The sequence below is a fragment of the Streptococcus pseudopneumoniae IS7493 genome (assembly GCF_000221985.1).
Classification (GTDB): Bacteria; Bacillota; Bacilli; order Lactobacillales; family Streptococcaceae; genus Streptococcus; species Streptococcus pseudopneumoniae.
Map to the genome: position 1 here is coordinate 568,915 of NC_015875.1, position 230,686 is coordinate 799,600.

General features: G+C 39.9%; 210 protein-coding genes, 14 pseudogenes and 3 riboswitches (1 of these 227 cut by a window edge). Of the genes and pseudogenes, 188 read left to right on the plus strand and 36 right to left on the minus strand.

Annotation, left to right across the window (positions count from 1 at the left end; genetic code table 11):
• Positions 1 to 45: the beginning of an endonuclease/exonuclease/phosphatase family protein gene (locus tag SPPN_RS03030; RefSeq protein WP_000590360.1), read on the minus strand. The gene continues 957 nt to the left of window position 1, outside the view; only the first 45 of its 1,002 coding nucleotides appear in the window; its start codon is at positions 43 to 45; the stop codon falls past the left edge of the window.
• A 155-nt stretch (positions 46 to 200) separates the two neighbouring features.
• Between SPPN_RS03030 and SPPN_RS03035 the strand changes: the two are divergent.
• The 22 genes and pseudogenes from SPPN_RS03035 to SPPN_RS03145 form a co-directional block, all read left to right on the plus strand.
• Positions 201 to 690, plus strand: a pseudogene (locus SPPN_RS03035) (transposase); the annotation flags it as partial.
• A gap of 58 nt (positions 691 to 748) precedes the next feature.
• Positions 749 to 1,042: a helix-turn-helix domain-containing protein gene (locus SPPN_RS03040; protein WP_000797748.1), complete on the plus strand. Its 294-nt coding sequence runs from the start codon at positions 749 to 751 to the stop codon at positions 1,040 to 1,042.
• Between the two features lie 415 nt (positions 1,043 to 1,457).
• Positions 1,458 to 3,707 (plus strand): 5-methyltetrahydropteroyltriglutamate--homocysteine S-methyltransferase, encoded by a 2,250-nt coding sequence (gene metE / locus SPPN_RS03045; protein WP_000108257.1) that lies wholly within the window; start codon positions 1,458 to 1,460, stop codon positions 3,705 to 3,707.
• Positions 3,708 to 3,770: 63 nt separating this feature from the next.
• On the plus strand, positions 3,771 to 4,637 hold the full coding sequence (gene metF, locus SPPN_RS03050; RefSeq protein ID WP_000089978.1) for a methylenetetrahydrofolate reductase [NAD(P)H]: 867 nt from the start codon (positions 3,771 to 3,773) through the stop codon (positions 4,635 to 4,637).
• Positions 4,638 to 5,477: 840 nt separating this feature from the next.
• Positions 5,478 to 7,691 (plus strand): polyribonucleotide nucleotidyltransferase, encoded by a 2,214-nt coding sequence (gene pnp, locus SPPN_RS03055; protein WP_000166431.1) that lies wholly within the window; start codon positions 5,478 to 5,480, stop codon positions 7,689 to 7,691.
• Between the two features lie 15 nt (positions 7,692 to 7,706).
• Complete coding sequence (gene cysE / locus SPPN_RS03060; RefSeq protein WP_000540000.1) at positions 7,707 to 8,324, plus strand: serine O-acetyltransferase; 618 nt, start codon at positions 7,707 to 7,709, stop codon at positions 8,322 to 8,324.
• 11 nt (positions 8,325 to 8,335) lie between these two features.
• Positions 8,336 to 9,220, plus strand: coding sequence for a GNAT family N-acetyltransferase (locus SPPN_RS03065; RefSeq protein WP_000613654.1), 885 nt, complete (start codon positions 8,336 to 8,338; stop codon positions 9,218 to 9,220).
• 82 nt (positions 9,221 to 9,302) lie between these two features.
• Entirely contained in the window at positions 9,303 to 10,646 is a 1,344-nt protein-coding gene (gene cysS / locus SPPN_RS03070; protein ID WP_014017207.1) for a cysteine--tRNA ligase, read from the plus strand.
• Positions 10,639 to 11,025 carry a Mini-ribonuclease 3 gene (locus SPPN_RS03075; protein ID WP_000567930.1) on the plus strand — a complete coding sequence of 129 codons (387 nt, stop codon included), beginning with the start codon at positions 10,639 to 10,641 and terminating at the stop codon, positions 11,023 to 11,025. The genes cysS and SPPN_RS03075 overlap by 8 nt, the downstream gene beginning before the upstream one ends.
• A 3-nt stretch (positions 11,026 to 11,028) precedes the next feature.
• Positions 11,029 to 11,913, plus strand: coding sequence for a helix-turn-helix domain-containing protein (locus SPPN_RS03080; RefSeq protein ID WP_000988346.1), 885 nt, complete (start codon positions 11,029 to 11,031; stop codon positions 11,911 to 11,913).
• 262 nt (positions 11,914 to 12,175) lie between these two features.
• A complete protein-coding gene (locus SPPN_RS14400) occupies positions 12,176 to 12,733 on the plus strand; it encodes a MiiA motif-containing surface protein (RefSeq protein WP_000128611.1) in 558 nt (185 codons plus the stop codon).
• Positions 12,734 to 13,126: 393 nt separating this feature from the next.
• Positions 13,127 to 13,420, plus strand: coding sequence for an IS66 family insertion sequence element accessory protein TnpB (tnpB, locus tag SPPN_RS14175; protein ID WP_420173520.1), 294 nt, complete (start codon positions 13,127 to 13,129; stop codon positions 13,418 to 13,420).
• Positions 13,414 to 13,488, plus strand: a pseudogene (locus tag SPPN_RS14405) (hypothetical protein); the annotation flags it as partial. The gene tnpB (SPPN_RS14175) and the pseudogene SPPN_RS14405, both read left to right, overlap by 7 nt.
• Positions 13,489 to 13,722: 234 nt before the next feature.
• Positions 13,723 to 15,000, plus strand: coding sequence for an ABC transporter permease (locus tag SPPN_RS03095; RefSeq protein WP_001068296.1), 1,278 nt, complete (start codon positions 13,723 to 13,725; stop codon positions 14,998 to 15,000).
• Positions 15,001 to 15,126: 126 nt separating this feature from the next.
• Positions 15,127 to 15,774 (plus strand): ABC transporter ATP-binding subunit Vex2, encoded by a 648-nt coding sequence (gene vex2, locus SPPN_RS03105; RefSeq protein WP_000173719.1) that lies wholly within the window; start codon positions 15,127 to 15,129, stop codon positions 15,772 to 15,774.
• A gap of 55 nt (positions 15,775 to 15,829) precedes the next feature.
• The gene (gene vex3, locus SPPN_RS03110) at positions 15,830 to 17,209 is read left to right on the plus strand and encodes an ABC transporter permease subunit Vex3 (RefSeq protein WP_000902986.1); all 1,380 of its coding nucleotides are present in this window, start codon (positions 15,830 to 15,832) and stop codon (positions 17,207 to 17,209) included.
• Between the two features lie 297 nt (positions 17,210 to 17,506).
• Positions 17,507 to 18,463 carry a LysM peptidoglycan-binding domain-containing protein gene (locus tag SPPN_RS13780; RefSeq protein WP_014017208.1) on the plus strand — a complete coding sequence of 319 codons (957 nt, stop codon included), beginning with the start codon at positions 17,507 to 17,509 and terminating at the stop codon, positions 18,461 to 18,463.
• 68 nt (positions 18,464 to 18,531) lie between these two features.
• Positions 18,532 to 19,188 carry a CAP domain-containing protein gene (locus tag SPPN_RS13785; protein ID WP_237701463.1) on the plus strand — a complete coding sequence of 219 codons (657 nt, stop codon included), beginning with the start codon at positions 18,532 to 18,534 and terminating at the stop codon, positions 19,186 to 19,188.
• Positions 19,151 to 19,912 carry a hypothetical protein gene (locus SPPN_RS03125; protein ID WP_014017210.1) on the plus strand — a complete coding sequence of 254 codons (762 nt, stop codon included), beginning with the start codon at positions 19,151 to 19,153 and terminating at the stop codon, positions 19,910 to 19,912. The genes SPPN_RS13785 and SPPN_RS03125 overlap by 38 nt, the downstream gene beginning before the upstream one ends.
• A gap of 355 nt (positions 19,913 to 20,267) precedes the next feature.
• The gene (gene vncR, locus SPPN_RS03135) at positions 20,268 to 20,924 is read left to right on the plus strand and encodes a response regulator transcription factor VncR (RefSeq protein ID WP_000697964.1); all 657 of its coding nucleotides are present in this window, start codon (positions 20,268 to 20,270) and stop codon (positions 20,922 to 20,924) included.
• A complete protein-coding gene (vncS, locus tag SPPN_RS03140) occupies positions 20,921 to 22,249 on the plus strand; it encodes a sensor histidine kinase VncS (protein ID WP_001254965.1) in 1,329 nt (442 codons plus the stop codon). Before vncR ends, vncS begins: the two co-directional genes overlap by 4 nt.
• A gap of 140 nt (positions 22,250 to 22,389) precedes the next feature.
• A complete protein-coding gene (locus SPPN_RS03145) occupies positions 22,390 to 23,271 on the plus strand; it encodes a class II fructose-bisphosphate aldolase (protein WP_001019001.1) in 882 nt (293 codons plus the stop codon).
• A 320-nt stretch (positions 23,272 to 23,591) separates the two neighbouring features.
• Here the strand turns inward: SPPN_RS03145 and SPPN_RS03150 are convergent, their stop codons facing one another.
• Positions 23,592 to 24,782, minus strand: coding sequence for a ferredoxin reductase family protein (locus tag SPPN_RS03150; protein ID WP_000835817.1), 1,191 nt, complete (start codon positions 24,780 to 24,782; stop codon positions 23,592 to 23,594).
• A gap of 215 nt (positions 24,783 to 24,997) precedes the next feature.
• Between SPPN_RS03150 and SPPN_RS13125 the strand changes: the two genes are divergently transcribed.
• A complete protein-coding gene (locus tag SPPN_RS13125) occupies positions 24,998 to 25,162 on the plus strand; it encodes a hypothetical protein (RefSeq protein ID WP_014017211.1) in 165 nt (54 codons plus the stop codon).
• Here the strand turns inward: SPPN_RS13125 and SPPN_RS03155 are convergent.
• Both SPPN_RS03155 and SPPN_RS03160 read right to left on the minus strand, forming a co-directional pair.
• Positions 25,123 to 25,782: an amino acid ABC transporter permease gene (locus tag SPPN_RS03155; RefSeq protein WP_000443887.1), complete on the minus strand. Its 660-nt coding sequence runs from the start codon at positions 25,780 to 25,782 to the stop codon at positions 25,123 to 25,125. The two genes, SPPN_RS13125 and SPPN_RS03155, sit on opposite strands and share 40 nt — an antisense overlap.
• 9 nt (positions 25,783 to 25,791) lie before the next feature.
• The gene (locus SPPN_RS03160; RefSeq protein WP_001229572.1) at positions 25,792 to 26,649 is read right to left on the minus strand and encodes an ATP-binding cassette domain-containing protein; all 858 of its coding nucleotides are present in this window, start codon (positions 26,647 to 26,649) and stop codon (positions 25,792 to 25,794) included.
• Positions 26,650 to 26,825: 176 nt separating this feature from the next.
• Between SPPN_RS03160 and recJ the strand changes: the two genes are divergently transcribed.
• The 8 genes and pseudogenes from recJ to SPPN_RS03200 all read left to right on the plus strand — a co-directional run bounded on the left by recJ (position 26,826) and on the right by SPPN_RS03200 (position 37,805).
• Positions 26,826 to 29,048: a single-stranded-DNA-specific exonuclease RecJ gene (gene recJ / locus SPPN_RS03165; RefSeq protein WP_000632600.1), complete on the plus strand. Its 2,223-nt coding sequence runs from the start codon at positions 26,826 to 26,828 to the stop codon at positions 29,046 to 29,048.
• Positions 29,049 to 29,221: 173 nt separating this feature from the next.
• The gene (locus SPPN_RS03170) at positions 29,222 to 30,883 is read left to right on the plus strand and encodes a ribonuclease J (RefSeq protein ID WP_000065625.1); all 1,662 of its coding nucleotides are present in this window, start codon (positions 29,222 to 29,224) and stop codon (positions 30,881 to 30,883) included.
• 68 nt (positions 30,884 to 30,951) lie between these two features.
• Positions 30,952 to 31,731, plus strand: coding sequence for an alpha/beta hydrolase (locus tag SPPN_RS03175; RefSeq protein WP_000290010.1), 780 nt, complete (start codon positions 30,952 to 30,954; stop codon positions 31,729 to 31,731).
• 130 nt (positions 31,732 to 31,861) lie between these two features.
• Positions 31,862 to 33,082: a peptidoglycan bridge formation alanyltransferase MurM gene (locus SPPN_RS03180; RefSeq protein ID WP_000286554.1), complete on the plus strand. Its 1,221-nt coding sequence runs from the start codon at positions 31,862 to 31,864 to the stop codon at positions 33,080 to 33,082.
• Between the two features lie 4 nt (positions 33,083 to 33,086).
• Complete coding sequence (gene murN, locus SPPN_RS03185; RefSeq protein WP_001174048.1) at positions 33,087 to 34,319, plus strand: peptidoglycan bridge formation alanyltransferase MurN; 1,233 nt, start codon at positions 33,087 to 33,089, stop codon at positions 34,317 to 34,319.
• Positions 34,320 to 34,397: 78 nt separating this feature from the next.
• Positions 34,398 to 35,099, plus strand: a pseudogene (locus SPPN_RS03190) (M57 family metalloprotease).
• A 38-nt stretch (positions 35,100 to 35,137) separates the two neighbouring features.
• The gene (gene uvrC / locus SPPN_RS03195; protein WP_001061163.1) at positions 35,138 to 36,982 is read left to right on the plus strand and encodes an excinuclease ABC subunit UvrC; all 1,845 of its coding nucleotides are present in this window, start codon (positions 35,138 to 35,140) and stop codon (positions 36,980 to 36,982) included.
• Positions 36,972 to 37,805 carry a metallophosphoesterase family protein gene (locus SPPN_RS03200; RefSeq protein ID WP_001015787.1) on the plus strand — a complete coding sequence of 278 codons (834 nt, stop codon included), beginning with the start codon at positions 36,972 to 36,974 and terminating at the stop codon, positions 37,803 to 37,805. The genes uvrC and SPPN_RS03200 overlap by 11 nt, the downstream gene beginning before the upstream one ends.
• Before the next feature lie 65 nt (positions 37,806 to 37,870).
• Here SPPN_RS03200 and SPPN_RS03205 read toward each other — a convergent pair whose 3' ends face one another.
• Entirely contained in the window at positions 37,871 to 38,671 is an 801-nt protein-coding gene (locus tag SPPN_RS03205; protein ID WP_000714630.1) for an amino acid ABC transporter substrate-binding protein, read from the minus strand.
• Positions 38,672 to 38,841: 170 nt separating this feature from the next.
• Between SPPN_RS03205 and SPPN_RS03215 the strand changes: the two genes are divergently transcribed.
• The 11 genes from SPPN_RS03215 to rplA all read left to right on the plus strand — a co-directional run bounded on the left by SPPN_RS03215 (position 38,842) and on the right by rplA (position 47,298).
• Positions 38,842 to 39,447 carry a nitroreductase family protein gene (locus SPPN_RS03215; protein WP_000670184.1) on the plus strand — a complete coding sequence of 202 codons (606 nt, stop codon included), beginning with the start codon at positions 38,842 to 38,844 and terminating at the stop codon, positions 39,445 to 39,447.
• Positions 39,448 to 39,459: 12 nt separating this feature from the next.
• Positions 39,460 to 40,860: a dipeptidase PepV gene (gene pepV / locus SPPN_RS03220; protein ID WP_000125061.1), complete on the plus strand. Its 1,401-nt coding sequence runs from the start codon at positions 39,460 to 39,462 to the stop codon at positions 40,858 to 40,860.
• A 53-nt stretch (positions 40,861 to 40,913) separates the two neighbouring features.
• A complete protein-coding gene (locus SPPN_RS03225; RefSeq protein WP_000078127.1) occupies positions 40,914 to 41,492 on the plus strand; it encodes a uracil-DNA glycosylase family protein in 579 nt (192 codons plus the stop codon).
• A gap of 3 nt (positions 41,493 to 41,495) precedes the next feature.
• Positions 41,496 to 41,630 carry a hypothetical protein gene (locus tag SPPN_RS14180; RefSeq protein WP_272941556.1) on the plus strand — a complete coding sequence of 45 codons (135 nt, stop codon included), beginning with the start codon at positions 41,496 to 41,498 and terminating at the stop codon, positions 41,628 to 41,630.
• 112 nt (positions 41,631 to 41,742) lie between these two features.
• On the plus strand, positions 41,743 to 42,030 hold the full coding sequence (locus SPPN_RS03235) for a rhodanese-like domain-containing protein (protein ID WP_000658231.1): 288 nt from the start codon (positions 41,743 to 41,745) through the stop codon (positions 42,028 to 42,030).
• 171 nt (positions 42,031 to 42,201) lie between these two features.
• Positions 42,202 to 43,527 (plus strand): branched-chain amino acid transport system II carrier protein, encoded by a 1,326-nt coding sequence (brnQ, locus tag SPPN_RS03240; protein WP_001074582.1) that lies wholly within the window; start codon positions 42,202 to 42,204, stop codon positions 43,525 to 43,527.
• A gap of 97 nt (positions 43,528 to 43,624) precedes the next feature.
• A complete protein-coding gene (locus tag SPPN_RS03245) occupies positions 43,625 to 44,662 on the plus strand; it encodes a M42 family metallopeptidase (RefSeq protein ID WP_001077204.1) in 1,038 nt (345 codons plus the stop codon).
• Between the two features lies 1 nt (position 44,663).
• Positions 44,664 to 45,134, plus strand: coding sequence for an HIT family protein (locus tag SPPN_RS03250; protein ID WP_000335597.1), 471 nt, complete (start codon positions 44,664 to 44,666; stop codon positions 45,132 to 45,134).
• Positions 45,135 to 45,136: 2 nt separating this feature from the next.
• Positions 45,137 to 45,853 carry an LD-carboxypeptidase LdcB/DacB gene (gene ldcB / locus SPPN_RS03255; protein ID WP_000747748.1) on the plus strand — a complete coding sequence of 239 codons (717 nt, stop codon included), beginning with the start codon at positions 45,137 to 45,139 and terminating at the stop codon, positions 45,851 to 45,853.
• A 122-nt stretch (positions 45,854 to 45,975) separates the two neighbouring features.
• A complete protein-coding gene (gene rplK, locus SPPN_RS03260) occupies positions 45,976 to 46,401 on the plus strand; it encodes a 50S ribosomal protein L11 (RefSeq protein ID WP_001085812.1) in 426 nt (141 codons plus the stop codon).
• 207 nt (positions 46,402 to 46,608) lie between these two features.
• On the plus strand, positions 46,609 to 47,298 hold the full coding sequence (gene rplA, locus SPPN_RS03265; protein WP_001085675.1) for a 50S ribosomal protein L1: 690 nt from the start codon (positions 46,609 to 46,611) through the stop codon (positions 47,296 to 47,298).
• Between the two features lie 101 nt (positions 47,299 to 47,399).
• Here rplA and SPPN_RS13560 read toward each other — a convergent pair whose 3' ends face one another.
• Positions 47,400 to 47,546, minus strand: a complete 147-nt coding sequence (locus tag SPPN_RS13560) for a hypothetical protein (RefSeq protein WP_044012032.1) — start codon at positions 47,544 to 47,546, stop codon at positions 47,400 to 47,402.
• Between the two features lie 165 nt (positions 47,547 to 47,711).
• Between SPPN_RS13560 and SPPN_RS13790 the strand changes: the two genes are divergently transcribed.
• From SPPN_RS13790 to SPPN_RS03300, 7 genes are all read left to right on the plus strand, one after another.
• Positions 47,712 to 47,921 carry a hypothetical protein gene (locus tag SPPN_RS13790; RefSeq protein ID WP_223200444.1) on the plus strand — a complete coding sequence of 70 codons (210 nt, stop codon included), beginning with the start codon at positions 47,712 to 47,714 and terminating at the stop codon, positions 47,919 to 47,921.
• Between the two features lie 398 nt (positions 47,922 to 48,319).
• Positions 48,320 to 48,565: a hypothetical protein gene (locus SPPN_RS14290; RefSeq protein WP_000643408.1), complete on the plus strand. Its 246-nt coding sequence runs from the start codon at positions 48,320 to 48,322 to the stop codon at positions 48,563 to 48,565.
• A 400-nt stretch (positions 48,566 to 48,965) separates the two neighbouring features.
• Positions 48,966 to 49,958: an ABC transporter ATP-binding protein gene (locus SPPN_RS03280; RefSeq protein ID WP_001240775.1), complete on the plus strand. Its 993-nt coding sequence runs from the start codon at positions 48,966 to 48,968 to the stop codon at positions 49,956 to 49,958.
• 1 nt (position 49,959) lies between these two features.
• Positions 49,960 to 50,778 carry an ABC transporter permease gene (locus SPPN_RS03285; protein WP_000594192.1) on the plus strand — a complete coding sequence of 273 codons (819 nt, stop codon included), beginning with the start codon at positions 49,960 to 49,962 and terminating at the stop codon, positions 50,776 to 50,778.
• 1 nt (position 50,779) lies between these two features.
• Complete coding sequence (locus tag SPPN_RS03290; protein WP_000760734.1) at positions 50,780 to 51,565, plus strand: ABC transporter permease; 786 nt, start codon at positions 50,780 to 50,782, stop codon at positions 51,563 to 51,565.
• Between the two features lie 370 nt (positions 51,566 to 51,935).
• Positions 51,936 to 53,282 carry an IS1380-like element ISSpn5 family transposase gene (locus tag SPPN_RS03295; RefSeq protein ID WP_014017215.1) on the plus strand — a complete coding sequence of 449 codons (1,347 nt, stop codon included), beginning with the start codon at positions 51,936 to 51,938 and terminating at the stop codon, positions 53,280 to 53,282.
• Between the two features lie 577 nt (positions 53,283 to 53,859).
• Complete coding sequence (locus tag SPPN_RS03300; protein ID WP_000750068.1) at positions 53,860 to 60,426, plus strand: S8 family serine peptidase; 6,567 nt, start codon at positions 53,860 to 53,862, stop codon at positions 60,424 to 60,426.
• Positions 60,427 to 60,716: 290 nt separating this feature from the next.
• On the opposite strand, the gene tnpB (SPPN_RS13565) is transcribed toward SPPN_RS03300, so the two are convergent.
• Entirely contained in the window at positions 60,717 to 60,908 is a 192-nt protein-coding gene (gene tnpB / locus SPPN_RS13565) for an IS66 family insertion sequence element accessory protein TnpB (protein ID WP_014017216.1), read from the minus strand.
• 332 nt (positions 60,909 to 61,240) lie between these two features.
• Between tnpB (SPPN_RS13565) and SPPN_RS03310 the strand changes: the two genes are divergently transcribed.
• On the plus strand, positions 61,241 to 61,549 hold the full coding sequence (locus tag SPPN_RS03310; protein ID WP_000734650.1) for a hypothetical protein: 309 nt from the start codon (positions 61,241 to 61,243) through the stop codon (positions 61,547 to 61,549).
• On the opposite strand, the gene SPPN_RS13570 is transcribed toward SPPN_RS03310, so the two are convergent.
• A complete protein-coding gene (locus SPPN_RS13570) occupies positions 61,519 to 61,692 on the minus strand; it encodes a hypothetical protein (RefSeq protein ID WP_044012035.1) in 174 nt (57 codons plus the stop codon). The two genes, SPPN_RS03310 and SPPN_RS13570, sit on opposite strands and share 31 nt — an antisense overlap.
• Before the next feature lie 173 nt (positions 61,693 to 61,865).
• Between SPPN_RS13570 and SPPN_RS03320 the strand changes: the two genes are divergently transcribed.
• From SPPN_RS03320 to bgaA, 5 genes are all read left to right on the plus strand, one after another.
• The gene (locus tag SPPN_RS03320; RefSeq protein WP_000521974.1) at positions 61,866 to 62,342 is read left to right on the plus strand and encodes a PTS sugar transporter subunit IIA; all 477 of its coding nucleotides are present in this window, start codon (positions 61,866 to 61,868) and stop codon (positions 62,340 to 62,342) included.
• 38 nt (positions 62,343 to 62,380) lie between these two features.
• A complete protein-coding gene (locus tag SPPN_RS03325) occupies positions 62,381 to 62,686 on the plus strand; it encodes a PTS sugar transporter subunit IIB (RefSeq protein ID WP_000590549.1) in 306 nt (101 codons plus the stop codon).
• A 48-nt stretch (positions 62,687 to 62,734) separates the two neighbouring features.
• Positions 62,735 to 64,210: a PTS galactitol transporter subunit IIC gene (locus SPPN_RS03330; RefSeq protein ID WP_000338710.1), complete on the plus strand. Its 1,476-nt coding sequence runs from the start codon at positions 62,735 to 62,737 to the stop codon at positions 64,208 to 64,210.
• A gap of 121 nt (positions 64,211 to 64,331) precedes the next feature.
• Positions 64,332 to 64,568, plus strand: a complete 237-nt coding sequence (locus tag SPPN_RS13795; protein ID WP_044012374.1) for a hypothetical protein — start codon at positions 64,332 to 64,334, stop codon at positions 64,566 to 64,568.
• Positions 64,569 to 64,655: 87 nt separating this feature from the next.
• A complete protein-coding gene (gene bgaA / locus SPPN_RS03340) occupies positions 64,656 to 71,357 on the plus strand; it encodes an LPXTG-anchored adhesin/beta-galactosidase BgaA (RefSeq protein WP_000515171.1) in 6,702 nt (2,233 codons plus the stop codon).
• 247 nt (positions 71,358 to 71,604) lie between these two features.
• On the opposite strand, the gene SPPN_RS11845 is transcribed toward bgaA, so the two are convergent.
• Together SPPN_RS11845 and SPPN_RS03355 are read right to left on the minus strand one after the other, a co-directional pair.
• On the minus strand, positions 71,605 to 72,603 hold the full coding sequence (locus SPPN_RS11845; protein ID WP_000547419.1) for a transposase: 999 nt from the start codon (positions 72,601 to 72,603) through the stop codon (positions 71,605 to 71,607).
• 213 nt (positions 72,604 to 72,816) lie between these two features.
• Positions 72,817 to 73,176 (minus strand): DUF3397 domain-containing protein, encoded by a 360-nt coding sequence (locus SPPN_RS03355; RefSeq protein WP_044012038.1) that lies wholly within the window; start codon positions 73,174 to 73,176, stop codon positions 72,817 to 72,819.
• A gap of 91 nt (positions 73,177 to 73,267) precedes the next feature.
• Here SPPN_RS03355 and mnmL point away from each other — a divergent pair.
• The 8 genes and pseudogenes from mnmL to msrB all read left to right on the plus strand — a co-directional run bounded on the left by mnmL (position 73,268) and on the right by msrB (position 80,748).
• Positions 73,268 to 74,224, plus strand: a pseudogene (gene mnmL / locus SPPN_RS13800) (tRNA modification radical SAM protein MnmL/YtqA).
• Entirely contained in the window at positions 74,208 to 74,765 is a 558-nt protein-coding gene (mnmM, locus tag SPPN_RS03370) for a tRNA 5-(aminomethyl)-2-thiouridylate-methyltransferase MnmM (protein WP_000828433.1), read from the plus strand. Before mnmL ends, mnmM begins: the two are co-directional and overlap by 17 nt.
• Positions 74,758 to 75,012, plus strand: a complete 255-nt coding sequence (locus SPPN_RS03375) for a hypothetical protein (protein ID WP_000361102.1) — start codon at positions 74,758 to 74,760, stop codon at positions 75,010 to 75,012. The genes mnmM and SPPN_RS03375 overlap by 8 nt, the downstream gene beginning before the upstream one ends.
• A gap of 11 nt (positions 75,013 to 75,023) precedes the next feature.
• Positions 75,024 to 77,078 (plus strand): cation:proton antiporter, encoded by a 2,055-nt coding sequence (locus SPPN_RS03380; protein WP_000421630.1) that lies wholly within the window; start codon positions 75,024 to 75,026, stop codon positions 77,076 to 77,078.
• A gap of 178 nt (positions 77,079 to 77,256) precedes the next feature.
• A complete protein-coding gene (locus SPPN_RS03385) occupies positions 77,257 to 78,117 on the plus strand; it encodes a YihY/virulence factor BrkB family protein (protein ID WP_000759507.1) in 861 nt (286 codons plus the stop codon).
• A 210-nt stretch (positions 78,118 to 78,327) separates the two neighbouring features.
• Positions 78,328 to 79,038, plus strand: coding sequence for a thiol-disulfide oxidoreductase-associated membrane protein CcdA2 (gene ccdA2, locus SPPN_RS03390; RefSeq protein ID WP_000509840.1), 711 nt, complete (start codon positions 78,328 to 78,330; stop codon positions 79,036 to 79,038).
• Between the two features lie 20 nt (positions 79,039 to 79,058).
• The gene (locus tag SPPN_RS03395; protein WP_000759274.1) at positions 79,059 to 79,625 is read left to right on the plus strand and encodes a TlpA family protein disulfide reductase; all 567 of its coding nucleotides are present in this window, start codon (positions 79,059 to 79,061) and stop codon (positions 79,623 to 79,625) included.
• Positions 79,626 to 79,635: 10 nt separating this feature from the next.
• Positions 79,636 to 80,748 (plus strand): peptide-methionine (R)-S-oxide reductase MsrB, encoded by a 1,113-nt coding sequence (gene msrB / locus SPPN_RS03400; protein WP_000998316.1) that lies wholly within the window; start codon positions 79,636 to 79,638, stop codon positions 80,746 to 80,748.
• Here the strand turns inward: msrB and SPPN_RS13135 are convergent.
• Positions 80,745 to 80,888, minus strand: coding sequence for a hypothetical protein (locus tag SPPN_RS13135; protein ID WP_153299955.1), 144 nt, complete (start codon positions 80,886 to 80,888; stop codon positions 80,745 to 80,747). The genes msrB and SPPN_RS13135 overlap by 4 nt on opposite strands.
• Positions 80,889 to 81,085: 197 nt before the next feature.
• Between SPPN_RS13135 and SPPN_RS03405 the strand changes: the two genes are divergently transcribed.
• From SPPN_RS03405 to SPPN_RS03445, 10 genes and pseudogenes are all read left to right on the plus strand, one after another.
• Entirely contained in the window at positions 81,086 to 81,823 is a 738-nt protein-coding gene (locus SPPN_RS03405; RefSeq protein ID WP_000222614.1) for a response regulator transcription factor, read from the plus strand.
• Complete coding sequence (locus SPPN_RS03410; protein WP_000831107.1) at positions 81,820 to 83,511, plus strand: cache domain-containing sensor histidine kinase; 1,692 nt, start codon at positions 81,820 to 81,822, stop codon at positions 83,509 to 83,511. Before SPPN_RS03405 ends, SPPN_RS03410 begins: the two co-directional genes overlap by 4 nt.
• A 114-nt stretch (positions 83,512 to 83,625) precedes the next feature.
• The gene (locus SPPN_RS03415; RefSeq protein WP_001006359.1) at positions 83,626 to 84,189 is read left to right on the plus strand and encodes a TIGR01440 family protein; all 564 of its coding nucleotides are present in this window, start codon (positions 83,626 to 83,628) and stop codon (positions 84,187 to 84,189) included.
• A 21-nt stretch (positions 84,190 to 84,210) separates the two neighbouring features.
• Entirely contained in the window at positions 84,211 to 91,410 is a 7,200-nt protein-coding gene (locus SPPN_RS03420; RefSeq protein ID WP_000473020.1) for a ZmpA/ZmpB/ZmpC family metallo-endopeptidase, read from the plus strand.
• Positions 91,411 to 91,483: 73 nt separating this feature from the next.
• Entirely contained in the window at positions 91,484 to 93,205 is a 1,722-nt protein-coding gene (pabB, locus tag SPPN_RS03425; RefSeq protein WP_014017219.1) for an aminodeoxychorismate synthase component I, read from the plus strand.
• Positions 93,206 to 93,823, plus strand: a complete 618-nt coding sequence (locus SPPN_RS03430) for an alpha/beta fold hydrolase (protein ID WP_000766589.1) — start codon at positions 93,206 to 93,208, stop codon at positions 93,821 to 93,823. It begins immediately after the preceding gene.
• A 73-nt stretch (positions 93,824 to 93,896) separates the two neighbouring features.
• Positions 93,897 to 94,487: pseudogene (locus SPPN_RS14185) on the plus strand (excalibur calcium-binding domain-containing protein); the annotation flags it as partial.
• Between the two features lie 60 nt (positions 94,488 to 94,547).
• Positions 94,548 to 95,096 (plus strand): annotated as a pseudogene (gene ldcB, locus SPPN_RS14190) (LD-carboxypeptidase LdcB/DacB); the annotation flags it as partial.
• Between the two features lie 104 nt (positions 95,097 to 95,200).
• Entirely contained in the window at positions 95,201 to 96,160 is a 960-nt protein-coding gene (locus SPPN_RS03440) for an ROK family glucokinase (protein WP_000078582.1), read from the plus strand.
• A 96-nt stretch (positions 96,161 to 96,256) separates the two neighbouring features.
• Positions 96,257 to 97,096 carry a thymidylate synthase gene (locus SPPN_RS03445; protein WP_000158605.1) on the plus strand — a complete coding sequence of 280 codons (840 nt, stop codon included), beginning with the start codon at positions 96,257 to 96,259 and terminating at the stop codon, positions 97,094 to 97,096.
• Here the strand turns inward: SPPN_RS03445 and SPPN_RS13805 are convergent.
• Positions 97,093 to 97,251, minus strand: coding sequence for a hypothetical protein (locus SPPN_RS13805; RefSeq protein WP_023936363.1), 159 nt, complete (start codon positions 97,249 to 97,251; stop codon positions 97,093 to 97,095). The two genes, SPPN_RS03445 and SPPN_RS13805, sit on opposite strands and share 4 nt — an antisense overlap.
• Before the next feature lie 56 nt (positions 97,252 to 97,307).
• Positions 97,308 to 97,478 (minus strand): DUF3042 family protein, encoded by a 171-nt coding sequence (locus SPPN_RS03450; RefSeq protein WP_001051780.1) that lies wholly within the window; start codon positions 97,476 to 97,478, stop codon positions 97,308 to 97,310.
• A 120-nt stretch (positions 97,479 to 97,598) separates the two neighbouring features.
• Between SPPN_RS03450 and miaA the strand changes: the two genes are divergently transcribed.
• The 5 genes from miaA to SPPN_RS03475 are packed head-to-tail and all read left to right on the plus strand — an operon-like array spanning position 97,599 to position 102,050.
• Positions 97,599 to 98,483 carry a tRNA (adenosine(37)-N6)-dimethylallyltransferase MiaA gene (gene miaA / locus SPPN_RS03455; RefSeq protein ID WP_000850201.1) on the plus strand — a complete coding sequence of 295 codons (885 nt, stop codon included), beginning with the start codon at positions 97,599 to 97,601 and terminating at the stop codon, positions 98,481 to 98,483.
• Positions 98,476 to 99,714: a GTPase HflX gene (hflX, locus tag SPPN_RS03460; RefSeq protein ID WP_000567349.1), complete on the plus strand. Its 1,239-nt coding sequence runs from the start codon at positions 98,476 to 98,478 to the stop codon at positions 99,712 to 99,714. Before miaA ends, hflX begins: the two co-directional genes overlap by 8 nt.
• Complete coding sequence (locus SPPN_RS03465; RefSeq protein ID WP_000129711.1) at positions 99,707 to 100,330, plus strand: hypothetical protein; 624 nt, start codon at positions 99,707 to 99,709, stop codon at positions 100,328 to 100,330. The genes hflX and SPPN_RS03465 overlap by 8 nt, the downstream gene beginning before the upstream one ends.
• 14 nt (positions 100,331 to 100,344) lie before the next feature.
• Positions 100,345 to 101,274: a ribonuclease Z gene (rnz, locus tag SPPN_RS03470; RefSeq protein WP_000354331.1), complete on the plus strand. Its 930-nt coding sequence runs from the start codon at positions 100,345 to 100,347 to the stop codon at positions 101,272 to 101,274.
• Positions 101,275 to 101,294: 20 nt separating this feature from the next.
• On the plus strand, positions 101,295 to 102,050 hold the full coding sequence (locus SPPN_RS03475; RefSeq protein ID WP_000104114.1) for an SDR family NAD(P)-dependent oxidoreductase: 756 nt from the start codon (positions 101,295 to 101,297) through the stop codon (positions 102,048 to 102,050).
• A gap of 53 nt (positions 102,051 to 102,103) precedes the next feature.
• Here SPPN_RS03475 and SPPN_RS03480 read toward each other — a convergent pair whose 3' ends face one another.
• The gene (locus tag SPPN_RS03480; protein ID WP_001222592.1) at positions 102,104 to 103,012 is read right to left on the minus strand and encodes a LysR family transcriptional regulator; all 909 of its coding nucleotides are present in this window, start codon (positions 103,010 to 103,012) and stop codon (positions 102,104 to 102,106) included.
• A 63-nt stretch (positions 103,013 to 103,075) separates the two neighbouring features.
• Here SPPN_RS03480 and SPPN_RS03485 point away from each other — a divergent pair, with 63 nt between their 5' ends.
• The 3 genes from SPPN_RS03485 to SPPN_RS03495 all read left to right on the plus strand — a co-directional run bounded on the left by SPPN_RS03485 (position 103,076) and on the right by SPPN_RS03495 (position 104,045).
• Entirely contained in the window at positions 103,076 to 103,345 is a 270-nt protein-coding gene (locus SPPN_RS03485; RefSeq protein WP_000051787.1) for a YqgQ family protein, read from the plus strand.
• Positions 103,345 to 103,725: a rhodanese-like domain-containing protein gene (locus tag SPPN_RS03490; protein ID WP_000259256.1), complete on the plus strand. Its 381-nt coding sequence runs from the start codon at positions 103,345 to 103,347 to the stop codon at positions 103,723 to 103,725. The genes SPPN_RS03485 and SPPN_RS03490 overlap by 1 nt, the downstream gene beginning before the upstream one ends.
• Positions 103,726 to 103,811: 86 nt before the next feature.
• A complete protein-coding gene (locus SPPN_RS03495; protein WP_001088017.1) occupies positions 103,812 to 104,045 on the plus strand; it encodes a hypothetical protein in 234 nt (77 codons plus the stop codon).
• A 42-nt stretch (positions 104,046 to 104,087) separates the two neighbouring features.
• On the opposite strand, the gene SPPN_RS03500 is transcribed toward SPPN_RS03495, so the two are convergent.
• Positions 104,088 to 104,813 carry a 16S rRNA pseudouridine(516) synthase gene (locus SPPN_RS03500; protein ID WP_001235036.1) on the minus strand — a complete coding sequence of 242 codons (726 nt, stop codon included), beginning with the start codon at positions 104,811 to 104,813 and terminating at the stop codon, positions 104,088 to 104,090.
• 159 nt (positions 104,814 to 104,972) lie between these two features.
• Here SPPN_RS03500 and typA point away from each other — a divergent pair, with 159 nt between their 5' ends.
• The 11 genes from typA (at position 104,973) to lysS (ending at position 117,841) form a co-directional block, all read left to right on the plus strand.
• Positions 104,973 to 106,814 carry a translational GTPase TypA gene (gene typA / locus SPPN_RS03505; RefSeq protein ID WP_000164111.1) on the plus strand — a complete coding sequence of 614 codons (1,842 nt, stop codon included), beginning with the start codon at positions 104,973 to 104,975 and terminating at the stop codon, positions 106,812 to 106,814.
• A gap of 19 nt (positions 106,815 to 106,833) precedes the next feature.
• Complete coding sequence (locus SPPN_RS03510; RefSeq protein ID WP_000262797.1) at positions 106,834 to 107,088, plus strand: DUF3165 family protein; 255 nt, start codon at positions 106,834 to 106,836, stop codon at positions 107,086 to 107,088.
• A 391-nt stretch (positions 107,089 to 107,479) separates the two neighbouring features.
• Entirely contained in the window at positions 107,480 to 107,779 is a 300-nt protein-coding gene (locus SPPN_RS03515) for a lactococcin 972 family bacteriocin (RefSeq protein ID WP_000850387.1), read from the plus strand.
• Positions 107,780 to 107,849: 70 nt separating this feature from the next.
• Positions 107,850 to 109,871 carry a bacteriocin-associated integral membrane family protein gene (locus tag SPPN_RS03520; protein ID WP_000732402.1) on the plus strand — a complete coding sequence of 674 codons (2,022 nt, stop codon included), beginning with the start codon at positions 107,850 to 107,852 and terminating at the stop codon, positions 109,869 to 109,871.
• 1 nt (position 109,872) lies between these two features.
• The gene (locus SPPN_RS03525) at positions 109,873 to 110,514 is read left to right on the plus strand and encodes an ABC transporter ATP-binding protein (protein WP_000571284.1); all 642 of its coding nucleotides are present in this window, start codon (positions 109,873 to 109,875) and stop codon (positions 110,512 to 110,514) included.
• 208 nt (positions 110,515 to 110,722) lie between these two features.
• Positions 110,723 to 112,075, plus strand: a complete 1,353-nt coding sequence (gene murD, locus SPPN_RS03530) for a UDP-N-acetylmuramoyl-L-alanine--D-glutamate ligase (protein WP_000863060.1) — start codon at positions 110,723 to 110,725, stop codon at positions 112,073 to 112,075.
• A 1-nt stretch (position 112,076) separates the two neighbouring features.
• Complete coding sequence (locus SPPN_RS03535) at positions 112,077 to 113,135, plus strand: UDP-N-acetylglucosamine--N-acetylmuramyl-(pentapeptide) pyrophosphoryl-undecaprenol N-acetylglucosamine transferase (RefSeq protein WP_000724842.1); 1,059 nt, start codon at positions 112,077 to 112,079, stop codon at positions 113,133 to 113,135.
• 9 nt (positions 113,136 to 113,144) lie between these two features.
• Entirely contained in the window at positions 113,145 to 114,365 is a 1,221-nt protein-coding gene (locus SPPN_RS03540; protein ID WP_000031176.1) for a cell division protein FtsQ/DivIB, read from the plus strand.
• 232 nt (positions 114,366 to 114,597) lie between these two features.
• Positions 114,598 to 115,299, plus strand: coding sequence for an orotidine-5'-phosphate decarboxylase (gene pyrF, locus SPPN_RS03545; RefSeq protein WP_001206739.1), 702 nt, complete (start codon positions 114,598 to 114,600; stop codon positions 115,297 to 115,299).
• 33 nt (positions 115,300 to 115,332) lie between these two features.
• The gene (gene pyrE / locus SPPN_RS03550) at positions 115,333 to 115,965 is read left to right on the plus strand and encodes an orotate phosphoribosyltransferase (RefSeq protein ID WP_000170920.1); all 633 of its coding nucleotides are present in this window, start codon (positions 115,333 to 115,335) and stop codon (positions 115,963 to 115,965) included.
• 385 nt (positions 115,966 to 116,350) lie between these two features.
• Entirely contained in the window at positions 116,351 to 117,841 is a 1,491-nt protein-coding gene (lysS, locus tag SPPN_RS03555; RefSeq protein ID WP_000102425.1) for a lysine--tRNA ligase, read from the plus strand.
• Positions 117,842 to 117,908: 67 nt separating this feature from the next.
• Here lysS and SPPN_RS11855 read toward each other — a convergent pair.
• Positions 117,909 to 118,756: pseudogene (locus tag SPPN_RS11855) on the minus strand (transposase); the annotation flags it as partial.
• A gap of 77 nt (positions 118,757 to 118,833) precedes the next feature.
• Here SPPN_RS11855 and SPPN_RS03565 point away from each other — a divergent pair.
• The 6 genes from SPPN_RS03565 (at position 118,834) to kdpC (ending at position 127,137) form a co-directional block, all read left to right on the plus strand.
• Positions 118,834 to 121,467 carry a sensor histidine kinase gene (locus SPPN_RS03565; protein ID WP_000847726.1) on the plus strand — a complete coding sequence of 878 codons (2,634 nt, stop codon included), beginning with the start codon at positions 118,834 to 118,836 and terminating at the stop codon, positions 121,465 to 121,467.
• Positions 121,457 to 122,182, plus strand: coding sequence for a response regulator (locus SPPN_RS03570; RefSeq protein ID WP_000787304.1), 726 nt, complete (start codon positions 121,457 to 121,459; stop codon positions 122,180 to 122,182). The genes SPPN_RS03565 and SPPN_RS03570 overlap by 11 nt, the downstream gene beginning before the upstream one ends.
• A gap of 299 nt (positions 122,183 to 122,481) precedes the next feature.
• Entirely contained in the window at positions 122,482 to 122,559 is a 78-nt protein-coding gene (gene kdpF / locus SPPN_RS11860; RefSeq protein ID WP_007285010.1) for a K(+)-transporting ATPase subunit F, read from the plus strand.
• Positions 122,560 to 122,571: 12 nt separating this feature from the next.
• The gene (locus SPPN_RS03575) at positions 122,572 to 124,317 is read left to right on the plus strand and encodes a potassium-transporting ATPase subunit KdpA (protein ID WP_000939242.1); all 1,746 of its coding nucleotides are present in this window, start codon (positions 122,572 to 122,574) and stop codon (positions 124,315 to 124,317) included.
• A gap of 8 nt (positions 124,318 to 124,325) precedes the next feature.
• Positions 124,326 to 126,395 carry a potassium-transporting ATPase subunit KdpB gene (gene kdpB, locus SPPN_RS03580; RefSeq protein ID WP_014017221.1) on the plus strand — a complete coding sequence of 690 codons (2,070 nt, stop codon included), beginning with the start codon at positions 124,326 to 124,328 and terminating at the stop codon, positions 126,393 to 126,395.
• Between the two features lie 124 nt (positions 126,396 to 126,519).
• Positions 126,520 to 127,137 (plus strand): potassium-transporting ATPase subunit KdpC, encoded by a 618-nt coding sequence (gene kdpC / locus SPPN_RS03585; protein WP_001225808.1) that lies wholly within the window; start codon positions 126,520 to 126,522, stop codon positions 127,135 to 127,137.
• A gap of 407 nt (positions 127,138 to 127,544) precedes the next feature.
• Here the strand turns inward: kdpC and SPPN_RS11870 are convergent.
• Positions 127,545 to 127,837 (minus strand): annotated as a pseudogene (locus tag SPPN_RS11870) (hypothetical protein); the annotation flags it as partial.
• Between the two features lie 448 nt (positions 127,838 to 128,285).
• Here SPPN_RS11870 and lctO point away from each other — a divergent pair.
• The 11 genes from lctO (at position 128,286) to thiE (SPPN_RS03640) (ending at position 137,902) form a co-directional block, all read left to right on the plus strand.
• Positions 128,286 to 129,422, plus strand: a complete 1,137-nt coding sequence (lctO, locus tag SPPN_RS03590) for an L-lactate oxidase (protein WP_000120708.1) — start codon at positions 128,286 to 128,288, stop codon at positions 129,420 to 129,422.
• Positions 129,423 to 129,570: 148 nt separating this feature from the next.
• A riboswitch (TPP riboswitch) is annotated at positions 129,571 to 129,659 on the plus strand.
• 217 nt (positions 129,660 to 129,876) lie between these two features.
• Positions 129,877 to 130,545: a TenA family protein gene (locus tag SPPN_RS03595; RefSeq protein WP_000449919.1), complete on the plus strand. Its 669-nt coding sequence runs from the start codon at positions 129,877 to 129,879 to the stop codon at positions 130,543 to 130,545.
• 128 nt (positions 130,546 to 130,673) lie between these two features.
• Positions 130,674 to 131,456 carry a hydroxyethylthiazole kinase gene (gene thiM, locus SPPN_RS03600; protein ID WP_000202469.1) on the plus strand — a complete coding sequence of 261 codons (783 nt, stop codon included), beginning with the start codon at positions 130,674 to 130,676 and terminating at the stop codon, positions 131,454 to 131,456.
• 1 nt (position 131,457) lies between these two features.
• Entirely contained in the window at positions 131,458 to 132,087 is a 630-nt protein-coding gene (gene thiE, locus SPPN_RS03605) for a thiamine phosphate synthase (RefSeq protein WP_000468571.1), read from the plus strand.
• Positions 132,088 to 132,295: 208 nt separating this feature from the next.
• Positions 132,296 to 132,384, plus strand: a riboswitch (TPP riboswitch).
• Positions 132,385 to 132,645: 261 nt separating this feature from the next.
• Positions 132,646 to 133,206 carry an ECF transporter S component gene (locus tag SPPN_RS03610; protein ID WP_000915282.1) on the plus strand — a complete coding sequence of 187 codons (561 nt, stop codon included), beginning with the start codon at positions 132,646 to 132,648 and terminating at the stop codon, positions 133,204 to 133,206.
• Positions 133,207 to 134,592 (plus strand): ATP-binding cassette domain-containing protein, encoded by a 1,386-nt coding sequence (locus SPPN_RS03615; protein ID WP_000522106.1) that lies wholly within the window; start codon positions 133,207 to 133,209, stop codon positions 134,590 to 134,592. It begins immediately after the preceding gene.
• A 1-nt stretch (position 134,593) separates the two neighbouring features.
• Entirely contained in the window at positions 134,594 to 135,244 is a 651-nt protein-coding gene (locus SPPN_RS03620) for an energy-coupling factor transporter transmembrane component T (protein WP_000241367.1), read from the plus strand.
• 10 nt (positions 135,245 to 135,254) lie between these two features.
• Positions 135,255 to 135,944 carry a thiaminase II gene (gene tenA, locus SPPN_RS03625; RefSeq protein ID WP_000397189.1) on the plus strand — a complete coding sequence of 230 codons (690 nt, stop codon included), beginning with the start codon at positions 135,255 to 135,257 and terminating at the stop codon, positions 135,942 to 135,944.
• Positions 135,945 to 135,949: 5 nt separating this feature from the next.
• A complete protein-coding gene (gene thiW, locus SPPN_RS03630; protein ID WP_001225551.1) occupies positions 135,950 to 136,474 on the plus strand; it encodes an energy coupling factor transporter S component ThiW in 525 nt (174 codons plus the stop codon).
• Entirely contained in the window at positions 136,474 to 137,277 is an 804-nt protein-coding gene (thiM, locus tag SPPN_RS03635) for a hydroxyethylthiazole kinase (protein WP_001156960.1), read from the plus strand. Before thiW ends, thiM (SPPN_RS03635) begins: the two co-directional genes overlap by 1 nt.
• Positions 137,270 to 137,902, plus strand: a complete 633-nt coding sequence (gene thiE, locus SPPN_RS03640; protein ID WP_001078227.1) for a thiamine phosphate synthase — start codon at positions 137,270 to 137,272, stop codon at positions 137,900 to 137,902. Before thiM (SPPN_RS03635) ends, thiE (SPPN_RS03640) begins: the two co-directional genes overlap by 8 nt.
• Positions 137,903 to 138,065: 163 nt before the next feature.
• Here thiE (SPPN_RS03640) and thiD read toward each other — a convergent pair whose 3' ends face one another.
• Positions 138,066 to 138,857: a bifunctional hydroxymethylpyrimidine kinase/phosphomethylpyrimidine kinase gene (thiD, locus tag SPPN_RS03645; protein WP_000221735.1), complete on the minus strand. Its 792-nt coding sequence runs from the start codon at positions 138,855 to 138,857 to the stop codon at positions 138,066 to 138,068.
• Positions 138,858 to 138,940: 83 nt separating this feature from the next.
• Positions 138,941 to 139,038: riboswitch (TPP riboswitch) on the minus strand.
• A 183-nt stretch (positions 139,039 to 139,221) separates the two neighbouring features.
• Here thiD and SPPN_RS03650 point away from each other — a divergent pair.
• From SPPN_RS03650 to SPPN_RS03670, 5 genes are all read left to right on the plus strand, one after another.
• The gene (locus SPPN_RS03650; protein ID WP_001167219.1) at positions 139,222 to 139,617 is read left to right on the plus strand and encodes a CopY/TcrY family copper transport repressor; all 396 of its coding nucleotides are present in this window, start codon (positions 139,222 to 139,224) and stop codon (positions 139,615 to 139,617) included.
• A gap of 10 nt (positions 139,618 to 139,627) precedes the next feature.
• On the plus strand, positions 139,628 to 139,999 hold the full coding sequence (locus tag SPPN_RS03655) for a cupredoxin domain-containing protein (protein ID WP_000935054.1): 372 nt from the start codon (positions 139,628 to 139,630) through the stop codon (positions 139,997 to 139,999).
• Between the two features lie 9 nt (positions 140,000 to 140,008).
• Complete coding sequence (locus tag SPPN_RS03660; protein ID WP_000136336.1) at positions 140,009 to 142,252, plus strand: heavy metal translocating P-type ATPase; 2,244 nt, start codon at positions 140,009 to 140,011, stop codon at positions 142,250 to 142,252.
• 205 nt (positions 142,253 to 142,457) lie between these two features.
• Positions 142,458 to 144,233 carry a pyruvate oxidase gene (gene spxB, locus SPPN_RS03665; RefSeq protein WP_000191828.1) on the plus strand — a complete coding sequence of 592 codons (1,776 nt, stop codon included), beginning with the start codon at positions 142,458 to 142,460 and terminating at the stop codon, positions 144,231 to 144,233.
• A 110-nt stretch (positions 144,234 to 144,343) separates the two neighbouring features.
• Entirely contained in the window at positions 144,344 to 144,691 is a 348-nt protein-coding gene (locus SPPN_RS03670; RefSeq protein WP_001052668.1) for a VOC family protein, read from the plus strand.
• A gap of 118 nt (positions 144,692 to 144,809) precedes the next feature.
• On the opposite strand, the pseudogene SPPN_RS11890 reads toward SPPN_RS03670, so the two are convergent.
• A pseudogene (locus SPPN_RS11890) lies at positions 144,810 to 145,595 on the minus strand (IS630 family transposase).
• A 40-nt stretch (positions 145,596 to 145,635) separates the two neighbouring features.
• Here SPPN_RS11890 and SPPN_RS03685 point away from each other — a divergent pair.
• Together SPPN_RS03685 and manA are read left to right on the plus strand one after the other, a co-directional pair.
• A pseudogene (locus SPPN_RS03685) lies at positions 145,636 to 145,956 on the plus strand (family 1 glycosylhydrolase); the annotation flags it as partial.
• Between the two features lie 120 nt (positions 145,957 to 146,076).
• Positions 146,077 to 147,021 (plus strand): mannose-6-phosphate isomerase, class I, encoded by a 945-nt coding sequence (gene manA / locus SPPN_RS03690; RefSeq protein ID WP_014017223.1) that lies wholly within the window; start codon positions 146,077 to 146,079, stop codon positions 147,019 to 147,021.
• Between the two features lie 40 nt (positions 147,022 to 147,061).
• Here manA and SPPN_RS03695 read toward each other — a convergent pair whose 3' ends face one another.
• Positions 147,062 to 148,402: a sodium-dependent transporter gene (locus SPPN_RS03695; protein ID WP_014017224.1), complete on the minus strand. Its 1,341-nt coding sequence runs from the start codon at positions 148,400 to 148,402 to the stop codon at positions 147,062 to 147,064.
• Between the two features lie 234 nt (positions 148,403 to 148,636).
• On the opposite strand from SPPN_RS03695, the gene SPPN_RS03700 reads away from it, so the two are divergent.
• Positions 148,637 to 149,377, plus strand: coding sequence for a MerR family transcriptional regulator (locus SPPN_RS03700; protein WP_000274783.1), 741 nt, complete (start codon positions 148,637 to 148,639; stop codon positions 149,375 to 149,377).
• 42 nt (positions 149,378 to 149,419) lie between these two features.
• Here the strand turns inward: SPPN_RS03700 and aao are convergent, their stop codons facing one another.
• The gene (aao, locus tag SPPN_RS03705; RefSeq protein WP_000680043.1) at positions 149,420 to 150,595 is read right to left on the minus strand and encodes an aminoacetone oxidase; all 1,176 of its coding nucleotides are present in this window, start codon (positions 150,593 to 150,595) and stop codon (positions 149,420 to 149,422) included.
• 59 nt (positions 150,596 to 150,654) lie between these two features.
• The gene (locus SPPN_RS03710) at positions 150,655 to 151,500 is read right to left on the minus strand and encodes a DegV family protein (RefSeq protein ID WP_000219931.1); all 846 of its coding nucleotides are present in this window, start codon (positions 151,498 to 151,500) and stop codon (positions 150,655 to 150,657) included.
• A gap of 124 nt (positions 151,501 to 151,624) precedes the next feature.
• On the opposite strand from SPPN_RS03710, the gene SPPN_RS03715 reads away from it, so the two are divergent.
• The 26 genes and pseudogenes from SPPN_RS03715 (at position 151,625) to SPPN_RS03840 (ending at position 176,533) form a co-directional block, all read left to right on the plus strand.
• Complete coding sequence (locus SPPN_RS03715; RefSeq protein WP_000004146.1) at positions 151,625 to 152,182, plus strand: TetR/AcrR family transcriptional regulator; 558 nt, start codon at positions 151,625 to 151,627, stop codon at positions 152,180 to 152,182.
• An 18-nt stretch (positions 152,183 to 152,200) separates the two neighbouring features.
• On the plus strand, positions 152,201 to 152,668 hold the full coding sequence (locus tag SPPN_RS03720) for a deoxycytidylate deaminase (protein WP_000136976.1): 468 nt from the start codon (positions 152,201 to 152,203) through the stop codon (positions 152,666 to 152,668).
• An 88-nt stretch (positions 152,669 to 152,756) separates the two neighbouring features.
• A complete protein-coding gene (upp, locus tag SPPN_RS03725; RefSeq protein WP_000515974.1) occupies positions 152,757 to 153,386 on the plus strand; it encodes a uracil phosphoribosyltransferase in 630 nt (209 codons plus the stop codon).
• Between the two features lie 173 nt (positions 153,387 to 153,559).
• Positions 153,560 to 154,150: an ATP-dependent Clp protease proteolytic subunit ClpP gene (gene clpP / locus SPPN_RS03730; protein ID WP_000613475.1), complete on the plus strand. Its 591-nt coding sequence runs from the start codon at positions 153,560 to 153,562 to the stop codon at positions 154,148 to 154,150.
• A gap of 78 nt (positions 154,151 to 154,228) precedes the next feature.
• A complete protein-coding gene (locus SPPN_RS03735) occupies positions 154,229 to 154,477 on the plus strand; it encodes a YlbG family protein (protein ID WP_000462126.1) in 249 nt (82 codons plus the stop codon).
• A gap of 100 nt (positions 154,478 to 154,577) precedes the next feature.
• The gene (locus tag SPPN_RS03740; RefSeq protein ID WP_000726426.1) at positions 154,578 to 155,738 is read left to right on the plus strand and encodes an ABC transporter substrate-binding protein; all 1,161 of its coding nucleotides are present in this window, start codon (positions 154,578 to 154,580) and stop codon (positions 155,736 to 155,738) included.
• A gap of 116 nt (positions 155,739 to 155,854) precedes the next feature.
• Complete coding sequence (locus tag SPPN_RS03745; RefSeq protein WP_000941427.1) at positions 155,855 to 156,724, plus strand: branched-chain amino acid ABC transporter permease; 870 nt, start codon at positions 155,855 to 155,857, stop codon at positions 156,722 to 156,724.
• 3 nt (positions 156,725 to 156,727) lie between these two features.
• The gene (locus SPPN_RS03750; protein WP_000662285.1) at positions 156,728 to 157,678 is read left to right on the plus strand and encodes a branched-chain amino acid ABC transporter permease; all 951 of its coding nucleotides are present in this window, start codon (positions 156,728 to 156,730) and stop codon (positions 157,676 to 157,678) included.
• A gap of 5 nt (positions 157,679 to 157,683) precedes the next feature.
• The gene (locus SPPN_RS03755) at positions 157,684 to 158,448 is read left to right on the plus strand and encodes an ABC transporter ATP-binding protein (protein ID WP_001185994.1); all 765 of its coding nucleotides are present in this window, start codon (positions 157,684 to 157,686) and stop codon (positions 158,446 to 158,448) included.
• Positions 158,448 to 159,158: an ABC transporter ATP-binding protein gene (locus tag SPPN_RS03760; RefSeq protein WP_000062201.1), complete on the plus strand. Its 711-nt coding sequence runs from the start codon at positions 158,448 to 158,450 to the stop codon at positions 159,156 to 159,158. Before SPPN_RS03755 ends, SPPN_RS03760 begins: the two co-directional genes overlap by 1 nt.
• A gap of 252 nt (positions 159,159 to 159,410) precedes the next feature.
• Positions 159,411 to 160,067 carry a CBS domain-containing protein gene (locus SPPN_RS03765; protein ID WP_000268665.1) on the plus strand — a complete coding sequence of 219 codons (657 nt, stop codon included), beginning with the start codon at positions 159,411 to 159,413 and terminating at the stop codon, positions 160,065 to 160,067.
• Positions 160,068 to 160,181: 114 nt separating this feature from the next.
• A protein-coding gene (gene prfB / locus SPPN_RS03770; protein WP_148255715.1) for a peptide chain release factor 2 occupies positions 160,182 to 161,277 on the plus strand; the annotation gives its coding sequence in 2 pieces (ribosomal slippage) (positions 160,182 to 160,253 and positions 160,255 to 161,277; 1,095 coding nt in all).
• Between the two features lie 17 nt (positions 161,278 to 161,294).
• A complete protein-coding gene (gene ftsE, locus SPPN_RS03775; protein ID WP_000022265.1) occupies positions 161,295 to 161,987 on the plus strand; it encodes a cell division ATP-binding protein FtsE in 693 nt (230 codons plus the stop codon).
• Positions 161,980 to 162,906, plus strand: coding sequence for a permease-like cell division protein FtsX (gene ftsX / locus SPPN_RS03780; RefSeq protein ID WP_000625541.1), 927 nt, complete (start codon positions 161,980 to 161,982; stop codon positions 162,904 to 162,906). Before ftsE ends, ftsX begins: the two co-directional genes overlap by 8 nt.
• A 372-nt stretch (positions 162,907 to 163,278) precedes the next feature.
• On the plus strand, positions 163,279 to 165,459 hold the full coding sequence (locus tag SPPN_RS03785; RefSeq protein WP_000974057.1) for a PTS transporter subunit IIBC: 2,181 nt from the start codon (positions 163,279 to 163,281) through the stop codon (positions 165,457 to 165,459).
• 51 nt (positions 165,460 to 165,510) lie between these two features.
• Positions 165,511 to 166,326, plus strand: a complete 816-nt coding sequence (locus SPPN_RS03790; protein ID WP_000670823.1) for an endonuclease/exonuclease/phosphatase family protein — start codon at positions 165,511 to 165,513, stop codon at positions 166,324 to 166,326.
• A 140-nt stretch (positions 166,327 to 166,466) separates the two neighbouring features.
• A complete protein-coding gene (locus tag SPPN_RS03795) occupies positions 166,467 to 167,810 on the plus strand; it encodes a DEAD/DEAH box helicase (protein WP_014017226.1) in 1,344 nt (447 codons plus the stop codon).
• Positions 167,811 to 168,023: 213 nt separating this feature from the next.
• Positions 168,024 to 169,214 carry a methionine adenosyltransferase gene (gene metK, locus SPPN_RS03800; RefSeq protein ID WP_000003909.1) on the plus strand — a complete coding sequence of 397 codons (1,191 nt, stop codon included), beginning with the start codon at positions 168,024 to 168,026 and terminating at the stop codon, positions 169,212 to 169,214.
• A 447-nt stretch (positions 169,215 to 169,661) separates the two neighbouring features.
• On the plus strand, positions 169,662 to 170,597 hold the full coding sequence (locus SPPN_RS03805) for a dihydroorotate oxidase (protein WP_000255184.1): 936 nt from the start codon (positions 169,662 to 169,664) through the stop codon (positions 170,595 to 170,597).
• A 33-nt stretch (positions 170,598 to 170,630) separates the two neighbouring features.
• Positions 170,631 to 171,668 carry a DNA polymerase III subunit delta gene (gene holA / locus SPPN_RS03810; protein ID WP_000879631.1) on the plus strand — a complete coding sequence of 346 codons (1,038 nt, stop codon included), beginning with the start codon at positions 170,631 to 170,633 and terminating at the stop codon, positions 171,666 to 171,668.
• A 75-nt stretch (positions 171,669 to 171,743) separates the two neighbouring features.
• Complete coding sequence (locus tag SPPN_RS13810; protein ID WP_007285083.1) at positions 171,744 to 171,950, plus strand: hypothetical protein; 207 nt, start codon at positions 171,744 to 171,746, stop codon at positions 171,948 to 171,950.
• Between the two features lie 179 nt (positions 171,951 to 172,129).
• Positions 172,130 to 172,735: a superoxide dismutase SodA gene (gene sodA / locus SPPN_RS03820; protein ID WP_000974743.1), complete on the plus strand. Its 606-nt coding sequence runs from the start codon at positions 172,130 to 172,132 to the stop codon at positions 172,733 to 172,735.
• A 156-nt stretch (positions 172,736 to 172,891) separates the two neighbouring features.
• Positions 172,892 to 173,422 (plus strand): YutD family protein, encoded by a 531-nt coding sequence (locus SPPN_RS03825; protein ID WP_001224342.1) that lies wholly within the window; start codon positions 172,892 to 172,894, stop codon positions 173,420 to 173,422.
• 20 nt (positions 173,423 to 173,442) lie between these two features.
• A pseudogene (rlmN, locus tag SPPN_RS03830) lies at positions 173,443 to 174,508 on the plus strand (dual-specificity RNA methyltransferase RlmN).
• On the plus strand, positions 174,508 to 174,990 hold the full coding sequence (locus SPPN_RS03835) for a VanZ family protein (protein WP_000976713.1): 483 nt from the start codon (positions 174,508 to 174,510) through the stop codon (positions 174,988 to 174,990). The pseudogene rlmN and the gene SPPN_RS03835 overlap by 1 nt, the downstream one beginning before the upstream one ends.
• 1 nt (position 174,991) lies before the next feature.
• Complete coding sequence (locus SPPN_RS03840; protein ID WP_000025382.1) at positions 174,992 to 176,533, plus strand: ABC-F family ATP-binding cassette domain-containing protein; 1,542 nt, start codon at positions 174,992 to 174,994, stop codon at positions 176,531 to 176,533.
• A 54-nt stretch (positions 176,534 to 176,587) separates the two neighbouring features.
• Here SPPN_RS03840 and SPPN_RS03845 read toward each other — a convergent pair whose 3' ends face one another.
• From SPPN_RS03845 to SPPN_RS13815, 5 genes are all read right to left on the minus strand, one after another.
• Complete coding sequence (locus SPPN_RS03845) at positions 176,588 to 177,391, minus strand: peptidylprolyl isomerase (RefSeq protein WP_000731905.1); 804 nt, start codon at positions 177,389 to 177,391, stop codon at positions 176,588 to 176,590.
• A 107-nt stretch (positions 177,392 to 177,498) separates the two neighbouring features.
• On the minus strand, positions 177,499 to 177,660 hold the full coding sequence (locus SPPN_RS12740) for a hypothetical protein (protein WP_007284845.1): 162 nt from the start codon (positions 177,658 to 177,660) through the stop codon (positions 177,499 to 177,501).
• 328 nt (positions 177,661 to 177,988) lie between these two features.
• Positions 177,989 to 178,213, minus strand: coding sequence for a helix-turn-helix transcriptional regulator (locus tag SPPN_RS03860; protein ID WP_001041099.1), 225 nt, complete (start codon positions 178,211 to 178,213; stop codon positions 177,989 to 177,991).
• 2 nt (positions 178,214 to 178,215) lie between these two features.
• A complete protein-coding gene (locus tag SPPN_RS03865) occupies positions 178,216 to 178,794 on the minus strand; it encodes a hypothetical protein (protein WP_000749558.1) in 579 nt (192 codons plus the stop codon).
• A gap of 414 nt (positions 178,795 to 179,208) precedes the next feature.
• Positions 179,209 to 179,382: a FanG protein gene (locus SPPN_RS13815; protein ID WP_078374329.1), complete on the minus strand. Its 174-nt coding sequence runs from the start codon at positions 179,380 to 179,382 to the stop codon at positions 179,209 to 179,211.
• Between the two features lie 28 nt (positions 179,383 to 179,410).
• Here SPPN_RS13815 and SPPN_RS03870 point away from each other — a divergent pair, with 28 nt between their 5' ends.
• The 4 genes and pseudogenes from SPPN_RS03870 (at position 179,411) to SPPN_RS13820 (ending at position 181,514) form a co-directional block, all read left to right on the plus strand.
• The gene (locus tag SPPN_RS03870; protein WP_000615748.1) at positions 179,411 to 180,025 is read left to right on the plus strand and encodes a CadD family cadmium resistance transporter; all 615 of its coding nucleotides are present in this window, start codon (positions 179,411 to 179,413) and stop codon (positions 180,023 to 180,025) included.
• A gap of 11 nt (positions 180,026 to 180,036) precedes the next feature.
• A complete protein-coding gene (cadX, locus tag SPPN_RS03875; protein ID WP_000711082.1) occupies positions 180,037 to 180,375 on the plus strand; it encodes a Cd(II)/Zn(II)-sensing metalloregulatory transcriptional regulator CadX in 339 nt (112 codons plus the stop codon).
• 43 nt (positions 180,376 to 180,418) lie between these two features.
• Positions 180,419 to 180,826, plus strand: a pseudogene (locus SPPN_RS03880) (helix-turn-helix domain-containing protein); the annotation flags it as partial.
• Positions 180,827 to 181,292: 466 nt separating this feature from the next.
• Positions 181,293 to 181,514, plus strand: coding sequence for a hypothetical protein (locus SPPN_RS13820; RefSeq protein ID WP_023935822.1), 222 nt, complete (start codon positions 181,293 to 181,295; stop codon positions 181,512 to 181,514).
• 82 nt (positions 181,515 to 181,596) lie between these two features.
• On the opposite strand, the gene SPPN_RS03885 is transcribed toward SPPN_RS13820, so the two are convergent.
• Positions 181,597 to 181,797, minus strand: a complete 201-nt coding sequence (locus SPPN_RS03885; protein ID WP_001084631.1) for a hypothetical protein — start codon at positions 181,795 to 181,797, stop codon at positions 181,597 to 181,599.
• A 177-nt stretch (positions 181,798 to 181,974) separates the two neighbouring features.
• Here SPPN_RS03885 and rpsP point away from each other — a divergent pair, with 177 nt between their 5' ends.
• From rpsP to SPPN_RS03915, 6 genes are all read left to right on the plus strand, one after another.
• Positions 181,975 to 182,247 (plus strand): 30S ribosomal protein S16, encoded by a 273-nt coding sequence (rpsP, locus tag SPPN_RS03890; protein ID WP_000268760.1) that lies wholly within the window; start codon positions 181,975 to 181,977, stop codon positions 182,245 to 182,247.
• Positions 182,248 to 182,266: 19 nt separating this feature from the next.
• Positions 182,267 to 182,506, plus strand: a complete 240-nt coding sequence (kphA, locus tag SPPN_RS03895) for an RNA-binding protein KphA (RefSeq protein ID WP_000379620.1) — start codon at positions 182,267 to 182,269, stop codon at positions 182,504 to 182,506.
• A 444-nt stretch (positions 182,507 to 182,950) separates the two neighbouring features.
• Complete coding sequence (locus SPPN_RS03900; RefSeq protein WP_000819208.1) at positions 182,951 to 183,739, plus strand: alpha/beta fold hydrolase; 789 nt, start codon at positions 182,951 to 182,953, stop codon at positions 183,737 to 183,739.
• Between the two features lie 30 nt (positions 183,740 to 183,769).
• Entirely contained in the window at positions 183,770 to 184,288 is a 519-nt protein-coding gene (rimM, locus tag SPPN_RS03905) for a ribosome maturation factor RimM (RefSeq protein WP_001105909.1), read from the plus strand.
• Positions 184,278 to 184,997: a tRNA (guanosine(37)-N1)-methyltransferase TrmD gene (gene trmD / locus SPPN_RS03910; protein ID WP_014017227.1), complete on the plus strand. Its 720-nt coding sequence runs from the start codon at positions 184,278 to 184,280 to the stop codon at positions 184,995 to 184,997. Before rimM ends, trmD begins: the two co-directional genes overlap by 11 nt.
• Positions 184,998 to 185,008: 11 nt before the next feature.
• Positions 185,009 to 185,347, plus strand: coding sequence for an ATP cone domain-containing protein (locus tag SPPN_RS03915; RefSeq protein WP_001196047.1), 339 nt, complete (start codon positions 185,009 to 185,011; stop codon positions 185,345 to 185,347).
• A 30-nt stretch (positions 185,348 to 185,377) separates the two neighbouring features.
• On the opposite strand, the gene SPPN_RS03920 is transcribed toward SPPN_RS03915, so the two are convergent.
• Positions 185,378 to 185,698 carry a hypothetical protein gene (locus SPPN_RS03920; protein ID WP_001216094.1) on the minus strand — a complete coding sequence of 107 codons (321 nt, stop codon included), beginning with the start codon at positions 185,696 to 185,698 and terminating at the stop codon, positions 185,378 to 185,380.
• 98 nt (positions 185,699 to 185,796) lie between these two features.
• On the opposite strand from SPPN_RS03920, the gene SPPN_RS03925 reads away from it, so the two are divergent.
• On the plus strand, positions 185,797 to 186,012 hold the full coding sequence (locus SPPN_RS03925; protein ID WP_000807430.1) for a YdbC family protein: 216 nt from the start codon (positions 185,797 to 185,799) through the stop codon (positions 186,010 to 186,012).
• A gap of 53 nt (positions 186,013 to 186,065) precedes the next feature.
• On the opposite strand, the gene SPPN_RS03930 is transcribed toward SPPN_RS03925, so the two are convergent.
• Positions 186,066 to 186,602: a biotin transporter BioY gene (locus tag SPPN_RS03930; RefSeq protein ID WP_000709023.1), complete on the minus strand. Its 537-nt coding sequence runs from the start codon at positions 186,600 to 186,602 to the stop codon at positions 186,066 to 186,068.
• Positions 186,603 to 187,027: 425 nt separating this feature from the next.
• Here SPPN_RS03930 and SPPN_RS03935 point away from each other — a divergent pair, with 425 nt between their 5' ends.
• From SPPN_RS03935 to SPPN_RS03950, 4 genes are all read left to right on the plus strand, one after another.
• Positions 187,028 to 187,366, plus strand: coding sequence for a hypothetical protein (locus SPPN_RS03935; protein WP_000746104.1), 339 nt, complete (start codon positions 187,028 to 187,030; stop codon positions 187,364 to 187,366).
• Positions 187,367 to 187,431: 65 nt separating this feature from the next.
• On the plus strand, positions 187,432 to 189,414 hold the full coding sequence (locus SPPN_RS03940) for a hypothetical protein (protein WP_000768909.1): 1,983 nt from the start codon (positions 187,432 to 187,434) through the stop codon (positions 189,412 to 189,414).
• On the plus strand, positions 189,411 to 190,034 hold the full coding sequence (locus tag SPPN_RS03945; RefSeq protein WP_000151027.1) for an ATP-binding cassette domain-containing protein: 624 nt from the start codon (positions 189,411 to 189,413) through the stop codon (positions 190,032 to 190,034). The genes SPPN_RS03940 and SPPN_RS03945 overlap by 4 nt, the downstream gene beginning before the upstream one ends.
• A complete protein-coding gene (locus SPPN_RS03950; RefSeq protein WP_000721119.1) occupies positions 190,031 to 190,531 on the plus strand; it encodes a hypothetical protein in 501 nt (166 codons plus the stop codon). The genes SPPN_RS03945 and SPPN_RS03950 overlap by 4 nt, the downstream gene beginning before the upstream one ends.
• 165 nt (positions 190,532 to 190,696) lie before the next feature.
• Here SPPN_RS03950 and gor read toward each other — a convergent pair whose 3' ends face one another.
• A complete protein-coding gene (gor, locus tag SPPN_RS03955; protein WP_001209583.1) occupies positions 190,697 to 192,043 on the minus strand; it encodes a glutathione-disulfide reductase in 1,347 nt (448 codons plus the stop codon).
• Positions 192,044 to 192,330: 287 nt separating this feature from the next.
• On the opposite strand from gor, the gene SPPN_RS03960 reads away from it, so the two are divergent.
• The 17 genes from SPPN_RS03960 (at position 192,331) to ciaH (ending at position 208,503) form a co-directional block, all read left to right on the plus strand.
• The gene (locus tag SPPN_RS03960; RefSeq protein WP_000728655.1) at positions 192,331 to 193,524 is read left to right on the plus strand and encodes an efflux RND transporter periplasmic adaptor subunit; all 1,194 of its coding nucleotides are present in this window, start codon (positions 192,331 to 192,333) and stop codon (positions 193,522 to 193,524) included.
• Positions 193,508 to 194,209, plus strand: coding sequence for an ABC transporter ATP-binding protein (locus SPPN_RS03965; protein WP_000811473.1), 702 nt, complete (start codon positions 193,508 to 193,510; stop codon positions 194,207 to 194,209). Before SPPN_RS03960 ends, SPPN_RS03965 begins: the two co-directional genes overlap by 17 nt.
• A 1-nt stretch (position 194,210) precedes the next feature.
• A complete protein-coding gene (locus SPPN_RS03970) occupies positions 194,211 to 195,470 on the plus strand; it encodes an ABC transporter permease (RefSeq protein ID WP_001180416.1) in 1,260 nt (419 codons plus the stop codon).
• Positions 195,471 to 195,593: 123 nt separating this feature from the next.
• Positions 195,594 to 197,591, plus strand: a complete 1,998-nt coding sequence (gene metG / locus SPPN_RS03975; RefSeq protein ID WP_001291352.1) for a methionine--tRNA ligase — start codon at positions 195,594 to 195,596, stop codon at positions 197,589 to 197,591.
• Between the two features lie 49 nt (positions 197,592 to 197,640).
• The gene (locus tag SPPN_RS13825) at positions 197,641 to 197,889 is read left to right on the plus strand and encodes a hypothetical protein (protein ID WP_080564660.1); all 249 of its coding nucleotides are present in this window, start codon (positions 197,641 to 197,643) and stop codon (positions 197,887 to 197,889) included.
• 121 nt (positions 197,890 to 198,010) lie between these two features.
• Positions 198,011 to 198,331 carry a PadR family transcriptional regulator gene (locus SPPN_RS03980; RefSeq protein WP_000665417.1) on the plus strand — a complete coding sequence of 107 codons (321 nt, stop codon included), beginning with the start codon at positions 198,011 to 198,013 and terminating at the stop codon, positions 198,329 to 198,331.
• A gap of 3 nt (positions 198,332 to 198,334) precedes the next feature.
• On the plus strand, positions 198,335 to 199,150 hold the full coding sequence (locus SPPN_RS03985) for a hypothetical protein (RefSeq protein WP_000738385.1): 816 nt from the start codon (positions 198,335 to 198,337) through the stop codon (positions 199,148 to 199,150).
• A gap of 72 nt (positions 199,151 to 199,222) precedes the next feature.
• Positions 199,223 to 200,149 (plus strand): aldo/keto reductase, encoded by a 927-nt coding sequence (locus SPPN_RS03990; RefSeq protein WP_001269443.1) that lies wholly within the window; start codon positions 199,223 to 199,225, stop codon positions 200,147 to 200,149.
• Positions 200,150 to 200,248: 99 nt separating this feature from the next.
• Positions 200,249 to 200,485 carry a DUF2829 domain-containing protein gene (locus tag SPPN_RS03995; RefSeq protein WP_000141913.1) on the plus strand — a complete coding sequence of 79 codons (237 nt, stop codon included), beginning with the start codon at positions 200,249 to 200,251 and terminating at the stop codon, positions 200,483 to 200,485.
• On the plus strand, positions 200,478 to 201,176 hold the full coding sequence (locus SPPN_RS04000) for a 3-oxoacyl-ACP reductase (RefSeq protein WP_000198454.1): 699 nt from the start codon (positions 200,478 to 200,480) through the stop codon (positions 201,174 to 201,176). The genes SPPN_RS03995 and SPPN_RS04000 overlap by 8 nt, the downstream gene beginning before the upstream one ends.
• A gap of 9 nt (positions 201,177 to 201,185) precedes the next feature.
• The gene (locus SPPN_RS04005) at positions 201,186 to 201,665 is read left to right on the plus strand and encodes an NUDIX hydrolase (protein WP_000453250.1); all 480 of its coding nucleotides are present in this window, start codon (positions 201,186 to 201,188) and stop codon (positions 201,663 to 201,665) included.
• 7 nt (positions 201,666 to 201,672) lie between these two features.
• On the plus strand, positions 201,673 to 202,401 hold the full coding sequence (locus tag SPPN_RS04010) for a GNAT family N-acetyltransferase (RefSeq protein WP_000418690.1): 729 nt from the start codon (positions 201,673 to 201,675) through the stop codon (positions 202,399 to 202,401).
• 41 nt (positions 202,402 to 202,442) lie between these two features.
• Entirely contained in the window at positions 202,443 to 203,312 is an 870-nt protein-coding gene (locus SPPN_RS04015) for a putative PEP-binding protein (RefSeq protein ID WP_001245827.1), read from the plus strand.
• Entirely contained in the window at positions 203,287 to 203,727 is a 441-nt protein-coding gene (locus SPPN_RS04020; RefSeq protein WP_000188832.1) for an ASCH domain-containing protein, read from the plus strand. The genes SPPN_RS04015 and SPPN_RS04020 overlap by 26 nt, the downstream gene beginning before the upstream one ends.
• Before the next feature lie 122 nt (positions 203,728 to 203,849).
• On the plus strand, positions 203,850 to 206,396 hold the full coding sequence (locus SPPN_RS04025) for a M1 family metallopeptidase (protein WP_001149128.1): 2,547 nt from the start codon (positions 203,850 to 203,852) through the stop codon (positions 206,394 to 206,396).
• 108 nt (positions 206,397 to 206,504) lie between these two features.
• The gene (ciaR, locus tag SPPN_RS04030) at positions 206,505 to 207,179 is read left to right on the plus strand and encodes a two-component system response regulator CiaR (RefSeq protein ID WP_000590626.1); all 675 of its coding nucleotides are present in this window, start codon (positions 206,505 to 206,507) and stop codon (positions 207,177 to 207,179) included.
• Entirely contained in the window at positions 207,169 to 208,503 is a 1,335-nt protein-coding gene (gene ciaH, locus SPPN_RS04035) for a two-component system sensor histidine kinase CiaH (RefSeq protein WP_000491804.1), read from the plus strand. The genes ciaR and ciaH overlap by 11 nt, the downstream gene beginning before the upstream one ends.
• Before the next feature lie 169 nt (positions 208,504 to 208,672).
• Here ciaH and SPPN_RS04040 read toward each other — a convergent pair whose 3' ends face one another.
• Entirely contained in the window at positions 208,673 to 208,960 is a 288-nt protein-coding gene (locus tag SPPN_RS04040; protein ID WP_001111517.1) for a DUF3270 domain-containing protein, read from the minus strand.
• A 139-nt stretch (positions 208,961 to 209,099) separates the two neighbouring features.
• Between SPPN_RS04040 and SPPN_RS04045 the strand changes: the two genes are divergently transcribed.
• The 10 genes and pseudogenes from SPPN_RS04045 to SPPN_RS13150 form a co-directional block, all read left to right on the plus strand.
• Positions 209,100 to 210,029, plus strand: coding sequence for a peptidase U32 family protein (locus tag SPPN_RS04045; protein ID WP_014017228.1), 930 nt, complete (start codon positions 209,100 to 209,102; stop codon positions 210,027 to 210,029).
• 198 nt (positions 210,030 to 210,227) lie between these two features.
• Positions 210,228 to 212,678, plus strand: coding sequence for a bifunctional DnaQ family exonuclease/ATP-dependent helicase (locus tag SPPN_RS04050; RefSeq protein ID WP_000848728.1), 2,451 nt, complete (start codon positions 210,228 to 210,230; stop codon positions 212,676 to 212,678).
• A gap of 36 nt (positions 212,679 to 212,714) precedes the next feature.
• Complete coding sequence (locus SPPN_RS04055) at positions 212,715 to 213,938, plus strand: FtsW/RodA/SpoVE family cell cycle protein (RefSeq protein ID WP_000830665.1); 1,224 nt, start codon at positions 212,715 to 212,717, stop codon at positions 213,936 to 213,938.
• A 10-nt stretch (positions 213,939 to 213,948) separates the two neighbouring features.
• Positions 213,949 to 214,503, plus strand: coding sequence for a DJ-1 family glyoxalase III (locus SPPN_RS04060; protein WP_000241411.1), 555 nt, complete (start codon positions 213,949 to 213,951; stop codon positions 214,501 to 214,503).
• Between the two features lie 84 nt (positions 214,504 to 214,587).
• On the plus strand, positions 214,588 to 215,151 hold the full coding sequence (locus SPPN_RS04065) for an HAD family hydrolase (protein ID WP_014017229.1): 564 nt from the start codon (positions 214,588 to 214,590) through the stop codon (positions 215,149 to 215,151).
• Between the two features lie 14 nt (positions 215,152 to 215,165).
• A complete protein-coding gene (gyrB, locus tag SPPN_RS04070; RefSeq protein WP_000134037.1) occupies positions 215,166 to 217,112 on the plus strand; it encodes a DNA topoisomerase (ATP-hydrolyzing) subunit B in 1,947 nt (648 codons plus the stop codon).
• A gap of 81 nt (positions 217,113 to 217,193) precedes the next feature.
• Positions 217,194 to 218,921 (plus strand): septation ring formation regulator EzrA, encoded by a 1,728-nt coding sequence (ezrA, locus tag SPPN_RS04075; RefSeq protein ID WP_000064832.1) that lies wholly within the window; start codon positions 217,194 to 217,196, stop codon positions 218,919 to 218,921.
• Between the two features lie 191 nt (positions 218,922 to 219,112).
• A pseudogene (locus SPPN_RS04080) lies at positions 219,113 to 219,322 on the plus strand (IS66 family transposase); the annotation flags it as partial.
• A 469-nt stretch (positions 219,323 to 219,791) separates the two neighbouring features.
• Positions 219,792 to 224,585 carry a S8 family serine peptidase gene (locus tag SPPN_RS04085; protein ID WP_000502033.1) on the plus strand — a complete coding sequence of 1,598 codons (4,794 nt, stop codon included), beginning with the start codon at positions 219,792 to 219,794 and terminating at the stop codon, positions 224,583 to 224,585.
• Between the two features lie 255 nt (positions 224,586 to 224,840).
• Positions 224,841 to 225,056: pseudogene (locus SPPN_RS13150) on the plus strand (transposase); the annotation flags it as partial.
• A gap of 186 nt (positions 225,057 to 225,242) precedes the next feature.
• On the opposite strand, the gene SPPN_RS04090 reads toward SPPN_RS13150, so the two are convergent.
• The gene (locus SPPN_RS04090) at positions 225,243 to 225,542 is read right to left on the minus strand and encodes a DUF1827 family protein (protein ID WP_000767185.1); all 300 of its coding nucleotides are present in this window, start codon (positions 225,540 to 225,542) and stop codon (positions 225,243 to 225,245) included.
• Positions 225,543 to 225,609: 67 nt separating this feature from the next.
• On the opposite strand from SPPN_RS04090, the gene SPPN_RS13830 reads away from it, so the two are divergent.
• On the plus strand, positions 225,610 to 225,756 hold the full coding sequence (locus SPPN_RS13830; RefSeq protein WP_000693567.1) for a hypothetical protein: 147 nt from the start codon (positions 225,610 to 225,612) through the stop codon (positions 225,754 to 225,756).
• On the opposite strand, the gene SPPN_RS04100 is transcribed toward SPPN_RS13830, so the two are convergent.
• The 3 genes from SPPN_RS04100 to SPPN_RS04110 all read right to left on the minus strand — a co-directional run bounded on the left by SPPN_RS04100 (position 225,753) and on the right by SPPN_RS04110 (position 229,052).
• A complete protein-coding gene (locus SPPN_RS04100) occupies positions 225,753 to 226,205 on the minus strand; it encodes an NUDIX hydrolase (RefSeq protein ID WP_000013081.1) in 453 nt (150 codons plus the stop codon). The genes SPPN_RS13830 and SPPN_RS04100 overlap by 4 nt on opposite strands.
• Positions 226,206 to 226,333: 128 nt before the next feature.
• Positions 226,334 to 228,592 carry an ATP-dependent Clp protease ATP-binding subunit gene (locus SPPN_RS04105; RefSeq protein ID WP_000882535.1) on the minus strand — a complete coding sequence of 753 codons (2,259 nt, stop codon included), beginning with the start codon at positions 228,590 to 228,592 and terminating at the stop codon, positions 226,334 to 226,336.
• A gap of 229 nt (positions 228,593 to 228,821) precedes the next feature.
• On the minus strand, positions 228,822 to 229,052 hold the full coding sequence (locus SPPN_RS04110; protein ID WP_000443574.1) for a DUF1797 family protein: 231 nt from the start codon (positions 229,050 to 229,052) through the stop codon (positions 228,822 to 228,824).
• A gap of 190 nt (positions 229,053 to 229,242) precedes the next feature.
• Between SPPN_RS04110 and SPPN_RS04115 the strand changes: the two genes are divergently transcribed.
• Together SPPN_RS04115 and SPPN_RS04120 are read left to right on the plus strand one after the other, a co-directional pair.
• Positions 229,243 to 229,926: an amino acid ABC transporter permease gene (locus SPPN_RS04115; protein ID WP_001011642.1), complete on the plus strand. Its 684-nt coding sequence runs from the start codon at positions 229,243 to 229,245 to the stop codon at positions 229,924 to 229,926.
• On the plus strand, positions 229,926 to 230,660 hold the full coding sequence (locus SPPN_RS04120; RefSeq protein WP_000140962.1) for an amino acid ABC transporter ATP-binding protein: 735 nt from the start codon (positions 229,926 to 229,928) through the stop codon (positions 230,658 to 230,660). The genes SPPN_RS04115 and SPPN_RS04120 overlap by 1 nt, the downstream gene beginning before the upstream one ends.
• The last annotated feature ends 26 nt before the right edge of the window (positions 230,661 to 230,686 follow it).

Consider the following 230,686-nt stretch of genomic DNA (forward strand, 5'->3'; position numbering starts at 1 on the left):
AGCAAAGAGAATGACAGAAAAGGCAGAGAGAAATATTTTAATCATTGTATGAGTACCTCGATTTGCAATGGTTGCTCGGAGCTAATGTGACTTTGTGACTTTACTCGATTGATATTCTTTTTATTGTCTTCCTTATAGATTAAGTACAACCCAAGTAAAAAAAGTCCAATTTAAGATTGAAATGATTAAAAGTCACGGAGATGCAAGACAATTATACTACAAAAGGCAAACATTTGACAATCGATAGTCGTCGCTTAATCGAACGATGGAAAAAAAGAAGGAAAATCAAATAGAGAAATTGCCTCTCTACTTGGAAAAGCTCCTCAAACTATCCACACTGAAATTAAGCGTAGGACAGTCCGAAAATGTCTTGGAAAAGGGTGCTTCAAAGAGATTTATTCTGCCGACTATGCTCAACAGTCTTATGAAAATAATCGCAAGCACTCGGTCAAGAGATCAAGCTTGACCAAGGAACTAAAGGAAAAGATTCTCCACTATCATAACCAAAAATTTTCGCCTGAAATGATGGTGATGGCTAAAGGGGTTAACGTGGGAATTTCAACCATTTACTATTGGATTCATCATGTAAAATTGGGGTTAAGCAAACAGGAACTGCTTTACCCTAGAAAAGGAAAAGCGCTTAAGAAACAAGCTAGCACCAATTTTAAACTCGCTGGTCAATCTATCGAATTATAATTCGCTCATTTTTTCAAAAAATACATAGACGTAAAAGAAAGAGGGTTAAGAGATGAAGAATAGTGCTATTGGGAGTAATTGGAAGGATGTCCGGTCTCAACTCTTTACCAAGGAGGAAATCCTTGAAAGTGATATGCGAGTGGCTATCATGAGTGAGCTGATTGAAGCCAGGCATGAGCAAGGAATCAGTCAGAAAAAGCTAGAAGAACTTAGTGGAGTAAGCCAGCCTGTCATAGCTAGGATGGAAACAGGCAAGACTAGTCCTCAGTTGGACACAGTCTTAAAAGTCCTAGCCAGTTTGGGAAAGACACTAGCAGTCGTCCCACTCGAACAGGAAAAGAGTTGATTAGAGTAGACTCATACTCAATGAAAATCAAAGAGCAAACTAGGAAACTAGCCGCAGGTTGCTCAAAACACTGTTTTGAGGTTGTAGATAAGACTGACGAAGTCAGTAACCATATGTCTAAGGCAAGGCGACGTTGACGCGGTTTGAAGAGATTTTCGAAGAGTATTATAGTCTTTTCTAATAACAAGCCATAGTCACTTATAAGAATTACTAATAAAGCGTTTGAAGAGCATAACTGAAATAAAGCTATAAAACACGCTATACAAAGGATTTGAGGCATTTGTCTCAGGTCTTTTTCTTTTGTTTAAAACAGATATATAGTTTCAAACTATATCAAAGCCTAATTTTTTACAATTATACAGATGATTTCTTTTCTGTTAAGATAGTTTCAACAACAAATTTTGGAGGACACATCATGTCAACTACAATCATCGGTTTCCCTCGTTTGGGTGAATTCCGCGAATTAAAATTTACAACTGAAAAATACTTTAGAAAAGAAATCACAGAAGAAGAACTCTTGGCAGCAGCAAAAGACTTACGTGCTAAACACTGGAACATTGTCAAAGAAAAAGGCATCACTGAGATTCCATCAAATGACTTTTCTCACTATGATAACTTCCTAGATGCAGCTTTCCTTTTCAACGTGGTACCTGCTTCAGTTCAAAACTTGGACTTGTCTGACCTTGAGCGCTACTTCGCTTTGGGACGTGGTTACCAAGGAGAAAAAGGGGACGTTCGCGCCCTCCCAATGAAGAAATGGTTTAACACTAACTACCACTACATCGTTCCTAAATTTGAAAAAGACACTCAAGTCAAACTTGCAGGTCACAAGATTTTTGATGAGTTCCAAGAAGCCAAAGAACTTGGTCTCAACACTCGTCCTGTTCTTGTAGGTCCCTTCACTTTCCTTCAATTGTCAGACTTTGAAGAAGGCGTGAAAGCAGACGACTTCGTAGATAGCTTAGTGGCTACTTACCAAGAAGTTTTTGCTAAATTGGCTGAACTTGGTGCAACTCGCATCCAATTGGATGAAGCGGCTCTTGTGAAAGATTTGACTGCCGAAGAAAAAGCTCTCTTCTTGAACCTTTACACCAAACTCTTGGCTGACAAAAAAGGTCTTGAAGTCTTGCTTCAAACTTATTTCGGTGATGTTCGTGACGTATACGCTGACCTTGTAAACTTGCCAGTAGATGCTATCGGTCTTGACTTTGTTGAAGGTAAGAAAACTCTTGAACTCGTTAAAGGTGGCTTCCCAGCTGACAAGACTCTCTATGCAGGTATTGTCAATGGTAAAAACATCTGGCGCAACAACTACGAAAAGAGCTTGGCTGTTCTTGAGCAAATCCCAGCTGAAAACATCGTTTTGACAAGCTCATGCTCACTTCTTCATGTGCCATTTACAACAGCTAACGAAGAATTTGAACCAGCTATCTTGAACCACTTTGCCTTTGCAGTTGAAAAATTGGATGAAATCCGTGACTTGGATGCTATCCGCAATGGTCAAGGTTCAGAAGCTCTTGCAGCCAACAAAGAACTCTTTGCGACTGAGCGTGTTGGTGAAAATGCTGAACTTCGTGCGCGTATCGCTGGCTTGACAGACACAGACTACACTCGTTTGCCAGCCTTTGCAGAACGTGAAGCTATCCAAGAAGAAGCTTTCAAACTTCCAGCTCTTCCAACAACAACGATTGGTTCATTCCCTCAAACAAAAGAAGTTCGTGCCAAACGTTTGGCTTACCGTAAAGGTGAATTGTCTCAAGAAGAGTACGACGCTTTCCTTGCTGAAACGATCGATGAATGGATCAAATGGCAAGAAGATATCGACTTTGATGTCCTTGTTCACGGTGAATTTGAGCGTAATGACATGGTTGAGTACTTCGGTCAAAACTTGTCAGGTTACCTCTTCTCTAAAAATGGTTGGGTACAATCATACGGTATGCGTGGGGTGAAACCACCAATCATCTGGGGTGATGTCACTCGTCTTAACCCTATCACTGTTAAATGGTCTAGCTATGCACAAAGCCGTACAAACAAACCTGTTAAAGGTATGTTGACTGGACCTGTTACCATCCTCAACTGGTCATTCCCACGTGAAGACATCTCTATCAAGGATTCTACTCTTCAAATCGCTCTTGCTATCAAGGATGAAGTTCTTGACCTTGAAGCTGCTGGCGTGAAGATCATCCAAATCGACGAGGCTGCTCTTCGTGAGAAATTGCCACTCCGTCGTAGCGACTGGTACGAAGACTACCTTGACTGGGCAATTCCTGCCTTCCGCTTGGTACACTCAACAGTAGCGTCAGATACACAAATCCACACTCACATGTGTTACTCAGAATTTACAGATATCATCCCAGCTATCGACAACATGGATGCAGACGTTATCTCATTTGAAGCTAGCCGTTCAAACCTTGAAATCTTGGACGAACTCAAAGCGAAAAACTTCCAAACAGAAGTGGGACCTGGGGTTTACGATATCCACTCACCTCGTGTGCCAAATGAAGGCGAAATCGACAATACAATCGAAGCTATCCTTGCTAAAGTGCCAAGCAAGAAAGTTTGGATCAACCCAGACTGTGGTTTGAAAACACGTGGTATTCCAGAAACAAAAGAAAGCTTGATCCGCCTTGTTGAAGCAGCGAAAGCTGCGCGTGAGAAATTGTAAGATTAGATTTCTCTCCATACAATGGTTGTTCAAAAAGAAATCAACTAGAAAAGGTTATTACATATGTCACGCCAAACACCGTCACTCTCATTTGAAGTGTTCCCTCCAAACCCAGCCGTGGGTAATGGTAACATTATTTCAGCCTTGCAGGATATGCAGGAGTTGGCTCCCCATTTTATCAGTGTAACTGCCAGCAATAATAAATTTAATATCAAGGAAACGACGGTCCGTTTGGCTGATTTTATCCAAAATGACTTGGCGATTCCGACCATTGCCCACTTGCCAGCCATCTATTTGACTAAGGACAAGGTGGCTGAAACCATTGCGGACTTGGACAAGGTTGGGGTGCAGAAAATCTTGGCTCTTCGTGGGGATATTATTCCAGATGTGGAGCCGCAAAAGGATTTTCGCTATGCAACTGACTTAATTGAGTTCATCAAGGAACAAGCTCCTCACTTTGATATTGTTGGTGCTTGCTATCCAGAAGGGCACCCAGATTCGCCAAATCAGATTTTAGATATTCAAAATCTCAAGAAGAAAGTGGATGCAGGTTGTTCGAGCCTTGTGACTCAGCTTTTCTTTGACAATGAGCGCTTCTATGATTTCCAAGACAAGTGTATCTTGGCTGGGATTGATGTTCCTATTCATGCAGGGATTATGCCAATTCTGAATCGAAATCAGGCCCTCCGCCTCTTGAAGACTTGTGAGAATATCCATCTTCCACGTAAATTCAAAGCCATCTTAGACAAGTATGAGCATGACCCTGAGTCGCTCAGAGCAGCAGGACTTGCCTATGCGGTGGACCAAATCGTGGACTTGGTAACTCAGGATGTTGCAGGTGTGCATCTCTACACTATGAACAATGCTGAAACAGCAAAATACATCCATCAAGCAACCCATGCCTTGTTTAATCATCAGTCTCTAGGATAATAAAAAGCAAACCATTCTTCTCAAGTGAGGGGAATGGTTCCTTTTTAATGGTAAAGACCGCACTTTTTAAGAAAAATATGATAAAATAGACTCTGTACGTACTTGATACAAAGATGAGGGTATTTAGGTTGTAGAGGTTTGTTTAAAGTTGATTATTTTTTAAACAAAATCTGATAATGTGTGTCTCAAAAAACACGAACGGAGTGAGTATTTAAAAGATATTTCACGCTATCGTGGTATCTTAGATGATAACAATATTATTATCTAAGGCAGGATTTTTGAGAGTAAAATAGTTCGGGAAACTATTTTAGCCTGAGCATAGAAATAAAAAGGCGAAGTAATTAAAAATTACCATTGAAATTCCGTTGGATTTCTAAAATCATCCACTGGATAATTTTAGCTCCCGTCCGCACTATTCCAGGGAAATATCAAAAAGATACTTAATTGAATTTTGGCCTCATTCCTTAGGAAAAAAGATAAGCTTCCTAGCACTCATCGAGTGCGGCGTCACCTTCCTATTTTTCTACAGAAATGTTCGGCAAGCCGAACCGTCCAAAGTATCTTGTGTAATTGAACACGCCTACAACTCTGTGGAAAAAGATAAATCTGCCTAGGAGCGGTCGCTCCGTTGTTCGATTTCCTATTTTCCTTTGAGTTGCTTGACGTCCTTGGTATCTTGAGTAATTGAACACGCCTACAACTCTGTGGAAAAAGATAAATCTACCTAGGAGCATTCGCTCCGTCGTTCGATTTCCTATTTTCCTTTGAGTTGCTTAACGGCTTAGTATCTTGATTTTTGTAGGCAAGGCGTATAATTTCATCAATCCAAAGGGGATTAAAATGACAAAACAAGTGTTTCAAACGACTTTTGCGGGTCGTGAGTTAATTGTAGAGACTGGTCAGGTTGCTAAGCAAGCAAATGGCTCTGTTGTCGTGCGTTACGGTGAGTCAACTGTCTTGACTGCGGCCGTTATGTCTAAGAAAATGGCAACTGGGGATTTCTTCCCTCTTCAAGTCAACTACGAAGAAAAAATGTATGCAGCAGGGAAGTTTCCTGGTGGCTTTATGAAACGTGAAGGACGTCCTTCAACGGATGCGACCTTGACAGCGCGTTTGATTGACCGTCCAATTCGTCCTATGTTTGCGGAAGGTTTCCGTAATGAAGTACAAGTGATTAACACCGTGCTTTCTTATGATGAAAATGCATCTGCACCAATGGCTGCTATGTTTGGTTCATCCTTGGCGCTGTCTATTTCAGATATTCCATTTGACGGCCCAATCGCTGGGGTACAAGTGAGCTATGTAGATGGTCAAATCATCATCAACCCTACGCAAGAACAAGCAGAGCAATCTCTTCTTGAATTGACAGTAGCTGGAACCAAGCACGCTATCAACATGGTAGAGTCTGGTGCCAAAGAATTGTCAGAAGAAATCATGTTGGAAGCGCTTCTTAAAGGGCACGAAGCTGTCAAAGAATTGATTGCCTTCCAAGAAGAAATCGTTGCTGCTGTCGGTAAAGAAAAAGCAGAAGTGGAATTGCTTCACGTGGCTGCTGAATTGCAGGCAGAAATCATCTCAGCTTACAACAGTGACCTCCAAAAAGCGGTTCAAGTAGAAGAAAAATTGGCTCGTGAAGCTGCTACTCAAGCAGTTAAAGACCAAGTGACTGCTGTTTATGAAGAAAAATATGCAGACCACGAAGAATTTGACCGTATCATGCGTGATGTGGCTGAAATCTTGGAACAAATGGAACACGCAGAAGTGCGACGTTTAATTACAGAAGACAAGGTGCGTCCTGATGGTCGTAAGGTCGATGAAATCCGTCCTTTGGATGCGGTTGTTGACTTCCTTCCTCGTGTGCACGGCTCCGGTCTCTTCACTCGTGGACAAACTCAGGCTCTTTCAGTCTTGACCTTGGCTCCGATGGGAGAAACTCAAATCATTGATGGTTTGGATCCAGAGTACAAGAAACGCTTTATGCACCACTATAACTTTCCACAATACTCTGTAGGGGAAACAGGTCGTTACGGTGCGCCAGGTCGTCGTGAAATCGGTCACGGTGCTCTTGGTGAGCGTGCTCTTGCTCAAGTCTTGCCAAGCTTGGAAGAATTCCCATACGCTATCCGTCTAGTAGCAGAAGTTTTGGAATCAAACGGTTCTTCATCTCAAGCTTCTATCTGTGCGGGAACTCTTGCCCTTATGGCTGGTGGTGTGCCAATCAAGGCGCCAGTAGCTGGTATTGCTATGGGACTTATCTCAGATGGAAATAACTACACAGTATTGACAGATATCCAAGGTTTGGAAGATCACTTTGGAGATATGGACTTCAAGGTTGCAGGTACTCGTGATGGGATTACAGCCCTTCAAATGGATATCAAGATTCAAGGGATTACTGCAGAAATCTTGACGGAGGCTCTTGCTCAAGCCAAGAAAGCGCGTTTTGAAATCCTTGATGTCATTGAAGCAACCATTCCAGAAGTTCGTCCAGAATTGGCTCCAACTGCTCCGAAAATTGATACGATCAAGATTGATGTGGACAAGATTAAGATTGTCATCGGTAAGGGTGGAGAAACCATCGACAAGATTATCGCTGAAACAGGCGTTAAGATTGACATCGACGAAGAAGGTAACGTATCTATCTACTCTAGCGACCAAGATGCCATCAATCGTGCTAAAGAAATTATTGCTGGTTTGGTTCGTGAAGCTAAGGTGGACGAAGTTTACCGTGCTAAAGTCGTTCGTATCGAGAAATTTGGTGCCTTTGTTAACCTCTTTGATAAGACAGATGCTCTTGTTCATATCTCGGAGATGGCTTGGACTCGTACCAATCGTGTAGAGGATTTGGTAGAAATCGGGGATGAAGTTGATGTTAAGGTTATCAAGATTGATGAAAAAGGCCGTATCGATGCCTCTATGAAGGCTCTTCTACCTCGTCCGCCAAAACCTGAGCATGATGAAAAAGGTGAAAAGTCTGAGCGCCCTCACCGCCCACGTCATCACAAGGAACACAAACCTAAGAAAGAATTTACAGAGACACCAAAAGATTCAGAGTAAGAAAAGGAGAAATGTATGGGGTGGTGGCGCGAAACCATTGATATCGTAAAAGAAAATGATCCAGCGGCCCGCACCACTTTGGAGGTTTTGCTGACTTATCCAGGTGTCAAGGCCTTGGCGGCCCACCGTCTCTCGCATTTTCTCTGGAAGTACGGCTTCAAACTCTTAGCTCGTATGCACAGTCAGTTTTGGCGCTTTTGGACTCAGATTGAGATTCATCCAGGTGCCCAGATTGATTCAGGTGTCTTTATCGACCACGGTTCAGGCTTGGTGATTGGAGAAACAGCGATCGTTGAAAAAGGCGTTCTTCTTTATCACGGGGTGACTCTTGGTGGAACTGGTAAGGATGTTGGAAAACGCCATCCGACCGTTCGAAAGGGAGCTCTCATATCGGCTCATGCCCAAGTCATCGGACCAGTGGAAATCGGTGAAAATGCCAAGGTTGGTGCAGCAGCAGTTGTCGTGGCAGATGTACCTAGTGATGTGACGGTTGTCGGTATTCCGGCTAAGATTGTCCGCCTTCATGGTAAGAAGGATGAGCCTGTCATTCACGAAGTCGAAGAAAAACGAGAGTATTATGTTAATAAACTCGAGCAGGCTAAAGAAGCCAGTCATAGATCGTCTGGTTTGTAGAGGATACCTATATGATTCAAGCAAGAAACAAGTTAAGCCAAGAGGAGCTATCTGAGGCGAAAAAAGTAATTAACTGTTGCCAAAACTATGACGGTACCTATCGCGATCCCTATCTCTCTAACATGCTTAATTTTGACCCAAACATGCCCGCCTTTTTCCTTTATTATGAAAAAGGCGAACTTGTTGGTTTATTAACTGTTTATGCAGATGATCAAGATGTGGAAGTGACGATACTGGTTCATCCAGATCATCGCCGTCAGGGAATTGCGCGTGCTTTGTTTACGAGTTTTGAGAAAGAAACGGCTTCTTTCCCTATTCGGTCAGTCACTTTTCAGACAGAACGTATTTTTTTAGAGAATCATCCTGACTTTGCCAGTAACTGGGGACTAATCGAGGATGAAGAGACAGAAACCTGGTTAGGTAAGGATAGAAGACCATATCAGTTAGCAAAACTTTCTAATCTTGAAGTTTTGTTAGCAGATAGTTCGTATCAGGAGCAAATTAGCCAGTTAAAATTTCAGGCATTTTCAGAGGAACATGAATCTAGAGAAGTTGTGGATAGATATGTCGCTGAAGCTCTGAAGGATCCAGAAAGTCGCTTATATATTTTGTTAAAAGACAGTCAGGTTATTGGAACTTGCACGGTAGATTTATCGACTAATACGAATTACTTCTACGGTTTAGCAATATTGGAACCTGAACGTGGGAAAGGCTATGGAAGCTACTTAGCAAAATCCCTCGTCAACCAACTAATTGAGCAAAATGACAAGGAATTTCAGATTGCAGTGGAAGATAGCAATGTAGGTGCCAAACGTTTGTATGAAAAAATTGGCTTTGTCAAACAGACTCAGGTGGTTTATCTGAATGAGAAAGGAGCAAGGGATTCCGAAGTGTAGAGATATTCGGACTGAAATTCAATTGAACTCTTAGTGATGAAACTAAGTGTTCTTTGATTTTGGTTTTCCTGACTATTATTTTATGATTAAAATCTACGACACCATGTCTCGTGATTTGCGAGAATTTGTCCCAATCGAGGACGGCAAAGTCAAGATGTATGTTTGTGGACCAACCGTCTACAACTATATCCACGTGGGGAATGCCCGTTCAACGGTGACTTTTGATACCATTCGTCGCTATTTTGAGTACCGTGGGTATAAGGTTGCCTATATTTCCAATTTTACAGATGTGGATGATAAGATAATCAACCGTGCCAAGGAAGAAGGCATCACGCCTCAGGAGGTTGCGGACAAGTACATCGCTGCCTTTCGTGAGGATGTGACGGCCTTGGGCGTGAAACCTGCGACTCGCCATCCGCGTGTAGTGGAGTTTATGGCAGACATCATCCGTTTTGTGGAAGACTTGATTGAGAAAGGCTTTGCCTATGAGAGTCAAGGGGATGTCTATTTCCGTGTAGAAAAATCTCACAATTACGCCAAATTGGCTAATAAAACCTTGGAAGATTTGGAGCTAGGTGCTTCAGGTCGTACCGATGAAGAAACGGCTCGTAAGGAAAATCCTGTGGACTTTGCATTATGGAAATCTTCCAAACCAGGTGAGATTTCTTGGGATAGTCCTTGGGGACCTGGTCGTCCGGGCTGGCACATCGAGTGTTCAGTCATGTCGACAGAGATTTTGGGCGACACCATTGATATTCACGGTGGTGGAGCTGACCTAGAGTTTCCTCACCATACTAATGAAATTGCCCAGTCTGAAGCTAAAACAGGCAAGACTTTTGCCAACTACTGGATGCACAATGGCTTTGTCAATATTGACAATGTCAAGATGTCCAAGTCTTTGGGGAACTTTATCACCGTACACGATGCCCTTAAAACTCTTGATGGGCAAGTGCTTCGTTTCTTCTTTGCGACTCAACATTATCGCAAGCCTATCAACTTTACAGAAAAGGCAGTGCGTGATGCAGAGACTAATCTCAAGTATCTGAAGAATACTTACGAGCAACTATTTACAGGAAACGTGGATACCCAAGAATTACAAGCATTTAAAGATAAGTTTGTGGCGGCTATGGATGAAGATTTTAACGCTGCCAACGGTATCACAGTTGTTTTTGAAATGGCCAAGTGGATTAACTCAGGTAACTATGATGCAAGTGTCAAGCAAGCTCTTGCAGATATGTTAGAAATTTTTGGAATTGTCTTTGTTGAGGAAGCTTTGGATGCAGAGATTGAAGACTTGATTCAAAAACGCCAAGAGGCGCGTGCCAATCGTGACTTTGCGACAGCAGACCAAATCCGTGATCAATTGGCTGCTCAGGGAATTAAGCTCCTTGACACCAAGGATGGAGTGAGGTGGACACGTGATTGATGTCAATCTCATTAATGGGATTGCGCTAGCCTTTGAAGGAGATGCGGTTTATTCCATGTATATTCGTCGTCACCTCATCCTCAAAGGCATGACCAAACCCAATAAACTCCATCAAGAAGCGACCAAGTATGTGTCGGCCAAGGCTCAGGCTCGCCTGATTTCCCTCATGTTAGAGGAGCAAGTCCTAACGGAAAGAGAAAAAGAAATCTACAAACGTGGCCGCAATACCAATAGCCACACAAAGGCTAAAAATGCAGATGTGGTGACTTACCGCATGTCCACAGGTTTTGAAGCTGTGATGGGCTATCTCCATATGACTGAAAATTTGGAACGTCTTGAGAGCTTGATTTGGTGGTGCATCCAAAAAGTGGAGGGCTAGGACATGATGACAAAAGAACTACAAGACTGGTTTCCTGAGGCTCAGATTTCAGACCAACCAGTAGAGAAAGAGGGCTATCTCACTCTCCCTTTAGCTTCTCAGCAGTGGATTTTGCTGGAGAAAGCTGGGCTCAGTGAGCGTGAAAAGCAGTTGATTTCCCTTTTGACCCAGCAGGAGCAGGCTCGTTCGCTCAATCCTTGGTATTCCTATCTGATTGAGGGGAAGGGTCAGGCACCGCAAACTTTTAAAAAGATTCAGTTGGTGTATTGCCATCTTTCCTATTTTCAGCAGGAAAATCTGGCTTCTTGGCTAGATATGATGCGGACTCTTTTTCCGAATTGTCAGACGGTGCTTCAGGTCGGAGCTCAGGATTATGTTTTCGTGCTGCAACAAGATAAGTACACCTCTGTACGTTCAATCTTATCTGATACGATTGAAGCGGTTGAATATGACTTTGGACTTCGTCTCTCTATCATGTTAGGCCAGGTTTGGTCTCAGGCAAGACATCAAGCCCTATCAGACTTGATTAAAGCAGAGAGAGATTTATTTAAGACTTGGTGGCGTCAGGGTCACCAAGGTGTTCATACTTTTTCTCAGCTCTATCTTTGGAGTATGGGAGAAAGACTCGTGGACTTGAGAGTAATCAAGGAATGTCTACACCAGATGATTTTGGATCAAGATCAGATTCAGGAAATCATTCTCTCCCTTTGGGAAAATAGTGCTGTCCTAACAAAAACAGCCCAGCAACTCTATCTGCACCGCAATTCTCTCCAATACAAAATTGATAAATGGGAAGAATTGACAGGGCTACAGTTGAAGGAATTGACCGACCTGACCCTGTGTTATCAATTGATTTTAGGTTCTTTGTCAACTATAGTTGGTTTGTAAAGAAGTTAATATTTGGAGAAGAGGATTGCATCTTCTCCATTTTTATGTGCAGAGTTATAGTGGATTGATGCTGTCAATCGAAAGTGATGATGTCCCAAAAAAATGGTAACCGGATGGCTTCACAGATAAAGAAGAAGTAGAAAAAGGAACAAATCCGAAAGATCCAAACTCGAAACCAGAATCTAAACCAGTAGGTGCATCAACTAAGGATTCAGATAGTGTTAAAGATCCATCAGTAACATCGGTTAAAGATCCAAGCAACTTGACTGATGCAGAAAGAGCTAAGGTAGCCGAAGAAGTTAAGAAATCTAACCCAACTGCAACAGATGTTAAAGTAGGTAAAGATGGAACAATAACTGTAACCTTCCCAGATGGCTCAACAGCAGTAATTCCAGCAGCTAAAGCAGTTGAGAAAGCTAAAGATGCAGATAGTGTTAAGGATCCGTCAGCAACACCAGTTAAAGATCCAAGCAACTTGACTGACGCAGAAAAAGCTAAGGTAGCTGAAGAAGTTAAGAAATCTAACCCAACTGCGAAAGATATTAAGGTAAACAAAGACGGATCAGTAGTTGTAACCTTTGAAGATGGTACTACATCTGTTATTCCAGCAGATAAGACAGTCAAGAAATCAGATAGTTCAGTAGCAGTTAATCCAGCTACCAACCAAGATTCACCTGCTCAAGCACCAGCTGAGAAAGCAGGAGCGAAAGAATTGCCAAATACTGGTACAGAACAATCTAGCGCTTCACTTGCTCTAGCACTTCTTGCAGCAGCAACAGGGGGACTCCTTATCGCGAAAAAACGCAAGGAAGAAGAGTAAGAAATTACTTTGATAAAATAATTCATAGGATAAACATTCTGTAAATTTAACGAAAATAGATTGGAACACTATGTTCTAGTCGCCCCCAAAAGGATAGCATCTCCGAGAGGAGATGTTATCCTTTTTTTACTAGTGAATCAAATGATATAGTGGATTGAATTTATAATAGTACGGTAAGCGCGTCATAACAAGGTATCTATCATTCATGGAGTTTCTCCTGTATACTATTCGTAAAGTAAAACTATTGGAAGATATTTTAATGCCACAACCTATTGTTCCTGTAGAGATTCCACAATCTCGAAATGATAGAAGAGCTTTTGGATAAGGTGTTGCTCTATGCCAATTCATCTATCTAGCCTAGGGCAGGTCTATCTCGTGTGTGGGAAAACGGATATGAGGCAAGGCATTGATTCACTGGCTTATCTCATTAAAACCCACTTTGAATTAAATCCCTTTTCAGGTCAAGTCTTTCTCTTTTGTGGTGGACGTAAAGACCGCTTTAAAGCTCTTTACTGGGATGGTCAAGGATTTTGGCTACTATATAAACGCTTTGAGAACGGTAAGTTGACTTGGCCAAGTACAGAAATGGATGTCGAAGCTCTCACACCTGAACAAGTAGACTGGCTGATGAAGGGCTTTTCTATCACTCCCAAAATAAATTCATCAGAAAGTCGTGATTTCTATTGAAAGACGGGCATCTGGTCCTTTCCAATAATCTAGCTGAACGCGCTATTAAATCATTGGTTATGGGACGGAGTAAAAGAGTCCAGTGGACTCTTTTAGCCTAAGAAAAACGTGGACTGATTTTGTGTTTGGATTATGACCTTGAACGACATGCTTTAAAAGTTAGTTGAACCGCCGTATGCCGAACGGCACGTACGGTGGTGTGAGAGGGACTAGAGATTATCCCCTACTCGATATTTTTTTCGTATTTCATAAACATTTCATATTTGGGTTTTATAATAGTCTTACAAATATGGAGGTGACAAATGAATCCAATCCAAAGATCTTGGGCTTATGTCAGCAGAAAACGACTGAGAAGTTTTATTTTATTTCTGATTTTATTGGTCCTATTGGCTGGAATTTCAGCCTGTTTGACGCTGATGAAGTCCAACAAAACAGTTGAAACCAATCTTTACAAATCACTCAATACATCTTTTTCTATTAAGAAGATAGAAAATGGTCAGACTTTCAAGTTGTCGGACTTATCATCCGTGAGCCAGATTAAGGGACTGGAAAATGTCTCTCCTGAACTCGAGACGGTCGCAAAACTGAAAGACAAGGAAGCGGTGGCTGGTGAGCAGAGCGTAGAACGTGATGATTTGTCAGCAGCGGACAAGAACTTGGTTAGCTTAACGGCTCTTGAGGATTCATCCAAGGATGTGACCTTTACCAGTTCGGCTTTCAATCTAAAAGAAGGGCGACATCTTCAAAAAGGAGATTCCAAGAAAATCATCATCCACGAAGAGTTGGCTAAGAAGAATAGTCTTTCGCTTCATGACAAGATTGGCTTGGATACTGGTCAGTCTGAATCTGGCAAAGGGCAAACAGTGGAGTTTGAAATTGTCGGCATCTTTTCTGGTAAAAAACAGGAGAAATTCACAGGCTTGTCTTCTGACTTCAGTGAAAACCAGGTCTTTACAGACTATGAAAGTAGCCAAAGCCTTTTAGGAAATGGTGAATCTCTAGTCAGTGCAGCGCGCTTTTATGTAGAAAACCCTAAGGAAATGGACGGACTCATGGAGCAGGTGGAAAACTTGTCCTTGGAAAATCAAGGCTACCAAATCGATAAGGAAAACAAGGCTTTTGAACAAATCAAAGACTCAGTAGCAACCTTCCAAACCTTCCTAACCATCTTCCTTTATGGGATGTTGATAGCTGGAGCTGGAGCCTTAATTCTTGTTTTGTCTCTCTGGTTGAGAGAAAGGGTCTACGAAGTGGGAATTTTACTGGCACTTGGAAAAGGCAAGAGCTCGATTTTCCTACAATTCTGTTTAGAGGTAGTTTTGGTATCTCTTGGAGCTTTGCTTCCAGCATTTGTTGCAGGAAACGCCATCACATCTTACCTACTCCAAACTCTACTAGCAAGTGGAGATCAGGCTGCCTTACAAGACACGCTAGCTAAAGCAAGCAGTTTATCAACCAACATCCTATCTTTTGCAGAATCCTATGTCTTTCTAGTCCTGCTTAGTTGCTTATCTGTAGCCCTTTGTTTCCTATTCTTATTTAGAAAATCGCCTAAGGAAATTTTATCATCTATTAGTTAATACTCTTCGAAAATCTCTTTAAACCGTGTCAGCTGTATCTGCAACCTCAAAGTTGTGCTTTGAGCAACCTACAGCTAGCTTCCTAGTTTGCTCTTTGATTTTCATTGAGTATAAGAAGGAGAAATCATGACTTTATTACAATTACAAGACCTTAACTACCGTTATAAGAACACTGCTGAGGCAGTCCTATATCAGATCAATTATCATTTTGAACCTGGGAAATTTTACAGTATTATTGGGGAGTCAGGAGCGGGGAAATCCACTCTCTTGTCCCTACTTGCTGGTTTAGATAGTCCTGTTGAAGGTTCGATTCTTTTCCAAGGAGAGGATATTCGTAAGAAGGGGTATTCCTACCATCGTATGCACCATATTTCCCTGGTATTTCAAAATTATAACTTGATAGATTATCTTTCTCCACTGGAAAATATCCGCTTGGTCAACAAAAAGGCAAGCAAGGATACACTGCTTGAGCTTGGTTTAGATGAAAATCAGATCAAGCGGAATGTTCTCCAGTTATCAGGTGGTCAACAGCAACGTGTTGCCATTGCTCGCAGTTTGGTCTCAGAAGCTCCAGTTATTCTAGCTGATGAGCCAACAGGAAATCTGGATCCTAAAACTGCTGGAGATATTGTCGAACTGCTCAAATCACTTGCCCAGAAAACAGGTAAATGTGTCATCGTCGTAACCCACAGCAAAGAAGTGGCACAAGCATCAGATATTACACTTGAGTTGAAAGATAAGAAACTGACTGAAACTCGAAATACTACGAAATAATACGAACTTTTTCTGTTCAAACTATAAAATAGAATAAAATCTAGAAAGGGAATCTATGTTACACAACGCATTTGCCTATGTTACAAGGAAGTTTTTCAAATCGATTGTCATCTTCCTGATTATTCTCCTCATGGCGAGCTTGAGTTTGGTCGGCTTGTCAATCAAGGGAGCTACTGCCAAGGCTTCTCAGGAGACCTTTAAAAATATCACCAATAGCTTCTCCATGCAAATCAATCGTCGCGTCAACCAAGGAACGCCTCGTGGTGCTGGGAATATTAAGGGTGAAGACATCAAAAAAATCACCGAAAACAAGGCCATCGAGTCTTATGTCAAACGTATCAACGCTATCGGAGATTTGACTGGATATGACCTCATTGAAACGCCAGAAACCAAGAAGAATCTCACTGCTGATCGTGCCAAACGTTTTGGAAGTAGCTTGATGATTACAGGTGTCAATGACTCCTCTAAAGAAGACAAGTTTGTCTCTGGTTCTTATAAACTAGTCGAAGGAGAGCACTTAACCAACGACGACAAGGATAAAATCCTCTTGCACAAGGACTTGGCAGCCAAACACGGCTGGAAAGTAGGGGACAAGGTTAAACTGGACTCTAATATCTACGATGCAGATAATGAAAAAGGAGCCAAGGAAACAGTTGAAGTGACAATCAAGGGACTCTTTGATGGTCATAATAAGTCAGCAGTAACCTACTCACAAGAACTTTACGAAAACACAGCTATTACAGACATTCACACTGCTGCAAAACTTTATGGATACACAGAAGACACAGCCATTTATGGGGACGCAACCTTCTTTGTAACAGCAGACAAGAACTTGGATGATGTTATGAAAGAGTTGAATGGCATCAGTGGTATCAACTGGAAGAGCTACACACTCGTTAAGAGTTCCTCTAACTACCCAGCTCTAGAGCAATCCATTTCTGGTATGTACAAGATGGCCAACCTCCTCTTCTGGGGTAGCTTGAGCTTCTCAGTCCTTCTCCTTGCACTCTTGCTTAGTCTTTGGATCAACGCCCGTCGTAAGGAAGTGGGCATTCTCCTCTCTATCGGTCTTAAGCAGGCAAGTATCTTGGGGCAATTCATCACCGAATCCATCTTGATTGCAATTCCTGCTCTTGTTTCTGCTTACTTCCTAGCCAGCTACACAGCTCGTGCCATCGGAAATACTGTCCTTGCCAATGTGACTTCAGGTGTTGCCAAGCAAGCCAGCAAGGCGGCTCAAGCCTCTAACCTTGGTGGTGGTGCAGAAGTAGATGGATTTAGCAAGACCTTATCGAGCCTAGACATTTCTATTCAGACATCAGATTTTATCATCGTCTTTGTCCTTGCCTTGGTTCTAGTGGTGGCCGTTATGACGCTTGCTTCAAGCAATCTCCTTAGAAAACAACCAAAAGAGCTTTTGCTGGATGGTGAATAATACTGATGCTAGACTGAAAAATGAGGCTAGCAACTGAAAGTTTTAAAATGATACATGAAGCAGAAAGCAGTGGTGAAAATCATTGCTTTCAGTTGCTTTCTTTGTACTTTAGTGTTAAATATGATATACTAAAGTTATGGAATTTATTAGAAAGGGGTTTCGCAACTTATATATGGAATTGTGCATAAAAATCTATAGATAAATCTGTCGAAGCCTATCCATATCGCAAACATAGGCTAGTAGACCTAGGCAGGGTCTACCTTGGAAAATATAGAATAGTGAGGAAAAATAAATATTATGAGACAAACAAATGTTAGAGGAAGCTTATCCCTCCGTGGTTTTAGAAAATTAAGAACGGGTGCAATTGTTGCGACAGGTGTGATTCTACTGGGGCTAGGCTTTTTAGCTCCAACTGTATCAGCCAGTGAACAAGATGGTGTTTGGGTAGCCAGAACAGTTGAGGAAGTGAAAGCTGATATTCTAAATATAGACAATTTATCACACTACACAATTAAGTGGGGAGATACATTGAGTGCTATTAGTGGGGCAACAGGGCTATCTGTTGATAGTTTGGTTGAGATAAATCGTATTGCAAATAGAGATTTGATTTTTGCTAATAATAAATTGTATTTTAGCGAAGAGGCTTTTCTAAAAGATGGAAATACAGAAGTAAAAAGACAGCGAGTGTCGATTGATAATTCTGGTAGTCGTCAAAGTTATGAAGTTGAAACAAAAACAGATACTGTAACTGGTGAACAAAGGACTACTGTTAAACAAACGACACCAGTAGCTGTGGAAATCCCAGCGGCGTCAGCAGAGAAAGCTGAAGAGTCAGTATTGCCGGCATCGAAATCAGAAACCTCAGTCTCAGTTGCGCCAAAAGCCGAAACAAGATCAGAAACTTTACATGCTCCATCTGCAGATACTACAATTGAATCAGGGAACTCAACTGAATCAAGTCCAGTAGTAGACAAGGCCCTTTCAAATATAGGGACAACAAATCAACCTGTAGTTTCAAATCCAAGTTCTGAAGCGCCAGCACCGAAAGTGGAAGAGCCAATGGTATCAGAACCAAAATCGGAAGCACCAGCGACCCCAGCACCAAAAGTGGAAGAACCAGAGTCACCGGCGCCAAAAGCGGAAGAACCAGGAACACTGGCACCAGAAGTAGAAGAGCCAACGGTATCAGAACCAAAAGCAGAAGCACCAGAGTCACACCAGCGTCTCCAGCACCAAAATCAGAAGCACCGGTAGCTACAAGACCAACCACGGAAGATCCAGTAACACCGAAAGGGGAAGCACCGGCTGTACCACAAAAGGAGGTGCAGACTGTATTTAAATCGGAAGTGAGTCAAGCATCTGCTGGCAATGTTTTGGTGGGAATCAAAGGAGAATTTTTAACACCAGATCAACAAGCTATCTTAGATTCTCTTAATAAGATTCGTAAAGAGGCTTTTGAGGAGAAATTAGTAGATAAGTATGTTCCGATTAAGTGGTCAACACAACTGGAAAAAACGGCTCTTATGAGAGCTGCTGAGTCTTCTATTACGAATGCCCATGCTCGTCTCTCTGACAAAAATATTTGGACAGCTTTTCCGACTGGTACTAGAACATTTGGAGAAAACTTGGCGTGGAATTATAAAGGATTTGCAGAGGCGATTAAGCAATGGTACTCAGAAAAAGCCGATTATATTAAAAAATCAAAGGGTGAGACAGTTGCAGGTCAAACTGGTCATTATAAATCATTGATAAATCCTCTATATACTTATACAGGTCTTGGTGCATTTAATAACCCTCGTCATGAACATCACTGGATTACTGTTGCACAAATTTTAGGAGATAAGGTCGACTCGGAGGCTTTAGTTGGACAGTATGGGCCAGCAATTCAAGAAGCAGAGGTGACAGAATCTCAACTTTCCTCATTTAAAACAAAAGCTGATATTGTCGAAAACACATCTGATAGAAGAGACAAACAGTAAAGATGTTAATTCACAGGAAGCGTCTTCAGAAACAAGAGATGTAACATCGCACGGTAACGGAGCAACAGAGGAAGCAAAGACTGTAGAATCTACGGAAAGCACAGAGAAAAGCCAAGTAGAACCAGCTGAAAACACATCAGCTACGGATATGGCAGAAACAGGAAAAACATCTGTAGCTCCATCATCAGACTCAGAAAAAGTATTGACCACCACAGAAGAAACTGGAGAAGCGACTTCGTCTGATTCTAACTTAGTAAATTCACAAGAAAATAATTCTGAGACACAAGATGGAACAACAAATGCCACATCAGAAGAATCGTCAGAGTCAAAAGAAGCATCAGTTACCTCTGAAAGTGAGTCAACAGACACACAACCATCTGTAGAAGTAGGAACAGAAGAAACACTAGCTCCAAAAGACGCAGGAACAACAGTAGAAGCTGAAGAAGTTGTAACATCAGCTCCTCAAAAGGTCAAAGTCAATGTTTTTTATAACTTTGATAAAATGAAAGATATTGCAGGTTTTCTAGGAGATATCAATGGAACTCCTCTTGAAATCGCGGAAGGTTCAACAGATGATGAAGTAAAAGTGGCAGTCAAGAACCAAGTTGATGCTAAGAAAGAAGAGTTGGGCAAACGTGGCTATACTTTAAAAGAGGACTATGTCTATCAAGCTAATGGGAAAGATTATAACTACGTTGTAACATTTTCAAAAGCAGCTAAATAATTTTCATTCTATAGAGAGTGAAATGCAAGCAGAGAGAGCGATAGGCTCTCTTTGTTTTATCGAGTGGTCAGTTGCTTACAGACAAAAGGCCAGTAAGAGATTATAATAGAAAATAGAGTAGGTATTTATACTCTTCGAAAATCTCTTCAAACCACGTCAGCGTCGCCTTACCGTATGTATGGTTACTGACTTCGTCAGTTTCATCTACAACCTCAAAACCATGTTTTGAGCTGACTTCGTCAGTTTCATCTACAACCTCAAAGCAGTGCTTTGAGCAACCTGCGGCTAGCTTCCTAGTTTGCTTTTTGATTTTTATTGAGTATAAGAAAAATAAAAAATAGAGAGCAGTTAAAGTATGAAAATTTTAATTGTAGAAGATGAAGAGATGATCCGTGAGGGGGTCAGTGATTATTTGACGGATTGTGGCTATGAAACCCTTGAGGCTGCAGATGGGCAAGAAGCCTTAGAAAAATTTTCCAGCTATGAAGTAGCCTTGATTTTACTAGATATCCAGATGCCCAAGCTCAATGGTCTAGAAGTCCTAGCTGAGATTCGTAAAACCAGTCAGGTTCCTGTCTTGATGCTGACCGCCTTTCAGGATGAGGAATACAAGATGAGTGCCTTTGCTTCTCTGGCAGATGGCTATCTGGAAAAGCCCTTCTCCCTCTCCCTCTTAAAAGTGAGGGTGGATGCAATTTTCAAGAGATACTACGATACAGGACGAATCTTCTCTTATAAAGATGCCAGGGTGGATTTTGAGAGCTACAGTGCCAGTCTAGCAGGTCAAGAAGTGCTTATCAATGCCAAAGAGTTGGAAATTCTGGACTATCTGGTGAAAAATGAAGGCCGGGCCTTGACTCGGTCTCAGATAATCGATGCCGTCTGGAAAGCGACAGATGAGGTTCCCTTTGACCGTGTCATTGATGTTTATATCAAGGAATTGCGGAAAAAACTAGACCTGGACTGCATCCTCACTGTGCGCAATGTTGGTTATAAATTGGAGCGAAAATGAGACGAACAGGTTTATTTACAAAGATATTTATCTATACCTTCTCGATATTTAGTGTTCTGGTTATCTGCCTTCATTTAGCTATTTATTTTCTATTTCCCTCGACTTATCTGAGTCATCGTCAGGAAACCATTGGCCAGAAAGCGACAGCTATTGCCAAGTCCCTAGAAGGAAAGGATAGGCAGAGCATCGAGCAAGTGTTAGAGCTGTATTCCCAGACTAGTGATATCAAGGGGGGCGTTAAGGGCGAGATGACAGAGGACAAGTTAGAAGTCAAGGACAGCATTCCTCTGGATACGGACCGTCAGACCACCTCTCTCTTTATTGAGGAGCGTGAGGTGACAACGCAAGATGGTAGCACCATGACTCTCCAGTTTCTGGTTTCTATGGATTTGCAAAAGGAAGCAGAGCAAATCAGTCTCCAATTTCTTCCCTATACCTTGCTGGCATCCTTTCTAATTTCCCTCTTGGTGGCCTACATCTATGCTCGGACCATTGTTGCCCCGATCTTGGAAATCAAACGGGTGACTCGTAGAATGATGGAACTGGATTCCCAAGTGCGATTGCGCGTGGATTCTAGGGATGAGATTGGTGATCTCAAGGAACAAATCAATAGCCTCTACCAGCATCTTTTGACTGTCATTGCAGACTTGCATGACAAGAATGAAGCCATTCTCCAGCTGGAGAAGATGAAGGTCGAATTCCTACGAGGGGCTTCTCATGAACTGAAAACACCGCTGGCTAGTTTGAAAATCCTGATCGAAAACATGAAAGAGAATATCGGTCGTTATAAGGATAGAGACCAGTATCTGGGAGTTGCCTTGGGGATTGTGGATGAACTCAATCACCATGTTCTGCAGATACTTTCCCTCTCTTCTGTGCAGGAGTTGCGAGATGATAGGGAAGAAATTGACCTCCTCCAGATGACACAAAGTCTGGTTAAGGATTATGCCTTGCTCGCCAAGGAAAGAGAGCTCCAGATTGACAATAGTTTGACCCATCAGCAGGCTTATCTAAACCCATCAGTTATGAAGTTGATTCTTTCTAATCTCATCAGCAATGCCATCAAGCACTCTGTTCCAGGTGGCTTGGTTGGCATTGGAGAAAGAGAAGGGGAACTCTTTATCGAGAATAGCTGTAGCTCAGAAGAACAAGAAAAACTAGCCCAGTCTTTTTCTGATAATGCTAGTCGCAAGCCCAAAGGGCCTGGGATGGGACTCTTTGTGGTCAAGAGTCTATTGGAACATGAAAAATTAGCTTATCATTTCGAGATGGAGGAGAATCGTTTAACCTTCTTCATAGCTTTTCCAAAAGTCGCCCAAGACTAGAGATAGAAAGGGTTTACATGGATGAAGCTAGAAGAAATTAAATCGAAACTACGGGAAAAACTAGATTTTTTTGTCAAAAAGTGATAAAATGAACAATGTAAATGGGGTGACCCATAAAAATATACAGGAGGCCTGATAAAATGGCAATCGTTTCAGCAGAAAAATTTGTCCAAGCAGCTCGTGACAACGGTTATGCAGTTGGTGGATTTAACACAAACAACCTTGAGTGGACTCAAGCTATCTTGCGCGCAGCAGAAGCTAAAAAAGCTCCAGTTTTGATCCAAACTTCAATGGGTGCTGCTAAATACATGGGTGGTTACAAAGTTGCTCGCAACTTGATCGCTAACCTTGTTGAATCAATGGGTATCACTGTACCAGTAGCTATCCACCTTGACCACGGCCACTACGAAGATGCACTTGAGTGTATCGAAGTTGGTTACACTTCAATCATGTTTGACGGTTCACACCTTCCAGTTGAAGAAAACCTTAAATTGGCTAAAGAAGTTGTTGAAAAAGCACACGCTAAAGGTATCTCAGTAGAAGCTGAAGTTGGTACTATCGGTGGTGAAGAAGACGGAATCATCGGTAAAGGTGAATTGGCTCCAATCGAAGACGCTAAAGCAATGGTTGAAACTGGTATCGACTTCTTGGCAGCTGGTATTGGTAACATCCATGGTCCTTACCCAGCAAACTGGGAAGGTCTTGACCTTGACCACTTGCAAAAATTGACAGAAGCTCTTCCAGGATTCCCAATCGTATTGCACGGTGGTTCAGGTATTCCTGATGAGCAAATCCAAGCAGCTATCAAACTTGGTGTTGCCAAAGTTAACGTTAACACAGAATGCCAAATCGCATTCGCTAACGCAACTCGTAAATTTGCTCGTGACTACGAAGCAAACGAAGCAGAATACGATAAGAAAAAACTCTTCGACCCACGTAAATTCTTGGCTGACGGTGTAAAAGCTATCCAAGCATCGGTTGAAGAACGTATCGACGTATTCGGTTCAGAAGGTAAAGCATAATCTAGCTGAATAATACAGATAAAACCTGCCTGTGAGGGTGGGTTTTTTGATTTCAAGCTACTCGTTTTAGTATAGTAAACTGAATCTAGACTAGCACAATGCTGCTTCTATAGCGTTTTGAAACTAGAACAGGACAATATAACTGCTAAAATATTTCTATAAATTCATTTGATTTTCCTAATCAATTTGTTCGTATCCTATTTCATTCCACTATAAAACATTCTTATCAATTGATTTGAATTCCAAAATTTCATCGCTCTGGTCTTATTTCATTTGGCTATAAAAAACTCTCCTGGGGAATCCCAGGAGAGTATGAGTACTTATTTGAACTTGAATCCTTCGTAAATAAGCTCTGCTTTTGGATTTTGTTTCTTAATCTGTTTGGCAAGTGTCTTCATCATAGAAAGGGGACCACACATATAGACGGTTGCATGTTCGGGCACTTCTTTTTGTTCAAAATTAAGATAGCCGTCTTTCGTACTGTCGATTAGATGGAGTTCAAAATTAGGATTTTTCTGAGCATAGTTACGGAGTAAATCTAGGTAGACTGCATTTTCATCTCCACGGAAGCTATAGTAGAAGTGAACCTGTTTATCTAAAATAGGATGTTCACGGATGTAAGAGATGAAGGGGGTGATCCCAATACCTCCAGCAATCCAAACCTGATTTTCTCGTCCTTCTTCTATGATCATGTGTCCGTAAGCTCTGTCTAGGGTTACTTTGCTGCCGGCTTGAAGATTATCATAGATATTATTGGTATGGTCGCCTGAATTTTTAACAGTAAAGTAAAGAGTTTGGCCATGACCTCCTGAGATAGAAAAGGGATGCGGAGCACTTTCAAAGCCTTCTTGGAAAATCTTTAGAAAGGCAAATTGTCCTGATTGATAGTTGAAAGGTCTGCTAAGATGGATTTGAATTTCTCTAGTATCGTGATTTAAGCGTTTGAGATGGGTAATTTTCCCTAGATAGGGGAAGGAAATCTTTTGATATAGAAAAATGATATAAAAACCAGCTAGTAAGCCTAAAAGGGCATAGCTACCAACAAGAAAACTTAGAAGATTAAATGTAAGGAGACGATTGCCCATTATCATGTAGATGTGAAAGAGTCCTAAAATATAGGCTAGGTAAACCAGGCGGTGAATCCATCGCCAAGCTTCGTATTGGATGTATTTGCCTAAATAGGCGACAAGGATGATGCTGGCAAAGATATAGATGGCAAGATTACCAAACTGAGCAGCTAAGCGAGAGCCCCACAAACCGCCCATACTAAAGTTATGAAAGATTAGTAGGATGATTGAGAGAAAGGCTGTGAATTTGTGGACGGTGTAGACCTTCTCCAAACCGTGAAACCAGCTTTCTAGTAGTGGGAGACGAGTGGCTAGGATAAAAGTCAGAGATAGGCTTGTTAAAGCTAGTCCTGGAATCATGAATTGGGGAGAAGTGTTCATCCAAGTCAAAAGAGTCAAGATAAAACTAGCTATGATAAAGAGTAGTCCTTTGATTGATTTCATAGAAAATTCCATTTCATTTAGATTTCGATTTGTTGTAAATGAATTTGTTACATTTTATCATAGAAAATGTATGGTGTCAAATCTAGGTGTGTAAATCTCTGTTCTTATAAAAAACTCTCCAATTGAACTGGAGAGTGGCTGTTTATACTCAATGAAAATCAAAGAGCAAACTAGGAAGCTAGCCCGCAGGCTGCTCAAAACACCGTTTTGAGGTTGTGGATAGAACTGACGAAGTCAGCTCAAAACATGGTTTTGAGGTTGTAGATGAAACTGACGAAGTCAGTAACCATACATACGGCAAGGTGAAGCTGACGTGGTTTGAAGAGATTTTCGAAGAGTATTATTCTGCAGCTTGTTGCCAACGTTTGGCTAGCATATGAGACAGGCTAGAAATGGCTAGGTTAAAGCTGAAGTAGATGAGGGCAATCAGTATATAAAGACTGAAGACCTGCTCTGGTTCGAAATAACGGCCCATGAGAATTTGGCTGGCTCCAAAGAGTTCTTGTAGGGCGATAACAGAGTAGAGGAGACTGGTATCCTTAATCACGGTTACAAACTGAGAAATGATGGCTGGCAGCATTTTACGAATGGCTTGTGGGAGAATGATGTAGTAGAGGATTTGGGTTGAAGTGAAGCCTTGTGACATTCCTGCTTCGTACTGCCCCTTGGCTACGGCATTGAGACCGCCTCGGATAATCTCAGCTAAAGCCGCTGATGTAAAGAGTGTGAAGGCAGTGATTCCTGCTGGAGTGGATTTCATCTTGAAAATTAAAAAGATAGTAAAGATCCAGAGAAGGTTGGGAACGTTGCGCACAAATTCGATATAAATGCTGGAAATAATGCGCAAGACAGGATTTTTGCCATTTCTCATGACAGCTAGCACCGTACCGATAAGGGTAGAGAGGACGATGGCAATCAGAGAAATGTAGAGGGTCAAGCCAAATCCTTTAAAGATAAAGACTAGGTTATCTGGGGTCAAAACTTCTAAAATGGATTCCATAGTAACCTCCTAAAGTGAATAGGCTTTTTTATTAGCTTGTTCCATCTTGCGACCAAACTGGGCAACAGGGAAGCATAGAGAAAAGTAGAGAAGGGCAGCGCCTAGAAAGGCTGGAATGTAGTTTCCGTTAAGTGCTGACCAAGACTTGGTCACAAACATCAAGTCCACTCCAGAGATGATAGCGACTGTTGAGGTGTTCTTGATGAGGTTGACAATTTGGTTGGTCAAAGGAGGGAGAATGATGCGGTCGGCAACTTCACGGGCAAAGCCCATTTCATGGGTAACGACAATCATATTCATACCATCGTGGGCCAATTTTTGCATAACCGCTAGAACATCGCCGATGGTTTCAGGGTCAAGAGCAGATGTTGGTTCATCAAAGAGAAGAAGCTCAGGATGCATAGCGAGTCCACGTGCAATGACAATCCGTTGCTTTTGTCCACCAGACAGCATGGCTGGATAAGAATCTTTTTTATCCCACATATTTACAAATTCCAGATATTTTTGAGCTGTTTTTTCAGCTTCTTTTTTATCAATTCCTAGAACTTTTATGGGTGCGAGTGTTACGTTTTCTAACACTGTTTTATGCGGATAGAGGTTAAAATGCTGGAAAACCATGCCGACTTCCTTACGAAGAGGCACCAAATCTTTCTGGCTGGCACCAGCAACTTGGTGGCCATTGACTAGAAGACTTCCCTTGTCAACAGCCTCCAAACCATTGATGGTGCGGATAAGAGTGGATTTTCCAGAACCAGATGGTCCGAGTAGGACAACGACTTGTCCTTTTTCAAAACGGAGATTGATGTCGCGGAGTGCGTGGTAGTCTCCGTAATATTTTTCGACGTGTTCAAATTCTACTAAAGCCATAAGGAGTCTCCTTTGCATTAGATTTTATAACATGATTCTGCACCAAAAGATTTGTCTTGTCAAATCATATCTGAAAAAATTCACTAAAATTTTATAAAAAAGCAATCTGGATAGAGAAAACGTCTAAATCATGTTATAATGAAGCAATAGAATTCTTAGAAAGAGTGGATGTCTTTTTGATAACACCTACTTATGAATGGCAGTTTGCCCCGCAGGTTGAAGATGCGGATTTTACAAAGATAGCCAAGAAGGCTGGACTGGGTCCTGAGGTAGCTCGGTTATTATTTGAAAGAGGGATTCAGGACCAAGAAAGTCTGAAGAAGTTTTTAGAACCCTCCTTGGAGGACTTGCACGACCCTTATCTGCTCCATGATATGGACAAGGCAGTGGAACGGATTCGTCAGGCCATTGAAGAAGGGGAAAATATTCTCATCTATGGAGATTACGATGCGGATGGTATGACTTCGGCTTCGATTGTGAAGGAAAGTTTGGAACAACTTGGTGCCGAGTGCCGTGTTTACTTGCCTAATCGTTTTACTGATGGCTATGGTCCAAATGCCAGTGTTTATAAATACTTTATCGAGCAAGAAGGAATTTCTTTGATTGTGACGGTGGATAATGGGGTTGCTGGTCACGAGGCTATTGAATTGGCCCAGTCTATGGGAGTAGATGTCATTGTGACCGACCATCATTCTATGCCTGAAACCCTGCCTGATGCCTATGCTATTGTCCATCCTGAACATCCAGATGCGGATTATCCTTTCAAATATTTGGCTGGTTGTGGAGTGGCTTTCAAGCTGGCGTGTGCCCTTTTAGAAGAAGTACAAGTGGAATTGCTTGATTTGGTCGCTATTGGTACCGTTGCAGATATGGTTAGTTTGACAGATGAGAACCGTATCTTGGTTCAATACGGTCTGGAAATGTTGGGACATACTCAGCGTATTGGTCTACAAGAAATGCTGGACATGGCTGGGATTGCTGCCAACGAAGTGACAGAAGAAACGGTTGGTTTCCAGATTGCCCCTCGTTTGAATGCCTTGGGTCGTTTGGATGATCCTAATCCAGCCATTGATTTGCTGACTGGATTTGACGACGAGGAAGCTCACGAGATTGCCCTCATGATTCATCAGAAAAACGAAGAGCGCAAGGAAATCGTCCAGTCTATCTATGAAGAAGCTAAGACCATGGTGAACCCTGAGAAGAAGGTCCAAGTCTTGGCCAAGGAAGGTTGGAATCCTGGAGTTCTAGGGATCGTGGCTGGTCGTTTGTTGGAAGAACTAGGGCAGACAGTCATCGTTCTCAATATAGAGGATGGTCGTGCCAAGGGCAGTGCTCGTAGTGTGGAAGCGGTCGACATTTTTGAAGCTCTGGATCCTCATCGAGACCTCTTTATCGCCTTTGGTGGCCATGCTGGTGCGGCTGGCATGACGCTGGAAGTTGAGAAACTCTCGGATTTATCTCAGATTTTAGAAGACTATGTCCGTGAAAAAGGTGCAGATGCTGGTGGCAAGAACAAGTTAAACCTAGATGAAGAGCTGGATTTGGAGACACTTAGCTTGGAAACGGTCAAAAGTTTTGAACGTTTGGCACCTTTTGGCATGGACAATCAGAAACCTGTCTTTTATATAAAGGATTTTCAGGTCGAAAGTGCCCGTACTATGGGGGCAGGCAATGCTCATCTCAAGTTGAAAATTTCCAAGGGTGAGGCGAGTTTTGAAGTGGTAGCCTTTGGCCAAGGCAGATGGGCGACAGAGTTTTCTCAAACCAAGAATCTAGAGTTGGCAGTCAAATTGTCTGTCAACCAATGGAATGGCCAAACTGCCCTCCAGTTGATGATGGTGGATGCGCGTGTGGAGGGTGTTCAACTTTTTAACATTCGTGGGAAAAATGCAGTCTTGCCAGAAGGGGTTCCAGTCTTGGATTTTGATGAAGAACTGCCAGATATAGCGACTAGTGAAGCTGTGGTTGTAAAAACCATTCCTGAGGATATTACCTTGTTGAAGACCATTTTTCAGGAGCAGAATTTTTCTGCTGTTTATTTCAAAAATGACATTGACAAGGCCTACTATTTGACAGGCTATGGGACTAGAGATCAGTTTGCCAAATTGTACAAGACCATCTACCAGTTCCCAGAGTTTGATATTCGCTACAAGCTGAAAGATTTGGCTACTTATCTTAATATCCAACAAATCTTGCTGGTCAAGATGATTCAAGTATTTGAAGAGCTAGGCTTTGTGACGATCAAAGATGGGGTCATGACAGTCAATAAAGAGGCACCAAAGCGGGAGATCGGAGAAAGTCAGATTTATCAAAATCTCAAACAAACCGTCAAAGACCAAGAAATGATGGCGCTGGGTACTGTGCAAGAAATTTATGACTTTTTGATGGAAAAAGAGTAGAAGTTAGAAAAGAGTTGGGCAACCAGCTCTTTTTTGAAAACAAATCTTCATTTTGAAAATCATCAAAAAAATGGTATAATGGTAGGAAAAGATTCGGCTAACAGTAATAGTGCTTTTAGAATAAGAGGGTAAGCAACCCTATAATCAAGATAAACTAAGATTTTGGAGGAAAAATGAGTAATATTAGTTTAACAACACTTGGTGGTGTACGTGAAAATGGGAAAAATATGTACATTGCTGAAATTGGAGAGTCCATTTTTGTTTTGAATGCAGGGTTAAAATATCCCGAAAATGAACAATTAGGGGTCGATGTGGTGATTCCAAAGATGGACTACCTTTTTGAAAATAAAGATCGAATTGCTGGGGTATTTTTAACTCACGGACATGCAGATGCTATTGGTGCTCTGCCTTATCTCTTGGCTGAAGCCAAGGTACCTGTATTTGGCTCTGAGTTGACCATTGAGTTGGCAAAGCTCTTTGTCAAAGGAAATGACGCAGTCAAGAAATTTAATGATTTTCATGTTATTGATGAAGATACGGAGATTGATTTTGGTGGGACAGTGGTTTCCTTCTTCCCTACGACTTACTCCGTTCCAGAGAGCCTGGGAATTGTCTTGAAGACAGCTGAAGGTAGCATCGTTTATACAGGTGACTTCAAATTTGACCAGACAGCTAGTGAATCCTATGCGACAGACTTCGCTCGTTTGGCAGAAATCGGTCGTGACGGCGTCCTGGCTCTCCTCAGTGATTCGGCCAATGCGGACAGCAATATTCAGGTGGCTAGTGAAAGTGAAGTTAGAGATGAAATTACCCAAACCATTGCTGACTGGGAAGGTCGTATCATCGTTGCAGCTGTTTCCAGTAACCTTTCTCGTATCCAGCAGATTTTTGACGCTGCGGATAAAACAGGTCGACGTATCGTCTTGACAGGATTTGATATTGAAAATATCGTCCGCACAGCGATTCGTCTCAAGAAGTTGTCTTTAGCCAACGAAATTCTCTTGATTAAGCCGAAAGATATGTCTCGCTTTGAAGACCATGAGTTGATTATTCTTGAGACAGGTCGTATGGGTGAACCTATCAATGGACTTCGTAAGATGTCGATTGGTCGCCACCGTTATGTAGAAATCAAGGATGGGGACCTGGTCTATATTGCTACGGCTCCGTCTATTGCTAAAGAAGCCTTCGTTGCGCGTGTGGAAAATATGATTTATCAGGCAGGAGGGGTTGTCAAATTGATTACCCAAAGTTTACATGTATCAGGGCACGGAAATGCGCGTGATTTGCAGTTGATGATCAATCTCTTGCAACCCAAGTATCTCTTCCCGATTCAAGGGGAATACCGTGAGTTGGATGCCCATGCTAAGGCTGCTATGGCAGTTGGGATGTTGCCAGAACGCATTTTCATCCCTAAAAAGGGAACCAGCATGGCTTATGAGAATGGAGACTTTGTCCCAGCTGGTGCGGTTTCGGCAGGGGATGTCTTGATTGACGGAAATGCTATCGGTGATGTTGGTAATGTAGTCCTTCGTGACCGTAAGGTCTTGTCAGAGGACGGTATTTTCATCGTCGCAATCACCGTTAACCGTCGTGAGAAGAAAATTGTGGCCAAGGCCCGTGTTCACACGCGTGGATTTGTTTATCTCAAGAAGAGTCGCGATATTCTCCGTGAAAGTTCAGAATTGATTAACAAAACGGTAGAAGACTATCTGCAAGGAGATGACTTTGACTGGGCAGATCTTAAAGGCAAGGTTCGGGATAATCTGACCAAGTATCTCTTTGATCAAACTAAGCGTCGTCCAGCTATTCTACCAGTAGTCATGGAAGCAAAATAATCATTGAAATAAGTAAAGATAAAGTCTAGTTTCGGCTTTTTCTTATCGGAAAATAGAAGGAGAAAATCATGGCAGTAATGAAAATCGAGTATTACTCACAAGTTTTGGATATGGAGTGGGGAGTGAATGTCCTCTACCCTGATGCCAATCGAGTGGAAGAACCAGAGTGTGAAGATATTCCCGTCTTGTACCTCTTGCACGGGATGTCTGGCAATCATAATAGTTGGCTCAAGCGGACCAATGTAGAACGCTTGCTTCGAGCTACTAATCTCATTGTTGTTATGCCTAATACCAGCAACGGTTGGTACACCGATACCCAATATGGTTTTGACTACTACACGGCTCTAGCAGAGGAATTGCCACAGGTTTTGAAACGCTTCTTCCCTAATATGACCAGTAAGCGTGAAAAGACCTTTATCGCTGGTCTCTCCATGGGAGGCTACGGCTGTTTCAAATTGGCTCTTGCGACAAATCGTTTTTCTCATGCAGCTAGTTTTTCAGGTGCTCTCAGCTTTCAAGATTTTTCTCCTGAGAGCCAAAATCTGGGAAGTCCAGCCTACTGGAGAGGTGTTTTTGGAGAGATTAGAGACTGGACAACTAGTCCCTATTCTCTTGAAAGTCTGGCTAAAAAATCGGATAAAAAGACCAAACTTTGGGCGTGGTGTGGCGAACAGGATTTCTTGTATGAAGCCAATAATCTAGCAGTGAAAAATCTCAAAAAATTAGGTTTTGATGTGACCTATAGCCATAGCGCTGGAACTCACGAGTGGTATTATTGGGAAAAACAATTGGAACGGTTTCTAGCAACCCTGCCAATCGATTTCAAATTAGAAGAGAGATTGAGTTAGTTTTTTATAAATGAACCACTATCTATAGTTATTCTTGGCTTCAAAACAATGATGGAAGTCTGTTTTCACTAGACTTTTCAAACGAAAGTAGTAGAATAGTAATAAGATATTGGAGGAAAGAGAGTAGGAAATGTACCGTTATCAAATTGGCATTCCCACATTAGAATATGATCAGTTTGTCAAAGAACATGAATTAGCCAATGTATTACAAAGTAGTGCTTGGGAAGAAGTGAAGTCTGATTGGCAACATGAGAAGTTTGGTGTTTACAGGGAAGAAAAATTACTGGCGACAGCTAGTATTTTGATTAGAAGTCTTCCGCTAGGCTATAAAATGTTTTACATCCCAAGAGGACCTATATTGGATTATGGGGATACGGAACTCTTGAGTTTTGTCATTCAGTCCATTAAGTCTTATGCTCGCAGTAAGAGAGCTATTTTTGTGACTTTTGATCCAAGTATTTGCCTGTCTCAAAGTTTAATCAATCAGGAAAAGACAGAATATCCTGAAAATCTGGCTATTATTGATAGTTTGCAACAAATGGGAGTAAGGTGGTCGGGAAAAACAGAGGAAATGGGGGACACCATTCAGCCTCGTATTCAGGCAAAAATATACAAGGAAAATTTTGAAGAAGATAAACTTTCCAAGTCAACAAAACAGGCTATTCGAACAGCACGGAATAAGGGGGTAGAGATTCAATTTGGTGGAACTGAATTATTGGAGTCTTTTTCCTTTTTGATGAAAAAAACCGAGAAGCGAAAAGAGATTCATTTGAGAAATGAAGCCTATTATAAAAAATTGTTAGATAATTTTAAGGACAAGGCCTATATCACCTTGGCAACCTTGGATGTTTCTAAACGTTCGCAAGAATTAGAAGAACAGTTAGCGAAAAACAGAGCCTTGGAAGAGACCTTTACTGAGTCGACTCGCACTTCAAAAGTAGAAGCGCAGAAGAAGGAAAAAGAACGTTTGTCAGAGGAATTGACTTTCTTGCAGGAATATATAGATGCAGGTCAAGCAAGAGTTCCTTTAGCAGCTACCTTGACTTTAGAATTCGGACAAACTTCTGTCAATCTATACGCAGGAATGGATGAAGATTTTAGACGTTATAAAGCTCCTATTTTGACTTGGTATGAGACAGCTCGATATTCCTTTGAACGTGGCATTTTATGGCAAAATTTAGGAGGCGTCGAGAATGCTTTAGATGGTGGACTCTATCGTTTTAAAGCTAATTTTAATCCAACGATTGAAGAATACTTGGGTGAATTTACAATGCCCACTCATCCTCTCTATCCTCTGTTAAGACTTGCTCTTGATTTCCGTAAAACATTAAGAAAAAAACATAGAAAGTAAGTATATGGCACTAATTACACTCACGAAAGAAGAGTTTCAGGCTTATTCTGATCAGGTTTCTTCTCGTTCCTTTATGCAATCTGTCCAGATGGGGGACTTGTTAGAAAAAAGAGGGGCTCGAATTGTTTATCTTGCTTTGAAACAAGAAGGAGAAATTCAAGTTGCAGCTCTGGTTTATAGCTTGCCCATGCTGGGTGGTCTGCATATGGAGATCAATTCGGGGCCGATTTATACCCAACAAGATGCCCTTCCAGTTTTTTATGAAGAGTTAAAAGAATATGCCAAGCAAAATGGTGTATTAGAGTTGCTTGTAAAACCTTATGAAACTTATCAAACTTTTGATAGTGAAGGTAATCCAATAGATGCTGAGAAAAAAAGTATGATTCAAGGTTTAACTGATTTAGGTTATCAATTTGATGGATTGACGACAGGGTATCCAGGTGGAGAACCAGATTGGTTATACTATAAAGATTTGACTGAATTAACTGAAAAGAATTTGCTTAAAAGTTTTAGCAAAAAGGGTAAACCCTTGGTGAAAAAGGCTGAAACCTTTGGCATTCGGTTGAAAAAGTTAAAACGTGAAGAACTATCGATTTTTAAGAATATAACAAAAGAAACCTCTGAACGTAGAGAATATAGTGATAAAAGTTTAGAATATTATGAGCACTTTTATGATTCATTTGGAGAACAAGCGGAGTTTCTCATAGCAAGCTTAAATTTTTCGGACTATATGAGCAAATTGCAAGGTGAACAAAGTAAACTAGAAGAACTCTTGGGCAAGTTGCGACTTGATTTGAGTAAAAATCCTCATTCTGAGAAAAAACAAAATCAACTGAGAGAATATTCTAGTCAATTTGAAACGTTTGAAGTTCGAAAAGCAGAAGCGCGAGACTTGATTGAAAAATATGGAGAAGAAGATATTGTTTTAGCTGGGAGTTTATTTGTTTATATGCCTCAGGAAACGACTTATCTCTTTAGTGGTTCCTACACTGAGTTTAATAAATTCTATGCCCCTGCACTGCTTCAAAAATATATTATGTTGGAAAGTATAAAACGTGGAATACCTAAATACAACTTCCTAGGGATTCAAGGGATTTTTGATGGTAGTGATGGTGTTTTGCGTTTTAAACAAAATTTTAATGGCTATATTGTACGCAAAGCAGGTACTTTCCGTTATCATCCATCGCCTTTAAAATACAAAGCTATCCAGTTACTCAAAAAAATAGTAGGACGTTAAGATGAAAAAGTCAGTATTTAGCTTTCTTTCAGCTTGTTTTAGTAAAATAGTTTTTATTTGCTAGAAAGGTGGAGAGACATGCGCTGGCTTTTTCGTTTGATAGGGGCTTTCTTTTCTTTTGTGTGGCGTTTGTTTTGACGCCTGGTTTGGACAGTTGTACTCTTATGCGTTCTTGCTTTCGGACTTCTCTGGTATCTGAACGGGGATTTTCAAGAAGCGCTAAAGCAAACAGAGCGGTCAGTCAAGATTGGTCAACAAAGTATTGACCAATGGGAGAAAACAGGGCAACTGCCTAAGTTAAGCCAGACAGATAGTCACCAGCATTCTGAAGGAAGGTGGCCACAGGCCTCTGCTCGTATTTACCTGGATCCGCAGATGGATTCACGCTTTCAAGAGGCTTATGTAGAAGCAATCCAGAACTGGAATCAAACTGGTGCTTTTAACTTTGAACTCGTGACTGAGTCTAGTAAGGCGGATATTACGGCTACGGAGATGAACGACGGAGGCACTCCTGTGGCAGGAGAGGCGGAAAGTCAAACTAATCTCTTAACAGGGCAATTCTTATCCGTAACGGTGCGCCTGAATCATTATTATCTGTCCAATCCTGACTATGGCTATTCCTATGAGCGCCTTGTCCATACGGCAGAACATGAGTTGGGGCATGCGATTGGCTTGGACCATACAGATGAGAAGTCTGTCATGCAACCAGCAGGTTCTTTTTATGGTATCCAGGAAGAGGATGTTGAAAGACTTCGAAAATTATATGAGACCAATGAGTAGGGGACTATTTTTCCCTACTTTTTTGCTATAATGGAATTATGAACAACTTGATTAAATCAAAACTAGAGCTCTTGCCGACCAGCCCTGGTTGTTACATTCACAAGGATAAAAACGGCACCATTATCTATGTAGGAAAGGCTAAAAATCTGCGTAACCGCGTGCGGTCCTATTTCCGTGGAAGTCATGATACCAAAACAGAGGCTTTGGTGTCTGAAATTGTAGATTTTGAATTTATCGTTACGGAGTCTAATATTGAGGCACTTCTCCTAGAAATCAACCTGATCAAGGAAAATAAGCCTAAATACAATATCATGCTCAAGGATGACAAGTCCTATCCCTTCATCAAAATCACTAATGAGCGCTATCCACGCTTGATTATCACTCGTCAGGTCAAGAAGGACGGAGGTCTCTACTTTGGTCCCTATCCAGATGTGGGGGCGGCCAATGAAATCAAGCGACTACTGGATCGGATTTTCCCTTTTCGTAAGTGTACCAATCCACCGTCTAAGGTCTGTTTTTACTACCATATCGGCCAATGCATGAGCCACACCATCTGTAAGAAGGATGAGGACTATTTCAAGTCTATGGCTCAGGAGGTTTCTGATTTTCTGAAAGGGCAAGATGATAAAATCATTGATAACCTCAAGGGCAAAATGGCAGCGGCGGCTCAGACTATGGAGTTTGAACGTGCGGCGGAATACCGTGACCTGATTCAGGCTATTGGAACGCTTCGAACCAAGCAACGGGTTATGGCTAAGGATCTCCAAAATCGCGATGTCTTTGGCTACTACGTGGATAAGGGCTGGATGTGTGTTCAGGTTTTCTTTGTTCGTCAGGGCAAGCTCATTGAGCGCGATGTCAATCTTTTTCCCTACTACAACGATCCGGATGAGGACTTCTTGACCTATGTGGGACAATTCTATCAAGAAAAATCCCACCTAGTTCCCAATGAGGTACTGATTCCGCAGGATATTGACCAAGAAGCGGTCAAGGCTTTGGTAGATACCAAGATTCTCAAGCCCCAGCGTGGAGAGAAAAAGCAGCTGGTCAATTTGGCTATAAAGAATGCTCGAGTCAGCCTAGAGCAGAAATTCAACCTGCTAGAGAAATCTGTCGAAAAGACCCAAGGGGCTATTGAAAATCTAGGACGCTTGCTTCAAATCCCAACCCCAGTTCGTATCGAATCTTTCGATAACTCCAACATCATGGGGACCAGTCCTGTTTCAGCCATGGTGGTCTTTGTCAACGGCAAACCAAGTAAAAAAGATTATCGTAAGTATAAAATCAAGACCGTAGCCGGGCCAGACGACTATGCCAGTATGAGAGAAGTCATTCGCAGGCGCTATGGTCGAGTACAGCGTGACGGTTTGACTCCTCCAGATTTGATTGTCATTGATGGGGGACAAGGTCAAGTCAATATCGCTAAGCAGGTTATCCAAGAGGAACTGGGCTTGGATATTCCAATTGCAGGTCTGCAAAAGAATGATAAGCACCAAACTCATGAATTGCTCTTTGGAGATCCGCTGGAAGTGGTGGACTTGTCTCGTAATTCTCAAGAATTTTTCCTCCTTCAACGCATTCAAGATGAGGTGCACCGCTTTGCCATCACCTTTCACCGCCAACTGCGCTCCAAAAATTCCTTTTCATCTCAATTGGATGGGATTGACGGTCTGGGACCTAAACGCAAGCAGAATCTCATGAAGCATTTCAAGTCTTTGACTAAAATCAAGGAAGCCAGTGTGGATGAGATTGTCGAAGTTGGAGTGCCAAGAGCAGTAGCAGAGGTTGTGCAAAGAAAGTTGAACCCGCAGGGAGAAGCCTTGCCTCAAGTAGCAGAAGAAAGAGTAGATTACCAAACGGAAGGAAACCACAATGAACCATAAAATCGCAATTTTATCAGATGTTCATGGCAATGCGACGGCGCTAGAAGCAGTGATTGCAGATGCTAAAAATCAAGGGGCCAGTGAATATTGGCTTCTGGGAGATATTTTTCTTCCTGGTCCAGGCGCAAATGACTTAGTCGCCCTGCTAAAGGACCTTCCTATCACAGCCAGTGTTCGAGGCAATTGGGATGATCGTGTCCTTGAGGTCTTGGATGGCGAATATGGTTTGGAATATCCGAAAGAAATCCAGTCAATGCGCATGATCCAGTTTTTGATGGAGCGAATGGATCCTGCAACGATTGTCTGGCTACGAAGCTTGCCTTTGCTGGAAAAGAAAGAAATTGACGGATTGCGCTTTTCTATCTCTCATAATTTGCCAAATAAGAACTATGGTGGTGACTTGCTAGTTGAGAATGATACAGAGAAATTTGACCAACTGCTAGATGCGGAAACCGACGTGGCAGTCTATGGTCATGTTCACAAGCAGTTACTTCGTTATGGCAGTCAAGGGCAACAAATCATCAATCCAGGTTCGATTGGCATGCCCTATTTTAACTGGGAGGCGTTAAAAAATCACCGTGCCCAGTATGCCGTGATAGAAGTTGAAGATGGGGAATTGGTAAATATCCTATTTCGTAAAGTCGCTTATGATTATGAAGCGGAGTTAGAATTGGCCAAGTCCAAGGGGCTTCCCTTTATTGAAATGTATGAAGAACTGCGTCGTGACGATAACTATCAGGGGCACAATCTGGAACTATTAGCAAGCTTAATAGAAAAGCATGGGTATGTAGAAGATGTGAAGGATTATTTTGATTTTTTGTAAGAGTTTCCTAAAATAACCAATGCAAACTAAAAACGATTGGCTGGTCCAATCGTTTTTAATATATCTTATTGTAACTGAGATTTATCTGGGAGATAAGAACCACCTAGATAGGTATTGCTGAGTTTTTCAAGGGTTCCATCTTGGTAGAGTTCTTTGAGTGCTTTATCAAATTGCTCTTTAAACTCTTTTTGATCACTTGAGAAAACGATATAATTGCTAGGACTATTAGTAGAAGACAAGTCAACCACAGAAAGATCTAAGCCACGGTCCTTGATAATCTTTTGAACGGATACCTTGTCAAAAACTAGGAAATCAAATTCACCGTTAGAGAGGTCTAGGATTCGTTTGCCGATATCTTCACCAGAAAAATCTATAGTAGCAGGATTATCAGTGTGTTTTTGATTCCAGTTATTGATGAATTGAGCGTTAGAAGTTCCGGTATCCTCTTGTGTTGTTTTACCAGCGATTTGGTCAAGTGAAGTCAAAGGATTTTTCTTGTTGCTGACGAGGACGAGGGGATTGTTGGAAATCGGAAGTGAGTAGAGGTATTTTTCAGCACGCTCTTTTGTGTAACTCAAGTTATTTGCTGCAGCCTGATAGTGACCAGAATCAAGTCCTGGGAAGATACTCTCCCAGGCGGTTCTTTGAAATTGAATCTCGTAGTCGCTGAGTTTTTCATCTACTGCTTTTAGAACTTCAATATCGAAGCCTGTCAGATTGCCTTTATCTTCGTAGTCAAATGGTGGCACGTCGCCAGCTGTAGCAAGGACGATTGTCTTTTGAGCGCTAGTCTCTTTGGGTGTGGCTTGATTTCCACAGGCAACCAAAAATGGTAGGATGGCTAATAATAGGCTAAATTTTTTCATAATATCTCCATTCAAATGTAAAGTACTTGTTAGTTTATCAGAAACTGTCTTGATGAACCAATATATATTTTTTATGGCTGTGATAAAAAATCTTAATCATGAAAAATCCCTGCAAGCTCTTTCAAATTATGGTAGAATGGAAGCAGTAGAATTAGAAAAGGAAATCGATTATGAAATTTCTTGAATTAAACAAAAAACGTCATGCGACTAAGCAGTTTACTGATAAGCCAGTTGATCCAAAAGATGTGCGTACGGCTATCGAAATTGCAACCTTGGCACCAAGTGCCCACAACAGCCAGCCTTGGAAATTTGTGGTAGTACGTGAGAAAAATGCTGAACTGGCAAAGTTGGCTTATGGTTCAAACTTTGAACAGGTATCATCAGCGCCTGTAACAATTGCCTTGTTTACAGACACAGATTTGGCTAAACGTGCTCGTAAGATTGCCCGAGTTGGTGGTGCTAACAATTTCTCAGAAGAACAACTTCAATACTTCATGAAAAATTTGCCAGCTGAATTTGCACGCTACAATGAACAACAAGTCAGCGACTACCTAGCACTCAATGCAGGTTTGGTTGCTATGAACTTGGTTCTCGCTCTTACAGACCAAGGAATTGGTTCCAATATTATCCTTGGTTTTGACAAATCAAAAGTTAATGAAGTTTTGGAAATCGAAGACCGTTTCCGCCCAGAACTCTTGATCACAGTGGGTTACACAGACGACAAATTGGAACCAAGCTACCGCTTGCCAGTAGATGAAATCATCGAGAAAAGATAGAAAGAAGAAAAAATGACAGCAATTGATTTTACAGCAGAAGTAGAAAAACGCAAAGAAGACCTCTTGGCTGACTTGTTTAGCCTTTTGGAAATCAACTCTGAACGTGATGATAGCAAGGTTGATGCTGAACATCCATTTGGACCTGGTCCAGTAAAAGCCTTGGAGAAATTCCTTGAAATCGCAGACCGCGATGGCTACCCAACTAAAAATGTTGACAACTACGCAGGACATTTTGAGTTTGGTGATGGAGAAGAAGTTCTCGGCATCTTTGCCCATATGGATGTGGTTCCTGCTGGTAGCGGTTGGGACACAGACCCTTACACACCAACTATCAAAGACGGTCGCCTTTATGCGCGTGGGGCTTCAGATGACAAGGGACCTACAACAGCTTGTTACTATGGTTTGAAAATCATCAAAGAATTGGGACTTCCAACTTCTAAGAAAGTTCGTTTCATCGTTGGAACAGATGAAGAATCAGGTTGGGCAGACATGGACTACTATTTCGAGCACGTAGGACTTGCAAAACCAGACTTTGGTTTCTCTCCAGACGCTGAATTCCCTATCATCAATGGTGAAAAAGGAAATATCACGGAATACCTCCACTTTGCAGGTGAAAATGCAGGTGCTGCCCGTCTTCACAGCTTCACAGGTGGTTTGCGTGAAAATATGGTACCAGAATCAGCAACAGCAGTCGTTTCAGGTGATTTGGCTGACTTGCAAGCTAAACTAGATGCCTTTGTTGCAGAACACAAACTTAGAGGAGAACTCCAAGAAGAAGCTGGCCAATACAAGGTGACGATCATTGGTAAATCAGCCCACGGTGCTATGCCTGCTTCAGGTGTCAATGGTGCGACTTACCTAGCCCTCTTCCTTAGCCAGTTTGACTTTGCTGGTCCAGCCAAAGACTACCTTGACATCGCTGGAAAAATTCTGTTGAACGACCATGAGGGTGAAAATCTCAAGATTGCCCATGTGGATGAAAAGATGGGTGCCCTTTCTATGAATGCGGGTGTATTCCGTTTTGATGAAACAAGCGCTGATAATACCATTGCCCTTAACATCCGCTATCCAAAAGGAACAAGTCCAGAGCAAATCAAGTCAATCCTTGAAAACTTGCCAGTTGCTTCTGTTAGTTTGTCAGAACATGGTCACACGCCTCACTATGTGCCAATGGAAGATCCACTTGTGCAAACCTTGTTGAATGTCTATGAAAAACAAACTGGCCTTAAAGGTCACGAGCAAGTTATCGGTGGTGGAACCTTTGGTCGCTTGCTCGAACGAGGTGTTGCCTATGGTGCCATGTTCCCAGACTCAATTGACACCATGCACCAAGCCAATGAATTTATCGCTTTGGATGATCTCTTCCGAGCAGCAGCAATCTATGCCGAAGCTATTTATGAATTGATCAAATAAAACGATAGAAGTCTGAGATTGTATGCTTGGACTTCTTTTTGGAGGGAAAGTAGATGTCTCAAATTGAAAGAATCAAGCAGGCTATTATGGCAGATCCGCAGAATGCTACCTATACAAAGCGTGGCATTGAACCTCTCTTTGCAGCGCCAAAGACTGCTCGCATCAATATCATCGGTCAAGCGCCTGGTCTTAAAACCCAAGAAGCAGGCCTTTACTGGAAAGATAAGAGTGGTGACCGCTTGCGGGCCTGGCTAGGTGTGGATGAAGATACCTTTTACAATTCAGGTTATTTTGCTGTCTTGCCCATGGATTTCTACTTTCCAGGGCATGGCAAGTCAGGTGATCTTCCGCCTCGAGCAGGTTTTGCTGAAAAATGGCATCCACAGCTCTTGCAAGAATTACCCGATATCCAGTTGACCCTCTTGATTGGGCAATATGCCCAGGCCTACTATTTAAAGGAGAAAGTCAGTGGCAAGGTGACAGAACGGGTAAAACATTATCAGAACTACTTGCCAACCTATTTTCCTTTAGTTCACCCCTCACCGCGAAATCAAATCTGGATGGCTAAAAATCCTTGGTTTGAGTCAGAAGTGGTGCCAGATTTGAAAAAAAGAATTAAAACTATTTTATAGTCAATGAAAATCAAAGAGCAAACTAGGAAGCTAGCCGCAGTCTGCTCAAAGTACAGCTTTGAGGTTGCAGATAAAACTGACGAAGTCAGCTCAAAACATTGTTTTGAGGTTGTGGATAGAACTGACGAAGTCAGCTAAAAACACTGTTTTGAGGTTGTGGATAGAACTGACGAAGTCAGTAACCATACGCACGGTAAGGCGACGCTGACGTGGTTTGAAGAGATTTTCGAAGAGTATTAGGAGAAAAAGAATGAAAGAAATAGCCTTTGACGCATTTTACCAGCTTTACCAAAATGACCAACTTTCTTTAGTGGACGTGAGAGAAGTGGATGAGTTTGAAGCACTTCATTTAGAAGATGCCCAGAATCTTCCTCTGAGTCAATTAGCCGATATTTATGATCAATTGGACAAAGATCGCTTACATTATATTATTTGCAAATCTGGGATGAGATCGGCGCGTGCTTGCCAATTCCTATCAGAACAAGGCTATGAGGTTATCAATGTACAAGGTGGTATGACTGCCTTTGAAGAACTGTAAACAGTACAATTTTCTCCTGCTTGGTGTGGACTGGGTAGGAGAATTTTATTTTTAGATAATTCTCATTTTTAAGAATCTTGAAAACATTCAATATTTACTTCGTGAAGCTTTTTTCATACTCCTATTCATGATATACTAGGTCAGTATTTTATAAATATAAAGGAGATTTTCATGGCTAAAAAAGGTGCCCTAACAGGTTTGCTTCTGTTTGGAATATTTTTTGGTGCGGGGAACTTGATTTTTCCGCCTTCTCTAGGTGCTCTATCTGGAGAACATTTTCTTCCTGCCATCGCAGGTTTTGTCTTTTCAGGTGTCGGTATCGCCGTCTTGACCCTTATTATTGGAACGCTAAATCCTAAAGGATATATCTACGAGATTTCTACAAAGATAGCGCCTTGGTTTGCGACTCTTTACCTCTCAGTTCTTTACTTGTCAATCGGTCCATTCTTTGCTATCCCACGTACTGCTACAACAGCTTACGAAGTAGGGATTAGCCCCCTTTTGTCGGATGCAAATAAAGGTCTTGGTTTGATTGTCTTTACGGTTCTTTACTTTGCAGCAGCCTATTTGATTTCGCTTAATCCATCAAAAATCTTAGACCGTATCGGCCGTATTTTAACGCCAGTTTTTGCGATTTTGATCGTTATCTTGGTTGTTCTGGGAGCTTTCAAATACGGTGGAACAAGTCCTCAAGTTGCTTCAGCCGCTTATCAAGCTTCTGCCTTTGGGACAGGTTTCCTAGAAGGATATAATACCTTGGATGCTCTTGCTTCAGTTGCCTTTAGCGTAATCGCAGTTCAAACCTTGAAACAACTTGGCTTCTCAAGTAAGAAAGAGTACATTTCGACTATTTGGGTTGTTGGTATCGTTGTAGCCCTTGCCTTCAGCGCTCTTTACATCGGCTTAGGTTTCCTTGGGAACCATTTCCCGGTACCAGCTGAGGCTATGAAGGGTGGAACTCCTGGTGTTTACATCTTGTCACAAGCCACTCAAGAAATCTTTGGCTCAACAGCCCAACTCTTCCTTGCAGCTATGGTTACCGTAACCTGCTTCACAACAACGGTTGGTTTGATTGTGTCAACAGCTGAGTTCTTTAATGAACGTTTCCCACAAATCAGTTATAAGGTTTATGCGACAGCCTTTACCTTGATTGGATTTGCCATTGCTAATTTAGGTCTTGATGCGATTATCAAGTACTCCATTCCAGTACTGGTTATCTTGTACCCAATCACGATTGCTATCGTTATGATTGTCATTGTCAACAAATTCGTGGCTCTTTCAAAACCAGGTATGCAGTTGACAATTGCTGTTGTTACAGCTATTGCTATTGCAAGCGTACTAGGAAGCTCGTTTAAGGTTGAGTTTCTTGCAAACCTTGTCAACGCTCTTCCTTTTGCCAAGGCATCACTCCCATGGTTGGTCCCAGCCATTGTCGGAATCTTGCTCTCATTGGTTCTACCAAACAAGCAAGAAAGCGATGTTTTTGAAATGGAATAATCACTAAAATCACTTTTGTAGACAAGTCTACAGGAGTGATTTTCTTTTTTTATCCGATGATAAATGTGTTATAATAGGTAGCAAAAGAGGTGAAGAAATGAATCAAACAGTAGAATATATCAAAGAACTGACAGCTATTGCGTCGCCAACGGGTTTTACTCGTGAGATTGCGGACTATTTAGTCAAGACTCTGGAAGGATTTGGTTACCAGCCGGTTCGCACAGCCAAGGGCGGTGTCAATGTGACCATTAAAGGTCAAAATGATGAGCAACAACGCTATGTGACTGCCCATGTGGATACGCTGGGTGCCATTGTCCGTGCTGTCAAACCAGATGGTCGTCTCAAATTGGACCGTATCGGTGGTTTTCCTTGGAACATGATTGAAGGAGAAAACTGTACCGTTCATGTGGCTAGTAGAGGTGAAAAAGTATCCGGGACCATCCTTATCCACCAAACTTCTTGCCATGTCTACAAGGATGCAGGAACTGCAGAACGCACGCAGGACAATATGGAAGTGCGTTTGGACGCCAAAGTAACCAATGAAAAAGAAACTCGTGCCTTGGGGATTGAGGTAGGTGATTTTATCAGCTTTGATCCACGAACTATCGTGACAGAGACAGGTTTTATCAAGTCTCGCCACTTGGATGACAAGGTCAGTGCGGCGATTTTGCTTAACCTGCTTCGTATTTATATGGAAGAGAAGATTGATTTGCCAGTAACAACCCATTTTGCTTTTTCAGTCTTTGAAGAAGTGGGACATGGTGCTAATTCTAGTATTCCTGCTCAGGTAGTCGAATATCTGGCTGTGGATATGGGAGCTATGGGGGATGACCAGCAGACAGATGAGTACACAGTGTCTATCTGTGTCAAGGATGCCTCAGGGCCTTATCACTATGACTTACGTCAACATTTGGTTGCCTTGGCGAAAGAGCAAGATATTCCATTTAAGCTGGACATCTATCCATTTTATGGTTCGGATGCTTCAGCGGCTATGTCTGCAGGTGCAGAAGTCAAACACGCCCTTCTCGGTGCTGGTATCGAATCTAGTCATTCTTATGAGCGTACTCATATTGACTCGGTGGTCGCAACGGAACGTATGGTTGATGCTTATCTTAAGAGCGCATTGGTAGACTAATATGTGTTTGATTTGTCAGAGAATTGAGCTCATTAAAGCTGGGGAAAATCCCTATTTTGTCAAAGAGTTGGAAACAGGCTATCTTGTTATTGGAGACCACCAGTATTTTGAAGGCTATAGTCTTTTTCTAGCCAAGGAACATGTCACCGAATTGCATCATTTAGAAAAGGAAACGAGGCTCCGTTTTCTAGAGGAAATGAGTTTAGTCCAAGAGGCAGTTGCCAAGGCCTTTACTGCTGAGAAAATGAATATCGAGCTTCTAGGCAATGGCGATGCCCATCTCCACTGGCACATTTTCCCTAGACGAACAGGTGATATGAATGGTCACGGCCTCAAGGGACGTGGTCCAGTCTGGTGGGTTCCCTTTGAAGAAATGACAGCAGAAACCTGCCAAGCAAAACCTGATGAGATTAAAAGATTAGTCGAACGTTTATCATCAGAAGTAGATAAACTATTAGAAATAAAGGAGTAAAAATGAAAAAAAGATACATAGTCTTGACAGCCTTGCTAGCCTTGACATTGGCAGCTTGTTCACAAGAAAAAACAAAAAATGAAGATGGAGCAGCTAAAACAGAGCAAACAGCTAAAGCTGATGGAACAGTCGGTAGTAATTCTCAAGGAACTGCCCAGAAAAAAGCAGAAGTGGTCAATAAAGGAGACTACTACAGCATCCAAGGGAAATACGATGAAATCATCGTAGCAAATAAACACTATCCATTGTCGAAAGACTACAATCCAGGGGAAAATCCAACAGCCAAGGCAGAGTTGGTCAAACTCATCAAGGCTATGCAAGAGGCAGGTTTCCCGATTAGCGACCATTATAGTGGTTTTAGAAGTTATGAAACTCAGACCAAGCTCTATCAAGATTATGTCAACCAAGATGGGAAGGCAGCAGCTGACCGTTACTCTGCCCGTCCTGGCTATAGCGAACACCAGACAGGCTTGGCCTTTGATGTGATTGGGACTGATGGTGATTTGGTAACAGAAGAAAAAGCAGCCCAATGGCTTTTGGATCATGCAGCTGATTATGGCTTTGTTGTCCGTTATCTCAAAGGTAAGGAAAAGGAAACAGGCTATATGGCTGAAGAATGGCACCTGCGTTATGTCGGAAAAGAAGCAAAAGAAATTGCTGCAAGTGGTCTCAGTTTGGAAGAGTATTACGGCTTTGAAGGCGGAGATTACGTCGATTAAAAAATAAACTTTTCTCTTGCAATTTCAGATAAATAGTGTATAATAGACGGGTATGTGAAAAGCATACTTGTGGGAGGTAAAAATCTCTAATTACCGCCAAAACCACAAAGGAGGATTTAAAAATGGCTAAAAAAGTCGAAAAACTTGTAAAATTGCAAATCCCTGCTGGTAAAGCTACACCAGCTCCACCGGTTGGACCTGCTCTTGGTCAAGCTGGTATCAACATCATGGGATTCACAAAAGAGTTCAACGCTCGTACAGCTGACCAAGCTGGGATGATTATTCCAGTTGTTATCTCAGTTTACGAAGATAAATCATTTACTTTCGTTACGAAAACACCACCAGCTGCTGTTCTTTTGAAAAAAGCTGCAGGTGTTGAAAAAGGATCAAGTACACCTAATAAAACTAAAGTTGCTACAGTTACTCGTGCACAAGTACAAGAAATTGCAGAAACTAAGATGCCAGATTTGAACGCAGCAAACGTAGAGTCTGCAATGCGTATGATCGAAGGTACTGCTCGTTCTATGGGATTCACTGTTGTTGACTAATCAATAACACAGTAGAAAATCTCACAGCAGTCTATTAGTTGCTTTTCATACTAGGCAAGTGACTGATACTTGTACTTGGGTACAGCAAGGGAACTTAAGGCCGTAGGAAAAGGAAAGTAATAGACTGAAAACCCGCAAGACTTCATCATTTCGAGGAGTGACGTGGGAGATGAAAATCGATTGAACCACTTACAAGGAGAATAGAAAATGGCTAAAAAAAGCAAACAACTTCGTGCTGCTCTTGAGAAAATCGACAGCACAAAAGCATACAGCGTAGAAGAAGCTGTAGCACTTGCAAAAGAAACTAACTTTGCAAAATTTGACGCAACTGTAGAAGTTGCTTACAACTTGAACATCGACGTTAAAAAAGCTGACCAACAAATCCGTGGAGCAATGGTATTGCCAAACGGTACTGGTAAAACTTCACGCGTTCTTGTTTTCGCACGTGGTGCAAAAGCTGAAGAAGCAAAAGCTGCTGGTGCAGACTTTGTTGGTGAAGATGACCTTGTTGCTAAAATCAACGACGGTTGGTTGGACTTCGACGTAGTTATCGCTACACCTGATATGATGGCTCTTGTTGGACGTCTTGGACGTGTCCTTGGACCACGTAACTTGATGCCAAACCCTAAAACTGGTACTGTAACAATGGATGTTGCTAAAGCAGTTGAAGAGTCTAAAGGTGGTAAAATCACTTACCGTGCTGACCGTGCAGGTAACGTTCAAGCAATCATCGGTAAAGTATCATTTGAAGCTGAAAAATTGGTTGAAAACTTTAAAGCTTTCAACGAAACAATCCAAAAAGCAAAACCAGCTACAGCTAAAGGAACTTACGTAACAAACTTGACTATCACAACTACTCAAGGTGTTGGTATCAAAGTTGACGTAAACTCACTTTAATCAGTAGTTAAAGTAATGTAAAAAAGTTGAAGACGCTATGTCTCAACTTTTTTTGATTTCAAAATCTAGTGGAATGAATCTGGAATAGTCCATCGAGCTTTCTAATACTCTTCGAAAATCTCTTCAAACCGCGTCAACGTCGCCTTGCCGTGCGTATGGTTATTGACTTCGTCAGTTCTATCCACAACCTCAAAACAGTGTTTTGAGCAACCTGAGGCTAGTTTCCTAGTTTGCTCTTTGGTTTTCATTGAGTATAACACATTGTTAGAAGTTGGTTTAAATTTCCTAATCAGTTTGTTCACATTTACCTTCGATATATTATATCCCATAGTTAAGGTTGGTCATACAGATGATTATAGTCATGGAGCCGTAAAACTTAGTGTTTCTTTAGTTGACAAAGATGCCATGAAAAAATATCTGTAACTGTAATAGGATATTTTGAAATAAATATAGATGAAAATATCACCGATATTCTATACGTAAATGGTACTGCTATTCTTTGTCCTTATTTACGTTCTATTGTTTCAATAGTTTCGGCAATTGATAGCAGTGAAGCAATGTTGCTACCTACCATTAATGTTTTAGAGTTACTAGATAAATCTCAACCTTTTGAAGAAGAATAATTTATTAGCTCACTAAATTGAGGGTAAGGAAAAGTAAAAGCAGTAAGAAAAATGTCTTGCATTATACAGCAACCTTTTGGGAATGAGTAGATGGATTGAATAAAATTTGATTAAGAGTGGATGATTTATCTGTAGATTATTATTGGACAGTTAGTCTTGAAGTAGTCTAAGAATTAGGTTATAATCAGTAGAAGCCTTGCTAATAATGAGGAGGTTAGTTTATGTATAGTAGACTGAATCTAAAATAGTATGAAACAATTGCTAAAACATTTATAGAAATTAATTTTACTTTTCCAATCAATTTGTTCTCATCTTATTTCAATCCGCTATATATTATGGTATCGAATCTTCATCAGAATGATAAAATTAATCAATTAATATCTGATTACAAACAGAATATGAAAGCTTTTTATATCACTATTGAAAAATTTATACGAGATGATGAAAGTCTTAAGTGTTATTTTACAAAGGTTATTTCAAGTCGTTCCAAGGTAACAAGTCTAAATCAGATTGAAGCTGATAAAACGATACAAAGAAAATATTCAAGTGAGCTAAAAAAATTTATTGGATTTTATAATGAGATTATTTGTGAGGAAAATAGTTTCCTACATGTACGAAAGAGGTGGTCGAGTTGGTTTAGGTAGTCGGTGCGTGAGTTGATAATTCTCAGGGTATGGACTTCTTTTTCATGAATGAGGTAAAAGAGCAGGTATTGTTTAGAGACAATCATTCTGAGCATATTTTCTGGATAGAGGGAGTATCCGATTTTATGATCAAAGTTAATACCGCCCTCTGGTGAGAAGATGAGTAGGTTGGTAATTTAAACTATTCAACTGAATTTTTGATTAAAAGTATTATTTTATGAGAGAAATCCTAATTTCACAATCCATAGGCAAACGCTTGCATTCTGTTTTTTATTGGACTATAATAGGTTGGTATAAAGCCTTCTGTAGTAATAAAATGTAGAAGGTGTAGAAAGTAAGGATTTAGAATATTTGTAGTTAAAAACACAATGTTGCTATTCCTTATGATAGGGAGATAGATATGGCAATGATAGAAGTGGAACATCTTCAGAAACATTTTGTGAAGATTGTTAAGGAACCGGGCTTGAAGGGGGCTTTGCGCTCCTTTATTCATCCTGAAAAGCAGACCTTTGAAGCGGTCAAGGATTTGAACTTTGAGGTTCCAAAAGGGCAGATTTTAGGATTTATCGGGGCAAATGGTGCTGGGAAGTCGACAACCATTAAAATGCTGACAGGAATTTTGAAACCAACATCTGGTTTTTGTCGGATTAACGGCAAGATTCCCCAGGACAATCGGCAAGATTATGTCAAAGATATTGGCGTAGTCTTTGGACAACGCACCCAGCTATGGTGGGATTTGGCTCTGCAAGAGACCTACACTGTCTTAAAAGAGATTTATGATGTGCCAGACTCGCTCTTTCATAAGCGTATGGACTTTTTGAATGAAGTCTTGGATTTGAAGGACTTTATCAAGGATCCCGTGCGGACTCTTTCACTGGGACAACGGATGCGGGCGGATATTACGGCCTCCTTGCTCCACAATCCCAAGGTTCTTTTTTTAGATGAGCCGACCATTGGTTTGGACGTTTCGGTTAAGGATAATATTCGTCGGGCAATTACTCAGATCAATCAAGAGGAAGAAACTACCATTCTTTTGACCACTCACGATTTGAGTGATATTGAGCAACTTTGTGATCGGATTTTCATGATTGACAAGGGGAAAGAGATTTTTGATGGAACGGTGAGCCAACTCAAGGAGACCTTTGGTAAGATGAAGACTCTCTCTTTTGAACTGCTACCAGGTCAAAGTCATCTCGTCTCTCACTATGAAGGTCTGTCTGATATGACCATTGATAGACAAGGAAACAGCCTCAACATTGAATTTGATAGTTCTCGCTACCAGTCAGCTGACATTATCAAGCAAACCCTGTCTTATTTTGAAATCCGCGATTTGAAGATGGTGGATACGGATATTGAGGATATTATCCGTCGCTTCTACCGAAAGGAGCTCTAGGATGATCAAATTGTGGAGACGTTATAAACCCTTTATCAATGCAGGGGTTCAGGAGTTGATTACTTACCGAGTCAACTTTATTCTCTATCGGATTGGCGATGTCATGGGGGCTTTTGTGGCCTTTTATCTCTGGAAGGCTGTCTTTGATTCTTCGCAAGAGTCTTTGATTCAGGGCTTCAGTATGGCGGATATCACCCTCTACATCATCATGAGTTTTGTGACCAATCTTCTGACTAGATCCGATTCGTCCTTTATGATTGGGGAGGAGGTCAAGGATGGCTCCATTATCATGCGTTTGTTGCGACCAGTGCATTTTGCGGCCTCCTATCTTTTCACCGAGCTTGGTTCCAAGTGGTTGATTTTTATCAGCGTTGGCCTTCCATTTTTAAGTGTCATTGTTTTGATGAAAATCTTATCTGGGCAAGGGATTGTAGAAGTGCTGGGATTAACTGTCCTTTATCTCTTTAGCCTAACTTTGGCTTATCTGATTAACTTTTTCTTTAATATTTGCTTTGGATTTTCAGCCTTTGTGTTTAAAAATCTTTGGGGTTCCAATCTACTCAAGACTTCCATAGTGGCCTTTATGTCTGGAAGTTTGATTCCCTTGGCTTTCTTTCCAAAGGTTGTTGCAGATATTCTGTCCTTCCTGCCTTTTTCATCCTTGATTTATACCCCAGTCATGATTATTGTTGGGAAATACGATGCTAATCAGATGCTTCAGGCACTCGCTTTGCAGTTTTTCTGGCTCTTAGTGATGGTGGGCTTGTCTCGGTTGATTTGGAAACGAGTCCAGTACTTTATCACCATTCAAGGAGGTTAGTATGAAAAAATATCAACGCATGCATCTGATTTTTATCAGACAATACATCAAGCAAATCATGGAATACAAGGTGGATTTTGTGGTTGGTGTCTTGGGAGTCTTTCTGACTCAAGGCCTGAATCTCTTATTTCTCAATGTCATCTTTCAACACATCCCATCCCTAGAAGGTTGGACTTTTCAAGAAATTGCCTTTATCTATGGTTTTTCCTTGATTCCTAAGGGCTTGGACCATCTCTTTTTTGACAATCTCTGGGCACTGGGGCAACGCTTGGTGCGAAAAGGAGAATTTGATAAGTATCTGACTCGTCCTATCAATCCTCTCTTTCACATCTTGGTTGAGACCTTTCAGATTGATGCCTTAGGCGAACTCTTGGTCGGTGGTATTTTATTGGGAACAACCATGACCAGCATTGCTTGGACTCTTCCAAAATTCCTGCTTTTCCTAGTCTGTATTCCTTTTGCGACCTTGATTTATACTTCTCTTAAAATCGCGACAGCCAGCATCGCTTTTTGGACCAAGCAGTCAGGGGCTATGATTTACATTTTCTATATGTTTAATGATTTTGCAAAGTATCCGATTTCGATTTACAATTCTCTTCTTCGTTGGTTGATTAGCTTTATCGTGCCTTTTGCCTTTACGGCCTACTATCCTGCTAGCTATTTTTTGCAGGACAAGGATGTACTCTTTAACATTGGAGGTTTGATTTTGATTTCCCTTGTCTTTTTTGGTATTTCCTTGAAACTATGGGACAGGGGCTTGGATTCTTATGAAAGTGCTGGATCCTAAGATGAAGAAACTCAAAGCCTTGTCTTAGGACAGGCTTTTTCTAATAGAGATGAAAATTCCTTGACATCTATTCTCAGAGTGCTATACTGTAAGTGTAATCGCCGATTTATCTCAGTTGGTAGAGCAAGGCACTCGTAAAGCCTAGGTCACAGGTGAACATATGACTGAAGATTTGAAAAAATAGATATGTATAAATAACCGTTAACCCCAATTATTCACCCCTAATCTAAAAACCCTCCAGAATCCTTGCCTTAGCTTAGATCCTGGATGGTTTCTTTTTTCACCCAATGGGTGTTTTTTACTAGACAAAAAAGAGTTTCCCCTTTATGGTATAAGTGTAGAAAAAAACACAAAAAGAAAGGAAACTCACATGAACAGTTTACCAAATCATCACTTCCAAAACAAGTCTTTTTACCAACTATCTTTCGATGGAGGTCATTTAACCCAGTATGGTGCTCTTATCTTTTTTCAGGAACTTTTTTCCCAGTTGAAACTAAAAGAGCGGATTTCTAAGTATTTAGTAACGAATGACCAACGCCGCTACTGTCGTTATTCGGATTCAGATATCCTTGTCCAGTTCCTCTTTCAACTGTTAACAGGCTATGGAACGGACTATGCTTGTAAAGAATTGTCAGCTGATGCCTACTTTCCAAAATTGTTGGAAGGAGGGCAGCTTGCTTCACAGCCAACCTTATCCCGTTTTCTTTCCAGAACTGACGAGGAAACAGTCCATAGTTTGCGATGCCTCAACCTTGAATTGGTCGAATTCTTTTTGCAGTTTCACCAGCTAAACCAACTCATTGTAGATATCGATTCTACCCATTTCACAGCTTATGGCAAGCAAGAAGGTGTTGCTTATAACGCCCACTATCGTGCTCATGGCTATCATCCTCTTTATGCTTTCGAGGGGAAGACAGGTTATTGTTTCAATGCCCAGCTTCGTCCTGGTAATCGTTATTGTTCTGAAGAGGCAGACAGCTTTATCACACCTGTTTTAGAACGGTTTAATCAACTTCTCTTTCGAATGGATAGTGGCTTTGCGACCCCAAAATTATACGATTTAATTGAAAAAACAGGGCAATACTACCTCATAAAACTCAAGAAAAATACTGTTCTGAGCCGTCTTGGAGACCTTTCCCTCCCTTGCCCACAGGATGAGGACTTAACCATCTTGCCCCACTCCGCCTACTCAGAAACTCTCTATCAAGCAGGATCTTGGTCGCACAAGCGTCGTGTCTGCCAGTTCTCTGAACGAAAAGAAGGAAACTTGTTCTACGATGTTATTTCTCTCGTTACAAATATGACGAGTGGAACAAGCCAAGACCAGTTTCAGCTTTATCGTGGACGTGGTCAAGCCGAGAATTTCATCAAGGAGATGAAGGAGGGATTTTTTGGCGATAAAACGGATAGTTCAAGCTTAATCAAAAACGAAGTTCGTATGATGATGAGCTGTATCGCCTACAATCTCTATCTTTTTCTCAAACATCTAGCTGGAGGTGACTTCCAAACTTTAACAATCAAACGCTTCCGCCATCTTTTTCTTCACGTGGTAGGAAAATGTGTTCGAACAGGACGCAAGCAGCTCCTCAAATTGTCTAGTCTCTATGCCTATTCCGAATTGTTTTCAGCACTTTATTCTAGGATTAGAAAAGTCAACCTGAATCTTCCTGTTCCTTATGAACCACCTAGAAGAAAAGCGTCGTTAATGATGCATTAAAGAACAGTCGAGATGAAAAAATCGTGTGACGCACCAAGGGAGGAGTCTGCCCTTTTGAGGAAATCTAGCGAGGAAAAACGATACTGGAACAGCAGAAAGTAAAACTGGCCTCATGAGGAGGAAGAAAGTGGCTCATGAGGTCAGGGGTTTTGTAAGTTACATCTAGTTGAGAGAGGTATGAATGATTTGGGGTTAAGTCTTATTCTTAGCGGTTATTTATATTGTTTAATAGCGCTGATATTTCATCAATGATGTTTGACTTTGTGATTTTGGTAGTGGTTCAATTTGATTGCTACTATTTTTGATGGTGTGAATGTTCTGACAATGTACCCCAGCTAACTACGAAAGTTTTTGACTCTATATTTTTAATGTGTATTAAAAAATAAATTAACACATATTAATTTTTCTTGACTTAAATTTAAAAAATGATATACTATTTTTATGGAGAGCTAACAATTATATATAAATGTACTACTCTATTTCCTAGATAATACTTAGTAAAACTTTTTATAACAAAGGCTAGCAAAGTTAAAGTTTTCTATCTATTGGAAGTTAAATAAATATGTAAGGAATTAAAATGAAAAAAAGTACAGTATTGTCATTAACCACAGCTGCAGTTATTTTAGCAGCCTATGCCCCTAATGAGGTAGTCTTAGCGGATACATCTAGCTCTGAAGATGCTTTAAATATCTCTGATAAAGAAAAAGTAGTAGTAGATAAGGAAACAGAAAATAAAGAGAAACATGAAGAGATTCATCATGCTATAGAAGCTTCAAAGGATACTGAAGAAAAGAAAACAACAATTATTGAGGAAAAAGAAGTTGTTAGTAAAAATCCTGTGATAGACAATAGCACTAGCAATGAAGAAGCAACAAGCAAAGAAGAAAATTCCAATCAATCCCAAGGAGATAAAGCGGACTCGTCTGCAAGTAAAGACTCAGAAAGTCCCAAAAAAGAGGATAGACTTGTCTATATTGCTGAATTTAAAGATGAAGAGTCTAGAGAAAAAGCAATCAAGGGACTATCCAGTCTTAAGAATACAAAAGTTTTATATACTTATGATAGAATTTTTAACGGTAGTGCCATAGAAACAACTCCAGATAACTTGGACAAAATTAAACACATAGAAGGTATCTCATCGGTTGAAAGGGCACAAAAAGTCCAACCCATGATGAATCATGCCAGAAAGGAAATTGGAGTTGAGGAAGCTATTGATTACCTAAAGGCCATTAATGCTCAATTTGGAAGAAATTTTGATGGCAGAGGTATGGTCATTTCAAATATCGATACTGGAACAGATTATAGGCATAAGGCTATGAGAATCGATGATGATGCCAAAGCCTCAATGAGATTTAAAAAAGAAGACTTAAAAGGCACTGATAAAAATTATTGGTTGAGTGATAAAATTCCTCATGCTTTTAATTATTATAATGGTGGTAAAATTACCGTAGAAAGAGCTGATGATGGAAGTGATTATTTTGATCCCCATGGGATGCATATTGCAGGGATTCTTGCTGGAAATGATACTGAAAAAGACATCAAGAACTTTAATGGCATAGATGGAATTGCACCTAATGCACAGATCTTCTCTTATAAAATGTACTCTGACGCAGGATCTGGGTTCGCAGGGGATGAAACAATGTTTCATGCTATTGAAGATTCTATCAAACACAACGTTGATGTTGTTTCGGTATCATCTGGTTTTACAGGAACAGGTCTTGTAGGTGAGAAATATTGGCAAGCTATTAGAGCATTAAGAAAAGCAGGCATTCCAATGGTTGTCGCTACGGGTAACTATGCGACTTCTGCTTCAAGTTCTTCTTGGGATTTAGTGGCAAATAATCATCTGAAAATGACCGACACTGGAAATGTAACGCGAACAGCAGCACATGAAGATGCGATAGCGGTTGCATCTGCTAAAAATCAAACAGTTGAGTTTGATAAAGTTAACATAGGTGGAGAAAGTTTTAAATACAGAAATATAGGGGCCTTTTTCGATAAGAATAAAATCACAACAAATGAAGATGGTTCAAAAGCTCCTAGTAAATTGAAATTTGTATATATAGGCAAGGGCCAAGACCAAGATTTGATAGGTTTGGATCTTAAGGGCAAAATTGCAGTAATGGATAGAATTTATACAAAGGATTTAAAAAATGCTTTTAAAAAAGCTACGGATAAGGGCGCACGCGCCATTATGGTTGTAAATACTGTCAATTACTACAATAGAGATAATTGGACAGAGCTTCCAGCTATGGGATATGAAGCGGATGAAGGTACTAAAAGTCAAGTGTTTTCAATTTCAGGAGATGATGGTGTAAAGCTATGGAACATGATTAATCCTGATAAAAAAACTGAAGTCAAAAGAAATAATAAAGAAGATTTTAAAGATAAATTGGAGCAATACTATCCAATTGATATGGAAAGTTTTAATTCCAACAAACCGAATGTAGGTGACGAAAAAGAGATTGACTTTAAGTTTGCACCTGACACAGACAAAGAACTCTATAAAGAAGATATCATCGTTCCAGCAGGATCCACATCTTGGGGGCCAAGAATAGATTTACTTTTAAAACCCGATGTTTCAGCACCTGGTAAAAATATTAAATCCACGCTTAATGTCATTAATGGTAAATCAACTTATGGCTATATGTCAGGAACCAGTATGGCAACTCCAATCGTAGCAGCTTCTACTGTTTTGATTAGACCGAAGTTAAAGGAAATGCTTGAAAGACCTGTATTGAGAAATCTTGAGGGAGATGACAAAATAGACCTTACAAGTCTTACAAAAATTGCTCTACAAAATACTGCGCGACCGATGATGGACGCAACGTCTTGGAAAGAAAAAAGCCAATACTTTGCATCACCTAGACAACAGGGAGCAGGCCTAATTAATGTGGCCAATGCTTTGAGAAATGAAGTTGTAGCGACTTTCAAAAACAAGGATTCTAAAGGTTTGGTAAACTCTTATGGTTCTATTTCTCTTAAAGAAATAAAAGGAGAAGAAAAATATTTTACAATTAAGCTTCACAATACATCAAACAGACCTTTGACCTTTAAAGTTTCAGCATCAGCGATAACTACAGATTCTCTAACTGATAGATTAAAGCTGGATGAAACATACAAAGATGAAAAATCTCCAGATGGTAAGCAAATTGTTCCAGAAATCCATCCAGAAAAAATCAAAGGAGCAAATATCACATTTGAGCATGATACTTTCACTATAGGCGCAAATTCTAGCTTTGATTTGAATGCGGTTATAAATGTTGGAGAGGCTAAAGACAAAAATAAATTTGTAGAATCATTTATTCATTTTGAGTCAGTGGAAGAAATGGAAGCTCTAAACTCTAACGGGAAGAAAATAAACTTCCAACCTTCTTTGTCGATGCCTCTAATGGGATTTGCTGGGAATTGGAACCACGAACCAATCCTTGATAAATGGGCCTGGGAAGAGGGTTCAAAATCAAAAACAATGGAAGGTTATGATGATGATGGTAAACCAAAAATTCCAGGAACCTTAAATAAGGGAATTGGTGGAGAACATGGTATAGATAAATTTAATCCAGCAGCTGTTATTCAAAACAGAAAAGATAAAAATATTACATCACTAGACCAAGACCCAGACCTATTTGCCTTTAACAACCAAGGTATTCATGCAGAATCCACTAGTGGATCTAATGTTGCTAACATTTATCCTTTAGATTCAAATGGAAATCCTCAAGATGCTCAACTTGAAAGAGGATTAACCCCTTCTCCACTTGTATTAAGAAGTGCAGAAGAAGGATTGATTTCAATAGTAAATACAAATAAAGAGGGAGAAAATCAAAGAGACTTAAAAGTCATTTCGAGAGAACACTTTATTAGAGGAATTTTAAATTCTAAAAGCAATGATGCAAAGGGAATCAAATCATCTAAACTAAAAGTTTGGGGTGATTTGAAGTGGGATGGACTCATCTATAACCCTAGAGGTAGAGAAGAAAATGAACCAGAAAGTAAGGATAACCAAGATCCAGCTACTAGGATAAGAGGACAATTTGAATCAATAGCTGAGGGTCAATACTTCTACAAATTCAAATATAGATTAACCAAGGATTATCCATGGCAAGTTTCTTATATACCAGTAAAAATTGATAATACAGCTCCAAAAATTATTTCAATTGATTTTTCTAATCCAGATAAAATTAAATTGATCGCAAAAGATACCTACCACAAGGTAAAGGATGAGTACAAACACGAAACCTTGTTTGCTAGAGACCAAAAAGAACATCCTGAGAAATTTGAAGAAGTAGCCAACGAAGTATGGTACGCAGGTGCAGCTCTTGTCGATAAGTATGGAGATGTTGAGAAAAGTCTTGATGTAACTTACGCCGGAGAGGGTGAGGGAAGAAATAGGAAACTTGATAAAGATGGAAATACTATCTACGAAATTAGCGGAGCAGGAGATTTAAGAGGAAAAATCATCGAAGTAATCGCCCTAGATGGTGCAAGCAACTTCACCAAAATCCATAGAATTAAATTTGATGACCAAGCTGATGAAAAAGGAATGATTTCTTATTACCTAGTAGATCCTGACAAAGCTGCTTCTAAATATGAAAAACTAGGTGAAATTTCTGAAGAAAAACTCAAAAATGCAAAGAGCCCAGAGGAAAATACCAATAATAATCAAGCTAAGGATGAAGATTCAAAACCAGCTGAAGAAAGTTCAGTTGAGGGAGAAGCTAGCCTTGAAATAAATAAAACTATTTCAACAATTAGAGACTTTGAAAATAAAGACCTAAAGAAACTCATTAAAAAGAAATATAGGGAAGAAGAGGACTTTGTAAATGGTGGTACAAGAACAGTAGAACTTGATTATCAATATGACGATGAAGGAAATATAACTGCCTATGAAGATAAGAGTGCTCTAGAATATGAAACTGAGAAACTTGATGATGTTAAATCAAAACTTGGTGGAGTATTAAGCCCATCAAAGGATGGACATTTTGAAATTCTTGGAAAAGTAAGTAATGTATCCAAAAATGCTAAGGCTTACTATGGCAATGACTTCAAATTAATAGAAATTAAGGCAAGTAAATACGACCCACAAACTAAAACTCTAACCTTTGACTTATTTGCAAACACAAATGATGTAGTCGATGGTCTATCCTTTACGGGTGATATGAATATCCTTGTAAAAGATAAGGGTGAAACAAAAGCTAAAACTAAAATTAGAATGCCTGAAAAAAATAAGGAAACTAAAACAGAATATCCCTATGCATCAAGTTATGGGAATGTAATCGAATTAGGAGAAGGAGATCTTTCAAAGAACAAACCAAACAATTTAACTGAAATGGAATCTGGTAAAATCTATTCTGATTCAGAAAAACAACAATATCTGTTAAAGGATAACATCATTCTAAGAAAAGGCTATGCACTAAAAGTGACTACCTATAATCCTGGAAAAACGGATATGTTAGCAGGGAATGGAGTTTATAGCAAGGAAGATATAGCAAAAATACAAAAGACCAATCCTAATCTAAGAGTCCTTTCAGAAAAAATAATTTATGCTGATAGTAGAAATGTTAAAGATGGAAGAAGCACTCAATCAGTATTAATGTCGGCTTTGGACGGCTTTAACATTGTAAGATATCAAGTGTTTACCTTTAACATGAATGATAAAGGGGAAGCAATCGATAAAGATGGAAATCTTGTGACAGATTCCTCTAAACTTGTATTATTTGGTAAAGATAATAAAGAGTATCATGGGGAGGAATATTCTAATGTAGAAGCTATAAAAGAAGATGGCTCCATGTTATTTATTGATACCAAACCAGTAAACCTTTCAATGGATAAGAACTACTTTAATCCATCTAAATCTAATAAAATTTATGTACGAAATCCAGAATTTTATTTAAGAGGTAAGATTTCTGATAAGGGTGGTTTTAACTGGGAATTGAGAGTTAATGAATCGGTTGTAGATAATTATTTAATCTACGGGGATTTACACATTGATAACACTAGAGATTTTAACGTTAAGCTGAATGTTAAAGACGGTGACATCATGGACTGGGGAATGAAAGACTATAAAGCAAACGGATTTCCAGATAAGGTAACAGATATGGATGGAAATGTTTATCTTCAAACTGGCTATAGCGATTTGAATGCGAAAGCAGTTGGAGTCCACTATCAGTTTTTATATGATAATGTTAAACCCGAAGTAAACATTGATCCTAAGGGAAATACTAGTATCGAATATGCTGATGGAAAATCTGTAGTCTTTAACATCAATGATAAAAGAAATAATGGATTCGATGGTGAGATTCAAGAACAACATATTTATGTAAATGGAAAAGAATATACATCATTTGATGATATTAAACAACTAACAGATAAGACACTAAATATTAAGATTCTTGTAAAAGATTTCGCAAGAAATACAACCGTAAAAGAATTTATTTTAAATAAAGATACGGGAGAAATGAGCGAATTAAAACCTCATAGGGTGACTGTGACCATTCAAAATGGAAAAGAAATGAGTTCTCAGATAGTGCCGGAAGAAGATTTTATTTTACCTGTCTATAAGGGTGAATTAGAAAAAGGCTATCAATTTGATGGTTGGGAAATTGCTGGTTTCGAAGGTAAAAAAGACGCTGGCTATGTTATTAATCTATCAAAAGATACCCTTATAAAACCTGTATTCAAGAAAATAGAGGAGAAAAAGGAGGAGGAAAATAAACCTACTTTTGATGTATCCAAAAAGAAAGATAAGGTGCAAGCAAATCATAATCAATTAGATGAAAGTCACAGAAAAGAGGATTTACAAAGAGAAGATCATTCACACAAATTTGATTCAACTAAAGATGTCAAAACTACAGTTCCTGTACAAGTAAATTATAGTCAATTAGATGAAAGTCAAAGATCTGATTCAACTAAGGATGTTACAGCTCCAGTTCCTGATAAAAATGATAAAAACTTTGAAAATGAGAAGGAAGTTTATCTTAATGAACCAGAGAACATAGCTAATAAAGATACCAATATTGATAGTAAATCAACTACTAACAATGATAGGTTGCCAAAAACCGGAACAGTTAGCGAAGTCTTCACGTCATTGGTTGCCGGAATAATGTTTACCGTAGGTGCATTTCTTGGATTAAAGAAAAAAGATTAAGATTAAGACAAAAGCTATAGATGAAAAAATGGTTTATGTACTGAGATGGTGTGATGATGAAACAGTTTTGTGAAAATAGCTATTTATAACTCAATTATTTAGTTTACTTTACTATTGATACTCTTTTTGGATTTATTAATAGACTTAGTTTAGAAAACTAATGAATTGATTGAAAGGGTTAGTATTGACAAATATTGATTAGCAAATAGAGTCTTTCAAAATTTAAAGGCTAATAGAGGTGATGAGACAATTTCAAGGAATTAAGTAGCGTTTGGTTGCTTAATTCCTTTTCATTTGGGAGGTAGTTTTTCACCTGCTTCGTAACCGCCCAATAACGAAGTATAGTAGTAACGTAACCGGGAGAAAGGATCCGATTCAAAGTGGGTTTTAATGAGATAAGCCAGTGAATCAATGCCTTGTCTCATATCCGTTTTCCCACATACGAGATAGACCTGCCCTAGGCTAGATAGATGAATTGTCATAGAGCAACACCTTATCCAAAAGCTCTTCTATCATTTCGAGATTGTGGAATCTCTACAGGAACAATAGGTTGTGGCATTAAAATATCCTCCAATAGTTTTACTTTACTAATAGTATACAGGAGGTCTTCCATGAATGATAGATACCTTGTTATGACGCGCTTACCCTGCTTCCTTATTTTATCGCCATTATTTAACCACTTAGACTGATATAGAGACCAGATAGGCAAACGAACTTGTTCTTGAGAAACTCCTCTGCTATAATGATTTTTGTAAGGGATGTGAGGCATCACTATCAGAGAACTCAAGTTCATAAAAAAATTGGAGATAAACAAATGAAAAAATTATTGGGAATTGTCTTTTTATTAGCAGCAGTGACAGTAGTGTATTTTGGTTCTGTTGGCTGGCCAAGTTTAGATGTCAACCTCTGGTCTTTGATTCCGGTGGGTCTGTTCCTCTTTTTCACTCTAGAGAATCTTTTGAAAAAGGATTACAAGGCTAGTCTGATGTGTTTGATTATTGCCTTTATCATTGCGAATGCAATTTTGGACCTGTTGCCAATTTCAAGTGGCTTGGTGATTGGAGCAGGCGTCCTAGCTTGTGTAGGGATTGGCTATCTATTTCCTGATAAAGAAGGAAAATAATACTCTTCGAAAATCTCTTCAAACCACGTCAACGTCGGCTTGTCGTAGATATGGTTACTGACTTGGTCAGTTCTATCCACAACCTCAAAATGGTGTTTTGAGCAGTCTGTGCCTAGCTTTCTAGTTTGCTCTTTGATTTTCATGGAGTATTAGAACAGAAAAATACTTGGAATATTTGTTTGTTTATTTTTATATAACAAACTATAAACACAACAAAAGTATAAAAAAAGACAAAAATCAACAGAAAACTATTGACAACGATTACATATAGTGTTATACTTATAGCATAAAGTTAATGGAAAGAAGGGAAAACCTTATGGGATTAGATCATTTCTTTGACAAAAACCTTGTGTTTTGCTTAGAAGCGGATAATCAAGAACATCTCTTTGATCAGGTTGCCACTTTATTGGAGGAACGAGAAATCGTGACTCCAACTTATCGTGAAGCCTTGATCACGCGTGAAAAGTCATTTCCAACTGGCTTAGATATGGAATTTTTGGGTAAGGATTTGCCGAATGTGGCTATTCCTCATACAGATATTGTTCATAATCTAGCTGAAAAAGTTGTGGTCGTTCGATTAGAGAAACCTGTGACCTTCCACAATATGATTGCACCAGATAAGGAAGTAGAAGTATCCTTGCTCTTCTTTATCATCAATAACTCTAGTTCAAGTCAAACGAACATTCTTGCTCAGTTGATGGACTTCTTTACTGGAAATGGTCATCTTGAAGACCTATCAAAAATTTCTGAACCAGAAGCCCTCTATGCTTATATAGCTGAAGCAATCGCTTAATCTTGTCTATTAAAAATATTAAATCGGAGGAAATCCATATGATTAAAATTCTTGCTGCCTGCGGTGCAGGTGTTAACTCAAGCCACCAAATTAAAAGTGCTCTTGAAGAAGAACTTTCAAACCGTGGTTACGATGTTCACTGTGATGCAGTCATGGTCAAAGATGTTAACGAAGACCTTATCAAGGGTTATGACATCTTCACACCAATCGCTGCGACAGATCTTGGTTTTGACCCAGGTATTCCAGTTATCGAAGCTGGACCAATCTTATTCCGTATCCCTGCAATGAGTGCTCCAGTATTTGACAATATTGAAGCAGCTATCAAAGAACACGGATTAAGCTAATTATCAATTTGTTAACATTCATATAACATAAAAAAGGGAGGAACTGTTATGGATGCAATCTTTGACCTAATCGGAAAGGTTTTCAATCCCATCTTAGATATGGGTGGACCTGTCATCATGTTAATCATTTTGACAGTATTGGCTTTACTTTTTGGAGTGAAATTCTCCAAAGCGCTTGAAGGTGGTATCAAACTTGCCATCGCTCTTACAGGTATCGGTGCCATCATCGGTATGCTAAATGGTGCTTTCTCAGCATCACTTGCAAAATTCGTTGAAAACACTGGTATCCAATTGAGTATTACCGACGTTGGTTGGGCACCACTCGCAACAATCACTTGGGGATCTGCTTGGACACTTTACTTCTTGCTCATCATGTTGATTGTCAACGTAGTGATGCTTGCTATGAAGAAAACCGATACACTTGATGTCGATATCTTTGATATCTGGCACTTGTCTATCACAGGTCTCTTGATTAAATGGTATGCTGATAACAATGGTGTGAGTCAAGGGGTTTCGCTCTTTATTGCTACAGCAGCTATCGTCCTTGTTGGTGTGTTGAAAATTATCAACTCTGACTTGATGAAACCTACATTTGATGACCTTCTTAACGCTCCAAGTTCATCACCAATGACATCAACTCACATGAACTACATGATGAACCCAGTTATCATGGTTTTGGATAAGATTTTTGAAAAATTCTTCCCAGGCCTTGATAAATATGACTTTGATGCTGCTAAATTGAACAAGAAAATCGGTTTCTGGGGATCTAAATTCTTCATCGGTTTCATCCTTGGTATCGTTATCGGTATTATGGGAACTCCACATCCAATTGCAGGTGTTGCAGATGCAGATAAATGGCGTCTTGTTATCAAAGGATGGTTGTCTCTTGGTTTGACTGCCGGTGTATCTTTGGAACTCTTCTCACTTATCGGTTCATGGTTCATCGCAGCCGTAGAACCACTATCACAAGGTATTACAAACGTTGCTACTAAACGTCTTCAAGGACGTAAATTCAATATCGGTCTTGACTGGCCATTCATCGCTGGTCGTGCTGAAATCTGGGCTTGTGCCAACGTACTTGCACCAATCATGTTGATTGAAGCAGTGCTTCTTTCAAAAGTTGGAAATGGTATCTTGCCACTTGCAGGTATCATCGCTATGGGTGTTACTCCAGCTCTCTTGGTTGTAACGCGTGGTAAATTGCTCCGTATGATTATCTTCGGAACACTCTTGTTGCCACTCTTCCTTCTTTCAGGTACACTTATTGCGCCATTTGCAACAGAACTTGCTAAAGGTGTAGGTGCCTTCCCAGAAGGTGTGAGCCAAACTCAATTGATTACTCACTCTACTCTTGAAGGACCAATCGAAAAACTTCTTGGTTGGACAATTGGTAACACTACAACTGGTGATATCAAAGCAATTCTTGGTGCAGTAGTCTTCCTTGTATTCTATATCGGTATCTTTGCTTGGTACAGAAAACAAATGATCAAACGTAACGAAGAGTACGCAGCAAAAGCAAAATAATGCGCTCCTATAAAATGTAAATTGTTGAAACTAGGTTGTCATACTGTTTAGGAGTGACAGCCTAGGTTTTTTATAAACTATCAAGAAATCGGAGAAAATAATGGTAATTGAATTATACTCAATGAAAATCAAAGAGCAAACTAGGAAGCTAGCCGCAGGTTGCTCAAAACACAGTTTTGAGGTTGTAGATAAGACTGACGAAGTCAGCTCAAAACACAGTTTTGAGGTTGTAGATGAAACTGACGAAGTCAGCTCAAAACATGGTTTTGAGGTTGTAGATGAAACTGACGAAGTCAGTAACCATACCTACGGCAAGGCGACGCTGACGAAGTTTGAATTGGATTTTCACAGAGTGTAAATTGTTGAAACTAGGTTGTCATACAATGTATACCACTTGGGCTTTGGCAGTAGCTAACTGCACTAAATATAATATAAGGAGGGTTTTATGGGGAAAGGCCATTGGAATCGGAAAAGAGTTTATAGCATTCGTAAGTTTGCTGTGGGAGCTTGCTCAGTAATGATTGGGACTTGTGCAGTTCTATTAGGAGGAAATATAGCTGGAGAATCTGTAGTTTATGCGGATGAAATACTTATTACTCATACTGCTGAGAAACCTAAAGAGGAAAAAACGATAGTAGAAGAAAAGGCTGATAAAGCTTTGGAAACTAAAAATGTAGTTGAAAGGACAGAACAAAGTGAATCTAGTTCAACTGAGGCTATTGCATCTGAGAAGAAAGAAGATGAAGCCGTAACTCCAAAAGAGGAAAAAGTGTCTGCTAAACCGGAAGAAAAAGCTCCAAGGATAGAATCACAAGCTTCAAGTCAAGAAAAACCGCTTAGGGAAGATGCTAAAGCTGTAACAAATGAAGAAGTGAATCAAATGATTGAAGACAGGAAAGTGGATTTTAATCAAAATTGGCACTTTAAACTCAATGCAAATTCTAAGGAAGTCATTAAACCGGATGCAGATGTATCTACGTGGAAAAAATTGGATTTACCGTATGACTGGAGTATTTTTAATGATTTCGATCATGAATCTCCTGCACAAAATGAAGGTGGACAGCTTAACGGTGGGGAAGCTTGGTATCGCAAGACTTTCAAACTAGATGAAAAAGACCTCACGAAAAATGTTCGCCTTACTTTTGATGGCGTCTACATGGATTCTCAAGTTTATGTCAATGGTCAGTTAGTGGGGCATTATCCAAATGGTTATAACCAATTTTCATATGATATCACTAACTATTTGAACAAAGATGGTCGTGAGAATGTGATTGCTGTCCATGCAGTCAACAAACAGCCAAGTAGCCGTTGGTATTCAGGAAGTGGTATCTATCGTGATGTGACTTTACAAGTGACAGATAAGGTGCATGTTGAGAAAAATGGGACAACTATTTTAACACCAAAACTTGAAGAACAACAACATGGCAAGGTTGAAACTCATGTGACCAGCAAAATCGTCAATACGGACGACAAAGACCATGAACTTGTAGCAGAATATCAAATCGTTGAACGTGGTGGTCAGGCTGTGACAGGTCTAGTACGTACAGAGAGTCGTACCTTAAAAGCACATGAATCAACAAGCCTAGATGCGATTTTAGAAGTTGAAAGACCAAAACTCTGGACCGTTTTAAATGACAAACCTGCCTTGTACGAATTGATTACGCGTGTTTACCGTGACGGTCAATTGGTTGATGCTAAGAAGGATTTGTTTGGTTACCGTTACTATCACTGGACTCCAAATGAAGGTTTCTCTTTGAATGGTGAACGTATTAAATTCCATGGAGTATCCTTGCACCACGACCATGGGGCGCTTGGAGCAGAAGAAAACTATAAAGCAGAATACCGTCGTCTCAAACAAATGAAGGAGATGGGAGTTAACTCCATCCGTACAACCCACAACCCTGCTAGTGAGCAAACCTTGCAAATCGCAGCAGAACTAGGTTTACTCGTTCAGGAAGAGGCCTTTGATACTTGGTATGGTGGCAAGAAACCTTATGACTATGGACGTTTCTTTGAAAAAGATGCCACTCACCCAGAAGCTCGAAAAGGTGAAAAATGGTCTGATTTTGACCTACGTACCATGGTCGAAAGAGGCAAAAACAACCCTGCTATCTTCATGTGGTCAATTGGTAATGAAATAGGTGAAGCTAATGGTGATGCCCACTCTTTAGCAACTGTTAAACGTTTGGTCAAGGTTATCAAGGATGTTGATAAGACTCGCTATGTTACCATGGGAGCAGATAAATTCCGTTTCGGTAATGGTAGCGGAGGGCATGAGAAAATTGCTGATGAACTCGATGCTGTTGGATTTAACTATTCTGAAGATAATTACAAAGCCCTTAGAGCTAAGCATCCAAAATGGTTGATTTATGGATCAGAAACATCTTCAGCTACCCGTACACGTGGAAGTTACTATCGCCCTGAACGTGAATTGAAACATAGCAATGGACCTGAGCGTCATTATGAACAGTCTGACTATGGGAATGATCGTGTGGGTTGGGGGAAAACAGCAACCGCTTCATGGACTTTTGACCGTGACAACGCTGGCTATGCTGGACAGTTTATCTGGACAGGTACGGACTATATTGGTGAACCTACACCATGGCACAACCAAAATCAAACTCCTGTTAAGAGCTCTTACTTTGGTATCGTAGATACAGCCGGCATTCCAAAACATGACTTCTATCTCTACCAAAGCCAATGGGTTTCTGTTAAGAAGAAACCGATGGTACACCTTCTTCCTCACTGGAACTGGGAAAACAAAGAATTAGCATCCAAAGTAGCTGACTCAGAAGGTAAGATTCCAGTTCGTGCTTATTCGAATGCTTCTAGTGTAGAATTGTTCTTGAATGGAAAATCTCTTGGTCTTAAGACCTTCAACAAAAAACAAACCAGCGATGGTCGTACCTACCAAGAAGGTGCGAATGCTAAGGAACTCTATCTTGAGTGGAAGGTTACTTACCAACCAGGTACCTTGGAAGCTGTAGCTCGCGATGAAGCTGGAAAAGAAATTGCACGTGACAAGATTACCACTGCAGGGCAACCAGCAGGAGTTCGCCTCGTCAAGGAAGAACACGCCATCGCCGCAGATGGAAAAGACTTGACTTACATCTACTACGAAATCGTAGACAGTGAAGGAAATGTTGTACCAACTGCCAATAATTTGGTTCGTTTCCAATTGCATGGACAAGGTCAACTAGTCGGTGTCGATAATGGGGAACAAGCCAGCCGAGAACGCTATAAGGCGCAAGCAGATGGTTCATGGATCCGTAGAGCCTTTAACGGTAAAGGGGTTGCCATCGTTAAATCAACTGAACAAGCAGGTAAATTCACTCTGACTGCCCACTCAGATCTCTTGAAATCGGACCAAGTTACCGTCTTTACTGGTAAGAAAGAAGGACAAGAGAAGACTGTTTTGGGGACAGAAGTAGCAAGAGTTCGTACATTAATTGGTAAAGAACCAAAAATGCCGAAAACAGTAGGTTTTGTATACAGCGACGGTAGTCGTGAAAAACTTCCAGTAACTTGGTCTCAAGTCGATGTTAGTCAAGCAGGAGTTGTGACTGTTAAAGGTACAGCAAATGGACGTGAGGTAGAGGCTCATGTCGAGGTTCTAGCAATTGCGAAAGAATTACCAACAGTTAAACGTATTGCTCCAAATACTAACTTGAATTCTGTAGACAAATCTGTTTCCTATGTTTTGACTGATGGAAGTGTACAAGAGTATGAAGTGGACAAGTGGGAGATTGCCGAAGAAGATAAAGCTAAGTTAGCAATTCCAGGTTCTCGTATTCAAGCGACCGGTTATTTAGAAGGTCAACCAATTCATGCAACCCTTGTGGTAGAAGAAGGAAATGCTGCAGCACCTGTAGTGCCAACTGTTACTGTTGGAGGTGAGGCAGTAACAGGTCTTACTAGTCGACAACCAATGCAATATCGTACTCTATCTTATGGTGCCCAACTGCCAGAAGTCACAGCAAGTGCTGAAAATGCTGATGTGACAGTTCTTCAAGCAAGCGCAGCAAACGGCATGCGTGCGAGCATCTTTATTCAGCCTAAAGATGGTGGCCCTCTTCAAACCTATGCAATTCAATTCCTTGAAGAAGCACCAAAAATTGCTCACTTGAGCTTGCAAGTGGAAAAAGCTGACAGTCTCAAAGAAGACCAAACTGTCAAATTGTCGGTTCGAGCTCACTATCAAGATGGAACGCAAGCTGTATTACCAGCTGATAAAGTAACCTTTTCTACAAGTGGTGAAGGGGAAGTCGCAATTCGTAAAGGAATGCTTGAGTTACATAAGCCAGGAGCAGTCACTCTCAAAGCGGAATATGAGGGAGCTAAAGGCCAAGTTGATCTCACTATCCAGGCCAATACTGAGAAGAAGATTGCGCAATCTATCCGTCCAGTAAATGTAGTGACAGATTTACACCAAGAACCTACTCTTCCGTCAACAGTAACGGTTGAGTATGACAAAGGTTTCCCTAAAGCTCACAAAGTCACTTGGCAAGCTATTCCGAAAGAAAAACTAGACTCCTATCAAACCTTTGAAGTGTTAGGTAAAGTTGAAGGAATTGACCTTGAAGCGCGTGCAAGAGTCTCTGTAGAAGGTATCGTTTCAGTTGAAGAAGTCAGTGTGACAACTCCAATCGCAGAAGCACCACAATTACCAGAAAGCGTTCGGACATATGATTCAAATGGTCACGTTTCATCAGCTAAGGTTGCATGGGATGCGATTCGTCCAGAGCAATACGCTAAGGAAGGTGTCTTTACAGTTAATGGTCGCTTAGAAGGTACGCGATTAACAACTAAACTTCATGTTCGCGTATCTGCTCAAACTGAGCAAGGTGCAAACATTTCTGACCAATGGACCGGTTCAGAATTGCCACTTGCCTTTGCTTCAGATTCAAATCCAAGCGACCCAGTTTCAAATGTTAATGACAAGCTCATTTCCTACAATAACCAACCAGCCAATCGTTGGACAAACTGGAATCGTAGTAATCCAGAAGCTTCAGTCGGTGTTCTGTTTGGAGATTCAGGTATCTTGAGCAAACGCTCCGTTGATAATCTAAGTGTCGGATTCCACGAAGACCATGGAGTTGGTGCACCGAAGTCTTATGTGATTGAGTATTATGTTGGCAAGACTGTCCCAACAGCTCCTAAAAACCCTAGTTTTGTTGGTAATGAGGACCATGTCTTTAATGATTCTGCCAACTGGAAACCAGTTACTAATCTAAAAGCCCCTGCTAAACTCAAGGCTGGAGAAATGAACCACTTTAGCTTTGATAAAGTTGAAACCTATGCTGTTCGTATTCGCATGGTTAAAGCAGATAACAAGCGTGGAACGTCTATCACAGAGGTACAAATCTTTGCGAAACAAGTTGCGGCAGCCAAACAAGGACAAACAAGAATCCAAGTTGACGGCAAAGACTTAGCAAACTTCAACCCTGATTTGACAGACTACTACCTTGAGTCTGTAGATGGAAAAGTTCCGGCAGTCACAGCAAGTGTTAGCAACAATGGTCTCGCTACCGTCGTTCCAAGCGTTCGTGAAGGTGAGCCAGTTCGTGTCATCGCGAAAGCTGAAAATGGCGACATCTTAGGAGAATACCGTCTGCACTTCACTAAGGATAAGAACTTACTTTCTTATAAACCAGTTGCTGCGGTTAAACAAGCTCGCTTGGTACAAGTAGGTCAAGCACTTGAATTGCCGACTAAGGTTCCAGTTTACTTCACAGGTAAAGACGGCTACGAAACAAAAGACTTGTCAGTTGAATGGGAAGAAGTTCAAGCAGAAAATCTGACAAAAGCAGGTCAATTTACCGTTCGAGGCCATGTCCTTGGTAGTGATCTTGTTGCTGAGTTCACTGTACGAGTGACAGACAAACTAGGCGAAGCTCTTTCAGATAACCCAGAGTATGATGAAGACAGTAACCAGGCCTTTGCTTCAGCCACTAACGATATTGATAGAAACTCCCATGACCGTGTGGATTATCTCAATGACGGAGATCATTCAGAAAATCGTCGTTGGACAAACTGGTCTGCAAGACCGTCTACCAATCCAGAAGTATCAGCAGGCGTAATCTTCCGTGAAAATGGTAAGATTGTAGAACGGACTGTTGCACAAGGAAAAGTTCAGTTCTTTGTAGATAGTGGTACAGATGCACCATCTAAACTTGTTTTGGAACGTTATGTCGGCCCAGACTTTGAAGTGCCTACCTACTATTCAAACTACCAAGCCTACGAATCTGGACATCCATTTAACAATCCAGAAAATTGGGAAGCTGTGCCTTATCGTGCGGATAAAGACATTGCAGCTGGTGATGAAATCAACGTAACATTTAAAGCTATCAAAGCCAAAGCTATGAGATGGCGTATGGAGCGTAAAGCAGATAAGAGCGGTGTTGCGATGATTGAGCTGACCTTCCTTGCACCAAGCGAATTGCCTCAAGAAAGCACTCAATCGAAGATTCTTGTAGATGGAAAAGAACTTGCTGATTTCGCTGAAGATCGTCAAGACTACCAAATCACCTATAAAGGTCAACGGCCAAAAGTCTCAGTTGAAGAAAACAATCAAGTAGCTTCGACTGTGGTAGATAGTGGAGAAGATAGTCTTCCAGTACTTGTTCGCCTCGTTTCAGAAAGTGGAAAACAAGTCAAGGAATACCGTATCCAGTTGACTAAGGAAAAACCAGTTTCTGAGAAGACAGTTGCTGCTGTACAAGAAGATTTTCCAAAACTCGAATTTGTTGAAAAAGATTTGGCATACAAGACAGTTGAGAAAAAAGATTCAACACTGTATCTAGGTGAAACTCGTGTAGAACAAGAAGGAAAAACTGGTAAAGAACGTATCTTTACAGCGATTAATCCTGATGGAAGTAAGGAAGAAAAACTCCGTGAAGTGGTAGAAGCTCCGACAGACCGCATCATCTTGGTTGGAACCAAACCAGTAGCTCAAGAAGCTAAAAAACCACAAGTGTCAGAAAAAGCAGATACAAAACCAATTGATTCAAGTGAAGCTAGTCAAACTAATAAAGCCCAGTTACCAAATACAGGTAGTGCGGCAAGCCAAGCAGCAGTAGCAGCAGGTTTAGCTCTTCTAGGTTTGAGTGCAGGATTAGTAGTTACTAAAGGTAAAAAAGAAGACTAGAAATTTTGATACCTTCTTTATCATTAAAGACCAAAGAAAAACTCTTGTCCTAAATAGAAGATAAAGAGCCTGAGACAAAATAGTTCTCAACCACAAAAAAGCTAGATATTTCCAATTGCGGAACTCTAGCTTTTTAATTTTGAGTCGTTCTCTTATTGTATAGTAGATTGAAACTAGAATAGTACACTTCTACTTCTAAAACATTGTTAGAAATCAATTTGACTGTCCTTATCGATTTGTCCTGTTCTTATTTCATTTCACTATGTTTTAGGAGGTTATTGGCCATAAGTACCAATCCCATGTCAATTCTCACTTGACGCATCCCTCTCAGATTACATATCTTGTAACCCAAACAAGCCTTTATCTGCCCAAAGACAGGTTCCACATCAATCTTGCGTTGAGCGAAAATCTGTCTACCTTGGGGAGATAAAAGCGCCTGACATTCTTTAACTTTCAAGTTTTGATAGCCTTCGTTCATATACAGTCCCTTTTGAGGGGCTGATTCAGGTTCGTCGGCGTAGTAAACCTTGATTTCCTGTTGAAAGTCTGTCTGTGTTTTCTGATGTTTGATATGGTGAAAACGATAGCACCAGCCATCAGGATGTGTGTAGCTATCCTCCTTGTTATCATAGTGCCAATTCGCTAAGTTTCTAGCTGACTGTTTATACCCTCTCTTTTGTTCCTTGTCAAACATGGCATATTTAATCAGAAGGGGAGTGATTTCTTCTTGAAAATAGACCTGTATCTGTTCTTGAAGTTTGGTGGAGAATTTCTCTGTCGTTTTCTTCCACACAAAACTATACTTGTTGGCATTGGCTTCAATCTTAGTTCCGTCAATAAACAGACAATCTAAAGTCACTAACTCTTCCATTTTTAAACGAAGATTGAGGTCGATGAAAAGATCACGAATAAGGTCTTCCATCCCTTCAGCGACTCGAAAACGATTGATGGTGCGATAGCTGACAACCAACTGCCCTGTTAGGTATTGCATAGCCAGATTTTCAATCATCATTTTTTCAATTTTTCGCCCAGAGAAAATCCCTTGTGAATAGGCAAATAGAAGAGTAGATACAAGCATTTTAGGGTGATAAGACGGGCAATCAAAGGTATGATAGAAGGCGTAGAAGTGATGTTCCTCCAAGGTATTCACCACTTTTTCAATAGTAAAGACGAGATGGTCTTGTGGTAAGAAGGAACTGATTTCTAGTGGTAAAGTTGTTTGATTTGTGTTATAGTGAATATGCATGGGATAGCCTTTCTAAACGGTTTATTGTGCAATTCTATTTTACCAAGACTATCGCAACCATGCAAAAAAGCAACAGCAAATCCGTTGCTTTTTTTGGAGATAAGAGACTATTGTCCCAGACTCTTTTCTTTGTATAAAATTGTATAGTGTTATTGTCTATACTATTTTGTAGAGAAAGCAAAAATCCCTAGAAAAAAATGCTTAGGGATTCGACTATTTCATTAAGAACAATTCAACAATCATTTCTATATATATGATAAGGGTTAATAAGAATCCTGCACGCCAGAAGAATTTGATGAATTTAGGATAGTAAAAGCTGCGTTTTTTCAAAAGGAAGAAAAAGACGAGAATAATGGCTAGGATTGAGAGGGCTAGCCCCAGTCTAGGGAGGAAATTATGGGTAAAGGTTTTAGCTGTAATCAGGTAATATTCAAATACCAAGACCGGAAAAGCCAAATCCGCAAAGTTTCGTCCTAGTTTTTTTAATCTAAAAAGTTTGGTTAGGATAATGCAGATGACTAAGGTCAGTATCAATAATAAAATAGATGCTAATTTCATTAAAATCATACCCATATTGTATCATAAAAAAAGGCTAATGGAAACGAGAAACAGAGGAATTTATAGGAAAGTCAGGCTTCTGAGATTGTGGGTGATTTTTGTTATAATGAAAGTTATGAAATCTTATAATACCTTGAATGATTATTATCGAAAACTTTTTGGAGAAAAGACCTTTAAAGTCCCTATTGATGCGGGGTTTGACTGTCCCAATCGTGATGGAACTGTGGCTCATGGAGGCTGTACTTTTTGTACGGTTTCAGGTTCTGGAGATGCTATTGTAGCACCAGATGCGCCTATCCGTGAGCAATTTTATAAGGAAATTGACTTTATGCACCGTAAGTGGCCAGATGTTCAGAAGTATCTGGTTTATTTTCAAAATTTTACCAACACCCATGAAAAGGTGGAAGTTATTCGAGAGCGTTATGAACAGGCTATCAATGAGCCAGGTGTGGTAGGAATCAATATTGGAACGCGCCCAGACTGTTTACCAGACGAAACCATCGAATATTTGGCTGAGTTATCGGAGCGCATGCATGTGACGGTTGAATTGGGCTTGCAGACTACTTATGAAGCAACCTCTGACCTGATTAACCGTGCGCATTCTTATGAATTGTAGGTGGAAACGGTCAAGCGTTTGAGAAAGTATCCCAAGATTGAGATTGTTTCTCATTTGATCAATGGTTTGCCTGGTGAAACCCATGAGATGATGGTTGAAAATGTCCGCCGTTGTGTCACGAATAACGATATTCAAGGGATTAAACTGCATTTGCTCCATCTTATGACAAATACTCGTATGCAAGGAGATTATCACGAGGGACGTTTACAATTGATGAGTCAGGACGAATATGTCAGGGTCATCTGTGACCAACTGGAAATCATTCCCAAACATATCGTCATCCATCGAATCACAGGAGATGCACCTAGGGATATGCTGATTGGGCTTATGTGGAGCCTCAATAAATGGGAAGCTCTCAACAGCATTGAGATGGAGATGCGACGTCGTGGAAGTGTTCAAGGATGCAAGGCTGTAAAACAGGAGTTTGAAAATGAAAAGACCACTTGAGATGGCACATGATTTTTTGGCTGAGGTCGTGACAAAAGAGGATGTCGTAGTGGATGCGACTATGGGAAATGGTCATGACACGCTTTTTTTAGCCAAGCTAGCCAAGCAAGTCTATGCCTTTGATATTCAGAAGCAAGCCTTGGAAAAGACCCAAGAGCGTTTGCATCAGGCTGGCTTGACAAATGCCCAGTTAATCTTGCAAGGTCATGAGACACTGGACCAGTTTGTGACAGAAGCCAAGGCAGGGATTTTTAATCTGGGTTATCTGCCGTCGGCTGATAAGTCAGTCATTACCCAACCTCAGACAACGATTGAAGCCTTAGAAAAGCTGTGTAGCTTACTTGTCAAAGGTGGACGGATTGCCATTATGATCTACTATGGTCATGATGGAGGCGACCTCGAGAGGGATGCTGTCTTGGATTTTGTGAGCCAGTTGAACCAACAAGAGTACACAGCTACCATTTACCGAACTTTAAACCAAATCAACAATCCACCATTTTTAGTGATGATTGAAAAATTAGAGAGATATAAACATGGATAAACAATACCTACGTGAAAAGATGGATGCCATGCGCCAAAATTTTGTTGAATCAACCCACCACGAACGAGCAGTAGGTGTGTTAGAACAAGCGCATATGAGCAAAAAAATGCTTAAAATCAAGAAAAAATTAGTTGCTCTTGAGATGGAGCGGTGCCAGAAAAAAATTGAGCACAAAGATTGTTCCAAGATTGACCAAAAAATCAAAGAGCAGAAGGAGATATTTGAATCCTGTTGTAAAAAAGATTAAGGAGGACGTGCGTGGAATTACTGATTTACCTCATCCTATTTTTACTGGTTTTGATTGTCTCAAGTACAACCAATAAGCTCCTGCCCTTTTTGCCTCTCCCTTTGGTGCAAATTCTTTTGGGAATTGTGATTGGTCTCTTTTTACCCAATACTGACTTTCACCTTAATACGGAGTTGTTTTTGGCACTGGTTATCGGACCCTTGCTTTTCCGAGAGGCTGAAGAAGCAGATGTTACGGCTATTTTAAAACACTGGCGAATCATTGTTTATCTCATATTTCCAGTGATTTTTATCTCGACCCTGAGTTTGGGTGGCTTGGCCCATCTTCTTTGGTTCAGCCTTCCCTTGGCAGCTTGCTTGGCTGTTGGGGCAGCCCTTGGTCCCACGGACTTGGTGGCCTTTGCCTCTCTTTCGGAGCGTTTTAGCTTTCCTAAGCGCGTGTCCAATATCCTTAAGGGCGAAGGACTCTTGAATGATGCTTCTGGTTTGGTGGCTTTTCAGGTAGCTTTGACAGCTTGGACAACTGGAGCTTTTTCTCTGGGGCAAGCTAGCAGTTCGCTTATCTTTTCAATCCTAGGCGGTTTTTTAATTGGCTTTTTAACAGCCATGACTAATCGTTTCCTCCATAGCTTCTTGCTAAGTGTGCGAGCAACGGATATTGCTAGTGAGCTCCTTCTGGAATTGAGTTTACCCTTGGTAACCTTCTTCCTGGCAGAAGAAGTCCACGTTTCAGGGATTATTGCCGTCGTAGTTGCTGGGATTTTAAAGGCGAGTCGCTTCAAGAAAATCACGCTCCTCGAAGCCCAAGTGGATACGGTGACCGAGACAGTTTGGCATACAGTGAATTTTATGCTCAACGGTTCTGTCTTTGTGATTTTAGGAATGGAGTTGGAAATGATAGCAGAGCCTATCTTGACCAATCCAATCTATAATCCCTTGCTCTTGCTGGCATCTCTTGTCACCCTTACCTTTGTCCTCTTTGCTATTCGTTTTGTCATGATTTATGGCTATTATGCCTATAGGACTAGACGTCTCAAGAAAAAGCTAAATAAGTATATGAAGGACATGCTTCTCTTGACCTTCTCAGGTGTTAAGGGAACGGTGTCGATTGCTACAATCCTTCTGATACCAAGTAATCTAGAGCAGGAGTATCCTCTCTTGCTTTTCCTCGTCGCAGGTGTGACACTTGTAAGCTTTTTAACAGGCCTCGTGGTCTTGCCTCAGCTTTCTGACGAACAGGAAGAAAGCAAGGATTATCTCATGCATATCGCCATTTTGAATGAAGTAACGCTAGAGTTGGAAAAAGAGTTGGAAGATACCAGAAATAAACTTCCCCTCTATGCGGCTATTGACAATTACCATGGACGTATTGAAAATCTCATTTTAAGCCAAGAAAACCAGGATGATCAAGAAGATTGGGCTGCTTTGAAACTCTTGATTCTTAGTATTGAAAGTGATGGTTTGGAGCAGGCCTATGAAGAGGGGAACATTAGCAATCGTGCTTACCGAGTTTACCAACGTTATCTGAAAAATATAGAACGAGGCATCAATCGTAAATTTGCGTCACGATTGACCTATTATTTCCTTGTTTCTTTGCGGATTTTACGTTTTCTCCTTCATGAAGTTTTTACTCTCGGAAAGACCTTCCGTAGCTGGAAGGACAAGGAGCAAAGCCGTCTCCGTGCTCTTGATTACGACCAAATAGCAGAGCTCTATCTTGCCAATACAGAGATGATTATTGAAAGTTTGGAAAACCTGAAGGGAGTCTATAGACGCTCTTTGATTAGTTTTATGCAGGAGTCTCGTCTTCGAGAAACAGCTATTATCAGCAGTGGTGCCTTTGTCGAACGGGTTATCAATCGCGTTAAGCCTAACAATATCGATGAAATGCTGAGGGGCTATTATCTGGAGCGCAAGTTGATTTTCGAATACGAAGAAAAACGATTGATTACGACCAAGTATGCCAAGAAGTTACGACAAAATGTCAATAACTTAGAGAACTATTCCTTGAAGGAAGCTGCCAATACCCTGCCGTATGATATGGTGGAATTGGTAAGAAGAAATTAGTTAATACTCTTCGAAAATCTCTTCAAACCACGTCAGCGTCGCCTTGGATTATATATGTGACTGACTTCGTCAGTTTCATCTACAACCTCAAAGCAGGGCTTTGAGCAGCCTGCGGCTAGCTTTCTAGTTTGCTATTTGATTTTCATTGAGTATAAGATTATAAGTGAAGGAGTGTGACATGAAAAAGTGGTGGAAAGAGCTGATAGACAAGCCTCTATTAAAAGCTTTTTTGCATTATTATCAAGCATCAGATAGTGAGTTGACCAGTGTCGCAGTAGCCTACTATTGGTTGATTTCGATTTTTCCCCTGCTTTTGGTGGTGGTCAATATCCTCCCCTATTTTCAGATTCCTGTGGGAGAACTTCTGGGCTTTATGAAAGACGTCCTGCCCCCAAGCCTCTATGAAGGTGTGGAAAAAATAGCCAGAGAAGTCTTGACGCAACCTTCAACAGGTTTATTGAGTTTTTCTGTCTTGTCGGCGCTATGGAGTTTTTCAAAATCTATGAATTTCTTGCAAAAAGCTTTTAACAAGGCTTATGGCGTCGAAAAGAGTCGTGGACTTATTTCCCATCAGATGGTGAGCCTCCTAGTCAGTTTTGGCTTGCAGTTCCTCTTTGCGTTTGCCTTGTTTTTGAGCTTGTTTGGGCAGATGCTTTTGGCTTTACTTGCTCATTATTGGACAAAAGATGGCATTATCTATCAGGCTTTACAAGGGTTGGCAGGTCCTCTGACTTACGCCCTCCTCTTTGCTATCTTGGTCATGCTTTATTATTTTCTTCCCAATCTATCTGACAGGAAAATTAGCTATACCCTACCAGGCAGTGTCTTTGTCCTCTTAGTGATTTTAGGTTTACTAACTCTGTTCTCTAGTTATCTCAATTACTATGTCCATCATTTGGTGGATGTCCGAATTTTAGGTTCCGTTCTTCTTGTTGTTATGATGTTTTGGTTTATCTTAATTGCTAAAATTGTTATTCTAGGCGCGGTGATCAATGCCAGTATACAGAGTTTGAAAGATCCGGTCTTTAAAAAAGATTAACTATTTATCTATTACAAAAGCGCATAGTATCAAGGTTCTATAAAGCCTTGATACTATGCGCTTTTTGTGCTTTGACAGTTTTTGTATAGTTTTTGTCCAAGATTTCTAAATCATCTGATTAAATTCCTATTTTTCCCTATCATTGTCCCTGTTTTTTCGAAAATGGAAGGAGTATAATAAATCTATCAATAAAATGATAGGAGGAACTTTATGGGTCATATTTTCTTTTTTCTAAGTGTCTTTTTGGCAGGGATTCTATCCTTCTTTTCTCCTTGTATCTTACCCTTGTTACCAGTCTATGCAGGGGTGTTACTAGATGATAAGGATAGTGCTCAGGCTTCTAGTGGCAAATTTTCAATCTCAGTCACTAGTTTATTGCGAACGCTAGCCTTTATAGCAGGAATTTCCTTTATCTTTATTTTGTTGGGCTATGGAGCTGGTTTTTTAGGCGATTTGCTTTATGCTTCTTGGTTCCAATATGTGACAGGTGCGGTTATCATTCTCTTAGGCTTGCACCAGATGGAGATTCTACATTTTAAGGGGCTTTATAAGGAAAAGAGGTTACAACTGCAAGGACAGGGGCAAAATGGTAAGGGCTATAGTCAGGCGTTTTTACTGGGGTTGACTTTTAGTTTTGCTTGGACGCCTTGTGTGGGGCCGGTTCTGGGGTCTGTTTTGGCCTTGGCGGCTTCAGGTGGCTCAGGAGCTTGGCAGGGAGCGGGTCTCATGTTGGTGTACACGTTGGGTTTGGCGCTACCATTCTTGATTCTAGCTCTGGCCTCTAGTTATGTTTTGAAACATTTCCGAAAACTTCATCCCTATCTCGGGATTCTCAAAAAAGTGGGTGGTTTTCTCATTATTGTGATGGGACTCTTGGTTCTATTTGGAAATGCTTCAATTTTAAGTCAATTATTTGAATAAAAATGGAAAGGAATATCAGTATGAAAAAATGGCAAACATGTGTTCTTGGAGCAGGTTCGCTCCTTTGTTTGACGGCTTGTTCAGGCAAGTCCATGACCAGTGAACACCAAATGAAAGATGAGATGAAGATGGAGCAGACAGCTAGTAAAACAAGCACGGCTAAAGGGAAAGAGGTGGCTGATTTTGAGCTAACTGGAGTAGATGGCAAGACCTACCGCTTGTCTGATTACAAGGGCAAGAAAGTCTATCTCAAATTCTGGGCTTCTTGGTGTTCCATCTGTCTGGCTAGTCTTCCAGATACGGATGAAATTGCTAAAGAAGCTGGCGACGACTATGTGGTCTTGACAGTAGTGTCACCAGGACACAAGGGAGAACAATCTGAAGCGGACTTTAAGAATTGGTATAAGGGCTTGGATTATAAAAATTTCCCAGTCCTAGTTGACCCATCAGGCAAACTTTTGGAAAGTTATGGTGTTCGTTCTTACCCAACTCAAGCCTTTATAGATGGTGAAGGAAAATTGGTCAAAACCCAACCAGGATTCATGGAAAAAGATGCGATTTTGCAAACTTTGAAGGAATTAGCCTAGGAGGTGTCCTATGAATGATAAGCTAAAAATCATCTTGTTGCTAGGAGTATTTTTCCTAGCCATAACCGGTTTCTATTTTCTATTGATGCGAAATGCAGGGCAGACAGATGCCTCGCAAATTGAGAAAGCGGCAGTCAGCCAAGGAGGAAAAACAGTGAAAAAAACAGAAGTGAGTAAAGATGCAGACTTGCACGAAATTTATCTAGCTGGGGGATGTTTCTGGGGAGTGGAGGAATATTTCTCACGCGTTCCCGGGGTGACAGATGCCGTATCAGGCTATGCAAATGGTAGAGGGGAGACAACCAAGTACGAATTGATTAACCAAACAGGTCATGCGGAGACTGTTCATGTTACCTATGATGCCAATCAAATTTCCCTCAAGGAAATCCTGCTTCATTATTTCCGCATTATCAATCCAACCAGCAAAAATAAACAAGGAAATGATGTGGGAACCCAGTACCGTACTGGTGTTTATTACACAGATGACAAGGATTTAGAAGTGATCAACCAAGTCTTTGATGAGGTAGCTAAGAAATACGATCAACCTCTAGCAGTTGAAAAGGAAACCTTGAAGAATTTTGTAGTGGCAGAGGATTACCACCAAGACTATCTCAAGAAAAATCCAAATGGCTACTGCCATATCAATGTCAATCAGGCAGCCTATCCCGTCATTGATGCCAGCAAATATCCCAAACCAAGCGATGAAGAATTGAAAAAAACCCTGTCACCTGAGGAATATGCAGTTACCCAGAAAAATCAAACAGAACGGGCTTTTTCAAACCGCTACTGGGATAAATTTGAATCTGGTATCTATGTGGATGTAGCAACTGGGGAACCTCTTTTTTCATCAAAGGACAAGTTTGAGTCTGGTTGTGGTTGGCCTAGTTTCACCCAACCAATCAGTCCAGATGTTGTGACCTACAAGGAAGATAAGTCCTACAATATGACGCGCATGGAAGTGAGAAGTCGAGTAGGAGATTCTCACCTTGGCCATGTCTTTACGGACGGTCCACAGGACAAGGGCGGCTTACGCTACTGTATCAATAGCCTCTCTATCCGCTTTATTCCCAAAGACCAAATGGAAGAAAAAGGCTATGCTTATTTACTAGATTATGTTGATTAATACTCTTCGAAAATCGCTTCAAACCACGTCAGCGTCGCCTTGCCGTGGGTAGGGTTGAGACTGGGCAAAAACTCAATTTGAGGAGAGAATAAAGCAAATTTTCTAACAATAAAACACATAATATCAAGAATTTTTAACATCTGATACTATGCGTTTTCTAATTTAAAAGACTTTTTGCCCAGTCTCTCTATCCACAATCTCAAAGCGGTACTTTGAGAAACCTGTGGCTAGCTTCCTAGTTTACTTTTTGATTTTCATTGAGTATAAGAAGTCTTTCCTAAGCAGTGAGAGGAGAATTTTGCTATACTGATACTAGTAAGTGGTAAAGGAGAGAAGCATGACCTATACAATCTTAATCGTAGAAGATGAATATCTGGTGAGACAAGGTTTGACTAAACTGGTCAATGTAGCAGCCTACGATATGGAAATCATCGGTCAGGCTGAAAATGGAAGGCAGGCTTGGGAATTGATCCAAAAGCAGGTGCCAGATATCATTTTAACCGATATCAACATGCCTCATCTAAATGGCATCCAGTTGGCCAGTCTGGTACGAGAAACCTATCCTCAGGTTCATTTGGTCTTTTTAACAGGTTACGATGATTTTGATTATGCCTTGTCTGCTGTCAAACTAGGTGTGGACGACTACCTGCTCAAACCCTTTTCTCGTCATGATATTGAGGAAATGTTGGGGAAAATCAAACAAAAACTAGACAAGGAAGAGAAAGAAGAGCAGTTACAAGACTTATTGACTAATAGGTTTGAAGGAAACATAGCCCAGAAAATCCAGTCTCATCTGGCTGATAGCCAATTTAGTTTAAAGTCTTTAGCCAGTGACTTAGGTTTTAGTCCGACCTATCTGAGTTCCTTGATTAAGAAAGAGTTGGGCTTGCCTTTTCAGGATTATCTGGTGAGAGAACGTGTTAAACAAGCCAAGCTCTTGCTTTTAACTACAGATCTGAAGATTTATGAGATTGCAGAGAAGGTTGGTTTTGAAGATATGAACTATTTTACCCAACGTTTTAAGCAGATTGCAGGTGTGACACCTCGTCAGTTTAAGAAGGGAGAAGGCCGATGAAGCGTTCTTCTCTTTTAGTTAGAATGGTTATTTCCATCTTTCTGGTCTTTCTCATTCTCCTAGCTGTGGTTGGGACTTTCTACTATCGATCTAGTTCATCAGCCATTGAGGCTACCATTGAAGGCGATAGCCAAACGACTATCAGTCAGACTAGCCACTTTATCCAGTCTTATATCAAAAAATTAGAAACCACCTCGACCAGTTTGACCCAGCAGAGGGATGTCCTAGCCTATGCTGAGAATCCTAGCCAAGACAGAGTAAAGGGAATCCAAAATCTGTTTTTGACCATCTTGAAGGCGGATCAGGACTTGAAAACGGTGGTACTGGTAACCAAGTCAGGTCAGGTCATTTCTACAGATGACACTGTGCAGATGAAAACATCCTCAGATATGATGACTGAGGATTGGTACCAAAAGGCTATTCATCAGGGAGCCATGCCCGTTTTGACTCCAGCTCGTAAATCAGATAGTCAATGGGTCATTTCTGTCACTCAAGAACTTCTTGATGCAAAGGGGGGCAATCTTGGCGTGCTTCGCTTGGATATTTCCTACGAAACTCTGGAAGCCTATCTCAACCAACTCCAGTTGGGGCAGCAGGGCTTTGCTTTCATTATCAATGAAAACCATGAATTTGTCTACCATCCTCAACACACAGTTTATAGTTCGTCTAGCGAAATGGAGGCCATGAAACCCTATATCGAGACAGGTCAGGGCTATACGCTAGATCACCAATCCTACGTCAGTCAGGAAAAGATTGCAGGAACTGATTGGACGGTGCTTGGCGTGTCTTCGCTGGAGAAGTTAGACCAGGTTCGGAGTCAATTCATGTGGACCTTGCTTGGGGCAAGTGTCACATCTCTTCTTGTCTGTCTCTTCTTGGTTTGGTTAAGTCTCAAACGCTGGATTGCTCCTTTAAGGGACTTGAGAGAAACCATGTTGGAAATTGCTTCTGGTGCTCAAAATCTTCGTGCCAAGGAAGTTGGTGCCTATGAACTGAGAGAAGTAACTCGCCAATTTAATGCCATGTTGGATCAGATTGATCAGTTGATGGTAGCTATTCGTAGCCAGGAAGAAACGACCCGTCAGTACCAACTTCAAGCCCTATCAAGCCAGATTAACCCTCATTTCCTCTATAATACCTTGGATACCATCATCTGGATGGCTGAATTTCAGGATAGTCAGCGAGTGGTTCAGGTGACCAAGTCCTTGGCGACCTATTTCCGCTTGGCACTCAATCAAGGCAAGGACTTGATTTGCCTGTCTGATGAAATCAATCATGTCCGCCAGTATCTCTTTATCCAGAAACAACGCTATGGAGATAAGCTGGAATACGAGATTGCTGAAAATCCTGCCTTTGATAACCTAGTCTTGCCCAAGTTGGTTTTGCAACCTCTGGTGGAAAATGCTCTTTACCATGGCATCAAGGAGAAGGAAGGTCAGGGACATATTAGAGTTTCTGTCCAGAAACAGGATACAGGCTTGGTCATCCGCATTGAGGATGATGGAGTTGGCTTCCAAGATGCTGGTGATAGTAGTCAAAGTCAACTCAAACGTGGGGGAGTTGGTCTTCAAAATGTCGATCAGCGTCTCAAACTTCATTTTGGAGAACATTACCAGATGAAGATTGATTCTGCACCCGACAAAGGAACGACGGTTGAAATATACATAAATAGAATAGAAACTAGTTAACTCCCAGTCAATTCTGGGAGTTTTATGCGTAATTGGGCAAGCTTTCCAGGTCGTCTATCTTGCTAAAAACAAGAAAAAACGGTATGATAGATAGTGACAAAAGAGGTAGCAGAGATGAACGAGACACAGATTCAAAGAGAAACACGTCAGATAGTGAAAGATGTTTTAGAAAAGGCCAATTTGAAGCAAGGATCTATCTTTGTTTTGGGTCTTTCCTCTAGTGAAGTGATAGGTGGTCAGATTGGCAAGGAATCCAGCCAAGAAATTGGCGAAATCATTGTGAAGACCATCCTAGATTTCCTAGAAGAAAAAAGAATTCATCTAGCTGTTCAAGGCTGTGAGCATGTCAATCGGGTTCTCGTCGTTGAACGTCAGGTGGCAGAGCAGTTTGGTCTGGAAATCGTCAGTGTCCTTCCTACTCTCCATGCAGGAGGTTCAGGTCAATTGGCAGCCTTTAAGTTTATGCAAGATCCAGTTGAGGTTGAATTTATCAAGGCTCATGCTGGATTGGATATCGGAGATACTGCAATTGGTATGCATGTCAAGCATGTTCAGGTTCCGATTCGCCCTCTTTTGAGAGAGATTGGTCATGCCCATGTAACGGCGCTGGCTAGTCGTCCAAAATTAATCGGAGGTGCGCGTGCGCACTATCCGCAAGATTCTATCAGAAAGTCGTGAGAATAAATAAAGGAGATGAAAGTGTTTAAAAAAGACCGTTTTTCAATTCGTAAGATTAAGGGAGTTGTAGGTTCTGTATTTCTTGGAAGCCTTTTGATGGCTTCTTCTGTAGTGGACGCAGCCACCTATCACTATGTAGATAAAGAGGTTATTTCACAAGAAGCTAAAGATTTAATCCAGACAGGAAAGCCTGATGGAAATGAACTTGTTTATGGTTTGGTGTATCAAAAAAATCAGCTGCCACAAACAGGGACAGAAGCATCTGTTTTGACAGCTTTTGGTTTGCTGACTGTTGGGAGCTTGCTTTTAATCTACAAGAGAAAGAAAATTGCCAGCGTCTTTCTAGTTGGAGCTATGGGATTGGTAGTCCTTCCTAGTGCAGGAGCTGTAGATCCAGTTGCTACTCTAGCACCGGCTAGTCGAGAGGGTGTTGTTGAAATGGATGGTTATCGTTATGTTGGTTATCTATCAGGTGACATCCTCAAAACGCTTGGCTTGGACACTGTTTTAGAAGAAGACTCAGCTAAACCTGAAGAGGTAACTGTGGTCGAAGTTGAGAATCCCCAAGTAACAACAAATCAGGAGCAAGCTAAGCCAGAAAACCGAGCAGTAGAGACAGAGGAAGCTCCTAAAACAGAAGAAAATCCAAAGGAAGAACCAAAATCGGAGGTAAAACCTACTGACGAAACCCTTCCTAAAGTAGAAGAGGGGAAAGAAGATTCAGCAGAACCAGCACCAGTCAAATCGGAAAGTCAACCATCAGACAAACCAGCTGAGGAATCAAAAGTTGCAACTCCAGTAGAACAACCAAAAGTCCCAGAACAACCCGTGCAACCTACACAACCGGAGCAGCCAAGGATACCAAAAGAATCATCACAACCAGAAGATCCTAAAGAGGATAAGGTATCGGAAGAGACACCGAAACAAGAAGATGCACAGCCAGAAGTAGTAGAAACAAGAGATGAGGCTTCTAATCAACCTGTTGAAGAACTAAAAGTGGAAACGCCTGCTGTAGAAAAACAAACGGAACCAGCTGAGGAACCAAAAGTTGAACAAGCAGGTGAACCAGTCGCGCCAAGTGAAGGCGAAAAGGCACCAGTCTCTCCAGAAAAGCAACCAGAAGCTTCTAAAGAAGAGAAGACTGCGGAAGAAATACCGAAACAAGAAGAACAACCAGTAGAAGCTCAAGTTGAACCAGAAAGTCAACCAACAGAAACTTCACCAGCTGCTCAACCAGCAGAACATCAGGACGAAGAAACAAAAGTAGAACAGCCAGCAGTAGAACATAAAACAACTCCTGAAGAAGGTGTGTTAAATGTAATAGAAGTTAAGTCTGAAGTTATAGTAACTAAAGAGCCTGTGCCTTTTAAGACAGTTGAGCAAGATGATGAGAACCTCGCTAAGGGAAAAACAAGGGTTATTCGAGAAGGTGTTGCTGGCGAACGCACTATTTTAACTGAAGTCACTACTACTGATGGTAGACAGTCCAGTAAAGTACTAGAGGATACAATAACAACCAATCCAGTAGATGAAATAAAGGGTGTTGGTACTAAAGAACCAGTTGATAAAAGTGAGTTAAAGAATCAAATTGATAAAGCTAGTTCAGTTTCTCCTACTGATTATTCTACAGCAAGTTACAATGCTCTTGGATTTGTTTTAGAAGCTGCAAAAGGTGTATATGCTTCTGACTCTGTAAAACAACCTGAAGTAGATAGCGAGACAGCTAAACTTAAAGCTGCTATCGACGCTCTTACTGTTGATAAAACAGACTTAAACAAAACTATCGAAGATGCGAAATCAAAAACTAAAGAGCACTACAGTGATGCATCTTGGACAAACCTTCAAAATGTATTAGCCGAAGCGAAAAAAGTTACAAGCAAACCAGAAGCAAAACAAAGCGAAGTTAATCACATTGACGAAAAACTTAAATCCGCTATTGCTGGATTAAATACAGATAAGACTGAACTTGAAAAACAACTGAATCTTGTAAACGAAAAAACTCAAGCTGACCACAGTACTACATCTTGGAACACTCTAGAAGAATCGAAAAATGCCGCTCAAACTGTAAAAGATAAGGCTACCTCTACTCAAGCTCAAATCGACGAAGCTACTAAAAAACTTAAAGCTGCTATTGACGCTCTAAGCGTTGATAAAACAGACTTAAACAAAACTATCTCTGATGCGAAATCAAAAACTAAAGAACACTACAGCGATGCAACTTGGGCAAATCTTCAAACTGTACTAGCTGAAGCTGAAAAAGTTACAAGCAACCCAGCAACAAAACAAAGCGAAGTAAATCACATTGACGAAAAACTGAAATCTGCTATCGCTGGTTTAAATACAGATAAGACTGAACTTGAAAAACAACTTGCTGATGTTAAGTCTAAAACTGCAGCGGACTACAGCACTACATCTTGGAATGCTCTAGAAGAATCGAAAAATGTCGCTCAAACTGTAAAAGACAACGACAAAGCTACTCAAGCTCAAATCAAGGATGCAACTGAAAAACTGAAAGCGGCTATCACTGATTTAACTACAGATAAGACTGAACTTGAAAAACAACTTGCTGATGCTCAGTCTAAGACTGCTACTGACTACAGTACTGTATCTTGGAGCGCTCTAGAAGAGGCAAAAAATGCCGCTCAAGCTGTAGAAGATAACGCTACTGCTACTCAGGCTCAAATCGATGATGCTGCTAAAAAACTGAAATCTGCTATCGATGCTCTTACTGTTGATAAAACAAAATTACAAGAACAAATAAAAGATGCAGAAATTAAACGAGAAGCTGACTATAGCCCTAATACTTGGAATGAATTTAAAAAAGCTGAAATAAAAGCTAAAGAAATCAACAACCAAACTACTCCACTTCCTAAACAAAGTAAAATAGATGCGACTACTCAAGCTCTTCAAGACGCTATTAAAGCTCTTGCTGTAGATAAAACTGCATTACAAACGGCTATTAACACAGCTAACAGCAAACGTAAAGAAGAATACACTACTCAAACATGGAAATCTTTAGAAGACACTCTTACAGCAGCAAAATCTGTAAATGCAGATGATGCTACTACTCAAAGCAAAGTTAATGCAGCTACCGAAAAATTAGAAGAAGCTATCAAAAACTTAGCTCCATTAACTGAAAAACCAGTATTAAAATTTGTAAATACTGATAAGAAAGTATTAGATAAAGAAGTAGTTGCTAAGTATTCTCTAGAGAATCCAACTAAGACAAAAATTAAATCAATCACAGCTACCCTGAAAAAAGATGGACAAGTTGTTAAGACTGTGAATCTAACAGAAAATAATCTAAATGCGTTATTAGACAATGTAGAATACTTCAAAGAGTATACTCTATCTACTACTATGGTTTATGATAGAGGTAATGGTCAAGAAGAAACTGAAACATTAGAAGATAAACAAATACAATTAGACCTTAAAAAAGTTGAAATTAAAAATATTAAAGAAACAAGCTTAATAAGTGTTGACGATGCAGGTGTTGAAACTGACTCAAGTTTACTTTCAGAAAACCCAACGAATGTTGCTTCACTTTACCTACGAGTTACAACTCATGACAACAAAGTTACAAGACTTGCTGTTGACAAGATTGAAGAAGTAGAAAAAGACGGAAAAACTTTATATAAAGTTACTGCCAAAGCACCAGACTTAGTTCAACGTAATGCTGATAATACACTTAGCGAAGAGTATGTTCATTACTTTGAAAAACAAAAAGCAAAAGAAGGTAATGTTTACTACAACTTCAACGAGCTTGTAAAAGATATGAAAGCTAACCCTAGCGGTGAGTTCAAACTTGGTGCAGATCTAAATGCAGCTAATGTACCAACTCCAAATAAAGAGTATGTTCCTGGTACATTTAAAGGTAAGTTATCAAGTGTTGACGGACAACGTTATTCAATTCACAATATGTCTCGTCAATTATTTGGTGGTATTGAAGGTGGTTCTGTTAAAGATGTTAATTTAGCTAATGTTGATATCAACATGCCTTGGATTGACAATATTTCTGCACTTGCCAGAACTGTTAAAAATGCTACTGTTGAGAATATTAAAGTAACAGGCAGTATTCTCGGTAGAGATAGAATTGCTGGTATTATTAATAAAGGAGATACGGGAGCTCAATTAACAAATGTTGCATTCATCGGTAATCTTACGGGTGTTGGTAACAGAGGTTGGGATTTCGGTGGTATTGCCGGAGAGCTTTGGAAAGGTAATATAGATAAAGCTTATGTAGATGCTTATATGGTAGCTAATAAAGCTCGTATCGGTGGTCTTGTTGCTAGAACGGACAACAGTGGTGACCCTAACGGAATCGGTAAATACGGGGCTGTCCGTAATGCTGTTACAAAAGGAACTATTAAAGTAAAAGATCCTGTTGAAACAGGCGGATTCATCAGTAAAAACTGGGCATGGGGTAAAGTTGCAGACTCCGTGTCAATGATGAAAGTTGAAAATGGTGAAGTGTTCTATGGATCTAAAGATATTGCTGAAGATGATGGTTACTTCTCAAACAATGCATTAGAACGTAACTTTATCGTGAAAGATATAAGTACAGGTAAGCGTTCATTTAGATTCTCTACTTCTGATAGAATTAAAGAGGTTTCTCAAGAAGAAGCAGATAAGAAAATTGCAACATTGGGAATTACAGCTAATGATTATGTTATCAATCCTCTTGTTTCAGATACTCTAAATAATGTAAAACCAAAATCTGACACTTACAAAGATACTCAAGATTACGATGCATCTCGTGAACTTGCTTATCGTAATGTTGAAAAACTTCAACCATTCTACAACAAAGAATGGATTGTCAACCAAGGGAACAAGCTTGCAACTGATAGTCCATTAATGACCAAAGAAGTATTGTCTGTAACTGCAATGAAAGGTAATGACTTTGTTACAGACCTTACAGATGCTGACCATATTATGGTTCACTACGCAGATAAGACAAAAGATATCTTTACGATTTCTCCTAAGGACTCTCAAGTTAAGCAAGTAAAAGAGTACAGTGTAGCTGAGCTTGGTGAAGTTGTGTACACACCAAACATGGTTGTTAAAGATCGTGCTGACTTAATCAGTGCTATTGAAAGCAAATTAAGCCCTGTTGAATTGCAATCTGACCCGATTTATCAACACTTGGGTAGAACTGGTGGTAACAAAGTCAATGCAATTAAGGACTTGTACCTAGAAGAAAGCTTCAAGTATGTGAAAGATAATCTTACTAAATTCGTTACGAAGTTAGTAGAAAATGAAGATCACCAGCTTAACACTGATGAAGCTGCAAAACGTGCTTTGATTAAGAAAATTGATGACAATAAGGCTGCAGTTCTTCTTGGTTTGTCTTATCTCAACCGTTACTACGGTGTTAAATTCGATAACTTTAACATTAAAGAGTTAATGTTATTCAAACCTGATTTCTACGGTAAGAATGTTAGTGTCTTAGACTTCTTGATTAAGATTGGTTCTAAAGAAAATAATATTAAAGGTAACAGAACGTTAGAAGCTTATCGTGAAGTAATTGGTGGAACGATTGGTATCGGTGAGTTAAACGGTTTCTTAAACTATAATATGCGTTTATTCACAGAAGAAACTGACATCAATACTTGGTATAAAAAAGCTGTATCGCATACCAACTATATTGTTGAAAAACAATCCTCAAACCCTGCGTTTGCCAACAAGAAATATCGCCTTTATGAAAACTTGAACAATGGTGAACATGGTAAATACATTTTACCACTTCTCACTACGAAGAAAGCTCATATGTTCTTGATTTCAACCTATAATACATTAGCGTTTAGTGCGTTTGAGAAATATGGTAAGAATACAGAAGCTGAACGTGAAGCGTTTAAGAAAGAAATCGATTTACGTGCTCAAGAGCAAATCAATTACTTAGACTTCTGGTCTAGACTTGCTGCTGACAATGTACGTGATAGATTGTTAAAATCTGAAAATATGGTTCCGTCTGCAATTTGGGATAACCAAGAAGTTCCAGGCCATGGATGGGCTGATAGAATGGGGCATAATAAGAATGGTGACTATGCTCCGGTTCGTGAGTTCTATGGACCTACAGGTAAATGGCATGGATATAATGGTACGGGTGCATATGCTTATATCTTTACTAATCCACAAAACTCAGAAGCTGTGTATTATATCATATCTAGTATGATCAGTGATTTCGGTACTTCTGCATTCACTCATGAAACTACACACATTAATGACCGTATGGCCTACTTAGGAACATGGCGTCACCGTGAAGGAACAGACGTTGAAGCCTTTGCTCAAGGTATGTTACAATCACCATCAGTTTCAAATCCAAATGGAGAATATGGTGCCTTAGGATTAAACATGGCTTACGAACGTAAAAATGATGGAAATCAAATTTACAACTATAATCCGAATGTGTTAAATAGTCGTGAGAAAATCGATCACTACATGAAGAATTACAATGAATCCATGATGATGCTTGATTACTTAGAAGCTGAGTCTGTCATCAAGAAAAATACTGGAACAAATGATAAGTGGTTCAAGAAGATTGATAAGAAATATCGTGAAAAAGCGGATCGCAATGGCTTAGTTGGTGAACCACATCAATGGGATTTAGTTCGTGATTTGAATGATGACGAAAAGAATACGAAGCTGACAAGTATTGATCAACTGGTTGATGGAAACTTTGCAACGAAACATGGATTACCAGGAAATGGTCATTACCGTACTGAAGGATTTGATTCTGCTTATACTGTAGTAAATATGATGACAGGTATTTATGGTGGTAATACAAGTAAGAGTGCGGTTGGTTCAATCTCATTCAAACATAATACCTTCCGTATGTGGGGTTACTTCGGTTATTTAGACGGATTCTTAGGTTATGCATCAAACAAATACAAACAAGAATCTAAAGCAGCAGGTAATGTAGGTCTTGGTGATGACTTTATTATTAATAAAGTTTCTAACGGCAAATTCCAAAGCTTAGAAGCATGGAAGAAAGCATGGTATCATGAAGTACACGAAAAAGCCCAAAGAGGTTTTGTTGAAATTGAAATCGATGGTCAAAAGATTTCAACTTACGCACAACTTCAGACCTTATTTGATGCCGCGGTCGAAAAAGACCTTCAAGGTAATGATTTCAAGAATACTGTGGATCTTAAATGGAAAGTTTACAAACAACTCTTGCAGAAATCAGATGGATTTGCTGGTGATTTATTCACTAAAGCATAATCAATAGTAAGAAAACAATAAAAAGGTAGATCAGCTTTTGTCTGTATCTGCCTTTTTATGCTATACTTAAGGTATGCATAGAAAAACAGTGATTGATTTTAGGGCTTTGGGGGAGAGATACATCTTTACCCAGCCTATTAAAGAGTTGAAAACGAGAAATGTAGAAGAAGTGGCAGATTTGCTGGCACAAGTGGAAAGCTACCAAGAGCAAGGTTATTATGTGGTGGGCTATGTCAGCTACGAGGCTGCACCTGCTTTTGAGGAAAAATTAGCAGTTCACAAGGATCCCCTACTGGGAGAGTACCTGCTTTACTTTACTGTTCATGATAGCGTAGAAACTTCCCCTATTCCTCTGACTTATGAGGATATTGATTTGCCCTCAAATTGGCAGGAAGTGACGTCTGCAGCAGACTATGAAAAGGCAATTGCCCAAATTCACCATCATTTGCGTCAGGGAGACACCTATCAGGTCAACTACACCGTCCAACTCAAGCAAAAGTTAAGTGCCAATCCTTTTGCCATCTACAATCGTATGGTGGTAGAGCAGGAGGCGGGCTACAATGCCTATGTTGAACATGACGAGATGGCAGTAATTTCCATGAGCCCAGAGCTCTTTTTTGAGCAAAATGACCGCGAATTGACAACACGACCAATGAAGGGGACGACTCAGCGTGGCATGACTGACAAAGAAGACTTGGAGCAGGCCAGTTGGTTGGAACAGGATCCTAAAAATCGCTCTGAAAATATGATGATTGTGGACCTCTTGCGCAATGATATGAACCGTATTTCTGAAGTGGGGAGCGAGCACGTGGAGCGTCTGTGTCAGGTAGAGCAGTATTCAACGGTTTGGCAGATGACTTCGACCATCAAGAGTCAGTTGCGAGAAGATGTGAACCTTGTTGAAATCTTCCGTTCTCTCTTTCCTTGTGGTTCTATAACGGGAGCACCGAAAATTGCGACTATGGAAATCATCAAGAACTTGGAGCCGCAACCGCGTGGAGTTTACTGCGGAACGATTGGTCTCTTGCTTCCAAATGGACGACGGATTTTCAATGTTGCCATTCGGACCATTCAACTGCATCAAGGGAAAGCTATCTATGGAGTTGGCGGAGGTATTACATGGGATAGCACCTGGGAATCTGAATACCGTGAAGTTCATCAAAAGGCAGCTGTTCTCTATCGTAAACAAGCTCGTTTTCAGCTGATTACGACTGGGAAAATCAGCCAGAAGAACCTGCTGTTTGAAGCACAACATCTGGAAAGGCTGAGAAAAGCTAGTCGCTATTTTGCTTCTCCTTTTGATGCAGAAGACTTGAAACAAAAGATAAAGGAAGAGTGTCAGGATTGTGATGTTAATCAAGATTACCGCTTGCGAATTAGCCTTAGCAAGTCTGGAGAGATAGAAGTCAATCGTCAAGTATTAACACCTCTCAGTCGAACCTTCTGCTATGCCCAACTCTGTCTTCAGGAAGCCAATTTGCAACAAGCATTTACCTACTTCAAAACAAGCCACCGACCTCACTTGGGCCTAAGGAAGCAGGAAATTATTTACCATAATGCAGCTGGAGAGCTATTGGAAACCTCAATCGGAAATTTGGTTCTGAAAATTTCTGGGAGACTCTACACACCGCCTATCGAACTTGGAATCTTGCCAGGAATTTACCGTCAGCATTTGCTAGAAACAGGACAGCTAGAAGAGAAAGTCTTGACTTTAAAAGACTTAGCCCAAGCTGAGGCTATATATGGCTGTAATGCAGTGAGAGGCTTGTATGAACTAAGCCTTGAGGAGAACTAGATGAAACTGATATTTTTATACGGTTTAGGGCAGTCAGCAGAGTCTTGGAAAGAAGTGCAAGAGTTACTTGCGGATTATCCCTCTGAAGCCCTTGACTTATTCCCTACGGGAATTACTAGCTATCAAAAAGCCAAGGAGCGAGTTTATCAGCAACTAGCTCAAGAGACAGAACCTTTTGTTTTGATTGGATTGTCCTTAGGTGCTGCCCTGGCATTAGAACTATCTTGTTACGATTTACCAAATCTTCGAGCTTTGATTCTGTCAGGATGCCCGCTTAAATTGTCCGGTAATATCCTATTTTATCTTCAGTTGCTGATTTTTAAACTACTTCCCAAAAGAGTATTTGAAAAACAGGGAGCAGACAAGACTTTTATAATAGGTATTTCCAAAGAATTGAAGACACTTGACTTAACGGATATAGCAGGGAATTGCCCCTATCCAACCTTACTAATTTGTGGCAGCAAAGATAAACCGAATCTTAGTTCTATGAGAAGTCTTCATAAACTAATATCAGAATCCCAATTTCAGATTATCCCAGATGGCCCTCATGTCTTGAATAAGGAAAAACCAAAGGAGTTTGTAGAAAAGACCAGAAGTTTCCTTGAATTGCTGAAATAAGTTTGATAAAATAATATTGAAATCGATGACATCGTTAGAGGAGAAAGTAATGAACAAACGTCTATTTTTAAAAATGAGTCTGGTGACGTTGTCAATTTTAGCCTTGTTTTCACAACCTGTGTTAGCAGAGGAAAACATTCATTTTTCGAGTTGTAAGGAAGCTTGGGCGAATGGATACGCGGATATTCATGAGGGAGACCCCGGTTATTCTGCCAAGTTATACCGTGATCATGACGGTGTGGCTTGCGAATTGAAAAATGCCCCTAAGGGTGCTTTTAAAGCAAAACAAGAGACTACAACTCAAACTGATACAAGTTCATCAACAACAAGTGGTTGGGTTAAGCAGGACGGTGCTTGGTACTACTTTGATGGAAATGGAAATCCAGTGAAAAATGCTTGGCAGGGAAGCTATTACCTGAAAGCAGACGGGAAAATGGCCCAGAGCGAATGGATTTATGATGATTCTTATCAGACTTGGTATTACTTGAAATCAGATGGTTCGTATGCTTATAGTATATGGCAAGGAAATTACTATTTGAAATCAGATGGTAAGATGGCCAAAAGTGAATGGGTTTATGACTCTTCTTATCAAGCTTGGTATTATTTGACATCAGATGGATCTTATGCTTATAATACATGGCAAGGTAAAATGGCTGTCAATGAATGGGTTGATGGTGGACGTTATTATGTTGGTGCGACTGGTTTGTGGAAAGCTAATTCAAAAGTAAGCAATAAAGGTTCTTATTATAGCCTTCAAGGAAAGTATGATGAAATCATAGTTGCCAATAAACATTATCCTATGTCTAAAGATTACTATCCAGGTGAAAATGCTACTGCAAAAGCAGCCTTTTTAAAACTGATTGCACAGATGCAGAAGGAAGGATACGCTATTAGCGATAATTATAGTGGCTTTAGAAGTTATGCAACTCAAGCACAATTATATCAAAGTTATGTGAACCAAGAGGGTCAGGCTGCTGCGGATCGTTATTCCGCCCGTCCTGGATATAGCGAACATCAGACAGGACTTGCTTTTGATGTGATTGGCACAGATGGTCAATTAGTTGAAGATGCTGGTGCGGCTCAATGGTTATTGGATTATGCACCAGACTATGGTTTTGTTGTTCGCTATCCCCGTGGAAAAGAGAGTGTCACAGGCTATATGCATGAGGAATGGCATTTACGTTACATTGGAAAAGAAGCAAAAGAGATTGCTGCAAGTGGTTTGACACTGGAGGAATATTATGGATTTGATGGTGGAGATTATCTGGATTAAAAATCTATATTAGCTAAATGCAAACCTTTGCATAAATGACTGAAATTTGTTATACTAGTACTGTAAGCATTTTCAATTACTAGACAATGAAAAAGGAGAGTATGATGAGTCAAAAGATTATTGGGATTGACCTTGGTGGAACTTCTATCAAATTTGCAATCTTAACAACAGCAGGAGAAATCCAAGGAAAATGGTCTATCAAGACTAACATTTTGGATGAGGGAAGTCATATCGTAGATGATATGATTGAGTCTATTCAACACCGTTTGGACTTGCTTGGATTGGTGGCAGCGGATTTCCAAGGTATTGGAATGGGGTCACCAGGTGTGGTTGACCGTGAAAAAGGGACTGTTATCGGTGCCTACAACCTCAACTGGAAAACTCTTCAACCAATTAAAGAAAAGATTGAAAAAGCCTTGGGTATTCCATTCTTCATCGATAATGATGCCAACGTGGCAGCTCTTGGTGAGCGCTGGATGGGTGCTGGAGATAATCAACCAGACGTTGTCTTTATGACACTTGGTACAGGTGTTGGTGGCGGTATCGTCGCAGAAGGCAAATTGCTTCACGGTGTGGCTGGTGCAGCAGGTGAGCTTGGTCACATCACTGTTGACTTTGATCAACCAATCGCATGTACTTGCGGTAAGAAAGGTTGCCTTGAGACAGTTGCTTCAGCAACAGGAATTGTCAACTTGACTCGTCGCTATGCGGATGAATACGAAGGCGATGCAGCCTTGAAACGCTTGATTGATAACGGAGAAGAAGTAACTGCTAAGACTGTCTTTGGTCTCGCAAAAGAAGGAGACGACCTTGCCTTGATCGTTTACCGTAACTTCTCACGTTACTTGGGAATCGCTTGTGCCAACATCGGTTCAATCCTCAACCCATCAACAATCGTCATCGGTGGTGGTGTGTCAGCTGCGGGAGAATTCCTTCTACAAGGTGTTCAAAAAGTCTATGACGAAAATACTTTCCCACAAGTGCGCACATCTACTAAATTGGCTCTTGCAACTCTAGGAAATGACGCTGGGGTTATCGGAGCAGCATCACTTGTATTGCAATAAAATAAAAAAGGAGAAAATTGCTTTCCAGAAGCGAGTGATTTTCCTCCTTTCTTTTTTTATGCTATACTAGTTAGGAAATAAATGAGGTGATAGTAAATGACAAAAGCAGATACGATTTTTAAAGAGAATATTGAACGAATCCTCAAAGACGGTGTCTTTTCTGAGCAGGCCCGTCCTAAGTACAAGGATGGAACTGTTGCTAACTCCAAGTACATAACTGGTGCTTTTGCCGAGTATGACTTGGCCAAAGGGGAATTCCCCATCACGACTTTGCGTCCAATTGCCATCAAATCCGCCATCAAGGAAGTGCTCTGGATTTACCAAGACCAGTCCAATAGCCTAGAGTTACTTAATGATAAGTACAATGTTCACTACTGGAATGACTGGGAAGTTGGAGACACGGGAACCATTGGTGAGCGCTATGGTGCCGTTGTTAAGAAACACGACATTATCAATAAGCTTCTCAAACAGTTGGAAACCAATCCTTGGAACCGCCGCAATATTATTTCGCTCTGGGATTACCAAGCTTTCGAAGAAACAGATGGGCTGCTCCCGTGCGCCTTTCAGACCATGTTTGATGTTCGGCGTGTTGATGGGGAAATCTATCTGGATGCGACCTTGACCCAGCGCTCCAATGATATGCTGGTGGCCCACCACATCAACGCTATGCAGTATGTGGCTTTGCAGATGATGATTGCCAAGCATTTTGGCTGGAAGGTTGGAAAGTTCTTCTACTTCATCAACAACCTCCATATCTATGACAATCAATTTGAACAAGCTCAGGAATTACTCCGTCGTGAACCGTCAAACTGCCAACCACGTTTGGTTTTGAATGTTCCTGATGGAACTAATTTCTTTGATATCAAAGCAGAAGATTTTGAATTGGTGGATTATGACCCTGTTAAGCCGCAGTTGAAGTTTGACCTAGCTATTTAAGGCTCTTCGAAAATCTCTTCAAACCACGTCAGCGTCGCTTCATCAACAACCTCAAAACCGTGTTTTGAGCTGACTTCGTCAGTCTTATCTACAATCTTAAAGTAGTGCTTTGAGCAACCTGCGGCTAGCTTCTTAGTTTGCTCTTTGATTTTCATTGAGTATAAAAGAATAGAAAAAAGAAGTTGAGAATAATCCCAACTTCTTTTGTTTCTTAACGTGATACGCGACGACGAGCTGCTTTTTTACGGTTTTCTTCGATGAAAGCTGCTTTTTGCTCTTCTGGTTCGATTACTTTCTTTTTAAATGCGTATACTGCACCTGCAACGGCAGCGACAGTTCCTGCGACACCTGTTACAAGACCTTTAGCGAATCCTTTAGCCATGAGTCTTCCTCCTTTATCTTCTTAATCAGCCAGCCCCCTCAAGAGGTCACATTTTTCTGGCTGACCTTTTTGTGTTATAATAATAGTAACGAAAAAATGGGAATTTTTCAAGGAAAAAAGATGAAAACTAAAATAATTGTGATCGTTGGACCGACTGCTGTTGGGAAGACAGCTCTAGCTATTGAAGTGGCCAAGCGTTTTAATGGCGAAGTGGTTAGTGGAGATAGCCAGCAAGTCTATCGAGGACTTGATATTGGGACGGCCAAGGCTAGTCCAGAAGAGCAGGCAGCTGTTCCTCATCATTTAATCGATGTTAGAGAGGTAACCGAGTCTTACTCGGCTTTTGATTTTGTTTCAGAAGCTAAGATGGCTATTGAGGATATTCACAGTCGTGGCAAGCTAGCCATTATCGCCGGTGGGACTGGACTTTATATCCAGAGCTTGCTAGAAGGTTACCACCTGGGTGGGGAGACACCTCATGAGGAGATTTTGGCCTATCGGGCTAGTTTAGAGCCTTATACAGATGAGGAATTAGCTCATCTGGTGGAGCAAGCTGGCCTTGAGATTCCCCAGTTTAATCGTCGTCGTGCGATGCGTGCCTTGGAAATGGCCCATTTTGGTCAGGATTTGGAAAATCAAGAGACCTTGTATGAACCATTGATTATCTGCTTGGATGATGAGCGAAGTCAACTATATGAACGTATCAATCGCCGCGTGGATTTGATGTTTGAGGCTGGGCTTTTGGATGAGGCCAAGTGGCTTTTTGATCATTACTCGGATGTTCAGGCGGCTAAAGGAATTGGTTACAAGGAACTCTTTCCTTATTTCCGTGGAGAGCAGACCTTGGAGGAAGCTAGTGAGAGTCTCAAACAGGCGACCCGTCGTTTTGCCAAGCGTCAGTTGACCTGGTTCCGTAATCGCATGCAGGTCACCTTTTATCAGATTGGAGAATCTGGTGTACAAGACCGCATTTTAAGCCAGATAGAGGAGTTTTTAGATGATTGATACGGAAAAAAAAGAGGAGCGAGTCCTGCTCATAGGTGTGGAATTGCAGGGCATGGACAATTTTGACCTCTCCATGGAAGAATTGGCCAGTTTAGCGAAAACGGCTGGGGCAGTCGTTGTAGATAGCTACAGACAAAAACGTGAAAAATATGATTCCAAGACCTTCGTCGGCTCTGGTAAGTTGGAAGAAATTGCGCTTATGGTGGATGCAGAAGAAATCACCACTGTCATCGTCAACAACCGTCTGACCCCACGGCAAAATGTCAATCTAGAAGAAGTTCTCGGTGTTAAGGTCATTGACCGTATGCAGTTGATTTTGGATATCTTTGCCATGCGGGCTCGAAGCCATGAAGGCAAACTCCAAGTCCACCTAGCCCAGCTAAAATATCTCTTGCCCCGCTTGGTTGGTCAGGGAATTATGCTCAGCCGTCAGGCAGGGGGAATTGGTTCCCGTGGACCTGGCGAAAGTCAGCTGGAGCTGAACCGTCGTAGCGTTCGCAATCAAATCACGGATATCGAGCGCCAGCTCAAGGTGGTTGAGAAAAATCGGGCGACTGTTAGAGAAAAACGTCTGGAGTCAAGCACCTTTAAGATTGGTTTGATTGGTTACACCAATGCTGGAAAATCAACCATCATGAACACCTTGATCAGTAAGACTCAGTATGAAGCGGACGAGCTCTTTGCGACTCTGGATGCGACGACTAAGAGTATCCATCTGGGAGGCAATCTCCAAGTAACTTTGACAGATACAGTTGGCTTTATCCAAGATTTGCCTACAGAGCTGGTGTCCAGTTTTAAGTCAACCTTGGAAGAAAGCAAGCATGTGGACCTTCTGGTTCATGTTATCGATGCCAGCAATCCTTACCACGAGGAACATGAAAAAACAGTTCTTTCCATCATGAAAGACTTAGATATGGAAGATATTCCTCGTCTGACACTTTATAATAAAGCGGATTTGGTGGAGGATTTTACGCCGACCCAAACACCTTATGCCCTCATTTCTGCCAAGTCTGAGGATAGTCGTGAGAATTTGCAGGCTTTGTTTTTAGAGAAAATCAAGGATATTTTTGAATCCTTTACTCTGCGTGTGCCTTTTTCAAAGTCCTACAAGATTCATGATTTAGAAAGTGTTGCGATTTTGCAAGAACGCGATTATCAGGAAGACGGCGAAGTGATTAGAGGCTACATTTCTGAGAAAAACAAATGGAGGTTAGAAGAATTTTATGACTGATATTAAAACTTTGGCTCTAAAGTATGGAGGTTATACAAGTCTGGATAAGGTCTATCTGGATCAACTTCTAGCTGGTAAAACAGAGCAGGAGCAGTTGGCACTTATCACACCTCCGCCAAGTGTCGTTAATGCTTACTTTGCAGAGCTCTACCAGAAAAAGAGTCCTCAAGCTGCGACGGATTATTTTGCAGAAGTCAGTCAGGAACTGAATCTTTACAATGCTGAACCTAGTTTCACCTCAGAAAACAAGCCCTTTATTCGGCTTAATCTGTCTGGTAAATCCTTTGGTTTTTGTTATGAGAGTGAGGGTCTAGGTCGAATTTTCTCTGAAAATGAGGAGAAGATTTCAGATGACTTGCTCTTTGAGATTGCGCAAATTTTCCCTCATCAACTAGTCTTTGAAGAATCTGGCAAGATTTACATGAAGGCTGTCGGAGAAGAGGAAGTCGTCTCTGTTGAAAGTTTAACTCCTTTAACGGATTTAGAAATCTTAGCAGATGGTCGCAAGCGTCTTAAAGGATACAGCCAAGAGGAGTTATTACAAGAAGCTACAGCTTTTTCTGGCAAGCCTTATTTCCGATCGGAAAACCGCACAGCCATGTTATATATTGATTAATTAGAAAGTATCGAATGGATATTCAATTTTTAGGAACGGGGGCTGGTCAGCCCTCTAAAGCCCGCAACGTTTCAAGTCTCGCCCTGAAACTCTTGGACGAGATTAACGAAGTCTGGCTCTTTGACTGTGGAGAGGGAACGCAAAATCGCATTCTGGAAACCACAATTCGACCACGTAAGGTCAGCAAAATCTTTATCACTCACCTGCATGGAGACCACATTTTTGGCTTGCCAGGATTCCTTTCTAGCCGTGCTTTTCAAGCTAATGAAGAGCAGACAGATTTGGAAATCTATGGGCCGCAAGGGATCAAGTCATTTGTCTTAACCAGCCTTCGTGTGTCAGGTTCTCGCCTGCCTTACCGTATTCATTTTCATGAGTTTGACCAAGATTCTCTAGGTAAAATCCTTGAGACCGATAAATTCACGGTGTATGCAGAGGAGTTGGATCATACTATATTCTGTGTTGGCTATCGTGTCATTCAAAAGGACTTGGAAGGAACGCTAGATGCTGAAAAACTCAAGGCGGCAGGTGTCCCATTTGGCCCACTTTTTGGGAAAATCAAAAACGGTCAGGACGTTGTTCTCGAAGACGGTACTGAAATCAAGGCAGCTGACTATATCTCAGCTCCCCGTCCAGGTAAAATTATCACTATTTTAGGAGACACTCGAAAAACGGATGCCAGTGTGCGTCTGGCTGTTAATGCCGATGTCCTTGTCCATGAGTCCACTTATGGCAAGGGTGATGAAAAAATTGCTCGTAACCATGGCCACTCTACTAACATGCAAGCTGCACAAGTAGCGGTAGAAGCAGGAGCCAAACGCCTCTTGCTCAACCATATCAGTGCCCGTTTCCTCTCAAAAGATATCAGCAAGCTCAAAAAAGACGCTGCTAGTGTCTTTGAAAATGTCCATGTGGTCAAAGACTTGGAAGAAGTGGAAATCTAAAAGATTGAGAAAGGAACAGTATGTCTACTATTCTCATTACTGGAGCTAGCGGTGGTCTAGCTCAAGAAATGGTCAAACTCTTGCAAAATGACCAACTCATCTTGCTTGGTAGAAATAAGGAAAAATTAGCCCAACTCTACGGAAACCATCCACAAGCAGAATTGATTGAAATTGATATTACCGATGACTCAGCCTTAGAAACTCTGCTAGCAGACCTCTATCTTCGCTATGGCAAGATTGATGTCTTGATAAACAACGCTGGTTACGGGATCTTTGAGGAATTTGACCAGATTTCCGACCAAGATATTCATCAGATGTTTGAGGTCAATACCTTTGCTCTGATGAATCTATCTCGACGCCTTGCGGCCCGTATGAAAGAGAGTCGAAAAGGTCATATCATCAATATCATCAGCATGGCAGGTTTGATCGCTACTGGCAAGTCCAGTCTCTACTCAGCGACCAAGTTTGCGGCTATTGGTTTTTCAAATGCTCTGCGCCTCGAACTCATGCCCTATGGAGTCTATGTGACGACAGTCAATCCAGGTCCAATCCGTACAGGATTTTTCGATCAAGCCGACCCAGATGGAACCTATCTTAAATCTGTAGCCCGCTTCCTGCTAGAACCAGATACAGTGGCTAAAAAGATTGTCAAGATTATAGGGAAAAACAAACGAGAACTCAATCTCCCGATGTTGTTGAACCTAGCCCATAAGTTTTATAGTCTCTTTCCTAAGCTAGCTGATAAGTTGGCAGGGGAAACTTTTAATTATAAGTAAAAAGAACCAATGTGCAGGTTGTTGCTAGCCTACATATTGGTTCTTATCATTTCTCAACTATCAAACTGGACTTCTTCTAGTAGATAGTCGATAAAGCGTTCGCCCATCTTAGACAGGCTGGTTTTTTCATGCTGGATATAGACCAGCTCAATTGGGTCATCAATATCCAGTGGGATGGAAACGATATTGTCTCCGTTGAGGTTGCTGTTCAAAATCCCTGTCGCAATGGTATAACCATCCAAACCAATCAAGAGATTAAAGAGGGTGGCACGGTCACTAACCACAATGGATTTCTTGTGGTGCTCTTGAGATAGAATCTCTTCAGAGAAGTAGAAGGAATTGTGTGTCCCTTGGTCATAGCTGAGATAAGGGAAGTTTTCCAAATCAGATAGTTTGACCTTGTCTTTTTTTGCCAGAGGATTGGTCTTGCTGACAAAGATATGCGGTTGCGCTGTGAAGAGATGGTGAGCCAGCAGGTGATTGTCATCCAGCATTTTGGTCAGTACGTCACGGTTGTAGCTGTTCAAAAAGAGGACCCCGACCTCGCTACGGAAGTTCTTGACGTCGTCGATAATTTCCCAAGTCCGTGTTTCACGAAGAAAAAGCTCGTATTTTTCCATATCGCTTTTCTTGAGCAGAGAGACAAAGGCATTGACTACAAAAGCATAATGTTGAGAAGAAACGCTGAAAAGTTCGCGGTGGGCAACAGGATTTTTATAGCGTTCCTCCAGAAGCTGGGTCTGCTCGACAACTTGACGGGCATAAGAGAGGAACTCCATCCCATCACGGGTCAAGGTGATGCCCTTGGGATTGCGGATAAAGATTTCAATGCCCATTTCATTTTCCAAATCTCTTACGGCATTGGAAAGACTTGGTTGAGTGATAAAGAGTTGCTTGGCTGCTTCATTCATGGAGCCAGTTTCGACGATTTTGATAATATAGTGTAATTGTTGAATTCTCATGTTTTTATTGTACCACACTTGCGTCAGAATCGCCAAAGATGATAGGGAAATCAGGGGGATTGTGTGAGTCTATTCTTGAAAAAAACACAAAATTTTGCTAGAATGAGTCTTATGAAAACATTCTATGATGTGCAGCAATTCCTCAAACGATTTGGTATTATTGTTTACATGGGAAAACGCTTATATGATATTGAACTGATGAAGTTGGAGCTCTCTCGAATTTACGATGCAGGGTTGATGGACAAATTAGACTATCTAGAAGCAGAAGCGGTTCTTCGCAGAGAGCACAAGGTAGAATTGGATTATATTGAGAAAAATGGAGAAAAGAACTAATGGTTACTTGGATTTTGTGGGCACTTATACTAGCAATGTTGGCATGGATGGGTTTTAACTATCTTCGTATTCGCCGTGCGGCTAAAATTGTAGACAATGAGGAGTTTGAAGCCTTGATTCGTACGGGTCAATTGATTGATTTGCGCGACCCAGCAGAATTCCACAGAAAACATATCCTTGGTGCCCGCAATATTCCTTCAAGTCAGTTGAAGACGAGTCTTGCAGCCCTTCGTAAGGATAAACCTGTCCTTCTCTACGAAAACCAACGTGCGCAACGAGTTACAAATGCAGCCCTTTACTTGAAAAAACAAGGTTTTTCTGAGATTTATATCCTTTCTTATGGTTTGGATTCTTGGAAAGGGAAAGTGAAGACTAGCTAACATTCTGTAAAAATCTGTCGAATGATAGATAAAGCTAGCATTTTATGGTATCATCATTTATATTAATTTTAAGGAGATTTTATAATATGAATTCACAAGAAAAGAAAAAACCTTCACTTATTTTAGGTATCTTATCTATCGTCCTTGGTTTGCTTTCTCCAATAGTGAGTCTGATTTTGGGGATCATAGGATTGGTTTTGGCTTTTTCATACCAAAAAGAATCTGGACTGGACTATAAAACAGAAAAAATTCTCAACATCGTAGGACTTGTAGTTTCTGTTCTTAACTGGATTCTAACAATCGCAGTAGTTTTTAGATAAGCAAAAAAACAAAAAAGCTTTAGTTTTAAAGCTTTTTTTATTTTATCGACTCATCTCTAAATAGTTTTTAATGATTTGTAACTCTTTTTGGTTCAAAGGGAGGTAGTTACCTTCTGCTAAATCTGGGTTCAATGTAAAGTCCCCAAATTGGATTCTCTTGAGGCTAGTCACCTTAACACCAACCGAGAGAAACATTTTCTTGATTTGATGAAATTTTCCTTCTGAAATGGTGATGGAGGCTCGACTGAGGGAAGGACTTGCAGATAGAATTTCTAGTCTTGCAGGTTTACAGACAGTACCATCTAAAAAGACAATTCCCTTTTGAAAGACTTGGATATGGTCAGGTGTTAGAAGTCCATTGACTTCAACTTGATAAGTCTTATCGACATGATATTGGGGATGGAGGAGCTGAAAGCCCAAGGGACCGTTATCGGTCAAGAGGAGGAGTCCCGTTGTATCTCGGTCCAGTCGGCCAACGGCATAGAGCTTGTCAGACTGGATGTCAGATGGAAGCAGGTCCATGACGGTCGGAAGTTCCTTGTCTTTGTTGGCTGTCACGACACCAGCAGGTTTATGAAGCATAAGATAGGTGTGTTCATAGCCTTGAATGATTCGATCCTGAAAAAGGAGTTCTTGTAGTCCTGTATCGATATTTTGAGCTAGGGAGCGGGCTGGGCAATCATCGACTAGAATTTCCCCTCTGAGGAGTGCTTGCTTCATGGCCTTTCGGCTAACTTTTTCTTGGGCTAATAAATTATCTAAACGCATACTGTGCCTATCTTATCATAAGTCGCTTGCTTTGAAAAGGCTTGACGTGAAAAGAAAAGCGGAGTGAAAACATTTACACTTGCTTGAGTTATGTTATTTACTTGAAATTATGGTATAATCGTTCAGTTAGAAAATAAATTTTGAATATTAGAGGAAATCATGACAAAATTAAGAGAAGATATCCGTAACATTGCGATTATCGCCCACGTTGACCACGGTAAAACAACCCTCGTTGACGAATTATTGAAACAATCAGAAACGCTTGATGCACGTACTGAATTGGCTGAGCGTGCTATGGACTCAAACGATATCGAAAAAGAGCGTGGAATTACCATCCTTGCTAAAAATACGGCTGTTGCTTACAACGGAACTCGTATCAACATCATGGACACACCAGGACACGCGGACTTCGGTGGAGAAGTTGAGCGTATCATGAAAATGGTTGACGGTGTTGTCTTGGTCGTAGATGCCTACGAAGGAACCATGCCACAAACTCGTTTCGTATTGAAAAAAGCTTTGGAACAAGACCTTGTCCCAATCGTGGTTGTCAATAAAATCGATAAACCATCAGCTCGTCCAGCAGAAGTAGTGGACGAAGTCTTGGAACTGTTCATCGAGCTTGGTGCAGATGACGACCAGCTTGACTTCCCAGTGGTCTATGCTTCAGCGATCAACGGAACTTCTTCATTGTCAGATGATCCAGCTGACCAAGAAGCGACTATGGCACCAATCTTTGACACGATTATCGACCATATCCCAGCTCCAGTAGATAACTCAGATGAGCCTTTGCAGTTCCAAGTGTCACTTTTGGACTACAATGACTTCGTTGGACGTATCGGTATCGGTCGTGTCTTCCGTGGTACAGTTAAGGTTGGGGACCAAGTTACCCTTTCTAAACTTGACGGCACAACTAAAAACTTCCGTGTTACAAAACTCTTCGGTTTCTTTGGTTTGGAACGTCGTGAAATCCAAGAAGCAAAAGCAGGTGACTTGATTGCCGTTTCAGGTATGGAAGACATCTTTGTCGGTGAAACCATTACTCCTACAGACGCAGTTGAAGCTCTTCCAATTCTACACATCGATGAGCCAACTCTTCAAATGACTTTCTTGGTCAACAACTCACCATTTGCTGGTAAAGAAGGTAAATGGGTAACTTCTCGTAAGGTGGAAGAACGCTTGCAGGCAGAATTGCAAACAGACGTTTCCCTTCGTGTTGACCCAACTGATTCACCAGATAAATGGACTGTTTCAGGACGTGGAGAATTGCACTTGTCAATCCTTATCGAAACAATGCGTCGTGAGGGATATGAACTTCAAGTATCTCGTCCAGAAGTTATCGTAAAAGAAATCGATGGTGTTAAATGTGAGCCATTTGAACGTGTTCAAATCGACACTCCAGAAGAATACCAAGGATCTGTTATCCAAAGCCTTTCTGAACGTAAGGGTGAAATGTTGGATATGATTTCAACTGGTAATGGTCAAACTCGTTTGGTCTTCCTTGTTCCAGCGCGTGGTTTGATTGGATACTCAACTGAGTTCTTGTCAATGACTCGTGGTTACGGTATCATGAACCATACCTTCGACCAATACTTGCCATTGATTCCAGGTGAAATTGGTGGTCGTCACCGTGGTGCCCTTGTTTCTATCGATGCTGGTAAGGCTACAACTTACTCAATCATGTCTATCGAAGAACGCGGTACGATCTTTGTCAACCCAGGTACTGAGGTTTACGAAGGAATGATTATCGGTGAAAACTCTCGTGAAAATGACTTGACAGTTAACATCACTAAGGCCAAACAAATGACTAACGTTCGTTCAGCTACTAAGGACCAAACAGCTGTTATCAAGACACCTCGTATCTTGACACTTGAAGAGTCTCTTGAGTTCTTGAACGACGATGAGTACATGGAAGTAACGCCTGAGTCTATCCGTTTGCGTAAACAAATCCTTAACAAAGCAGAGCGTGAGAAAGCTAACAAGAAGAAAAAATCAGCTGAATAAGAGCTAGAAAGAGAGAAAGATGGTCTATTTAGTCCTAGGGATTTTACTGCTCCTACTCTATGTATTTGCGACACCAGAAAGCATTAAAGGGACAGTCAATATCGTCGCTATGGTATGTATTTTAGTGGCACTCTTGATTTTGTTGGCTCTATCTTTTCTGAAAATTTTTCAATTACCAACAGAAATGTTCCTAGCAATAGCCATGTTAATCCTAGCTTACTTTAGTGTGAGAGACATCACACTCATGCCAGTCAAAAAAGGTAAAAGAAGATAAAAAAGAGAGTTTCGGCTCTCTTTTTTTGGTAGGAATTTTACAATAGTTTGAATTGTTTTTTACTATAACATCATCTCTTTTGCTTGGATAATATGAATGGGAAAAACTTGAATAAAATTTGTTAATGACATCTATTTTATATTTGGTTAGTACTGGTTGCATATTATTTTGAAATAAAACTACTATATAATATTATTCATATATGTAATATAAAAATATTATTCATAGAGGTAATATAGTAAAATATCTAAAAAATTCGATTTTTTCCTTGACAACAAATAATAAAAATGCTATTCTTATTATATAAGAAATCGGTTTCAAAAAAGAGAGAGGAGGATTTATTTTGTTGCATTGTTGCTCAGGGTGTGCTTTTTTTGAAAGGAAAAATAAAATGAAAACGAAAAAACATAGATTACTTGCTCTAGCTCTTATTTCAAGCTTTACATTATTGGGAGCTGCATCAGCTGCTGTACAATATCCAGATGGAGGAGTATGGACATATGGAGAAGGTTCAGGAGGTGGTTGGGCTTTTTCAAATTACTATCATGGTAAAAAATATCATTATTCTTCTCTTGTAAGTAAATGGGATAGTCATTCAGATAAAGGATCAGCACCTGCAGGGAAAACTTCAGAGGCTTGGATTTGGACTAAATTTGGGGAACAAGTATCATTTTACTATGACTATGACTAATATTTAGTTTTCTTAGATAATTCCCCTTGTAAGAAATTACAGGGGGAATTTTGTTTACAAGGAGTCTACTATGAAGAAACTATTCATATTACTATCAACTTTTTTTCTCAGCTTCTTCTTTGCTTGGATTATTGTCTTACGTGCGCCACAATATTTATATGCAAGCTATGATTCCGTTACTTTACTTCGTGTCAAAAAAGAGGCTCAGGAACCGACTCGTGAGGTATTTGAACAGGAATTGGAGAATTTTGTAAACTCAGAACAGAGTTTAATAGCTAGAAGAATTGTAGAGCCGAGTAAGGATGGGACGACTCACTTTACTTATGCAACTTATGGTCAGGGAACTTTACCAAAAGAATTCCAAGAAGCTAGTCAAGAAAGTCGTGAACGTAGTGATCCGCTAAATAGTTATCTCCTTTTGTCAGGCTCCTTGACGAAAGAAAAGCTTGCCGATAAATTAGGAGATTTGGGTTATAAAGCAATTGCTGACCGAAAGACACCTCCCTATTCTCTTGCTTTTCGAATGTTACTAAATCCCCTTATTTTAATTAGTTTAGCAATATTTGGCTTATCTTTCTTTGCTTTAGTGATTATCACTCGGATTAAGGAAATGAGAGCAGCAGGTATAAAACTCTTTTCTGGTCAGACTCTCTTATCCATTATGGGGCATTCTTTATCTACTGATATTAAGTGGCTCCTTCTATCAGCCCTCCTTTCCTTCCTAGGTGGGGGAGTCGTTCTTTTTAGTCAAGGTTTGTTTTATCCTATCTTGTTAGCCACCTATGGTTTTGGGATTAGTTTCTATCTGTTGTTTTTATTGGGTATTTCAATTTTACTAATGCTTCTTTATCTAATGAGTTTGAGTTACAAAGCATTAGTTCCCGTTATTAAGGGAAGATTACCCCTCAAACGCTTGATGGCTTTAACCCTATTGTGTCAGTTGGTTGCTGTCTTTACAGTGGGCTACGCTGTTAAGACAGGTTTGACGTCTTACCAACGATTGAAAGAACTTGAAATTTCAAAACAAGCATGGCATGACAGAGTAGACTATTATCAAATTTCTTTTGGCTTAGGTGATAGAGGAAATGATACAGAAAATCAGAATAAGTGGTATGCCTTTGCCAAGGAAGCAATCGAAGAAGAACAGGCTCTATTTGTAAAAGATAATCTCATTCATTTTGCAAATCCTCAAGGAAAAAATGAAAACGGAGAGACACTGGATACCTATAGTCCAGATGCTAATGTTCTCTATGTCAGTCCAAGTTATTTAGACAAGGAAAATGTGGCTGTAAATGATGAGACTAGACAGAAACTAGCTCATCTTCAAAAAGGGGAATTTGGACTCTTATTACCAGAATCTCTTCGTTCACAGGAAGCAGAACTTAAGAAAGTTTTTGAAGAACGTTTGAACTATTACGGAAAATCAAGTGAGGAGGCAAGTGCTCCTTTAGAGTATGAAATGAGAGCGATTGTTAGCTATCTTCCAACTGGAGAAAAGCGATTTGTTTATAATAACGGTGAAAGCCCAGTATCCATTCAGTACTTAACCGATCCGATTTTAGTTGTATTTACTCCAACATCTACAGGTGATAGTTTCATTTCAAAATATGTTTGGTCTATCAATGCTGGAAAACAACTCTTTATCAAAGGATATGAGAGTGGGCTAGAACTCTTGAAGAAAGCTGGAATTTATGAGCAAGTATCCTATCTTAAAGAAGGAAGAAGTGTTTATCTAACTCGTTATAATGAAGTGCAAACTGAAACAGCAACTTTAATCCTAGGAGCTATTGTGGGGATAGCTAGTTCCTTGTTACTCTTTTATTCTGTCAATCTTCTATATTTCGAGCAATTCCGTCGAGATATCTTGATTAAACGAATTTCAGGTTTACGATTTTTTGAAACACATGCTCAGTATATGGTTAGCCAATTTGCCAGTTTTGTATTTGGTGCTAGTTTCTTTATTTTAAGCAGTCGAGACTTGGTGATTGGCTTGCTCACTTTATTAGTCTTTCTAGCTAGTGCAGTTTTGACGCTTTACCGTCAAGCTCATAAAGAATCGCGTGTTTCTATGACAATTATGAAAGGAAAATAGGATGATTGAACTAAAGAATATATCTAAAAAATTTGGAAGCCGTCAGCTATTTTCAGATACGAATCTTCATTTTGAAGGTGGGAAAATTTATGCCTTAATTGGTACAAGTGGCTGTGGTAAGACAACACTCTTGAATATGATTGGACGATTAGAGCCATATGACAAAGGACAAATCATCTATGATGGCACTTCTCTTAAAGACATCAAGCCTTCTGTTTTCTTTAGAGATTACTTAGGATACCTATTTCAAGATTTTGGCTTAATTGAAAGCCAAACCGTCAAAGAGAATCTCAATCTGGGTTTAGTTGGTAAAAAGTTGAAAGAGAAAGAGAAAATCTCTTTGATGAAACAAGCTCTAAACCGTGTAAACCTCTCTTATTTGGATTTAAAGCAACCTATCTTTGAATTATCAGGAGGAGAAGCACAACGTGTTGCACTAGCGAAGATAATTTTAAAGGATCCACCTTTGATCCTGGCAGATGAACCAACCGCTTCGCTAGACCCCAAAAACTCTGAGGAATTACTTTCTATCCTAGAATCTTTAAAAAATCCGAATCGAACCATTATTATTGCGACCCACAATCCTCTGATTTGGGAGCAAGTGGATCAAGTTATTCGAGTTACCGATTTATCAAATAGATGATATGGTAAGATTCATACTCAATGAAAATCAAAAAGCAAACTAGGAAGCTAGCCGCAGGCTGTACTTGAGTACGGCAAGGCGAAGCTGACGTGGTTTGAAGAGATTTTCGAAGAGTATCAGTTAGAAGAAAGAGTCACAAACACACTTTGTGGCTTTTTTATTTCCATAAAAATGGTAAAATAGTAGGAGTAGAAATGGAGTTTGAGACATGAAAGTAATAGATCAATTTAAAAATAAGAAAGTCCTTGTTTTAGGTTTGGCCAAGTCTGGTGAATCTGCAGCTCGTTTGTTGGACAAGCTAGGTGCCATTGTGACGGTAAATGATGGGAAGCCTTTTGAGGACAATCCAGCTGCCCAAAGTTTGTTGGAAGAAGGAATCAAGGTTATCACAGGTGGCCATCCTTTGGAACTTTTGGATGAAGAGTTTGCCCTTATGGTGAAAAATCCAGGTATTCCCTACAGCAATTCCATGATTGAAAAGGCTTTGGCCAAGGGAATTCCAGTCTTGACTGAGGTGGAATTAGCTTACTTGATTTCAGAAGCGCCCATTATCGGTATCACAGGTTCAAATGGAAAAACAACCACAACGACCATGATTGGAGAAGTTTTGACTGCGGCTGGCCAACATGGTCTCTTATCAGGGAATATCGGCTATCCAGCTAGTCAAGTGGCCCAAACTGCGACAGATGAGGACACGCTTGTCATGGAACTTTCTTCTTTCCAACTGATGGGTGTGCAAGAATTTCATCCAGAGATTGCGGTTATTACCAACCTCATGCCAACTCATATCGATTATCATGGATCATTTGAGGAATATGTAGCAGCCAAGTGGAATATCCAGAACAAGATGACAGCAGCTGATTTCCTTGTCTTGAACTTTAATCAAGACTTGGCAAAAGAATTGGCAAGAAAAACACAAGCTACTGTAGTTCCATTTTCAACACTTGAAAAGGTTGATGGAGCTTATTTGGAAGATGGTCAGCTCTACTTCCGTGGAGAAGTGGTCATGGCAGCTAGCGAAATCGGAGTTCCAGGTAACCACAATGTGGAAAATGCCCTTGCGACTATTGCTGTAGCCAAACTTCGTGGTGTAGACAACCAAACCATCAAGGAAACTCTTTCAGCCTTTGGTGGTGTCAAACACCGTCTCCAATTTGTGAATGAAATCAAGGGTGTCAAATTCTATAATGATAGCAAGTCAACCAATATCTTGGCAACTCAAAAAGCCTTGTCAGGATTTGACAATAGCAAGGTCATTTTGATTGCAGGTGGTTTGGACCGTGGTAATGAGTTTGACGAATTGGTTCCAGACATTACTGGACTCAAGAAGATGGTCATCCTCGGTCAGTCTGCAGAACGTGTCAAACGGGCAGCAGACAAGGCTGGTGTGACATATGTGGATGCGACTGACATTGCAGATGCGACCCGCAAGGCCTATGAACTTGCGACTCAAGGAGATGTAGTCCTTCTCAGTCCTGCCAATGCCAGCTGGGATATGTATGCTAACTTTGAAGTACGTGGCGACCTCTTTATCGACACAGTAGCGGAGTTAAAAGAATAATATGAAAAAAATTGTCTTTACAGGTGGGGGGACGGTTGGACACGTGACCCTCAACCTTTTGTTAATGCCCAAGTTCATCGAAGATGGCTGGGAAGTCCACTATATCGGAGATAAACGTGGTATCGAACACCAAGAAATCCTCAAGTCAGGTTTGGATGTTACCTTCCATTCCATTACGACTGGAAAATTGCGTCGCTATTTCTCTTGGCAAAATATGCTGGACGTCTTCAAAGTTGGTTGGGGAATTGTCCAATCGCTCTTTATCATGTTACGACTTCGTCCACAGGCCCTTTTTTCAAAGGGAGGCTTTGTCTCAGTACCGCCTGTTATTGCAGCACGTGTGTCAGGAGTGCCTGTCTTTATTCACGAATCTGACCTGTCTATGGGCTTGGCCAATAAAATCGCCTATAAATTTGCGACGAAAATGTATTCAACTTTTGAACAGGCTTCAAGTTTGGCTAAGGTCGAGCATGTGGGAGCAGTGACCAAGGTTTCGGACAAAAACACTCCAGAACCAGATGAATTGGTGGATATTCAAACCCACTTTAATCCTAAATTGCCAACTGTATTGTTTGTCGGTGGTTCTGCAGGCGCTCGTGTCTTTAACCAATTGGTGACAGACCATAAGAAAGAACTGACAGAGCGCTACAATATTATCAATTTAACTGGAGATTCTAGCCTGAATGAGTTGAGCCAAAATCTTTTTCGTGTTGACTATGTGACCAATCTCTATCAACCCTTGATGGAATTGGCTGATATTGTTGTGACACGAGGTGGTGCCAATACGATTTTTGAGCTCTTGGCCATGGCAAAATTGCATGTTATTGTGCCACTTGGTCGTGAAGCTAGTCGTGGCGACCAGATTGAAAATGCAGCTTACTTTGTAAAAAAAGGCTATGCAGAAGAGCTTCAAGAAAGCGATTTGACCTTGGATAGTTTGGAAGAGAAGCTTGCTCATTTACTAAGTCACAAGGAAGACTACCAGGCTAACATGAAGGCTTCTAAGGAATTGAAATCTCTAGCAGATTTTTATCAATTGTTGAAAAAAGATTTATCATAAGGAAAGTAAATGTCAAAAGATAAGAAAAATGAGGGCAAAGAAATCCTCGAAGAATTGAAAGAGTTATCAGAATGGCAGAAACGAAACCAAGAATATCTAAAAAAGAAGGCTGAGGAAGAGGCAGCCCTAGCTGAGGAGAAAGAAAAGGAAAGACAAGCTCGAATGGCTTCAAAATCTGAAGATTCAGATGCAACCGAGGACCAAGAGAGTGAATCTGATTCAAAAGACCCAAAATCAGCTAAGGATGATACCGAAGAAAAAGTAGAAGAGTCAGAATACGTCAAAAAAGAAGTATCCAAAGAAGAATCAAAGTCCAAAGAGCCAAAGAAAGAGGATAAAAAGGCAGATAAAAAGCCTGTAAAGGAAAAACCGGTCAAACCGAAAATTCCAGGAATCCATATCTTACGAGCCTTAACGATTTTATTTCCATGTCTGCTTTTATTGATTGTCTCCGCCTACTTACTCAGTCCTTATGCGACGATGAAGGATATTCGTGTCGAGGGAACGGTGCACACTACGTCTGATGATATTCGACAGGCTTCAGGTATTCAGGATTCGGATTATACGATTAACCTTCTGCTAGACAAGGAAAAATATGAAAAGCAGATTAAGTCTAACTATTGGGTTGAATCAGCTCAACTTGTTTATCAATTTCCAACCAAGTTCACTATCAAGGTCAAGGAATATGATATTGTGGCCTACTATATTTCTGGTGAAAATCATTATCCTATTCTTTCCAGTGGTCAGCTTGAGACCAGTGCTGTGAGTTTGGTCAGTCTACCAGAAACTTATATATCAGTTCTCTTTAATGATAGTGAAAAAATCAAGGCTTTTGTCTCAGAACTTTCTCAAATTAGCCCAGAACTCAAGGCGGCTATCCAAAAGGTGGAACTAGCTCCCAGCAAGGTCACTTCCGATTTAATTCGATTGACCATGAATGATTCGGACGAAGTCTTGGTTCCTCTATCTGAAATGAGTAAGAAACTGCCTTATTACAGTAAGATTAAGCCTCAATTGTCAGAACCAAGTGTGGTCGATATGGAAGCTGGAATCTACAGCTACACTGTAGCGGATAAATTGATTATGGAAGCAGAAGAAAAAGCCAAAAAAGAGGCCGAAGAAGCTGAGAAAAGGCAGGAAGAAGAACGTAAACGTTTAGAAGAAGAACAGAAAAAACAAGAGGAAGAGAACAATCGAAACCAAACGACCCAGCGCTCATCGCGTCGCTAGGTTTTACCTTTTTTCTCATAGTACTTTAGTGACTAGTTTTTACTTGACAAGTACTAGTAGAAATAATAGAATAATAGAAAACCTTTAAAGCAGTCCAGAGAGGCAGCTAAGGTTAGACGGTGAAAGGGTGGAGACTACCCATTTTTCGTGGAACCTTGCTGTTGGCAGGTTCCTTTTTTCGTGGCTTCTGTTGGCCAGACTCTCTCACTAGCAAAGGTAAAAGGAGAAACCTATGCGAGAACATCGTCCAGTCATTGCTCTTGATTTTCCTAGTTTTGAGGCGGTCAAGGAATTTTTAGCTCTTTTCCCAGAAGCGGAAAGTCTTTATCTCAAGGTAGGGATGGAGCTTTATTACGCAACGGGGCCTGGGATTGTGTCCTACCTGAAAGGCTTGGGTCATAGTGTCTTTTTAGATCTCAAGCTTCATGACATTCCCAATACAGTCAAGTCAGCCATGAAGGTCTTGTCTCAGCTTGGTGTCGATATGACTAATGTCCATGCGGCTGGTGGTGTAGAGATGATGAAGGCGGCGCGTGAAGGTCTTGGGAGTCAAGCCAAATTGATCGCTGTAACTCAGCTCACATCAACGTCAGAAGCTCAGATGCAGGAGTTTCAAAATATCCAAACCAGTCTGCAAGAGTCTGTGATTCACTATGCCAAGAAGACAGCTGAAGCTGGCTTGGATGGTGTTGTTTGCTCGGCTCAGGAAGTACAAGTCATCAAGCAGGCTACCAATCCAGATTTTATCTGTCTGACACCAGGGATTCGTCCAGCTGGTGTTGCAGTTGGAGATCAAAAACGAGTCATGACACCTGCTGATGCCTATCAAATCGGCAGTGACTATATCGTAGTGGGACGTCCCATTACCCAAGCTGAGGATCCTGTTGCAGCTTATCATGCCATCAAGGATGAATGGACACAGGACTGGAATTAAAGAACTAGATTAGAAAAATAAAAGGAGAATACCATGACACTTGCTAAAGATATCGCTAGCCACCTCTTGAAAATCCAAGCCGTTTACCTCAAACCAGAGGAGCCTTTCACTTGGGCCTCTGGTATCAAGTCGCCGATTTATACGGACAACCGTGTGACACTTGCCTATCCAGAGACTCGTACTCTCATTGAAAATGGTTTTGTGGAAGCTATCAAAGAAGCCTTTCCTGAGGTTGAGGTGATTGCAGGAACTGCAACAGCAGGGATTCCACACGGAGCTATTATTGCTGACAAGATGAACCTGCCATTTGCCTACATCCGTAGCAAACCAAAAGACCACGGAGCTGGTAATCAAATCGAAGGTCGCGTAGCTCAAGGTCAAAAAATGGTAGTGGTTGAAGACCTTATTTCAACGGGTGGTTCTGTTCTTGAAGCCGTAGTAGCAGCTAAACGCGAAGGAGCAGATGTACTTGGAGTTGTAGCGATTTTTAGTTACCAATTGCCAAAAGCAGATAAGAACTTTGCAGATGCTGGTGTGAAATTGGTGACGCTTTCTAACTACAGTGAACTCATCCACCTAGCCCAAGAAGAAGGCTATATCACGCCAGAAGGACTCGACCTTCTAAAACGCTTTAAGGAAGACCAAGAGAATTGGCAAGAGGTGTAAAAAATCAAAAGACTAAAAGGTTAAAAATTATACTATTCTGTCATATCAGGTGTATGAATGACAAGATTCAAGTTGTTAATGTTTTTTACGTCAATTGTTTCAGTTTTAGATTTGCTTGGCTTGCTCTTATATAAAAAGTAGCACACGTCATGAAAGTTACAAGGGTTAAAGTATAATCCATAAATATTGTCAGATCCCTTTTCTGATATTTTGGAATTTCTTGCTTATCCCAGTCTTTTCAGTGATTTGGCTCAGTAATCTTAGCGTCAAGTTCTTTTTAGTTTTGAAAGATTATCCGTGAATTTCTTGCTTATTTATGATAAAATGGGAGTATCGCAAAAAATGACTCATCGTATTCAATTTTGAGTAAATCTAGGAGGATCCCATGTCAACAGAACATATGGAAGAACTAAATGACCAGCAGATCGTTCGCCGTGAAAAAATGGCTGCGCTCCGTGAACAAGGAATCGATCCCTTTGGAAAACGCTTTGAACGCACTGCAAATTCACAAGAATTAAAAGATAAATTTGCTGACCTTGATAAAGAACAATTACATGATAAAAACGAAACAGCTACTATCGCAGGACGCTTGGTAACCAAACGTGGTAAAGGTAAAGTAGGTTTTGCCCACCTTCAAGACCGCGAAGGCCAAATCCAGATCTACGTTCGTAAGGATGCTGTCGGTGAAGAAAACTACGAAATCTTCAAAAAAGCAGACCTTGGTGACTTCCTTGGTGTCGAAGGCGAAGTGATGCGTACAGATATGGGAGAACTCTCTATCAAGGCTATTCACATCACACACTTGTCTAAGGCTCTTCGTCCTCTACCAGAGAAATTCCATGGTTTGACAGACGTTGAAACAATTTACCGTAAACGTTACCTTGACTTGATTTCTAACCGTGAAAGCTTTGAACGCTTTGTCACTCGTTCAAAAATCATCTCTGAAATCCGTCGTTACCTTGACCAAAAAGGTTTCCTTGAAGTGGAAACACCTGTTCTTCACAACGAAGCTGGTGGTGCCTCTGCCCGTCCATTTATCACCCACCACAATGCCCAAAACATTGACATGGTGCTTCGTATCGCGACTGAGCTTCACTTGAAACGCCTTATCGTGGGTGGTATGGAACGCGTCTATGAAATTGGCCGTATCTTCCGTAACGAAGGAATGGATGCTACTCACAACCCTGAGTTCACTTCTATCGAAGTCTACCAAGCTTATGCTGACTTCCAAGACATCATGGACTTGACGGAAGGCATTATCCAACATGCTGCTAAATCAGTTAAAGGCGACGGCCCAGTCAATTACCAAGGAACTGAAATCAAAATCAACGAACCATTCAAACGTGTTCACATGGTGGATGCTATCAAAGAAATTACTGGTGTCGATTTCTGGCAAGACATGACTTTGGAAGAAGCCAAAGCTATCGCTGCTGAGAAGAAAGTTCCAGTTGAGAAACACTACACTGAAGTTGGCCACATCATCAATGCCTTCTTTGAAGAGTTTGTTGAAGAAACCTTGATCCAACCAACCTTTGTATATGGACATCCAGTAGCTGTATCTCCACTGGCTAAGAAAAATCCTGAAGACCAACGCTTTACTGACCGTTTCGAGCTCTTCATCATGACTAAGGAGTACGGCAATGCCTTTACTGAGCTCAACGACCCAATCGATCAGCTTAGCCGTTTTGAAGCCCAAGCTAAAGCCAAAGAACTTGGTGACGATGAAGCGACAGGCATCGACTACGACTACATCGAAGCCCTTGAATATGGTATGCCACCAACAGGTGGTTTGGGAATCGGTATCGACCGTCTCTGCATGCTCCTCACGGATACAACTACTATCCGTGATGTATTGCTCTTCCCAACAATGAAATAAACGCTTATCCTCTGGTACTTGTCAGAGGATTTTTGGCTCTTTGTCAACTGTAGTGGGTTGAAGTCAGCTAAGCTCGAGAAAGGACACATTTCGTCCTTTCTTTTTTGATGTTCAGAGCGATAAAAATCCGTTTTTTGAAGTTTTCAAAGTTCCGGAAACCAAAGGCGTTGCGTTTGATGAGATTATTGGTTGCTTCTAATTTGGTGTTAGAATAGTGTAGTTGAAGGGAGTTGACAATCTTCTCTTTATCTTTGAGGAAGGTTTTAAAGAAAGTCTGAAAAAGAGGATGAACCTGCTTAAGATTGTCTTCAATAAGTCCGAAAAATCTGTCAGGCTCCTTATTCTGAAAGTGAAAAATCAAGAGCTGGTAGAAATCATAGTGGTGTTTCAAGTCTTCTGAATAGCTCAAAAGTCTATCTAGAATCTCTTTATTGGTTAAGTGCATACGAAAAGTAGGGCGATAAAAACGTTTATCGCTGAGTTTACGACTATCTTGCTGGATGAGCTTCCAGTAGAGCTTGATAGCCTTGTATTCATGAGACTTTCGATCCAATTGATTCATGATTTGGACACGGACACGACTCAGATGTTGCACAATGTGAAAACGATCAAGAACAATTTTTGCATTAGGGAGTGAAACAGTCTGGGAGACTGTTTCAGCCTGAGCCTAGAAATTCGAAAGCGAAGCTGTTTAGCCAAGTCATAGTAAGGACTAAACATATCCATAGTAATAATTTTGACGCGACATCGGACGGCTCTATCATACTTAAGAAAGTGATTACGAATGACAGCTTGTGTTCTACCCTCAAGAACAGTGATGATATTGAGCTTGTTAAAATCTTGCGCAATGAAACTCATCTTTCCCTTGGTGAACTCATACTCGTCCCATGATATAATCTCAGGAAGGCTATTGTAAAAAAAATAAAATTAGGTTATAATGACTTCTGATAAATGATTTTACTACAAAAGGTTGGGTTAACTAAGGTGATGTTATGAAAACAGGGGCGTTAAGAATTTATTTTGGTTATGCTGCAGGAGTTGGAAAAACCTATGCTATGCTTAGAGAAGCGCAGCGAGCTCAAAAAGCTGGAGTAGATGTGGTAGTAGGTTACATTGAACCTCATAATCGACCTGAGACTATGGCTTTACTGATTGGTCTTGAGCAATTATCTCCTAAAACAATAAAATATAAAGGTATCACCTTAAATGAGTTTGATATTGATACTGCTTTAAGGCGTCAACCACGCATTATTTTAGTGGATGAATTGGCTCATACTAACTGTTTTGAGTCACGTAATAAAAAGAGGTACCAAGATATTAAGGAACTGCTTTATGCAGGGATTGATGTCTATACTACTGTAAATGTCCAACATATTGAAAGTTTAAACGATGTGATTGAAGCTATTACAGGGATTCAAGTTAATGAGATAATTCCAGATGCTATTTTTGATCAGGCTGATCAGATTGAACTTGTAGATATTGACCCATCAGATTTACTTGAACGATTGGATAAAGGAAAAATTTATTCTAAATCGCAAGCTAAATTGGCCAAGCGTCACTTTTTTACTGAAGAAAAGTTAATATCTTTGAGAGAAATCGCTTTGCGCAAAGCAGCTGATCAGATTAATGGAAGTGCTTTTCGAGGAAAAAAAGTTAAAGATAGTATTGTGACCAAGGAACATGTCTTGGTCTGTGTGTCACCCTCTCCCTCCTCTTCACATGTCATTCGCGCTGCTTCAAGATTAGCAAGTGCTCTTAATGCAGACTTTACAGCCCTGTATATTGGTAGTTTAGATAGGGAACTGACTAATCAGGAGTTACATCAGAACTTGGAATTGGCAGAGCGGTTGGGAGCTAAGGTGACAGTTATGGATTATAATAATGTGACCAAGCAGATTGCTGATTACGCAAAATTGAGCCGTGTTTCTAAGTTAGTAGTCGGAAAAAGTGGCTCCAGAACTATTTGGCCTAAAGAAAATATTGTGGAAGTTCTTAGTAAGAATGTTCCTGATTTGGATATGTTTGTAGTCCATAATACTAGAGGAAAAAAAGAGACTTCGGTTGGTAAGCTCTCGTTGCCTTCTTGGTTTTCTAAATGGCAATTTTCTTTCAGTGATTTGGTTAAAACACTGGTGGTATTGTTGCTAGTAACCTTAACAGGTCTTTTATTTCGTTTCTGGAATCTCAGTACCAACAACATTATAATAATATATATATTAAGTGTTCAAATAAATGCTGTTTGGACAAAAGGAAAACTTTATAGTGTGATTTCTTCTATTTTATCAGTTCTTTGTTTTAATTACTTTTTTGTGGCCCCCTACTACACTTTTACTTCTTTTAATCCTACTTATCCTATGACTTTTGCTATTATGTTAATTACTGGTCTGATTACTTCTAGTCTCATAAAAAGGATTCAAGAGCAGGCAAGATTATCTACTGAAAAATCTTATCTAACAGAGTTGTTACTACAAACAAATAGAGGATTATCTCAGGCAGACTCTATTCCTTCCATTTTAGAAGAACTAGCTATTCAAGTCAAAAAATTATTGAATAGTGATGTGGTGATTTATCCTGTAACAGGTGGTACTTTGGAGACGCCGAAATATTTCCCTACCAGTCATTCTTTGAGGACCTTAGCTGATTACTATCAGTACAATGAGCGAGGAGTGGTTGAGTGGGTTTTATATAATAATAAACAAGCTGGAGCAACAACAAACACCTTGTCTGCTGCTAAATTTCTGTATTTATCTGTCAGAGGTAAAGATTCTGTTTTTGCTATTATTGGTATTTTAATAGAGGATAAAACAATGATTGACCTGTTTGAAAAATCTGTTATTCTAACTGTTTTAGGAGAGGCATCCTTGGCATTAGAAAAAGAAGCATTACGCGAAGAACAACAAAAAATGGAACTTAAAATACAAAAAGAACAGTTAAGGGTTGATTTGTTAAGGGGAATCTCACATGATTTGAGAACTCCACTTACAAGCATATCAGGTCAGTCTAAATTAATGATGGAGACGGGGGGAATCATGGAGAAACAGCGTATGATAGAATTAGCTGCCTATATTTACGATGACTCTATGTGGTTGATTAATCTGATTGAAAATTTATTGTCAATTACTAAATTGGATAATGATACTACTCTTTCATTAAGAATAAATGTTTTCGATGAGTTGATTGAAGAAGCTTTGAAACATGTGGATCAACATATTAAGAATCATGACTTTGTTTTAATTTTATCAGATGATTTATTAATAGCTAAAATGGATGCTCCCTTGATTGTGCAAGTACTGGTTAATATCATTAACAATGCAGTTAAATATACGCATGAAGGATCTTTAATTACATTGACGAGTAATAGAAAGGATCAGAACCTGGTGGTTGAGGTTTCTGACGATGGTCCTGGTATTAACGATCAAGCAAAAGAAAAGATTTTTGACCTTTTTTATACATCAGAAAATTTGGCATCCGATGGTAAAAGAGGCCTAGGTATAGGACTATCTTTATGTAAGAGTATTATTACAGCACATGGGGGGACTATTTACGTCCATGACAATACTCCTAAAGGAGTTATCTTTGGATTTACACTACCACTAGCGGAGGTGAATGTATTACATGAAAAATGAAAATGTTAAGATTTTAATTTGTGAAGATGACTCTTCCGTTAACAGACTTTTATCCTTAGCAATGGAAGTTGAAGGTTATCATTATGTATCAGTTCGGACTGGAGAGGAAGCTTTGCGTCAGATCATTTCGCAATTTCCAGATTTATTATTATTGGATTTGGGTTTGCCAGATATGGATGGTAAAGACATTATTGACAAGATTCGTAGCTTTTCACAGCTACCTGTTATTGTTGTTAGTGCACGTGGAGAAGAAAGTGACAAGATTGATGCACTTGATGCTGGGGCAGATGATTATTTGACGAAACCCTTTAGCATTGATGAGCTTTTCGCTCGGTTAAGAGTTAGTCTTAGGAGGTCAAAGCAGATTAATCAACAAAGTGACGGTAATTCTGAAAAATCATCTTTTACTAATGGCTGGCTACATGTTGATTTTTTATCTAATCGTGTATTTGTTAATAACCAAGAAATTCACTTAACCCCGATTGAGTATAAGTTGCTTTGTCTTCTATCAGAGAATGTTGATAGAGTGTTGACTTATCGTTTTATTGTCAAGGAAATTTGGGGATATTATGAGGAAGATTTTTCTGCTTTGAGAGTTTTTGTTAATACATTGCGAAAAAAAATCGAATTAGGATTGGGTTACTCTAAAATGGTTCAAACTCATATTGGTATCGGTTATCGTATGATTAAGATTGAAAATTATGATGACAAATAATCCAAAAAGAATTTTATTCACCTGATTTGTAATTTCTTGGCAGCTATTTGAAACAAGTCTTAGGATAGGTTGTCTTAGGTTATTTTAGGAGACAATCTTTATATAATCTTTATTTTATATCCGTAATCTTTATATCATTTTTATACTTTTCGTGGTAGAATGATTATATTCTTGAAGGAGGATACAATGCTAGTAGATTTCATAATGTTTCTAGTTTTATTTTTTATTTTTTTGTTAATGATTGGTTTTATTGTTTGGTGTGATAAGCACCTTAAAGGTGATTAGAGGGAGAGTGTACTATGATAGTATTAGGAATAATTTTTGGTTTATTAATCTGTTATTTATTTTATGCTCTGTTACACCCGGAGAGATTTTAGGAGGAATGTGAGATGTTACAAATCATATTTGTCTTAGTACTGGCTTGTATTATTATATTACCAACTGGAAAGTATCTTTACCATATAGCTAGCCAGCAAAAAACTTTTGCAGATCCCATTATGGATCCTATTGATAGGTGGATTTATAAGTTGCTTGATGTGGACAAAAAAGGAATGACTTGGAAGGAGTATGCTGTAGCCCTTATTTTAACTAATGCTGTTATGGCTCTAGTGGCTTATGTAATCCTAAGAACACAGGCCTTTTTCTTTTTGAACCCCACCCGTGTTGGTTCATTAGAATCAAGCCTGAGTTTCAATACAGTCATATCTTTTATCACCAATTCTAATTTACAAAATTATGCTGGTGAGAGGGATTTGTCTTTTTTTAGTCAGATGGTTGTCATTACTTTTATGATGTTTACCTCAGCTGCTTCAGGCTATGCTGCTGCTATGGCTTTTATCAGAGGTGTATCAGGCAAGTATCAAGACATGGGGAATTTCTATGTTGACTTTGTTCGGGTGATTACTCGAGTGTTGCTTCCTTTTTCAATAATAGGCTCTTTGTTACTTATTTCACAGGGGGTTCCCCAAACACTATCAAAAGAGTTATATGCGACTACTTTGGAGGGCAATTTACAAGGTCTTATAATGGGACCGGTCGCTTCTCTTGAAATTATTAAACACTTGGGAACCAACGGTGGTGGTTTTTTTGCAGCAAATTCAGCAACTCCCTTTGAAAACCCTAATGTAATCACAAATATTATTGAAATGCTATCTATGATGTTGTTACCAGGTTCTATGGTAGTTGTTTTTGGTCATATGGTTTCATCTAGGAAAAAGGAAGATCATCCCTTTGAATCTGTACAGAAAGTTTCTTATAAGTCCACTAAATCTACGTTTATTAAACTAGGAGGACAGGCAAGACCGCTTCTGATTGTTATGCTATTCTTATTTTTTGTTGGTTTATCCATTATTGTTTGGTCAGAAAGTAGAGGAAATCCTGTCTTGCATCAATTGGGTTTGAATCAATCAATGGGAAGTATGGAAGGTAAAGAAGTTAGGTTCGGTATTCCAATGTCTGGTCTGTTTACAGAAATAACAACGGCTTTTACAACGGGTTCCGTGAATAATATGCACGATACTTTGACTCCTCTAAGTGGTGGAGTAGCTATGATTAACATGATGCTCAATGTTATATTTGGCGGTAAAGGTGTAGGAATAATGAATATGATGCTGTACGTTCTTCTTACTGTTTTTATTTGTGGATTAATGATTGGGCGTGCACCTGTTTATTTAGGAAAAAAAATTGAAGGTAAAGAAATGACTTTAATTGCTTTAGCCATCATGGTTCACCCTATGATTATTCTAGGTTTTTCAGCAGTAGCTGTCTCATTGCCAGCAGGATTTAACAGTGTTACCAATCCAGGATTTCATTCTTTATCACAAGTGATTTATCAATTTACCTCAGCTTCTGCTAACAACGGATCGGGATTTGAAGGACTAAAAGACAATACTTTATTCTGGAATATATCTACAGGATTAGCTATGTTTTTTGGACGCTATGTGACTTTGATTCTTCAGCTATCGATTGCTGGTTCGTTAATGACTAAGCAACATGTGAATGATTCCCTAGGTTCTTTAAAAACAGATACGGGGACTTTTGCCATTATTTTAGGTGTAATAGTGTTGATTATATCAGCCTTAACTTTCTTACCAGTCCTTGTACTAGGACCTTTAGCTGAATTTCTAACTCAATGAGGTTTATTATGATTTCAAAGAAAACTTACTTTCTGACACAAAAGATACTACTCAGTTCCCTTAAAGGAGCGGTCGTAAAACTTCGCCCTAGTTACATGATTAAAAATCCAGTAATGTTTGTAGTTGAAGTTGGTTTTGTTCTGACCTTCTTTTTAACAATTATCCCCGTTGATGCTCAACAAGATAGCCAAAGTAGTCAATTGTATAATGGCATAGTAGCAGTGATCTTATTTTTAACTTTATTATTTTCTAATTTTGCTGAATCCATTGCGGAAGGAAGAGGAAAAGCACAGGCTGAAAGTTTAAAAAAGACGCAAGAAAATATGACAGCTAGACGACTCTATTTTGACAATGATGGTCAGACCCTTCTTGAAGAAACTATTGAGGCCACAGCCTTGCAAAAAGGAGATATCGTTCTGGTTAAGGTAGGAGAATTAATTCCTGGTGACGGTGAAGTTATTGAAGGAATTGCTTCTGTAGACGAATCAGCTATTACAGGAGAGTCAGCTCCGGTGATCAAAGAACCTGGTGGTGATTTTGCTTTTGTAACAGGAGGGACAACTCTTGCTAGTGACTGGCTTAAGTTGAAAATGACCTCACGTGCTGGAGAGTCTTTCTTGGACAAAATGATTTCCTTGGTAGAGGGTGCTTCTCGGCAAAAAACCCCTAATGAAATTGCCTTGAATACTTTGCTAGTCAGCTTAACAATTATATTCTTAATGGTAATTGGAAGTTTGTACCCGATTGCTAGCGCTTTGCACATAAAGATTACAGTTACTACTCTTGTGGCATTGACCGTATGTTTAATTCCAACAACAATTGGAGGTCTGCTGTCAGCAATTGGAATTGCAGGTATGGATCGCGTTACACGGTTTAATGTGATTGCTATGTCAGGAAAAGCAGTGGAGTCTAGTGGTGATGTGGATACTATGATTTTGGACAAAACAGGAACCATTACCTTTGGAAATCGTATGGCTGCTCATTTTGTTCCTGTAGATGGTGTTAGTCAAGAGTCTTTAATAAGAGCAGCTATGCTAAGTTCTCTACAGGATGATACACCGGAAGGAAAATCAATTGTTAAGCTTGCTAAAGAATATGGGGCAAGTATTCCTCCTATTTCTGAAGATATGACCTTTATTGATTTTACTGCTCAAACACGAATGAGTGGGATAGACTTTGTTGATGGGGGAATGATACGTAAGGGTGCCACAGATGCTATAAGTCGCTATATTAAAGGTAAAGGTGGTGTGATTCCGAAAGATTTGAAGTCTATCAGTGAAAGAATTGCTTCAGCTGGGGGAACTCCACTGGCAGTAGTGGAGGGGCAGAATATTTTGGGAGTGATTGCTCTCAAGGATACCATCAAACCAGGTTTAGTTGAGCGTTTTGCTCGCCTACGGGCAATGGGAATTAAAACTATTATGTGTACCGGTGATAATCCTCTTACCGCTGCGACCATAGCTCAAGAAGCAGGCGTTGATAGCTTTATCGCTGAATGCAAGCCAGAAGATAAAATTGAAGCTATTAAAAAAGAACAACGCTTAGGAAAAGTTGTTGCGATGACAGGAGATGGGACTAATGATGCCCCAGCACTAGCTCAGGCAGATGTCGGTATTGCTATGAATTCTGGAACAAGTGCTGCTAAAGAAGCTGCTAATATGGTGGATTTAGATAGCGATCCAACCAAGATTCTGGATATCGTTGAAATTGGAAAGCAATTATTAATGACGCGAGGAGCTTTAACCACTTTTTCAATTGCTAATGATATTGCCAAATACTTTGCCATTATTCCAGCTATTTTTATGCCCAGTATCCCCCAAATGCAATCGTTAAATATCATGTCATTATCAACGTCTTCCAGCGCAATTTTATCGGCTCTGATTTTCAATGCCATTATTATTCCTCTTCTAATTCCGATTGCGATGAAAGGAGTTTCTTATAAGCCTCAAAGGTCAGAAAAAGTTTTGGCTCATAACATGCTGATTTATGGTTTGGGTGGAGTCTTCATCCCGTTTATTGGAATTAAAATCATTGATATGAGTATTACTCCATTATTGTATCTATTGGGTTTATCCTGATAAGATTAGTTTAATATAATATAATATTTAGAGGAATAAGATTGAAACTTATCTACATTGCTTTACGTTTAAAAGAATCAGTGTCTTTTCCTTGGGTTGAACATGAAAGGAATGAATAACAATCATGAGAAAAATATTTATACATATCAGACGTTCTGTCCGACTAAGTCTTTTATTTGGGGCGGTTTGTGGATTATTTTACCCTTTGCTGATTACCGGATTAGGGCAGTTTATTTTTCCTGTTCAAGCCAATGGTAGTCAAATTAAGCAGGATGGGAAGCTTATTGGATCGGCTTTAATTGGGCAAGAATTTTCGTCAGCTGCTTTTCTGCATGGTAGACCATCTGCTATTCAGTATAATACTTACCTTAGCGAAGGAGACCCAAGTGGACAAAGGCGGGATATTACTTCTGGTTCCCAAAATCTGGCTCCTAGTAATCCTGAACTAAAAGTACGTGTTCAAAAGGAACTGTCTCTTCTCATAGAAGAAAACCCAACTATTTCAATCAGAGATATCCCTGCTGATTTGGTAACAACATCGGCTTCGGGATTGGATCCAGAAATCAGTCCAGAAAGTGCTAAACTACAACTCCCCCGTATTTCTAAGACAACAGGTATTAGCTTGCCTAGACTGGAAGAAATCATTGACAAGCATACAGTAACAAAAATTTTTGGATTTCTAGGTGAAGATAGGGTGTCTGTGTTAAAAGTTAACATCGATATTATGAAGGAACTAAACTAACACCGCTGTAAAAGTTATACGGGTATTATTGCAAGTAATTAGTAGTGAGAGGTACGCCTATTACAAAAAAAGGGATAAAAAAGAACTCTTACTTCCTAGACTATATAATCTGATGAGTATCTTACAGATAGAGAAAGGAAGTTGGCATTTATTTATGAACTACTTTTAGCTGGTTTGAGATTTGTGACAAACTCATTTCACTGAAGAATTGTCAATCGAAAGTGATGATGTCCCAAAAAAATGGTGAGATTGAGGGCAATTATTTTGATTTTATTTGATACGAGGAACCCTTGAAGCTGTTTTGTCAAATGAAATGCTTGTCTTAGACTCCTTGCTTTCTCTCTCCTAAATGTAAGGGATAGAGTGATTTCCTTTAAGGAACAGCTTCCCATTTAGCGAGAAATAGATTATACTTGTAGCTGAGGAGAATCAAGCTCCTCACTAGTAAACTCTTCATAATCCTTTTTATTTTTCTGAAGATATTGTTTGAAAGATGTGAGTTTCCACGGATGGGTTTGTGGAGGGATATACTTGCGTCTTTCTTTTTTTGTTCTGGTTCTGGTTCAAAGTTTTTCGAATAGAGTTCATGAACTAGTAGCTCCTTTGTGTGATAGATCTTGTCAGCGATATTGAGGTAGATGTCACCGTCAACTTCTTTTATAACGAATGCTTTCGTCTTTCTGCTGAAATAGACTTCTTTTCCTTTCTGTTGATAGGCTAGTAGCAGACGATTGCTTTGTCTTTTAGAAAGGTTCAGTTCGAATGGGCTATCTTGAAAAAGAAAGGAACAGATTTATTAAGGGAAGTCCCAACTATTTTTGAATGTTTGGAACGCTTTTTTAAAACTAAATAACTGATATAAGTCCATAGGCCCTATTAGAGGATGTTCTGGTGTCTTATTTACTTGTTTTTTATAGCATTAGTAGATAGAATCAGCAAATAAAAAAGTAGTTCAAATGCCTGGCAGCAAAAAATCTCAACGATTCACTTAATATAGACTAAAGTTTAGAGTTTAAGGAAAGTAGGGCTAATATATTGTATGAAAAATAAGATTGTTTTTAAGCAAAACTCTTGAAAATGATTGAAAAAAGAGTTATTATAGATGTATAGTAAAAAGCAAACGCTTACTTAATCAAGGAGGACAGTTTATGTCATACAAAACAAGCAATGCAGAAGGGCATGTAGATTTCATTAATACCTATGATTTGGAGCCAATGGCGCAACAAGTGATCCCTAAAGCAGCATTTGGCTATATTGCTAGTGGGGCAGAAGATACTTTCACTTTAAGAGAGAATATCCGTGCCTTTAACCACAAACTCATCGTTCCACATACGCTTTGCGATGTTGAAAATCCAAGTACAGAGATTGAATTTGCAGGTGAAAAACTATCCTCACCAATCATTATGGCGCCTGTTGCGGCTCATAAATTAGCGAATGAACAGGGTGAAGTGGCGACTGCGCGTGGTGTGCATGAGTTCGGTTCTCTTTATACAACCAGTTCTTACTCTACTGTTGACCTTCCAGAGATTTCTGAAGCCCTTCAAGGGACACCTCATTGGTTCCAATTTTACTTTAGTAAGGATGACGGTATCAACCGCCACATCATGGACCGTGTGAAGGCTGAAGGTTATAAAGCGATTGTCTTGACGGCAGATGCTACTGTAGGGGGCAATCGTGAGGTGGATAAGCGTAATGGTTTTGTCTTCCCAGTTGGCATGCCGATTGTTGAAGAATACCTGCCAGAAGGTGCTGGTAAATCAATGGACTTTGTTTACAAATCAGCTAAACAGCGCTTGTCTCCACGCGATGTAGAATTTATCGCTGAATACTCTGGACTTCCTGTCTATGTCAAGGGACCACAATGCCGTGAGGACGTTGAGCGTTCACTTGCTGCGGGAGCTTCTGGTATCTGGGTAACCAACCACGGTGGTCGTCAAATCGACGGTGGACCAGCTGCTTTTGACTCGCTTCAAGAAGTGGCAGAAGCAGTTGATAGACGTGTGCCAATTGTCTTTGACTCTGGTGTTCGTCGTGGTCAACACGTCTTTAAAGCCTTGGCTTCAGGAGCAGACTTGGTAGCTATTGGTCGCCCTGCTATTTATGGTTTGGCTCTTGGTGGTAGTGTTGGTGTGCGTCAAGTCTTTGAACACTTGAATGCGGAATTGAAGACAGTTATGCAATTGTCTGGAACTCAGACCATTGAAGATGTCAAACACTTCAAACTTCGTCACAACCCATACAACCCAACCTTCCCAGTTGACCCTCGTGACTTAAAATTGTATTGATAAAAGAGATTGCCTCCACTGAATGTGGAGGTTTTTCTTCGTGTATTGGAAGAATAAATCGCTATCAAAAACTATATAAAGATATTTTTCGGTCAAATATCTTGCTAGGGCTTTCAATTTCTGTTATAATGATCTAGTAATTAAATAATAAAGACATTTGGGGTGCTTTAGGCTGAGATGATACCCATTGAACCTGATACAGTTAAGACTGGCGAAGGGAAATGTGAACAGTTTTTTTCGTATGGTGAAATGAACGGTCTAATCTTGTAAGTCAACTCTAATTCTTGATTGTAATTGGAGTTTTTTTGTTTATATAAAACTGGGTAGGCTTGTTTAGGTAGCTCTCTGCAAATGCCCTCGGTGTTCTTTAAAAGGATCAAGTGAAACTAGGATTTTACTTGGTATCTCTTGGTGTTTTATTGATTACTAAGGAGTAAAGAGAGGAAAAATAAATATGGAAACACAGGTTTATGCATTTCAGCCAGGTTTGACTGTTGGAGAATTATTAAAAAATAGTCAGAAGGATTGGCAGGCTGCAATCAATCATCGTTTTGTCAAGGAACTTTTTGCGGGGACAATTGAGACTAAGGTCTTAAAAGACTACCTAATTCAAGATTATCACTTCTTTGATGCCTTCTTATCCATGTTGGGTGCTTGCGTAGCCCACGCAGACCAGCTTGAATCCAAGCTTCGTTTTGCCAAACAACTAGGCTTTCTTGAAGCAGATGAAGATGGCTATTTCCAAAAGGCTTTCAAAGAGTTAAACGTATCTGAGAATGACTATCTAGAAGTGAGCTTGCACCCTGTAACAAAAGCCTTTCAGAATCTAATGTACTCGGCAGTGGCTTCATCAGACTATGCCCATCTTTTGGTCATGCTGGTCATTGCAGAGGGTCTCTATTTAGACTGGGGTTCTAAAGATTTGGCTCTTCCTGAAGCCTATATTCATTCGGAATGGATCAATCTCCACAGAGGTTCTTTCTTTGCAGAGTGGGTTCAATTTCTGGTTGACGAACGCAATCGTGTCGGAAAAGGTCGAGAAGATTTGACAGAACTTCAGCAACGCTGGAATCAAGCGGTCGCTTTAGAATTAGCCTTTTTTGACATTGGTTATGATGCCTAGAGAAAGTTCAGGATACTGACAAATTTGACGAGGTAAATCATTCAATGTAACTGAAAAAAATTCTCAACTAAAGATAGAGATAAATCGAAATCAGTAGATCGTATAAAGTGAAAAGGAAGGAATTCAATATGACAAGTTTAAAATTATTAAAAGAAAAAGCACCTTTGGTCATTTGCATCACCAATGATGTAGTAAAAAATTTCACAGCAAATGGATTAGTAGCACTGGGTGCGTCACCAGCTATGAGCGAGTACCCAGCAGACTTAGAAGATTTATTAAAATATGCTGGAGGATTATTGATTAACATTGGGACTTTAACGGATGAAAATTGGAAGCTGTATCAAGAGGCACTAAAAATTGCTGAAAAATATAATGTCCCTGCAGTATTAGATCCAGTAGCTTGTGGAGCAGGAGAATATAGAAAAAAAGTAGCAGATGATCTAATCAACAATTATAAACTAGCAGCGATTAGAGGAAATGCTGGCGAGATTGCCTCTTTAGTAGGAATAGATGTGGCATCTAAAGGAGTAGATAGTGCGGGCGTAGATAATATTGACGAAATTGCTCTAGCAGCAAATGAGAAGTTCAATATTCCAATAGTAGTAACAGGTGAAGTGGATGCCATTGCTGTTAATGGAGAAGTGGTAACGATTCATAATGGTAGTGCTATGATGCCGAAAGTCATTGGGACAGGATGCTTATTAGGAGCTGTAGTAGCAAGCTTTATCGGACTAGAAAAAGGTCAAGAATTGAAATCATTAGAAACAGCAATGTTGGTTTACAATATCGCTGGAGAAATAGCAGAAAAACGTCCAAATGGACATCTTCCTGGGACATTTAAAGTTGAATTTATAAATGCCTTATACGAGATTACAGATGAAGATGTAAAGGAATTCAAAAGAGTGAAGTAAGATGTTTCATAAAGAATTACTAAAACTATATTTTATTTGTGGAACGACTACTTGCCAAGGAAAAAATCTATATAGAGTCGTTGAGGAAGCCTTAAAAGGTGGTATAACCTTATTTCAATTTCGAGAAAAAGGGGAGGGAGCCTTAGAAGGTAAAGAAAAAGTCGAATTAGCAATTAAACTACAGGATCTTTGTAAAAAATACAATGTTCCATTTATCGTTAATGATGATATTGAGTTAGCATTGGAAATAGATGCTGATGGCGTACATGTAGGTCAAGATGACCTTGGTGTTGATGAAATTAGAAAATTGATGCCAGATAAAATAATTGGTCTTTCTATAAGAAACGAAGAAGAATTTCAACAATCAAAAGTTGAATATGTAGATTATGTAGGTGTTGGGCCTGTATTTGATACCCAGTCAAAAGATGATGCTGGTGGTGCTATAGGTTATGAAGGTCTTGAATTGATGAGAAAACTATTGCCACAAATGCCTTTAGTTGCAATTGGTGGGATACAGACGAAACATATTAAAGACATTATAAAGACCAATGTTGACGGCGTTTCAATCATTTCGGCAATATCGTATGCAAAAAATATAGAAAAAACTGTTCGGGAAATGAGTGAACAATAGATATCTATCCTTGGATTCTAAGTAAGTAGGATTTTCCTTTTTTAAAAAGCTATGTCTAGATTCAGCTTGAATGGCTAATTCATCAAACAGGTCATTTGTTTTTTGCAAAAGAAAGATCTGCTGTCTTTGTGAGTGCAAGGCTGTATTTCCAGTTCAATTTCTTGAACTAGTATAAAATGTGTGTTATAATAATCACATAATTAAATAATAAAGGCATTTGGGGTGCTTTAGGCTGAGATGATACCCATTGAACCTGATACAGTTAAGACTGGCGAAGGGAAATGTGAAATGTTTTTTTCGTATGTCGAAAAGAACTGTCTAATCTTGTAAGCTGAACTCTAATTCGTATCTGTAATTAGAGTTTTTTCTTTTACGAAACTGGATGAAGATGATATAGTAGATTGAAATAAGATGCGAACAAATCAATTAGAAAATTCAAATTAATTTCTAGAAATATTTTAGCATTCCTGTGTACTGTTCTAAATTCAATCTGCTATACAAAGTATTTAGGTCGGTCTTCTTGAGTGCCCCACTTTTCTTTTAAAAAAGGAGTTTTTTATGTTGAAAAAATGGCAGTTAAAAGATGTTATCTTGCTTGCTTTCTTGTCTATCTTTTTTGGTGGGGTTTTCGTTGGTTCAGGATATGTGTATAATATTCTCAGTCTACTCTTAACACCTCTTGGTTTGCAGGCCTTTGCCAATGAAATCCTCTTCGGTCTCTGGTGTATGGCTGCGCCCATTGCTGCCATCTTTGTTCCGAGAATCGGAAGTGCAACGATTGGAGAAGTGCTAGCTGCGCTTGCTGAAGTCCTTTATGGTAGCCAATTTGGTCTAGGAGCTCTTTTGTCTGGCTTAGTTCAAGGTTTGGGAAGTGAATTTGGTTTTATCGTAACTAAGAATCGCTATGAAAGTTGGCTCTCTCTAACTGCTAATAGTATTGGGATTACGCTTGTTAGCTTTGTCTATGAATACATTAAGTTAGGTTACTACGCCTTTTCCCTTCCGTTTGTCCTTTCCTTACTTGTGGTACGTTTTATTTCTGTTTATTTCTTCTGTACCATCTTGGTTCGTGCCATTGTCAAACTCTATCATCAGTTTGCAACTGGAGGAAAAGCATAGATGGGTCTGGAACTACGAGCGATTCAGTCCCCAATCTTCTCTGAGCCGTTTGATTTTACTTTTCATGCGCAAGCCTTTACCTTGTTAGTTGGGAGCAGTGGTTCAGGAAAATCCAGCCTTTTTCAAGTCATTGCCCAAGTCAGTTCTCTTCCCTATAGTGGTCAAGTCCTGATAGATGGGAGCGAGGTCAGTCAGCTTTCTATCATCGCACGTGTCCAGAAGGTTGGCATTCTCTTTCAAAATCCCAATCATCAATTTACCATGGAGAACTTGTTTGAGGAGCTGATTTTCACCTTGGAGAATATCGGCTATCACCTTCAGGAAATTGATTCTAAAATAGCAGAGGTTGTCCAGCAATGTCGTTGCGAGGCAATCTTACACCGTCCCATTCATCACCTATCAGGTGGGGAAAAGCAAAAAGCAGCGCTGGCTGTCCTCTTTGCCATGAATCCTAGGGTCTATCTCTTGGATGAGCCCTTCGCTTCCATTGACCGCAAGAGCAGAATCGAGATATTGGAGATTCTAAAAGAGTTGGCTCTTGATGGGAAGACAGTTATTTTGTGCGACCATGATTTATCTGACTATAAAGCCTATATCGACCATATGGTTGAGCTAAGAGACGGAAAACTAAGGGAAGTGTTTCAAATCCCTACCTCTGAGATGACACAGGTTGCTTCAAAGGAAGTTGCTTCTAGCCCGGAACTGTTCCATATGGATCGAACGACTTGTGAGCTAGATAAGCGTCCCCTCTTTTCGATTGTGGATTTTACATTTTACCAAGGAATTTCCTGTATCTTGGGTGACAATGGTGTCGGGAAATCAACCCTCTTTCGGTCTATTCTTCAATTTCAAAAGTATAAGGGGCGCATTACCTGGAAGGGGACAGTCTTGAAAAAGAAAAAGAGTTTGTATCGTGACCTGACGGGTGTTGTTCAGGAAGCTGAAAAGCAGTTTATCAGGGCCAGTCTGCGAGAGGAACTTCAATTAGATGGACCTGATTCTGAAAGAAATCAGCGTATTCTTCAAGCCTTACGATATTTTGATTTGGAGCAGTCACTCGATAAGAGTCCCTATCAATTAAGTGGTGGCCAGCAAAAGATTCTTCAGCTCTTGACCATCTTGACTAGTAAGGCTTCCGTGATTTTGCTAGATGAACCTTTTGCAGGTTTGGATGATAGAGCCTGCCATTATTTCTGTCAGTGGATTGTGGAGGAGAGGAATCAAGGAAGAAGTTTTTTGATCATTAGCCATCGTTTAGATCCTTTGATCTCTGTGGTTGATTATTGGATTGAGATGACTAGTCAGGGTCTCAGTCATGTGAAAGAAGTGACCATTGCCAAACCACTCACATCTCAGAGTAGCAATACTCAAGGGGAGGTGAGATAGTATGGTCAAAGTAGCAACCCAGACACCAATTATCAGTCTCTTCTTGCTGATTTTATCCTTGGAAACATCTTTCATTCCTTCGATTGCTCTGAATCTTTCGGTAGTCGCATTTTGTATTCTCTTTATGCTCTATTACCGTCGATTTAAAATGTTAGCTTGGATGATCATACTTGCCATTTTACCATCTTTTGCCAACTACTGGGCAGTTCAGTTACACGGAGATGCTTCACAGGCAGTCATGCTTGGAACGAGGGCCTTTGTGACCGTTTGTATTGGCCTTGTCTTTATTTCTTCTATTTCCCTAAAAGAGCTTCTCTTGTACTTGGCTCAAAAGGGGCTATCACGGTCATGGGCCTATGCCTTGATTGTGGTATTCAATTCCTTTCCCCTTATCCAGAAAGAAATCAAATCCCTCAAAGAAGCTTGCCTATTACGCGGTCAAGAACTACATTTTTGGTCGCCCTTGATTTACAGTAAGGTTTTGATGACGGTCTTTAGGTGGCGCCATCTTTACCTGAGAGCTCTATCGGCGCATGGATATGACGAACATGCACAGTTGAAGAATAACTATCGGACTTTTTATATTCCTAAAAAAACAAAATTAATCTACCTGCTTTTCTTTTTATTGCTTCAAACCAGTCTATTTTTATAAAGGAGTTATTATGGAATTTACAGATATTGCGATGGAATTATCCAAGGAAGCTTGGCAGGCCTCCTTTCATCACCCCTTTGTTTTACAGTTGCAAGAGGGAAATTTAGCCCCTGCCATTTTCCGCTATTACCTGATTCAGGATGCCTACTATCTGAAGGCCTTCTCGGAAATCTATCACCTTTTGGCTGATAAGACTTCAAACCAAGAGATGAAAAGGCTCTTGAAACAAAATGCTCAGGGTTTAGTGGAGGGTGAGTTATTCATCCGCCAACAATTTTTCAAGGAATTGGCAATCAGCGACCAGGAAATGGAGCAACATCCAATCGCTCCAACCTGTTATCATTACATTTCACATATTTATAGGCAATTTGCAGAGCCGAACTTAGCCATTGCCTTTGCAAGTTTGCTGCCTTGTCCTTGGTTATACCATGATATAGGCAAATCACTTAATCTTAAACCATCACCAAATCCTCTCTACCAACAATGGATTGAAACTTATATTACGGATGAGTTAGAGCAGCAGATCAGAGAGGAGGGAGCGCTGGTCAATCAACTCTATCGAGAAAGTGACGAGACAGACAGGAAAAAAATGCTAGATGCCTTCCACATCAGTGTTCATATGGAAGCCAAGTTTTGGGAAATGGCCTACCAACACCAGACATGGAAGAGCGATTTACAGTCTTTAGAAAAAGGAGAATAATAAACATGAGAAAGCACCAATTACAAGTTCACAAATTAACCATTTTATCTATGATGATTGCCCTTGATGTAGTCCTTACACCTATCTTTCGGATTGAGGGAATGGCACCGATGTCCAGTGTAGTCAATATTCTAGCAGGAATCATGATGGGACCTGTTTATGCCTTGGCTATGGCTACAGTGACAGCTTTTATCCGTATGACAACTCAAGGGATTCCACCTTTAGCTCTTACAGGAGCAACTTTTGGAGCCCTCCTGGCAGGTCTCTTTTATAAGTATGGTCGAAAATTTCATTATTCCGCTCTAGGAGAGATTGTGGGAACAGGTATTATTGGTTCTATTGTTTCCTATCCTGTTATGGTACTCTTTACAGGATCGGCTGCTAAGCTTAGCTGGTTTATCTACACTCCTCGATTTTTCGGAGCAACCTTGATTGGTACAGCGATTTCCTTTATTGCTTTTCGATTTTTAATCAAGCAGGAATTCTTTAAAAAAGTGCAGGGATATTTCTTTGGTGAAAGGATAGAATGATGCAGGAATTGATAAATCCTTTTCCTCTGGAAACGAGTTCTCTTATTCACTGTATGACCAATGAGATTTCTTGTGAGATGCTGGCAAATGGGATTTTGGCTCTGGGATGCAAACCTGTCATGGCAGATGATCCCCGTGAGGTTCTTGATTTTACTAAGCAAAGTCAGGCTCTCTTCATCAATTTGGGGCATTTGTCAGCTGAGAAGGAAAAAGCAATCCGCATGGCAGCCTCGTATGCAGCTCAAGTTTCTCTTCCAATGGTAGTAGATGCGGTTGGCGTAACGGCTTCCTCCATTCGTAAGAGCTTAGTTAAAGACCTCTTAGACTATAGCCCAACGGTCCTTAAAGGAAACATGTCAGAAATTCGAAGTCTTGTTGGCTTAAAACACCACGGCGTTGGGGTCGATGCGAGTGCTAAAGATCAAGAAACGGAGGATTTGCTTCAAGTCTTGAAAGACTGGTGTCAGACCTATCCTGGTATGTCATTCTTAGTCACTGGCCCCAAGGACCTTATCGTTTCGAAGAATCAGGTTGCTGTATTGGAGAATGGCTGTGTAGAGTTAGACTGGATAACAGGGACAGGAGACTTGGTTGGAGCCTTAACAGCTGTTTTTCTCAGCCAAGGAAAGACTGGTTTTGAAGCTTCTTGCTTAGCAGTCTCTTATCTCAATATCGCTGCTGAGAAAATAGTTGTTCAAGGAATGGGATTGGAAGAATTTCGTTACCAAGTACTCAATCAGCTTTCGCTCCTCAAAAGAGATGAAAATTGGCTAGATGCCATCAAAGGAGAGGTTTATGAATAGAGAAGCACTTAGACTATATCTGGTAACCAATCGTTATCAAGATTCCGTGGAAAGCTTTCTTGCAAAAGTTGAGACGGCCTGCCGTTCAGGGGTTACCATAGTCCAATTGCGAGAAAAAAATCTCACAACCAATCAATATTATCAGCTGGCAAAACAAGTCAAGGAAATAACAGATGCTTATCAGGTACCCTTGATAATCGATGATCGGTTGGATGTTTGTCTTGCGGTTGATGCAGCAGGTCTGCATATCGGAGATGATGAATTACCAGTTTCGGTTGCCCGACAAGTCTTGGGACCTGATAAAATCCTAGGTGTCACCGCTAAAACGGTTAAAAGAGCTCTGGAAGCGGAGAAATCAGGTGCAGATTACTTGGGGACAGGAGCCATTTTCCCAACCACCACCAAGGAAAATGCGCCCATTACTCTGATATCGACCTTGAAAACAATTTGCCAAACGGTCGCCATTCCAGTAGTTGCTATTGGCGGCTTGACATCAGAGAATATTGATCAGCTTATGGACACGGGTATAGCTGGTGTAGCTGTAGTGCGTGATTTGATGCAGGCAGAAGATATTGAGGCAAAAACGCAAGCCTTTTTAACAAAGTTGCATGACATTATTTCCTAACTAATACTCAATGAAAATCAAAGAGTAAACTAGAAAGCTAGCCGCAGGTTGCTCAAAGCCCTGCCTTGAGGTTTCAGATAGAAGCTGACGTAGTTTGAAGAGATTTTCGAAGAGTATAAAAACTCTCTAATTCCCTTAAAGTGGGAACTAGAGAGTTTTTTTCTTAATCTTTAAAACTTGTATGGTTGACTGGGCCAGAACCATGACCGAGTTGAGGGGCGTCTTGGATGGCTTTCGTGATAAAGGCCTTGGCCTTATCAACTGCCTGGTAAAGGCTCTTTCCCTTGGCTAGTTCAGCCGTAATCACTGCAGCAAATGTACATCCAGTACCATGGGTGTGACAGGTTTGAATTCGTGGGCTTTCCCAGACAAATTGATCATCCTTGGTAAAGAGGAAATCTTTAGCACCACCTTCGAGATGGCCACCTTTGATGACCACAGACTGAGGACCAAATTCTTTTAAAATCAGGCGACCAGCACGCTGCATGTCTTCGGGGTCATGGATTGAAAAACCAACAATCTCTTCTGCCTCAGGAAGATTGGGCGTGATAATGGTTGCAAGGGGAAGCAGGTTTGTTTTGAGATAGTCTCTAGCAACTGAGTCGATCAAGGCATCTCCGCTAGTCGCTACCATAACTGGATCTAAAACATAGGGACAATCCAGCTTTTTAAGATAGGGCTGGATGATTTCCATGATTTCGGTAGTTGCCAACATCCCAGTTTTTACAGCCTGAGGTGGAATATCAGAAAAGACACTGTCCAATTGGGCTTTCAACATTTGAGGAGAAACGTGCTCGATCAATTGAACACCTCTGGTATTTTGAGCGACAAGACTGGTTACAACAGCCATTCCATAGACATCTCTAGCTTGGAACGACTTTAAGTCAGCCATAATGCCAGCACCACCACTAGGGTCAGTACCTGCAATGGTCAAAGCAACGGGTAAATAAGTCATCTAAAACCTCCCAACCAACTGAAGTTTGTATTCTTAAGAACAAGCTAATCTGTTTCAGGAAGGCAATAGAAGACTGCTAGTCCCCATTATCATTTCCACTTCCATCAGCTAGCATTACCTAGATTGAGTCAAAGGGTCTAACAGTCGTTAATCTCAGCTTTACGCACCCCTAGTGGTTGTTTTCTTTTTTCTTTAGTATAGCATATTTTTATTGTTTATATACTAATATTTGACTGCAAATCGTTTTTCAAATGATTAAAATCCTATTTTTCAAATAAAATATTGATTTCATAATTGACAAATGTAGACTTTAGGAGTATACTAAGAAACATAATTGACAAATGTAGATTTTGGAGGTGTGATGATGCAGATTTCAGATGCAGAATGGCAGGTCATGAAGATTATTTGGATGCAGGGGGAGCAGACCAGTACGGATTTGATCAGGGTTCTGGCGGAGCGGTTCGAATGGTCCAAGTCAACCATTCAAACTCTTTTGGCTCGTTTGGTCGAGAAAGAGTGTTTGACTCGGAAAAAAGAAGGCAAGTCCTTTGTCTATTCAGCCCTTTTAACTTTGGATCAAAGTCGGGATTTACTTGTCCAAGATATCAAGGACAAGGTTTGTTCCCGTAGGATTAAGAACTTGTTGGCTGATTTGATTACTGAATGTGATTTTACTCAGGCTGACTTAGAAGACTTGGAAGCTGTGATTTCTGAGAAGAAATCAAACGCTATGACAGAAGTAAAATGTAATTGTATGTAAAGGAGACGTCATGTTAAATAGTATTGTAACCATTATTTGTATTGCCCTTATCGCGTTTATCTTGTTTTGGTTTTTCAAAAAGCCTGAAAAATCTGGACAAAAGGCCCAGCAAAAAAAGGGCTACCAAGAGATTCGAGTGGAAGTCATGGGAGGCTATACGCCTGAGTTGATTATTCTCAAGAAATCAGTGCCAGCCCGCATTGTCTTTGACCGCAAGGATCCTTCACCATGTCTGGATCAAATTGTTTTTCCAGATTTTGGTGTACATGCGGACCTACCTATGGGGGAAGAGTATATAGTGGAAATCACGCCTGAGCAGGCTGGAGAGTATGGTTTCTCTTGTGGCATGAATATGATGCACGGTAAGATGATTGTAGAATAGGAGAATGATATGACTGAAATTGTAAAAGCAAGTCTTGAAAATGGTGTTCAAAAAATCCGTATCACGGCAGACAAAGGCTATCATCCAGCCCATATTCAGCTTCAAAAGGGAATTCCAGCTGAGATTACCTTTCATCGTGTGACTCCTTCAAACTGTTATAAGGAAATTCTTTTTGAGGAAGAAGGCATCTTGGAACCAATCGGCGTAGACGAAGAGAAGACAATTCGTTTTACTCCTCAAGAATTAGGCCAACATGAATTTTCTTGTGGCATGAAGATGCAAAAGGGGAGTTATACCGTAGTTGAGAAGACTCGAAAATCTCTATCACTTTTACAGCGTTTTTGGATTACTAGTATCTTTACTGTGCCTCTTGTGATTCTCATGATTGGGATGTCGACAGGAGGAATTAGTCACCAAGTCCTGCGTTGGGGAACCTTTTTAGCCACAACACCGATTATGCTAGTAGCAGGTGGTCCTTATATCCAAAGTGCTTGGGCTAGTTTTAAAAAGCACAATGCCAACATGGATACCTTGGTTGCGCTGGGAACCCTAGTGGCCTATTTCTATAGCTTAGTTGCCCTCTTCGCTGGCCTCCCCGTTTACTTTGAAAGTGCTGCATTTATCTTCTTCTTCGTTCTTATGGGAGCCGTTTTTGAGGAGAAAATGCGGAAAAATACTTCCCAAGCTGTGGAGAAATTACTTGACTTGCAGGCTAAAAGTGCAGAAGTCTTGCGTGAGGGTAACTATGTTCAAGTTCCCTTGGAGCAAGTCAAGGTAGGTGACCTGATTCGAGTGCGTCCCGGTGAAAAGATTGCGGTTGATGGTGTCGTAGTAGAAGGTGTCTCTAGTATTGATGAGTCTATGGTGACAGGTGAGAGTCTGCCTGTGGACAAGACAGTTGGAGATACTGTCATTGGCTCAACCATCAATAATAGTGGAACACTTGTTTTTAGAGCAGAAAAAGTCGGTTCAGAGACTGTTTTGGCTCAGATTGTGGATTTTGTGAAGAAAGCTCAGACAAGTCGTGCGCCGATTCAGGACTTGACGGATAAAATTTCAGGGATTTTTGTCCCAGCAGTTGTCATTTTAGGGATTGTGACCTTTTGGGTTTGGTTCGTCTTGCTCAGGGATAGTGTAGTTGTGCTTGGGTCGAGCTTTGTGTCTTCGCTTCTCTATGGAGTAGCAGTTCTGATTATTGCCTGCCCTTGTGCATTGGGACTTGCAACACCGACAGCCCTTATGGTGGGGACAGGTCGCAGTGCCAAGATGGGAGTTCTCCTCAAAAATGGAACGGTTCTACAGGAAATCCAGAAAGTTCAAACTATCGTCTTTGATAAGACCGGGACTTTGACGGAAGGGAAACCTGTGGTCACAGATATCATCGGCGACGAAGTAGAAGTGCTTGGATTGGCAGCTTCCTTGGAAGAAGCTTCTCAACACCCACTGGCTGAAGCCGTTGTGAAACGAGCGAGTGAAGCTGGACTTGAGTTTCACACTGTTGAAAATTTCCAAGCCTTGCACGGAAAAGGTGTCTCAGGGCAAATCAATGGAAAACAAGTTTTGCTTGGAAATGCTAAAATGCTGGACGGCATGAACATTTCTAGCACTTATCAAGATAAACTAGAAGAACTAGAAAAAGAAGCTAAGACAGTTGTGTTCTTGGCTGTTGACAATGAAATCAAAGGCTTGCTTGCACTACAAGATATTCCCAAGGAAAATGCCAAGCTAGCCATCAGTCAGTTGAAAAAGCGTGGCCTTAAAACAGTCATGCTGACAGGAGATAATGCAGGTGTGGCGCGTGCTATTGCCGATCAGATCGGAATCGAAGAGGTCATTGCAGGTGTCTTGCCAGAAGAAAAAGCCCATGAAATTCATAAACTACAATCAGCTGGTAAAGTAGCCTTTGTTGGGGACGGTATCAATGATGCCCCTGCCCTCAGTGTAGCAGATGTGGGAATTGCTATGGGGGCTGGAACAGATATTGCCATCGAGTCAGCAGATTTAGTGTTGACAATCAATAACCTCCTAGGCGTGGTGCGTGCCTTTGACATGAGTAAGAAAACCTTTAATCGAATTCTGCTCAATCTTTTCTGGGCCTTTATCTACAATGTCGTCGGAATTCCGATTGCAGCAGGAGTCTTTTCTGGTGTTGGACTGGCGCTCACTCCAGAATTGGCAGGTCTAGCCATGGCCTTTAGTTCTGTATCTGTTCTGACTAGTTCACTCTTACTAAACTTTAGTAAAATAGACTAAAAGTAATGACTAGATTTCTTTGTTATAAAACAGGAATGGCAGCACTTTCAAAACTGTATTAGAATAGAAAGTAGAGAGTTTTGAGCAGATTTTTAGAAAAGTCAACATAAATATGATATAGTGGAATAGTAAAAATTTGGAGAACGTTTCCAATTCTATGTAATCGTATTCTCCAAGTCTAAAAAATTGAAGGAGAGTTATCACTATGACTCAAGGAAAAATTACTGCATCTGCAGCAATGCTTAACGTATTGAAAACATGGGGTGTAGATACAATCTACGGTATCCCATCAGGAACACTCAGCTCATTGATGGACGCTTTGGCTGAAGACAAAGATATCCGCTTCTTGCAAGTTCGCCATGAAGAGACAGGTTCTCTTGCAGCGGTTATGCAAGCTAAATTCGGTGGCTCAATCGGGGTTGCAGTTGGTTCAGGTGGTCCAGGTGCGACTCACTTGATTAACGGTGTTTACGATGCAGCTATGGATAACACTCCATTCCTAGCGATCCTTGGATCACGTCCAGTTAATGAATTGAACATGGATGCTTTCCAAGAATTGAACCAAAACCCAATGTACAACGGTATCGCTGTATACAACAAACGCGTAGCTTACGCTGAGCAATTACCAAAAGTAATCGACGAAGCTTGCCGTGCTGCAGTCTCTAAAAAAGGTCCAGCTGTTGTTGAAATCCCAGTAAACTTTGGTTTCCAAGAAATCGACGAAAACTCATACTATGGATCAGGTTCATACGAGCGTTCATTTATCGCTTCTGCTTTGAACGAAGTTGAAATCGACAAAGCTGTTGAAATCTTGAACAATGCTGAACGTCCAGTTATCTATGCTGGTTACGGTGGTGTTAAAGCTGGTGAAGTGATCACTGAATTGTCACGTAAAATCAAAGCACCAATTATCACAACTGGTAAAAACTTTGAAGCTTTCGAATGGAACTATGAAGGTTTGACAGGTTCTGCTTACCGTGTTGGTTGGAAGCCAGCCAACGAAGTGGTCTTTGAAGCAGACACAGTTCTTTTCCTTGGTTCAAACTTCCCATTTGCTGAAGTTTACGAAGCATTCAAGAACACTGAAAAATTCATTCAAGTTGATATTGACCCTTACAAACTTGGTAAACGTCACGCCCTTGACGCTTCAATCCTTGGTGATGCAGGTCAAGCAGCCAAAGCAATCCTTGACAAAGTGAATCCAGTTGAATCTACTCCATGGTGGCGTGCAAACGTGAAGAACAACCAAAACTGGCGTGATTACATGAACAAACTCGAAGGTAAAACTGAGGGTGAATTGCAATTGTATCAAGTTTACAATGCAATCAACAAACATGCTGATCAAGACGCTATCTACTCAATCGACGTAGGTGACACTACTCAAACATCTACTCGTCACCTTCACATGACACCTAAGAACATGTGGCGTACATCTCCACTCTTTGCGACAATGGGTATTGCCCTTCCTGGTGGTATCGCTGCTAAGAAAGACAATCCAGCTCGCCAAGTATGGAACATCATGGGTGACGGTGCATTCAACATGTGCTACCCAGACGTTATCACAAACGTTCAATACGACCTTCCAGTTATCAACGTTGTCTTCTCAAATGGTAAATATGCCTTCATCAAGGACAAATACGAAGACACAAACAAACACTTGTTTGGTTGTGACTTCTCTAATGCTGACTATGCGAAAATCGCTGAAGCGCAAGGTGCTGTAGGATTTACAGTTGACCGTATCGAAGACATCGATGCAGTTGTTGCAGAAGCTGTTAAACTCAACAAAGAAGGTAAAACTATTGTGATCGATGCTCGCATCACTCCACACCGTCCACTTCCAGTAGAAGTACTTGAATTGGATCCAAAACTTCACTCAGAAGAAGCTATCAAAGCCTTCAAAGAAAAATACGAAGCAGAAGAACTCGTACCATTCCGTCTCTTCTTGGAAGAAGAAGGGTTGCAATCACGCGCAATTAAATAATTCCTCTCGCCGAAAATCAAATATGAAACTTGTAGACTTTATTCTTTGATTTTCATAGAGCGGAACTTTAAAAGATCGGAGCAATCCGGTCTTTTTATGGAGGAGAGTAAATGAATTTAAATCAATTAGATATTATCGTTTCAAATGTTCCCCAAGTTTGTACTGACTTGGAGCATATATTGGATAAAAAGGCAGATTATGCTGATGATGGTTTTTCTCAGTTTACGATTGGCAGTCACTGTCTGATGTTGTCTCAAAATCATTTGGTTCCTTTGGAAAACTTTCAGTCAGGAATCATTATTCATATCGAGGTTGAGGATCTAAATCAGAATTACCAACGTTTAAAAGAGATCGGTGTCGAGATTTTACACGGTCCTTGTGAAACGGATTGGGGAACAGAATCCTTGATTGTAAAAGGTCCTGCTGGTCTAGTGATTGATTTTTATCGTATGAAATAGGATGCTTAGTCATTTGACGTTAACCTTAGCTATTTTTAAAACAGAAATTGAAGATATGAACTATTGAAAAGATCGGAGCAATCCGGTCTTTTTAATATAAAGAAATTGCATTTAATACTCATCTACTTTCAAAAAGCATTCTAGTCCATCTCCGATTAACGATGGACTTTATCACCTCCTTCTCCAGTCCTTGTATAACATCTTGAAGTTGATTCATGACATCTTCCAATATGGGCATCAACAGCTCCATAACAATAGCGAAATTCTCGTATATAGTGACTATGGACATGTGGACCTACTCCCCATTGGAGCCCAACAAGATCCCAGTTTACTGATTCTACCGAAACCAGCCTCATCTTGGTACATCAAGCGAACCTTACGAAAACGCCTACTGGTTTTAAAGCGCTTTCTTGTCTTCTTGAATTGAGATTTTATTTTTAGACGCGACAATGGTTTGAGAGTCTGCTTTCTTGGGATGTTCTGGACGTGGCCTAATATTTCGCCAACCATGGCACTTCAAGAGTTGATAAAAGGCATCACGTGTGTAGGAAGGACCTAACTCCTTTGTATAAGCCTGAAATAAGGCATCAATTGTAACAAATTCTCCTGCCTCTGCAGCCTTCAAATGACGGGCAAGAAAGGCTTTCTCTTCCTCAATTGTCATATATGCATGGTTACGACCACCACGTGTTTCTTGAAGGAGAGAATCGAGTCCGAACTCCTCATATTTTTTTACAGTTGGCCAAATCGTTGTTTGATTACAGCCTAAAAGCTCTATAATCTCTTTATAAGATTTACCCATCAGACGAAATAGAACGATTTGAAGGAGTTTATGATATTTAGCTGTACTAGAGTCTTTTAAAAGTGTTTTGATAGCTTGGATTTCTTCTTTAGTTGATTTCATATTACTATTATATAATGCTTTTTGATTTTAGTTTAGTATTATCGTAGAAAATGGACTCGGTGCTATGGATAAACCGGATGAGAATGGTTATGTAGCAGATGACTATCGGATTACTTACTTAGAGGCCCACATCAAGGCCATGCGAGATGCCATTTACCAAGACGGGGTTGACTTGCTTGGTTATACGACTTGGAGATGTATCGATCCGGTTTCAGCTGGCACAGGGGAAATGAATAAGCGCTATGGCTTTATCTATGTAGATCGAGATAATGTAGGAAATGGGACTCTCAAACGTAGCAAGAAGAAGTCCTTCTATTGGTACAAGGATGTCATTGATAGCAATGGAGCAAGCATCGAGTAGAGCACATTTGTTTACTATTTTTATAAAATCTTCTCCCTGCTTTATAAGATGTAAAAAAGAGTTCAAATGGAACTCTTTTTTTGTTATAATGAAGGAAGAAAGATCAGACAGGAGAATAAAATGTCAGAACCATTATTTTTACAATCAGTTATGCAAGAAAAAATCTGGGGTGGAACCAAGCTACGTGATGAGTTTGGCTACGACATCCCAAGTGAAAAAATAGGGGAATACTGGGCTATCTCAGCTCACCCAAATGGAGTTTCTAAAGTTGCCAATGGTAGTTTTGAGGGAACAGATCTAGCTACTTTGTATGCAGAACACCGTGAATTGTTTGGCAATCGTCCTGAGCCTGTATTTCCGCTTTTGACTAAGATTCTGGATGCCAACGACTGGCTCAGTGTTCAAGTTCATCCAGATGATGCTTATGGACTCGAGCATGAAGGCGAGCTTGGAAAAACAGAGTGCTGGTACATCATCGCTGCGAATGAAGGTTCAGAGATTATCTACGGCCACAATGCCAAGTCAAAAGAAGAACTCCGCCAGCAAATCGAGGACAAGAATTGGGATGACTTGCTGACAAAAGTGCCTGTTAAGGCTGGAGATTTCTTCTATGTGCCAAGTGGCACCATGCATGCCATTGGGGCTGGCATCTTGATTCTTGAAACCCAGCAGTCTAGCGATACCACCTATCGCGTCTATGACTTTGACCGCAAGGACGATAAGGGCAACTTGCGTGAACTTCATCTTGAAAAATCCATTGATGTCTTAAACATTGGTGAGCCTGCAAATAGCCGTCCTGTAACTGTTAAAGCAGATGATTTGCGTTCCACTCTCCTTGTATCCAATGATTTCTTTGCAGTTTACAAGTGGGAAATTACTGGAAAAGTTGACTTCGAAAAGACAGCTGACTACAGCTTATTCAGTGTCTTAGCTGGTCAAGGTCAACTGACTGTTGACGGGAAAAATTATCCAATCCAAAAAGGCAGTCACTTTATCTTACCAAGTGATGTTGAAGCTTGGACTCTGGAAGGGCAAGGTTTGGAATTGATTGTTAGCCATCCATAAAAAAGAAAGGGCCTGAGTTTACTACTCAAGTCCTTTTTGATTATATAAATTGGGCGATGAAGACCACGATGATGATGATTGGAATGACGAAACGAAGAAGGAAGAGCCAGACTTGGAACAGTCCCTGTTTCCATGCGGTTTCATCAAGATGGAGTTCCTCCATTGCAAGAGCCTTTTTAAAGATATAGCCTGTAAAAAGTGAAAGGCAGAGAGCTCCAAATGGCATGAGGAGATTGGAAACCAAGAAGTCCATAGCGTCAAAGAAGGTCTTCCCAAAGATGTGAGCATCCGCCATGACACCGTAAGATAGGGCTGAGGGAATGCCAAAGACAAAGGTCAAGATTCCCAAAATGGCACTCCACATGGCACGCTTGCTGTTGTCCTGGTTGGTGATATTGCCCACATTGATTTCCAGCATAACGACGGAAGAAGTGACTGTCGCAAAGAGGAAGAGCAAGAGGAAGAGGATGTAGAAAATGGTTTCAAAAGGCATCTTGTCAAAGAGTTGAGGCAAGACGATAAAGAGTAAGCTCGGTCCCCCTTCAGACTGGATATTGAATGCTGACATAGCTGGGAAAATGGCGAGACCTGCCATGATGGATACCGAGATATTCATGGCTACGATGGAAATTCCTGATTGGACCAGATTGGTTTTCTTGTCTAAGTAAGAAGCATAGGTCAGCATGGCTGTAACCCCTAGTGAGAGGGCAAAGAAAGATTGTCCCAGAGCATAGAGGAGACCAGCACTTGTCAGCTTAGAAAAGTCTGGTTTTAGGAAATAAAGAACCCCTTCCATGGCATTTGGCAAACTGAGAGAACGACCGATGATGACGACAAAGATGATAAAGAGCAGAGGCATCATGACTTTCGAAGCTCTTTCAATCCCTTTTTGAACCCCACGTGATACAATGAAGATATTCAATAGGATAAAGGCTGCTTGAGCTCCCAGGGCAATGGCTGGATTTGAAATGATTGAAGTAAATAACTGAGCATAATCACCCGTTCCACCAATTTGGAACAATTTTCCAAACTCAATGCCTAGATAGACTAAAATCCAGCCGCCAATAACACTGTAGAAAGATAAGAGGATAAAGAGGGCAAAGGCACCAATCCAACCGATAAAGTTGTACTTACTATTCTTGCCTAGTTTTCCAAAGGTTTTGATAGCTGAGACACCAGCACTTCGGCTGAGAGCAAATTCAGCCAGCAATAGGGGGAAACCGATTAAAATAGTGGAAATGAGAAAGACTAGTAAAAAGCCTCCTCCACCGTTAGCAGCAGTCATGTAGGGGAATTTCCAAACGGCTCCAAGTCCGATGGCTGAACCAGCAGATGCTAGGATAAAGCCCAGTTTAGAACCCCATTGCGATTTTTCAGACATAGTTAAACTCCTAAAATTAGTGTTACAAAAGAAAAAGCTACTGCCCTTGGCAAATAGCCTCGTAAGTACTTAAAGTGAGCGTTTCTTTTGATTGATAGACTTGACTATCCTATCATGTTTTCTAAGGTCTGTTAAGAAAACCATTTTCATGTTATGATAAAGTAAAAAATTTCGCAAAATCGCTTGACTCTGACCTAAGGGGAGGGGTTATAATATCAATGTAAGGAGGAAATCATGTACCATATAAAAGAAGCTGCGCAGCTTTCGGGCGTCTCTGTCAAGACCCTACACCACTACGATAAGATAGGACTTTTGGTTCCTTTAAAGTCGGAAAATGGCTATCGAACCTACAGTCAGGAGGATTTGGAACGCCTTCAGGTCATTCTTTACTACAAATATCTAGGCTTTTCTTTAGAAAAGATAGCAGAGCTATTAAAGGAAGAAAGGACAGATTTATTGCCTCATTTGACCAGGCAGTTGGACTATTTGACTCGAGAAAGGGAACATCTGGATACCTTGATTTCAACCTTGCAAAAAACCATTCAAGAACAAAAAGGAGAAAGAGAAATGAGCATTCAAGAGAAATTTGCTGGATTTAACTACCAAGACCATCAAAAATACCACCAAGAGGCGGTAGAGAAATATGGACAAGAAGTCATGGACCAAGCGCTGGAGCGCCAGAAAGGTCACGAAGACGAAGCTACGGCTGCCTTCAACCAAGTTTTTCAAGTCTTAGCACAAAATCTTCAAGCTAGTCTGCCTGTAACAGCAACTGAAAACCAAGAGCAAACAGCCAAGCTCTTGCAAGCCATTCGTACTTATGGATTTGATTGTACTATTGAAGTATTCGGTCATATCGGTAAAGGCTACGTCTATAACCCAGAGTTTAAGGAAAATATTGACAAATTTGGTACTGGAACAGCCCAGTACACATCAGATGTCATTGCCCACTATGTCCAAACTCAAGCAAAATAAAATCGGAGGAGTAATCTTCCGATTTTTTCTATTAAAAGTTCTTTAATCATAATGCAGACTTCCCGCCACCCAGCCAGTACAGAGGGCAGAAGTGATGTTAAAGCCACCTGTGTGGGCGTTGATATCCATGACTTCGCCTGCAAAGTGGAGGCCAGGTACCAGCTTACTTTCAAGGGTTTTAGGATTGATTTCCTTGAGACTGACTCCACCCTTGGTAACAAAGGACTTTGCAAGGGACATTTTTCCAGTTACAGGAATTTTAAGTTCTTTAATGGACTGGACAAGTTGTTTTCGTTCCTTTTCAGTCAGCTGTTTGACTTTTTCAGGATATCCTTGCACAAAAAACTCTGCCAAGCGTTCTGGTAACAAGGTTTTTAAGGCATTTTTTAGAGCTTTTTCTCGATTTTCTTCTAGGAATTTAGCCAAGTCTTTCTCAGAAAGCTGAGGCAAAACATCCAGTGAGAGAATCTCCCCACCCTTGACAAAGCTAGACATACGTAGGGCAGCAGGGCCTGACAAACCAAAGTGGGTAAAAAGCAAATCGTGAGTGATGACACGCTTGCCATAACTTAGAGTCACATCATCCAGCGAAATCCCCTGCAAGGCCTTATGTGGAAAATCTGTTAATAAAGGACTTTCAGCAGCTTCAAGCTCGGTAATGGTATGCTTAAAATGGCGGGCAATCTCGTGACCAAAACCAGTCGAACCAGTAGAAGGATAGGATTTTCCACCAGTTGTGACAATGAGTTTCTCACAAGTGAAGGTTTGGTCTGCGGACTTAAGGACAAACTGTTCGCCGATTTTTTTAACCGAAACAATTTCGGTTTGAGTAGCAACTTGACCACCTAGTTCAGTGATTTTCTTTTCCAAAGCTTCGATAATAGTCCGAGACTTGTCACTGGCTGGAAAGACGCGTCCGTGGTCTTCGAGCTTAAGTTTAACACCATTTTCTGTAAAAAAGTTGATGATGTCATGATTATCGAACTGGGAGAAAACACTGTAAAGAAAGCGTCCGTTTCCAGGAATTCCAGCTAGTAGGTCGTCCAAGCTACCATTGTTGGTCACATTGCAACGTCCCCCACCAGTCCCAGCTAACTTTTTTCCAAGTTTCCGATTTTTTTCGATGAGGAGGGTTTTCTGTCCATAAAAGCTACTGGAAATCGTAGCCATCATACCAGCAGGTCCTCCACCGATGACAATAGTATCAAAATGTTTCATAGCTCTATTGTACCACAAAAAAAACAAGAGATGATGGTTACCTCTTGTCAAGAATGCAATTAATCAATTTCATAGCCCATCAGCAGACCGCCATCTTCTGCATAGAAACTGCAGAGACCAGATGTTGGGAGAATTTTAATATCCGCCTGTGGGAAGGTTTCACGGATTCGGTCTGAAAGCTGTTGGCAACATTTCTCGTTATTGCGTTGGGCCATGACAATACGGCCACCAGCATATCCTGCTTTCACTAACTCTTCATAGGCTGCTTGAACTGACTTCTTTGCTCCTCTTGCTTTTTGTAGCAATTCGAGAGTTCCAGTTTCACTAGCTTCTCCGACCATACGAATGTTGAGAAGGCCAACGACCGTACCGATAAGCTTGCTCAAACGGCCGTTCTTCACCAAGTTATCGACTTTGGCTAGGACAAAGAGCAACTTAGTTTTTTCTTGATAGGCGGTGATAGCTTCAACCACTTCTTCAAAAGACAAGCCCTGGGCAATCAAGTCATTCAATTTTTCTACGAGTAGGTCAACTTCACCACCAGCAGACAAACTATCAATTACATGAATCTTAGTGTCAGGATGTTCTTCCAGATAAATATTCTTGGCCAGTTGAGCACTATTGTGACTACCAGAAAGAGTACCAGTGATGGTTACTAGGAAAATGTTTTTGGCACCTTCAAATGCTCGCAAATAATCATCTGGGCTTGGACAAGCTGATTTTGAAGCTTCTGCGGTTGCATACATGGTTTCCATCATATGGTCAATATCAAGACTGGCATCATCAACAAAGACCTGATCAGCTACTTGAATGGTTAAGGGGACACTTACAAAGGTTGTGTTAATAGCTGGTGTTGGCAGTTGACGATAATCACAACCAGAGTCAGCAATAATCTTCCAAGTCATAGAAATTCTCCATCTTTGTCAGTTATACATTGACAAAGGTTCTGTCTTTTTTTACAATTATATCATGAAAACCCTTGAAACAAAAGCATCATCCGTCTGTTGTGACAAGTAGAAAGAAAATGTTATGTCTGAACGTAGAATCTCTGAAAAGTCTCTTGAAAATCTCAGAAAATCAAACCAAGAATCCAATTTATTAACCAGAGAAGCCATTGAAACAGCCCTCTTGCAACTCTTGGAAAAAAAGGAACTGACCAAGATTAGTATTTCTGAATTGGTCAAACGTGCAGGTGTTTCGCGTGCGGCCTTTTATCGCAATTATGACTCCAAAGAGGAAATTTTAGAGAGCGTCTTTAAACGAACTGTCCACAATATTATGGAACAGCTGCATCATTACGATTTAAAGACAGACCTTTATTTGGTTTGGGTTCACCTTTTCCGGGAGGCCAGAAAGGAAGTTAGAGTGATTCAATTGGCCTTGGATTACCATCTGGAAAAAATCTTTGTCCAAGCCATGCAGGAATTTCTAGAAAAATACCATGGGAAATCAAAAGGTGTCAGCTCTTATCTTCATTCCTTCTGGAGCTCAGCCATCGTCTCTGTCCTTCTAAAATGGATCAAGGATGGCATGAAGGTACCAGCTGAAAAGATTGCAGATTTAGGTTTACCATTTTTTAAAAAATAGAGAAATAGGAGAAAAGAGATGACTGAAAAAAGACTGGCCTGGGATGAGTATTTTGCAGCCCAAGCCCTACTAATTGCCAATCGTTCCACTTGTAAACGTGCTAAAGTGGGCGCGATTCTGGTAAAAGATAATAAGGTTATTTCCACTGGTTACAATGGTTCGGTGTCAGGAACTGAGCATTGTATTGATCACGAATGTTTGGTCATTGAAGGCCACTGTGTTCGCACCCTTCACGCTGAGGTCAATGCTATCCTTCAAGGTGCTGAGCGTGGTGTTCCCAAAGGCTTTACAGCCTATGTGACCCATTTTCCTTGTCTCAACTGTACCAAACAATTATTGCAGGTTGGTTGCAAGCGCGTGGTTTATATCAACCAGTACCGAATGGACGACTATGCCCAATACCTTTATCAAGAAAAGGGAACAGAATTGACTCATTTACCACTTGAGACAGTACAGACAGCTCTTAAAGAGGCAGATTTAATGTAAAAATTATCAAAAATAAATGGTTTAGAAAGATTTTTAAACCGTTTTTTGGTATAATGAGAAGAATAAATTGAAAGAAGGAATTCCAAAAATGGGAAAAATTGAAGTTATTAATCACCCGCTGATTCAACACAAATTGTCAATCTTGCGTCGTACAGATACTTCTACAAAAGCTTTTCGTGAGCTAGTAGATGAGATTGCAATGTTGATGGGGTATGAAGTACTTCGTGATCTTCCACTAGAAGATGTGGAAATCGAAACACCAATTACAAAAACAGTTCAAAAACAATTGGCAGGTAAGAAATTGGCCATCGTTCCAATCTTGCGTGCAGGTATCGGGATGGTTGATGGGCTCTTAAGCTTGGTTCCAGCTGCTAAAGTTGGTCATATCGGTATGTACCGTGATGAAGAAACACTTCAACCAGTTGAGTACTTGGTGAAATTGCCTGAAGATATTGACCAACGTCAAATTTTTGTAGTAGATCCAATGTTGGCAACAGGTGGCTCAGCAATCTTGGCTGTTGATTCTCTTAAAAAACGTGGCGCATCAAATATCAAATTTGTCTGCCTTGTATCAGCACCAGAAGGTGTAAAAGCCCTTCAAGAAGCTCATCCAGATGTAGAAATCTTTACAGCAGCCTTGGATGAACGCTTGAACGAACACGGTTATATCGTCCCAGGTCTTGGAGATGCTGGGGACCGCTTGTTCGGTACAAAATAAGATCGAAAAGAAGAATGACTTGGAAAAGTATTTCTAGTCACGAAAGGAGGTTGGGTTTTTGTTTCTGTCTAATGAAAGCAGAGCAAAAATTTGACCTTTTTTGACCAAGATATTATAATAGTCTTATCTTCAGTCATTTGACCAACAAAATTAAAACTCAAAAGGAGAAATGAATGATTCCTGTAGTTATTGAACAAACAAGCCGTGGAGAACGTTCCTACGATATTTACTCACGTCTTCTTAAAGACCGCATCATTATGCTGACAGGTCCAGTTGAAGACAATATGGCTAACTCTGTTATTGCCCAATTGCTTTTCTTGGATGCCCAAGATAGTACAAAAGATATTTACCTTTATGTCAATACACCTGGTGGTTCCGTTTCAGCTGGTTTGGCAATCGTTGATACCATGAACTTTATCAAGGCAGATGTCCAAACCATCGTTATGGGTATGGCAGCATCTATGGGGACGGTCATCGCATCAAGTGGAGCAAAAGGCAAACGTTTCATGCTTCCAAATGCTGAATACATGATTCACCAACCAATGGGCGGTACAGGTGGTGGTACTCAACAAACCGATATGGCGATCGCTGCAGAACACTTGCTTAAAACTCGTAACACCTTGGAAAAAATCTTGGCTGAAAATTCAGGTCAGTCAATCGAAAAAGTCCATGCAGATGCAGAACGAGATAACTGGATGAGTGCCCAAGAAACACTTGAATATGGCTTTATTGATGAAATCATGGCCAACAATTCATTGAACTAATGATTATAGAAGGCAAACTCGACTGGGTTTGCTTTTTTTGGTATAATAGGGAGAGATTTCTTAGAAAGAGGATTTATCATGTTTGAAAAAGTCAATCGCTCTGGCTTGATTATCTATCTTTACTATAATCGTGATGCCAAAAAACTGCAGGATTATGGAGATATTACCTATCATTCCAAGAAACATCGTTACTTACAACTCTATGTTCCAACTCAAGAAGTGGAGCAATTGGTCGGACGCTTGAGCAAGGAAAAATTTATTAAAAAAGTTAGGGTTTGTCATATCCAAGAGTTGGAAACACCCTTTGTGGGCAATCTTTATCGATAGGAAAACGTTATCATCGAAAAAGTTCAAGGAAAACATTGACAATTTTCTGATAATTCGGTATATTCTTAACAGACTATTTAAGAAATAAGGAGACAAAAAGATGAAGAAAAAATTTACCCTATCCTTTGTAGCGCTTGCAAGTGTAGCACTTCTTGCAGCCTGTGGAGAAGTGAAGTCTGGAGCAGTCAACACTGCTGGTAACTCAGTAGAGGAAAAGACAATTAAAATCGGGTTTAACTTTGAAGAATCAGGTTCTTTAGCTGCATACGGAACAGCTGAACAAAAAGGTGCCCAATTGGCTGTTGATGAAATCAATGCTGCAGGTGGTATCGATGGAAAACAAATCGAAGTAGTCGATAAAGATAATAAGTCTGAAACAGCTGAAGCTGCTTCAGTTACAACTAACCTTGTAACCCAATCTAAAGTATCAGCAGTCGTAGGACCTGCGACATCTGGTGCGACTGCAGCTGCGGTAGCGAACGCTACAAAAGCAGGTGTTCCATTGATCTCACCAAGTGCGACTCAAGATGGATTGACTAAAGGTCAAGATTACCTCTTTATTGGAACTTTCCAAGATAGCTTCCAAGGAAAAATTATCTCAAACTATGTTTCTGAAAAATTAAATGCTAAGAAAGTTGTTCTTTACACTGACAATGCCAGTGACTATGCTAAAGGGATTGCCAAATCTTTCCGCGAGTCATACAAGGGTGAAATCGTTGCAGATGAAACTTTCGTAGCAGGTGACACAGACTTCCAAGCAGCCCTTACAAAAATGAAAGGGAAAGACTTTGATGCTATCGTTGTTCCTGGTTACTATAATGAGGCTGGTAAGATTGTAAACCAAGCGCGTGGTATGGGAATTGACAAACCAATCGTTGGTGGTGATGGATTCAACGGTGAAGAGTTTGTACAACAAGCAACTGCTGAAAAAGCATCAAACATCTACTTTATCTCAGGCTTCTCAACTACTGTAGAAGTTTCAGCTAAAGCAAAAGCTTTCCTTGATGCTTACCGTGCTAAGTACAATGAAGAGCCTTCAACATTTGCAGCCTTGGCTTATGACTCAGTTCACCTTGTAGCAAACGCAGCAAAAGGTGCTAAAAACTCAGGTGAAATCAAGGATAATCTTGCTAAAACAAAAGACTTTGAAGGTGTAACTGGTCAAACAAGCTTCGATGCAGACCACAACACAGTCAAAACTGCTTACATGATGACCATGAACAATGGTAAGGTTGAAGCAGCAGAAGTTGTAAAACCATAATAGAAAAATGTTGAAATAGGGAATGAGCCTCGGACTCACTCCCTGTTTCGATGTTTAAGAACCTATCAAAAAGTGAGGGAAAACCCTCGGAATTATAAATAGAAAGAGTGAATCTTATGCTCCAACAACTAGTAAATGGTTTGATTCTAGGTAGTGTTTATGCGCTGTTAGCACTAGGATATACCATGGTTTACGGAATTATCAAGCTCATCAACTTCGCCCATGGTGATATTTATATGATGGGAGCCTTTATCGGTTATTTCTTGATCAATTCTTTCCAAATGAATTTCTTTGTAGCTCTTATTGTAGCCATGCTAGCGACAGCTATTCTTGGTGTCGTGATTGAGTTCCTTGCTTACCGACCTTTGCGTCACTCTACTCGTATTGCTGTTTTGATTACAGCTATTGGGGTTTCTTTCCTATTGGAGTATGGCATGGTCTATCTGGTTGGTGCCAATACTCGTGCCTTTCCTCAAGCGATTCAAACAGTTCGCTATGATTTGGGACCAGTTAGCCTAACAAACGTGCAGTTAATGATCTTGGCCATTTCCTTGATTTTGATGATTTTGTTACAGGTCATTGTCCAAAAGACTAAGATGGGGAAAGCCATGCGTGCTGTATCTGTAGATAGCGATGCGGCACAATTGATGGGGATCAATGTAAACCGTACGATCAGCTTTACCTTCGCTTTGGGTTCAGCTCTTGCGGGTGCGGCTGGTGTTCTGATTGCCCTCTATTATAACTCTCTTGAGCCTTTGATGGGGGTTACTCCAGGTCTTAAGTCTTTCGTTGCCGCGGTACTTGGTGGTATCGGAATCATTCCTGGTGCGGCTCTTGGTGGCTTTGTGATTGGTCTATTAGAAACTTTTGCGACAGCCTTTGGGATGTCAGACTTCCGTGATGCTATTGTTTATGGAATCTTGTTGTTGATCTTGATTGTCCGCCCAGCTGGTATCCTTGGTAAAAATGTGAAAGAGAAGGTGTAAGCGATGAAGGAAAATTTAAAAGTTAATATTCTATGGTTACTCCTTTTATTAGCTGGCTATGGCTTGATTAGTGTATTGGTTTCAGTCGGAGTACTCAATCTATTCTATGTACAGATTTTACAACAAATTGGAATTAATATTATTTTGGCTGTTGGTCTCAACTTAATCGTTGGTTTTTCAGGACAATTTTCACTTGGTCATGCTGGTTTCATGGCGATTGGTGCCTATGCAGCAGCTATTATTGGTTCTAAATCACCAACCTACGGTGCCTTCTTTGGAGCCATGCTGATAGGGGCTTTACTTTCAGGAGCAGTTGCCTTGCTTGTCGGAATTCCAACCTTGCGTTTGAAGGGGGACTATCTTGCAGTAGCAACTCTAGGTGTTTCTGAAATTATCCGTATCTTTATCATCAATGGCGGAAGCCTTACAAATGGTGCGGCAGGTATCTTGGGAATTCCAAACTTTACAACTTGGCAAATGGTTTACTTCTTTGTTGTGATTACAACCATTGCAACCTTGAACTTCTTGCGTAGTCCAATTGGTCGTTCAACCCTCTCTGTTCGTGAGGATGAAATCGCTGCTGAGTCAGTTGGGGTTAATACGACTAAAATTAAAATCATCGCTTTTGTCTTTGGTGCCATTACTGCGAGTATTGCAGGGTCACTTCAGGCAGGATTTATCGGTTCAGTTGTACCGAAAGATTACACTTTCATCAACTCAATCAACGTTTTGATTATTGTTGTCTTTGGTGGACTTGGTTCCATTACAGGTGCCATTGTATCGGCTATTGTTCTGGGAATTTTGAATATGCTTCTCCAAGACGTAGCTAGTGTGCGTATGATTATTTACGCTTTGGCCTTGGTCTTGGTAATGATTTTCAGACCAGGTGGACTCCTTGGAACATGGGAATTGAGCCTATCACGTTTCTTTAAAAAATCTAAGAAGGAGGAATAAAACTAATGGCATTACTTGAAGTAAAACAGTTAACCAAACATTTTGGCGGTCTAACAGCTGTTGGAGATGTGACTCTTGAATTGAACGAAGGGGAACTGGTTGGACTAATCGGTCCAAACGGAGCTGGGAAAACCACTCTTTTCAACCTCTTGACGGGTGTTTATGAACCAAGCGAGGGAACAGTAACCCTAGATGGTCACCTTTTGAATGGAAAGGCACCTTATAAGATTGCTTCTTTAGGACTTGGACGTACTTTCCAAAATATCCGTCTCTTTAAAGATTTAACCGTTTTGGACAATGTTTTGATTGCCTTTGCCAACCATCACAAACAACATGTTTTTGCTAGTTTCTTACGCTTACCAGCTTTTTACAAGAGTGAAAAAGAATTAAAATCTAAAGCTTTAGAATTGCTGAAAATCTTTGATTTAGATGGTGATGCAGAGACTCTTGCTAAAAACCTCGCCTACGGACAACAACGTCGTTTGGAAATTGTTCGTGCCCTCGCTACGGAACCTAAAATTCTCTTTTTAGATGAACCAGCCGCAGGTATGAACCCGCAGGAAACAGCGGAATTGACTGAGTTAATTCGTCGCATCAAAGATGAATTTAAGATTACAATCATGCTGATTGAACACGATATGAATCTGGTCATGGAAGTTACAGAACGTATCTACGTACTTGAATATGGTCGTTTAATTGCTCAAGGAACTCCAGACGAAATTAAGACCAATAAACGCGTTATCGAAGCTTATCTAGGAGGTGAAGCCTAATGTCTATGTTAAAAGTTGATAATCTTTCTGTGCATTACGGTATGATCCAAGCAGTCCGTGATGTAAGCTTTGAAGTGAATGAAGGAGAAGTTGTTTCCCTTATCGGTGCCAATGGTGCTGGTAAAACAACCATTCTCCGTACCTTGTCAGGTTTGGTTAGACCAAGCTCTGGAAAGATTGAATTTTTAGGTCAAGAAATCCAAAAAATGCCGGCTCAGAAAATCGTGGCAGGTGGTCTTTCACAAGTTCCAGAAGGACGCCACGTCTTTCCTGGCTTGACTGTTATGGAAAATCTTGAAATGGGAGCTTTTTTGAAGAAAAATCGTGAAGAAAATCAAGCTAACTTGAAGAAGGTCTTTTCACGCTTCCCACGTCTTGAAGAACGCAAGAACCAAGATGCAGCTACTCTTTCAGGGGGGGAACAACAAATGCTTGCCATGGGACGCGCTCTTATGTCAACACCAAAACTTCTTCTTTTAGATGAACCATCAATGGGACTTGCCCCAATCTTTATCCAAGAGATTTTTGATATCATTCAAGATATCCAGCAACAAGGAACAACCGTCCTCTTGATTGAACAAAATGCCAATAAAGCACTTGCAATCTCTGACCGAGGCTATGTATTGGAAACAGGAAAAATCGTCCTATCAGGAACAGGAAAAGAACTCGCTTCATCAGAAGAAGTCAGAAAAGCATATCTAGGTGGCTAAACTAGTCTGGGAGACTAGTTTAGGTTGCAGATGGAGATTACGAAGTAATCATCATCTACATTAAAAGGTTAATTTCTAATAATTGAAAAAATCGAATGAAACGTATCTTACCTTCATTCACAGAGCTCGATTTCAGAGCTCTTTTTGCTAGGTTATTCATACTTTTCTGAATTTTGAAAAAGAAATGTAAGCGTTTGATAGATTTGCAAAAAGATTGTATAATAGGGATAAGAATAGAAAAGGAGAAGTCTCATGGCAGTTAAAGATTTTATGACCCGCAAGGTAGTTTATATTAGTCCAGATACAACAGTATCTCATGCAGCAGATTTGATGAGAGAGCAAGGGTTGCACCGCTTGCCTGTTATCGAAAATGATCAATTGGTTGGTTTGGTAACTGAGGGAACCATTGCCCAAGCTAGCCCATCAAAAGCAACAAGTCTTTCTATCTATGAGATGAATTATCTTCTGAATAAGACAAAAGTAAAAGATGTCATGATTCGCGATGTTGTCACTGTCTCAGGCTATGCCAGTCTTGAAGATGCAACTTATCTGATGTTGAAAAACAAGATTGGTATTCTTCCTGTAGTAGATAACCATCAAGTCTATGGGGTTATTACGGACCGTGACGTTTTCCAAGCCTTTCTTGAAATTGCTGGTTATGGAGAGGAAGGAATTCGTGTGCGCTTTGTTACAGAAGATGAAGTCGGTGTCCTCGGAAAGATTGTTTCTTTGATTGTTGAAGAAAATTTGAATATCTCCCATACAGTCAATATTCCGCGTAAGGATGGTAAGGTGATTATCGAAGTGCAAATCGATGGATCAATTGATTTACCAGCTTTGAAAGAAAAATTTGAAGCAAATGGTATTCAAGTGGAAGAAATCACTCGCACTTCAGCAAAAGTCTTGTAAGAAGGGAAGCCGAAAGGCTTCTTTTTTCTTTTTTCATAAAAAAGGAATTATAGCAAAAGATGGAAAGAAATGATAAAATATGCTATAATGAAATGATGTAAAAAAGGAGTATTTATGGACATTTCAGTAATTCGTCAGAAAATTGACGCAAATCGTGAAAAATTAGCTTCTTTCAGGGGGTCTCTTTGACCTCGAAGGGCTAGAGGAAGAGATTGCCATCTTGGAAAACAAGATGACAGAACCTGATTTTTGGAACGATAATATCGCGGCCCAAAAAACGTCGCAAGAATTAAATGAATTAAAAAATACCTATAATACCTTCCATAAGATGGAAGAGTTGCAGGATGAAGTTGAAATTTTATTGGACTTTTTAGCAGAAGACGAGTCGGTTCAAGAAGAACTGGTAACGCAGTTATCAGAACTTGATAAGATGATGACCAGCTACGAGATGACTCTACTCTTGTCAGAACCTTATGACCACAACAATGCCATCTTGGAAATCCATCCAGGATCTGGTGGTACTGAGGCGCAGGACTGGGGCGATATGTTGCTTCGTATGTATACTCGTTATGGTAATGCTAAAGGCTTTAAAGTGGAAGTCTTGGATTACCAAGCAGGAGATGAAGCTGGTATTAAGTCAGTAACCCTATCATTTGAAGGACCTAATGCCTATGGTCTTCTCAAGTCGGAAATGGGAGTTCACCGTTTGGTGCGAATTTCGCCGTTCGACTCTGCCAAACGTCGCCATACCTCTTTCACATCTGTAGAAGTGATGCCTGAGTTGGACGATACCATTGAAGTGGAAATCCGGGAAGATGACATCAAGATGGATACCTTCCGTTCAGGTGGTGCCGGTGGACAAAACGTCAACAAGGTTTCAACAGGTGTACGTTTAACCCACATTCCAACTGGAATTGTTGTCCAATCAACGGTCGATCGTACCCAGTATGGAAATAGAGATCGAGCTATGAAGATGTTGCAGGCTAAGCTCTATCAAATGGAGCAAGAAAAGAAAGCTGCGGAGGTAGATTCCCTCAAGGGTGAGAAAAAAGAAATCACATGGGGAAGCCAAATCCGTTCTTATGTCTTCACACCTTATACTATGGTAAAAGATCACCGAACTAGCTTTGAGGTTGCTCAGGTAGATAAGGTTATGGATGGGGACCTAGATGGTTTTATCGATGCCTATCTCAAGTGGCGAATTAGCTAATATAGAAAGGAAGTCACATGTCAATCATTGAAATGAGAGATGTCGTCAAAAAATACGACAACGGAACGACTGCCCTACGCGGTGTTTCGGTCAGTGTTCAACCAGGGGAATTTGCTTACATCGTAGGACCTTCAGGAGCAGGGAAGTCAACTTTTATTCGTTCTCTGTATCGTGAAGTAAAAATCGATAAAGGAAGTCTATCAGTTGCTGGTTTTAATCTGGTTAAGATTAAAAAGAAAGATGTCCCGCTTCTACGTCGTAGTGTTGGGGTTGTCTTCCAGGATTATAAACTGTTGCCAAAGAAAACTGTCTATGAAAATATTGCTTACGCTATGGAAGTAATCGGAGAAAATCGCCGTAATATCAAAAAACGAGTGATGGAAGTTTTGGACTTGGTTGGCTTGAAGCATAAGGTTCGTTCTTTCCCAAATGAACTCTCAGGTGGGGAGCAACAGCGGATTGCGATTGCGCGTGCCATTGTAAATAATCCCAAAGTACTGATAGCCGATGAACCAACAGGAAACCTGGATCCGGACAATTCATGGGAAATTATGAATCTCTTGGAACGGATTAACCTACAAGGGACAACTATTTTGATGGCGACTCATAATAGCCAGATTGTAAATACCTTGCGCCACCGTGTCATTGCCATTGAAAATGGCCGTGTCGTTCGTGACGAATCAAAAGGAGAGTATGGATACGATGATTAGTAGATTTTTTCGCCATTTATTTGAAGCCTTAAAAAGTTTGAAACGAAATGGTTGGATGACAGTAGCTGCTGTCAGTTCAGTCATGATTACTTTGACCTTGGTGGCAATATTTGCATCTGTTATTTTCAATACAGCAAAACTAGCTACAGATATTGAAAATAATGTCCGTGTAGTAGTTTATATCCGAAAGGATGTGGAAGATAACAGTCAGACAATTGAAAAAGAAGGTCAAACTGTTACAAATAATGACTACCACAAGGTATATGATTCTTTGAAGAACATGTCTACGGTTAAGAGTGTTACCTTTTCAAGTAAAGAAGAACAATATGAAAAATTAACCGAGACAATGGGAGATAACTGGAAAATCTTTGAAGGAGATGCCAATCCTCTCTATGATGCCTATATTGTAGAGGCAAACACTCCAAATGATGTAAAAACTATAGCCGAAGATGCTAAAAAAATTGAAGGTGTCTCTGAGGTTCAAGATGGTGGTGCCAATACAGAAAGACTCTTCAAGTTAGCTTCATTTATCCGTGTTTGGGGACTAGGGATTGCTGCTTTGTTAATTTTTGTCGCAGTTTTCTTGATTTCAAATACCATTCGTATTACCATTATTTCCCGCAGTCGCGAAATTCAAATCATGCGCTTGGTCGGAGCTAAAAACAGTTATATCCGTGGACCGTTCTTGTTAGAGGGAGCCTTTATCGGTTTATTGGGAGCTATCGCACCATCTGTTTTGGTCTTTATTGTTTATCAAATGGTTTACCAATCTGTCAACAAATCGTTGGTAGGGCAAAATCTATCCATGATTAGTCCAGATTTATTTAGTCCGTTGATGATTGCCCTACTATTTGTGATTGGGATTTTCATTGGTTCGTTGGGATCAGGAATATCCATGCGCCGATTCTTGAAGATTTAGGTAAAATAATTATTTTTATGAGGAGGTTGTAAAATCTCCTTTTTTTGCTACAAAAATTTTAGAAAAGGGACTTCTAATACTCAATGAAAATCAAAGAGCAAACTAGGTAGTTCGCCACAGGATGCTCAAAATACTGTTTTGAGGTTGTAGAAAGTCAGTCACATATATACGGTAAGGCGACGCTGACGTGGTTTGAAGAGATTTTCGAAGAGTATCAAGAAGTCCCCCAGAGAAAACTTCTTGATGGCTAATTTGAACTTGAAATTTGGCACTAGAAAATTTTTTGAAAAAATTAAAGTGGTATAATTAAATCATAAAAGGTGCAAACGTTTTCGTAAAACGTTTGCCTAAATAAAAATAAAGGAGATTTGAATGATGAAAGATACATTCAAAAATGTCTTGTCTTTCGAATTTTGGCAAAAATTCGGTAAGGCTTTGATGGTGGTTATCGCGGTTATGCCGGCTGCTGGTTTGATGATTTCAATCGGTAAGTCTATCGTGATGATTAACCCTAACTTTGCTCCACTCGTTATTACTGGTGGTGTCCTAGAGCAAATCGGTTGGGGGGTTATCGTTAACCTTCATATCTTGTTCGCCCTCGCTATTGGAGGAAGCTGGGCTAAAGAACGTGCTGGTGGTGCGTTTGCGGCAGGTCTTGCCTTTATCCTAATCAACCGTATCACTGGTACAATCTTTGGCGTATCAGGAGACATGTTGAAGAATCCAGAAGCTATGGTAACAACTCTCTTTGGTGGATCAATCAAAGTTGCTGATTACTTCATTAGTGTAATGGAAGCCCCAGCACTTAACATGGGTGTCTTCGTAGGGATTATTTCTGGTTTTATTGGAGCAACTGCTTACAATAAATACTATAACTTCCGTAAGCTTCCTGATGCACTTTCATTCTTTAACGGAAAACGTTTTGTACCATTTGTAGTTATTCTTCGTTCAATAATTGCTGCAATTGTACTTGCTGCTTTCTGGCCACTTGTGCAAACTGGTATCAATAGCTTTGGTATCTGGATTGCCAACTCACAAGAAACTGCTCCAATCCTTGCACCATTCTTGTATGGTACATTGGAACGTTTGCTCTTGCCATTTGGTCTTCACCACATGTTGACTATCCCAATGAACTACACAGCTCTTGGTGGTACTTATGAGGTCTTAACTGGTGCAGCAAAAGGTAGCCAAGTATTTGGTCAAGATCCACTTTGGCTTGCATGGGTAACAGACCTTGTAAACCTTAAAGGTACTGATGCTAGTCAATACCAACACTTGTTAGATACTGTTCACCCAGCTCGTTTCAAAGTTGGACAAATGATTGGTTCATTCGGTATCTTGATGGGTGTGGTTGTGGCTATCTACCGTAATGTTGATGCTGACAAGAAACACAAATACAAAGGTATGATGATTGCGACAGCTCTTGCAACATTCTTGACAGGGGTTACTGAACCAATCGAATACATGTTCATGTTCGTCGCAACACCTATGTATCTTGTTTACTCACTTGTTCAAGGTGCTGCCTTCGCTATGGCTGACGTCGTAAACCTACGTATGCACTCATTCGGTTCAATCGAGTTCTTGACTCGTACACCTATTGCAATCAGTGCTGGTATCGGTATGGATATCATTAACTTCGTTTGGGTAACTGTTCTCTTTGCCGTAATCATGTACTTTATCGCAAACTTCATGATTCAAAAATTCAACTACGCAACTCCAGGGCGTAACGGAAACTACGAAACTGCTGAAGGTTCAGAAGAATCTAGCAGCGAAGTGAAAGTTGCAGCAGGTTCTCAAGCTGTAAACATTATCAACCTTCTTGGTGGACGTGCAAACATCGTTGATGTTGACGCATGTATGACTCGTCTTCGTGTAACTGTTAAAGATGCAGATAAAGTAGGAAATGCAGAGCAATGGAAAGCAGAAGGAGCTATGGGTCTTGTCATGAAAGGACAAGGGGTTCAAGCTATCTATGGACCAAAAGCTGACGTATTGAAATCTGATATCCAAGATATCCTTGATTCAGGTGAAATCATTCCTGAAACTCTTCCAAGCCAAATGACTGAAGCACAACAAAACACTGTTCACTTCAAAGGTCTTACTGAGGAAGTTTACTCAGTAGCAGACGGTCAAGTTGTTGCTTTAGAACAAGTAAAAGATCCAGTATTTGCTCAAAAAATGATGGGTGATGGATTTGCAGTAGAACCTGCAAATGGAAACATTGTATCTCCAGTTTCAGGTACTGTATCAAGCATCTTCCCAACAAAACATGCTCTTGGTATTGTGACTGAAGCAGGTCTTGAAGTATTGGTTCACATTGGTTTGGACACAGTAAGTCTTGAAGGTAAACCATTTACAGTTCATGTTGCTGAAGGACAAAAAGTTGCAGCAGGAGATCTCCTTGTCACAGCTGACTTGGATGCTATCCGTGCAGCAGGACGTGAAACTTCAACAGTAGTTGTCTTCACAAATGGTGATGCAATTAAATCAGTTAAATTAGAAAAAACAGGTTCTCTTGCAGCTAAAACAGCAGTTGCTAAAGTAGAATTGTAATATACTTGAGGTTGGAAGCTGTATTCCAACCTCTTATTTTGGGAGAAAAGAATGAAATTTTTAACACTCAATACTCACAGTTGGATGGAAAAAGAAGCTGAGGAAAAATTCCAGATTTTGCTTGAGGATATTCTTGAAAAGGACTATGATTTGATTTGTTTCCAAGAAATCAATCAGGAGATCACATCTCCAGAGGTGGAGGTCAATAATCTTTATCAAGCTTTGCCAGCATCTGAGCCGATTCACCAAGACCACTATGTTAGACTCTTGGTTGAAAAGTTGTTTGAGCAAGGGAAAAATTACTACTGGACTTGGGCCTATAACCATATCGGTTATGATCGCTACCACGAAGGTGTGGCTATCTTGTCTAAAACACCTATTGAAGCCAGAGAAATTTTAGTTTCAGATGTGGATGATCCAACAGACTATCATACTCGCCGTGTTGCCTTGGTTGAAACTGTAGTTGATGGTAAGGAACTTGCAGTTGCAAGTGTCCACCTTTCTTGGTGGGATAAAGGTTTCCAAGAAGAATGGGCACGATTTGAGGCTGTCTTGAAAGAATTGAACAAGCCGCTTTTGCTAGCTGGAGATTTCAACAATCCGGCTGGACAGGAAGGCTACCAAGCTATTTTAGCTAGTCCATTGGGCTTACAAGACGCTTTTGAAGTTGCTCAAGAGAAAAGCGGTAGCTATACCGTTCCACCAGAAATTGATGGCTGGAAAGGGAACACTGAACCCCTTCGAATCGATTATGTCTTTACTACCAAAGAGTTAGCGGTGGAAAATTTACATGTCGTATTTGATGGTAACAAGAGTCCGCAAGTCAGTGATCACTATGGCTTGAGTGCTATTTTAAACTGGAAATAATGACTGAAAAGAGGTTGGGATTCACAAATTCCAGCCTTTTTCTGACTAGAAAAGGTACTGGAAATAGCCTAAATAAGTGAGACTACTGAAATGGAATAAAATATGGTATAATTGGTAAGATAGATAGAATCGAGGATATTATGTCATTTACGAAATTTCAATTTAAAAACTATATTAGAGAAGCCTTGGAGGAGTTAAAATTTACAACTCCTACAGAGGTGCAAGATAAGTTGATTCCCATTGTCTTGGCAGGCCGAGATTTGGTTGGAGAATCAAAAACAGGTTCAGGTAAGACTCACACTTTCTTGTTACCGATTTTCCAGCAATTAGATGAAGCTAGCGATAGTGTACAAGCAGTGATTACTGCACCGAGTCGTGAGTTGGCTACTCAAATTTACCAAGCAGCCCGTCAGATTTCAGCTCACTCAGATGTCGAAGTTCGTGTGGTTAATTATGTGGGAGGGACAGATAAGGCTCGCCAGATTGACAAATTGGCAAGCAATCAGCCTCATATTGTTATTGGAACACCAGGCCGTATTTACGACTTGGTTAAATCCGGTGATCTGGCTATTCACAAGGCCAAGACCTTTGTGGTCGATGAAGCAGACATGACCTTGGATATGGGATTCTTGGAAACTGTTGATAAGATTGCTGGCAGTCTTTCAAAAGACTTGCAATTCATGGTCTTCTCAGCGACTATTCCGCAAAAACTGCAACCATTCTTGAAAAAATACTTATCAAATCCAGTTATGGAGAAAATCAAGACCAAAACGATCATTTCTGATACCATTGATAATTGGTTGATTTCTACTAAGGGACGTGATAAGAATGCTCAAATTTACCAGTTGACTCAGTTGATGCAACCCTATTTGGCAATGATTTTTGTTAACACTAAAACGCGTGCTGATGAATTGCATTCTTACCTGACTGCTCAAGGCTTGAAGGTGGCAAAAATTCATGGGGATATTGCCCCTCGTGAGCGCAAGCGTATCATGAATCAGGTGAAAAATCTGGATTTTGAGTACATTGTCGCAACAGACTTGGCAGCGCGTGGGATTGACATTGAAGGTGTCAGCCATGTCATCAATGATGCCATTCCGCAAGATTTGTCCTTCTTTGTTCATCGAGTTGGTCGTACTGGAAGAAATGGCCTACCAGGCACAGCCATTACCCTTTATCAGCCAAGTGATGACTCGGATATCCGTGAGTTGGAGAAATTGGGAATCAAGTTTACTCCTAAGATGGTCAAAGATGGAGAATTCCAAGATACCTATGACCGTGATCGTCGTGCTAATCGTGAGAAGAAGCAAGATAAGCTTGATATTGAAATGATTGGTCTGGTCAAAAAGAAAAAGAAAAAAGTCAAACCGGGTTATAAGAAGAAAATTCAATGGGCGGTTGATGAAAAGCGCCGCAAAACCAAGCGTGCTGAAAATCGCGCTCGCGGTCGTGCAGAGCGTAAAGCGAAACGCCAAACATTTTAATAGAAATTGTTGGAGTACTGAACTCCAACTTTTTGCTTTATGAGAACGAACTATCTAAACCGAAATATCACATTAAAGACTGCAAATTGCGCTAAAAAATGGTATAATGATAAAGTTATATAGTCCCGATAAGATGGTAGGCATTTATCACTAAGAGTTTTCCTACCAGTACTTTGTAACTCTATAACACTATTTTTAAGGGGGGACATTTTTATGTCAGAACGTAAATTATTCACGTCTGAATCTGTATCTGAGGGGCATCCAGATAAGATTGCAGACCAAATTTCAGATGCGATTTTGGATGCTATTTTAGCAGAGGATCCAGAGGCGCACGTTGCTGCTGAGACAGCTGTCTATACTGGTTCCGTCCACGTTTTTGGTGAAATTTCTACAAATGCCTATGTGGATATTAACCGTGTGGTTCGTGATACCATTGCAGAGATTGGTTATACCAATACAGAATATGGTTTTTCTGCTGAGACAGTGGGAGTTCATCCGTCACTTGTTGAGCAGTCACCAGATATTGCCCAAGGTGTTAACGAAGCCTTGGAGGTTCGTGGAAATGCAGACCAAGATCCACTTGATTTGATCGGTGCTGGAGACCAAGGGCTCATGTTTGGATTTGCAGTGGATGAAACAGAAGAGCTCATGCCATTGCCAATCTCACTCAGTCATAAATTGGTTCGTCGTCTGGCAGAACTTCGTAAATCTGGAGAAATTAGCTATCTCCGTCCAGATGCAAAATCACAAGTTACAGTTGAGTACGATGAAAATGACCGTCCGGTACGTGTAGATACAGTCGTTATTTCTACTCAGCATGATCCAGAGGCTACTAATGAACAAATCCATCAAGATGTGATTGACAAGGTCATCAAAGAAGTTATTCCATCTTCTTATCTCGATGATAAGACAAAATTCTTTATCAATCCGACAGGTCGTTTTGTAATCGGTGGTCCTCAAGGGGACTCAGGTTTGACTGGTCGTAAGATTATTGTAGATACTTATGGTGGCTACTCTCGTCATGGTGGTGGTGCCTTCTCTGGTAAGGATGCGACTAAGGTGGACCGTTCTGCCTCATATGCAGCTCGCTATATTGCCAAGAACTTCGTTGCAGCCGGTCTTGCTAAGAAGGCAGAAGTTCAATTGGCCTACGCTATCGGTGTTGCCCAACCTGTTTCTGTTCGTATCGATACTTTCGGTACAGGAACAGTAGCTGAAAGCAAGCTTGAAAAAGCAGCCCGTCAAATCTTTGACCTTCGCCCTGCAGGAATTATCCAAATGCTGGACCTCAAGCGTCCAATTTACCGTCAAACAGCAGCTTATGGACACATGGGACGTACAGATATTGACCTTCCATGGGAACGTTTGGACAAGGTAGACGCTTTAAAAGAAGCAGTCAAATAAAATCTTAAGAGGGGGACTTCCTCTCTTTTTTATAGTTTTTAACTATACTGGGATACTGTTCTGAAAATCCATTTTGCGAAAGTAGAGATTTACATGTATTTCTTTAAAAATGATAAAGGTTGAGATTTCTCCTCGTAATAGATAATCATGGGGATATTTCAATCCAAAGTTTTATTCGTTATCACTTGACTATTGCAAGGTTTTCTAGAGTAACAGAGTCATGGAATGGACTCATGGTTGAGATTTTTCCTTGTTGCTTGGACTTCATTCAAAAGTCTGTTACCCAAGCCTTGTTCAAACTTCCAATACACTAGCTGTTTCCATAGCATGACTTCTGCACTAGACTTTCTTTTCCGAATAAATAGATAGAACCATAGAATCTAGTAAACCTAGAATTAAAACTGTGGTATAATATTAGCAATAAAAGGAATCTGGAGGATCAGAATCATGGTATCAACGAAAACGCAAATTGCTGGTTTTGAGTTTGACAATTGTTTAATGAATGCAGCAGGTGTGGCTTGTATGACGATAGAGGAGCTAGAAGGGGTTAAAAACTCAGTTGCAGGAACCTTTGTCACAAAGACTGCGACCTTGGACTTTCGTCAGGGGAACCCTGAACCACGTTATCAAGATGTTCCACTTGGTTCTATCAACTCTATGGGTTTGCCAAATAAGGGCTTAGACTACTATCTGGACTACCTTTTGGATCTGCAGGAAAAAGAGCCAAATCGAACTTTCTTCCTATCTCTAGTCGGCATGTCTCCCGAGGAAACCCATACTATTTTGAAAAAAGTCCAAGAGAGTAAGTTTTGTGGTCTGACTGAGTTAAATCTTTCCTGTCCAAATGTTCCAGGTAAACCTCAGATTGCCTATGATTTTGAGACAACTGACCGAATTTTGGCAGAGGTATTTGCCTATTTTACCAAACCTTTAGGAATTAAATTGCCACCTTATTTTGACATTGTTCACTTTGACCAAGCGGCAGCTATTTTCAACAAATATCCGCTCAAGTTTGTTAACTGTGTTAACTCTATCGGGAACGGACTTTATATAGAAGATGAATCTGTCGTTATTCGTCCTAAAAATGGTTTTGGTGGAATTGGTGGAGAGTACATCAAACCGACTGCTCTAGCTAATGTTCATGCCTTTTATCAACGCTTAAATCCTCAAATCCAAATCATTGGAACAGGCGGCGTGTTGACTGGTCGTGATGCCTTTGAACACATCCTCTGTGGAGCAAGTATGGTACAGGTGGGAACCACCCTTCACAAAGAAGGAGTTGGTGCTTTCGAACGTATTACCAATGAACTAAAAGCTATCATGGTGGAAAAAGGGTACGAGAACCTAGAAGATTTCCGTGGGAAATTGCGCTATATTGACTAAATTCAATCGAAAAATCAGAAGAAAGGAGAGAGGATGCTAGCCATTGAAGAAAGTCAGAAGTTGACTTTAGCAAATTTACCGAACCTGAGCCTTTTTACAGGGACAGATCAGGGTCAGTTTGAAGTTATGAAGAGTCAAGTATTGAAACAGATTGGCTATGATTCTGCTGACCTCAACTTTGCCTACTTTGATATGAAAGAAGTGGTTTACAAGGATGTTGAACTGGAGTTGGTCAGTCTTCCTTTCTTTGCGGATGAGAAAATCGTGATATTGGATCATTTTGTCGATATTACGACTGCTAAAAAGCGCTTTTTGACAGATGATGAGCTCAAGTCATTTGAGGAATACCTTGACAATCCTTCACCAACAACCAAGTTGTTAATCTTTGCAGAAGGAAAGCTGGATAGCAAAAGGCGGTTGGTTAAATTACTTAAGCGGGATGCCAAGGTCTTTGATGCAGTAGAAGCCAAAGAACAAGAATTGCGCCAGTATTTCCAAAAGTGGAGCCAGAAACAAGGTCTGCAGTTTGCTAATCATTCTTTTGAAAATCTTCTCGTCAAGTCGGGTTTTCAATTTAGTGAAATTCAGAAAAATCTCCTCTTTTTACAGTCCTATAAGGAAGACTCTGTTATCGAGGAAGAGGATATTGTTAACGCAATTCCCAAGACCTTACAGGACAATATTTTTGATTTAACTCAGTTTATTCTGACTAAAAAGATGGATCAGGCGCGCGATTTGGTTAGAGATTTGACCTTGCAAGGTGAAGATGAAATCAAACTGATTGCAGTCATGCTAGGACAATTTCGGACTTTTACTCAGGTGAAGATTTTGGCGGAGTCTGGGCAAACAGAAGCGCAGATTGCAAGTAGTCTAGGAAGTTTTCTCGGACGCAATCCTAATCCCTATCAAATCAAGTTTGCGCTGAGAGATTCAAGAGGACTTTCTTTGAGCTTTTTGAAGCAAGTAATTTCCTACTTGATTGAGACAGACTATCAGATTAAGACAGGACTCTATGAAAAAGGTTTCCTTGTTGAAAAGGCACTCTTACAGATTGCTAGTCAGGTCAATTGACATTTGTTGAAACTACAACCCGCGTCAGGATTATCTTGTCGTGGGTTTCTTGCTGATTTGCTTATTTTATACTCAATGAAAATCAAAGAGCAAACTAGGAAACTAGCTGCAGGCTGCTCAAAGCACTGCTTTGAGGTTGCAGATAGAACTGACAAAGTCAGCTCAAAGCACTGCTTTGAGGTTGCAGATAGAACTGACGAAGTCAGCTCAAAACACCGTTTTGAGGTTGCAGATAGAACTGACGAAGTCAGCTCAAAACACCGTTTTGAGGTTGCCGGATAAGACTGACGAAGTCAGTAACATATACCTACGGCAAGGCGACGTTGACGCGGTTTGAAGAGATTTTCGAAGAGTATTATTAGAAAGTATGTCAGTGATTTCCTTATCTATAAGCAAAAAACTTGAAAAAAGTGAATGTTTGCGTTATCATTTTCATATAGAAAGAAAAAGAGGTATTACAGATGGCTATTATCTTACCAGAACTTCCATATGCATACGACGCTTTGGAACCATACATCGATGCGGAAACAATGCATTTGCACCATGACAAACACCATCAAACTTATGTCAACAATGCCAATGCAGCTTTAGAAAAACACCCTGAAATCGGTGAAGACCTTGAAGCCTTGCTTGCTGATGTAGAATCTATCCCAGCTGATATCCGTCAAGCACTTATCAACAATGGTGGCGGACACTTGAACCACGCTCTTTTCTGGGAATTGATGACTCTCGAGAAAACAGCTCCTTCAGCAGAACTGGCAGCAGCAATCGATGCAACATTTGGTTCATTTGAAGAATTCCAAGCAGCCTTCACTGCAGCAGCAACAACTCGTTTTGGTTCAGGTTGGGCATGGTTGGTTGTCAACAAAGAAGGGAAACTTGAAGTGACTTCAACAGCAAACCAAGACACACCAATCTCAGAAGGTAAAAAACCAATCTTGGGCTTGGACGTTTGGGAACATGCTTACTACGTGAAATACCGCAACGTGCGTCCTGACTACATCAAAGCTTTCTTTTCAGTAATCAACTGGAATAAAGTAGATGAATTGTACGCAGCTGCTAAATAATGATAGTTGGAGGGAAGAATTGTTCTTCTCTTTTTTAGGATATAAGATTCTGGTCTGACAAAATCGTCAGACTTTTTTCATTTTTATGAGAAACGTGCTAACTGCTAGAAATTATGGTAGAATAAAGTATTAAGTAATCGTGAAAAAAGGATATCTATGCGAAAAGAAATTGCACCTGAATTATACAACTATAACAAGTTTCCTGGTCCTGAGTTTCATTTACACGGGGACAAGGTTGAAACGGAAGGGATCGCTTTTTCCTTGGTGGAAAATATCAAGGATGCCTTTGATGTGACGGCTTTTAATCAGCGTTTTTCAGAAGTCTTAACCAAGTTTGATTATATCGTGGGAGACTGGAGCAACGAACAGCTTCGCCTACGAGGTTTTTACAAGGATGACCGAACAGAAGAAAAACTTGAAAAAATCAGTCGTTTACAAGACTACCTATTAGAGTATTGTAGTTATGGTTGTGCCTATTTTGTCTTAGAAAATGAAGCCCCTAAGCGAGCATCATTTGACAAGAAAATGCGTAAGAAGGAAGAAGAACAGCCTTTTAGAAAAGGAAAGAAACCGACTCAAACAAAACGAAAACCGAATGCAGATAAGAAAAATAGACGTCGTCAGAAAGACCAGCATTCTCAGAAAGAGGACAAGGGACAACGTCATTTTGTCATTCGTCAGAAGTGAGTAGAGAATAAGGAGAAGAAATGAAACCCTCAATTTATAGTTTAACACGTCAAACCATGCAGGAATGGGTATTGGAGCAGGGAGAAAAGAAATTCCGTGCAGATCAAATCTGGGAATGGCTCTATTGAAGAAATGACCAACCTTTCCAAGGATTTGATTGCTAAGCTTAATGACCAGTTTGTGGTCAATCCCTTGAAACAAGGTATTGTGCAAGAGTCTGCTGATGGGACAGTTAAATATCTTTTTGAATTGCCAGATGGAATGCTGATTGAGACAGTACTCATACGTCAACACTACGGTTTATCTGTCTGTGTGACCACTCAGGTCGGCTGTAATATCGGTTGTACCTTCTGTGCCTCTGGTTTGATTAAGAAGCAACGTGACCTCAATAACGGTGAAATCGTAGCGCAAATTATGCTGGTTCAGAAATACTTTGATGAGCGTGGTCAGGATGAACGTGTCAGCCATATCGTTGTCATGGGAATCAGTGAGCCCTTTGATAATTACAACAATGTTTTGAATTTCGTTTGTACTATCAATGATGATAAAGGAATGGCTATCGGTGCTCGTCACATCACGGTTTCAACCTCAGGTTTGGCCCATAAAATTCGTGACTTTGCTGATGAAGGGGTTCAGGTCAATCTTGCCGTGTCTCTTCACGCACCCAACAATGAACTTCGTTCAAGTATCATGAAGATTAACCGTGCCTTTCCGATTGAAAAGCTCTTTGCTGCTATTGAGTACTACATTGAGACAACTAATCGTCGTGTAACATTTGAGTATATTATGCTTAATGAAGTCAACGACGGTGTAGAACAAGCCTTGGAATTGGCTGAATTGCTCAAGAACATCAAGAAATTGTCTTATGTAAACTTGATTCCTTACAACCCAGTTAGTGAACATGACCAATATAGCCGTAGTCCCAAAGAGCGCGTGTTGGCTTTCTATGATACGCTTAAGAGAAAAGGGGTCAACTGTGTGGTTCGTCAAGAGCATGGTACAGATAGTGACGCAGCTTGTGGACAATTGCGCTCTAACACAATGAAACGTGACCGCCAGAAGGCAGTCGCAGCGGTAAATCCTTAATGATGAAGAAGACTTATAATCATATTTTGGTCTGGGGAGTCATTTTCTATAGCATTTGCATTGTCTATTTTTGCTTTACTCCTCAAGAACAATCTCCCGTGGGGGTAGAAACTCCAGGTATTCAGCATCTTGGAAGCCTGGTTTTTCTTTTGACTCCTTTAAACTCCCTCTGGAATCTGGGTGAGGTGAGTGATATGGGACAATTATGCTGGATTTTTTTACAAAATATCCTTAATATGTTCTTACTTTTTCCTCTGATGTTCCAACTCCTTTATCTCCTTCCAAACTTGCGGAAAATAAAAAAGGTCCTTCTTTTTAGTTTTCTTGTGAGTCTTGGAATCGAGTGTACGCAATTAATCTTGGACTTTTTCTTTGATTTCAATCGCGTCTTTGAGATTGATGATTTGTGGACCAACACTTTGGGTGGCTATCTGGCTTGGCTCCTTTATAAACGATTACATAAAAACAAGATAAGGAATTAAAATGAGTATTTTAGAAGTTAAAAATCTGAGTCACGGTTTTGGTGACCGTGCAATTTTTGAAGATGTGTCCTTCCGTCTCCTCAAGGGAGAACATATCGGCCTGGTCGGTGCCAATGGTGAAGGAAAATCAACCTTTATGAGTATCGTGACTGGTAAAATGCTGCCAGATGAAGGAAAGGTTGAGTGGTCCAAATATGTGACGGCTGGTTACTTGGATCAACACTCTGTCCTTGCTGAAGGGCAGTCGGTACGTGATGTTCTACGTACAGCTTTTGATGAGCTTTTTAAAGCAGAAGCTCGTATCAATGATCTCTATATGGAAATGGCTGAAGACGGTGTGGATGTTGATGCTCTCATGGAAGAAGTTGGCGAACTCCAAGACCGTTTGGAGAGTCGTGATTTCTATACCTTGGATGCCAAGATTGACGAAGTAGCGCGTGCCCTTGGTGTTATGGACTTTGGCATGGATACAGATGTAACCTCTTTATCAGGTGGGCAAAGAACCAAGGTGCTTTTGGCAAAACTTCTCCTTGAAAAGCCTGATATCTTACTTTTGGACGAGCCGACCAACTACTTGGATGCTGAGCATATTGACTGGCTCAAGCGTTATCTCCAAAACTATGAGAATGCCTTTGTCCTTATTTCACACGATATTCCATTCCTTAATGATGTTATCAATATCGTCTACCATGTGGAAAATCAACAACTGACGCGTTATTCTGGTGACTACTACCAGTTCCAAGAAGTCTATGCTATGAAGAAATCTCAGCTAGAGGCTGCCTACGAACGTCAGCAGAAAGAGATTGCAGATCTCAAAGACTTTGTCGCACGTAATAAAGCGCGTGTTGCAACACGAAACATGGCCATGTCTCGTCAGAAGAAATTGGATAAGATGGATATTATCGAGTTGCAAAGTGAGAAACCAAAGCCGTCCTTTGATTTCAAACCAGCTCGTACGCCAGGACGCTTTATTTTCCAAGCCAAGGATTTGCAAATTGGTTATGAACGTCCTCTGACCAAGCCTTTAAATCTTACCTTTGAACGCAATCAAAAGGTTGCTATTATCGGGGCAAATGGTATCGGGAAAACAACTCTTTTGAAGAGCCTTTTAGGGATTATCCCGCCAATCGCTGGGGAAGTGGAACGCGGTGACTACCTAGAACTCGGTTATTTTGAACAGGAAGTAGAAGGTGGCAATCGCCAAACTCCTCTTGAAGCTGTCTGGAATGCCTTTCCAGCTCTCAACCAAGCAGAAGTCCGTGCAGCCCTTGCCCGTTGTGGTTTGACAACTAAGCATATCGAAAGCCAAATTCAGGTCTTGTCAGGTGGGGAACAAGCCAAGGTTCGTTTCTGTCTCTTGATGAATCGTGAAAACAATGTTTTAGTGCTGGACGAGCCGACCAACCACTTGGATGTGGATGCCAAGGATGAACTCAAACGTGCTCTCAAAGAATACAAGGGATCGATTCTTATGGTCTGTCACGAGCCAGACTTCTATGAAGGCTGGATGGACCAAATCTGGGATTTTAATAATTTAACTTAAGAATGAGAGTAAAAGAAATACAGTACCGAATGTGGGTACTGTATTTTTGGGTTTTTAAGATTTAAAATTGTAGTCTTTCACTACTTCGATGCTGTCGATTGTGATAGCAGTAGTTGGCTTGTCTTTTTCATCTTTTTCGGCTTTAGCAATCTTATCTACAACATCCATACCGTCAATCACTTGACCAAAGACTGGGTGTTTGCCATCTAGACTAGGGTTTCCCCCTTCTTTATAGGCTTCGATGATTTTCTTTGGATACTTGCTTGTAGGGAGTTTAGCAGAGGTATCTGTAGAGTTTTGGTTGATGAAGAACTGGCTGCTATTGGTGTTTGGTTGACCAGTATTAGCCATAGAAAGAGCACCACGGATGTTATAGAGATAAGGAGTAATCTCGTTTTTGAAACCAGTTCCCTTGTCTTTAGTCTTATCCTTGTCATGCCAGATGGACTGACCACCTGTACCGTCTCCCTTTGGATCTCCAGTTTGAACCATGAAGCCATCGATGACACGGTGGAAGGTAATGCCGTTATAGTAGCCTTCTTTGGCATGAGTGAGGAAGTTTTCAACCGCTAGAGGAGCGAGTTTAGGGAAGAGTTTAATGCGAATATCACCTTGGTTTGTGTGGAGAATCACCTCGGCTTCATCTTCAGCAACTTCTTTAGATAGTTGTGGGAAATTGGCGTTTTCGTTTGTTAAAGCATCGTTTAACTCCTTGGCAGATTGGGCTGCTACTTTGGAGCTTTCCTCAGCGGCCAAGCTAGAATCTACATAGTCATCACCACGTAAACTACGTTGGATGTTGCTACATCCAGCTAGGGCTACAGTGGACAGTAAAAGAAGGGTTGCTAGTTTTTTCATTCTGATCCTTTCAAAAATTCATTTCTACCATTGTACCCTAAAAGGAAGTGGATTTCAAATGTTAGTGACAAGACAGTTTAAGAGGAAGCCAACCAAAAATCACTTGATTAGAGATTCTTCTTTGGATGACGGTCGACAATGTCCTGGTACTGTTCCAGTATTTCCTCTCCCTTTGGAGTCAATTTGTAGCCACGAATCGAAAAGTGACAAGCTAATTCTTCTTCTGAAAAATGCTCATGAAGGGCTTGGTCCAAATTTGTAGCCTTCATTTTTAGAAAGTCCAGTAACTCCCTTCTTCTTTAGGATATTCTTTTTTTATGGTAGCGTATTAGATGGTCAAGTGAGTAAAAAGCAGTTTCAATGGACAGCATAACCTTTTTCTACCAGAGTTTTGAGATGCTTAGGAGCATCAATACCATAAGTGTACTCGAAGTATTTAGGAAACCAGATCTTAAGAAAGCTCGTAAAGCATCACAATTAGTAAAGGTTAATTCGAAAGAATTACTATATTTTAAAAGAGCATATTTTCAAAGGATTTTTTCTTTTGGCTTCAATTCCTAATTAATCAATGAACTTAATAGTAGGTCTCGAAAAGAATTATGCTTCCTCTTTCTGTCTGAGTTCAAAGAGGTCTTCTACTTTCAGATTAAAAACTTGAGCAATTTTAAGAGCCATTTCCAGCGAAGGGTTGTAACGATTATTTTCCAAGTGCAGAATTGTCTCGCGTCGCATGCCGATGCGGTCGGCTAACTCCTGCTGGGTCATACCTGTGGACTCACGAACAGATTTGAGATTAGTAATAATCTTACTTTCTTTGGCCATGCTTATCCTCTCCGTTCCAAGATAAGATAGACAACCGCAAAGATGCAAATGAAGGTAGCTATGCTAATAAAGATCTGGCCCATGTAAAGAGTGAGAGGCCCCATATACCCAATGATAACTGCTAGGATCATCAGTGCCCCTAGTATAAAAACCAACATCAAGCTAGCTGCCTTTGCTAAATTAGCATAAAAGCGTTCGTCCGGAGTTTCCTTGACATTTTTTAAAGAGAAAAAACCAAATAGAATCACTTCAATAACGAGGCCAATTCCCAAAATCCATTCTTTAATACCAGAACTTTCGCTTGGGGTCGCAACCCAAATTCCTACTGTATAAAAAATGCTTGCTGCAAACACAAGTATCGTGTAAAGCTTAGCAGACAAGTCAAAAATAATTTTTCTCTTACCTTTCTGACTCTTATGTAGCCAGCTCGATATAGCTACAATTTGACCTGACACTGAAATACCAGTAATAACTAACTTGGGTTCCCAACTAAGATTAGAACCAAATACAACAATAAAATCAATAAAGAGAGCTACGGCAATCATTGCAATGAGGCCACGCATTTTTTGACTTTTTTTCATGATAGACTCCTTTTTTGTGTTATAAATATATAACACTTAAATTTTATGTTATAAATATATCACATTTAAATTTAGAAAGCAAGAATTTATGTGCCAAGGTGGCAATTATTTGAAAAAATTTTTTAATAAAAGCCCTTGATAGACAAACAACTAAAGAATTCTTTGAAGTAATGCATCGGATTTGGTTTGGATAGTTTCGTTAATAATATTTGATGATAAAGAATTTTTGAAAAATCTAGATACTGTATGAATCTCTACTTTTTTTCTTAGACTGTATAAAGTCTGTCAGAATAAGCTTTGTAGGTGTAGAAGTTAATTTTTACAGAGGTTAAGTAAGGATTTCAGTACACGTCAATAGATGTCAAAATACTGATTTTAAGCGATTTTTGATTTTTGGAAACTCATTATATAGCACTACAAATCAATAAAAACTCTACCTTTTTTAGATAAATATATCATCTGGATATTGAAGTTAAGCCCTGCTATCATTTCGATGGCAGGGCTTTTTAATATTTGGTACACTAACTTCTTATCTATATTTTGGTGGATTTTAAGTTGACATCTACAAAGTTTAATGTTAGAATACATTCAAAAATATATTTGAATGAGGTGTTTTATGATTCAAAATGTTGTTACTTCAATAATCCTGTATTCTGGGACAGCCGTAGACTTACTTATTATCCTAATGTTATTTTTTGCCAAAAGAAAAAGCAGAAAAGACATCATTAACATCTATTTAGGACAATTTCTAGGCTCTGTTAGTCTAATATTGCTAAGTTTGCTTTTTGCATTTGTCTTAAATTATATTCCTAGTAAAGAGATTTTAGGTTTACTCGGTTTGATTCCAATTTTCCTAGGCCTCAAAGTTTTGCTTTTAGGAGATTCTGATGGAGAAGCTATTGCAAAAGATGGTTTGCGAAAAGACAATAAAAACCTGATTTTTCTAGTCGCTATGATTACTTTTGCAAGTTGTGGCGCTGACAATATTGGTGTCTTTGTCCCATATTTTACCACCTTAAATTTAGCGAATTTGATAGTGACTTTACTTACTTTTCTAGTCATGATTTATCTCTTGGTTTTTTCTGCCCAAAAATTGGCACAAGTCCCTTCTGTTGGAGAAACTTTGGAAAAATATAGCAGATGGTTTATTGCCGTTGTCTATTTAGGATTGGGGATGTATATTCTGATTGAAAACAACAGCTTTGACATGCTAAGGACTGTGTTCGGCTAGGAGAAAAAAATATGAAAAAAGATAGTATTTGCCAAGTGAATATTATAAATCAACAAAATGTTACAACCGCGACGAACTACCTTGAAAAGGAAAAAGTCCAAAAATCACTTCGTATTTTATCAAAGTTTACCGATAATAAACAGATAAATATCATCTTTTATCTCCTTGCTGTTGAAGAACTCTGTGTCTGTGATATAGCCTGTTTACTAAATCTTAGTATGGCATCTGCCTCCCACCATCTTCGTAAACTAGCCAATCAAAACATCTTGGACACTAGAAGAGATGGGAAAATTATATATTATTTTATAAAAGATGAGGAAATCAGAGATTTTTTTAATCAACTAGGATAACAACTATTTTTACTACTTTTCCATGATTATAGGGGGATTGTATATGAAATTTTTTGAAGAAAATTATTCACATGAACTACCTACTCGTATCAAAAATTTAAGAAAAAAACACAATATTACACAAAGCGAACTAAGCAATGCAGGTCAAGTTAGTCAAGTTGAAAAGGAAAAGCAACAAGTTACCACTTCAATATTGCTTTATTTGAATACTCAAACCGACTTAGACTATAAAGAAATTATTTTTGGAGATATTGCCAAGCTTGTTGAAAATATGTTTTACCACTGCTTCGGCTCTATTTTATTTAGAGATTTGGAAACTGTAAATAAAAGAATGAATTCTTTGTCGGATGATGACTTAATTTCTATACAATCTAGCTGTCTTAGACTTTCCAAGACATTCGCAAATTTCAATATTCAAAGAAAAAAATTTTTGATTTCTGATGAAACTGAAAAAATTATCCATAATGGCAAAAAGGTCATTAAAAAATCAAAAAAGATAAATCAATTTCAACAACAATGGACACATACGCCGAGTTAGCACCGCAAAGAAAGTTAGAATCTGTTAATCTTTATATCGATAAGATTGCTGAACTAACGCAATAACTACTCTACTATTTACTCTACCTTTTATTATGTAGCATTCTAAAAACATTGATGTACCAACGTTTCTAACAGCTAAAATAGAAATTATTTAATCTTTTACAGACCTAAACTATTCCCCTATTTAGAATCTATTAATTCATATTTTATAAATTAATTAGTAGATATCTTTTTTAAAATCCTTGATATTTCGCTGTTTTTAGTCTAATTGAAATCTATACTTTCCAAACCAGATCTTAAGAAAGCTCGTAAAGCTAGCCAGTTCTCTAAAGGTTAAGAACTAGCTACAATACAGTATTTACAACACTTTATACTCAATGAAAATCAAAGAGCAAACTAGGAAGCTAGCCGCAGGTTGTTCAAAGAACTGCTTTGAGGTTGTAGATAAGACTGACGAAGTAAGTAACCATACCTACGGCAAGACGACGTTGACGTGGTTTGAAGAGATTTTCAAAGAGTATTATGGTTCACACCATGGGGTGTTTTTTGATGATTTTAAGCAAAATTCATACCATTTAATTGAAAGTTATTTAAATTAGATAAAAATTTGTTTTCTGAAAAAGTGGGAAAACATTGATTTTAAGCGAATTTTGAATCATATTCGAATGGGAGTTTTTAAAATCATGTTTCGGTGGTAAAAGTTCCAAACTGTATTCTCCATAGTAGAATGATATCACCTGCCAGCGAATCATCTGCCAATAAGTCCATATTTCGTTTGGGAACGGGCTTAGGATTTAGGAGCCAAGCATCCAAATCACGTTCAGGAGAGATGAAGGGTTTGACTTGGTGTTCTTTATAAAATATTTCTAAAATACTATTCACGGATAGCCTCTTTCAAACATTTATTTCCTACTTCTAACAAATTTCTAAATGGTTTAAAAATTTTATAGTCTGTCAAGTTTTTTTCTTGACACCTGTTAGAAATCTGCTATAATAGAACATGTGCTAAATAGCTCAGCTATTTCACCGAAATAAAAAATAAGAAAAGAGACTTTAAAAATGGCAGTTAAAATCCGTTTGACTCGTATGGGTTCTAAGAAAAAACCTTTCTACCGTATCAACGTAGCAGATTCACGTTCACCACGTGACGGACGTTTCATCGAAACAGTTGGAACTTACAATCCACTTGTTGCTGAAAACCAAGTAACTTTGAAAGAAGACCGCGTTCTTGCATGGTTGGCTGATGGAGCTCAACCTTCAGATACAGTTCGCAACATCCTTTCAAAAGAAGGTGTATTGAAGAAATTCCACGATTCTAAATTCTCAAAATAAGTTTAAAGTAGGTTGACAGATGGATACGATTGAAAATCTCATTATTGCGATTGTGAAACCCTTGATTTCACAACCAGATGCCTTAACTATCAAGATTGAAGATACACCAGAGTTTTTGGAATATCATTTGAATCTTGATCAAAGCGATGTGGGTCGTGTAATCGGTCGTAAGGGTCGCACTATTTCTGCGATAAGAACGATTGTCTACTCTGTCCCAACTGAAGACAAAAAAGTAAGAATCGTTATTGACGAAAAATAAGAAGGGCGGGACGGATGTCTCGCTTTTTTGTGTGGAGAAGTGTAAAATATCCTCATCAGGATTTGGAAAGTTTTTTAGAGGGGAAATTCCCAAACTAACTTCTAGTTTCCCACAACCTAGCTTTTAGTATTAGAAAAACGCGTGAAATCAGTGGGAATCCGTCTGAGACTAACTTCCACTGATTTTCTTTTTCTTGATATATAAGGGTTCAAAAGCGAAAAGACTCAGAAAAAAGTGCACGACAAATAGCCCTAAAACAAAGTCGTCTTAGAGTAACTTCCAGTTTTGGGAGAGATGGAAGTTACTTTGAGAAGTTACGAGGATTTTTAGAGGGATACTATCTATAGTGTCTTTTTTCTCCAACTTGAGAAAATCTTTGGAACGTGATAAAATAAAGGATAAGGATTTTTAATAATTCATTATATAGAATGAGTGGATTTCTTTATGAAGAGGTTTGAAGTATCTACAGAAATTGGTAGTCTCTCTGTTACTTATCAAAATCAAAAGAAAGTGCTAGTTTGTCTAAACGGAGCAGGTTTGCTACCAAGTTATGAAAATTTTTCACTTATACTTGAAAAACTTCCCCCTACAATTGGTTATTTGACAATTGATTTTCCGAACACAGGTAGGAGTCCGATTCATGACCAAGCTGGAAAAAATCTAGATAATCTTGCAGATGCGGTTTATGAAGTACTTGAAGTATTAGGGATTTCTGAATATATACTTTGTGTACATAGTTTGAGTGGAATTTTAGCTTGCAAATTGCTCAACAAACCAATTAAGTGTCAGGCTTTAGTAGCAATTGAACCGACAACTAAAAAAGTCATGTTTGCTGATTTTTCAGAAAATCCTTATCCAGAAATGGAAGAGCAGATGAGGCTGATTGACGAGTGTGGTCCTGAACTTTATTTGAAGAATTTAACTCAAGCAACATTTAGTCCTGAAACGAATAAAGAAATCTGGGAAATAATGCAAGAAAAAGGCTTAGAGTTGGAAAAGCAAAATCCAGAAGTTCAGATATCTGGAGAGATTACTGAGAAAGATTTTGAGGATGTATCTATAGAAGCTCATATTCCTGTATTTATTTTTTGTCAGCCTTATAGAGAAAAAGAGTACAGAGAATCAGAATATTGGACTTCCAATACTAAACTCATTTTAGGAGGGAATCACCATTATTTACAATGGTCCGAAGCGGAAAAAATTGCAACTATTATTCGAGAATTGTCAGAATAAGATGGAAAGAAGGAGACTACAGGAGACAAGATGAACTACTTTAATGTTGGGAAAATCGTCAATACGCAGGGGTTGCAGGGTGAGATGCGAGTATTGTCTGTGACGGATTTTGCAGAAGAACGGTTTAAAAAAGGATCTGAGCTGGCCTTGTTTGATGAAAAAGATCAGTTTGTCCAAACAGTGGTTATCGCTAGTCACCGTAAACAGAAGAACTTTGACATTATTAAATTCAAAGATATGTACCATATCAACGCTATCGAAAAGTATAAGGGATACAGTCTCAAGGTTGCTGAGGAAGATTTGAATGACCTAGACGATGGTGAATTCTACTATCACGAGATTATCGGTTTGGAAGTCTATGAGGGTGATAACTTGATTGGAACCATCAAGGAAATCCTGCAACCAGGTGCTAACGATGTCTGGGTGGTCAAGCGAAAAGGCAAACGTGACTTGCTCTTGCCTTATATTCCACCAGTGGTTCTCAATGTTGATATTCCGAATAACCGTGTCGATGTGGAAATTTTAGAAGGGTTAGATGATGAAGATTGATATTTTAACCCTCTTTCCAGAGATGTTTTCTCCACTGGAGCACTCAATCGTTGGAAAGGCTCGAGAAAAAGGGCTCTTGGATATCCAGTATCATAATTTTCGAGAAAATGCTGAAAAGGCCCGCCATGTAGACGATGAGCCCTACGGAGGTGGTCAGGGGATGTTGCTCCGAGCCCAACCCATTTTTGATGCCTTTGATGCTATTGAAAAGAAAAATCCGCGCGTTATTCTCCTCGATCCAGCTGGAAAGCAGTTTGATCAGGCTTATGCTGAGGATTTGGCCAAAGAAGAGGAACTGATCTTTATCTGCGGTCACTATGAGGGCTATGACGAGCGCATTAAGACCTTGGTGACAGATGAGATTTCCTTGGGAGACTATGTCCTTACTGGTGGAGAACTGGCGGCTATGACCATGATTGATGCTACGGTACGCCTGATTCCAGAAGTGATTGGCAAGGAGTCTAGCCACAAAGATGATAGTTTTTCTTCTGGGCTTCTCGAATACCCTCAGTACACACGTCCCTATGATTATCGAGGTATGGTTGTACCAGATGTATTGATGAGTGGCCACCATGAAAAGATTCGTCAGTGGCGTCTGTATGAGAGTTTGAAGAAAACCTACGAGCGCAGACCGGATTTGCTTGAACATTATCAACTGACAGCAGAAGAAGAAAAAATGCTGGCAGAAATCAAAGAAAACAAAGAATAAAGGAGATACCTATGCAAGTAATCAAACGTAATGGCGAAATTGCTGAATTTAATCCAGATAAGATTTACCAAGCCATCTTAAAGGCAGCCCAGACTGTCTATGTATTGACAGATGATTTGCGTCAAAACCTTGCACAAGTCACTAAGAAAGTGGTTTTGGATTTGGAAGAGGCCAAGGTGGAACGTGCTACTATTAGCATGATTCAGTCTATGGTTGAACATCGTCTACTGGGTGCAGGTTACATTACCATTGCAGAACACTACATTTCCTATCGTCTGCAACGTGACTTGGAAAGAAGTGGTTATGGAGATCATATCGCAGTTCATTTACATTTTGAACAAATTCGCTAAGAAAAAAGAGTGGGATGAAGCAACTACATCTCACTCTTTCTTAAATCTATTTTTTTGGGCTGTTTGGACAGTTGAAGGGACAAATCGCAGGCGTTGAATATCGCTTATGCGGATAATACGGGTCACATTTTTGGCAAAATTTTTCACGATAATTTGCTGGCCTTGTTGATCGTATTTGATGATATCACCTGTAAAGCTTGTCTCAGACAAGATAAGGTGAACAGCAGTTTGTTTCTGGATAGCCTCTTCAATAGTGGCTGTAAGGGAGTTGCTTTCAGTATGGTCAGGTTGGTCATGTCCATTTAAAAAGTCATGTATTTTATCTAGAACTTGCTGGAATTTATGTCTCATAGTGGCCTCCCTTCTTTTATATCAATATTATATAAAATTTTCCTAAAATCTACAAGATTTTACGAATAATCAGATGAAAGCTAAAAAAGGAGAAGAAAATGGCAGAATTTACATTTGAAATCGAAGAGCACTTGTTGACTCTTTCTGAAAACGAAAAAGGTTGGACTAAGGAAATCAACCGTGTGAGCTTTAATGGAGCCTCTGCGAAGTTTGATATTCGTGCTTGGAGTCCAGACCATACGAAGATGGGCAAAGGAATTACTCTTTCCAATGAAGAATTTCAAACAATGGTGGATGCTTTTAAAGGAAACTAAGTTTTCAAAATAAAAGAAAAGGATACTGAGTTATGACAACTCGATATCCTTTTTTAGTTAGCAAAGTAAGCCTGATTTTTAAGGCGTTGAAGTAGAGGACGACTAATCAAACTAATAGCTAGAAGTTTACCAAGGTCTGGAATGATAAAGGGAATGACCCCCACAACAAGAGATTTTTCAAATGCCATTCCAGCTAGAAAATGCAAGCTGAGAATCCCTCCGACAAAGACAAGGGCATCACCCAAGAGATTTGCAAGAAAAATATTGACAATTCCGCTCTTGCTGTTGGTTAGAGAGGAAGTAAGTCCAGAGTAAACGAGATAAAACCAAAGATAGCCTGCAGTAGGGCCAACTAAAGCCTGAAAACCAGCTCCACCTCCTGCAAACACAGGAAGACCGATAGCACCTAGAAGAAGATAGAGTCCAACAGAAAGTACAGCCTCTCTCGGTCTAAAGACAGTAGCAATCAAGCCGATTGCAAAGTTTTGCAGAGTGAAGGGAACAGGTCCAACTGGAAGACTGATTTGTGCCAAAACAGCAATGAGAGCAGCCCCAATAGCAGGGATAGCATAAATGTGAGCTTTTTTCAAAATAGTTAACCTCTTTTCTGATGTATAGTAACTATTATACTCATAGAGGAATCATTGTCAACCAATTTTTTAAAACAAGGTAACAAAAACTGTAACGGCCGATTTTGCTTATTGGTTAAGTTGGATAATTTTTTTGTTGATTCGAAAATTGTCTGTATAGATAATCCTATTTTATTAATAAAAAATATACTAGTAAATACTTGACAAAGTAAAAAATAAGTGTTATATTAAAAATGTAAACGGATGCATTTAGATGTGTTCAATTTTAAAAGGAGGGGTAGTTATGAGATATTTTAACGACTCTAGATACCATAACGGTGATTAAAAACCTAAATATAATCAATTCATATTAAAGTAATATGGAGGGACTAAAAAGAGACTATTATTTAATCTTCATCAAATATTTAAATTCAAGGAGAAGTAAAATGAAAAAAAGAATTAATAAGAAAGCATCTGTTTTTCTAGCTGCAAGTGTTTTCAGTTTTAGCTTTGCTACTGCAGCTAGTGTTGTTAGTGCAACTACAGCACACCCTGCTCCATATCCGATTATTGATGTATGGCAGTATGGTGTAGATAATAGCTATGGTTATTCAAATTACTTTGTTAGTTCTCCAGATAATATTGGTTCAAAATCTTCAGTAACGAATTATTGGGGAACCGTTAAAGCTTACGATAAAAAAGATTATGGATGGGCATATTCAAGTGCAAAAAAATCTTGGAGCGATATTCGATTAAATGCATATTGGGATTATTATAGATTTTAAAAATAATTTATGAAAACAAGAGGCCCAATTATAAGATTGGGTCTTTTGTAATATGGTAATTGCTTATGAAATTAAAATTATGTATCATTGGATTCTTCTTTTGTTTGATTGCTACAATTGGACTGGTCACTATTAGTGATACCGAAATCCCCATACCTTTACCAATTGATGGTGCTTTTTCTATCCAAGGAAAAAGTAATCTTTCTAATAACGAAATATACGAAATGGTTCGTGACTTATCAAAAACGGAAAAGGTTACCATTTACAAGCCAATCGTTCAGAGTTCGGGTCAGTTGAAGTATGTAAATTTTGATGATGTAAATAATGAACAATTAAAGTCAGCACCAATAATAGGGATGTATTATACCCTTGGGAAAATGGATGTAGATAGTTTGAAACCACTTACGATGACGGGGCTGCAAACAGTCTATATGGCTTATCCTTGGTATATAGGAGGAATATTACAATTCACTGGAACTTTAAGAATACTGTTAATGGGTTCAATTTACTTAACTTTATTAGTTGTTTTATTTGTTGTTAGGACGAGGCAGATCAAAGAAGGAGTGATACGACGTTCTTTGGGCTTGACTGTATACGATCTAAGAAGAGAGTATGGCATTTCTCTTATTTTTGAACTGATTATGATGGCTTTATTGATGATTTCTTACAGTTCTTTTTTGGGTAATGGTTTCTTCACCTATAGCTCTAAGTTATTTTTCTCTCTGCTTTTAACGAATTTTATACTATTTCAAATCATTGATCTCATCACCTTTGTTTTATTTTGGTTGACGATTCAGATTGAAAAGCCCATTGAAATTATTAAAAACAAGGCAAAAAACAAGCTTATTTTTGTCGTATGGCTTGTCATTATTTCGATTATCATCCTTGTCTCAGGAATTTTTTTACAAGAAACAAAGAGTAGTCAATCTAGTATGAACATACAAATACAGAATTTAGTACCGTGGGACACAGTAAAAGACTGGAGAAGGATTGAGTTCCTTGGAATTGAAAGTAACTCTGCTAAAAATGGAGAAGTTAATGATTCAGATGGTCAGTATCTACAGATAGTTGCTGCCTTAAAAAACTTAGATTTCTTATATATAGAACGATCTTCAGCATATGTTCCAGATTTTATGAAAACATCTCATGTTTTAGAAGACTTTTCTAAACAATTAGAAAATGACGGAATAACGAATCCAGAAATAAATAAAGAGTTGATTTATATTAATCAAACAGGTGCTAACCTACAAAATAAAGTGAATGGGACAAACTATCATCTTTTAGATAATAAGATAGCAACCATCTATATTCCTGAGAAATGGAAAGAAAACCAGAAATCTATTGAGAATACAGTTGTAGCAGAACAATTTATTGGAACACACTATACAAAAGAACAGCTTGCAGTACAAATAATTCCTGATGGGGAAAAAATTTTTTATTTTAATGAGGATGCTGATATCGATCATAAAAATAAAGATATTTTACCGCTGGCAAGTGTAGCAGATAGCCAAGATAACATTGTTGTTGTGTTAGATACGGACAAAATGATGGAAAATAATAAGTTTACTTTGGCTAGTAATATAACTAATAAGTCTCTTTTTAGTCCTGAAGCGGTAAAAAAAATAAATGAGATGACTGTCCCGTTGAATTTCTCAATGAATCCAGTAGATGTTTACCAAATTGTGAAATTAAAGATTCAATCCTTAGAGCACCAAATTTTACTTTCACAAATCTTGCAGAAGATAATTTACAGTATTATCTTTATACTCATTTATCAATATGTCCAACTTTTTATTACTCTAAAACAGAATGAATATGTGAAAAAAATCATTTTGGGTCTTTCAAAAACATATATAGCAATTTCAAGTCTCAAATATTTTATGATGACTATTACAATGGTTATTCTATTTACATTTCTTGTGACAGGGCAAATAGAGTTGCTATATATTGGAGCGGCTTCTCTGCTAGTTTTGATGTTGTCAATCATAATGAGTTTTAGAAAATTATCTGAAAGCTACACTAAAATTTTAAAAGGAGATGAATCATGACAATTGACCTTTTGAACGTTTCAAAAAGTTTCGGCTCAAAGAAGATCTTTACAGACTTAAATTTAATATTTGAATCTGGAAAAAGCTATGCATTGATTGGAGGTTCTGGCTCCGGTAAAAGTACCCTTCTTAATATTATAGGAAGATTAGAAAAAATTGACAGTGGGAATGTTTTAGTTGATAAACAAGATATTTGGAAGATAAAAGAAAGAACTTTTTTTAAAAATACTGTTGGATATGTATTTCAGAATTATTCTTTAATAGATAACAAAACAGTATATGATAATCTGAGCCTTATCACTAAAGACAAAAAAACAATAACTGACGTACTTGAAAAAGTAGGACTGTCAAGTGACTATTTACATCAAAAAATATACGAATTGTCTGGTGGGCAGGCTCAACGTGTAGCTATTGCCAGAATGTTAATGAAACCACGTAAAATTATTTTAGCAGATGAGCCCACAGGAGCTTTAGATGGTGAGATTGGAAAAGAAATCATTCGTTTGTTATTAAATGAAAAAGATGAAGACAAATATGTTATAATAGCGACGCATGATCCAGCTGTCTATAACGAAGTTGATGTGATCATTGATATGAAAGATATAGGGTATAAGGTATGAAAAAGATAATTTATATTGCTTTGATCTTTGTAGCTGGGTTACTTGCCTTCTTCTTTTTTGGAAAACAAATGATTACAAAAGAAAATATCAATAAACCAACGGTAGAGTTAACAGTCTATACGCTTTCTTCTAGTGATACAGAAAAATGGAATAAAATGAGACAAGTAGAAACGGAAGAGGCTATATACTTCATAACTGTGAAAGAAGCAGAGTCTTCTGAAGAAGTATTTTCAAACATCATTGCAAATGGAGCTGCTACGGGGTTCGGAGTTCGTGAAGAAGAAGTGAAGAAATTCAATAATGATTTAGGAGACACTATAGAGGACTCTAAGCATAATAAACTAATTGAAATAGAGTTTTTTACTTTTTCTGATGCTGACGAGGGATTTGTAGTAGCAAACTTTGACTACGGTAAAGAAGAGTTGAATTCTCAGAAAAAAGATATAAAAGAGTTATATAAAAAAATATATGAATCTTTTAAAGAAAAGAATAAATGATTGTATTATAATCCTTGTATTTTGCTATGGTTTGTTAATTGATTTTTGCATATCTTATTTCAACATACTATAAAATAAAACATAAGAAAACGAGTATCTCCAACTACGGAAATACTCGCTTTTTGATATTTAGAAGTGTTTTTTGCTTTGCTTCTTTTGTTTCGATTAACGCATGGTTACAAATTCTTCAGATGCAGTTGGGTGAATTGCCACAGTTGCATCAAAGTCTGCCTTGGTTGCTCCCATTTTGATAGCAACAGCAAATCCTTGAATCATTTCATCAACGCCGTAGCCAATTCCATGAAGTCCGACAACTTTTTCTTCTGAACCAGCTGTGATCAATTTGAAACGAGTTTCTTGACGGTTGCAAGTGCAAGCAGAGTACATAGAAGTAAAGCTTGATTTGTAAACCTTGATTTGGTCTTGACCGTATTCTTTAATAGCTTGTTCTTCTGTCAAACCAACCGTTCCGATAGCAGGGTGTGAAAAGACAACAGTTGGAATAGTTGAGTAGTCCATTTTTGCAGTTGTTTTTCCGTTAAAGAGACGTTCAGATAGGGTACGCCCAGCCTTGATAGCTACTGGAGTCAGTTCCTTTTCACCTGTTACATCACCTAGAGCGTAGATTCCCTCAACAACAGTATTTTGGTATTCATCCACTTGTATAAAGCCACGTTCGTTCAAAGTTACTCCAGCTTTTTCAAGTTGCAAGCCCTTAACGTTTGGACGGCGACCTGTAGCCCAGATAACTTGGCTAGCTGTGTGACTAGTACCATCTTCGAAATGAATGGTAATGCCTTCAGCAGTTTTTTCTAACTTAACAGGGACTTTGTGAGTGTGAAGTGGTAAGTTTGTTCTTTCCATTTCCTTGACCAAACCTTCAACGATGTAAGAATCAAAACTACGTAAAGGACGATCGCGGCGAACAAAGAGATCTGTCTTGACACCAAAGGTGTGGAGTACGCCAGCCAATTCAACGGCAATATAACCAGCGCCTAGAATGGCAACTGATTCTGGCAATTCTTCCCAGGCAAATACATCATCAGAAGAGCCACCTAGTTCAGCACCAGGAATGTTTGGAATACTTGGATGGGCACCAGTAGCAATCACAATATGTTTAGCACGAATCAGTTCACCATTTACGCTGACAGTATGAGAATCTACAAATTCAGCATGACCTTCAATCAAGTCTACACCGTTGCGTTTAAAACTGCCATCATAAGAAGAACGAGCGCGATCAATGTAGGCTTCACGATTGCGACGTAGGGTTGCAAAGTCAAAGTTAAGATCAGTAGTCTTAAAGCCGTAGTCTTCTCCAAATTGATGGAAAGTCTCAGCGATTTGCGCCCCGTACCACATGATTTTTTTAGGAACACAGCCGACGTTGACGCAGGTTCCACCTAATTTCTTTTCCTCAATAACGGCCGCTTTGGCTCCGTGTTCACCAGCACGGTTCATGGTGGCAATTCCTCCGCTACCTCCACCGATAGCAATGATATCGTATTCTCTCATTGAAAACTCCTTTGTACTCTTTTAAATAGTAGAGTGTCATTTTTTGATAGTCATATTCTATCTTTTTTTTGATTTGATTGCAAAAATCTGCTACGCACAAAAAATTGCAAAAAAACTTGCCAAATAAGTCAAGATAGTGTATTATATAACTAGTACAATATAAAAGGAGGATTTCCGAACGATTGTTTAATCCTGAACTGTCATTATTTCCATCTGAACTGCATTGTTTGCTGGAGGGAAATTTGGTATAATAGCAAAGTATTGTAAAAAAGAAAAGGAGTTTCATTATGAAGAAAAAGAATGGTAAAGCTAAAAAGTGGCAACTGTATGCAGCAATCGGTGCTGCGAGTGTAGTTGTATTGGGGGCTGGGGGCATCTTGCTCTTTAGACAACCCTCGCAAACTGATGTTAAGGATGAAACGCCACATCTAGTAGTGGCAAAAGAGGGAACTGTTGCTTCGTCGGTTTTATTATCAGGAACAGTAACGGCAAAAAATGAACAATACGTTTATTTTGATGCTAGCAAGGGAGATTTAGATGAAATCCTTGTTTCTGTGGGGGATAAGGTCAGCGAAGGGCAGGCTTTAGTCAAGTACAGTAGTTCAGAAGCGCAGGCGGCCTATGATTCAGCGAGTCGAGCAGTTGCGAAGGCAGACCGTCATATCAACGAACTCAACCAAGCACGAAATGAAGCTGCTTCAGCTCCCCAGTTACCTGCACCAGCAGGAGGAGAAGATGTAACGGTGCAAAGTCCAACTCCAGTTGCTGGAAATTCTGTTGCTTCTATTGACGCTCAATTGGGTGATGCCCGTGATGCGCGTGCAGATGCTGCAGCGCAATTAAGCAAGGCTCAAAGTCAATTGGATGCAACAACTGTTCTCAGTACCCTAGAGGGAACTGTAGTCGAAGTCAATAGCAATGTTTCTAAATCTCTAACAGGGGCGAGTCAAGTTATGGTTCATATTGTCAGCAATGAAAATTTACAAGTCAAGGGAGAATTGTCTGAGTACAATCTAGCCAACCTTTCTGTAGGTCAAGAAGTAAGCTTTACTTCTAAAGTATATCCTGATAAAAAATGGACTGGGAAATTAAGCTATATTTCTGACTATCCTAAAAACAATGGTGAAGCAGCTAGTCCAGCAGCTGGGGCTAATACAGGTTCTAAATACCCTTATACTATTGATGTGACAGGCGAAGTTGGTGATTTGAAACAAGGATTCTCAGTAAGTGTTGAAGTCAAAAATAAGAGTAAAGCCATTTTGGTTCCTCTAACAAGTGTTGTGACTGAAAATGATAAGAACTATGTCTGGGTGCTTGACGAGCAGAAAAAGGCCAAGAAAGTGGAAGTTGGTTTGGGCAATGCTGATGCAGACAACCAAGAAATCACTTCAGGTCTGACAAATGGAGTCAAGGTCATCAGTAACCCAACGTCTTCCTTGGAAGAAGGAAAAGAGGTGAAGGCTGATGAAGCAACTAATTAGTCTAAAAAATATCTGCAGAAGCTATCGCAATGGTGACCAAGAACTGCAGGTTCTCAAAAACATCAATCTAGAAGTGAATGAGGGTGAATTTGTTGCCATCATGGGACCATCTGGTTCTGGGAAGTCCACTCTGATGAATACGATTGGCATGTTGGATACACCAACCAGTGGAGAGTATTATCTTGAAGGCCAAGAAGTGGCTGGACTGGGTGAAAAACAATTAGCCAAGGTTCGTAACCAACAAATCGGTTTTGTCTTTCAGCAGTTCTTTCTTCTATCGAAGCTCAATGCTCTGCAAAATGTAGAATTGCCCTTGATTTACGCAGGAGTTTCGTCTTCAAAACGGCGCAAGTTGGCTGAGGAGTATTTAGACAAGGTTGAATTGACAGAACGTAGTCACCATTTGCCTTCGGAATTATCTGGTGGTCAAAAGCAACGTGTGGCTATTGCTCGTGCCTTGGTAAACAATCCTTCTATTATCCTAGCGGACGAACCGACAGGAGCCTTGGATACCAAAACAGGGAATCAAATTATGCAACTATTGGTTGACTTGAACAAAGAAGGAAAAACCATTATCATGGTAACGCATGAGCCTGAGATTGCTGCCTATGCTAAACGTCAGATTATCATTCGAGATGGAGTCATTTCATCTGACAGTGCTCAGTTAGGAAAGGAGGAAAACTAAGATGCAGAATCTGAAATTTGCCTTTTCATCTATCATGGCTCACAAGATGCGTTCTTTGCTTACCATGATTGGGATTATTATCGGTGTTTCATCAGTTGTTGTGATTATGGCTTTGGGAGATTCCCTATCTCGTCAAGTTAATAAAGATATGACCAAATCTCAGAAAAATATTAGCGTCTTCTTCTCTCCTAAAAAAAGTAAAGATGGGTCTTTTACTCAGAAACAATCAGCTTTTACGGTTTCTGGAAAGGAAGAGGAAATTCCTGTTGAACCGCCAAAACCGCAAGAATCCTGGGTCCAAGAGGCAGCCAAACTCAAGGGAGTGGATAGTTACTATGTAACCAATTCAACGAATGCCATCTTGACCTATCAAGATAAAAAGGTTGAGAATGCTAATTTGACAGGTGGAAACAGAACTTACATGGACGCTGTTAAGAATGAAATTATTGCAGGTCGTAGTCTGAGAGAGCAAGATTTCAAAGAGTTTGCAAGTGTCATTTTGCTAGATGAGGAATTGTCCATTAGTTTATTTGAATCTCCTCAAGAGGCTATTAACAAGGTTGTAGAAGTCAATGGATTTAGTTACCGGGTCATTGGGGTTTATACTAGTCCGGAGGCTAAAAAGTCAAAAATATATGGGTTTGGTGGCTTGCCTATTACTACCAATATCTCCCTTGCTGCGAATTTTAATGTAGATGAAATAGCTAGTATTGTTTTTCGAGTGAATGATACCAGTTTAACCCCAACTCTGGGTCCAGAACTGGCACGAAAAATGACAGAGCTTGCAGGCTTACAACAGGGAGAATACCAGGTGGCAGATGAGTCCGTTGTATTTGCAGAAATTCAACAATCGTTTAGTTTTATGACGACGATTATTAGTTCCATCGCAGGGATTTCTCTCTTTGTTGGAGGAACTGGTGTCATGAACATCATGCTGGTTTCGGTGACAGAGCGCACTCGTGAGATTGGTCTTCGTAAGGCTTTGGGCGCAACACGTGCCAATATTTTAATTCAGTTTTTGATTGAATCCATGATTTTGACCTTGTTAGGTGGCTTAATTGGCTTGACAATTGCAAGTGGTTTAACTGCCTTAGCAGGTTTGTTACTGCAAGGTTTAATAGAAGGTATAGAAGTTGGAGTATCAATCCCAGTTGCCCTATTTAGTCTTGCAGTTTCGGCTAGCGTTGGTATGATTTTTGGGGTCTTGCCAGCCAACAAGGCATCGAAACTTGATCCAATTGAAGCCCTTCGTTATGAATAAGATCAACAAGATGGACACTCGTCTATCTTGTTTTTGTATGGATTTCCCTATCGAAATTCCTTAAAAATGTGATATAATGAAGTGTTAGAAAAACAGGTTTCATTTGCCTGGAAAGGAAAAATTATGTCTGAAAAGAATTTTTATATTACAACGCCGATTTACTATCCATCTGGAAAACTGCATATCGGTTCTGCCTACACAACCATTGCTTGTGATGTCCTAGCACGTTACAAACGCCTGATGGGCTACGATGTCTTTTATTTGACAGGTCTTGATGAACATGGTCAGAAGATCCAGCAGAAAGCTGAAGAAGCTGGCATTACACCACAAGCCTATGTTGATGGGATGGCAGTTGGAGTCAAAGAACTCTGGAAATTACTAGATATCTCATACGATAAATTTATCCGTACAACTGATGACTACCATGAAAAAGTTGTCGCACAGGTCTTTGAACGCTTACTTGCTCAAGATGATATCTACTTGGGTGAATACTCTGGTTGGTATTCAGTATCAGACGAAGAATTCTTTACAGAAAGCCAACTGGCAGAAGTTTTCCGTGATGAAGCTGGAAATGTGACTGGTGGTATTGCTCCATCATGTCACGAGGTTGAATGGGTATCCGAAGAATCATACTTCCTTCGCCTTAGCAAATACCAAGATCGTTTGGTCGAATTTTTCAAGTCCCATCCTGAATTTATCACTCCAGATGGTCGTCTGAATGAAATGCTTCGCAACTTCATCGAGCCAGGTTTAGAGGATTTGGCAGTTTCTCGTACAACCTTTACCTGGGGTGTCCCAGTCCCATCAAATCCTAAGCACGTTGTCTATGTTTGGATTGATGCCCTTCTTAACTATGCGACAGCTCTTGGCTACGGTCAAGACGAACATGGTAACTTTGACAAGTTCTGGAATGGAACAGTCTTCCATATGGTAGGAAAAGACATCCTTCGCTTCCACTCTATCTACTGGCCAATCCTTCTTATGATGTTGGATGTTAAATTACCTGATCGTTTGATTGCCCATGGTTGGTTTGTCATGAAAGACGGAAAAATGTCTAAGTCTAAAGGAAATGTCGTTTACCCTGAAATGTTGGTAGAGCGTTATGGGCTTGACCCACTTCGTTACTACCTCATGCGTAGCCTTCCAGTTGGTTCAGACGGAACCTTCACTCCTGAAGACTATGTCGGCCGTATCAACTATGAATTGGCCAATGACCTTGGGAACCTCCTTAACCGTACGGTCTCTATGATTAACAAGTACTTTGATGGGCAAATTCCAGCCTATGTAGAGGGTGTAACAGAGTTTGACAATGCTCTTGCTGAGGTTGCAGAGCAATCAATCGCCGACTACCATACACACATGGAAGCAGTTGACTATCCACGTGCACTTGAAGCAGTCTGGATCCTTATCTCTCGTACTAACAAATACATCGACGAGACAGCTCCATGGGTCTTGGCTAAGGATGAAGCACTCCGCGATCAATTGGCAAGTGTTATGAGCCACTTGGCAGCCAGCCTTCGTGTTGTAGCTCACTTGATTGAGCCATTTATGATGGAAACCAGTCGTGCAGTCTTGACTCAACTTGGCTTGGAAGAAGTAGCGAGCCTTGAAAACTTGAGCTTGGCTGACTTCCCGGCAGATGAGACTGTAGTTGCCAAAGGAACACCAATCTTCCCACGTTTGGATATGGAAGAAGAAATCGCCTATATCAAGGAACAAATGGAAGGTAACAAGCCAGCTGTCGAAAAAGAATGGAATCCAGACGAAGTCGAACTCAAACTAAACAAGGAAGAAATCAAGTTTGAAGACTTTGACAAGGTCGAAATCCGTGTTGCCGAAGTTAAAGAGGTGTCTAAAGTGGAAAGTTCTGATAAGTTGCTTCAATTCCGCTTGGATGCTGGTGATGGAGAAGATCGTCAAATTCTTTCTGGAATTGCAAAATACTATCCAAATGAACAAGAATTGGTCGGCAAGAAAGTTCAAATTGTTGCCAATCTCAAACCACGTAAAATGATGAAAAAATATGTCAGCCAAGGGATGATTCTCTCAGCTGAACATGATGGACAATTAACCCTTCTTACAGTTGATCCAGCTGTACCAAACGGAAGTGTGATTGGGTAACAATAGACAGGACTAGTTCAGGCTAGTTCTGTTTTTTTATTTATACTCAATGAAAATCAAAGAGCAAACTAGGAAACTAGCCGCAGGTTGCTCAAAACACTGTTTTGAGGTTGTAGATAGAACTGACGAAGTCAGCTCAAAACACTGCTTTGAGGTTATAGATAGAACTGACGAAGTCAGCTCAAAACACTGCTTTGAGGTTATAGATAGAACTGACGAAGTCAGCTCAAAACACTGTTTTGAGGTTGTAGATAAGACTGACGAAGTCAGTCACATATATACCCTAAGGCGACGCTGACGTGGTTTGAAGAGATTTTCGAAGAGTATTAACTATTATGCTTTACAAACTAGTGTGGAAGTGGTATACTATAGCTGAAGCTACTAGTAGGTATTACAAAATAGATTAGAAGGGAGAAGGGATGAAAGAAACTCAACTGTTAAAAGGTGTTCTTGAAGGTTGTGTCTTGGATATGATTGGTCAAAAAGAGCGGTATGGTTATGAGTTGGTTCAGACTTTGCGAGAGGCTGAATTTGATACTATCGTTCCAGGAACTATTTATCCTTTGTTGCAAAAGTTAGAAAAAAATCAATGGATAAGAGGCGACATGCGCCCGTCGCCAGATGGTCCAGATCGGAAGTATTTTTCGTTAACCAAAGAAGGAGAAGAGCGTGTCTCGGTCTTTTGGCAACAATGGGACGATTTGAGTCAAAAAGTAGAAGGGATTAAGAATGGGGGTTAAACCATGAAGAAAATGAAGTATTATGAAGAAACAAACAATTTGTTGCATGAGTTTTCTGAGGACAATCAGCAGTATTTTGAGGAGTTGTGGGAAAGTTTTAATCTTGCTGGATTTCTCTATGATGAAGACTATCTCAGAGAGCAGATTTATTTGATGATGTTAGATTTTTCAGAAGCAGAACGAGATGGCATGAGTGCAGAGGATTATTTAGGTAAGAATCCTAAAAAATTAATGAAAGAGATGCTCAAGGAAGCACCACGTAGTTCGGTCAAAGAGTCCTTTTTAACACCAATTCTTGTCCTGGCGGTATTACATTACTATCAACTACTAGGCGATTTTTCTAAAGGTCCTCTCTTAACAGTCAATTTGCTCACGTTTTTAGGGCAACTTCTTCTTTTTCTAGTTGGCTTTGGGCTTGTGGCTACAATCTTACGTTGGAGCTTAGTCCAAGATTCTTCTAAAATGAAAATTGGCACCTATATTGTCGTTGGGATTCTTGTTCTGCTAGTTGTTCTGGGATATGTAGGAATAGGAAGTTTTGTACAAGAAGGAGCCTTTTATCTTCCTGCTCCCTGGGACAGTTTCCTTGTCTTTACGCTTTCTCTAGTCATCAGTATTTGGAATTGGAAAGAAGCGGTCTTTCGTCCCTTTGTCAGTATGATTGTTGCCCATCTTGTGGTGGGTTCTCTGCTCCGTTATTATGAGTGGATGGGCATTTCAAATGTTTTCCTCACAAAGATTATTCCTTTAGCTGTCCTCTTTATTGGAATCTTTGTCTTGTTCCGTGGGTTTAAGAAGATAAAATGGAGTGAAATATAGTCAAAAAGCCGTTGCAAAGCGGTTTTTTGTTATAATTAAATGAAGAATGTAGAATTAAAGGAGAAAAATTTGATGAGATACATAACTCTTGGTCAAGATGACAAAGAATTATCAGAAATTGTTCTCGGAATGATGAGAATAGAAGATAAGTCTGTAAAAGAAGTTGAAGAGCTTGTAGAAACAGCACTTTCTGTTGGAATCAATGCTTTCGACTTGGCTGATATTTATGGTCGTGGTCGTTGTGAAGAACTGCTAGGTCTTGTCCTAAAAAATCGTCCAGATTTAAGAGAAAAGATGTGGATTCAGTCCAAATGTGGCATTCGCATTGAAGAATTTACCTATTTTGATTTTTCTAAGGACTATATTATAAAATCAGTTGACGGTATTTTGCAAAGATTGAAGATTGATCATCTAGATAGCTTGCTTCTTCATCGACCAGATGCTTTGATGGAATCTGACCAAGTAGCAGAAGCCTTTGATCTCCTTTATAAACAAGGTAAGGTTCGAGATTTTGGAGTTTCTAATCAAAATCCTATGATGATGGAGTTACTTAAAAAAGATGTCAAGCAGCCGTTAGCTGTTAATCAGCTGCAATTGAGTGCGGCTTTTACTCCAGGATTTGAATCAGGTTTTCATGTTAATATGGAAGATAGTCAAGCAGCTATGCGAGATGGCAGCATTTTTGAATATTGCCAATTACACGATGTGGTCATTCAAGCCTGGTCTGTCTTACAATTCGGGTATTTTAAAGGGAATTTTGTTGGAAATGAGAAATTTCAAGCTTTAAATCAAGTACTTGATCGTTTAGCTATTAAATATGGAGTAACCCCTTCAACTATTGCCATTTCTTGGATATTGCGTTATCCAGCAAAAATGCAGGCAGTCGTAGGTACCACAAATCCTAATCACTTGAGAGAAGTTAGCCAAGCGGCAAACTTTAGCTTAACAAGAAAAGAATGGTATGAAATTTATCTTGCAGCAGGGAATAATTTGCCGTAAGTAGAAGCAGATGTAAATAAATCACAGTCAAAAAGCCGTTGCAAAGCGGTTTTTTTGTTATAATGAAGGGAAGAATTATTGATTTTAAAGGAGAATAACATGACTTTTGAAGAAATCCTGCCTGGGTTAAAGGCTAAGAAAAAATATGTACGAACTGGTTGGGGAGGTGCTGAAAACTATGTCCAACTTTTTGACACTATCGAGCAAAATGGGGTTGCACTTGAAGTGACGCCCTACTTCCTAATCAACGTTTCTGGCGAAGGAGAAGGTTTTTCCATGTGGAGTCCGACACCTTGTGATGTTTTGGCGACGGATTGGGTAGAAGTACATGACTAGACGCGTATTGATTACGGGAGTAAGTTCAGGGATTGGTCTGGCTCAGGCTCGACTCTTTTTAGAGAAGGGCTATCAAGTTTATGGAGTTGACCAAGGTGAAAATCTACTCTTAGAGGGTGATTTTCACTTTTTACAGAGAGATTTGACCTTGGACTTGGAACCTATTTTTGACTGGTGTCCTCAGGTTGAGGTTTTGTGCAATACTGCTGGAGTTTTGGATGATTACAAACCACTGTTGGAACAATCAGTGCAGGAAATTCAGGAGATTTTTGAAATCAACTACGTTACTCCAGTAGAGTTGACTCGGTATTATTTGACACAAATGCTAGAGAATAAAAAAGGAATCATTATCAATATGTGCTCCATTGCTTCTAGCCTAGCAGGTGGAGGTGGTCACGCCTATACTTCATCTAAGCATGCCTTGGCTGGATTTACCAAGCAGTTGGCTCTAGATTATGCAGAAGCTGGGATTCAGGTCTTTGGTATCGCTCCAGGAGCAGTCAAGACGGCTATGACCGCTGCGGATTTTGAGCCAGGAGGCTTAGCTGACTGGGTGGCTAGTGAAACACCAATCAAGCGCTGGATTGAACCAGAGGAAATAGCAGAGCTTAGCCTTTGCTTAGCTAGTGGAAAAGCAAGCGCCATGCAAGGACAAATCTTGACAATAGATGGCGGCTGGTCTTTGAAGTAGGAGGATCTGATGGAAGTCAAAAGACACTTTGGAGTCTACGCTGTTTGCTTAGAAAATGGGAAGTTACTCTGCATTGAAAAAACGAGAGGCCCTTATCAAAATCGGTATGATCTACCTGGAGGCAGTCAGCAACTTGGTGAAGGACTGACGGAAACGCTGACTAGAGAAGTTATGGAAGAGACGGGATTTACTGTTAGAAGCTACTCTAATCCTCGAATCTACGATGTTTTCGTCAGAGAAGAGTTAACAAATTTTATGGTTCACCATGTCATGGCCTTGTATGATGTAGAAATGAATGAGAGTGCACCTCAAGTTACGACTTCGGAAGCTGTGTCTGATGGTGCGAATGATTCACTTGGATATATTTGGATGGATATTCAAGAGATTACAGAAGAAAATGTATCGCCATTAGTCTTGAAGGTTAAGTCTGAATTATTAGGACTTCCAGAACTGGACAAGACTTCTTACATGAATTGGAAGGTGAAGTAGGAGGATAATGGAACTATTTAAAACATGGAAGAAAAATATGGTTCTCTATGGTCTTAAATCTCAAATTGGAACTGTCTACCGAAACAATGATAGGACAACAAGCTTTTATGATGTTGGGAATTTTCTATACCTAGCAGGGGAGTTGGATTCCAGATTTTGGGAAGATTTTGTTAGAAAATATGGTTTAGATTATAAGATTATTATTTCAGAAAATACTAATTGGCAAGATTTTCTGCATCGAAAAGTGGGGCTAAATTCTTTTACTCGCTATTCTTTTAAAGATAAGGCAAATTTTCAAGTTGAATTTTTAAATAATCTAGTTACTCATTTAGAGGAAGGTTACAATATTGTGCCTATTGATAATCATATTTATAACTGCTTTTCTACGGAAGAATGGTCACAGGATTTACAGGGGGATTTTGAGTCCTATCAGGATTTTGTTTTAAAAGGTGGATTTGGCTTTGTGATTCTTAAAAATAATGAACTGATTGCTGGAATTTCCTCAGGGTTAGTTTACCGTGAAGCAGTTGAAGTGGAAGTTGCAACTAGACCAAACGAACAAGGAAATGGATTTGCTAAAAAGCTTGGTGCTGCAATGATTCTAGATAGTTTAAATAGAGATATGTTTCCACTTTGGGATGCTCATAATGAGGCTTCCAAAAAAGTAGCAGAATTTTTAGGATATGAGTTATCTGAACCTTATGAAGCTTTTGAACTAGAGGAAATTTTGATATAATTATATATGATATTGTATCTTTTAAGACGAGGTGAATGGCTATGAGAAATCAACTTGCCCTTAGTGGCGAAAAAATTCTTGAAAAAATTTATCCTCAACTATTTCACCACGTCGGCATGATTCGTGGGGAATATTTGTTGAGAGAGCTTAATCAAAACATCATATTAGCAAGTTGTCAGCAATTTGTAAAAGATTATCTAGAGACTATCTGCTCCCTGTACTCAGATGAAGAAGTTTGGTATCGTTTTACTGAATTAACGAATACAGAAGCCAATTGTTTAGTGGGGACTAAAGAGTTTTTTGACGAAGGGCATCCCTTGTTTGGCTATAGAGGAACCAGGCGTTTACTGGCGTGTTTGGATGAATTTCAGGCTGAAGCACATGTCGTTACAGAAGTTTATCAAACCAACCCCAATCTATCTGTTATCTTTCCTTTTGTCAATGATGCCGACCAATTAAAACAAGCTATTACAGTATTGCGTCAGTATGGCTTTACTGGGAAAGTCGGAACGATGATTGAATTACCGTCAGCGTATTTTGACTTATCTAGTATACTGGAAACGGGCATTTCAAAGATTGTAGTTGGAATGAATGATTTGACTTCCTTTGTTTTTGCGACTATGAGAAACAGTCAATGGCATGATATGGAAAGTCCAATAATGTTAGATATGCTAAGAGATATGCAGGATAAAGCAAGAATTAAAAATATTGACTTTGCTGTGGCAGGTTATCTGAATACTTCTTCCATACAAAAAATGAATCAGATGGGGATTGAGTGCATTATCCACTATAGTTCTATTCCAGCGATTTTTAATTTAGAGATTGACCATCCAGACCACCTCGAACGTGTAAAAGAAGAAAGTAAAAAATTACAAAGGAGCACCCATGACACCGCAAGAAATGTGGAATAAATACAAACAAATCAATCCTTCTATCGGAGATGAAATCGATGCTTGGTCTTTTGGAGTGGAACCAGACCTTTTAGCAGATTTGGTTTTAAAAGGAGAAAAGACAGCAACAGCATCAGCCTATGACCTCTATGTACTAGAAGACGAACCACTTCCCCAAGTAGGGACCTTCGATGTCATTTTAGATAGTCAAAATCAGGCTGTCTGCATTGTCGAAATTACAAAGGTTTCTGTTAAACCCTTCAATCGAGTGTCAGCTGACCATGCCTATAAGGAAGGTGAGGGAAACAAGATACTTGTCTATTGGCGCCAGGTTCATGAGGATTTTTTCAGAGACTGCTTGGGTGAAGCAGGATTGACTTTTACACCTGAAAGCAAGGTTGTTTTAGAAGAATTTCGCAAGGTCTACCCACTGTAGACTATTAGAAGGAAGAAAGTTTTGGAAATCGCTGTCCAATCCTTTTTTCTCAAGCAAAATATGATATAATAAGTTTGTTTGAAGAAGAGCAGCAGCTCTTAAACTTAGAATAGGAGAAAACTATGCAAGCAGTTGAACATTTTATTAAGCAATTTGTTCCTGAATATTATGATTTATTTTTAGATTTGAGTCGTGAGACCAAGACTTTTTCTGGGAAAGTGACCATCACTGGTCAAGCACAGAGTGACCGCATCTCCCTCCACCAAAAAGATTTGGAAATCACCTCTGTAGAAGTTGCAGGTCAAGCTCGTCCATTTACAGTTGACCATGACAATGAAGCCCTTCATATCGAATTGGCTGAGGCTGGTCAAGTTGAATTGGTTCTTGCCTTTTCTGGTAAAATTACAGACAACATGACAGGGATTTACCCTTCTTATTATACAGTTGATGGAGTCAAGAAGGAGGTCTTGTCTACTCAGTTCGAGAGCCATTTTGCGCGCGAAGCTTTCCCATGTGTGGATGAGCCTGAAGCCAAAGCAACTTTTGACCTCTCTCTTCGCTTTGACCAAGCAGAAGGTGAATTGGCCTTGTCAAACATGCCAGAAATCGATGTTGAAAACCGTAAGGAAACAGGTATCTGGAAGTTTGAGACAACACCTCGCATGTCTTCTTACTTGTTGGCCTTTGTTGCTGGTGATTTGCAAGGGGTGACCACTAAAACTAAGAATGGTACCCTCGTTGGTGTATACTCTACCAAAGCACATCCACTTTCTAACCTTGATTTCTCTTTGGACATTGCCGTTCGCTCTATCGAGTTTTACGAAGATTACTACGGAGTCAAGTATCCAATCCCTCAATCTCTCCATATCGCCCTTCCTGACTTCTCAGCTGGAGCTATGGAAAACTGGGGTCTTGTGACCTACCGTGAAGTTTACTTGGTTGTGGATGAGAACTCAACATTTGCCAGCCGTCAACAAGTTGCCCTTGTTGTGGCCCATGAATTGGCTCACCAATGGTTTGGGAACCTCGTTACTATGAAATGGTGGGATGACCTTTGGCTCAATGAAAGCTTTGCTAATATGATGGAGTACGTCTGTGTGGATGCCATTGAGCCAAGTTGGAATATCTTTGAAGATTTCCAAACAGGTGGAGTGCCTCACGCTCTTGAACGTGACGCAACTGATGGCGTACAGTCTGTTCACGTCGAAGTCAAACACCCAGATGAAATCAATACCCTCTTTGATGGCGCTATCGTCTATGCCAAAGGAAGCCGTCTCATGCACATGCTTCGTCGTTGGCTAGGTGATGCCGATTTTGCCAAAGGTTTGCATGCCTACTTTGAAAAACATCAATACAGCAATACAATCGGTCGTGACCTTTGGGATGCTCTTGGTCAAGCATCTGGCCGTGATGTCGCAGCTTTCATGGATTCTTGGTTGGAACAGCCTGGTTACCCAGTTCTTACTGTCAAAGTTGAAAATGATGTCTTGAAGATTTCACAAAAACAATTCTTCATCGGTGAGAACGAAGACAAGAACCGTCTCTGGGTGGTGCCACTCAATAGCAACTGGAAAGGCTTGCCTGATACACTCGAAACTGAAAGTATCGAAATCCCTGGCTACGCAGCTCTTCTTGCTGAAAATGAAGGAGCTCTTCGTCTCAACACTGAAAATACTGCCCACTATATTACCGACTATCAAGGAGACTTGTTAGAAGCTGTTCTTGCTGAGCTAGAGACACTTGATAACACAAGCAAACTGCAAATTGTTCAAGAACGTCGTTTGTTGGCTGAGGCAGGGCACATTTCTTATGCAGACTTGCTTCCAGTTCTTGATAAACTTGCTAAGGAAGAATCTTACCTTGTCGTTTCAGCTGTTTCTCAAGTGATTTCAGCCCTTGAGCGCTTTATTGATGAAGGAACGGATGCTGAAACAGCCTTCAAAGGACTGGTTGCTAAATTGGCTCGTCATAACTATGACCGTCTTGGTTTTGAAGCTAAAGACGGAGAATCAGATGAGGATGAATTGGTTCGTCAGCTGGCTGTTTCGATGATGATTCGCTCAAATGATGCAGAAGCTAGTCAAGTCGCTAGCCAAATCTTCGCAACACACAAGGAGAATCTTGCAGGACTCCCAGCAGCTATTCGCTCACAAGTTCTGATTAATGAGATGAAACATCATGAGACTAAAGACTTGTTAGCACTTTATCTTGATACTTATACTCACGCAACAGATGCTGTCTTTAAACGCCAGTTGGCAGCAGCTCTTGCATACAGTACAGATGCGGATAATATCCAAAACTTGATTGCTGCTTGGAAGGACAAATTTGTGGTCAAACCACAGGACTTGTCTGCTTGGTATTACCAATTCCTAGCTCATCAAGCAACTCAGAAAACAGCTTGGTCTTGGGCGCGTGAAAACTGGGCTTGGATTAAGGCAGCCCTTGGTGGAGATATGAGCTTTGATAGCTTTGTTATCCTTCCTGCTCATGTATTTAAGACTCAGCAACGCTTGGCAGAGTACAAGGAATTCTTTGAGCCACAACTTTCTGACCTTGCTCTTAGCCGTAACATCGGCATGGGAATCAAGGAAATTGCAGCGCGTGTTGACTTGATTAACCGTGAAAAAGCTGCAGTCGAAGCAGTTGTTCTTCAATACGGAAATGCATAAATAAGCCTAAAATAAAAAGAAAACTCAGCTATCTCATGTAAAATGCAGAGAGTTGAGTTTTTTTTAAGGCAAATTTGGTATAATGGTTTTAATAAGGAGGAGTTTCTCATGATAAAAATCTTATTGGTTGAGGATGACCTAGGTCTGTCAAATTCAGTATTTGACTTTTTAGACGATTTTGCGGATGTTATGCAGGTATTTGATGGTGAAGAAGGTCTCTACGAAGCTGAAAGTGGTGTCTATGACTTGATTTTGCTCGATTTGATGTTGCCAGAAAAAAATGGTTTCCAAGTCTTAAAAGAATTGCGTGAAAAGGGAATTACGACACCAGTTCTGATCATGACCGCCAAGGAAAGTTTGGATGACAAGGGACATGGATTTGAACTGGGAGCGGATGATTATCTGACCAAGCCTTTCTACCTAGAAGAACTCAAAATGCGGATTCAGGCCCTTCTCAAACGTTCAGGCAAGTTTAATGAAAATACGCTATCTTATGGAGATATTCTCATCAATTTATCAACAAATACCGTTAAGGTTGAAGATACTCCAGTCGAATTGCTGGGGAAAGAGTTCGATTTACTAGTTTATTTCCTTCAAAATCAAAATGTTATTTTGCCTAAGACGCAGATTTTTGATCGTCTATGGGGATTTGATAGTGACACAACGATTTCAGTTGTCGAAGTTTATGTTTCAAAAGTCCGTAAGAAATTAAAAGGAACCACTTTTGCAGATAATTTGCAAACCTTGCGCAGTGTTGGGTATATTTTAAAAGATGTTCAGTAAACTAAAAAAAACATGGTATGCGGATGATTTTAGTTATTTTATCCGCAACTTTGGTGTCTTCACTCTGATTTTCTCTACCATGACTCTGATTATTTTACAGGTCATGCACTCGAGTCTCTATACTTCAGTGGATGATAAGCTCCACGTACTAAGTGAAAATCCTCAAGCAGTTATTCAACTGGCAGTGAATAGGGCAACAGAAGAGATTAAAGATTTAGAAAATGCTAGGGCGGACGCTAGTAAAGTAGAAATAAAACCTAATGTCAGTTCCAATACGGAAGTCATTCTCTTTGATAAGGACTTTACTCAACTTCTTTCTGGAAATCGATTTTTGGGCTTGGATAAGATTAGGTTAGAGAAAAAAGAACTAGGCCATATCTACCAGATTCAGGTTTTTAATAGCTATGGGCAGGAAGAAATCTATCGCATGATTTTGATGGAAACCAATATCAGTTCGGTTTCAACCAATATCAAGTATGCTGCTGTCTTGATAAATACCAGTCAGTTGGAGCAGGCCAGTCAAAAGCATGAGCAATTGATTGTCGTTGTGATGGTAAGTTTCTGGATTTTGTCTTTGCTTGCAAGTCTTTATCTAGCTCGGGTTAGTGTTCGACCCCTGCTTGAGAGCATGCAGAAGCAGCAGTCCTTTGTGGAAAATGCCAGTCATGAGTTACGGACTCCACTTGCAGTTTTGCAAAATCGCTTAGAGACCCTTTTCCGTAAGCCAGAAGCTACCATTATGGATGTGAGCGAAAGTATTGCATCGAGTTTGGAAGAAGTCCGAAATATGCGTTTTTTGACGACAAACTTGCTGAACTTAGCTCGGAGAGATGATGGGATTAAGCCGGAGCTTGCAGAAGTTCCAACTAGTTTTTTCAATACGACTTTCACAAACTATGAGATGATTGCTTCGGAAAATGATCGTGTCTTCCGTTTTGAAAATCGTATCCATCGTCCGATTGTCACAGACCAGCTTCTCTTGAAGCAGTTGATGACTATCCTATTTGATAATGCTGTCAAGTATACTGAAGAGGATGGTGAAATTGATTTTCTTATCTCGGCGACCGATCGTAATCTGTATTTACTGGTTTCTGATAATGGAGTCGGTATTTCGACAGAAGATAAAAAGAAAATTTTTGATCGTTTTTATCGAGTGGACAAGGCTAGAACTCGTCAAAAAGGTGGTTTCGGTTTAGGATTATCTCTGGCCAAGCAAATTGTAGATGCGCTTAAAGGAACCATTACTGTTAAAGATAATAAACCCAAGGGAACAATCTTTGAAGTGAAGATTGCTATCCACACACCATCGAAAAAGAAAAAATAAAAAGAGTCTGGGGCAAAAGTCTAACCTTAAATATAAAAAGCGAACAAAACAAGTTATCTGACACTCAGAATTCTGTTTTGTTCGCTTTTTTGTCTAATCTATCGATTTTAAAAACTTATAATAAAGAATTCCTAAAATCAAAATCCTTTTGTCCCAGACTCTTTTGGATTTATTTTCTACGTTTTCGTTTGATAATAGACCGTTGAACTTTTAAAACAAGTAAGCTGGATCCGATTGCTGAGGCAAAGGCAAGAGCAGTTGATAATTTTAATGCTAAAAAGATAAAACTAAAGATAGCAATACAGATACAAAAAACAGCGATATTAACAAAAAATAAAATTTCTTTGAGATTGCTATCAGCTTGTGCTTCAGGTGTATAAGCTTGATAATGAGGAAGTTGTTGGTTTAATTCTTCTTGATAGTCTACCTCATAGGATTGTAATTTTCTTGCGGGCATGATTCTCTCCTTAACAGTACATACCTATTTTATCATTTTTTCAGCAGAGAATTATTACAGAAAGGTTACAAAAAGAATAAAGTCCCTTTTCATTTTCAAAGCATGGCTGATTTTGGAGAAATGTGGTATAATTTTTCTTATGGAAAAGATTGTCATTACAGCAACTGCTGAAAGTATTGAACAAGTCGAACAACTACTCGAAGCTGGCGTAGACCGTATCTATGTCGGTGAGAAAGATTTTGGCCTTCGTCTGCCAACGACCTTTAGTTATGACCAATTACGTGAAATCGCTAAGTTGGTTCATGATGCTGGTAAGGAATTGATCGTTGCGGTCAATGCTCTCATGCACCAAGATATGATGGACCGTATCAAGCCTTTCCTTGATTTCTTGGAAGAAATTAAGACAGACTACATTACGATTGGGGATGCAGGTGTCTTTTACGTAGTCAACCGCGATGGTTACTCCTTTAAGACTATCTACGATGCTTCAACTATGGTGACAAGCAGTCGTCAGATTAACTTCTGGGGACAAAAGGCTGGCGCATCTGAAGCTGTTTTGGCGCGTGAAATTCCATCGGCTGAACTCTTCAAAATGCCAGAGATTTTGGAAATTCCTGCTGAAGTTTTGGTTTACGGTGCCAGTGTCATCCATCATTCTAAACGTCCGCTCTTGCAAAATTACTATAACTTTACACATATCGATGATGAAAAGACTCGCAAGCGTGACTTTTTCTTGTCTGAGCCAAGTGATCCTGAGAGTCACTATTCCATTTTTGAAGACAATCATAGGACCCACATCTTTGCCAACAATGACCTTGATTTGATGATCAAATTAACAGAATTGGTAGAGCATGGTTTTACTCACTGGAAGCTAGAAGGGCTCTACACTCCTGGTCAGAACTTTGTTGAGATTGTAAAACTCTTTATCCAAGCTCGTAGCTTGATCCAAGAGGGTAACTTTAGCCATGACCAAGCCTTCTTGCTGGATGAAGAAGTGCGTAAACTTCACCCTAAAAACCGTTTCCTTGATACAGGATTTTATGACTACGATCCTGACATGGTTAAATAAAGTAAATGATTCGTTGAGAGAAGGAAGATTTAAAATTTCTTCTCTCAATTTTTTGTATTTCTTCACTATTTTAAAAAAATCAGCAGGCTAGGATGCTCTATTTGATGGGATTTTTCAGGCAAGTAACCTTTTTGAGTTTGAAAATTATCCTATGTTTGCAGGTGCCAAATAGCCCTTTTTTTGGTATAATTTTTTATAATGAAAACGATTGGTAATCGCTATGTTGTGGTGGATTTAGAGGCAACTAGCACAGGTAGTAAGGCTAAAATTATTCAAGTGGGAATTGTCGTGATTGAGGACGGAAAAATCGTCGATCACTATACGACGGATATCAATCCACATGAACCCTTGGATGCTCATATCAAAGAACTGACAGGATTGACAGACCAACGTCTGGCGCAAGCACCTGATTTTTCGCAAGTTGCTAGAAAAATCTTTGACTTGGTGGAGGATGGGATTTTTGTAGCCCACAATGTTCAGTTTGATGCCAATCTTTTGGCGGAAAATTTATTTTTTGAAGGTTATGAGCTAAGAAATCCTCGTGTTGATACGGTCGAATTGTCCCAGGTCTTTTTCCCTGAACTGGAAAAATATAGCTTGCCTATTTTGTGCCGGGAATTAGGAATTCCTCTAAAACACGCTCACACAGCCCTTTCAGATGCCCAAGCTACAGCGGAATTACTTCTTTTTTTACGAGAAAAGATGGCACAACTTCCTAAAGGACTCTTGGAACGCTTGCTGGAAATGGCTGACGCCCTCCTATATGAGTCCTACCTGGTTATTGAAGAAATTTATCGCAGCCAATCTATTCTGAGTTCTTCAGATTTGGTCCAAGTTCAAGGACTGTATTTCAAGAAAACTGCAGATCCCATGGAGTCACGAAAACTATCTCAAGATTTTTCTAAAAATATTTCTCTGTTGAATCTTGAAGTGAGGGAGGAGCAAGAAAATTTTGCTAAAGAGGTTGGCTTGCTATTGAAAGATGAGCCTGTATCATTAATTCAAGCGCCGACTGGGATTGGGAAAACTTATGGCTATCTCTTACCCGCTTTATCTCAAGCCAAAGAGCATCAGATTGTCCTTAGCGTTCCGACAAAGATTCTTCAAAATCAAATCATGGAAGAAGAAGGTAAACGTCTCAAGGAAGTGTTCCATATAGATATTCATAGTTTAAAGGGGCCTCAAAATTATTTGAAGTTGGATGCCTTTTATCGTTCCTTGCAGGAAAATGATGAAAATCGCTTATTTAGACGCTTTAAAATGCAAGTCTTGGTCTGGCTGACAGAGACAGAGACAGGAGATTTGGATGAAATTGGTCAACTCTACCGTTACCAACATTTTCTAACAGATCTTCGTCATGACGGGAATTTATCATCTCAAAGCTTATTTGTGACGGAAGATTTTTGGAAACGTAGTCAAGAAAGAGCACAAACCTGCAAGCTTTTAGTGACCAATCATGCCTATCTTGTAACCAGACTTGAAGATAATCCTGAATTTGTCAGTGACCGTTTACTGATTATCGATGAAGTTCAAAAAGTTTTGTTGGCTTTAGAAAATCTGCTTCAAGAGACCTACGATATCCAGTATATTATTGATTTAGTTGATAAGGCCTTACTGGAGGAGCAAAATAAGGTCCAGCAACGAATACTAGAAAGTATTCGCTTTGAGTGCTTCTACTTGATAGAACAATTTCAGTCTGGTAAATCTAGGAAAAATATCTTAGATTCTCTAGCCAATCTCCATCAGTATTTTTTAGAATTAGAAGTAGAAGGTTTTGAGGAACTGGTTCGCTATTTTACAGCTGACCGAGATTACTGGCTTGAAGCAATTGAAACGAGTCAAAAGAAAATTCAAATTTCTTCTACAAAATCTGGCCGTATTCTTCTGTCCTCTTTAATACCTGAGAGTTGTCAAGTCTTGGGAGTATCGGCTACTCTTGAGATTAGTCAGAGAGTTTCTTTGGCCGACCTTTTAGGCTATCCTGAAGCCAAATTTGTCAAGATTGAAGCTCGTAGAAAACAGGACCAAGAAGTGGTCTTGGTCAAAGATTTCCCTCTGGTGACAGAAACTTCCTTAGAAGTCTATGCCAAAGAGGTAGCTGATTTACTAGTGGAAATTCAAGCTTTCCAGCAACCGATTTTGGTTCTCTTTACCGCTAAAGATATGCTTCTAGCAGTTTCAGACATACTTCCTGTAAGCCATCTGGCCCAGTATAAAAATGGAGATGTTCATCAGCTAAAGAAGCGCTTTGAAAAAGGAGAACAACAAATCTTGCTTGGTGCAGCAAGTTTCTGGGAGGGAGTTGATTTTTCAAGTCATCCTTTTGTGATTCAAGTTGTACCAAGACTTCCTTTCCAAAATCCCCAAGAGCCCTTGACGAAAAAGATCAATCAGGAACTAATTCAAGAAGGGAAAAATGCCTTTTATGATTATCAATTGCCAATGGCCATTATTCGTTTAAAACAGGCTTTGGGAAGAAGTATGAGACGCGAACACCAACGTTCCTTAACTCTTATTTTGGATAGGAGAATTGTCGGAAAGCGATATGGCAAACAAATAGTAGCATCTCTAGCAAAAGAAGCGACTGTTAAAACCATCTCTCGATCCGAAGTTGATGAGGCTATTGATAGATTTTTTAATGAACTTTGATAAATAGTATTGTATGAAAGTATAAGGTTAGTGTATATGAAACGTTCTCTCGACTCCAGAGTCGATTATAGTTTGCTATTGCCAGTATTTTTTCTACTGGTTATTGGCGTGGTGGCTATCTATATAGCTGTTAGTCATGATTATCCAAATAATATTTTGCCCATTTTAGGGCAGCAGGTCGCATGGATTGCCTTGGGGCTTGTGATTGGTTTTGTGGTCATGCTCTTTAATACAGAATTTCTTTGGAAAGTGACCCCCTTTCTATATATTTTAGGCTTGGGACTTATGGTCTTACCGATCGTCTTTTATAATCCAAGCTTAGTTGCATCAACAGGTGCCAAAAACTGGGTATCGGTAAATGGTGTTACCTTGTTCCAGCCGTCAGAATTTATGAAGATATCCTATATCCTCATGTTGGCTCGTGTGATTGTCCAGTTTACCAAAAAACATAAGGAATGGAAACGCACAGTTCCGCTGGACTTCTTGTTGATTTTCTGGATGATTCTCTTTACCATTCCAGTCCTAGTTCTTTTGGCACTTCAAAGTGACTTGGGGACGGCTTTGGTTTTTGTAGCCATTTTCTCAGGAATCGTTTTATTATCAGGGGTTTCTTGGAAAATTATTATTCCAGTATTTGTGACTGCTGTAACAGGAGTTGCTGGTTTCTTAGTTATCTTTCTTAGCAAGGATGGACGAGCTTTTCTTCACCAGATTGGAATGCCGACCTACCAAATCAATCGGATTTTGGCTTGGCTCAATCCCTTTGAGTTTGCCCAAACAACGACTTATCAGCAGGCTCAAGGGCAGATTGCCATTGGGAGTGGTGGCTTATTCGGCCAAGGTTTTAATACTTCAAATCTGCTTATTCCAGTTCGTGAGTCAGATATGATTTTCACGGTCATTGCAGAAGATTTTGGCTTTATTGGCTCTGTCCTGGTTATTGTCCTTTACCTCATGTTGATTTACCGTATGTTGAAGATTACTCTCAAATCAAATAACCAGTTCTACACCTATATTTCCACTGGTTTGATTATGATGTTGCTCTTCCACATTTTTGAAAATATCGGTGCTGTAACGGGCTTGCTTCCTTTGACCGGGATTCCACTGCCTTTCATTTCGCAAGGGGGATCAGCTATTATCAGTAATTTAATTGGTGTTGGCTTGCTTTTATCGATGAGTTACCAGACTAATCTAGCTGAAGAAAAGAGTGGAAAAGTCCGATTCAAGCGGAAAAAGGTTGTATTAAAACAAATCAAATAAGGAGAAAATCATGGTAAAAGTAGCAGTTATGTTAGCTCAGGGCTTTGAAGAAATTGAAGCTTTGACAGTTGTAGATGTCTTGCGTCGTTCAAATATTACTTGTGATATGGTTGGTTTTGAAAAGCAAGTAACGGGTTCGCATGCAATCCAAGTAAGAGCAAATCATGTCTTTGATGGAGATTTATCAGACTATGACATGATTGTTCTTCCTGGCGGTATGCCTGGTTCTGCACATTTGCGCGATAATCAGGCCTTGATTCAAGAGTTGCAAAGATTCGAGCAAGAAGGGAAGAAACTAGCAGCCATTTGTGCGGCACCAATTGCCCTCAACCAAGCAGGGCTATTGAAAAACAAGCAGTACACTTGTTATGATGGTGTTCAAGAGCAAATCCTTGATGGTCACTACGTCAAGGAAACAGTAGTGGTAGATGGTCACTTGACAACCAGTCGAGGTCCCTCGACAGCCCTTGCCTTTGCCTACGAGTTGGTAGAGCAACTAGGAGGAGACGCAGAGACTTTACGAACAGGAATGCTCTATCGAGATGTCTTTGGTAAAAATCAGTAAAACGGGAGTTATTCTCTCGTTTTTTATGTGGAAAAATCAGGGAAATCATCGCTTTTTTCATAAAAAAATGCTATAATGAAGGGTATGAAATATCACGATTATATCTGGGATTTAGGTGGAACTTTACTGGATAATTATGAAATTTCAACAGCTGCATTTGTTGAAACATTGGCACTGTATGGCATTATACAAGACCATGACAGTGTCTATCAAGCTTTAAAGGTTTCTACTGATTTGGCGATTGAGACATTCGCTCCCAATTTAGAGAATTTTTTAGAAAAGTACAAGGAAAATGAAGCCAGAGAGCTTGAACACCCGATTTTATTTGAAGGAGTTTTTGACCTATTGGAAGACATTTCAAATCAAGGTGGCCGTCATTTTTTGGTCTCTCATCGAAATAATCAGGTTTTGGAAATTTTAGAAAAAACCTCTATAGCAGCTTATTTTACAGAAGTGGTGACTTCTAGCTCAGGCTTTAAGAGAAAGCCAAATCCCGAGTCCGTGCTTTATTTAAGAAAAAAGTATCAGATTAGCTCAGGTCTTGTCATTGGTGATCGACCGATTGATATCGAAGCAGGTCAAGCTGCAGGACTTGATACCCACTTGTTTACCAGTATCGTGAATTTAAGACAAGTATTAGACATATAAGAAAAAGGAATAAGATGACAGAAGAAATCAAAAATCTGCAGGCACAGGATTATGATGCCAGTCAAATTCAAGTTTTAGAGGGCTTAGAGGCTGTTCGTATGCGTCCAGGAATGTATATCGGGTCAACTTCAAAAGAAGGTCTTCACCATCTAGTCTGGGAAATTGTTGATAACTCAATTGATGAGGCCCTGGCAGGATTTGCCAGCCATATTCAAGTTTTTATTGAGCCAGATGATTCGATTACTGTTGTCGATGATGGGCGTGGTATCCCAGTCGATATTCAGGAAAAAACAGGCCGTCCTGCTGTTGAGACCGTCTTTACAGTCCTTCACGCTGGAGGAAAGTTCGGCGGTGGCGGATACAAGGTTTCAGGTGGTCTTCACGGAGTAGGGTCATCAGTCGTTAATGCCCTTTCAACTCAATTAGACGTTCATGTTCACAAAAATGGTAAGATTCATTACCAAGAATACCGTCGTGGTCATGTTGTCGCAGATCTTGAAATAGTTGGAGATACGGATAAAACAGGAACAACTGTTCACTTCACACCGGACCCAAAAATCTTCACTGAAACAACAATCTTTGATTTTGATAAATTAAATAAACGGATTCAAGAGTTGGCCTTTCTAAATCGCGGTCTTCAAATTTCAATTACAGATAAGCGTGAAGGTTTGGAACAAACCAAGCATTATCATTATGAAGGTGGGATTGCTAGTTACGTTGAATATATAAACGAGAACAAGGATGTAATCTTTGATACACCAATCTATACAGACGGTGAGATGGATGATATCACAGTTGAGGTAGCCATGCAGTACACAACTGGTTACCATGAAAATGTCATGAGTTTCGCCAATAATATTCATACCCATGAAGGTGGAACGCATGAACAAGGTTTCCGTACAGCCTTGACACGTGTTATCAACGATTATGCTCGTAAGAATAAGTTACTGAAAGACAATGAAGATAATTTAACTGGGGAAGATGTCCGCGAAGGATTAACTGCAGTTATCTCAGTTAAACACCCAAATCCACAGTTTGAAGGACAAACCAAGACCAAATTGGGAAATAGCGAAGTGGTCAAGATTACCAATCGCCTCTTCAGTGAAGCCTTCTCCGATTTCCTCATGGAAAATCCACAGATTGCCAAGCGTATCGTGGAAAAAGGGATTTTGGCTGCCAAGGCTCGTGTGGCTGCCAAGCGTGCGCGTGAAGTCACTCGTAAAAAATCTGGTTTGGAAATTTCCAACCTTCCAGGGAAACTAGCAGACTGTTCTTCTAACAATCCTGCTGAAACAGAACTCTTCATCGTCGAAGGAGACTCAGCTGGTGGATCAGCCAAATCTGGTCGTAATCGTGAGTTTCAGGCTATCCTTCCAATTCGCGGTAAGATTTTGAACGTTGAAAAAGCTAGCATGGATAAGATTCTTGCTAACGAAGAGATTCGTAGTCTATTTACAGCGATGGGAACAGGGTTTGGCGCAGAATTTGATGTTTCGAAAGCCCGTTACCAAAAACTCGTTTTGATGACTGATGCCGATGTCGATGGAGCCCACATTCGTACCCTTCTTTTAACCTTGATTTATCGTTATATGAAACCAATCCTAGAAGCTGGTTATGTTTATATTGCCCAACCACCAATCTATGGTGTCAAGGTTGGAAGCGAGATTAAAGAATATATCCAGCCGGGTGCAGATCAAGAAATCAAACTCCAAGAAGCTTTAGCCCGTTATAGTGAAGGTCGTACCAAACCGACTATTCAGCGTTATAAGGGGCTAGGTGAAATGGACGATCATCAGCTGTGGGAAACAACCATGGATCCCGAACATCGCTTGATGGCTAGAGTTTCTGTAGATGATGCTGCAGAAGCAGATAAAATCTTTGATATGTTGATGGGGGATCGAGTAGAGCCTCGTCGTGAGTTTATCGAAGAAAATGCTGTCTATAGTACACTTGATGTCTAAAAAATAGGGAGAAGTAGTTCCCTTGGTCTAAAAAATATGATATAATCGTTACGATTGTTTCAAGTAAAAAAGGAGTTTGATATGTCTAATGGACAACTAATTTATTTAATGGTTGCAATTGCAGTCATTTTAGTTCTGGCTTATGTAGTGGCAATCTTTCTACGTAAGCGAAACGAGGGGAGATTAGAGGCGCTAGAAGAAAGAAAAGAAGAACTATACAATCTTCCAGTAAATGATGAAGTGGAAGCTGTAAAAAATATGCACTTGATTGGACAAAGTCAAGTGGCTTTCCGTGAATGGAATCAAAAATGGGTCGATTTATCTCTCAACTCTTTTGCCGATATTGAAAATAATCTCTTTGAAGCAGAAGGCTATAACCATTCATTTCGTTTTCTCAAGGCCAGTCATCAAATTGACCAAATTGAGAGTCAAATTACTTTGATTGAAGAAGATATTGCTGAAATTCGCAATGCTTTGGCAGACTTAGAGAAGCAAGAATCTAAAAATAGTGGTCGTGTTCTTCATGCTTTGGATTTATTTGAGGAACTTCAGCATAGAGTTGCTGAAAATTCAGAACAGTATGGTCAAGCCTTGGATGAAATTGAAAAACAATTAGAAAATATCCAATCTGAATTTTCACAATTTGTAACCTTGAATTCATCGGGTGACCCTGTGGAAGCTGCTGTGATTTTGGATAATGCTGAAAATCATATCTTGGCTTTGACACATATCGTTGATCGTATACCAGCAATTGTAACAACATTATCTAAAGAGCTACCAGATCAACTAGAAGATTTAGAAGATGGTTATCGTAAGCTCTTAGATGCTAATTATCATTTTGTTGAAACGGATATTGAAGCACGTTTCCACTTGCTTTATGAAGCATTCAAGAAAAACCAAGAGAATATTCGTCAGTTGGAATTGGATAATGCCGAATATGAGAATGGACAGGCACAAGAGGAAATCAATGCCTTGTATAATATTTTTACTCGAGAAATTGCTGCTCAGAAAGTAGTGGAAAATCTACTTGCAACTCTTCCAACTTACCTTCAACATATGAAAGAGAATAATACTTTATTGGGAGAAGATATTGCACGTTTGAACAAGACCTATTTACTTCCTGAGACAGTTGCAAGCCATGTTCGTCGTATTCAGACAGAATTAGAGAGTTTTGAGGCAGCTATTGTTGAGGTAACTTCAAATCAAGAAGAGCCAACCCAAGCTTATTCAGTTCTTGAAGAAAATCTTGAGGATTTACAAACTCAACTAAAAGATATTGAAGATGAGCAAATTTCAGTTAGTGAGCGCCTGACACAAATTGAGAAAGATGATATTAATGCACGTCAAAAGGCCAATGTTTATGTCAATCGTCTCCATACTATCAAGCGATACATGGAAAAACGCAATCTGCCAGGTATTCCACAAACTTTCTTGAAGTTATTCTTTACGGCAAGCAATAATACCGAGGATTTAATGGTTGAGTTAGAACAAAAAATGATTAACATTGAATCTGTTACCCGAGTTCTTGAAATTGCAACGAATGATATGGAAGCTTTAGAAACGGAAACTTATAATATTGTACAATATGCAACTTTGACAGAGCAACTCTTGCAATATTCTAACCGCTATCGCTCATTTGATGAACGCATTCAAGAAGCATTTAACGAAGCTTTAGATATTTTTGAAAAAGAATTTGATTATCACGCTTCATTTGACAAGATTTCTCAAGCATTGGAAGTGGCAGAGCCTGGTGTAACCAATCGCTTTGTTACCTCATATGAGAAAACACGTGAAACGATTCGTTTTTAAAAAGCTTAGTTCATTCTAAGCTTTTTTCTTTACTCAAAAGCCATGAGTTTACTTATTTATCATTGAAATTAATGCTTGGTTTTGATATTATTTAAATATGAAGAAAGATAGAACAAAGCGTGGTAGTCACGCTAAAATGGGACGGAGTAAAAGAGTCCAGTGGACTCTTTTAGCCTAAGCTAAATTTTAAAAAGCGAGGGTGGTTGTTTTCTCAAAGTTTTGAAGGAGCTAAAGCAAGAGCTATTATTATGAGCTTGTTGGAAACAGCTAAACGTCATCAATTACATAGCGAGAAATATCTATCCTATCTTCTAGAATGTCTTCCAAACGAGGAAACTCTCGTAAACAAAGAGGTTTTAGAGGCTTATTTACCATGGACTAAAGTTGTACAAGAAAGGTGAAAATAAGAAATCTCCAGATTAGGAACTATCGCTAAGTTCACTAATCTGGAGATTTTTCAATAGACTTCGTTATTGTACGGTTACGTTTGTCACAGTTCCTGAAATGCTTAATTCACGATTATAGTAAAATGAAATAAGAATAGGACAAATCGATCAGGACAGTCAAATCGATTTCTAACAATGTTTTAGAAGTAGAGGTGTACTATTCTAGTTTCAATCTACTATAAAAGCACATGAACTATTCTATGACCGTGATTAGTAAGGTTTTTGCTTAATGAGTAATTGAATGGAAAGTAATTATTTAATAAAGAAATTTAGTCTTGTATTAATCGAGATTAAATTTCTTTATGTTTAAATTACATGAGAAGAGTGATTAATATTACAATTTTGTTACAAAATAAGTTTTTGATAGAATTTTCAGATAATTTAGGATATAATACTTTTAATTTAAATAAAAAGGAGTGATTTTATGGGAGACTGCAAAGATTTTTGTCATAAAAAGTACCAAATAGCAACGATTTTTCTGCTATCGGTCTTTGCATGCAGATTTGCTTCAGTACAGGTTAGTGCTGCTGAGGGGAAATTTGAAACATCCAATCAAGTTACACATGCAGTAATAATTAATAAATTAGATGATTCAAATAAGCTCGCACCGTCAGTCACGGCTGACAAGAATGCTCTAGATTCTTCTTCAAAGGAAAAAACAGAAGCGACAGCGTCAGTAAAACAAGATGATTCTATAGAATATAGAGATAATAAGTCAGACAAGAATGTAATCACACAGAAAGAAAAGACTGCTATAAAAAGTGAAGAGAAGAAGGAAGAATCAGCAGTAGAAAGAAGTTCTTCTTCCGAAAGTTCACAATCACAGTCGTTATCTCAAAGTGGACATAAAGAAAAGCCAAATAGTATCTCCAGTAATGAAATGATTACTGTCCCTAAAACATGGGAAGCAGGACACAAAGGGCAAGGAACTGTAGTCGCTGTTATAGATTCAGGCCTTGATTTGAATCATGAAGTTCTGCGTATTTCTGATCCGTCAAAGGCGAAATTTAAAAATCAGGATGATATCGAAAAAGCTAAAAAAGCTGCCGGTATTGACTATGGAAAATGGTACAGTGACAAGGTAGTATATGCTTATGATTACTTTGATGGAACTGATAATATAAAAGAGGCTGAAAAAGAGTCTCATGGAATGCACGTTACTGGTATTGTAGCTGGAAATCCAGTTAATAAAGCCCCGAATTCTGAGAAGGTTTATGGGGTGGCGCCAGAAGCTCAAATTATGTTTATGAGAGTTTTTTCAGATAGAGATAAAACTACAGCCTCTGCCCTCTATGTAAAAGCCGTTGATGACGCAGTTGCGTTAGGTGCGGATGTGATCAATATGAGTTTGGGTGCAGGTGCGGGTTCAACTGTAGATGCGGGTTCAGATATTATTGAAGCAGTAAAAAGAGCACGCACTAAAGGAGTATCTGTTGTTATTGCTGCTGGTAATAGCAATACTTTCGGTAGAGGTTTTTCACAACCATTAGCAGAAAATCCTGATTATGGTCTCGTCGGAAATCCCTCTACAGTAGAAGATTCAATTTCTGTTGCTTCGATTAATAATAAAATTCTAACTACTGAAGTCTTTGAAGTAAAAGGTTTAGAAAATGACGCTACCCTTGATTATGGTAAGTTTGATTTTAATAGACCTGAAACAGAAAAAGATTTTGAAAAAGGGAAAGAATACGAATATGTAGCAACGGGTATTGGTCGTGAAGAAGATTTTGCTAATATTGATGTAAGAGGTAAGTTAGCACTGATTCAACGTGGTAAAATCCATTTCTCTGATAAGATTAAAAATGCTCTTCAACACGGTGCAGCTGGAGTTTTAATTTATAACAACGTTGAAGGTGCAAATGTTAGTATGTCTGTTACAGGTGATGCTAAGAAAATCCCATCTGTCTTTATTTCAAAATATTATGGTGAAATTCTTAAGTCTGGTCAGTATAAAATTGTCTTTAATCACAAGATGGATAATCGTAAATCAGATGTTGCAGACCAATTGTCAGATTTTTCAAGTTGGGGAGTTACAACAGATGGACAATTGAAACCAGATGTTACTGCACCTGGTGGAAATATCTATTCATCATTTAACGACAATAGTTATGGAAGTATAAGTGGAACAAGTATGGCGGCCCCTCATGTAGCTGGTGTCGCAGCATTAGTCAAAGAATATTTAGCAAAGAAACATCCTGAATTATCAGCTAGTCAAATTTCAGAGATTGTAAAAGCTTTAATTATGTCTACTGCAAAACCACATTTTAATAAACAAACTGGAGCCTATACTTCTCCACGTCACCAAGGTGCTGGCGTAGTTGACACGATGGCGGCAACAAGCACAGATCTATTTGTAACAGGTGCAAATAATTATCCAAGTGTTACTCTTGGTAATGTTGGTGATAAATTTACCTTTGAAGTTACAATTCATAATATTTCGGATAAAGACCGAACATTGAAGATGATTGTAAATACAAATACGGACGAAGTTGAAGAAGGAAAATTCACTCTCCGTCCACGAAAACTAACTGAAACAGTTTGGCCCGAAGTAACTGTGAAAGCTCATAGTACGAAGACAGTAACAGTTAGTGTAGATACAAGTAAGTTTACTGAAGAACTTAGCAAAATAATGCCAAATGGTTATTTTCTAGAAGGATTTGTTAGATTTGTCAATCCTGCAGATGATGGTTCTGTTATTGGTTTACCATTTATGGGATTTAAGGGAGAATTCCAAAATCTACCTGCAATTGAAAAACCAATTTATCAATTGATTAAGGAAGGAAACAGTGGATTTTACTCTGAAATTGATAAAGATAATCCAGGAATTTCACCTTCAGACGATGTAACTTATTTAACAAGTTCTGAAAATGATGTAAATGTTTTAAAAGCAGAGCGTCAAGGAAATCGAGTGACTGTACTCGGAGTGAAACAAGATGATGAAGGAAAATACCATCTTCAATTAGATGAAAAGGGTAATGTTCGCCTTGCTATCTCGCCGAACGATGATGGTAATAAAGATTCTGTTCAATTTAAAACTCTTGTCTATAGAAACTTGGTAAATCTTCGTGCAACTGTTTATGATTCTTCGGATACAACACACAGTCAGCCTATTTGGCAAAGTCGTCCAACAGACCTTGTGAAAAATTATTTTGATGGCGATACTAGAAATCCAAGAAGTTACATTGTAGATAAAACAGCTTGGGGAGGACAGGATTCTAATGGAAATCGAGTCTCTGATGGAATTTATGACTATGTTATTAGTTATAAGCCAGATGTCCCTGGAGCTGAAGAACAATACACAATATTTAAAATTCAAATCGATACACAAAAACCTCTGATTACTTCGGGATATATTCGTTCTCAAAAAAATCAAGAACAATTTATAGCTCGTAAACCTCAGGATGTCGGAAATGGCGGAATTCTTCTAGAAAAAGTCTTTTATATTCGTCCTTCTGAAAATAGAGAGGCGGCAGATTCAGAAATCGAACAGTATCAGATTATCAAACAAAATGAAGATGGTAGTTATACACTTCCTAAGAACATTGATAAATCGAAAATCTTCTATTATGTGGAAGACTTTGCGGGAAATGTAGATTTTATATCTCTCAAAGATCTTGTAGGTGAAGAAAATAGTGGTCGTGTAAAAATTGCTATACTAAACAATAAAACCAATGATGAGATTGATACAACTTATGTTTATCGCATTAAAAATAGCGAAGGTCAATATGTAACCGTTGATAAGTCAAAAGATACTAATTTCTTGAAATTTGGGCATTATGTTGCAGAAATTTTTAGCTATGATCGTACAGAGTTGAAATTTGTGAGTGCTCTATCTAAGGAATTTGATTTAACGAAAGAAAATAGTTTTCAAACTATTACCTTCTTGGCTAACAAAATGAAATATGCCCCAGTAACGGTTGGCTTTAATCAAGCTGTTCCTGGAACTACAATGATTACTTTAGTAGGTGAAGACGGTCAGAGTCAAGTCTTGCCAGCTGAAACATATGGTAAACATTCTTATGGTAAGAAAGTGGTTACTGGTGAATATAAAGTTCTTGTAAATCTGTCAAACGGTTATGAATTACTTGATAATCTTCAACCATTTAAAGTTCTGTTTGGTAAAAATAATGTTTTGTCACTTTCAGTTGTTTCTAAGTTAGCTCTGATTGCAGCTTTAAATAAACAAATGGAAGTAGTTAAAACTCCAAGATATTATAATACAAAACAGAATTTAAAAGAGATGTTTGAGCAAAGTGTCAAAGATGCGCAACTAGCATTGGGAAGTAAACTTAACCAAGATAAAATTGACCAAATTGTTAAGGCTTTAGAGTCTGCTATGCAAACATTGGATGGTAAGGAATCTGATATCACATCATTGAAGAATGCCATTAAAGCATATGCTGAGACAGTTAAAAAAGGTAAATATATAAATTCTGATCAAGAACGCAAAGGTCAATATGATCGTGAATTTAAACTCTTGGCATTATTAATTACAAAAGATTTGATAACTCAAGATGAAATTGACCGTCTGTTGACCACTTTCTTGCAAGCTCAAGACCAGCTGAATGGGAAAGAAACAGATTTTATGAGCCTAAAGAATGTTATCGAGGATGAAGTGAAGTTCCAAGAAAAAGATCCAAGATTTTTGACAGCTAGCAAAGAGGAGAAAGATGCATATCATCTTATTTTCAACAAAGCTAAGCTACTTTTGGAAAATGCAGAAGCTAGTCAAGAAGAAATTAATGAAGTAATCAAAGCTCTAAAAGAAACGGTTGTAAAACTTAAGGCTAATAAAGTAGAGATTCCAACCAAACCAGTTGTACCAGTTAAGCCGGTTGATCCAACTAAAGCAGTTGCACCAGTTAATCCAGTTATTCCAGCTAAACCAGTTGTAACGATCAAGCCAGTTTCTCAAGTGCAACCTGTTAAATTAGTAAGTCAAAATAGACAAGTCTCAACTATTAAGCCTTCAATTAGCAATGATAAAATTGAGAAAGCTACATCAATTACAATACATCATTCCAATATAGAAGCTAAGCATGAGAATAAAACACTAGCTGGAAGTGATCAACAAGTGCTTTTAGCTACAGTCATCAAAGAAGGAAAACAGTTACCAGCCACTGGTGAGAATAACATGATTTCTATTATGCTAAGTATTTCTGGAATTTCTCTCTTGTTGTCAGTTATTGGACTTGTAACTTTTTCAAAAAGTGAGTAGAGAATACAAGCTAAATTCCCAAAGTAAGTTCCACCGCTAGTAGAATTGGAAGTTAGTCTGAGAAAAATCATAAAAACCAGTGGAATTCCGTGTCAGGGTAAGTTCCACTGGTTTTACTCATGCTTGATTTCTATAGTAGTATCGTGAGCAAAAGGATTCAAATTATAGTATAGTTGCTTAGTTTCAAACAAGCATGTTATAATAAAGCTATGGCATATAGTACAGATTTTAAACAGCGAGCATTAGATTCCGGGCAATGCTAGTTTTCATACCAAGAACATTTTGGATGAACTCTGCATCCAAGATAAACACTTTTTCTTACCTCTACCACCTTATTCACCAGATTTGAATCCTATTGAGCAAGCATGGGCTATCTTGAAAAAGAAAGTGACGGATTTATTAAGGGAAGTTCCAACTATTTTTGAATGTTTGGAATGCTTTTTAAAACTAAATGACTATAAAATGAAATAAGAATAGGACAAATCGATCAGGACAGTCAAACCGATTTCTAACAATGTTTTAGAAGTAGAGGTGTACTATTATAGTTTCAATCTACTATATAAAAACGCATAATAGCGAGTGTACCTCAATACTATGCGTTTTATTGTGGGAAGACTTATTGGACTTTCGCTCAAGTAGAGTTTTTACTCAATTTCCTCACTGGATTGGGATTGAAATTCCAATTAATTTCTCTGAGTAGAGTGTCTTGATATTGGCTTCATCAATAGAGTCCTTATTAATTTTACGTTTCAAGAAAAATTCTTGAATGGTTTCGATTTCAGGCTCACGAATAGCACGGTGTTTGTTTGAGATGAGGATTTCATAGTGAAGCGGCGCTTGGGTAAAAATAACATCTGTATTCCCTGCAGAATAAACCTCAACAAGGGTTGCATCGGTACTTTCTAGCTGATTTTTTACAAGTTGCGAGTGTGAGTTTGTCGTATTGATAAGCTTCATAATATTTCCTCCGATTTTCTAATTCTATTATAGCACTTTTTGAATAAAGTCGCTTGATTTATACTCAATGAAAATCAAAGAGCGAACTAGGAAGCTAGCCGCAGGTTGCTCAAAACACAGTTTTGAGGTTGTAGATAAGACTGACGAAGTCAGTGACCATATCTACGGTCAGGCGACGCTGACGTGGTTTGAAGAGATTCTCGAAGAGTATTAGTCAATCTTATGCTGTTTTTTCCAAGATTGGATGGCCCATTTATGGCTACCACGTTTAAGATTTTGGATAGCCTCGTCAATAGGGAACCAGGCAATATGATTAAAGTCTTCTAGTGGATTTTGCACTTCTTTGAAAGAAGTCGCTTCATAGAGGTGGGCAGGATTGTAGTAGTAGGTATCACGATGACGAGAGTAGAAGTATTCATCAGCCTGTCCATAATAGGTACCAATTTCAGCTGTGAAACCAAGCTCTTCAATCAATTCACGCTTTAGGGCTTCCTGATGATTTTCACCTACTTCAATTTCGCCACCTGGTAGGAACCAAGCGCCATTAGGTGCTTGAACAAGAACAATTTGTTTTTGTTTAGCGTCAGGGATAACTGCATACACTCCATAGCGTGCAACATAGTCTGTATTTGCTTTTTTTTCTCCGAAAGTTGGGTTTGCCATTGCATTTTCCTCATTATCTAGTATCTTTATTATTATCATAATGGACAAAGGCAGAGCTGTCAAGAACTTATAGTTATTTTAGTAAAAAGAGCAGAAAATTTTCATTTTCTACTCCTTTTCTATAGGATTTATACTTCTTTTTCATAAGTTTTTACTTCAACTTTTTTGGCAGACTTAATTTGAATGTTTCCCTTGCTAGTCAGAACTGCTTTGAGGTCTTTTTCGCTTGGATTTTCAAGGTAGTAGTCAGTGATTGCGTCCTCAATATAGTCTTGAATAGTCCGACGAAGTGGGCGTGCTCCCATTTTTGGATCATAACCTAGGTCAACCAGCTTTTCCTTGACCTTGTCAGTTACATCCAAATGAATGTTGTTGCTAGAGAGGCGCTTGTTAACATCTGCTAGCATGAGCTCGACAATCTGAAGGAGATTATCCTTGCTGAGAGCCTTAAATTCGATAATGCCATCAAAACGGTTCATAAACTCTGGGCTAAAGAAGTTGCCGAGTTCACCGAGAACAGAGTTGGTACGTCCTTCTCTAGTAGCCCCAAATCCAACGTTGGCTTCAGACTTACCTGTACCTGCATTTGAGGTCATGATAATGATGGCATCCTTGAAGCTAACGGTCCGTCCTTGCCCATCTGTCAAACGACCATCGTCCAAGACTTGTAGAAACATGTGCATAACATCTGGGTGAGCTTTTTCCACTTCATCGAGAAGGATGAGAGAATATGGATTGCGGCGAACTTTTTCAGTTAATTGACCAGCCTCATCATAGCCAACATAACCTGGAGGAGCGCCGACCAACTTAGCCACACTGTGTTTTTCCATGTATTCACTCATATCAAAGCGAATCATACTATCAGCAGAACCAAAGAGTTCGATAGCTAATTGTTTGGAAAGTTCTGTCTTACCGACCCCAGTTGGTCCGACAAAGAGGAAGCTTCCAATTGGACGGTTAGGCGTACCAAGACCGACACGATTACGGCGAATAGCCTTAGCAATCTTATCGACTGCATCATCTTGGCCAATAATATGAGACTTGAGATCTTCGGCTAGATGGATGAGTTGAGATTGTTCTTTCTCTTTTAAATCACCAACAGGGATGTTGGTTTTCTGCTCAATAATATGCTCAATGGTTTGTTCACTGATGATTGGAGTATCCTGGTCTGTGACCTTTTTCTTTTGCATTTCCTTATATTTGGCAATCTGGTCACGGAAGTAGGCGGCTTTTTCAAAATCTTCTTCTCGTGTAGCTTGAGACTTGAGATTTTCAGCCTCAATCAAGCGCTGATCAATGACTTTAGGGTCTACAAAATTCAAGGTCAAATTCATCTTAGAACCAGCTTCATCTAGGAGGTCAATGGCCTTGTCAGGTAAGAAGCGATCTTGGATGTAACGATTGGAAAGAGTTGCAGCTGCTTCAATCGAAGCATCGGTATATTGAACGTGGTGGTAGTCTTCGTATTTCTTTTGAATCCCTTTGAGGATAGTGATTGTTTCTTCCACGGTTGGTTCATCAACCTTGACAGGCTGCATACGACGCTCGAGGGCAGCATCCTTTTCAATGATACGGTATTCATTGAGGGTAGTAGCGCCGACCAGTTGCAGTTCTCCACGAGCAAGGGCTGGCTTGAGGATATTTCCTGCGTCCATATTACCATCACTCGCAGAACCAGCACCAACAATTTCATGGATTTCATCGATAAAGAGGATGATGTCTTCACGTTTGCGAATTTCTTCCATGAGTTTTTGCATGCGTTCTTCAAATTGTCCTCGAATCCCCGTTCCTTGAACTAAGCTAACCACATCCAGACGGATGACTTGTTTACCTTGGAGTTTATGTGGCACATCGCCATCGACAATTTTCTGAGCTAGACCTTCGACAACGGCCGTTTTTCCGACACCAGGTTCACCGATAAGGACAGGATTATTCTTGGTTCTACGATTGAGAATCTCGATGACACGGATAATCTCATCGTCGCGCCCAATAACGGGGTCAATGTCTCCACGACGGGCAATTTCAGTTACATTAATACCAAATTCTTCCAGCAGGCCTTTTTCTTGGCTAGGTGGCGGAGTTTGAGTAGATCCACGATTTTGGGAACCATAACCGCCGTTTCCACCGTAACCTCCACCTGATTGGGTTGGGGGAATAGGAGGAGTATTGCTAGAAGGTCTGAAATTGTTTAGATCATTGAAGAAATCACCAAAGGGATCGAAGTCACGATTGTTCAGATCCGTCATACCTTTGAAGAGGCTATTGTTAGGATCTGTTTTGATAATCTTGTAGCAGTTTTGACAGAGGTCAATTTGTTTTTGTTTTCCATTGAGATTGGTGTAAAGATGAATTGTTGAGTCGTTGATTTTACAGTTTTGACAAAGCATACATCTACCTCATTTCTTTCTTTATCCTGATCTGTTTAAAGGTCAAAAATAGTCAAATTCCTATACTCTCATTATAACAGGATTGGGGTGTAAAGCAAGTAAAAAGATTGCAGCTTTGAAAAGTTGTTACAATGAAAATTTTTGTGAATTTGGACTATAAAAAAATCCTATTTGTGAGACAAAAAGGATTTTGGTTAGACATGCAGGGACAATCCCAGCTTGTTTTAGATTAGTAGAGAAGTTCGTAAATCTCCATTGCAATTAAGTCAATGCTATCAAACGTATACGTTTCGCGAGCTTCTACGTCACGAAGGGTAAAGATTGAGCCGTTTTCTTCGTCGTGGCTGTACGCAACTTCTGCAACAACAACTCCTTCACGTTCAAAATTACGTTTTAAATTTCCGCCATCGTTTGCCATTGCTTCAAGGCGGTTGATGATTCTAACCAAATGTGATTCCATTTTGATTCTCCTTCATTTCTTATCGTTACTATTTTACCATAAAGGAGGCCAACTTGACTAGAAAAAAACTAAAATTTCTCGCTAATTCTGCTAGTTTAAAGATTTTTAAATAAATTGGATAAAAGATTTGAATTTTAATTCAATATACGTTATAATCATACAGTATTCTATTTTAGAAAGCAGTGTGACTATGAATTTTTCTTTTTTACCTAAGTATTTACCTTATTTTAACTATGGGGCTGTTGTGACGGTTCTCATTTCTATCTGTGTTGTCTTTTTGGGAACCATTTTGGGGGTTGTCTTGGCTTTTGGGCAACGTTCAAAGTTTAAACCGCTTGTTTGGCTGGCCAACTTGTACGTTTGGATTTTCCGTGGGACACCGATGATGGTTCAGATTATGATTGCCTTTGCTCTTATGCATATCAATGCTCCGACTATTCAGGTTGGAATTTTAGGTGTTGATCTTTCTCGTCTGATTCCAGGGATTTTGATTATCTCTATGAACAGTGGTGCTTATGTTTCTGAGACTGTTCGTGCTGGAATCAATGCAGTTCCAAAAGGTCAGCTAGAGGCGGCTTATTCGCTAGGGATTCGTCCTAAAAATGCGATGCGCTATGTGATTTTGCCACAAGCAATCAAAAATATTTTGCCAGCATTGGGGAACGAATTTATTACCATTATCAAGGATAGCTCCCTCTTATCAGCTATCGGTGTCATGGAGTTGTGGAACGGAGCTACAACAGTTTCTACAACAACCTATCTACCTTTAACACCACTTTTATTTGCAGCCTTTTATTACTTGATTATGACTTCTATTTTGACCGTAGCCTTGAAAGCTTTTGAAAAACGTATGGGACAAGGAGATAAGAAATAATGACAGAAACCTTGATAAAAATTGAAAATTTACATAAATCATTTGGAAAGAATGAAGTATTGAAGGGCATCAACCTCGAGATTAAAAGAGGAGAAGTTGTCGTTATCATCGGTCCTTCAGGGAGCGGGAAATCTACCTTGCTTCGCTCTATGAATTTGTTGGAAGAAGCAACTAAAGGAAAGGTTATCTTTGAGGGAGTCGATATTACGGACAAGAAGAATGACCTGTTTGCCATGCGTGAGAAGATGGGGATGGTTTTCCAACAATTCAATCTCTTTCCTAATATGACTGTGATGGAAAATATCACCTTGTCACCTATCAGGACCAAAGGTGAAAGCAAGGCAGTTGCTGAGAAGAGAGCTCAGGAACTTTTGGAAAAAGTTGGTTTACCAGATAAGGCAACTGCTTATCCACAGAGTTTGTCAGGTGGACAGCAACAACGGATTGCCATAGCACGTGGTTTGGCCATGGAACCAGATGTTTTGCTCTTTGACGAGCCAACTTCAGCCTTGGATCCTGAAATGGTAGGTGAGGTATTGGCTGTTATGCAAGATCTAGCCAAATCAGGAATGACCATGGTTATCGTAACACATGAAATGGGATTTGCCCGTGAGGTGGCAGACCGTGTCATCTTTATGGCAGACGGTGTGGTTGTTGAGGATGGAACACCAGAACAGATTTTTGAACAAACCCAAGAACAACGGACTAAAGATTTCTTGAGTAAGGTTTTATAATCTATTTTAAAATTTCAAGACAAGAT

Excerpts from the sequence above, each read along its gene's own strand:
- SPPN_RS13810 (WP_007285083.1), top strand. The coding sequence starts at position 171,744 with ATGAAAATCAAAGAGCAAACTAGGAAACTAGCTGCAGGCTGCTCAAAG.
- SPPN_RS13560 (WP_044012032.1), bottom strand. The coding sequence starts at position 47,546 with ATGAAAACCAAAGAGCAAACTAGGAAACTAGCCTCAGGTTGCTCAAAA.
- ftsE (WP_000022265.1), top strand. The coding sequence starts at position 161,295 with ATGTCAATCATTGAAATGAGAGATGTCGTCAAAAAATACGACAACGGA.
- SPPN_RS03575 (WP_000939242.1), top strand. The coding sequence starts at position 122,572 with ATGTTACAAATCATATTTGTCTTAGTACTGGCTTGTATTATTATATTA.
- SPPN_RS03940 (WP_000768909.1), top strand. The coding sequence starts at position 187,432 with ATGAAATTAAAATTATGTATCATTGGATTCTTCTTTTGTTTGATTGCT.
- SPPN_RS03790 (WP_000670823.1), top strand. The coding sequence starts at position 165,511 with ATGAAATTTTTAACACTCAATACTCACAGTTGGATGGAAAAAGAAGCT.
- SPPN_RS04065 (WP_014017229.1), top strand. The coding sequence starts at position 214,588 with ATGAAATATCACGATTATATCTGGGATTTAGGTGGAACTTTACTGGAT.
- rplA (WP_001085675.1), top strand. The coding sequence starts at position 46,609 with ATGGCTAAAAAAAGCAAACAACTTCGTGCTGCTCTTGAGAAAATCGAC.
- pyrE (WP_000170920.1), top strand. The coding sequence starts at position 115,333 with ATGACACTTGCTAAAGATATCGCTAGCCACCTCTTGAAAATCCAAGCC.
- SPPN_RS03150 (WP_000835817.1), bottom strand. The coding sequence starts at position 24,782 with ATGAAATCAATCAAAGGACTACTCTTTATCATAGCTAGTTTTATCTTG.
- SPPN_RS03410 (WP_000831107.1), top strand. The coding sequence starts at position 81,820 with ATGAAGCGTTCTTCTCTTTTAGTTAGAATGGTTATTTCCATCTTTCTG.
- SPPN_RS03670 (WP_001052668.1), top strand. The coding sequence starts at position 144,344 with ATGAATTTAAATCAATTAGATATTATCGTTTCAAATGTTCCCCAAGTT.
- SPPN_RS03760 (WP_000062201.1), top strand. The coding sequence starts at position 158,448 with ATGTCTATGTTAAAAGTTGATAATCTTTCTGTGCATTACGGTATGATC.
- SPPN_RS03500 (WP_001235036.1), bottom strand. The coding sequence starts at position 104,813 with ATGCGTTTAGATAATTTATTAGCCCAAGAAAAAGTTAGCCGAAAGGCC.
- SPPN_RS04085 (WP_000502033.1), top strand. The coding sequence starts at position 219,792 with ATGGGAGACTGCAAAGATTTTTGTCATAAAAAGTACCAAATAGCAACG.
- SPPN_RS03960 (WP_000728655.1), top strand. The coding sequence starts at position 192,331 with ATGAAGAAAAAGAATGGTAAAGCTAAAAAGTGGCAACTGTATGCAGCA.
- vncS (WP_001254965.1), top strand. The coding sequence starts at position 20,921 with ATGAGACGAACAGGTTTATTTACAAAGATATTTATCTATACCTTCTCG.
- thiW (WP_001225551.1), top strand. The coding sequence starts at position 135,950 with ATGAGAAAGCACCAATTACAAGTTCACAAATTAACCATTTTATCTATG.
- SPPN_RS03155 (WP_000443887.1), bottom strand. The coding sequence starts at position 25,782 with ATGGAATCCATTTTAGAAGTTTTGACCCCAGATAACCTAGTCTTTATC.
- msrB (WP_000998316.1), top strand. The coding sequence starts at position 79,636 with ATGAATGATAAGCTAAAAATCATCTTGTTGCTAGGAGTATTTTTCCTA.
- tnpB (WP_014017216.1), bottom strand. The coding sequence starts at position 60,908 with ATGACAATTCATCTATCTAGCCTAGGGCAGGTCTATCTCGTATGTGGG.
- SPPN_RS03170 (WP_000065625.1), top strand. The coding sequence starts at position 29,222 with ATGAGTAATATTAGTTTAACAACACTTGGTGGTGTACGTGAAAATGGG.
- SPPN_RS03475 (WP_000104114.1), top strand. The coding sequence starts at position 101,295 with ATGTCTACTATTCTCATTACTGGAGCTAGCGGTGGTCTAGCTCAAGAA.
- SPPN_RS04090 (WP_000767185.1), bottom strand. The coding sequence starts at position 225,542 with ATGAAGCTTATCAATACGACAAACTCACACTCGCAACTTGTAAAAAAT.
- hflX (WP_000567349.1), top strand. The coding sequence starts at position 98,476 with ATGATTGATACGGAAAAAAAAGAGGAGCGAGTCCTGCTCATAGGTGTG.
- SPPN_RS03495 (WP_001088017.1), top strand. The coding sequence starts at position 103,812 with ATGAATTCACAAGAAAAGAAAAAACCTTCACTTATTTTAGGTATCTTA.
- SPPN_RS03845 (WP_000731905.1), bottom strand. The coding sequence starts at position 177,391 with ATGAAAAAACTAGCAACCCTTCTTTTACTGTCCACTGTAGCCCTAGCT.
- SPPN_RS04000 (WP_000198454.1), top strand. The coding sequence starts at position 200,478 with ATGACTAGACGCGTATTGATTACGGGAGTAAGTTCAGGGATTGGTCTG.
- SPPN_RS03950 (WP_000721119.1), top strand. The coding sequence starts at position 190,031 with ATGAAAAAGATAATTTATATTGCTTTGATCTTTGTAGCTGGGTTACTT.
- SPPN_RS03065 (WP_000613654.1), top strand. The coding sequence starts at position 8,336 with ATGATTCAAGCAAGAAACAAGTTAAGCCAAGAGGAGCTATCTGAGGCG.
- SPPN_RS03860 (WP_001041099.1), bottom strand. The coding sequence starts at position 178,213 with ATGGCCAAAGAAAGTAAGATTATTACTAATCTCAAATCTGTTCGTGAG.
- SPPN_RS03490 (WP_000259256.1), top strand. The coding sequence starts at position 103,345 with ATGGTTACTTGGATTTTGTGGGCACTTATACTAGCAATGTTGGCATGG.
- SPPN_RS03925 (WP_000807430.1), top strand. The coding sequence starts at position 185,797 with ATGGCAGAATTTACATTTGAAATCGAAGAGCACTTGTTGACTCTTTCT.
- SPPN_RS03175 (WP_000290010.1), top strand. The coding sequence starts at position 30,952 with ATGGCAGTAATGAAAATCGAGTATTACTCACAAGTTTTGGATATGGAG.
- SPPN_RS04005 (WP_000453250.1), top strand. The coding sequence starts at position 201,186 with ATGGAAGTCAAAAGACACTTTGGAGTCTACGCTGTTTGCTTAGAAAAT.
- kdpF (WP_007285010.1), top strand. The coding sequence starts at position 122,482 with ATGATAGTATTAGGAATAATTTTTGGTTTATTAATCTGTTATTTATTT.
- SPPN_RS03225 (WP_000078127.1), top strand. The coding sequence starts at position 40,914 with ATGTCTCAAATTGAAAGAATCAAGCAGGCTATTATGGCAGATCCGCAG.
- SPPN_RS03655 (WP_000935054.1), top strand. The coding sequence starts at position 139,628 with ATGTTAAATAGTATTGTAACCATTATTTGTATTGCCCTTATCGCGTTT.
- ezrA (WP_000064832.1), top strand. The coding sequence starts at position 217,194 with ATGTCTAATGGACAACTAATTTATTTAATGGTTGCAATTGCAGTCATT.
- SPPN_RS13780 (WP_014017208.1), top strand. The coding sequence starts at position 17,507 with ATGAGACAAACAAATGTTAGAGGAAGCTTATCCCTCCGTGGTTTTAGA.
- uvrC (WP_001061163.1), top strand. The coding sequence starts at position 35,138 with ATGAACAACTTGATTAAATCAAAACTAGAGCTCTTGCCGACCAGCCCT.
- SPPN_RS04060 (WP_000241411.1), top strand. The coding sequence starts at position 213,949 with ATGGTAAAAGTAGCAGTTATGTTAGCTCAGGGCTTTGAAGAAATTGAA.
- SPPN_RS03740 (WP_000726426.1), top strand. The coding sequence starts at position 154,578 with ATGAAGAAAAAATTTACCCTATCCTTTGTAGCGCTTGCAAGTGTAGCA.
- SPPN_RS03660 (WP_000136336.1), top strand. The coding sequence starts at position 140,009 with ATGACTGAAATTGTAAAAGCAAGTCTTGAAAATGGTGTTCAAAAAATC.
- SPPN_RS03650 (WP_001167219.1), top strand. The coding sequence starts at position 139,222 with ATGCAGATTTCAGATGCAGAATGGCAGGTCATGAAGATTATTTGGATG.
- rimM (WP_001105909.1), top strand. The coding sequence starts at position 183,770 with ATGAACTACTTTAATGTTGGGAAAATCGTCAATACGCAGGGGTTGCAG.
- SPPN_RS03570 (WP_000787304.1), top strand. The coding sequence starts at position 121,457 with ATGAAAAATGAAAATGTTAAGATTTTAATTTGTGAAGATGACTCTTCC.
- pepV (WP_000125061.1), top strand. The coding sequence starts at position 39,460 with ATGACAGCAATTGATTTTACAGCAGAAGTAGAAAAACGCAAAGAAGAC.
- SPPN_RS03405 (WP_000222614.1), top strand. The coding sequence starts at position 81,086 with ATGACCTATACAATCTTAATCGTAGAAGATGAATATCTGGTGAGACAA.
- SPPN_RS13825 (WP_080564660.1), top strand. The coding sequence starts at position 197,641 with ATGAAAATCAAAGAGCAAACTAGGAAACTAGCCGCAGGTTGCTCAAAA.
- SPPN_RS03395 (WP_000759274.1), top strand. The coding sequence starts at position 79,059 with ATGAAAAAATGGCAAACATGTGTTCTTGGAGCAGGTTCGCTCCTTTGT.
- SPPN_RS14180 (WP_272941556.1), top strand. The coding sequence starts at position 41,496 with ATGAAAATCAAAGAGCAAACTAGGAAGCTAGCCGCAGTCTGCTCAAAG.
- SPPN_RS13830 (WP_000693567.1), top strand. The coding sequence starts at position 225,610 with ATGAAAATCAAAGAGCGAACTAGGAAGCTAGCCGCAGGTTGCTCAAAA.
- SPPN_RS03465 (WP_000129711.1), top strand. The coding sequence starts at position 99,707 with ATGACTGATATTAAAACTTTGGCTCTAAAGTATGGAGGTTATACAAGT.
- metF (WP_000089978.1), top strand. The coding sequence starts at position 3,771 with ATGTCACGCCAAACACCGTCACTCTCATTTGAAGTGTTCCCTCCAAAC.
- mnmM (WP_000828433.1), top strand. The coding sequence starts at position 74,208 with ATGAAAAGACCACTTGAGATGGCACATGATTTTTTGGCTGAGGTCGTG.
- SPPN_RS03480 (WP_001222592.1), bottom strand. The coding sequence starts at position 103,012 with ATGAGAATTCAACAATTACACTATATTATCAAAATCGTCGAAACTGGC.
- SPPN_RS03695 (WP_014017224.1), bottom strand. The coding sequence starts at position 148,402 with ATGTCTGAAAAATCGCAATGGGGTTCTAAACTGGGCTTTATCCTAGCA.
- SPPN_RS03995 (WP_000141913.1), top strand. The coding sequence starts at position 200,249 with ATGACTTTTGAAGAAATCCTGCCTGGGTTAAAGGCTAAGAAAAAATAT.
- SPPN_RS03385 (WP_000759507.1), top strand. The coding sequence starts at position 77,257 with ATGAAAAAGTGGTGGAAAGAGCTGATAGACAAGCCTCTATTAAAAGCT.
- pabB (WP_014017219.1), top strand. The coding sequence starts at position 91,484 with ATGCATAGAAAAACAGTGATTGATTTTAGGGCTTTGGGGGAGAGATAC.
- SPPN_RS03945 (WP_000151027.1), top strand. The coding sequence starts at position 189,411 with ATGACAATTGACCTTTTGAACGTTTCAAAAAGTTTCGGCTCAAAGAAG.
- SPPN_RS03520 (WP_000732402.1), top strand. The coding sequence starts at position 107,850 with ATGAAGAAACTATTCATATTACTATCAACTTTTTTTCTCAGCTTCTTC.
- murD (WP_000863060.1), top strand. The coding sequence starts at position 110,723 with ATGAAAGTAATAGATCAATTTAAAAATAAGAAAGTCCTTGTTTTAGGT.
- SPPN_RS03990 (WP_001269443.1), top strand. The coding sequence starts at position 199,223 with ATGAGATACATAACTCTTGGTCAAGATGACAAAGAATTATCAGAAATT.
- SPPN_RS04025 (WP_001149128.1), top strand. The coding sequence starts at position 203,850 with ATGCAAGCAGTTGAACATTTTATTAAGCAATTTGTTCCTGAATATTAT.
- SPPN_RS03620 (WP_000241367.1), top strand. The coding sequence starts at position 134,594 with ATGGTCAAAGTAGCAACCCAGACACCAATTATCAGTCTCTTCTTGCTG.
- SPPN_RS03750 (WP_000662285.1), top strand. The coding sequence starts at position 156,728 with ATGAAGGAAAATTTAAAAGTTAATATTCTATGGTTACTCCTTTTATTA.
- SPPN_RS12740 (WP_007284845.1), bottom strand. The coding sequence starts at position 177,660 with ATGAAGGCTACAAATTTGGACCAAGCCCTTCATGAGCATTTTTCAGAA.
- SPPN_RS03525 (WP_000571284.1), top strand. The coding sequence starts at position 109,873 with ATGATTGAACTAAAGAATATATCTAAAAAATTTGGAAGCCGTCAGCTA.
- SPPN_RS03285 (WP_000594192.1), top strand. The coding sequence starts at position 49,960 with ATGATCAAATTGTGGAGACGTTATAAACCCTTTATCAATGCAGGGGTT.
- metG (WP_001291352.1), top strand. The coding sequence starts at position 195,594 with ATGTCTGAAAAGAATTTTTATATTACAACGCCGATTTACTATCCATCT.
- cysE (WP_000540000.1), top strand. The coding sequence starts at position 7,707 with ATGGGGTGGTGGCGCGAAACCATTGATATCGTAAAAGAAAATGATCCA.
- SPPN_RS03245 (WP_001077204.1), top strand. The coding sequence starts at position 43,625 with ATGAATCAAACAGTAGAATATATCAAAGAACTGACAGCTATTGCGTCG.
- SPPN_RS03205 (WP_000714630.1), bottom strand. The coding sequence starts at position 38,671 with ATGAAAAAATTTAGCCTATTATTAGCCATCCTACCATTTTTGGTTGCC.
- SPPN_RS03700 (WP_000274783.1), top strand. The coding sequence starts at position 148,637 with ATGTACCATATAAAAGAAGCTGCGCAGCTTTCGGGCGTCTCTGTCAAG.
- SPPN_RS14290 (WP_000643408.1), top strand. The coding sequence starts at position 48,320 with ATGAAAGCTTTTTATATCACTATTGAAAAATTTATACGAGATGATGAA.
- rplK (WP_001085812.1), top strand. The coding sequence starts at position 45,976 with ATGGCTAAAAAAGTCGAAAAACTTGTAAAATTGCAAATCCCTGCTGGT.
- ciaH (WP_000491804.1), top strand. The coding sequence starts at position 207,169 with ATGTTCAGTAAACTAAAAAAAACATGGTATGCGGATGATTTTAGTTAT.
- metK (WP_000003909.1), top strand. The coding sequence starts at position 168,024 with ATGTCAGAACGTAAATTATTCACGTCTGAATCTGTATCTGAGGGGCAT.
- rnz (WP_000354331.1), top strand. The coding sequence starts at position 100,345 with ATGGATATTCAATTTTTAGGAACGGGGGCTGGTCAGCCCTCTAAAGCC.
- thiM (WP_000202469.1), top strand. The coding sequence starts at position 130,674 with ATGACAAGTTTAAAATTATTAAAAGAAAAAGCACCTTTGGTCATTTGC.
- SPPN_RS03540 (WP_000031176.1), top strand. The coding sequence starts at position 113,145 with ATGTCAAAAGATAAGAAAAATGAGGGCAAAGAAATCCTCGAAGAATTG.
- tenA (WP_000397189.1), top strand. The coding sequence starts at position 135,255 with ATGGAATTTACAGATATTGCGATGGAATTATCCAAGGAAGCTTGGCAG.
- SPPN_RS03795 (WP_014017226.1), top strand. The coding sequence starts at position 166,467 with ATGTCATTTACGAAATTTCAATTTAAAAACTATATTAGAGAAGCCTTG.
- SPPN_RS04110 (WP_000443574.1), bottom strand. The coding sequence starts at position 229,052 with ATGGAATCACATTTGGTTAGAATCATCAACCGCCTTGAAGCAATGGCA.
- SPPN_RS13795 (WP_044012374.1), top strand. The coding sequence starts at position 64,332 with ATGAAAATCAAAGAGCAAACTAGGAAGCTAGCCGCAGGTTGCTCAAAA.
- SPPN_RS04010 (WP_000418690.1), top strand. The coding sequence starts at position 201,673 with ATGGAACTATTTAAAACATGGAAGAAAAATATGGTTCTCTATGGTCTT.
- kdpB (WP_014017221.1), top strand. The coding sequence starts at position 124,326 with ATGATTTCAAAGAAAACTTACTTTCTGACACAAAAGATACTACTCAGT.
- SPPN_RS03290 (WP_000760734.1), top strand. The coding sequence starts at position 50,780 with ATGAAAAAATATCAACGCATGCATCTGATTTTTATCAGACAATACATC.
- SPPN_RS03805 (WP_000255184.1), top strand. The coding sequence starts at position 169,662 with ATGGTATCAACGAAAACGCAAATTGCTGGTTTTGAGTTTGACAATTGT.
- sodA (WP_000974743.1), top strand. The coding sequence starts at position 172,130 with ATGGCTATTATCTTACCAGAACTTCCATATGCATACGACGCTTTGGAA.
- SPPN_RS03095 (WP_001068296.1), top strand. The coding sequence starts at position 13,723 with ATGAATCCAATCCAAAGATCTTGGGCTTATGTCAGCAGAAAACGACTG.
- murN (WP_001174048.1), top strand. The coding sequence starts at position 33,087 with ATGGCACTAATTACACTCACGAAAGAAGAGTTTCAGGCTTATTCTGAT.
- SPPN_RS04050 (WP_000848728.1), top strand. The coding sequence starts at position 210,228 with ATGAAAACGATTGGTAATCGCTATGTTGTGGTGGATTTAGAGGCAACT.
- lctO (WP_000120708.1), top strand. The coding sequence starts at position 128,286 with ATGTCATACAAAACAAGCAATGCAGAAGGGCATGTAGATTTCATTAAT.
- SPPN_RS03535 (WP_000724842.1), top strand. The coding sequence starts at position 112,077 with ATGAAAAAAATTGTCTTTACAGGTGGGGGGACGGTTGGACACGTGACC.
- SPPN_RS04040 (WP_001111517.1), bottom strand. The coding sequence starts at position 208,960 with ATGCCCGCAAGAAAATTACAATCCTATGAGGTAGACTATCAAGAAGAA.
- SPPN_RS03180 (WP_000286554.1), top strand. The coding sequence starts at position 31,862 with ATGTACCGTTATCAAATTGGCATTCCCACATTAGAATATGATCAGTTT.
- SPPN_RS03215 (WP_000670184.1), top strand. The coding sequence starts at position 38,842 with ATGAAATTTCTTGAATTAAACAAAAAACGTCATGCGACTAAGCAGTTT.
- SPPN_RS03615 (WP_000522106.1), top strand. The coding sequence starts at position 133,207 with ATGGGTCTGGAACTACGAGCGATTCAGTCCCCAATCTTCTCTGAGCCG.
- SPPN_RS03235 (WP_000658231.1), top strand. The coding sequence starts at position 41,743 with ATGAAAGAAATAGCCTTTGACGCATTTTACCAGCTTTACCAAAATGAC.
- SPPN_RS03835 (WP_000976713.1), top strand. The coding sequence starts at position 174,508 with ATGATGAAGAAGACTTATAATCATATTTTGGTCTGGGGAGTCATTTTC.
- SPPN_RS13820 (WP_023935822.1), top strand. The coding sequence starts at position 181,293 with ATGAAAATCAAAGAGCAAACTAGGAAGCTAGCCGCAGGTTGTTCAAAG.
- thiM (WP_001156960.1), top strand. The coding sequence starts at position 136,474 with ATGCAGGAATTGATAAATCCTTTTCCTCTGGAAACGAGTTCTCTTATT.
- SPPN_RS13135 (WP_153299955.1), bottom strand. The coding sequence starts at position 80,888 with ATGTTAAAAATTCTTGATATTATGTGTTTTATTGTTAGAAAATTTGCT.
- SPPN_RS03355 (WP_044012038.1), bottom strand. The coding sequence starts at position 73,176 with ATGGGTATGATTTTAATGAAATTAGCATCTATTTTATTATTGATACTG.
- ccdA2 (WP_000509840.1), top strand. The coding sequence starts at position 78,328 with ATGGGTCATATTTTCTTTTTTCTAAGTGTCTTTTTGGCAGGGATTCTA.
- kdpC (WP_001225808.1), top strand. The coding sequence starts at position 126,520 with ATGAGAAAAATATTTATACATATCAGACGTTCTGTCCGACTAAGTCTT.
- clpP (WP_000613475.1), top strand. The coding sequence starts at position 153,560 with ATGATTCCTGTAGTTATTGAACAAACAAGCCGTGGAGAACGTTCCTAC.
- SPPN_RS03610 (WP_000915282.1), top strand. The coding sequence starts at position 132,646 with ATGTTGAAAAAATGGCAGTTAAAAGATGTTATCTTGCTTGCTTTCTTG.
- SPPN_RS03765 (WP_000268665.1), top strand. The coding sequence starts at position 159,411 with ATGGCAGTTAAAGATTTTATGACCCGCAAGGTAGTTTATATTAGTCCA.
- metE (WP_000108257.1), top strand. The coding sequence starts at position 1,458 with ATGTCAACTACAATCATCGGTTTCCCTCGTTTGGGTGAATTCCGCGAA.
- SPPN_RS03970 (WP_001180416.1), top strand. The coding sequence starts at position 194,211 with ATGCAGAATCTGAAATTTGCCTTTTCATCTATCATGGCTCACAAGATG.
- holA (WP_000879631.1), top strand. The coding sequence starts at position 170,631 with ATGCTAGCCATTGAAGAAAGTCAGAAGTTGACTTTAGCAAATTTACCG.
- typA (WP_000164111.1), top strand. The coding sequence starts at position 104,973 with ATGACAAAATTAAGAGAAGATATCCGTAACATTGCGATTATCGCCCAC.
- lysS (WP_000102425.1), top strand. The coding sequence starts at position 116,351 with ATGTCAACAGAACATATGGAAGAACTAAATGACCAGCAGATCGTTCGC.
- brnQ (WP_001074582.1), top strand. The coding sequence starts at position 42,202 with ATGGCTAAAAAAGGTGCCCTAACAGGTTTGCTTCTGTTTGGAATATTT.
- SPPN_RS03310 (WP_000734650.1), top strand. The coding sequence starts at position 61,241 with ATGAAAAAATTATTGGGAATTGTCTTTTTATTAGCAGCAGTGACAGTA.
- bgaA (WP_000515171.1), top strand. The coding sequence starts at position 64,656 with ATGGGGAAAGGCCATTGGAATCGGAAAAGAGTTTATAGCATTCGTAAG.
- SPPN_RS03755 (WP_001185994.1), top strand. The coding sequence starts at position 157,684 with ATGGCATTACTTGAAGTAAAACAGTTAACCAAACATTTTGGCGGTCTA.
- SPPN_RS03720 (WP_000136976.1), top strand. The coding sequence starts at position 152,201 with ATGACTGAAAAAAGACTGGCCTGGGATGAGTATTTTGCAGCCCAAGCC.
- SPPN_RS03295 (WP_014017215.1), top strand. The coding sequence starts at position 51,936 with ATGAACAGTTTACCAAATCATCACTTCCAAAACAAGTCTTTTTACCAA.
- gyrB (WP_000134037.1), top strand. The coding sequence starts at position 215,166 with ATGACAGAAGAAATCAAAAATCTGCAGGCACAGGATTATGATGCCAGT.
- tnpB (WP_420173520.1), top strand. The coding sequence starts at position 13,127 with ATGAGGCAAGGCATTGATTCACTGGCTTATCTCATTAAAACCCACTTT.
- SPPN_RS03745 (WP_000941427.1), top strand. The coding sequence starts at position 155,855 with ATGCTCCAACAACTAGTAAATGGTTTGATTCTAGGTAGTGTTTATGCG.
- SPPN_RS03320 (WP_000521974.1), top strand. The coding sequence starts at position 61,866 with ATGGGATTAGATCATTTCTTTGACAAAAACCTTGTGTTTTGCTTAGAA.
- SPPN_RS03920 (WP_001216094.1), bottom strand. The coding sequence starts at position 185,698 with ATGAGACATAAATTCCAGCAAGTTCTAGATAAAATACATGACTTTTTA.
- SPPN_RS03200 (WP_001015787.1), top strand. The coding sequence starts at position 36,972 with ATGAACCATAAAATCGCAATTTTATCAGATGTTCATGGCAATGCGACG.
- SPPN_RS04100 (WP_000013081.1), bottom strand. The coding sequence starts at position 226,205 with ATGGCAAACCCAACTTTCGGAGAAAAAAAAGCAAATACAGACTATGTT.
- aao (WP_000680043.1), bottom strand. The coding sequence starts at position 150,595 with ATGAAACATTTTGATACTATTGTCATCGGTGGAGGACCTGCTGGTATG.
- SPPN_RS03330 (WP_000338710.1), top strand. The coding sequence starts at position 62,735 with ATGGATGCAATCTTTGACCTAATCGGAAAGGTTTTCAATCCCATCTTA.
- miaA (WP_000850201.1), top strand. The coding sequence starts at position 97,599 with ATGAAAACTAAAATAATTGTGATCGTTGGACCGACTGCTGTTGGGAAG.
- SPPN_RS03965 (WP_000811473.1), top strand. The coding sequence starts at position 193,508 with ATGAAGCAACTAATTAGTCTAAAAAATATCTGCAGAAGCTATCGCAAT.
- SPPN_RS04015 (WP_001245827.1), top strand. The coding sequence starts at position 202,443 with ATGAGAAATCAACTTGCCCTTAGTGGCGAAAAAATTCTTGAAAAAATT.
- SPPN_RS03080 (WP_000988346.1), top strand. The coding sequence starts at position 11,029 with ATGATGACAAAAGAACTACAAGACTGGTTTCCTGAGGCTCAGATTTCA.
- SPPN_RS03915 (WP_001196047.1), top strand. The coding sequence starts at position 185,009 with ATGCAAGTAATCAAACGTAATGGCGAAATTGCTGAATTTAATCCAGAT.
- SPPN_RS03935 (WP_000746104.1), top strand. The coding sequence starts at position 187,028 with ATGAAAAAAAGAATTAATAAGAAAGCATCTGTTTTTCTAGCTGCAAGT.
- SPPN_RS03710 (WP_000219931.1), bottom strand. The coding sequence starts at position 151,500 with ATGACTTGGAAGATTATTGCTGACTCTGGTTGTGATTATCGTCAACTG.
- SPPN_RS03250 (WP_000335597.1), top strand. The coding sequence starts at position 44,664 with ATGTGTTTGATTTGTCAGAGAATTGAGCTCATTAAAGCTGGGGAAAAT.
- upp (WP_000515974.1), top strand. The coding sequence starts at position 152,757 with ATGGGAAAAATTGAAGTTATTAATCACCCGCTGATTCAACACAAATTG.
- thiD (WP_000221735.1), bottom strand. The coding sequence starts at position 138,857 with ATGACTTATTTACCCGTTGCTTTGACCATTGCAGGTACTGACCCTAGT.
- SPPN_RS03040 (WP_000797748.1), top strand. The coding sequence starts at position 749 with ATGAAGAATAGTGCTATTGGGAGTAATTGGAAGGATGTCCGGTCTCAA.
- SPPN_RS04020 (WP_000188832.1), top strand. The coding sequence starts at position 203,287 with ATGACACCGCAAGAAATGTGGAATAAATACAAACAAATCAATCCTTCT.
- SPPN_RS03375 (WP_000361102.1), top strand. The coding sequence starts at position 74,758 with ATGGATAAACAATACCTACGTGAAAAGATGGATGCCATGCGCCAAAAT.
- ftsX (WP_000625541.1), top strand. The coding sequence starts at position 161,980 with ATGATTAGTAGATTTTTTCGCCATTTATTTGAAGCCTTAAAAAGTTTG.
- SPPN_RS03280 (WP_001240775.1), top strand. The coding sequence starts at position 48,966 with ATGGCAATGATAGAAGTGGAACATCTTCAGAAACATTTTGTGAAGATT.
- SPPN_RS03145 (WP_001019001.1), top strand. The coding sequence starts at position 22,390 with ATGGCAATCGTTTCAGCAGAAAAATTTGTCCAAGCAGCTCGTGACAAC.
- vncR (WP_000697964.1), top strand. The coding sequence starts at position 20,268 with ATGAAAATTTTAATTGTAGAAGATGAAGAGATGATCCGTGAGGGGGTC.
- vex3 (WP_000902986.1), top strand. The coding sequence starts at position 15,830 with ATGTTACACAACGCATTTGCCTATGTTACAAGGAAGTTTTTCAAATCG.
- SPPN_RS04055 (WP_000830665.1), top strand. The coding sequence starts at position 212,715 with ATGAAACGTTCTCTCGACTCCAGAGTCGATTATAGTTTGCTATTGCCA.
- pnp (WP_000166431.1), top strand. The coding sequence starts at position 5,478 with ATGACAAAACAAGTGTTTCAAACGACTTTTGCGGGTCGTGAGTTAATT.
- SPPN_RS04115 (WP_001011642.1), top strand. The coding sequence starts at position 229,243 with ATGAATTTTTCTTTTTTACCTAAGTATTTACCTTATTTTAACTATGGG.
- SPPN_RS03160 (WP_001229572.1), bottom strand. The coding sequence starts at position 26,649 with ATGGCTTTAGTAGAATTTGAACACGTCGAAAAATATTACGGAGACTAC.
- ldcB (WP_000747748.1), top strand. The coding sequence starts at position 45,137 with ATGAAAAAAAGATACATAGTCTTGACAGCCTTGCTAGCCTTGACATTG.
- SPPN_RS03980 (WP_000665417.1), top strand. The coding sequence starts at position 198,011 with ATGAAAGAAACTCAACTGTTAAAAGGTGTTCTTGAAGGTTGTGTCTTG.
- kphA (WP_000379620.1), top strand. The coding sequence starts at position 182,267 with ATGGATACGATTGAAAATCTCATTATTGCGATTGTGAAACCCTTGATT.
- SPPN_RS03840 (WP_000025382.1), top strand. The coding sequence starts at position 174,992 with ATGAGTATTTTAGAAGTTAAAAATCTGAGTCACGGTTTTGGTGACCGT.
- SPPN_RS04105 (WP_000882535.1), bottom strand. The coding sequence starts at position 228,592 with ATGCTTTGTCAAAACTGTAAAATCAACGACTCAACAATTCATCTTTAC.
- rpsP (WP_000268760.1), top strand. The coding sequence starts at position 181,975 with ATGGCAGTTAAAATCCGTTTGACTCGTATGGGTTCTAAGAAAAAACCT.
- SPPN_RS03715 (WP_000004146.1), top strand. The coding sequence starts at position 151,625 with ATGTCTGAACGTAGAATCTCTGAAAAGTCTCTTGAAAATCTCAGAAAA.
- SPPN_RS03415 (WP_001006359.1), top strand. The coding sequence starts at position 83,626 with ATGAACGAGACACAGATTCAAAGAGAAACACGTCAGATAGTGAAAGAT.
- SPPN_RS13815 (WP_078374329.1), bottom strand. The coding sequence starts at position 179,382 with ATGTATTCTAACATTAAACTTTGTAGATGTCAACTTAAAATCCACCAA.
- SPPN_RS03445 (WP_000158605.1), top strand. The coding sequence starts at position 96,257 with ATGACAAAAGCAGATACGATTTTTAAAGAGAATATTGAACGAATCCTC.
- SPPN_RS03515 (WP_000850387.1), top strand. The coding sequence starts at position 107,480 with ATGAAAACGAAAAAACATAGATTACTTGCTCTAGCTCTTATTTCAAGC.
- SPPN_RS03565 (WP_000847726.1), top strand. The coding sequence starts at position 118,834 with ATGAAAACAGGGGCGTTAAGAATTTATTTTGGTTATGCTGCAGGAGTT.
- SPPN_RS04120 (WP_000140962.1), top strand. The coding sequence starts at position 229,926 with ATGACAGAAACCTTGATAAAAATTGAAAATTTACATAAATCATTTGGA.
- SPPN_RS03785 (WP_000974057.1), top strand. The coding sequence starts at position 163,279 with ATGATGAAAGATACATTCAAAAATGTCTTGTCTTTCGAATTTTGGCAA.
- SPPN_RS13805 (WP_023936363.1), bottom strand. The coding sequence starts at position 97,251 with ATGAAAATCAAAGAGCAAACTAAGAAGCTAGCCGCAGGTTGCTCAAAG.
- SPPN_RS03735 (WP_000462126.1), top strand. The coding sequence starts at position 154,229 with ATGTTTGAAAAAGTCAATCGCTCTGGCTTGATTATCTATCTTTACTAT.
- manA (WP_014017223.1), top strand. The coding sequence starts at position 146,077 with ATGTCAGAACCATTATTTTTACAATCAGTTATGCAAGAAAAAATCTGG.
- SPPN_RS03900 (WP_000819208.1), top strand. The coding sequence starts at position 182,951 with ATGAAGAGGTTTGAAGTATCTACAGAAATTGGTAGTCTCTCTGTTACT.
- SPPN_RS03325 (WP_000590549.1), top strand. The coding sequence starts at position 62,381 with ATGATTAAAATTCTTGCTGCCTGCGGTGCAGGTGTTAACTCAAGCCAC.
- SPPN_RS04045 (WP_014017228.1), top strand. The coding sequence starts at position 209,100 with ATGGAAAAGATTGTCATTACAGCAACTGCTGAAAGTATTGAACAAGTC.
- pyrF (WP_001206739.1), top strand. The coding sequence starts at position 114,598 with ATGCGAGAACATCGTCCAGTCATTGCTCTTGATTTTCCTAGTTTTGAG.
- cysS (WP_014017207.1), top strand. The coding sequence starts at position 9,303 with ATGATTAAAATCTACGACACCATGTCTCGTGATTTGCGAGAATTTGTC.
- SPPN_RS11845 (WP_000547419.1), bottom strand. The coding sequence starts at position 72,603 with ATGCATATTCACTATAACACAAATCAAACAACTTTACCACTAGAAATC.
- SPPN_RS03510 (WP_000262797.1), top strand. The coding sequence starts at position 106,834 with ATGGTCTATTTAGTCCTAGGGATTTTACTGCTCCTACTCTATGTATTT.
- gor (WP_001209583.1), bottom strand. The coding sequence starts at position 192,043 with ATGAGAGAATACGATATCATTGCTATCGGTGGAGGTAGCGGAGGAATT.
- trmD (WP_014017227.1), top strand. The coding sequence starts at position 184,278 with ATGAAGATTGATATTTTAACCCTCTTTCCAGAGATGTTTTCTCCACTG.
- SPPN_RS13570 (WP_044012035.1), bottom strand. The coding sequence starts at position 61,692 with ATGAAAATCAAAGAGCAAACTAGAAAGCTAGGCACAGACTGCTCAAAA.
- spxB (WP_000191828.1), top strand. The coding sequence starts at position 142,458 with ATGACTCAAGGAAAAATTACTGCATCTGCAGCAATGCTTAACGTATTG.
- SPPN_RS03450 (WP_001051780.1), bottom strand. The coding sequence starts at position 97,478 with ATGGCTAAAGGATTCGCTAAAGGTCTTGTAACAGGTGTCGCAGGAACT.
- SPPN_RS03825 (WP_001224342.1), top strand. The coding sequence starts at position 172,892 with ATGCGAAAAGAAATTGCACCTGAATTATACAACTATAACAAGTTTCCT.
- SPPN_RS03870 (WP_000615748.1), top strand. The coding sequence starts at position 179,411 with ATGATTCAAAATGTTGTTACTTCAATAATCCTGTATTCTGGGACAGCC.
- SPPN_RS03440 (WP_000078582.1), top strand. The coding sequence starts at position 95,201 with ATGAGTCAAAAGATTATTGGGATTGACCTTGGTGGAACTTCTATCAAA.
- cadX (WP_000711082.1), top strand. The coding sequence starts at position 180,037 with ATGAAAAAAGATAGTATTTGCCAAGTGAATATTATAAATCAACAAAAT.
- thiE (WP_000468571.1), top strand. The coding sequence starts at position 131,458 with ATGTTTCATAAAGAATTACTAAAACTATATTTTATTTGTGGAACGACT.
- SPPN_RS03985 (WP_000738385.1), top strand. The coding sequence starts at position 198,335 with ATGAAGAAAATGAAGTATTATGAAGAAACAAACAATTTGTTGCATGAG.
- SPPN_RS03595 (WP_000449919.1), top strand. The coding sequence starts at position 129,877 with ATGGAAACACAGGTTTATGCATTTCAGCCAGGTTTGACTGTTGGAGAA.
- ciaR (WP_000590626.1), top strand. The coding sequence starts at position 206,505 with ATGATAAAAATCTTATTGGTTGAGGATGACCTAGGTCTGTCAAATTCA.
- SPPN_RS03300 (WP_000750068.1), top strand. The coding sequence starts at position 53,860 with ATGAAAAAAAGTACAGTATTGTCATTAACCACAGCTGCAGTTATTTTA.
- thiE (WP_001078227.1), top strand. The coding sequence starts at position 137,270 with ATGAATAGAGAAGCACTTAGACTATATCTGGTAACCAATCGTTATCAA.
- vex2 (WP_000173719.1), top strand. The coding sequence starts at position 15,127 with ATGACTTTATTACAATTACAAGACCTTAACTACCGTTATAAGAACACT.
- SPPN_RS03865 (WP_000749558.1), bottom strand. The coding sequence starts at position 178,794 with ATGAAAAAAAGTCAAAAAATGCGTGGCCTCATTGCAATGATTGCCGTA.
- SPPN_RS03430 (WP_000766589.1), top strand. The coding sequence starts at position 93,206 with ATGAAACTGATATTTTTATACGGTTTAGGGCAGTCAGCAGAGTCTTGG.